The organism is Vibrio fluminensis (assembly GCF_015278125.1).
Classification (GTDB): domain Bacteria; phylum Pseudomonadota; class Gammaproteobacteria; order Enterobacterales; family Vibrionaceae; genus Vibrio; species Vibrio fluminensis.
In genome coordinates, this window is sequence record NZ_JADILO010000004.1 from 1 (window position 1) to 181,780 (window position 181,780).

The 181,780-nt window shown below is 45.1% G+C and carries 165 protein-coding genes and 1 riboswitch; of the genes, 50 read left to right on the forward strand and 115 right to left on the reverse strand.

Annotation, left to right across the window (positions count from 1 at the left end):
* The coding region (locus IRQ95_RS04725; protein ID WP_194435861.1) for an integrase core domain-containing protein at nt 1-99 on the forward strand (99 nt) is incomplete at its 5' end.
* 48 nt (nt 100-147) lie between these two features.
* On the opposite strand, the gene aspS is transcribed toward IRQ95_RS04725, so the two are convergent.
* Complete coding sequence (aspS, locus tag IRQ95_RS04730) at nt 148-1,926, reverse strand: aspartate--tRNA ligase (RefSeq protein WP_194435862.1); 1,779 nt, start codon at nt 1,924-1,926, stop codon at nt 148-150.
* Between the two features lie 332 nt (nt 1,927-2,258).
* On the opposite strand from aspS, the gene IRQ95_RS04735 reads away from it, so the two are divergent.
* The 7 genes from IRQ95_RS04735 to IRQ95_RS04765 all read left to right on the forward strand — a co-directional run bounded on the left by IRQ95_RS04735 (nt 2,259) and on the right by IRQ95_RS04765 (nt 9,842).
* A complete protein-coding gene (locus IRQ95_RS04735; RefSeq protein ID WP_194435863.1) occupies nt 2,259-3,125 on the forward strand; it encodes a DUF72 domain-containing protein in 867 nt (288 codons plus the stop codon).
* A 103-nt stretch (nt 3,126-3,228) separates the two neighbouring features.
* On the forward strand, nt 3,229-3,966 hold the full coding sequence (gene cmoA / locus IRQ95_RS04740) for a carboxy-S-adenosyl-L-methionine synthase CmoA (protein ID WP_194435864.1): 738 nt from the start codon (nt 3,229-3,231) through the stop codon (nt 3,964-3,966).
* 77 nt (nt 3,967-4,043) lie between these two features.
* The gene (cmoB, locus tag IRQ95_RS04745; protein WP_194435865.1) at nt 4,044-5,015 is read left to right on the forward strand and encodes a tRNA 5-methoxyuridine(34)/uridine 5-oxyacetic acid(34) synthase CmoB; all 972 of its coding nucleotides are present in this window, start codon (nt 4,044-4,046) and stop codon (nt 5,013-5,015) included.
* A 359-nt stretch (nt 5,016-5,374) separates the two neighbouring features.
* Nucleotides 5,375-6,115, forward strand: coding sequence for an ATP-dependent zinc protease family protein (locus IRQ95_RS04750; RefSeq protein ID WP_194435866.1), 741 nt, complete (start codon nt 5,375-5,377; stop codon nt 6,113-6,115).
* Between the two features lie 17 nt (nt 6,116-6,132).
* Nucleotides 6,133-7,641, forward strand: a complete 1,509-nt coding sequence (locus tag IRQ95_RS04755; protein WP_194435867.1) for an inactive transglutaminase family protein — start codon at nt 6,133-6,135, stop codon at nt 7,639-7,641.
* Nucleotides 7,642-7,644: 3 nt separating this feature from the next.
* On the forward strand, nt 7,645-8,625 hold the full coding sequence (locus IRQ95_RS04760; protein WP_194435868.1) for an alpha-L-glutamate ligase-like protein: 981 nt from the start codon (nt 7,645-7,647) through the stop codon (nt 8,623-8,625).
* A 359-nt stretch (nt 8,626-8,984) separates the two neighbouring features.
* Nucleotides 8,985-9,842 carry a DMT family transporter gene (locus IRQ95_RS04765; RefSeq protein WP_194435869.1) on the forward strand — a complete coding sequence of 286 codons (858 nt, stop codon included), beginning with the start codon at nt 8,985-8,987 and terminating at the stop codon, nt 9,840-9,842.
* Between the two features lie 56 nt (nt 9,843-9,898).
* On the opposite strand, the gene mukB is transcribed toward IRQ95_RS04765, so the two are convergent.
* Genes mukB through cmoM form a run of 4 tightly spaced genes read right to left on the reverse strand, consistent with a single transcriptional unit; the run spans nt 9,899 to nt 17,214 of the window.
* Nucleotides 9,899-14,356: a chromosome partition protein MukB gene (gene mukB, locus IRQ95_RS04770; protein ID WP_194435870.1), complete on the reverse strand. Its 4,458-nt coding sequence runs from the start codon at nt 14,354-14,356 to the stop codon at nt 9,899-9,901.
* Nucleotides 14,353-15,102 carry a chromosome partition protein MukE gene (mukE, locus tag IRQ95_RS04775; protein ID WP_194435871.1) on the reverse strand — a complete coding sequence of 250 codons (750 nt, stop codon included), beginning with the start codon at nt 15,100-15,102 and terminating at the stop codon, nt 14,353-14,355. Before mukE ends, mukB begins: the two co-directional genes overlap by 4 nt.
* Nucleotides 15,083-16,420 (reverse strand): chromosome partition protein MukF, encoded by a 1,338-nt coding sequence (gene mukF, locus IRQ95_RS04780; RefSeq protein WP_194435872.1) that lies wholly within the window; start codon nt 16,418-16,420, stop codon nt 15,083-15,085. The genes mukE and mukF overlap by 20 nt, the downstream gene beginning before the upstream one ends.
* Before the next feature lie 2 nt (nt 16,421-16,422).
* Nucleotides 16,423-17,214 (reverse strand): tRNA uridine 5-oxyacetic acid(34) methyltransferase CmoM, encoded by a 792-nt coding sequence (cmoM, locus tag IRQ95_RS04785; protein WP_194436008.1) that lies wholly within the window; start codon nt 17,212-17,214, stop codon nt 16,423-16,425.
* A gap of 389 nt (nt 17,215-17,603) precedes the next feature.
* On the opposite strand from cmoM, the gene elyC reads away from it, so the two are divergent.
* Complete coding sequence (gene elyC, locus IRQ95_RS04790; RefSeq protein ID WP_194435873.1) at nt 17,604-18,407, forward strand: envelope biogenesis factor ElyC; 804 nt, start codon at nt 17,604-17,606, stop codon at nt 18,405-18,407.
* Nucleotides 18,408-18,475: 68 nt separating this feature from the next.
* Here elyC and torR read toward each other — a convergent pair whose 3' ends face one another.
* Nucleotides 18,476-19,186 carry a two-component system response regulator TorR gene (gene torR, locus IRQ95_RS04795; RefSeq protein WP_075648031.1) on the reverse strand — a complete coding sequence of 237 codons (711 nt, stop codon included), beginning with the start codon at nt 19,184-19,186 and terminating at the stop codon, nt 18,476-18,478.
* Nucleotides 19,187-19,425: 239 nt separating this feature from the next.
* On the opposite strand from torR, the gene torD reads away from it, so the two are divergent.
* From torD to IRQ95_RS04820, 5 genes are all read left to right on the forward strand, one after another.
* Entirely contained in the window at nt 19,426-20,079 is a 654-nt protein-coding gene (torD, locus tag IRQ95_RS04800; RefSeq protein ID WP_194435874.1) for a molecular chaperone TorD, read from the forward strand.
* Between the two features lie 199 nt (nt 20,080-20,278).
* Nucleotides 20,279-21,283, forward strand: a complete 1,005-nt coding sequence (gene purR, locus IRQ95_RS04805; RefSeq protein WP_194435875.1) for an HTH-type transcriptional repressor PurR — start codon at nt 20,279-20,281, stop codon at nt 21,281-21,283.
* A gap of 199 nt (nt 21,284-21,482) precedes the next feature.
* A riboswitch (cyclic di-GMP riboswitch) is annotated at nt 21,483-21,580 on the forward strand.
* A gap of 111 nt (nt 21,581-21,691) precedes the next feature.
* A complete protein-coding gene (locus tag IRQ95_RS04810; RefSeq protein ID WP_194435876.1) occupies nt 21,692-22,282 on the forward strand; it encodes a TfoX/Sxy family DNA transformation protein in 591 nt (196 codons plus the stop codon).
* A gap of 142 nt (nt 22,283-22,424) precedes the next feature.
* The gene (locus IRQ95_RS04815) at nt 22,425-23,114 is read left to right on the forward strand and encodes a TVP38/TMEM64 family protein (RefSeq protein WP_194435877.1); all 690 of its coding nucleotides are present in this window, start codon (nt 22,425-22,427) and stop codon (nt 23,112-23,114) included.
* A gap of 25 nt (nt 23,115-23,139) precedes the next feature.
* Nucleotides 23,140-23,451 (forward strand): putative signal transducing protein, encoded by a 312-nt coding sequence (locus IRQ95_RS04820; RefSeq protein WP_194435878.1) that lies wholly within the window; start codon nt 23,140-23,142, stop codon nt 23,449-23,451.
* Here the strand turns inward: IRQ95_RS04820 and IRQ95_RS04825 are convergent.
* The 4 genes from IRQ95_RS04825 to topA form a co-directional block, all read right to left on the reverse strand.
* Complete coding sequence (locus tag IRQ95_RS04825; protein ID WP_194435879.1) at nt 23,448-24,245, reverse strand: alpha/beta fold hydrolase; 798 nt, start codon at nt 24,243-24,245, stop codon at nt 23,448-23,450. The genes IRQ95_RS04820 and IRQ95_RS04825 overlap by 4 nt on opposite strands.
* Before the next feature lie 175 nt (nt 24,246-24,420).
* Nucleotides 24,421-25,878, reverse strand: coding sequence for a glycogen synthase GlgA (glgA, locus tag IRQ95_RS04830; RefSeq protein WP_194435880.1), 1,458 nt, complete (start codon nt 25,876-25,878; stop codon nt 24,421-24,423).
* Nucleotides 25,868-27,085, reverse strand: coding sequence for a glucose-1-phosphate adenylyltransferase (gene glgC / locus IRQ95_RS04835; protein ID WP_194435881.1), 1,218 nt, complete (start codon nt 27,083-27,085; stop codon nt 25,868-25,870). The genes glgA and glgC overlap by 11 nt, the downstream gene beginning before the upstream one ends.
* A 439-nt stretch (nt 27,086-27,524) precedes the next feature.
* Complete coding sequence (gene topA / locus IRQ95_RS04840; protein ID WP_194435882.1) at nt 27,525-30,146, reverse strand: type I DNA topoisomerase; 2,622 nt, start codon at nt 30,144-30,146, stop codon at nt 27,525-27,527.
* A 445-nt stretch (nt 30,147-30,591) separates the two neighbouring features.
* On the opposite strand from topA, the gene IRQ95_RS04845 reads away from it, so the two are divergent.
* Entirely contained in the window at nt 30,592-30,840 is a 249-nt protein-coding gene (locus IRQ95_RS04845; RefSeq protein ID WP_194435883.1) for a YciN family protein, read from the forward strand.
* Between the two features lie 890 nt (nt 30,841-31,730).
* On the opposite strand, the gene aroA is transcribed toward IRQ95_RS04845, so the two are convergent.
* Nucleotides 31,731-33,014, reverse strand: a complete 1,284-nt coding sequence (gene aroA / locus IRQ95_RS04850; protein WP_194435884.1) for a 3-phosphoshikimate 1-carboxyvinyltransferase — start codon at nt 33,012-33,014, stop codon at nt 31,731-31,733.
* Between the two features lie 157 nt (nt 33,015-33,171).
* Nucleotides 33,172-33,627 carry an outer membrane lipoprotein gene (locus IRQ95_RS04855; protein ID WP_194436009.1) on the reverse strand — a complete coding sequence of 152 codons (456 nt, stop codon included), beginning with the start codon at nt 33,625-33,627 and terminating at the stop codon, nt 33,172-33,174.
* Between the two features lie 18 nt (nt 33,628-33,645).
* Here IRQ95_RS04855 and aat point away from each other — a divergent pair, with 18 nt between their 5' ends.
* The 3 genes from aat (at nt 33,646) to infA (ending at nt 35,363) form a co-directional block, all read left to right on the forward strand.
* The gene (gene aat, locus IRQ95_RS04860) at nt 33,646-34,365 is read left to right on the forward strand and encodes a leucyl/phenylalanyl-tRNA--protein transferase (protein ID WP_194435885.1); all 720 of its coding nucleotides are present in this window, start codon (nt 33,646-33,648) and stop codon (nt 34,363-34,365) included.
* Nucleotides 34,365-35,063: an arginyltransferase gene (locus IRQ95_RS04865; RefSeq protein ID WP_194435886.1), complete on the forward strand. Its 699-nt coding sequence runs from the start codon at nt 34,365-34,367 to the stop codon at nt 35,061-35,063. The genes aat and IRQ95_RS04865 overlap by 1 nt, the downstream gene beginning before the upstream one ends.
* 81 nt (nt 35,064-35,144) lie before the next feature.
* Nucleotides 35,145-35,363 carry a translation initiation factor IF-1 gene (infA, locus tag IRQ95_RS04870; protein ID WP_001040192.1) on the forward strand — a complete coding sequence of 73 codons (219 nt, stop codon included), beginning with the start codon at nt 35,145-35,147 and terminating at the stop codon, nt 35,361-35,363.
* Nucleotides 35,364-35,464: 101 nt separating this feature from the next.
* On the opposite strand, the gene IRQ95_RS04875 is transcribed toward infA, so the two are convergent.
* Both IRQ95_RS04875 and cysS read right to left on the reverse strand, forming a co-directional pair.
* A complete protein-coding gene (locus IRQ95_RS04875) occupies nt 35,465-36,043 on the reverse strand; it encodes a thymidine kinase (protein ID WP_194435887.1) in 579 nt (192 codons plus the stop codon).
* Between the two features lie 250 nt (nt 36,044-36,293).
* A complete protein-coding gene (gene cysS / locus IRQ95_RS04880; protein WP_194435888.1) occupies nt 36,294-37,676 on the reverse strand; it encodes a cysteine--tRNA ligase in 1,383 nt (460 codons plus the stop codon).
* Between the two features lie 202 nt (nt 37,677-37,878).
* On the opposite strand from cysS, the gene IRQ95_RS04885 reads away from it, so the two are divergent.
* From IRQ95_RS04885 to IRQ95_RS04900, 4 genes are all read left to right on the forward strand, one after another.
* Nucleotides 37,879-38,373 (forward strand): peptidylprolyl isomerase, encoded by a 495-nt coding sequence (locus tag IRQ95_RS04885; protein ID WP_194435889.1) that lies wholly within the window; start codon nt 37,879-37,881, stop codon nt 38,371-38,373.
* A 44-nt stretch (nt 38,374-38,417) separates the two neighbouring features.
* Complete coding sequence (lpxH, locus tag IRQ95_RS04890) at nt 38,418-39,155, forward strand: UDP-2,3-diacylglucosamine diphosphatase (RefSeq protein ID WP_194435890.1); 738 nt, start codon at nt 38,418-38,420, stop codon at nt 39,153-39,155.
* Between the two features lie 74 nt (nt 39,156-39,229).
* Entirely contained in the window at nt 39,230-40,444 is a 1,215-nt protein-coding gene (locus IRQ95_RS04895; RefSeq protein ID WP_194435891.1) for an EAL and HDOD domain-containing protein, read from the forward strand.
* A 107-nt stretch (nt 40,445-40,551) separates the two neighbouring features.
* Nucleotides 40,552-41,043: a YchJ family protein gene (locus IRQ95_RS04900; RefSeq protein ID WP_194435892.1), complete on the forward strand. Its 492-nt coding sequence runs from the start codon at nt 40,552-40,554 to the stop codon at nt 41,041-41,043.
* A 105-nt stretch (nt 41,044-41,148) separates the two neighbouring features.
* On the opposite strand, the gene IRQ95_RS04905 is transcribed toward IRQ95_RS04900, so the two are convergent.
* The gene (locus IRQ95_RS04905; RefSeq protein ID WP_194435893.1) at nt 41,149-41,436 is read right to left on the reverse strand and encodes a YeaC family protein; all 288 of its coding nucleotides are present in this window, start codon (nt 41,434-41,436) and stop codon (nt 41,149-41,151) included.
* A 99-nt stretch (nt 41,437-41,535) separates the two neighbouring features.
* On the opposite strand from IRQ95_RS04905, the gene IRQ95_RS04910 reads away from it, so the two are divergent.
* A complete protein-coding gene (locus tag IRQ95_RS04910) occupies nt 41,536-42,357 on the forward strand; it encodes a DUF2989 domain-containing protein (RefSeq protein ID WP_194435894.1) in 822 nt (273 codons plus the stop codon).
* Between the two features lie 113 nt (nt 42,358-42,470).
* On the opposite strand, the gene msrB is transcribed toward IRQ95_RS04910, so the two are convergent.
* Nucleotides 42,471-42,890: a peptide-methionine (R)-S-oxide reductase MsrB gene (msrB, locus tag IRQ95_RS04915; RefSeq protein WP_194435895.1), complete on the reverse strand. Its 420-nt coding sequence runs from the start codon at nt 42,888-42,890 to the stop codon at nt 42,471-42,473.
* Between the two features lie 336 nt (nt 42,891-43,226).
* On the opposite strand from msrB, the gene gap reads away from it, so the two are divergent.
* The 6 genes from gap (at nt 43,227) to IRQ95_RS04945 (ending at nt 49,809) form a co-directional block, all read left to right on the forward strand.
* The gene (gap, locus tag IRQ95_RS04920; RefSeq protein WP_128811287.1) at nt 43,227-44,222 is read left to right on the forward strand and encodes a type I glyceraldehyde-3-phosphate dehydrogenase; all 996 of its coding nucleotides are present in this window, start codon (nt 43,227-43,229) and stop codon (nt 44,220-44,222) included.
* 152 nt (nt 44,223-44,374) lie between these two features.
* Nucleotides 44,375-45,256 (forward strand): D-hexose-6-phosphate mutarotase, encoded by an 882-nt coding sequence (locus IRQ95_RS04925; protein ID WP_194435896.1) that lies wholly within the window; start codon nt 44,375-44,377, stop codon nt 45,254-45,256.
* 106 nt (nt 45,257-45,362) lie between these two features.
* Nucleotides 45,363-46,202 (forward strand): 23S rRNA (guanine(745)-N(1))-methyltransferase, encoded by an 840-nt coding sequence (gene rlmA, locus IRQ95_RS04930; RefSeq protein WP_194435897.1) that lies wholly within the window; start codon nt 45,363-45,365, stop codon nt 46,200-46,202.
* Nucleotides 46,203-46,336: 134 nt separating this feature from the next.
* Entirely contained in the window at nt 46,337-47,278 is a 942-nt protein-coding gene (locus IRQ95_RS04935; protein ID WP_194435898.1) for a ChaN family lipoprotein, read from the forward strand.
* 180 nt (nt 47,279-47,458) lie between these two features.
* Nucleotides 47,459-47,803, forward strand: coding sequence for a hypothetical protein (locus IRQ95_RS04940; RefSeq protein WP_194435899.1), 345 nt, complete (start codon nt 47,459-47,461; stop codon nt 47,801-47,803).
* A 125-nt stretch (nt 47,804-47,928) separates the two neighbouring features.
* Nucleotides 47,929-49,809, forward strand: coding sequence for a BCCT family transporter (locus IRQ95_RS04945; RefSeq protein ID WP_194435900.1), 1,881 nt, complete (start codon nt 47,929-47,931; stop codon nt 49,807-49,809).
* Between the two features lie 214 nt (nt 49,810-50,023).
* On the opposite strand, the gene IRQ95_RS04950 is transcribed toward IRQ95_RS04945, so the two are convergent.
* Together IRQ95_RS04950 and IRQ95_RS04955 are read right to left on the reverse strand one after the other, a co-directional pair.
* Complete coding sequence (locus tag IRQ95_RS04950; RefSeq protein WP_194435901.1) at nt 50,024-51,679, reverse strand: mechanosensitive ion channel domain-containing protein; 1,656 nt, start codon at nt 51,677-51,679, stop codon at nt 50,024-50,026.
* Nucleotides 51,680-51,877: 198 nt separating this feature from the next.
* Nucleotides 51,878-52,315, reverse strand: a complete 438-nt coding sequence (locus tag IRQ95_RS04955; protein WP_194435902.1) for a YcgN family cysteine cluster protein — start codon at nt 52,313-52,315, stop codon at nt 51,878-51,880.
* Nucleotides 52,316-52,447: 132 nt separating this feature from the next.
* Here IRQ95_RS04955 and IRQ95_RS04960 point away from each other — a divergent pair, with 132 nt between their 5' ends.
* Nucleotides 52,448-52,699: a GlsB/YeaQ/YmgE family stress response membrane protein gene (locus IRQ95_RS04960; RefSeq protein ID WP_194435903.1), complete on the forward strand. Its 252-nt coding sequence runs from the start codon at nt 52,448-52,450 to the stop codon at nt 52,697-52,699.
* Nucleotides 52,700-52,842: 143 nt separating this feature from the next.
* Entirely contained in the window at nt 52,843-53,142 is a 300-nt protein-coding gene (locus IRQ95_RS04965) for a YkgJ family cysteine cluster protein (protein ID WP_194435904.1), read from the forward strand.
* A gap of 76 nt (nt 53,143-53,218) precedes the next feature.
* Here the strand turns inward: IRQ95_RS04965 and IRQ95_RS04970 are convergent, their stop codons facing one another.
* The 3 genes from IRQ95_RS04970 to IRQ95_RS04980 all read right to left on the reverse strand — a co-directional run bounded on the left by IRQ95_RS04970 (nt 53,219) and on the right by IRQ95_RS04980 (nt 56,433).
* Nucleotides 53,219-54,199: an aldo/keto reductase gene (locus IRQ95_RS04970; protein ID WP_194435905.1), complete on the reverse strand. Its 981-nt coding sequence runs from the start codon at nt 54,197-54,199 to the stop codon at nt 53,219-53,221.
* Nucleotides 54,200-54,213: 14 nt separating this feature from the next.
* The gene (locus IRQ95_RS04975; RefSeq protein WP_194435906.1) at nt 54,214-55,548 is read right to left on the reverse strand and encodes a 6-phospho-alpha-glucosidase; all 1,335 of its coding nucleotides are present in this window, start codon (nt 55,546-55,548) and stop codon (nt 54,214-54,216) included.
* 186 nt (nt 55,549-55,734) lie between these two features.
* Nucleotides 55,735-56,433, reverse strand: a complete 699-nt coding sequence (locus tag IRQ95_RS04980) for a GntR family transcriptional regulator (RefSeq protein WP_194435907.1) — start codon at nt 56,431-56,433, stop codon at nt 55,735-55,737.
* A 220-nt stretch (nt 56,434-56,653) separates the two neighbouring features.
* Here IRQ95_RS04980 and IRQ95_RS04985 point away from each other — a divergent pair, with 220 nt between their 5' ends.
* Entirely contained in the window at nt 56,654-58,231 is a 1,578-nt protein-coding gene (locus tag IRQ95_RS04985; RefSeq protein ID WP_194435908.1) for a PTS transporter subunit EIIC, read from the forward strand.
* A gap of 153 nt (nt 58,232-58,384) precedes the next feature.
* On the opposite strand, the gene IRQ95_RS04990 is transcribed toward IRQ95_RS04985, so the two are convergent.
* From IRQ95_RS04990 to IRQ95_RS05005, 4 genes are all read right to left on the reverse strand, one after another.
* Nucleotides 58,385-58,792: a hypothetical protein gene (locus IRQ95_RS04990; RefSeq protein ID WP_194435909.1), complete on the reverse strand. Its 408-nt coding sequence runs from the start codon at nt 58,790-58,792 to the stop codon at nt 58,385-58,387.
* Nucleotides 58,793-59,008: 216 nt separating this feature from the next.
* Nucleotides 59,009-59,296 (reverse strand): SemiSWEET transporter, encoded by a 288-nt coding sequence (locus IRQ95_RS04995; RefSeq protein WP_194435910.1) that lies wholly within the window; start codon nt 59,294-59,296, stop codon nt 59,009-59,011.
* A gap of 74 nt (nt 59,297-59,370) precedes the next feature.
* Entirely contained in the window at nt 59,371-60,708 is a 1,338-nt protein-coding gene (locus IRQ95_RS05000) for a 6-phospho-alpha-glucosidase (protein ID WP_194435911.1), read from the reverse strand.
* An 84-nt stretch (nt 60,709-60,792) separates the two neighbouring features.
* Nucleotides 60,793-62,418, reverse strand: a complete 1,626-nt coding sequence (locus tag IRQ95_RS05005; protein WP_194435912.1) for an alpha-glucoside-specific PTS transporter subunit IIBC — start codon at nt 62,416-62,418, stop codon at nt 60,793-60,795.
* Nucleotides 62,419-62,703: 285 nt separating this feature from the next.
* On the opposite strand from IRQ95_RS05005, the gene IRQ95_RS05010 reads away from it, so the two are divergent.
* Nucleotides 62,704-63,405 (forward strand): GntR family transcriptional regulator, encoded by a 702-nt coding sequence (locus IRQ95_RS05010; protein WP_194435913.1) that lies wholly within the window; start codon nt 62,704-62,706, stop codon nt 63,403-63,405.
* Nucleotides 63,406-63,560: 155 nt separating this feature from the next.
* Here the strand turns inward: IRQ95_RS05010 and IRQ95_RS05015 are convergent, their stop codons facing one another.
* Complete coding sequence (locus IRQ95_RS05015) at nt 63,561-64,214, reverse strand: helix-turn-helix transcriptional regulator (protein ID WP_194435914.1); 654 nt, start codon at nt 64,212-64,214, stop codon at nt 63,561-63,563.
* 312 nt (nt 64,215-64,526) lie between these two features.
* Nucleotides 64,527-64,907 carry a RidA family protein gene (locus tag IRQ95_RS05020; protein ID WP_075652729.1) on the reverse strand — a complete coding sequence of 127 codons (381 nt, stop codon included), beginning with the start codon at nt 64,905-64,907 and terminating at the stop codon, nt 64,527-64,529.
* A gap of 303 nt (nt 64,908-65,210) precedes the next feature.
* Here IRQ95_RS05020 and aqpZ point away from each other — a divergent pair, with 303 nt between their 5' ends.
* The gene (gene aqpZ, locus IRQ95_RS05025) at nt 65,211-65,903 is read left to right on the forward strand and encodes an aquaporin Z (RefSeq protein ID WP_194435915.1); all 693 of its coding nucleotides are present in this window, start codon (nt 65,211-65,213) and stop codon (nt 65,901-65,903) included.
* Between the two features lie 333 nt (nt 65,904-66,236).
* On the opposite strand, the gene recR is transcribed toward aqpZ, so the two are convergent.
* The 7 genes from recR to IRQ95_RS05055 form a co-directional block, all read right to left on the reverse strand.
* Nucleotides 66,237-66,836 carry a recombination mediator RecR gene (recR, locus tag IRQ95_RS05030; protein WP_194435916.1) on the reverse strand — a complete coding sequence of 200 codons (600 nt, stop codon included), beginning with the start codon at nt 66,834-66,836 and terminating at the stop codon, nt 66,237-66,239.
* 17 nt (nt 66,837-66,853) lie between these two features.
* Nucleotides 66,854-67,183, reverse strand: a complete 330-nt coding sequence (locus IRQ95_RS05035; protein WP_075649825.1) for a YbaB/EbfC family nucleoid-associated protein — start codon at nt 67,181-67,183, stop codon at nt 66,854-66,856.
* 103 nt (nt 67,184-67,286) lie between these two features.
* Complete coding sequence (dnaX, locus tag IRQ95_RS05040; RefSeq protein WP_194435917.1) at nt 67,287-69,512, reverse strand: DNA polymerase III subunit gamma/tau; 2,226 nt, start codon at nt 69,510-69,512, stop codon at nt 67,287-67,289.
* Nucleotides 69,513-69,524: 12 nt separating this feature from the next.
* Entirely contained in the window at nt 69,525-70,070 is a 546-nt protein-coding gene (apt, locus tag IRQ95_RS05045; RefSeq protein WP_075708992.1) for an adenine phosphoribosyltransferase, read from the reverse strand.
* 146 nt (nt 70,071-70,216) lie between these two features.
* Nucleotides 70,217-70,609, reverse strand: a complete 393-nt coding sequence (locus tag IRQ95_RS05050; RefSeq protein ID WP_348541582.1) for a YbaN family protein — start codon at nt 70,607-70,609, stop codon at nt 70,217-70,219.
* 18 nt (nt 70,610-70,627) lie between these two features.
* Nucleotides 70,628-70,759, reverse strand: coding sequence for a hypothetical protein (locus IRQ95_RS22290; protein ID WP_267254476.1), 132 nt, complete (start codon nt 70,757-70,759; stop codon nt 70,628-70,630).
* 154 nt (nt 70,760-70,913) lie between these two features.
* Nucleotides 70,914-72,017 carry a response regulator gene (locus tag IRQ95_RS05055; protein ID WP_194435918.1) on the reverse strand — a complete coding sequence of 368 codons (1,104 nt, stop codon included), beginning with the start codon at nt 72,015-72,017 and terminating at the stop codon, nt 70,914-70,916.
* 299 nt (nt 72,018-72,316) lie between these two features.
* On the opposite strand from IRQ95_RS05055, the gene IRQ95_RS05060 reads away from it, so the two are divergent.
* Complete coding sequence (locus IRQ95_RS05060) at nt 72,317-73,192, forward strand: LysR family transcriptional regulator (RefSeq protein WP_194436011.1); 876 nt, start codon at nt 72,317-72,319, stop codon at nt 73,190-73,192.
* Between the two features lie 381 nt (nt 73,193-73,573).
* Here the strand turns inward: IRQ95_RS05060 and IRQ95_RS05065 are convergent, their stop codons facing one another.
* The 4 genes from IRQ95_RS05065 to fadI form a co-directional block, all read right to left on the reverse strand.
* Complete coding sequence (locus tag IRQ95_RS05065; protein WP_194435919.1) at nt 73,574-74,122, reverse strand: NAD(P)H nitroreductase; 549 nt, start codon at nt 74,120-74,122, stop codon at nt 73,574-73,576.
* A gap of 148 nt (nt 74,123-74,270) precedes the next feature.
* Nucleotides 74,271-75,494, reverse strand: a complete 1,224-nt coding sequence (trpB, locus tag IRQ95_RS05070; protein WP_194435920.1) for a tryptophan synthase subunit beta — start codon at nt 75,492-75,494, stop codon at nt 74,271-74,273.
* 198 nt (nt 75,495-75,692) lie between these two features.
* Nucleotides 75,693-77,816 (reverse strand): fatty acid oxidation complex subunit alpha FadJ, encoded by a 2,124-nt coding sequence (gene fadJ, locus IRQ95_RS05075; protein ID WP_194435921.1) that lies wholly within the window; start codon nt 77,814-77,816, stop codon nt 75,693-75,695.
* Nucleotides 77,816-79,123 (reverse strand): acetyl-CoA C-acyltransferase FadI, encoded by a 1,308-nt coding sequence (fadI, locus tag IRQ95_RS05080; RefSeq protein WP_194435922.1) that lies wholly within the window; start codon nt 79,121-79,123, stop codon nt 77,816-77,818. Before fadI ends, fadJ begins: the two co-directional genes overlap by 1 nt.
* 824 nt (nt 79,124-79,947) lie before the next feature.
* On the opposite strand from fadI, the gene IRQ95_RS05085 reads away from it, so the two are divergent.
* From IRQ95_RS05085 to IRQ95_RS05100, 4 genes are all read left to right on the forward strand, one after another.
* Nucleotides 79,948-80,454, forward strand: coding sequence for a sigma-70 family RNA polymerase sigma factor (locus IRQ95_RS05085; RefSeq protein WP_228481294.1), 507 nt, complete (start codon nt 79,948-79,950; stop codon nt 80,452-80,454).
* Nucleotides 80,447-81,178, forward strand: a complete 732-nt coding sequence (locus tag IRQ95_RS05090) for a DUF3379 domain-containing protein (RefSeq protein WP_194435924.1) — start codon at nt 80,447-80,449, stop codon at nt 81,176-81,178. Before IRQ95_RS05085 ends, IRQ95_RS05090 begins: the two co-directional genes overlap by 8 nt.
* A gap of 239 nt (nt 81,179-81,417) precedes the next feature.
* On the forward strand, nt 81,418-82,704 hold the full coding sequence (locus IRQ95_RS05095; protein ID WP_194435925.1) for an outer membrane protein transport protein: 1,287 nt from the start codon (nt 81,418-81,420) through the stop codon (nt 82,702-82,704).
* 373 nt (nt 82,705-83,077) lie between these two features.
* Nucleotides 83,078-84,388 carry an outer membrane protein transport protein gene (locus IRQ95_RS05100; protein ID WP_194435926.1) on the forward strand — a complete coding sequence of 437 codons (1,311 nt, stop codon included), beginning with the start codon at nt 83,078-83,080 and terminating at the stop codon, nt 84,386-84,388.
* 99 nt (nt 84,389-84,487) lie between these two features.
* On the opposite strand, the gene IRQ95_RS05105 is transcribed toward IRQ95_RS05100, so the two are convergent.
* The 23 genes from IRQ95_RS05105 to sixA all read right to left on the reverse strand — a co-directional run bounded on the left by IRQ95_RS05105 (nt 84,488) and on the right by sixA (nt 105,823).
* On the reverse strand, nt 84,488-85,252 hold the full coding sequence (locus IRQ95_RS05105; RefSeq protein WP_194435927.1) for an MlaA family lipoprotein: 765 nt from the start codon (nt 85,250-85,252) through the stop codon (nt 84,488-84,490).
* A gap of 80 nt (nt 85,253-85,332) precedes the next feature.
* Complete coding sequence (ccmI, locus tag IRQ95_RS05110; RefSeq protein WP_194435928.1) at nt 85,333-86,550, reverse strand: c-type cytochrome biogenesis protein CcmI; 1,218 nt, start codon at nt 86,548-86,550, stop codon at nt 85,333-85,335.
* On the reverse strand, nt 86,550-87,029 hold the full coding sequence (locus IRQ95_RS05115) for a cytochrome c-type biogenesis protein (protein WP_194435929.1): 480 nt from the start codon (nt 87,027-87,029) through the stop codon (nt 86,550-86,552). The genes ccmI and IRQ95_RS05115 overlap by 1 nt, the downstream gene beginning before the upstream one ends.
* Nucleotides 87,029-87,580: a DsbE family thiol:disulfide interchange protein gene (locus tag IRQ95_RS05120; protein WP_075649811.1), complete on the reverse strand. Its 552-nt coding sequence runs from the start codon at nt 87,578-87,580 to the stop codon at nt 87,029-87,031. Before IRQ95_RS05120 ends, IRQ95_RS05115 begins: the two co-directional genes overlap by 1 nt.
* Complete coding sequence (locus IRQ95_RS05125; protein ID WP_194435930.1) at nt 87,581-89,539, reverse strand: heme lyase CcmF/NrfE family subunit; 1,959 nt, start codon at nt 89,537-89,539, stop codon at nt 87,581-87,583.
* Nucleotides 89,536-90,021, reverse strand: coding sequence for a cytochrome c maturation protein CcmE (gene ccmE, locus IRQ95_RS05130; protein WP_194435931.1), 486 nt, complete (start codon nt 90,019-90,021; stop codon nt 89,536-89,538). Before ccmE ends, IRQ95_RS05125 begins: the two co-directional genes overlap by 4 nt.
* Nucleotides 90,018-90,224, reverse strand: coding sequence for a heme exporter protein CcmD (ccmD, locus tag IRQ95_RS05135; RefSeq protein WP_075649808.1), 207 nt, complete (start codon nt 90,222-90,224; stop codon nt 90,018-90,020). Before ccmD ends, ccmE begins: the two co-directional genes overlap by 4 nt.
* 2 nt (nt 90,225-90,226) lie before the next feature.
* Nucleotides 90,227-90,979, reverse strand: coding sequence for a heme ABC transporter permease (locus IRQ95_RS05140; protein ID WP_194435932.1), 753 nt, complete (start codon nt 90,977-90,979; stop codon nt 90,227-90,229).
* A 102-nt stretch (nt 90,980-91,081) separates the two neighbouring features.
* Nucleotides 91,082-91,738: a heme exporter protein CcmB gene (ccmB, locus tag IRQ95_RS05145; protein WP_228481282.1), complete on the reverse strand. Its 657-nt coding sequence runs from the start codon at nt 91,736-91,738 to the stop codon at nt 91,082-91,084.
* Between the two features lie 14 nt (nt 91,739-91,752).
* Complete coding sequence (gene ccmA, locus IRQ95_RS05150) at nt 91,753-92,373, reverse strand: cytochrome c biogenesis heme-transporting ATPase CcmA (RefSeq protein WP_194435934.1); 621 nt, start codon at nt 92,371-92,373, stop codon at nt 91,753-91,755.
* A gap of 222 nt (nt 92,374-92,595) precedes the next feature.
* Nucleotides 92,596-93,078: a DUF2802 domain-containing protein gene (locus IRQ95_RS05155; protein ID WP_194435935.1), complete on the reverse strand. Its 483-nt coding sequence runs from the start codon at nt 93,076-93,078 to the stop codon at nt 92,596-92,598.
* Nucleotides 93,078-93,572: a chemotaxis protein CheW gene (locus tag IRQ95_RS05160; RefSeq protein ID WP_075649803.1), complete on the reverse strand. Its 495-nt coding sequence runs from the start codon at nt 93,570-93,572 to the stop codon at nt 93,078-93,080. The genes IRQ95_RS05155 and IRQ95_RS05160 overlap by 1 nt, the downstream gene beginning before the upstream one ends.
* A gap of 35 nt (nt 93,573-93,607) precedes the next feature.
* Nucleotides 93,608-94,660: a chemotaxis protein CheW gene (locus IRQ95_RS05165; RefSeq protein WP_194435936.1), complete on the reverse strand. Its 1,053-nt coding sequence runs from the start codon at nt 94,658-94,660 to the stop codon at nt 93,608-93,610.
* The gene (locus tag IRQ95_RS05170; protein ID WP_194435937.1) at nt 94,653-95,429 is read right to left on the reverse strand and encodes a ParA family protein; all 777 of its coding nucleotides are present in this window, start codon (nt 95,427-95,429) and stop codon (nt 94,653-94,655) included. The genes IRQ95_RS05165 and IRQ95_RS05170 overlap by 8 nt, the downstream gene beginning before the upstream one ends.
* Nucleotides 95,430-95,439: 10 nt before the next feature.
* Nucleotides 95,440-96,582: a protein-glutamate methylesterase/protein-glutamine glutaminase gene (locus IRQ95_RS05175; RefSeq protein ID WP_194435938.1), complete on the reverse strand. Its 1,143-nt coding sequence runs from the start codon at nt 96,580-96,582 to the stop codon at nt 95,440-95,442.
* A gap of 25 nt (nt 96,583-96,607) precedes the next feature.
* Nucleotides 96,608-98,809, reverse strand: coding sequence for a chemotaxis protein CheA (locus IRQ95_RS05180; RefSeq protein ID WP_194435939.1), 2,202 nt, complete (start codon nt 98,807-98,809; stop codon nt 96,608-96,610).
* Between the two features lie 9 nt (nt 98,810-98,818).
* Nucleotides 98,819-99,541, reverse strand: a complete 723-nt coding sequence (locus IRQ95_RS05185; protein ID WP_194435940.1) for a protein phosphatase CheZ — start codon at nt 99,539-99,541, stop codon at nt 98,819-98,821.
* A gap of 43 nt (nt 99,542-99,584) precedes the next feature.
* On the reverse strand, nt 99,585-99,953 hold the full coding sequence (cheY, locus tag IRQ95_RS05190) for a chemotaxis response regulator CheY (RefSeq protein ID WP_075649797.1): 369 nt from the start codon (nt 99,951-99,953) through the stop codon (nt 99,585-99,587).
* Between the two features lie 45 nt (nt 99,954-99,998).
* Entirely contained in the window at nt 99,999-100,733 is a 735-nt protein-coding gene (locus tag IRQ95_RS05195) for an RNA polymerase sigma factor FliA (RefSeq protein ID WP_194435941.1), read from the reverse strand.
* Nucleotides 100,726-101,613, reverse strand: coding sequence for a MinD/ParA family protein (locus tag IRQ95_RS05200; RefSeq protein WP_194435942.1), 888 nt, complete (start codon nt 101,611-101,613; stop codon nt 100,726-100,728). Before IRQ95_RS05200 ends, IRQ95_RS05195 begins: the two co-directional genes overlap by 8 nt.
* A 9-nt stretch (nt 101,614-101,622) precedes the next feature.
* Nucleotides 101,623-103,104 (reverse strand): flagellar biosynthesis GTPase FlhF, encoded by a 1,482-nt coding sequence (gene flhF / locus IRQ95_RS05205; RefSeq protein WP_194435943.1) that lies wholly within the window; start codon nt 103,102-103,104, stop codon nt 101,623-101,625.
* A 32-nt stretch (nt 103,105-103,136) separates the two neighbouring features.
* The gene (gene flhA, locus IRQ95_RS05210) at nt 103,137-105,233 is read right to left on the reverse strand and encodes a flagellar biosynthesis protein FlhA (RefSeq protein WP_194435944.1); all 2,097 of its coding nucleotides are present in this window, start codon (nt 105,231-105,233) and stop codon (nt 103,137-103,139) included.
* A gap of 125 nt (nt 105,234-105,358) precedes the next feature.
* Nucleotides 105,359-105,823, reverse strand: coding sequence for a phosphohistidine phosphatase SixA (gene sixA / locus IRQ95_RS05215; protein ID WP_194435945.1), 465 nt, complete (start codon nt 105,821-105,823; stop codon nt 105,359-105,361).
* A 371-nt stretch (nt 105,824-106,194) separates the two neighbouring features.
* Here sixA and IRQ95_RS05220 point away from each other — a divergent pair, with 371 nt between their 5' ends.
* Complete coding sequence (locus IRQ95_RS05220) at nt 106,195-108,969, forward strand: insulinase family protein (RefSeq protein WP_194435946.1); 2,775 nt, start codon at nt 106,195-106,197, stop codon at nt 108,967-108,969.
* 36 nt (nt 108,970-109,005) lie between these two features.
* On the opposite strand, the gene IRQ95_RS05225 is transcribed toward IRQ95_RS05220, so the two are convergent.
* Nucleotides 109,006-109,599, reverse strand: coding sequence for a VOC family protein (locus IRQ95_RS05225; protein WP_194435947.1), 594 nt, complete (start codon nt 109,597-109,599; stop codon nt 109,006-109,008).
* A 237-nt stretch (nt 109,600-109,836) separates the two neighbouring features.
* Between IRQ95_RS05225 and argS the strand changes: the two genes are divergently transcribed.
* Together argS and IRQ95_RS05235 are read left to right on the forward strand one after the other, a co-directional pair.
* Complete coding sequence (gene argS / locus IRQ95_RS05230) at nt 109,837-111,570, forward strand: arginine--tRNA ligase (protein WP_194435948.1); 1,734 nt, start codon at nt 109,837-109,839, stop codon at nt 111,568-111,570.
* A 631-nt stretch (nt 111,571-112,201) separates the two neighbouring features.
* Nucleotides 112,202-112,630 carry an HIT family protein gene (locus IRQ95_RS05235; RefSeq protein ID WP_194435949.1) on the forward strand — a complete coding sequence of 143 codons (429 nt, stop codon included), beginning with the start codon at nt 112,202-112,204 and terminating at the stop codon, nt 112,628-112,630.
* Nucleotides 112,631-112,719: 89 nt separating this feature from the next.
* Here the strand turns inward: IRQ95_RS05235 and IRQ95_RS05240 are convergent, their stop codons facing one another.
* The 5 genes from IRQ95_RS05240 to znuA all read right to left on the reverse strand — a co-directional run bounded on the left by IRQ95_RS05240 (nt 112,720) and on the right by znuA (nt 120,686).
* Nucleotides 112,720-112,950, reverse strand: a complete 231-nt coding sequence (locus IRQ95_RS05240) for a FeoC-like transcriptional regulator (protein WP_114765255.1) — start codon at nt 112,948-112,950, stop codon at nt 112,720-112,722.
* Nucleotides 112,947-115,220, reverse strand: coding sequence for a Fe(2+) transporter permease subunit FeoB (feoB, locus tag IRQ95_RS05245; RefSeq protein WP_194435950.1), 2,274 nt, complete (start codon nt 115,218-115,220; stop codon nt 112,947-112,949). The genes IRQ95_RS05240 and feoB overlap by 4 nt, the downstream gene beginning before the upstream one ends.
* On the reverse strand, nt 115,220-115,447 hold the full coding sequence (locus IRQ95_RS05250) for a FeoA family protein (RefSeq protein WP_194435951.1): 228 nt from the start codon (nt 115,445-115,447) through the stop codon (nt 115,220-115,222). The genes feoB and IRQ95_RS05250 overlap by 1 nt, the downstream gene beginning before the upstream one ends.
* Nucleotides 115,448-116,298: 851 nt before the next feature.
* The gene (locus IRQ95_RS05255) at nt 116,299-119,643 is read right to left on the reverse strand and encodes a helix-turn-helix domain-containing protein (RefSeq protein WP_194435952.1); all 3,345 of its coding nucleotides are present in this window, start codon (nt 119,641-119,643) and stop codon (nt 116,299-116,301) included.
* Between the two features lie 149 nt (nt 119,644-119,792).
* Nucleotides 119,793-120,686, reverse strand: a complete 894-nt coding sequence (gene znuA, locus IRQ95_RS05260; RefSeq protein WP_267254480.1) for a zinc ABC transporter substrate-binding protein ZnuA — start codon at nt 120,684-120,686, stop codon at nt 119,793-119,795.
* A gap of 82 nt (nt 120,687-120,768) precedes the next feature.
* Here znuA and znuC point away from each other — a divergent pair, with 82 nt between their 5' ends.
* The gene (gene znuC / locus IRQ95_RS05265; protein ID WP_194435953.1) at nt 120,769-121,554 is read left to right on the forward strand and encodes a zinc ABC transporter ATP-binding protein ZnuC; all 786 of its coding nucleotides are present in this window, start codon (nt 120,769-120,771) and stop codon (nt 121,552-121,554) included.
* Nucleotides 121,547-122,329: a zinc ABC transporter permease subunit ZnuB gene (znuB, locus tag IRQ95_RS05270; protein ID WP_194435954.1), complete on the forward strand. Its 783-nt coding sequence runs from the start codon at nt 121,547-121,549 to the stop codon at nt 122,327-122,329. Before znuC ends, znuB begins: the two co-directional genes overlap by 8 nt.
* Nucleotides 122,330-122,419: 90 nt before the next feature.
* Here the strand turns inward: znuB and purF are convergent, their stop codons facing one another.
* The 10 genes from purF to fabB all read right to left on the reverse strand — a co-directional run bounded on the left by purF (nt 122,420) and on the right by fabB (nt 137,166).
* On the reverse strand, nt 122,420-123,934 hold the full coding sequence (gene purF, locus IRQ95_RS05275; RefSeq protein ID WP_194435955.1) for an amidophosphoribosyltransferase: 1,515 nt from the start codon (nt 123,932-123,934) through the stop codon (nt 122,420-122,422).
* A gap of 35 nt (nt 123,935-123,969) precedes the next feature.
* Nucleotides 123,970-124,461: a CvpA family protein gene (locus IRQ95_RS05280; RefSeq protein WP_194435956.1), complete on the reverse strand. Its 492-nt coding sequence runs from the start codon at nt 124,459-124,461 to the stop codon at nt 123,970-123,972.
* A gap of 62 nt (nt 124,462-124,523) precedes the next feature.
* A complete protein-coding gene (locus tag IRQ95_RS05285; RefSeq protein ID WP_194435957.1) occupies nt 124,524-125,060 on the reverse strand; it encodes an SPOR domain-containing protein in 537 nt (178 codons plus the stop codon).
* Complete coding sequence (gene folC, locus IRQ95_RS05290; protein ID WP_194435958.1) at nt 125,061-126,326, reverse strand: bifunctional tetrahydrofolate synthase/dihydrofolate synthase; 1,266 nt, start codon at nt 126,324-126,326, stop codon at nt 125,061-125,063.
* A 43-nt stretch (nt 126,327-126,369) separates the two neighbouring features.
* Entirely contained in the window at nt 126,370-127,296 is a 927-nt protein-coding gene (gene accD, locus IRQ95_RS05295) for an acetyl-CoA carboxylase, carboxyltransferase subunit beta (protein WP_194435959.1), read from the reverse strand.
* A 223-nt stretch (nt 127,297-127,519) separates the two neighbouring features.
* Complete coding sequence (gene truA, locus IRQ95_RS05300; protein WP_194435960.1) at nt 127,520-128,314, reverse strand: tRNA pseudouridine(38-40) synthase TruA; 795 nt, start codon at nt 128,312-128,314, stop codon at nt 127,520-127,522.
* A 125-nt stretch (nt 128,315-128,439) separates the two neighbouring features.
* Nucleotides 128,440-133,248 carry a FimV/HubP family polar landmark protein gene (locus IRQ95_RS05305; protein ID WP_194435961.1) on the reverse strand — a complete coding sequence of 1,603 codons (4,809 nt, stop codon included), beginning with the start codon at nt 133,246-133,248 and terminating at the stop codon, nt 128,440-128,442.
* Nucleotides 133,249-133,448: 200 nt separating this feature from the next.
* On the reverse strand, nt 133,449-134,462 hold the full coding sequence (locus tag IRQ95_RS05310) for an aspartate-semialdehyde dehydrogenase (protein WP_194435962.1): 1,014 nt from the start codon (nt 134,460-134,462) through the stop codon (nt 133,449-133,451).
* Nucleotides 134,459-135,592: a 4-phosphoerythronate dehydrogenase gene (locus IRQ95_RS05315; protein ID WP_194435963.1), complete on the reverse strand. Its 1,134-nt coding sequence runs from the start codon at nt 135,590-135,592 to the stop codon at nt 134,459-134,461. Before IRQ95_RS05315 ends, IRQ95_RS05310 begins: the two co-directional genes overlap by 4 nt.
* A 362-nt stretch (nt 135,593-135,954) precedes the next feature.
* A complete protein-coding gene (fabB, locus tag IRQ95_RS05320) occupies nt 135,955-137,166 on the reverse strand; it encodes a beta-ketoacyl-ACP synthase I (protein ID WP_194435964.1) in 1,212 nt (403 codons plus the stop codon).
* A 128-nt stretch (nt 137,167-137,294) separates the two neighbouring features.
* Between fabB and mnmC the strand changes: the two genes are divergently transcribed.
* Nucleotides 137,295-139,304, forward strand: coding sequence for a bifunctional tRNA (5-methylaminomethyl-2-thiouridine)(34)-methyltransferase MnmC2/FAD-dependent 5-carboxymethylaminomethyl-2-thiouridine(34) oxidoreductase MnmC1 (gene mnmC / locus IRQ95_RS05325; protein ID WP_194435965.1), 2,010 nt, complete (start codon nt 137,295-137,297; stop codon nt 139,302-139,304).
* Between the two features lie 49 nt (nt 139,305-139,353).
* On the opposite strand, the gene IRQ95_RS05330 is transcribed toward mnmC, so the two are convergent.
* Nucleotides 139,354-139,881 (reverse strand): NADPH-dependent FMN reductase, encoded by a 528-nt coding sequence (locus IRQ95_RS05330; protein WP_194435966.1) that lies wholly within the window; start codon nt 139,879-139,881, stop codon nt 139,354-139,356.
* Between the two features lie 78 nt (nt 139,882-139,959).
* Nucleotides 139,960-140,223, reverse strand: coding sequence for a YfcL family protein (locus IRQ95_RS05335; RefSeq protein ID WP_194435967.1), 264 nt, complete (start codon nt 140,221-140,223; stop codon nt 139,960-139,962).
* A 153-nt stretch (nt 140,224-140,376) separates the two neighbouring features.
* On the opposite strand from IRQ95_RS05335, the gene IRQ95_RS05340 reads away from it, so the two are divergent.
* Nucleotides 140,377-142,572 (forward strand): LruC domain-containing protein, encoded by a 2,196-nt coding sequence (locus tag IRQ95_RS05340; RefSeq protein ID WP_194435968.1) that lies wholly within the window; start codon nt 140,377-140,379, stop codon nt 142,570-142,572.
* 16 nt (nt 142,573-142,588) lie between these two features.
* Nucleotides 142,589-143,047, forward strand: coding sequence for a hypothetical protein (locus tag IRQ95_RS05345; RefSeq protein WP_194435969.1), 459 nt, complete (start codon nt 142,589-142,591; stop codon nt 143,045-143,047).
* A 242-nt stretch (nt 143,048-143,289) separates the two neighbouring features.
* Here the strand turns inward: IRQ95_RS05345 and IRQ95_RS05350 are convergent, their stop codons facing one another.
* Complete coding sequence (locus tag IRQ95_RS05350) at nt 143,290-143,820, reverse strand: elongation factor P hydroxylase (RefSeq protein ID WP_194435970.1); 531 nt, start codon at nt 143,818-143,820, stop codon at nt 143,290-143,292.
* A gap of 288 nt (nt 143,821-144,108) precedes the next feature.
* Here IRQ95_RS05350 and IRQ95_RS05355 point away from each other — a divergent pair, with 288 nt between their 5' ends.
* Nucleotides 144,109-144,732 carry a trimeric intracellular cation channel family protein gene (locus IRQ95_RS05355; RefSeq protein WP_194435971.1) on the forward strand — a complete coding sequence of 208 codons (624 nt, stop codon included), beginning with the start codon at nt 144,109-144,111 and terminating at the stop codon, nt 144,730-144,732.
* 87 nt (nt 144,733-144,819) lie between these two features.
* Here IRQ95_RS05355 and aroC read toward each other — a convergent pair whose 3' ends face one another.
* A complete protein-coding gene (gene aroC, locus IRQ95_RS05360) occupies nt 144,820-145,905 on the reverse strand; it encodes a chorismate synthase (RefSeq protein ID WP_194435972.1) in 1,086 nt (361 codons plus the stop codon).
* 191 nt (nt 145,906-146,096) lie between these two features.
* Nucleotides 146,097-147,029, reverse strand: coding sequence for a 50S ribosomal protein L3 N(5)-glutamine methyltransferase (gene prmB, locus IRQ95_RS05365; RefSeq protein ID WP_075647780.1), 933 nt, complete (start codon nt 147,027-147,029; stop codon nt 146,097-146,099).
* A 74-nt stretch (nt 147,030-147,103) separates the two neighbouring features.
* Between prmB and smrB the strand changes: the two genes are divergently transcribed.
* Nucleotides 147,104-147,634 carry an endonuclease SmrB gene (gene smrB, locus IRQ95_RS05370; protein WP_194435973.1) on the forward strand — a complete coding sequence of 177 codons (531 nt, stop codon included), beginning with the start codon at nt 147,104-147,106 and terminating at the stop codon, nt 147,632-147,634.
* Nucleotides 147,635-147,871: 237 nt separating this feature from the next.
* Here smrB and flhB read toward each other — a convergent pair whose 3' ends face one another.
* From flhB to nrfB, 33 genes are all read right to left on the reverse strand, one after another.
* Nucleotides 147,872-149,002, reverse strand: coding sequence for a flagellar biosynthesis protein FlhB (flhB, locus tag IRQ95_RS05375; RefSeq protein ID WP_194435974.1), 1,131 nt, complete (start codon nt 149,000-149,002; stop codon nt 147,872-147,874).
* Between the two features lie 44 nt (nt 149,003-149,046).
* Nucleotides 149,047-149,829, reverse strand: a complete 783-nt coding sequence (gene fliR, locus IRQ95_RS05380; RefSeq protein ID WP_194435975.1) for a flagellar biosynthetic protein FliR — start codon at nt 149,827-149,829, stop codon at nt 149,047-149,049.
* Between the two features lie 9 nt (nt 149,830-149,838).
* A complete protein-coding gene (gene fliQ, locus IRQ95_RS05385; RefSeq protein WP_194435976.1) occupies nt 149,839-150,108 on the reverse strand; it encodes a flagellar biosynthesis protein FliQ in 270 nt (89 codons plus the stop codon).
* A gap of 12 nt (nt 150,109-150,120) precedes the next feature.
* Nucleotides 150,121-150,939 (reverse strand): flagellar type III secretion system pore protein FliP, encoded by an 819-nt coding sequence (gene fliP / locus IRQ95_RS05390; protein ID WP_228481298.1) that lies wholly within the window; start codon nt 150,937-150,939, stop codon nt 150,121-150,123.
* Between the two features lie 55 nt (nt 150,940-150,994).
* Nucleotides 150,995-151,387 (reverse strand): flagellar biosynthetic protein FliO, encoded by a 393-nt coding sequence (gene fliO / locus IRQ95_RS05395; RefSeq protein WP_194435978.1) that lies wholly within the window; start codon nt 151,385-151,387, stop codon nt 150,995-150,997.
* Nucleotides 151,388-151,390: 3 nt separating this feature from the next.
* On the reverse strand, nt 151,391-151,801 hold the full coding sequence (fliN, locus tag IRQ95_RS05400; protein ID WP_194435979.1) for a flagellar motor switch protein FliN: 411 nt from the start codon (nt 151,799-151,801) through the stop codon (nt 151,391-151,393).
* A 21-nt stretch (nt 151,802-151,822) separates the two neighbouring features.
* Nucleotides 151,823-152,872: a flagellar motor switch protein FliM gene (gene fliM, locus IRQ95_RS05405; RefSeq protein ID WP_194435980.1), complete on the reverse strand. Its 1,050-nt coding sequence runs from the start codon at nt 152,870-152,872 to the stop codon at nt 151,823-151,825.
* A gap of 8 nt (nt 152,873-152,880) precedes the next feature.
* Nucleotides 152,881-153,375, reverse strand: a complete 495-nt coding sequence (gene fliL, locus IRQ95_RS05410) for a flagellar basal body-associated protein FliL (RefSeq protein WP_194435981.1) — start codon at nt 153,373-153,375, stop codon at nt 152,881-152,883.
* 48 nt (nt 153,376-153,423) lie between these two features.
* Nucleotides 153,424-155,286 carry a flagellar hook-length control protein FliK gene (locus IRQ95_RS05415; RefSeq protein ID WP_194435982.1) on the reverse strand — a complete coding sequence of 621 codons (1,863 nt, stop codon included), beginning with the start codon at nt 155,284-155,286 and terminating at the stop codon, nt 153,424-153,426.
* A gap of 186 nt (nt 155,287-155,472) precedes the next feature.
* Nucleotides 155,473-155,919: a flagellar export protein FliJ gene (gene fliJ / locus IRQ95_RS05420; RefSeq protein WP_194435983.1), complete on the reverse strand. Its 447-nt coding sequence runs from the start codon at nt 155,917-155,919 to the stop codon at nt 155,473-155,475.
* A gap of 7 nt (nt 155,920-155,926) precedes the next feature.
* On the reverse strand, nt 155,927-157,249 hold the full coding sequence (gene fliI, locus IRQ95_RS05425) for a flagellar protein export ATPase FliI (RefSeq protein WP_194435984.1): 1,323 nt from the start codon (nt 157,247-157,249) through the stop codon (nt 155,927-155,929).
* On the reverse strand, nt 157,249-158,046 hold the full coding sequence (fliH, locus tag IRQ95_RS05430) for a flagellar assembly protein FliH (RefSeq protein ID WP_194435985.1): 798 nt from the start codon (nt 158,044-158,046) through the stop codon (nt 157,249-157,251). The genes fliI and fliH overlap by 1 nt, the downstream gene beginning before the upstream one ends.
* A 26-nt stretch (nt 158,047-158,072) precedes the next feature.
* On the reverse strand, nt 158,073-159,128 hold the full coding sequence (fliG, locus tag IRQ95_RS05435; RefSeq protein ID WP_194435986.1) for a flagellar motor switch protein FliG: 1,056 nt from the start codon (nt 159,126-159,128) through the stop codon (nt 158,073-158,075).
* Nucleotides 159,121-160,866 (reverse strand): flagellar basal-body MS-ring/collar protein FliF, encoded by a 1,746-nt coding sequence (fliF, locus tag IRQ95_RS05440; RefSeq protein ID WP_194435987.1) that lies wholly within the window; start codon nt 160,864-160,866, stop codon nt 159,121-159,123. The genes fliG and fliF overlap by 8 nt, the downstream gene beginning before the upstream one ends.
* Before the next feature lie 14 nt (nt 160,867-160,880).
* Nucleotides 160,881-161,192 (reverse strand): flagellar hook-basal body complex protein FliE, encoded by a 312-nt coding sequence (gene fliE, locus IRQ95_RS05445; RefSeq protein ID WP_194435988.1) that lies wholly within the window; start codon nt 161,190-161,192, stop codon nt 160,881-160,883.
* Between the two features lie 99 nt (nt 161,193-161,291).
* The gene (locus tag IRQ95_RS05450) at nt 161,292-162,698 is read right to left on the reverse strand and encodes a sigma-54-dependent transcriptional regulator (protein WP_194435989.1); all 1,407 of its coding nucleotides are present in this window, start codon (nt 162,696-162,698) and stop codon (nt 161,292-161,294) included.
* Between the two features lies 1 nt (nt 162,699).
* Entirely contained in the window at nt 162,700-163,734 is a 1,035-nt protein-coding gene (locus tag IRQ95_RS05455) for a sensor histidine kinase (RefSeq protein WP_194435990.1), read from the reverse strand.
* A 172-nt stretch (nt 163,735-163,906) separates the two neighbouring features.
* Nucleotides 163,907-165,373, reverse strand: a complete 1,467-nt coding sequence (locus IRQ95_RS05460; protein ID WP_194435991.1) for a sigma-54 dependent transcriptional regulator — start codon at nt 165,371-165,373, stop codon at nt 163,907-163,909.
* Between the two features lie 250 nt (nt 165,374-165,623).
* The gene (gene fliS / locus IRQ95_RS05465; RefSeq protein WP_194435992.1) at nt 165,624-166,034 is read right to left on the reverse strand and encodes a flagellar export chaperone FliS; all 411 of its coding nucleotides are present in this window, start codon (nt 166,032-166,034) and stop codon (nt 165,624-165,626) included.
* Between the two features lie 12 nt (nt 166,035-166,046).
* Nucleotides 166,047-166,370, reverse strand: coding sequence for a flagellar protein FliT (locus IRQ95_RS05470; protein ID WP_194435993.1), 324 nt, complete (start codon nt 166,368-166,370; stop codon nt 166,047-166,049).
* Nucleotides 166,354-168,393, reverse strand: coding sequence for a flagellar filament capping protein FliD (fliD, locus tag IRQ95_RS05475; protein ID WP_194435994.1), 2,040 nt, complete (start codon nt 168,391-168,393; stop codon nt 166,354-166,356). Before fliD ends, IRQ95_RS05470 begins: the two co-directional genes overlap by 17 nt.
* 21 nt (nt 168,394-168,414) lie before the next feature.
* Entirely contained in the window at nt 168,415-168,843 is a 429-nt protein-coding gene (gene flaG / locus IRQ95_RS05480; protein ID WP_194435995.1) for a flagellar protein FlaG, read from the reverse strand.
* A 70-nt stretch (nt 168,844-168,913) separates the two neighbouring features.
* A complete protein-coding gene (locus IRQ95_RS05485) occupies nt 168,914-170,047 on the reverse strand; it encodes a flagellin (RefSeq protein WP_194435996.1) in 1,134 nt (377 codons plus the stop codon).
* A gap of 244 nt (nt 170,048-170,291) precedes the next feature.
* Nucleotides 170,292-171,434, reverse strand: a complete 1,143-nt coding sequence (locus IRQ95_RS05490) for a flagellin (RefSeq protein WP_194435997.1) — start codon at nt 171,432-171,434, stop codon at nt 170,292-170,294.
* 243 nt (nt 171,435-171,677) lie between these two features.
* Complete coding sequence (locus IRQ95_RS05495; RefSeq protein WP_194435998.1) at nt 171,678-172,811, reverse strand: flagellin; 1,134 nt, start codon at nt 172,809-172,811, stop codon at nt 171,678-171,680.
* A gap of 213 nt (nt 172,812-173,024) precedes the next feature.
* Nucleotides 173,025-173,927, reverse strand: a complete 903-nt coding sequence (locus IRQ95_RS05500; protein WP_194435999.1) for a Dyp-type peroxidase — start codon at nt 173,925-173,927, stop codon at nt 173,025-173,027.
* A gap of 128 nt (nt 173,928-174,055) precedes the next feature.
* On the reverse strand, nt 174,056-174,514 hold the full coding sequence (locus tag IRQ95_RS05505) for a DUF2919 family protein (protein WP_194436000.1): 459 nt from the start codon (nt 174,512-174,514) through the stop codon (nt 174,056-174,058).
* Between the two features lie 99 nt (nt 174,515-174,613).
* The gene (gene nrfF, locus IRQ95_RS05510) at nt 174,614-175,048 is read right to left on the reverse strand and encodes a heme lyase NrfEFG subunit NrfF (RefSeq protein WP_194436001.1); all 435 of its coding nucleotides are present in this window, start codon (nt 175,046-175,048) and stop codon (nt 174,614-174,616) included.
* Nucleotides 175,048-175,584: a DsbE family thiol:disulfide interchange protein gene (locus IRQ95_RS05515; RefSeq protein ID WP_194436002.1), complete on the reverse strand. Its 537-nt coding sequence runs from the start codon at nt 175,582-175,584 to the stop codon at nt 175,048-175,050. The genes nrfF and IRQ95_RS05515 overlap by 1 nt, the downstream gene beginning before the upstream one ends.
* Nucleotides 175,565-177,460 (reverse strand): heme lyase CcmF/NrfE family subunit, encoded by a 1,896-nt coding sequence (locus IRQ95_RS05520; RefSeq protein ID WP_194436003.1) that lies wholly within the window; start codon nt 177,458-177,460, stop codon nt 175,565-175,567. The genes IRQ95_RS05515 and IRQ95_RS05520 overlap by 20 nt, the downstream gene beginning before the upstream one ends.
* A 2-nt stretch (nt 177,461-177,462) precedes the next feature.
* Nucleotides 177,463-178,434 (reverse strand): cytochrome c nitrite reductase subunit NrfD, encoded by a 972-nt coding sequence (gene nrfD, locus IRQ95_RS05525; protein ID WP_194436004.1) that lies wholly within the window; start codon nt 178,432-178,434, stop codon nt 177,463-177,465.
* On the reverse strand, nt 178,431-179,120 hold the full coding sequence (gene nrfC / locus IRQ95_RS05530; protein ID WP_194436005.1) for a cytochrome c nitrite reductase Fe-S protein: 690 nt from the start codon (nt 179,118-179,120) through the stop codon (nt 178,431-178,433). Before nrfC ends, nrfD begins: the two co-directional genes overlap by 4 nt.
* A 1-nt stretch (nt 179,121) precedes the next feature.
* Nucleotides 179,122-179,709: a cytochrome c nitrite reductase pentaheme subunit gene (nrfB, locus tag IRQ95_RS05535; protein ID WP_194436006.1), complete on the reverse strand. Its 588-nt coding sequence runs from the start codon at nt 179,707-179,709 to the stop codon at nt 179,122-179,124.
* Between the two features lie 476 nt (nt 179,710-180,185).
* On the opposite strand from nrfB, the gene nrfA reads away from it, so the two are divergent.
* A complete protein-coding gene (nrfA, locus tag IRQ95_RS05540) occupies nt 180,186-181,613 on the forward strand; it encodes an ammonia-forming nitrite reductase cytochrome c552 subunit (RefSeq protein ID WP_194436007.1) in 1,428 nt (475 codons plus the stop codon).
* Nucleotides 181,614-181,780 lie beyond the last annotated feature (167 nt).

The window sequence follows — 181,780 nt, forward strand, 5'->3', positions numbered from 1 at the left end:
AGAAAAATGGTCGCTGAGTCAGTAGAAATCTATAATCAGATGAGGCCTCATACAGCGCTAAAATACAAAACGCCCGATGAAGTACACCGAGCGTTTTAACTAAAAAGTGTCAACCCATATCAGGACGGGTCAGATTAGCAGGGTTAATTACTCTGCAGTTTTCTCTTTCGCTACTGTAACCGCAATTGCTAGCTCTTCAAGAGCTGCTGGGTTAGCAAGGCTTGGTGCGTCTGTTAGTAGACACGCAGCAGCCGTTGTTTTAGGGAATGCGATTACGTCACGAATGTTATCAGTACCACAAAGAAGCATCACTAGGCGGTCTAGACCGAATGCAAGACCTGCGTGTGGAGGTGTACCGAATTTCAGTGCGTCTAGTAGGAAGCCAAACTTCAGCTTTTGCTCATCTGCATCGATACCTAGGATATCAAATACGGCTGCTTGCATTTCTGCATTATGGATACGCACAGAACCACCGCCCACTTCGTAGCCGTTGATAACCATGTCGTATGCGTTTGAGTTAGCTGATGCTGGGTTCGCTTTCAACTCTTCAGCGGTTAGACCTAGAGGCGATGTGAATGGGTGGTGCATCGCGTGTAGGTTACCTTCGTCGTCTTCTTCAAACATTGGGAAGTCAACAACCCATAGCGGTTTCCAAGCTGACTTGTCAGTTAGCTCAAGGTCAGTACCTAGTTTAAGACGTAGTGCGCCCATCGCTTCTGTTACAACGCGTTTGCTGTCTGCACCAAATAGGATGATATCGCCAGTTTCAGCTTGAGTGCGATCAAGTAGTTGTGCCACAACTTCTTCATTTAGGAACTTAGCCACTGGAGACTGTACGCCTTCAAAGCCTGCTGCACGGTCGTTTACTTTCATCCATGCTAGACCCTTCGCACCGTAAATACCTACGAAGTTAGTGTACTCGTCGATTTGCTTACGAGATAGCGCAGCGCCACCTGGTACACGAATCACTGCCACACGACCTTTCTCGTCATTAGCAGGACCAGAGAATACTTTGAAGTCGACATCTTTTAGGATGTCTGCAACGTCAACAAGCTCAAGAGGGTTACGTAGATCTGGCTTATCAGAACCAAAACGACGTGCCGCTTCTTCAAATGACATTACAGGGAACTGGCCTAGATCTACGTTCAGTAGCTCTTGCCACATTTGACGAATCATCTCTTCCGTTTTTTCACGTACTTGATCAGCCGTCATGAATGACGTTTCGATATCGATCTGAGTGAATTCTGGTTGACGGTCAGCACGTAGGTCTTCATCACGGAAACATTTAACGATTTGGTAGTAACGGTCAAAGCCTGACATCATTAGCAGCTGTTTGAATAGCTGTGGTGATTGAGGTAGCGCGTAGAAGCTGCCTTTGTGTACGCGGCTTGGTACTAGGTAATCACGTGCACCTTCTGGTGTCGCTTTAGTTAGTACTGGCGTTTCGATGTCTAGGAAACCGTTGTCATCTAGGAAACGACGTACGAAGCTTGATGCTTTAGCACGTAGTTTGATGCGGTCGCTCATTTCTGGACGACGTAGGTCTAGGTAACGGTACTTTAGACGTTGCTCTTCAGAGTTCTTTTGGTTGAAGTCTAGTGGCAGCGCATCGCTGCGGTTGATGATTTCAAGACCTGTAGCCAGAATCTCAACTTCACCTGTTGCCATACCAGCGTTAACTTGGCTTTCTGGACGAACGCGAACTTCGCCAGTTAGTTTGATACAGAATTCATTACGTAGTTGCTCTGCTACTTTGTAAGCATCCGCCATATCTGGATCGACAACTACCTGAACAACGCCTTCACGATCTCGCATATCGATAAAAATCAGACCGCCTAAATCACGACGACGGTTAACCCAGCCGCATAGTTCTACAGTTTGTCCTGCAAGGGACTTGTTCAGGTGACCACAGTAATGGGTACGCATAATGAAATTCCCAATCTCTCTAATATTGTTAATACTGTCCGCAGAGCACGATATTGCCAACGGACCAAAGTTCCATTTATACGCTGAAAGCCAGATAAAATCGACCACTCAGCATACAATTTATTGCGATTTACTCTCTATTGATGCTTTTTAAACCAGCAAAAGGGCAAAACCACATCAATAGCAAAAATTGGCAGAGATTATATACCCAACTCACCTCAAGATGCTAGGTTCTGCGAGAGCGGTGAGCATGACTAATTGGCGCCAACGGTTGTCTAGGATCACTGCACTCAGGTAAAGTATCTTTAATAAGGAATTACGTAACTATCATTATGACAGCATTACCTTTGCGTCTCGGCTTAACCATGTGGTCGCACAATCAATGGCAACAGAGCTTTTACGGCAGTGGCACCAAGCCTGCTGAAAGGCTAGAAAAGTACGCCAGTGTGTTTCATACCGTTGAGGGCAACACCACTTTTTACGCCACGCCAACCCTCACGACTGTCCGCAATTGGCACGCTGCCACTCATGATGATTTCAAGTTTACCTTTAAGCTACCTAAAGCAATTACCCACCAGCAAATGCTAAAGGGCTCCCAAGCACAGCTTAAAGATTTTATGCAGATTATGGCCCCGCTACACGAGCGTATTGGTCAATGGACAATTCAATTACCGGCGGCTTTTACACCGGCTGATTTACCGACGTTACAAAAGTTCTGCGCGCTATTTCCACCTAATTTTCCCCTTGGTATTGAAGTACGCCATCTGGGCTATTTTACCAAAAATGATGATGAAAAACGCTTTAACCAATGGTTAATCGAAGCGGGCATTGACCGCATTATTATGGACAGTCGTCCAGTATTTGCTGCCGAGCCAATTAATGAAGTGATCATTGATGCCCAGCAAAAGAAACCGCGAGTTCCTGTACATGCGCTCGCAACGGCTCATCACCCAATGATCCGTTTTATTGGACATCCTGATCTCGACGCCAATCTGGACTTTTTTAAGCCATGGCTGAGCAAACTTCCACAATGGATAGCTGATGGAAAGCAGCCCTATCTGATGATCCACACTCCAGACAATGTATTGGCTCCTGAATTGGCGCTTAAACTTTATCAAAAGCTGGCCAACCACGTTGCGTTACCAGACCTTGCACCCTTCCCTGCCATTGATGGCCAATCGCAAATCAGCATGTTTTAATCACTACTCACTATTGGCTTGACGCAAAACATGACATGGGCGCGAATTTTTCATAAAATACGCGCCCTTTTAGTGCTGACTGTAAGTAGCAAGAGATAAATCTATGAACCCAAAGAGCAACCCAGATACCATTTTTTCGGCGCCAATCGACAAAATTGGTGACTTCACGTTTGATGAGCGTGTCGCGGAAGTCTTCCCTGATATGATTCAGCGCTCTGTACCGGGCTATAGCAATATTATCTCGGCAATCGGCATGTTGGCAGAACGCTTTGTAAAACCACACAGCAATATTTACGACCTTGGTTGTTCATTGGGTGCGGCTACGCTGTCGATGCGCCGTCACATTCAGCAAGAAGGGTGTAAAATCATCGCGGTTGATAACTCTTCGGCAATGGTTGAACGCTGTAAACTGCACGTGAATGCTTACCGCAGTGATACGCCAGTAGAGGTGGTAGAAGCGGACATTCGCGATATCGAGATCGTTGATGCTTCGGTTGTGGTACTGAACTTCACCCTGCAATTCCTATCACCTGCGGATCGTTACGCTCTGCTGGAAAAGATCTATGCGGGTCTGCGCCCTGGCGGTATTTTGATCTTGTCAGAAAAGTACGTGTTTGAAGATGCCGTTTCTAATGAGCTGTTGATTGATCTGCACCACGACTTTAAACGCGCTAACGGTTACAGCGAACTTGAAATCAGCCAAAAACGCAGCGCAATTGAAAACGTGATGCGCCCGAATTCAAAGAAAGAGCACAAAGAGCGCTTTGCTGAAATCGGCTTTAGCAGCTATGACGTGTGGTTCCAATGCTTTAACTTTGGTTCAATGTTCGCGATTAAGTAGCGAGAAGCGAGAAGCGAGAAGTTTCTCGTTGCCAGTACTTTATGTCAATTTTTTAACCTATTACTCTGTGAAAAACTATGTTTAATTTTGCCAATTTCTACCAACTTATCGCCCAAGATACGCGTCTGCAGCCATGGCTAAATGTATTGCCACAGCAACTGACCGACTGGCAAAACGCAGAGCACGGTGACTTTGATCGCTGGCTACGTGCGCTAAATAAAATTCCTGCTGGCACACCAGATAACATCGATATCAAAGAGTCGGTAACCATCACAAACAACGAGCCAATGCATACTGGCGAGTTGAAAAAACTTGAGAACCTATTGCGCACCTTCCACCCATGGCGCAAAGGTCCTTACCACGTACACGGTATCCACATTGACACCGAGTGGCGCAGTGACTGGAAATGGGATCGCGTATTACCGCACATCACACCACTGAAAGATCGCAGTGTACTCGATGTGGGTTGTGGTAACGGCTACCACATGTGGCGCATGCTAGGTGAAGGTGCTCGCCTTACGGTAGGTATCGATCCATCGCACCTATTCTTAATCCAGTTTGAAGCGATTCGTAAAATGATGGGCGACGATCAACGCGCTCATCTATTACCACTTGGTATTGAACAGTTGCCGAAATTGGAAGCGTTCGACACCGTATTTAGTATGGGTGTGCTTTACCACCGTCGCTCACCATTAGATCATCTGATTCAGCTAAAAGATCAACTCGTATCGGGTGGTGAATTGGTGCTAGAGACGCTAGTTATCGAAGGTGACGAGACTTCTGTACTTGTACCAGTCGACCGCTACGCGCAAATGCGTAACGTTTACTTCTTCCCTTCAGCCAAAGCACTGAAAGTGTGGCTTGAACAGGTTGGCTTTGTCGACGTGCGTATCGTTGATGAAAATGTCACATCAACCGATGAGCAACGTACGACTGACTGGATGACACATAACTCACTGCCTGATTATTTGGATCCTAATGACCCAAGCAAGACAGCTGAAGGGCATCCTGCGCCGCGTCGCGCTGTATTGGTAGCAACTAAGCCATAATCCAATTGAATAAATCTGGTTGAGTCTTATCAATTCTTGACATGGATTTAACTCAATTTAATTTCTATATCAGTAACCTAGCGAGGATGCATATTGCATCCTCGTTTTTTATCTGGCGAAAGTCTAAAGTGCTATCACTGAGTTGTTGATGAATCGGCTCCAGATCACATTTTAATCCTTTGCAGATATAGACTTAGGTTATTCCTTCTTCACTCAACACAACTTTTTTAAGTTCTTCTATGAGGTTTTGTGCACCTTAGTCTAAAATTAAAAACGTTAATTAACTCATACCATTATCACAGGGCGTTTCAAGATCAACACCTGTTGTAATGCAACAAAAAGAAAACGTAGGCATTTTAATGTTCATCCGATTAACACCTGTAGTAGCGCTTACTCTGTTATCTGGCTGTACCCTTACTAACAGCACACAAAATCATCAAGAGACTTTGGCCGCCATTCAAGCGGTTGAAACGAATCTCAACGCACAAATCACCACGTTGGGTACTCAAGTGGACGCCCAGTCTGAGTACATATCAACGCTCGAGAAAAAAATCCAACATCTGCAAGATAAAACCATCGACATGCAAACTGTGACGTTGGCAAAAATTGCTGAGCAAGAGAAGAAGGTGGCTGCCCCTGTCATTATTCCGCCAGCACCACAACCTGTTGCGCATGGCGTAGTATTAGGTGCAATCGAGAAAGTGACGATTGACTCAATCAAGCAAACCTTCGATGCACGTGTGGATACAGGTGCCGCGACCTCATCACTCAATGCTGTCGATGTTGAAGAATTTGAACGCAATGGCAAAAAATGGGTTCGCTTCCATCTATCTGATGAAAATACCCCGTCTGATGAAAGTAACTGGATCGAAGCGCCAATCGTCAAGTTCGTAAAAATTCGTCAATCAACCAATTCCGATGTCGAACGTCGTGCGGTAGTCGAGCTTTGGGTTCAAGTTGGCAAAATTCATGAAAAAGCGCAATTTACCTTGGCAGACCGTTCTCAAATGAGCCACCCTGTACTGCTAGGACGTGAATTTATCCAAGATATTGCGGTAGTAGACGTAAGCAAAAAGTACGTTCAGTCTGAACAAGAATAAAACCAATAAGGCTTGCTATGACTTCTAAGGTTCCTTTATATATATTCGTTGCGCTGCTTATCGGCGTTGGGGCTGCCCTAAGTATTTTCCGTCACGAGAGTTACGGTGTGCCATGGACACCAGGTGAAACTCGACAAGTGTGGGATATAGAGGCTCGAGTACAATTCGATGCCGAAGGTAAACCAGTGAAAGCGTCACTGGCAGTGCCTGATACCCAAACTGGTTTTACCAAAATCAGTGAAAACTCCTCTTCGGCTGGTTACGGCGTTGCGTATGCCAGTAACGAACAAGGGCGTCGTGCAGAATGGTCAATCCGCCAAGCGACTGGCCCACAAACCATCTACTACAAAGCACAATTTCTCGTCGATCCTCAAGCGAATGTGACGCCGATTCCACCGATGGATGAGATCATCGCACCCACTTTTGATGGGCCAACTGAAGCCGCAGTGGTTGCCCTATCTGAGCGAGCAAGTAAGCGTTCAGCAGATGATATCACCTTTACCCGCGAGCTAATCAAACAGCTGAATGATGGCGACAGTCAGAATGCTGCGCTCATTCTTAATGGCATGTCTCGTGTACAAGCCATCGATAAGATGCTGGCTTACAACAAGATCCCAAGCAAAATTGCTGGGGTGATTGAGTTAGAAGATGGTCGCCGTCGTCAAACTATTCAACAAATGAACCAAGTTTGGGATGGTAAGCAGTGGCAACTGTTCAACCCAAGAACCGCTGATCAAGCGATCTCACCAAACATTCTGGTTTGGGATGAATCAAACATCTCACTGCTTGACCTAATGGGCGGTCAAAATAGCCAAGTGCATTTCTCAATGCTGGCGCAAGAAATTTCCCCACAACAAGCGACCCGCGACAAAGTAGAGGCGGACGCGCTACTTAACCTCTCAATTCACAGTTTACCACTGGAAGAGCAAGCGATGTTTAAGACCATCATGCTTATTCCTATCGGTGCTCTGATCGTGGTATTCCTGCGTGTCATTATCGGCCTTAAAACCTCTGGTACGTTTATGCCCGTGCTTATCGCCGTGGCTTTCGTACAAACTCAGTTGTTAACCGGTATTGTTGGCTTCCTACTCATTGTTGGTACGGGTCTGGTAATTCGAAGTTACCTGTCGAGGTTAAACCTATTGCTTGTTGCGCGTATTTCCGCGGTAATCATTACGGTTATTATGATTATCTCTGTCTTTACTGTAGTGGCATTTAAGATTGGTCTAACTGAAGGTCTGTCGATTACGTTCTTCCCAATGATCATTCTGTCTTGGACTATCGAACGTATGTCAATTCTATGGGAAGAGGAAGGTCCGAAAGAAGTCGTTCTTCAAGGTGGCGGCTCTTTGATGACCTCTGTACTGGTTTATCTTGCGATGACCAATGAGTATGTGCAGCATCTGACCTTTAACTTTATCGGTCTTCAGCTGATTGTACTGGCATGTATTCTTTTACTTGGTACATACACGGGTTACCGCTTGACTGAGCTGCGTCGCTTTAAGCCATTAGTTGACGGGGAGTAAGCCATGTTTCTATCTCGACTTAGAGAACGTTACACCTCCCCTTTTAAGCTAAAGCATAAGGGTATTATGGGCATGAACCAACGTAACCACAGTTACATTGGTCGCTACAATGACCGCTCAAAATACCCTTTAGTGGATGACAAGCTTAAAACCAAAATTATCGCCGAAGCGGCTGGCGCAACCGTACCAAAACTGATTGGTGTGATCAGTAGCCAAGCCGATGTACCAAAGATCCATGACATGGTCAAAGATTGGCCGGGCTTTGTGATTAAGCCTGCCCAAGGCAGTGGGGGTAAGGGTATCCTAGTTATCACCTCTCACAAGGATGGTACTTACACTAAACCTTCTGGCTCAAGCATCAACAAAGAAGATGTTGAGCGCCACATCAGTAACGCGTTAGCGGGGCTATTTTCGCTCGGCGGAAAAAACGACGTTGCGGTAGTCGAGAACCTAATTAAGTTCGATAACTGCTTCGATGGCTTTAGTTACGAAGGCGTGCCAGATGTGCGCATTATCGTATTTAAAGGCTACCCAGTAATGGCGATGATGCGCTGCTCAACTGCTGCTTCTGATGGTAAGGCAAACTTGCACCAAGGTGCGGTTGGCGTAGGGCTTGATATCGCCACAGGTAGAGCGATTCGTGCGGTGCAATTTGACCGCCCAATTAGCCATCACCCAGATACAGGCAAAGACCTGATGACCTTACAGGTACCGCACTGGGAGAAACTTTTGGTGCTCGCCTCTAGTGCGTGGGAGATGACCGGACTCGGTTACATGGGGACCGACATGGTACTCGATAAAGAAGAAGGCCCTATGGTACTAGAGCTGAATGCTCGACCTGGTTTAGCGATTCAAATCGCTAATGGCGCAGGTCTATTGCCACGCTTACGTCATATTGAAAGCTTGGGAACGCCGGGACGCTATCCTACGGCTGAAGAACGTGTTGCCTACTCGGCCAAACAGTTTGCCACACACTTCGAATAACCGACCATTCTGGTGATAAAAAGCTGCCTAAGGCAGCTTTTTTATTATCTAGCATTTTGATCAGCGCGTAATACCAATCAGCATAAGTCTTTGATCATTCTTGCTGATTAAAATCGCTGATAACGTTGTTGCAGATTTTGTAATTAGAATAACTAGTTAGCTGCAATCTGCGCCTAGTTCTAAGCGATTTTCCTTGCGCAATTTTCTGACCACTTACTTATCCTGATTGGTATAATTCGCGCACTCTCTGAGGTTTATCACTCGACTCAATTAAGAATAAGTAATAATCCTATCAACTAATTAACGCTAATTATTACTGATACACTCAAACATACTCATATCAACGATTTGGACAGCGAATGTCTCACCTGCCCCTCATTGCACTGACCATGCTTGCCTTTGCTGCAAATTCAATCTTGTGCCGGCTTGCTTTAGCTGAGGGGTTAATTGACCCTGCTAGTTTCACCATATTGCGTTTATGGTCAGGCGCTATCACGCTGGCACTTATCATGGTATGGAAAAATCATTGGCGGTTCGATTACCAGAGCGTGTCACTGCGTTTTACCCTTTACGCTGGACTTAGCTTATTTATTTATGCTGCGCTGTTCTCTTTCGCTTATCTTGAGCTGACCGCGGGTAGCGGTGCACTGCTTTTGTTTGGCGCGGTACAATTATCTTTATTGCTGCTGCATTGGTGCCAAGGCCAAAGGTTTAATCGTTTTGAGATACTAGGGATGACAATCTCACTGGTGGGTTTTGTCTGCTTGATGCTGCCTTCTGCCAGCCAACCCGACTTACTTTCTGCCCTACTGATGGTTGGTGCCGGTATTGCTTGGGCAATGTTTACCGCACTTGGTAAACAAGCCCCGACCGCAACAATTGGCACAACATGGGGTTTTATTGCCGCTGCTTTTATTGGCTTACTTTTACTGCCTATGTCTCAGATCGATAGCGCCAGTTTAACCGGGATCACACTCGCCATTTTGTCAGGCACAGTGACCTCCGCATTAGGTTATCTGCTGTGGTATCACGTGATGTCAAAGATAAGCTTACTGCAAGCCGCCGTTAGTCAACTCTCAGTGCCAGCGATTGCCTTAGTGTTAGGGGCACTGCTACTCGGTGAACCGCTAACATTACGTGATAGCTTGATAAGTAGCATAATCCTCGGTGGTATTGCGTTGGTGTTTTGGGCCAAAAACAGAACTAAGAGCGCTTAATACGCAAAAAGGCTACCCGAGGGTAGCCTTTGATTTATCTAACTAGCGAGACGCGATTAAAGCTCTTCAATCAACTCTTGAACTTCGCTCTTAGGTTTGTCTGTTTGACCAAAGCCGCGCAGACCCACAACGTGTACATGTTCGTGGTCTTTAAATACCTTACGAACCAGTTTGTACGTGGTACCTTTCTCCGGGCTGATGTTCTCTGGCGCAGCAATAAGAAGCTGCATATCGAGACGATCACACAGTTCGAACAGTGTCGAAATCGATTTGCCATCAAGACGAGCCGCTTCATCCAAGAACAGTAGACGACAAGGTACAATGTCTTTACTGCGAAGACGACGAGACTCTTCTTCCCAGCTTTGTACAACCATCAATAGAATTGACTGACCAGTACCGATCGCCTCACCAGTTGATAGAGCGCCCGATTCCGCTTGTAGCCAGCCATCAGAACCACGGTTTACTTCTACGCTTAGCTCTAGGTAGTTACGGTAATCCAGTAGCTCTTCACCCAGAACTTGCGGTGAACGTTGACCCATATCGATATGTGGGTTCACACGTTGGAACAGCTTCGCCATCGCTTCAGAGAAGGTGTAACGCGTCGTTTCAAACAAGTCTTTATGTTGCTCTTGCTGCGTCGCGAGACCGTTTAGAAGCACTTCGTGACTTTCGCGGATCTTCACGTTTAGACGCACGCCTTTCACCTGACCAAATGAGATGTTCGATAGGCCTTGGTTTAGCATACGAATGCGGTTTTGCTCGCGCTGAATCGTCTTCTTGATGATGCTTGCAACCGAATCAGAACTGATCGCGAGACGGTTTTCACGTTGCGTTAGCTCTTCAGTTAGACGTGCTAGCTCCACTTCCATCTCTTCGATCGCTTCTACCGGATCATCGGTACGGATGATATCTTGACGAATACGCTCACGTAAGTGTTGGTAAACGGCAATGTAGAACAGAACCTTACGCTCAGGACGTGCGGTATCTTCCGATAGGCGCAATGAATCACGTAGGTCGTCATTGTCCGCCACAGCAAGACGCAGCGCACCGAGTGATTTATCCGACATTGAACGCAGTTCAGCTGCTGACATGTAAGCCAGTTCACGCTTGTGTAGTCGACGCTCAACGTCGTTTTCACGCGCAAGACGCAATACTGAGCACCAGCCCGCTTTTGCTGCCACGACGAAAGTACGTAATTCGGTGTACTCTTTCTGAACTTTCTTCATGCGCTTAGCCAGCGCTTTCATTTCAAGCTCAGTTGAGGTGATGGTACGCTCGTATTCGCTCTTACGGCTACGTGAGGTGTGTAGACGCTCGTTCAGCTCATCACGACGACGTTGTGCACGTTCTGCCGCGCCTTCGTCAGCGGTTACACCGTACTCTTGTAGCTCTTGTTTAAACTCTTGAACCGTTTCCAGTTTCGCTTGGTGTGAACTCTTCAATGATGCCAATACTTGGTTGTATTGGTTCATTTGGTTTTGCAGCTGTTTTAGCTCATTACGGCTACGAGTACGAAGCTGTTCCGCTTGGACCAATTTCGCTTTTAGCTGTTCACTAAGCTCACTGCTCTTACTCAATAGATCCACTGAGTCAGAGTAAGCAAAGTAGTGACGACGCTCTACCAGATCAGACAAGGCAAAAATCTGGGTTTTCAGCGTTTGTAGCTGTTGGTCAGCCGCTTGGTATTCCGCTTCTAGCGCTTCAAATTGCTCAGGGTCAGCATCAAGAGCACCCGCCACTTTCTCTAGTGAATCTAGCGCTTTCGCGTGTTGCGTTAGGAAGGCTTTCGCTTGAGAGACTTGTGCTAACTTCTCTTCAACTTCAGCAAAACGCGCTTCTAGTGTTTCATCTTCGATAAAGCGCATAGTTGGTGCAAGTTTATCGAGTAGTGAAATAGCCTGTTTGCTACCCAGTAGCTGGGCACGCTGCTGCTGCTCTTTGCCATCTAGCTCGGCAAGCAGACGAACAAATTGGTTACGTTTATCACGTACTTTTTGCAGTGCTTGCTCAGGGTCCGCTTCAAACGCCACTTGAATGTGCTTGGCAACAAAGTTGTTGAACGCTTGGTATAGACGCTGCAGTTTCTGTGAATCGAATGCCGCTTTCGCGTGCTCTTCGACCACTTCTTCGCGCTCACTGCGTAGCAGTTCCAAACGTTGCTCGCGCGCTGCGCGGCCAAACAATGGAATTTCCGGCAAACGTGAGTAACGCATTTGGCGATCGTTCAAACGAACGCACACTGCACCTTCCAACTCTTCCGCATTAAATGAGCTGTCATCAAAGGCATCGATATCACCTTCAATGATGTACAAATCTTCTGGACAGTCATCCAGCTCAACCAGCTTCTCTTCGATGCCAGAAAGATCGGATACCACAATCGCGTGACGTGCTGGACCGTACATCGCACTGAAGTATGGCGCGTCATCAATCGTGATGTCGTCGTAAATTTCAGATAGCAGTACACCGCCTAGCGTGTCAGCCAAACCTTTTAGGCGTGAGTCATTTGAACCACCAGGTGAGGCTAGGCGTTCGATTTCACCGTCAAGGAAAGTGCGACGCTCAGCCAGCTTATCTTTAGCAATCGACTGTTGCTTCTCTTGTTCAAGCACTAGCTGCATTTGGCTCATAACCGCTTGGCTATCAACCAGCTCTGCCCCACTTTGCTCACGCAAGCTTTCTAGTGCATCGTTCGCAGCAATCCACGTTGGTGCAATGCCTTCAAGCTTAGCAATTTCTGCGGCTGAATCTTGCTCTAAACGACGCTGTTCACTGCGCTGCTCGCGCAGTTCTTCTTGCGCGTACTCAAGTGATTCGATCTGCGCACTGTGACGCTCACGCTCTTGCTCAAAGCTCAGTTCATCAGCCAGTTCAACATGGTGTTGCTTTTGATACTCTTGCACCAATTCACGCGCCTGACGCTGCTGGTTTAAGCTACGCTCAAGATCACGGTGCTGCGCACGCCATTGTGGCTCGTTGTCATTCAGTTGCTTCGCTTCACGACCTTGCGCAAGCGCACTTTTCGCTTGCCCAGCGGCTTGGCTGCGTTCAACCGTACCAACGATGCTCGTCACCAATTGTAGCGCGGTCTCAAACTGCTGCGCTGCCGCCGATGACATGTCTAGCTTATGCTTTAGAGCAAGCAGTGTGGTGGTGCTGTCTGCTTCACGCTGCTTGAGTTCGGCCACCAATGCTTGCGCCGATTCCGCGGTTAGACCGTCATTGCTTAGCAGTTGCTTCGCTTTATCTAACGCTTGAACCGCTTGTTGATATTGCAGTGCACGAGTTTGCTGCATATCCAACGCTTGTTGGTAATCAGCAAGCTGAGTTTTTAGGCTATCAACTTCTTCTTCTGCAACCGTCGATTGCTCTTCAGCCATCAGAACGCGCTCTTGCGCTTCTTCCACTACCATCAACTGCTCTTCTAGACGCTCGCTTAGCTGCTCTAGATCTTCTTGGTAGCGTTCGATCTTCTCTTGTTGGCGCAATGCGTTTTGCACAAGTTGCAAATGGTCAGATGCCGCTTGGTAATCTTGCTCAAGTGCCGCTTCACTTTCCACCAGCATTTCCAGCTCTTCGTGAACGCGGTTAAGTAGTGAGTTTTGTTCAATCAGGCTTTGACGCGAACCAAACAGTTCGCCACGCAGTGCCATCGTTTGATCAAGCTTGTTGCGGCGATCATTGGCGTGGCGCATATAGTCCGCCGCCACGTAGTTCGTTGACTCTGTGATCAAGTGCTTGAATAAATCACGGTCCGCCTGTGTGGTTTTGATCGCTTCTAGCGTCATGCGGTTTTCGCGCAATGCCGATTCCATATCTTGGAACGCTTTCTTTACCCCGCCATTTTGTGGCAGTAGGTAGTCACGCAGCGAGCGTGTAATTGCACTCGAGATACCACCGTAAAGCGATGCTTCGATCAAGCGGTAGAATTTAGAACGATCTGAAGAGTTACGCAGCTTCTTAGGGATCACGCCAAATTCAAACATTTGCGCGTGGTAATCCACCACTGAAGAAAACGCTTTAAATTGCACGCCTTCGTACTGAGCGATGCTCTCTTTGACTTCGTTGATTTGGCGTACACGTGCTTGAGTATCCGATACGCTTTCGATCAGCACGTCCGTTGGTTTAACGTGGCTCGGCAGACCTTGAATAACGAAAGGTTTGATGTCAACTTTCTTATCACGACCCGCCACTTGCTGCAGTTTTACCGCAAACAGTAGGCGTTGGTTACGTGAGTTGACTACGTCTAATGCGGCGTAACACGCACCTGGCTGCAGTTTACCGTACAGACCTTTATCGCGAGACGATTGGCTACTGCCCGCTTCTGTGGTGTTACGGAAGTGCAGTAGTGTTTGGTCAGGAATAAGCGCTGTGATAAACGCCGCCATGGTGGTCGATTTACCTGCGCCGTTACCACCAGATAGTGTGGTGACTAGACCATCGATATCAAAAGTACGTGCAAAGAAGCCGTTCCAGTTGATCATGGTCAGCGATTGATATTTACCGCGTTGAATCATGCTTCGCCCTCAATGTCTTGGTGCACGTGTTGATCGTGATCTGCGTCTTGGTGATCGATGTCTTGCTGCTCATCATCGTTTAGCAGGCTGCCTTGGCTCGGCTCTTTAGTATGCACAACCGCTTCACCATCACGGATCAGACGTAGCTGTGCTTCACGCATGTCGTCACCAACACGCACGTCTGCACCAAAGCGGAATACCGCTTCGCTAATACGGAATTTACCGGTTTCACCGATATTGATGATCATGCCAAGACGACGCAGGCGACGTAGCGAGGTACGAACTTTCTCAAACAGTTTTTCTTTATCAAGATCGGAACCCGTTGCGCGGTTGGTCACCAGCTTCATTAGCTTGGTTTCATCGGTCAACTGGATCAGTTCTTCATACAGTTCTTGGTTGGTAAAGATTCCTTCGTGAGCCAAACGCTCAGGGCTTAGGTATAGGAAACACAGCACCTTACCTACCAGCATATCAAGCTCAGATAGCACGCTACGGCTAATCAATGAGGTTGAACGTGGACGTAGGTAGAAAAAGCCTTCTGGTGCTTTTACCAGTTCGGTGTTGTAACGCTGGTAAAACAGCGCTAATTCAGTTTCAAAATCCGCCAATAGTGCATGGTTGTCCAAATCTTCACTTGAGATGTGGCGACCTGCACGCAACATGCTATCTAGCGCTGGGAACAGCGGATTTGAAATTGCTTTTGCCAGATTTTCTGACATGTATTCATTAGTATCTGTCGATGACATTTGCTTGTACCTTTGCACCAAATTCGTTGATCGCTTGCCAGTCTGGCTGAATCGCTTGGTAATCCGCTTCGGAGTAACCAAGTCTTACGGCTTGATCGACGACTATTCGGGCTAAATCAAAGTGATGAGTTCTTGGGTGAGCGGCTAAGTAGCCGCGTAGTACCGTACCAAGATCGATCGGCATGCCCTGCTCTTTATGAGCTCTAAGCATTTCGCCAATGCGCTCGGAAAGCTCATCATTGACTTGTTGAAACTCTTCGTATTCCACTTCCATTGGCACTTGACCTGTCACCTCGTCATCACGCAGCACTAGGGCTTCGTCACGTAGGTCGATCAAGCGTTCTGCATCGGCATAAGTTAAGTACCAAGGCATATCAAAGTAGTCTTTCAGTGATTGACGCAGACGCGTACTGAAAGCACGGTTCTTATCCATATCAATGGCGGTACGGATAAACTTGTGCACGTGACGGTCGTAACCAATCCATAGGTCAATCGCTTGCTGACCCCAACTGGTGATTCGGTCGAGCTTCATCTGCAAGCCAAACAGCGTCTCTTCGATAAACTCAAGCTCGTCATCACCATAGACAATTTCTTGAATATCGAGGATCTGAGTCTGCAGTTCATCACCCGCAGCTTGCAACGTATCTTGCAGCTCACGCAGGGTGGTCGACGTTTCCGACAACAATGCTTCACAGTTGTTGATCGCTTCGCGCCAATCTTTATTCAGCAGTTCTGCAATTTGCAGTTTTACTGACTGTTGCTGCTCATCCATCACGCGTTGGTTAAGGTCGATCTGATCGAAGATCTCGCCCACTGAATATTTCAGTACGCCGTATACGTTTTTCTTCCAGTGACCTGGCGTGCCACCTTTTTGTGCCGCTTCAATCGCTTTCGCCATCTCATCAGCGACCATCGAGAGCTGAATCGAAAGCTTAAGCTTTGAAAACTCACGGTGACGTACGTAGTAATCTGTAATACCAACTGCTAACGGTGATAAACGATAAATGCTTGCGCCATCAGTAATTTCACTAGTGAATCGACTAATAAGGCGCTGCTTAACCATTTCGTTGATGGCGTTGTTGGCACGAAATGCCGACGCCTCACCGGTGTCTTCAAATAATCGAGTGACGATCGTGAACGCATCATGGAGTTCACCTTCACCCAATTCTTCATCGAACCTTTCATTACTTAGTACTGCAATGGCGATAAGAAAAGCCAATCTTTCGCTGGTAAGGTTCAATGAGAAATCGTGCTGCTTGACCCAACCTACCAGTTCATCGATAGGCTGATCGGCAACATTGAGAGTCATCTCACTCATTGTTATTCCTGTTTATCTTTCTTTTGCGCCCATACATGAATGTATCGGCCTAATGAGAGGTACGGCTCTTGACGACAAAGTTTCTCTTCAAGCGCCAATACATCTTCAAACTGGTAATCGCCCATGTTCATTCGATTGCCAATGTAATCACTGAAGCAACGAATGCCGGACTTACCACAAATATTAAAACCTGCATCTTCAATCCACTGATACACGTCTTGTGGCACTAAGCCTTTTTGTGGTTGAAGCTTAAATCGCTTACGATGCGGCATACCTTCTAACACATGAGGAAGGTTGCCACAAACAACATTCTTATACACCAAACCGTGGTGGTTGTAGAACATGATGGAAGCAATACCACCAGGCTTAACCTGCTCCAGCACGGTTTCTAGTGCGGATTTAGGATCCACTAACCATTCCATCACCGCATGAAACATCACCAAATCAACTGGCGCTGACATGTGCTGCGCAATGTCTTGTACTGGAGAATGAATCAAACGATAGTTATCAAGCAAACCATTCGATTCAATGTCCTGCTTAGCTAACTGCAGCATTTCAGAAGATAAATCACATAGCGCCACTTGATGTCCGAGCTTGGCTATTTTTTGTGACATTTGTGCCAAACCACCCCCTGCGTCTAAGACTTGCAGGCGTTGTTGGTCACTCTGGAGCATGGCGAGAGCTTGTGCAAGATCTTGCCAAACAATTACTTGGCGAATCTCACCTTTGTCAGAACCATATATATTTTTTGCAAATTTGTGGGCAATATCGTCGAAATTGCGGTCTTCAGTCACAGCGGCTTGGGTTATCATGTTAAAGATCTACTGACCTTTTGTGGTAAATTTTGTTCGAAAAAAGTGTTTTAGTCGCGTTAAGAGGCTTATAGCCTAGTATTCTAAGCAAAACTCTTCTCAACAAACATAATACGTTGTTGATTCGAACCCTTTGGGCAGTGTTAATCACTCTTTTCGTCTACGGTATAGGTTGAGACCAAATAGTCAAACTACTGGTTAAAGCCTGTGCTTGCTCTTATCAAAATGAAGAGAAGTGACCAACAACTGTAAAAAATCATCTCAAAAGGTCAATGGACCCTTCGCGACGCTATTCTGTCACAAGAAAAGCAGATATAAAGAGCGATTCTCTTAATTTATAATCAACTGGTGTTTTTTCGGACTATTTTAGTATGTTTGAGCTGAAAAAAATCGTTTCTTCTTTGCTCATGCCACTGCCAGCGCTGCTGATCATTGGATTTTTGGGCCTAATGTTGATCATGTTTACTCGAAAACAGAAAACGGGCTGCTTGGTAGTCTTGTTCTCGTTTGTTGGTATCTTCCTGATCGCTTTCCAACCTGTATCTTCTCGTTTGTTAATGCCACTCGAACGCCAGTACACAGCCTTCTTACCTGTCGATAAATCGATAGACTATGTCATGGTGCTGGGCAATGGTCATGTGGTAGATGATCAAATTCCGCCAACATCGGAGCTCAGTCGTGCAGCTCTGATGCGCTTGTCTGAGGGTATTCGTATTCAACGAATTTACCCAGGTTCAAAACTTATCCTGTCTGGTTACTCAGGTGGTACTGAAGTAAGCAACGCACGTATGATGGCAAAAGTAGCATTAGCGCTTGGCGTATCCAAATCCGACATTATTTTGCTCGAAACAGCGAAAGATACGTGGGAAGAGGCGCGACAAGCCGCGGTATTTGTGAAACAAAAAGAACTCGTATTGGTAACTTCAGCAAGCCACATGAAACGTGCGCTTAATGAATTCCATTCTGCAGGGCTCAAGCCCTATCCTGCGCCAACCAACTACCTAGCACAAATGGAAGTTAATCAGTTCTGGAACAAGTACACGCCGAAAGCCGTGTATCTAGAACAAACTGAGCGTTATTGGCATGAAACGATGGGTAGATTGTGGCAGGCTTTACGCGACTGGGTTTCAAATACCGAACAAGCCGCAGTAGAACCGGCACAAAGTGAGCTCTAGCGAAAGCTGATAAACAAAAAACCGAAGCCAAGGCTTCGGTTTTTTATTGCTAATATTGACTATCGCTATTAGTCGCCGGCGAACATGTAACCTTCACCATGAACCGTCACAAAGATTTGCGGATTCTTTGGATCAAATTCCATCTTAGCGCGCATACGACGAATCAGTACATCAATCGTGCGGTCGTTTGGCGCATCCACACGATGACTAATCATATTCAAAATACGCTCGCGGCTTAATACTTGGTTCGGGTACGAAGAAAGCGCCACCAGAAGCTCGTATTCTGCTTTAGTCAGTTTCACTGGCTCACCGTTACGGCTTAGCGCACGACGCTGAATATCAAACATCCACTCGCCAAAGCGGACAATATTCGCATCGTTCTTCTGATCAACCATAGTGCCTGCGTTACGTGCTGCAGAAATACGCCACAACAGGTTTTTCACGCGCACTAACAATTCGCGAAGTTCGAACGGTTTTGTCACATAATCGTCTGCACCCATCTCTAGGCCAACGATTTTATCAATGCTATCCGTGCGTCCTGTTACCAGGATAATTCCAATGTCCGATTGACTACGCAGTTCGCGTGTTAACATCAGACCATCTTCACCAGGAAGGTTAATGTCTAACATAACTAAGTCGATCGAATGATTTTGTAGGGTGTCGCGCATCTGCTCGCCGCTTTCCGCTTCGCTGACTGTGTAACCTTCATTTTGAAAGTAGCCAACTAGCTTACTGCGAGTAACCGCATCGTCTTCTACTACTAATACGTGATAGCTCATCTAAACCACTTAATTTACATTGGGAATTAATTTCAAGTGTATTCTATTCATAAATCGTAACATTTCTAGTATTTGTTAAATTAAAATCTAGAAAGATGATTTTTTATTGATTCAAGACAAAACTAGCTCAGTTGTTAACATATTGCCATTTAATGACCCATTTAATCACAATATGTGTTATCGCTATTCATCTTTGTTCGCTAAAATATTAAAAGTACTGAAACTTGGAGCATTGTTAGATGCAAGAACTAAAAGCGTTTAATGAAAAACGCGCAGAGATTTACTGGTGGTTTTCTAGTCTGTTCGCAAAAGAGCTGACTGAAGCAGAACTTGAGCAATACCAAAGCCCAGCAATCCGTGGCTTTCTTGCTGGTCTTGGTGAAAACCCAACGCTAAAACCTGCGGTTGACCGCCTTGTTGATGCGCTGAATCGTCAGATTGACCGTGAAGATGGTCAGCTTGAGCTTGCCGCTGACTTCTGCGATCTATTTTTGAAGTCAGATAAAGAGTCAGCTCTACCTTATGCATCAATGTATGTCGGTACGACAGGTTTATTGCATGACGAGCCAGCCAATGAAATGGAAGCGCTTCTGACCAAACATGGGGTTGCCGTTAACCAAGACTTGAACGAACCTGCTGACCACATTGCAATCGAACTCGATTTACTTGGTAACATGATCATTCGTTCTAACGAACTTGAACAAGAACGCCATTTGAATGATGCGCTTCTTGAGCAAGAAGCGTTTATTCGTCAGCATATCTTGAACTGGGTACCGAAATTCACAGCGAAAAGCCAAGCATTAGATTCATTTGGCTTCTATTCTTCAGTGGCATCACTGCTGGTTGCTTTCTTAGAATTAGATTGCAACTACCTAGTGGGCGAAGAAAGCTAAAACACCCATCATCAAGAATGAATAGGTTTTTCGTTTGCTACTGGCGACAATGCGGTCTAGAATCGTAGCCGCAAACGATAAAAAAGACGAATCAAGTACAAACCGCTTTAAAAGCGGTTTTTGTATTTCTATTACTTTCTGCCAGTTTTATTCAAAAATGTGAATAGCCATGTGGCAGCTATAAATAGGATCATACCTTATGGCCACTATTAAAGATGTTGCTCGCCTCGCTGGCGTATCAACAACAACAGTCTCACACGTAATCAACAAAACACGTTTCGTTGCAGAAGCAACACAAGAGCGTGTAATGGAAGCCGTTACAGAACTAAACTATGCACCAAGTGCGGTTGCTCGTAGTTTAAAATGTAATACAACACGCACGATTGGTATGTTGGTGACTCAATCAACTAACCTATTCTTCTCTGAAGTAATCGATGGCGTAGAAAGCTACTGTTACCGCCAAGGTTATACGCTAATTCTTTGTAATACTGGTGGTATTTACGAGAAGCAACGTGACTACATTCGCATGCTTGCAGAAAAGCGTGTAGATGGCATTTTAGTGATGTGCTCTGATCTAACGGAAGAACTAAGCGAGATGCTAGATCGCCATAAAGACATTCCTAAAGTGGTGATGGATTGGGGCCCTGAAAGCTCACAAACAGACAAAATTATCGATAACGCAGAAGAAGGTGGCTACCTAGCGACTAAATTCCTTATCGACCATGGTCACAAAGATATCGCTTGTTTAAGTGGTCACTTTGAAAAAGCAGTCTGCCAAGAACGTATCCAAGGTTTCAAACGCGCAATGGGTGAAGCAAATCTAGCCGTTGATGAAGACTGGATTTTAGAGGGTAACTTCGAATGTGACACCGCGGTGTTAGCGGCTGACAAGATTGTTGCAATGGACAAGCGCCCAACGGCAATTTTCTGTTTCAACGATACGATGGCGCTAGGTTTGATGAGCCGTCTTCAGCAAAAAGGAATTCGCATTCCAGAAGATATGTCAGTGATTGGCTACGATAACATTGAGCTAGCTGAGTACTTCTCGCCGCCGCTAACGACTGTTCACCAGCCTAAGCGTCGTGTGGGTAAAAACGCATTTGAGATCTTACTTGAGCGCATTAAAGATAAAGAGCACGAAAAACGCGTGTTCGAAATGCACCCAGAGATCGTCGAACGCTCTACTGTTGCTAAAATTAATTAAATCGAGCACCTATCGATACACTGATAAATGTTTGAGTATAGTACTTTGAAGTAACTCGCATTTATATCAATAGCTGATGGTTAAACTGTCAGCTATTGTCTCTTCCATTCAACTTAATTCTTGCATTAGATTCACAATTATTTCATAGTAATAAGATACTTAGCTGCTAAGTAAACAATCTTTAGCAAAGCAAATTAAGTCACGCACAGGGCAAACCAGACTGAAAAGCTGGGACGCAAAGCCTCCGGCCTAAACAGAATTGTCATCGACAATATGTATGGTAGCGGGGTTGCCGATGGTAGAAATGCGCACGTTAACGGATTACTCTCCTATTTCCTGCACAACTGCTATAATCTCGGACCTGATTTGGTGGCGTATTGACATACACATACACCGAGAAAGTACTGAATGGATAAACCAATTCTTAAAGACTCAATGAGGCTATTTGAGCCGCTAGGTCGTATTAAATCTCGCTCTATGTTTGGTGGGTTTGGGATCTTTGCAGACGAAACAATGTTTGCACTAGTGGTACATAATAAGCTTCACATTCGCGCAGACAGCACTCTAGCGACACAGTTCAAATTACAAGGCTTTGAACCATACGTATACCAAAAGCGTGGCTTCCCAGTCGTCACCAAATACTTTGCACTTAGTGAAGAGTGGTATAACGACAGTGAGAAAACACTGCAAATTGGTCGCGAAGCTCATGCCCAAGCGCAGGAAGAAAAATCAGTACAGGCAGACACCAAACCTACTCGTATTAAGGATTTGCCGAACCTTCGCTTAGCCACAGAGCGCATGCTGAAAAAAGCAGGCATCGACAACGTAGAACAGCTGGAAGAAGCCGGCTCATTGGAAGCCTATAAAGCGATTCGCGATTCGCATAGTAGCGATGTCAGCTTGGAGCTACTCTGGTCTCTTGAGGGGGCGATAAAAGGCACTCACTGGTCTGTGGTTCCTCAAACTCGCCGAGAAGAACTGCTCTCTCGACTACAATAAAATACACTGAGCCAGCAATTGCTGGCTTTTTTTATGAAAGTTTTTCTTTGCTTTGAGGTTCTTATTAAACAATAGGAATAATTTACCCTGCAGATGAACTAAACTAACTCATGGTCGTAAAGCGGGTTGTAGGAGAGCAAAGATGAATAAGAAACTTATTATTGGCATTGCATTAATTGCACTTATTGCGCTGCTTATTACTCAGTTTGGCGATCAATTAACCTTAGAAAATGCCAAAGCACAACAAGCTGTACTCGGCAATTTTATTGAACAAAACTTCATTGTCGCAGCAGTTACATACTTTGCTGCTTATGTGGCAATCACTGCTTTTTCTATTCCTGGAGCGGCGGTCGTTACTTTGCTTGGTGCTGCTCTATTTGGTTTTTGGACGAGTTTACTGCTTGTTTCCTTCGCTAGCACTCTTGGCGCTACCCTAGCCTTCCTTAGTAGCCGTTTTCTACTCCGTGATTGGGTTCAAGGCAAGTTTGGCGATAAACTCAATGCGATTAACCAAGGTGTCGCCAAAGACGGGGCATTCTATCTGTTTTCGCTACGCCTAATCCCTGTCTTTCCGTTCTTTTTGATTAACTTGTTGATGGGGCTGACACCAATCACGACTGCTCGTTTCTATCTCGTGAGTCAAATCGGCATGCTGCCGGGGACTGCGGTGTATTTAAATGCAGGTACCCAATTAGCACAAATTGACAGCTTATCCGGTATTGTCTCACCGTCTGTGCTCGTCTCTTTCGCCTTGCTTGGCTTATTCCCTATCATCGCAAAATGGGCAATGAACAAATTTAGAGGCCAACCTCAGTCAACAACTCAGGCTTGAACCCGCTGAAGTACAGGAGAGCGAATTGAAAATTTACAGCGCTGCCAATCCCCCTCAAGCTCACATCGTCTGTGAGCTTTTGCGTTCGCACAATATCGCTTGTGAAGTGAGAGGAGAAGGTATCTTCGGTCTACAGGGCGAAATACCATTTGGTGAAGCGAGCGAGCCACATGTGTGGCTATTAGATGAGAACAGCATCGCCGAAGCAACACTATTAATTAAGCAATTTGAGCAGCCACATTCAGAAGCTTCTTGGTCATGTCCTCAGTGTGGCGAAATCAATGAGGGCCAGTTTGCCATATGCTGGCAATGTGGCGAATCAATGGTAGAGGCTTAACCTATCTGCTGCTGGATAAAACGGATTGAATGTTGATTAAACTCATCGGGTCTTTCGATATTACACACATGCCCGCAGTTAGCGATTTCTAGTAACTGGCTCTGTCTATGCACCGCAACCATCTCTTTAACCGGCTTAATGAACATATAGTCTCTATCACCCATCAAATACAGCGTTGGGATCGGCAGTTCGCGATCTTTGAAATACCGCATCAATGGGTTTACTTCAGACGCTAATCTGAACCAACGTTTAAACTCTTGCTGGCACAGTTTTTTGGCCTCTCGGATAAAGAGGTGTCGAGATTGCTTTTGCGTCTTCTGAGGCATCACGATATAAGCAAATAAGCTATACAGCCACATATAAGGCACTACATGCTTGAAAGCATTGCCTACCGTAACTAAAAACTGGGAACGAGTGTTTAAACGCGTTACAGCGCCGCCTAATACCATCGATTTAACACGGTCTGCCGCTAACTCCGCTAGATTGCGCACTATGATGGTCCCCAAAGACATTCCGACAAAATGTGCAGACTGAATTTTCAAATGATCCAGCACTTGCAGAATATCAAGTGTCACCTCTTTGAAGGTATAGCGATTCGAGATAAGTTCTTTTAATAACTGGCTCGACTTGCCGTGTCCACGCAAGTCAATCAACAGCAGGTTGAAATGCTGTTTGTACGCTTTTATCTGTTTGAACCAAATCGATGAGCTACCGCCGGCACCGTGGACAAACACAACCCATTCTGTACTTGTTGGGTGTAAATAGGTTTTATGAAATAGCAAACCAGTACTCATTAAGGTTAATAATTAAAATCGATATAGCCAGAGGAAGTGAAGCCTACCATAAGTTTGGAGCGGCTAAACTCAAGTTATATCACTTTATATGATTTTGAGACGAGAAAAGTGTAAAAAAAGGCATCAATTGATGCCTTTTTAACACTATCTGTTAATATTTTTCGTCAGTGTTTGCTCAATGTAACGCACTACGATAAAGCGCTAAGTACTCATCCGCCGCGCGCTTCCAGCAAAACTGTTTCTGCATCGCGTGGAGTTGCACTTGGGTCATTTCTTCTCGCTGTTGCAGATAGAATAGCAAAGCTCGCTGCATAATACTCAATAGCTCCACCGGTTCCGGGTTCAAGAATGCAAATCCAGTCGCGTTCTCCGGGTCACTGTCGTAGTCCACCACACTATCTTTCAGACCGCCAACCGCACGAACGATAGGCAAAGTGCCATACGCCATACTATAGATCTGGTTAAGGCCGCATGGCTCAAACTCTGAGGGCATCAAAAAGAAGTCAGAGCCCGCTTCTACCAAGTGAGCAAGTTCGTTGCTATACGCTTCTACGAACGCAAATTTATCACTATGGCGCGCAGAAATTTCAGCCAACTGGGTCGCTAAAATTGGATCACCAGTACCAACGATCACTAATTGTGCGTCCAACTTTAAGAAGCGCTCTAAGATCGGAAGAAGATAGTGGACACCTTTTTGATTAGTCAAACGACAAACCATACCGAATACAGCGACATCTTTATTTGGCAAATTCACTCGGCTTTGCATCGCCTGTTTGCAGATTAACTTACCCGCCAGCATACTCGAACGCTCAGCATGATATTGCGTAGGCAAGAACGCATCATTAGCCGGATTCCAATCACTATAATCGCAGCCATTGAGAATCCCCACTAAGTCATGCTCGCGCGCACGGAACTCTCGCGCCATGCCATGGCTACCAAGTTCCGTTTTTAACTCTTCTGCGTAAGTTGGGCTCACTGCATTGACTTTGTCTGCGGTCATTACCCCAGCCTTTAGCATCGTAATATGCGTTGGGCTCACCGCGGCATCAGGCGCATAGTGCCCTTGCATCTCAGCTAAGTTAGGGAGTTCTTCGTAGCTGAATACGCCTTTAAACACCGCGTTATGAATTGAAATCACGCTGCGGGTATGGCTAAAAAATGGATGTTCAGCATAACGATGCTTTAGCAGATAAGGGACAAAGCCTGTGTGCCAGTCATTGGCATGGATGATATTTGGCTGGAATTCAAGCTTAGGCAGCATGTCTAGACAAGCAGCGCTAAAAAACGCAAAACGCTCGCCATTGTCGGCATACGCTTGGTTGTATTCAGAATACATTTCATCACGAGAAAAGTATTTGTCACATTCAACCGCATACACAGTGACGTCACCAATCGCTAGTTGGCGAACTTGGTAGGGTGTATGCGGCCAATGATCAAGCTTAGTGCTCAAAACCAATTCAGCACTTTGTAAGGCTTCGATTTTACGATAACCCGGTAATGCAATACGTACATTTTGGTTTAACGCGTGCAGTGCTTGAGGCAGAGCCTTGGCGACATCCGCCAAGCCTCCACTTTTGATCAAACCTTCAACTTCAGACGCAACAAAGAGAATTGATAATTGATCAGTAACCAATGCGAGCTCCTTTCGGAATAACCACGATGCCTTCTTCAGATACATGGTAAAGCTTGCGGTCTTCTTTCAGATTGACACCAATTTGAGTACCTGGGGCGATATCCACGTCTTTGTCGATGATTACACGACGTAGTACACACCCTTCGCCAATTTTTACATCACCAAGTAAGATACTTTCGCTTATATCACACGCAGAAGCAATATTACTGCGGAAACCCAGTACCGATTTTTCGATACGCGAACCACGAACTAAACTGCCATTACATACCAAGCTATCGATGATCTGTACTCGTCCATTATCTGAATCGGTAAACGTTGCTGGCGGTAGCGGTGGATAGTATGTGTGTAGTGGCCACTTGCGGTTGTAAAGTGAGAATGGCGCATCTTTCTTAAGAAGGTCCATATGTGCCTCCCAGTATGCCCCGATGGTACCTACATCGCGCCAGTAGACTTCTTCTTTCTCACCGGTGATTTGATTACAGCTAAAGTCATAAACAAATACGTCACCACGTGGGAACATCTTCGGAATGATATCTTTGCCAAAATCGTGTGACGAATCAGGATTGTCAGCGTCTTCAATAAGCTCAGCAAATAGAGTGGCTGCCTCAAATACGTAGTTGCCCATAGAAACTAGAGCGTGTTCAGGATCGCCAGGGATCGCTTTCGGGTTAGTCGGTTTTTCTTCAAAACCAACCATTCGACCTTCAGTATCCACTTCAATAACGCCAAATTGCGAAGCTTGTGAAAGTGGCATGCGCAGCGCTGATACTGTCAGTGCCGCTTCTTTCTGCTTGTGAAAATCAAGCATCTGCTTGATGTCCATCTTGTAGATATGGTCCGAACCAAAAATACACACTTGATCAGGTTCAGCCAACTCCATAAAGCGAAGGTTTTGATAGATAGCGTCGGCAGTCCCCTCATACCAGCGCTTTCCTGTTCGCATTTGTGCTGGAATAGGATCGATAAAACGATCTGTTATTCCATTGATGTTCCAACCTTTTTTAAGGTGATGAAACAAAGATTGTGATTTAAATTGAGTCAACACATAAATGCGCATCAGATCAGCATTAACGAAATTGTTAAGCGCGAAATCAATTAGGCGATAGCTTCCTCCGAAAGGAACAGAAGGTTTACTGCGAGACTCGGTAAGTGGACGTAATCTCGAACCCTCTCCACCAGCAAGGATCATACCTAAAACACCAGCCATTGATTATTCTCCATATTATTTTTTATCATTTAGTGTCAATTGCTGACACCTTTTCCCTAGGTAGGCAAAGCCTTAACGGTTGGCGTTATTATTGGGAGTGACTCCACTATTATTTGCAAGCCGTCGGTTATAAATTATCCTATCTAATAAAGATTACAATTTTAATTAACTCATACTGCTGCATACTCATAGGTTGCTTCACAAGCACCTGATCCAAGTCACACCACGACTCAATATTGACACAATTCAATAACAGACAACGAACAAAAACATGACGTTCATCATAATTTTCGCTCAAAATTCGTTCAGGACGATTTTTTGATTTTGTGAGCTTTCCACATACAGAACACTTGCATTATAAAACCCTCTGTAAATAGGCAATTTGGCGCATAAAAAAAGCAGCGATAAATCGCTGCTTTTTTACTCAAACCAATTTGGCTTACTTTTTCTTACGCTTATCCGTAATTTCCCATTTACCGTCAACGTAGAGTGCCGTGTACCCTGATGGTTTGCCATCAATTTCAGTACGAACGTAGTTCTCTTTCGTCTTGCGGCTAAAGCGCACGACCATTGGCAGACCATCTGGATCTTTCTCTGGCGCATCCGCTAGGTAGTGGAACTTCGCTGAGATACGATCTTTAAAGCGTTTCAACTCTTCCACTAACGGCGCACGAGTTTCTCGTGATTTAGGGAAAGTGCTAGCGGCTAAGAATAGGCCTGACGCACCATCACGTAGTACAAAGTATGCATCTGAGTTTTCACAAGGCAATTCAGGGAAATGCACTGGATCTTCTTTCGGTGGCGCAACTTCGCCGTTCTTTAAGATCTTACGGGTGTTTTTACATGTTTCGCTGGTGCAATCCATGTACTTACCAAAACGACCGTTTTTCAGCACCATATCGCTGCCACACTTGTCACACTCAACAACTGGACCGTCATAGCCTTTGACTTTGTACTCACCAAATTCAACCACGTAACCTTCACAGTTCGGGTTATTACCACAAACATGCAGTTTACGTTTGTCATCGATTAGGTACGCGTCCATCGCGGTTTCACAGATAGGACAACGTTTCTTAGCGCGCAGTGCCGCCGTTTCTACATCTTCCTCTAGAACGTTGATGATGCCTTCTTCATCGCCGAGGTTGATGGTTGTCTTACAACGCTCTTTTGGCGGTAATGCATAACCAGAACAGCCTAGGAATACGCCTGTCGATGCCGTCCGGATACCCATAGGACGTGAACAGGTTGGACATTCGATATCGGTGTAGACGATGTGGTTTGGCTTCATACCACCTTGATCTTCTTCTTGCTCAGCTTTCTCAAGGTCACCTGAGAAATCACTAAAGAAGTTGTCTAGCACTGATTTCCATTTCGCTTCACCTTCAGCAATTTGGTCAAGCTTCTCTTCCATGCGCGAAGTGAACTCATAGTTCATTAGCTCATGGAAACTGCCATCAAGACGGTCAGTAACAATCTCACCCATCTTTTCTGCATAGAAACGACGTTGTTCAACTTTTACATAGCCACGATCTTGGATGGTTGAAATAATTGACGCGTAAGTCGATGGACGACCAATACCACGCTTCTCAAGCTCTTTAACCAATGCCGCTTCAGTAAAGCGTGCTGGCGGCTTGGTGAAGTGCTGCTTAGGATCAAGATCAACAAGATCAATTTTATCGCCTACTTGTACTGCTGGCAGGATTTGGTCTTCGTTTTTACCCAAAGGACGCTGAACGCGTGTCCAACCATCAAACTTCAAGATGCGACCTTTCGCTTTTAGCGTGTACTCAGCCGCTTTAACGCTCACTGTGGTTGAGTCGTATTGCGCAGGCGTCATTTGACAAGCTACGAATTGGTTCCAAATTAGGGCATACAGTTTATGCGCGTCAGCTTCCATACCTTGTAGGTCTTCCGCTTTAACGGTCACATCTGAAGGACGAATCGCTTCGTGCGCTTCTTGTGCTCCTTCTTTGCTGCCGTAGACATTCGCTTTAGCTGGCAAGTAGGCATCACCAAACTCGCTGCTGATGTAGCCACGAAGAGTTTCAACCGCTTCCGCACTCAAATTCGTCGAGTCAGTACGCATATAGGTGATGTAACCCGCTTCATACAAGCGCTGCGCAAGCATCATTGTCTTCTTAACACCGTAACCAAGACGCGTACTCGCGGCTTGCTGCAGTGTTGACGTGATAAATGGTGCCGACGGTTTGCTCGATGTCGGACGGTCTTCGCGCTTGCACACTTCGTATGCCGCTTTTTCCAGTACAGATACTGCCGCTTGGGTTTCTGCTTCGTTAACCGGTTTAAACGCTACACCATCTCTTTGTGAGACTTGCAGACGGAAGTCAGTTTTGTCTTGCGTTTTGGTATTTGCATGGATATCCCAAAACTCTTCTGGGATAAATGCTTTGATTTCGCGCTCACGCTCTACCAGTAGTTTTACCGCTACTGACTGTACGCGACCTGCAGACAGACCACGCGCAACTTTCTTCCATAGCAGTGGTGACACCATAAAGCCCACTACACGGTCCATGAAACGACGTGCTTGCTGTGCATTAACGCCATCCATACTCAACTCTCCAGGGCTCTGGAAAGCTTGTTGAATCGCGTTTTTAGTGATTTCGTTAAATACGACGCGTTTGTATCGCTCTTCATCGCCACCGATGATCTCACGAAGGTGCCAAGCGATGGCTTCTCCCTCGCGGTCCAAGTCGGTTGCGAGGTAAACGCAATCAGCGTCTTTCGCCAGTTTCTGTAACTCGGCAACTACTTTCTCTTTACCCGGAAGTACTTGGTAGTTAGCTTCCCAGCCGTTGAATGGGTCGATACCCATTTTTTTGATCAGCGATTTACGATCTTTTTCGTGTTTAATGCGCGCTTTTTCTTCAACGCTTAAACCTTTGGTCGATACCGCTGCTGCTTTCTGACCGGTGCTTTGACCTGCTGTTGGTAGATCACGCACGTGACCCACACTAGACTTTACTATAAAGTCCTTACCGAGATATTTATTGATGGTTTTCGCCTTTGCTGGCGACTCCACAATAACGAGTGACTTGCCCATAACTGACTCTGGTGTCCTTTAAAATGACTGATGCGAATTTTATCGCACAACATACTTAAAACATTGCTTCTTTTTTTACTATTGAGCGAGATTGCCAGAAGATCAATATCTTTTTTGAAAATCAACTTTGACTGCTCGACAAATCGTCGATCTTTGCGTTTACAAGGTACAGATCGTTTCAGAGCAACATGCAGACCGTATCCCTCCGATATATAAAAGAAATAGGTCTGTATATGAAGTGCCACATACTAAACGTGTGATTCATGGTTCCGCCAATGGATTAAACAGATTTATGTTGCTCGTCACAAAACATTTTCTCTCTTTAAATACAGTTGGATAGCCAGATTAATTCGATTTTTCTTGTGACAAGTCATTGGCATTTGTATTTTCTTCGCTTTAAAATCCTTGCCAATCTCGCCCTAAATCACAGCGTAAGGTACAAATCATGAGCGATAAAAAAGTAATTTCTACATTCGACCTGCTACTAATCGCGAACCAAATCATTCAAGCGCACGACGATTACATCGATGGTATGCGTGCGGACAGCGTTGAAGAAAAAGAAGGCGTATTGGTTTTCAAAGGCAACTATTTCCTAGACGACAACGGCCTACCAACTAGCCAAACGACTGCGGTATTTAATATGTTTAAGTACTTGGCGCATCACCTTTCGAAAGAATTCACGATCGAAAAATAATGAGCTGAGCTCATAATTTTTGGAACGCGAAGCTGAGCTTCGCTCCGAGAGTCGAGACCGCAAAGCTAAGCTTTGCTTCGGGAATCGGGAATCGGGAACGTAAAGCAAAAGCTTTACTCCGAGATGCGGGAACGCAGAGCATAGCTCTGCTTCGAGATGCGAGAAAAAGCAGATTCCCTACTCGCGCTTACGCGCTCTATGGAATGACAAAAATAACAAAGGCTGACGCCACGTCAGCCTTTTCTTTTGCGTTTCAGAACCCATTGCCTTAATCGGAACGTAAAGCAATAGCTTTACTCCGGGATGCGGGAACGCTGAACGCAGTTCTGCTACGGAAGACAGAGTGCAGAGCATAGCTCTGCTTCGAGATGCGAGAAAAACCAAATCCACTACTCGCGCTTACGCGCTCTATGGAATAACAGAAACAACAAAGCGAAGCTTCGCTCCGGGAATCGGGAACGCAGAGCATAGCTCTGCTTCGAGATGCGAGAAAAACCAGATTCCCTACTCGCACTTACGCGCTCTATGGAATGACAAAAATATCAGCCCGCAATAAAAGTCCGTTTTACGTTCCAGTATCCGTCGTCCGTAATTAAAACCCCGTTTTACGTTCCAGTATCCGTCGTCCGTAAGTAAAACCCCGTTTTACGCTCCCGCATCCGTCGTCCGTAAGTAAAACCCCGTTTTACGTTCCCACATCCGTCATCCGTAAGTAAAACCTCGTTTTACGCTCCCGCATCCGTCATCCGTAAGTAAAACCTCGTTTTACGTTCCCACATCCGTCATCCGTAAGTAAAACCTCGTTTTACGTTCCCACATCCGTAATCCGTAAGTAAAACCCCGTTTTACGTTCCCGAATCAGTCATCCGTAGCCGAAAGGCGTTCCTTCATTAAGCTACGCTTAATGATTCCAGCTTCTCAAAGTAATCTGGGAAGGTTTTTGAAGTGCATTTCGGATCGTTGATCGTCACTGGCGTATCGCTTAGCGCCACGAGTGAGAAGCACATTGCCATACGGTGATCGTCGTAAGTATCGATTGCTGCATGCTTAAGTTGCGCAGGTGGAGTAACGATAATGTAATCGTGCCCTTCTTCCACTTCAGCGCCCACTTTACGTAGTTCTGTCGCCATTGCCGCCAAACGATCGGTCTCTTTTACGCGCCAGTTATACACGTTGCGAATGGCGGTTGTACCTTCGGCAAATAGCGCGGTCGTTGCAATCGTCATAGCGGCATCGGGTATGTGGTTGAAATCCAAATCAACCGCTTTTAGCTCACCGACACGCGAGATAACGTAATCATCTCCCCACTCAATTTGTGCACCCATTTTTTCAAGCGCATCAGCAAATTGAATATCGCCTTGGATACTGTTTTTACCAATACCAGTCACTTTGATTGCACCGCCTTTAATTGCAGCAGCAGCGAGGAAATAAGAGGCCGATGAAGCATCACCTTCAACCAAGAAGTCACCCGGCGCCACGTATTGTTGACCCGCTTTAATCGCAAACTCTTGGTAATTGCGGTTTTCAACCTCAACACCGAACTGAGCCATAATGTGCAATGTAATATCGATATAAGGTTTCGAGACTAAATCACCGATGATTTTAATCGTCACATCATCTTGAGCCAGCGGCGCCGACATTAAAAATGCCGTCAAAAATTGGCTGGAAATTGAACCATCAATCTCGACAGTACCACCATTGAGACCGCTACCGACAATCTTAAGTGGTGGGTAGTTTTCATTCTCTAGGTACTCAATTTGCGCCCCCGCTTGACGAAGCGAATCCACCAAGTGGCCAATGGGACGCTCTTTCATGCGCGGTTCGCCCGTTAAGACAAACTCACCCTGACCTAAACACAGTGCAGCCGCTAAAGGACGCATCGCTGTACCTGCATTTCCTAAAAACAGTTCTAGTGCTTGAGGTGAGTGAAATGCACCGCCTAAGCCTTCTACTTCGCATACTGTTTTGTCGGCTGAAAGTGTATAGTTAACACCGAGTTTGGTGAGCGCATTAAGCATGTGACGAATATCATCACTATCAAGAAGGTTGGTTAGACGTGTCGTGCCTTTTGCCAACGCAGCCAAGAGCAGCGCGCGGTTTGAGACACTTTTAGAACCCGGTAAGTTGACCTCACCATCGACTTTATTGATTGGTTGTAACGTAAGGCTTTCCATTTGAAACTACTATTCCTTGCTCGCACTCTTCCATAGGCGCGATGAAAAATTCTTCATCGTTTCAGACTATCGAAAAAGCCCGAGTAAAACCAGACCTAATCTGGTTTTAACTCGAATTAGCATGCAAGCAAATTAAATCACGTTTTTGAAGCCCATATTAGTATTCTCTATCAACACGAACCCCATCATTAAAGTAGAGAATTCGTACCTGATCGCCACGCTGGAAGATCATGTTACTGTCTACATCCTGAATCACATTAATCAACCGCTTATCTTCGGTTTGAATCAGCAATTCAACCAGACGATATTCAACCCGATAACTCTGATTTGCACGGTTTCGCGCCACACTTGCACCAGCTACAGCACCTACAGCGGTCGCAACTTCACGACCTGTGCCACCACCAAATTGGTTACCGATAACGCCACCGACAACCGCACCTAAAAATGTTTCCCAGCCGTTACTTTCTGCTTTGACGATATCTTGCTGTGTCATGTAACGAACTGAATCAACCTTACCAAAAACCACTTCATTGACTGGGCGTGCAACATTACGTTGGTACGCCGCATTGGTAAACAGTGGAAAAATCAATAATATCCATACCCACTTCTTCAACATAAACTGACTCCTTTGATGGCTATATATCTGACAGAACTCGACAGTGAAAACTTAAGCTTTCCTTCCCCCTTTGAAGCCCTTGATGATCCCAATGGTCTTCTGGCTTTCGGAGGCGATCTGTCAGTTGCGCGCTTATTAACAGCTTATCACAATGGCATCTTCCCATGGTATGGGCCTGATGAACCAATTTTATGGTGGAGCCCATCGCCACGCGCAGTCTTTGATCCTAAGACCTTTAAACCGGCAAGAAGTGTCAAAAAATTTCAACGTAAACATCAATACCAAGTAAGCATCAACCAAGCATTTGACCAAGTCATTGACCAATGCGCAGCTATGCGCAGCGCCGAAGAAACGTGGTTGAGCTCTGATATGCGAAGCGCTTACAAACAACTCGCCGCGCTTGGACACGCGCACTCAGTCGAGGTATGGCATAATAACCAGCTAATTGGCGGGCTATACGGCATTTCGGTCGGACAACTGTTTTGCGGTGAATCGATGTTTAGTGTGCAAAGCAACGCCTCGAAAATCGCATTGTGGTATTTCTGCTCTCACTTCAAGCAACATGGCGGCCAGCTTATTGATTGCCAAGTACTTAATGATCACACGCAATCTTTAGGCGCATTTGAACTAGAGCGCGAAGAATTTATCAAAAGCCTGCTATCCTTAAGGCAACAAGTTGTAAGTAAATCGTGTTTTCAGCCGCAATGGTTGACACAACCTATTGAGGAGCAGTAATGAGCTCGGATATCCAACATATTCGTATTGGACTCACCGATAACCACCCTTGTAGCTACCTACCAGGTCGCCAAGAAAGGGTGGCCGTTGCGCTTGACCCTAGCTTACATTGTTCGTCAAACTATGAAGTGTTACTCGCCAATGGCTTTCGACGCAGTGGTGATACTATCTATCGCCCACTGTGCCAGCAATGCAACGCTTGTGAGCCAATTCGAGTCTCGGCGCATAGATTTAAAATGACCCGCAGCCAAAAACGACTACGTAACAAAGCGAGCGCCATCACTTGGCAGTACAAAGAGCAACTTGACGATGATTGGTACGAGTTATACGCACGTTACATCGAAGCTCGCCATCATTCCGGCTCGATGTACCCACCTAATCGTAAAAGTTTTGAGCAATTTACTCTCTGTAACTGGCTAAATACTCAATATTTACACCTATATGAAGATGACAAGTTAATTGGTATCGCTGTCACAGATATATTGTCTAACAGTGCCAGTGCTTTCTATACCTTTTACGAGCCTCATCACCCGTTATCCCTTGGTACTCTCGGTGTTTTATTGCAATTAGAGCATTGCCAAGAACAAGGGAAACAGTGGCTCTATCTCGGCTATCAAATAGATGAATGTCCGGCAATGAATTACAAAGTCCGCTTTCATCCTCATCAAAGGCTAGTAAATCAGTCTTGGCAAGGGTAGAATACGCCCCAACTTTGCTTAATTCATTTTTATCAGCTGATAAGACCTGATAAAAACGCCCATTTATTTAAAGAGGATTAGATGGCTAAAGAAGACGTTATTGAGATGCAAGGCACTGTCCTTGATACTCTTCCAAACACAATGTTCCGTGTTGAGCTTGAAAACGGTCACGTAGTTACTGCTCACATCTCTGGTAAAATGCGTAAGAACTACATCCGTATTCTTACTGGTGACAAAGTAACTGTTGAGATGACTCCATACGACCTATCAAAAGGCCGCATCGTCTTCCGTGCTCGTTAATCTCAGATTACCGAATACAACAAAAAACGGAGCCACTGGCTCCGTTTTTTGTATCTATAATATACCCAGAATTCTATAAGCTATCTGGGTATATTAGACGGTTACTTACCTAATGCTTCTTTGTAGTGTTGGCGGCATACGGAAACGTAGCGGTCATTACCACCAATCGCCACTTGATCACCTTCTTTAATGGCATTGCCATGCTCATCAGTGCGAATAACCATGTTCGCTTTGCGGCCGCAGTGACAGATAGTTTTCAATTCAACTAATTTGTCAGCCCAAGAAAGCAAGTATTTACTACCTTCAAATAGCTCACCTAAGAAGTCAGTACGCAAGCCATAACACAACACTGGAATATGCAGCTTATCGACCACTTCGGTTAGCTGATAAACCTGTTCTTTCGACAAGAACTGGCACTCATCAATCAAAATACAGTGACGCTTATCTTGTTCATTCAGCTCCGCAATTGCTTTAAACAGGTCGGTTTCTGCTTGGAACAAGTGCGCTTCAGATTGTAGACCAATTCGAGAACTCACTTTACCGACGCCATAACGGTTATCAAGAGCCGCAGTAAAGATAAGTGGATTCATACCACGTTCTTGGTAGTTAAATGACGACTGTAGAAGCGTAGTTGATTTCCCAGCATTCATCGCTGAGTAATAGAAGTACATCTGTGCCACAGAGAGATTCCCGTAAAAATAATAATTCTTGTAGAAAAAAGGGCTGACAACTCAGCCCTTAAAATTTGCTTTATCTGTTCACTGCTTGATGCTGCAAGCAACACCGCTCAATCTGATTGGTGTTATCTACTAACTTATTGACGTTGTAGCTAGGCGACCAAAGAGAAAAGCCTCTGAGCATAGGTTTACTATGTGATGAGGTTTTCGAGTGCAGTCAACAACGCTACAACATCAAGAAGGACGTAGATACTTATTTGCGACGCCAGGTTGTACCTTCAGCACCATCTTCCAGCTCAATACCCATCTCGTTAAGCTTGTCACGAGCCATGTCTGCATTCGCCCAATCTTTAGCTGCGCGTGAGTCGTTACGTAGTTTAATCAGTGCTTCAATTTCCGCCACTTCGTCGTCGCTGCCTGCATCGCCTTTTAGGAATGCTTCTGGATCTTGGTGCAGAATACCGATTACGTCTGCGAGTTCACGCATTAGTGCACCGAGTGCGCTCGCTTGCTCAAGGTTCTCTGTTTTAAGGCGGTTGATTTCACGCGCCATATCAAACAGTACTGAGTATGCTTCAGGTGTGTTGAAGTCATCGTTCATCGCTTCTGTAAAGCGAGTTAGGTACGCTTCGCCACCTGCTGGAGCTGCGGTTAGATCTAGGCCACGTAGAGACGTATATAGACGCTCTAGTGAAGCACGAGCTTGGTTTAGGTTTTCTTCACTGTAGTTAAGTTGGCTACGGTAGTGACCTGACATTAGGAAGTAACGAACCGTTTCTGCATCGTAGTGACCTAACACATCACGGATAGTAAAGAAGTTACCGAGCGATTTAGACATCTTCTCTTTGTCTACCATCACCATACCACTGTGCATCCACGTATTTACATACTGAGTATTGTGCGCGCAGCATGACTGAGCAATTTCGTTCTCGTGGTGAGGGAACTGAAGATCTGAACCACCGCCATGAATATCAAAATGGTTACCAAGAATTGATGAGTTCATTGCTGAACACTCGATGTGCCAACCCGGACGACCTGCACCCCATGGCGATTCCCATGTTGGTTCACCTGGTTTAGACATTTTCCACAGAACGAAATCTAGCGGGCTACGTTTAGCCGTTTCGATATCAACGCGGGCACCTGCTTGTAGTTGGTCAAGGTCTTGCTTAGACAGTTTGCCGTACTCGTCAAACTTGCCGACTTCAAACATTACGTCGCCGTTATCTGCTACGTATGCAAAGCCACGCTCGATAAGCTTTTCAACCAGTTCGATGATCTCTTGGATAAACTCTGTGGCGCGCGGTTCAACATCTGGACGCTTCATGTTTAGAGCATCGAAATCCGCGTGCATTTCACCGATGAGACGTTCAGTGAGTGAATCACAAGTTTCACCATTTTCGTTAGCACGCTTGATGATTTTATCATCGATATCTGTGATATTGCGTACAAACGTTAAGTCGTAACCCAAATAGCGCAGGTAACGAGACACAACGTCAAAAGATACGAAGGTACGACCGTGACCAATATGACAGAGATCGTAAATGGTTACCCCACAGACATACATGCCAACTTTGCCAGCATTGATTGGTTTGAATTCCTCTTTCTGTCTTGTGAGTGTGTTATATATCTTTAACATGATCTCTATACTTAATCTGGGTTAAATAAAATAGTGGTTCAGTATACCAACTCATGCTCCGTTAGGTAATCCCTCAATCGCTCAAAAAGCCAGCATTAGCACCTATACTGAAGTCTGATTCACAGCTTTTCGCGTATGAATGTCAGAAAAGTTAAGTTAGAATCCTAGACTCAAATCAAAAACATAGGTTAAGGACATAATCATGATCACCCTTCACACTAATTTTGGTGACATCAAAATTCAGCTAAATGAAGAAAAAGCACCTGAAACAAGTGCAAACTTCCTACAGTACTGCCGTGATGGTTTCTACGACAACACGCTATTTCACCGTGTTATCGATGGTTTCATGATTCAAGGTGGTGGTATGGAGTCTGGTCTTCGTGAGAAGGCTTCTCGTGCACCAATTAAGAACGAAGCGAACAACGGTCTAAGCAACAAAGTAGGCACCCTTGCAATGGCGCGTACTATGGAGCCGCATTCTGCTAGCTCTCAGTTCTTCATCAACGTAAACAACAACACTTTCCTAGATTTCCGTAGCGAAAGCCTAGATGGTTGGGGTTACTGTGTATTCGGTGAAGTAGTAGAAGGTATGGACATCGTTGAAAAGATCAAAGGTGTGAGCACTGGTTCTTACGGCATGCACCAAGATGTACCACTAGAAGACGTGGTAATCACTGGTACAACTATCGAACAATAATCGATTTAAGAAGGGTGTTTAACACCCTTCTTTTCTATTAAATTATGACCACACTATTTATTTCAGACTTACACCTTTCACCCGATACGTTAGAGATTAACGCCTGTTTTGAACGCTTTATGCGCGAAGAAGCCATCCATGCTGACGCACTGTTTGTTCTTGGCGATTTGTTTGATTTTTGGATCGGTGATGATGATAACTGCGATTTTGCCAAGCAAATACGCGAAGAGTTTAAACGCTTAACTGACAGCGGCGTTCCCTGCTTCTTTACCAAAGGTAATCGCGACTTTTTGGTAGGCAAAAGATTTGCAAAGCAAACTGGGGTTCAGTTGCTCGGCGATGAAACTGTCATTGATCTTTATGGCCGTAAAGCTGTGATTCTGCACGGGGACACGCTTTGTACAGAAGACGTTCAATATCTCGCATTTCGCGCCAAAGTAAATCAACCGTGGCTGCAATGGATTTTTAATCGCTTACCAATGGCAATAAAAACTCCTATTGTACGCAAGGTCCAATCTGGCGCGCGCGATACAAAGCAATCTAAATCATTATCGATTATGGATGTCACACAAAGTGAAGTAGAACGAGTGATGGCTGAACATAACGTTGACTTAATGATTCATGGCCACACACACAGGCCAAATATCCACAATTTTAATATTGAAAACAAAGAGTTGACCAGAATCGTGCTGGGCGACTGGTATGAGCAAGGTTCAATTTTGTGCTTTGACGCGAATAATTTTACGTTAGAGACTCGTTCGCTGGATACAGAACACCGTTAGTTTGAAGTCGTTCAAAAAAAATAATGCTATTCCGTCTATTATCGACCATAACAAAATAAGAGTTGATGTAGATTTTGAAGTATTCCTATTTCGCACGGCAACCGATCATGGACGTGGATAAAAAAACCATCGGTTATGAACTACTGTTTCGCGACGGCCCTAAAAATAGTTTTCCTGATATTGATGCCGATCTGGCAACCTTACGTTTGTTGTCAGATCACATACTCACCACCAAACAAGACACCCTTGGTGACCTAACAGGCTTTATCAATTTCCCTTACCAAAGCCTAATTAGTGATGTCGCAACGCTCTTCCCTCCTGAAAACCTAGTGATTGAGATATTGGAAGATTGTCCTCCCACAAGTGACCTTCTTCAAGTTGTAAAACAGTTACATACCGATGGTTATACGTTAGCACTTGATGACTTTATACCGAGTAAACAATGGCTCGCGTTTCTCCCATACATAGACATTATCAAGTTCGACATCCGTACATATTCCATTGAGAAAGCGAAAGATTTCATCGCACGTTTTGCCAATGGAAAAATACGCTTCCTTGCCGAAAAAGTCGAAACCATGGAGGAGTTTGAGCTCGCCAAGCAAGTCGGATTTGACTACTTTCAAGGCTATTTCTTCAGTAAACCCGAAGTGATACAGAAAAAAGCGCTCGAACCGTCGATGCTCTCTGTAATTCAGTTACTGACTGAAGTCGCAAAGCAGCCGATGGACTTTAATTCGCTAGAACAATTAATTTCTCGCGATGTCACTTTGTCTTTTAAACTGCTTAGTTACGTAAACTCTTCATCACTGGTAACCAATAAAATCCAGTCTTTCCGCCAAGCATTGGTCTATTTAGGTGAAGATCGCCTACGCAAATTTGTTTCCTTAGTCGCGCTTTCATCAAACGATGAGACAAAGCCTGACTATCTGTACACGCTTTCCATTCAACGAGCCAAGTTCTGCGAGATTCTTGCCAGTAAACTACCGACTAAACCCCACACAAGTGATGCTTTCCTTACAGGGATGTTTTCGCTCTTAGATTGTTTACTCGACAGGCCGCTTGATCAACTGATAACCGAGGTTCCGGTTAGTGAAGACGTCACGCAAGCGCTGTTAGAAAAGCGCGGATCGATAGCAGGGCTTTTGGTTCTATACAAAGCGATTGAACGAGCAGAGTGGCGCAAAGTGGAAGCGATTTGCACCAAGTTAAAACTCGAGCAAGATATTGCGTTTAAAGGATACGACGAAGCAACAGCTTGGACTGCAGAACTGATTAATGTACGTCAATAATCGAGCAATGCTATACCAGTAAATCTCTATATATAATAGAAACCCTTTACTGTCGTCGTTGGGCTACATACACTTAGGTTCCATTTAACCCAACGACATAAAACCTTATGAGTCAGTGCCCTTGCGGAAACGCATCCAACTACGAAACATGCTGCCAACCTATCCATCAAGAGCATGCCAATGCGCATACCCCAGAACAACTGATGCGCGCACGCTACAGTGCTCATACTTTAGGCTTGGTCGATTTCGTGATTAATACTTATCACTCAAGTTGCAATGCAGAGCAGCAACGTCAAGCGATTGCCGATTCGGTGCATAGTGATTGGGTGGCACTAGAGGTCTTAAATAGCAGTGATGGCAGCCACGATGACGAAGGCTTTGTGACCTTTAAAGCTTTCTTTAATGATGACGGTAAGCAGTATTGCTTAGAAGAGCGCTCGCGTTTTTTACGTGAAAACGGCCTTTGGTACTACATTGATGGTGAATATCCACAAACCGAAGACGAGCGACTATCACAACCGATCCAAAGTCTCAAAATTGGCCGTAATGACCCATGTATTTGCGGTAGCGGTAAAAAATTTAAGAAGTGTTGCGGATAATTCAACAAAAAAGGTAGATGTATAAGCATCTACCTTTTTATTATCGTAGCTTGCATAAGCTTCAAAATACCCAGAGAGGCAGCTTGAAGTTTTAGTACGATAAAGCTATTCGTTATTGTTAGGATTAACGCGCAAGATATCCGACTGCTGAGGCTGAAACTGTTTCTTAAGCTCAGCTTTGGATTTAAAACTCACTTCACCACCTTTGGCTACTGTCATATGCTGAGCATCTGCATTGTGCTTCGATTGATAAAGCATAACGGCTTGCATGCATGAATCGCGTTGTTGCTGTGAAAGTGCTGTTCCTTCGGGCCACTTGCCTGTTTCAACAGCGTAAAGCAGTCGTTGGTAGGCTTCTGGGGTGATTGCATTGACGAGTTGCTCAGCATCCATAGTTTATCCTTAACTTTTTTTGAGAAACATAACTGTCTCATACGGTGAGTCAAGAATAGTACTCAGAATAAGTGTAACTGATCACAAGCAGCGAGAATTATGAACAAAATTAAGTTGGCGGTAATTATTAGCCTGAGTGTCGTTCTGTCAGGGTGTTTTGAGACGAGAAAGAATACCGAACAATTGTGTGAATCCAATCCAGCATTGCAATGTGATCAGCTCAATGTCGATGACGGTCAATGTCGCGTACCTCGAACCGACCTCATCTGGCATCATCATGAAACACTCTCTAACCCAAGTGATGATAACAAGATCAAACAGTATCACTTACTGGCGGAATACGAGAAGTGCATGACCTTAGCCGCGCAGATACAAACTCTCACGCCTTCCGAACGTAAGTCCAAACGTGTGACCGCTGTTTTACATGCTCAAGAAGAAAAAGTGCGTATCGTTTCTGAATTAGAGGCATCTAACGCCCCGCAAACACTCTACTTTCTTTGGAGTCAAACCGGGAATGAAGAGGCTCGACGCCAATTTTTACAAATGGAAGGGAGCAAAATGCTAGATACTGCAGAGATGCAGTACGCGCTGGCGACTTTTTACACCAATCGCGATACAGAAAAGACTCTATACTTACTTAATCGCTCGCTGGAGCTCAGTGATGGAAAAAACACCAATATAGATGCAGTGAAAACTTTGGCAAGTCTCAACTTACAAGAAGACAAGCTGGAGCTCGCCTATGTATGGCAGCAAGTTGCGGCGATGTTTGACGTGCAAACCACGCATGAAAGTAACCATGCTTTATTGTATGGATTCACCCAAGACAAATATAAGCGGCTCGATATGGTTGCCGAACAGGTCCATGAAGACCTTGAATCAGGAAAGTTCAGAGCAAATGCCATTACCATTCCGAATATGTAATGTTTTTATTTTCCACTTACAAAACTGAAAGTTCAGCGATTCTTTTCATACTTCAGCAAGTTACAAAAATTGCGCCAATTGGCAAATGAAAGGATAAAACAAATTGCGGTGATTTAATCACCGCTTTTTTGTGGATTGTTGAAAATTAACGACACTGAGTTTACACAGAATCTCTCACCCGTCGTCGGTGGCCCGTCAGGAAAAACGTGACCTAAATGGCTATCACAGACTGCGCAGCGGATTTCTGTGCGCACCATTCCGTGACTTAGATCTTCAATATAGCGTATTGCTTGGTCATTGATTGCCGCATCAAAGCTCGGCCAGCCACAGCCTGAGTCATATTTGTTTGAGGATTGAAATAAATCCGCTTTACAGCAGGTGCATTGATAAAGTCCCGACTCCCGATTGTGAAGCAATTTACCACTAAATGGCGCTTCTGTTCCTTGTAAGCGACAGACTCTATACTCTTCATCTGACAACTGCTCACGCCAGTACTCATCAGGCTTCACTAGCTTTTTAGGCTCTTTATCCATTGACTTTTCTCTCCATTTTTTACGTTCTTCTTATCTAAATTTTCGTTAAAAACTTGCGTCGAACAGGCTTTGTAGCACATACTTTCACACCATGATAGAGTAGCAACAATTGGCTGGGTTCAGTTTGCCCTCGCCCCTATTTTACGACAATAATTGGGAATAAGATTTCAATATCCGCGCAAAAGATAGCCATTTGCGACTAATTGTGAAAAAAAGCGTCGCTTTTTTTTGACTTTAAACAATTTAAGTCGGATTATCACTTGCAGATTGTTACTGGATTCTGTAATTTTACTACCAGTTATCTTTAATCAGAAATTAAGTTGTGGAGCAACTATAATGACTATCAAAGTAGGTATTAACGGTTTTGGCCGTATCGGTCGTTTCGTATTCCGTGCAGCGCAAGAGCGCAACGACATCGAAGTTGTAGGTATTAACGACCTTATCGACGTAGATTACATGGCATACATGCTTAAGTACGACTCAACTCACGGCCGTTTCAACGGTACTGTTGAAGTTGAAGGCGGTAACCTAATCGTTAACGGTAAAACTGTACGTGTAACTGCTGAGCGTAACCCAGAAGATCTAAAATGGGATGCAATCGGTGTTGACGTAGTAGCTGAAGCAACTGGTCTATTCCTAGACGACGCTACAGCTCGTAAACACATCACAGCTGGTGCTAAGAAAGTTGTTCTAACTGGCCCATCTAAAGATGCGACTCCAATGTTCGTAATGGGCGTTAACCACGCTTCTTACGCTGGTCAAGACATCGTTTCTAACGCTTCTTGTACTACTAACTGTCTAGCGCCTATCGCTAAAGTTCTTAACGACAAGTTCGGTATCGAATCTGGTCTTATGACTACAGTTCACGCAACTACAGCTACTCAAAAAACTGTAGACGGTCCTTCTGCTAAAGACTGGCGCGGTGGTCGTGGTGCTTCTCAGAACATCATCCCATCTTCAACTGGTGCTGCTAAAGCTGTAGGCGTTGTTCTTCCAGAACTAAACGGCAAACTAACTGGTATGGCTTTCCGCGTACCAACAGCTAACGTTTCTGTAGTTGACCTAACAGTTAACCTTAAGAACGGCGCATCTTACGAAGCTATCTGTGCAGCAATGAAAGAAGCTTCTGAAGGCGAACTAAAAGGCGTTCTAGGTTACACTGAAGATGCAGTAGTTTCTCAAGACTTCATCGGTGAAGTTCAAACTTCTGTATTCGATGCTAAAGCTGGTATCGCTCTAACTGATAACTTCGTTAAAGTTGTATCTTGGTACGACAACGAAATCGGTTACTCAAACAAAGTTCTAGACCTAATCGCACACGTTTCTAAGTAATTTTTACTGAAACTATGATTAGCGAACTTATGTTTGAAACATAAGAAGTTAGACAAAAGGCGGCTCTCGAGTCGCCTTTTTAGTATCTGAAATTCCTGTAAAAGATTACATTAGATAATTGTCATCACACGTAAAACTTAAGGATTTGATAGATGGATTTACTCTCTCTACCTACTGTCGCAGTTCTCTCTGATAACGTGACTATCGTTGAGCAAGACCAAGTCAAAATTGTCCGTGTTATCCATGAAAAAGCGACTGCGGGTATCGCATTACACGGCGGCCACGTAGTTTCTTACCAGCCAACAGGCCAAGAAGATCTGATTTGGATGAGTGAAGCAGCGATTTTTGACGGCAAAGCCGCTCTGCGCGGTGGCATTCCTGTTTGCTGGCCTTGGTTTGGCCGAATAGCAGCACCAGCCCACGGCTTTGCACGCACGTCTGAATGGGAACTGGTCGAACACCGTGAAAACGACAACGGTGTGATCGTCGAGCTTGCGCTGTTCCCAACCGAAGAGATGCATGACATTTGGCCAAATATGTTTGATGCCCGCCTACTAGTCGAAGTGGGTGACGAGCTGAAAGTCACTTTGAAAGTCACCAACATTGATGATCATGAATGGACTTTCTCGGGTGCACTGCACACCTACTTAAACGTCGGTGATATTTTGCAAGCGGAAACCACTGGTATGGGTGGCGAGTACATCGATAGCCTACTTGAGGGTCAAGTATGCCAAGGCGGTGATACACTGGTTTTGAACGACACTATCGACCGCGTGTACACCAAACCTGAAGCGCAAATCAAAGTAGCAGATAAAGTACTGAACCGTACGTTGACTATCGAAAACGGCGGTCATAACTCTGCCGTACTTTGGAACCCTTGGTCACAAGGTGCACAAGGCATGACTGATATGGCTGATGATGGTTACCAAACCATGCTATGCGTTGAGTCAACCGTTCACGCACCATCGATTCAACAAGGTGTCACACTGCAACCTGATCAAAGCTACGAACTAAGCACAGTTATCTCTGCTTAATCTCGGATTCTGAGCCAGTGAATTACTGGCTCTTTTTGCTCGCCTCTTTTGCACTTGCCGCTTTCTTGCTAGACTCTGCCGCCTAAATTCATCTGTTGAGCTTGTTATGTCTTATCAATGCCCTCTTTGCCATCAATCGCTTTCATTCGCTGAGCGCACTTACCGCTGTAGCAACAACCACAGTTTTGACCTCGCCAAAGAAGGCTATGTCAATCTTATGCCAGTGCAACACAAGCGCTCGAAAGATCCAGGCGATAACAAAGAGATGATGCAAGCACGTCGTCGTTTCCTTGAAAAAGACTACTACCAGCCAATGAAGCAGACGGTGGCAACGCTGTGTGCCGAGTACCTAAAAGAGACCACCCATCAACTACTTGATATCGGCTGTGGCGAAGGTTACTACACTGACGAAGTCGCCGCACAATTAAAGCAACAAAACACGCAGGCTGAAATTTTTGGTCTCGACATTTCTAAAGTCGCGATTCGTTATGCGGCTAAGCGTTACCCAAATTGCCAGTTCACAGTTGCTTCTAGCCATCGCTTACCTTTCTCAGAGCAAAGCCTTGACGCAATTTTGCGTATCTACGCCCCTTGTAAAGCAGAAGAGCTAGCCCGCACCCTGAAAGATGGTGGCATCGTTATCACTGTCACGCCTGCTGGCCGTCACCTGTATCAACTACGTGAATACATCTATCAAGATGTGCGCTTACACAGTGAAGACGCTGAAGATCTATCAGGATTTACATTAGAACACGAGCAGAAACTTAATTACGTAATGGATCTTGCTAAGGGTGACGGTTTTGACTTGCTGCAAATGACGCCATTTGCTTGGAAGGCAACAGATGAACTGCGTGACATGCTGAAAACGGCCGAGCACTTTGCCTGTGAAGCTGACTTTATGATCCGTATTTATCGCAAAGCTCCGACTACTAACGCCGATCTCTAGCAATATATTTGCAACTTAACTGAGCCCTATTTAAGCTGATAGAGTATTAAGCAATTAGGTGTACCCAAGTAACCTTAAGGTATTTGGGTATATTAACTATCGAATTGCTCACTTCTGTTCATGGATAGGGCTTTATGCTAAAGAACTTACTACCGATACTTATTGCGCTGCCACTAGTAGGCTGCGCTAGTTCATCTCTCAACACCAATAATACCTCTCCTGTCACTAGCTATTACGACTACCAACTCTACTCATCTGACGCTCAGCCTCTTTCGCTGCAACAATTCAGCACTGAGGTGAAAAACGCGGATGTAGTATTAGTTGGAGAATGGCACACTCATTCTGCGGTGCATCGCTTCCAAACGGATTTACTCAAACAGCTTGTTCAAAGTGAGCGAAAAATCGCACTTTCCATGGAGCAGTTTGCTCGCGACAAGCAAACCATTGTTGATCAGTACTTAGCTGGCGAGATCGGGGAGCAACCATTAATTAAACAGGGTAATGCCTGGCCGAATTATGAAAGCGATTATCGCCCTTTAATCGAGTTTGCCAAAGCGAATCAGATCGATGTAATCGCAGCAAATGCGCCGCGGCCAATTGTTCGTTGTATTGGTCGAGAAGGAAAGCCGTACCTCGAAAAATTACCAGCAAATCAACGAGATTGGGTTGCGGCAGAGATAAACACTGACAACTCACCTTACAAAGCTAAATTTATGCAGTCGATGCACCACGGTGAGCCCGAACAAACGGAAAAGCACTTCGCCGCACAAATGACATGGGATGAGACCATGGCCGAGAGCATCGTCAACTACCTTGCCGAACACCCGAATCATCAACTCATGCACATTGCAGGCAAATTTCACATCGAGGATGGTTTAGGGACCAAAGCGAGTATTTTACGTCGCAACCCCAATCTAAATGTTGTTGTTATCTCTCCCGCCGTTGATTTGAATTCACTAAGCACGGATTACCAACTCAACGTTTTGCCACCACCAGCGCGCTATGTTCAACAAGAAAACCGTTTGAAAGCTTTTCAAGCCATGGGACACCAGCGTCGTGAACTAAAATGCGAATAACGAGAGCCTGATTTAAGCACTTTCAGCTTTCTATCGACACGAAAATTAATCCGTTTTGTCTCTTTAAACATATTGGCTCAATTTTTGCTGATAAAAAAACCATAAATTCTCGCTATATTTCACACAAGTTTTTCACGCTTCGGTCGATACTATGATTGAGGAATGTTAGAGGAGACAATTATGACACCAGTAGGAATGGGGCCAGCATCGCTGACACCAACCCAACAGGTTACGCCTCAAGCAAAACCTGCGGAGGCTAGCTCAAGCCAAGCGCCGCTAAAGGTTGAGCAAAATACAGTGACACTTTCTGAAGAAGGAAAAGCACTGCTTGCCGCACTGCAAGAGTTGGAAAAAGAATCTAAACCTGAAAAGTCAGTTGGAGATAAGGTAGAGTCTTTCGCTGCTGGCGCTCTCGGTATGGATCACCCAGATACCATCAAAGAGGAAGAAGACGATTCTTACTCTGCGGGGCAATTTGTTTCCGCTGCGGCAACGATTGGCGGCATACTACTCATGCTTGCCTGATCTTTTTGATCGGGCAAGTATTTAACTAAATTTCTTTTATCTTCACGGAAAAATCTGCTGTTTGTCCCAGTAAAGCTCATATGAACATAATGGTCTGACAATAGACTTTATGGATGAAGCTTACTATGAACGACTCTTTCTCTTTGATCGACAAGCCAACCTTCTTTGGCGCAATTGGCATGTTACTCTCCATCGTTTTGCCGCTGATGATCTTCCCCGAGCAAGGTGCAGAATGGATAGCAATCGCTAAAACCTTTATGACCGATAAGCTCGGTTTCCTTTACCTCGCACTCGGTTTAGGTGCATTTTTCTTTATGATCTATGTTGTCTTCAGCGATATGGGGCAAATCAAGCTTGGCGAAGCCAATGAAAAACCGGAATTCTCGACGGTATCATGGGCCGCTATGCTTTTCTGTGGTGGTATCGGCGCGAGTATCCTTTACTGGGGCTGTATCGAGTGGGCTTACTACTATCAATCGCCTCCTTTCCAACTCGAACCCGGCAGCGAAGAAGCGGTTCGCTGGGCAGCAACATACGGTATTTTCCATTGGGGCCCTATTGCTTGGTCAATTTACCTAATTCCTGCTCTACCTATCGCCTATTTCTACTACGTACGCAAACAACCGGTACTGAAAGTATCCAGTGCTCTAATGCCTGTTCTGGGCGAAGCTCGCAGCAAAGGCACTGCTGGTAAAATCGTCGATGTACTCTTCATTTTCGGGTTACTGGGTGGCGCTGCAACCAGTTTAGGTTTGGCCGCGCCTCTCATTGGTGAAGGTTTGCACTATCTATTTGGCATACCAAAAAACACCTTAAGCCAAGTGATGGTTCTGCTGCTGTGTACCGCGATTTTTGCTTACTCCTCTTATGCCGGACTAGAAAAAGGCATCAAGATCCTTAGCAACATTAACTTTTGGGGTGCAATGGGGCTGCTCGCCTTTATCTTAATCGCTGGCCCAACCATTTTCATGCTCGAAACTGGCTTAGATTCGATTGGCCGCATGTTGTCTAACTTCTTTGTCATGGCGACTTGGGCAGAACCTTTTGGTGGCTACGGCTCTTTTGAAGATACCCACTTCCCACAAGATTGGACCATTTTCTACTGGGCATGGTGGTTAGTATTTGCTCCTAGTATGGGCTTATTCGTTGCGCGTATCTCACGTGGTCGTACTATCAAACAGATGGTGTCGGGTTCGATTTTCTTTGGCTCTCTAGGCTGCTTCCTGTTCTTTATGGTACTTGGTAACTACGGCCTGTCGCTGCAGCTATCAGGAGAATTGGATGTAGTCGGTATTCTAAACGCAGAAGGGGCAACCAAAGCAATCTTCTCAATGTTAGAAGCGCTGCCAATGGGTACTCTAGTCATCGCCGTATTTACTGTGCTATGTATTATTTTTACCGCGACAACCTTTGACTCCATCTCCTACATTCTGGCTTCAGTTGTACAGAACAACGTCACTGAAGAGCCAATGCGTTGGAACCGTATGTTCTGGGCGTTTACCCTGTCATTCCTACCAACCGTATTAATGTTTATGGGTGGCCTAAGCACGTTGCAAACTGCTGCCATTGTTGGTGGCTTACCGCTACTTGGCATCTCTGTGATGTTAATGGTGTCAGCGGTACGTGCTACCTCACTCGATCTACGCCATCAAGAAGACTACGTTGAACCAACGATTAACATTGAAGAACTGCCTGATATCGATCCTTGGTCATCAGAAGGTATGGCATTAGCACGCTTTGAAAGAGCTCGTGATACTGCACAAGAAGCTGCGGAAGCAGAACGTTTGGCGATGAGCGAGTTGATGGCTGTACGCAAACAGATCCGCGCGTTTGCCCTAGAGCACAGCCTTGACGAGCATTTTAGTGACCATCACTTGCCGCAGGAGCTACAAGATGCACTTCAACAAGCACACGATAACGTAGCGAAAGCCAAAGAATATAAGCAGCAAGCATCTGAATTGTCACAACAGGCGCGAATGGATTTCAATGAATTGATTCCAAGCTAAAGAATTGATCCTTGGCAGTTCGCCATATTGCCAAGTATTGATATGGACTAATGGCTATTAGCTATTCTGTTCTTCTCCTTCCGTAAGTCAAAGCCCACTCTCTGTGGGCTTTTTTACAACTAACCAATAAAGAAACACAACCAACAATAAAAAACGCCTTAGACAAATGCTAAGGCGTTCAATCTCATCGGTTCATGGAATAGACACTTACCGACTAAGCATCTTGCTTCCCAACCATATGAAGATGGACATCTTGTTGTGGGAATGGAATTGAAATGCCTTCTCGGTCAAAACGCAGTTTCACTTCTTTAGTGACATCCCAGTAAACATCCCAGTAATCATCTGTTTTAACCCAAGGACGAACGATGAAATCGATAGAAGACGTGTTCAGAACATGCACTTTAATCATCGGCTCTGGTGCGCGCAGTACTGCCGGATGAGACGTGACAATATCCGTTAATACCGACTCTGCTTTCAGCAAGTCATCACCATAACCAATGCCAAATACCATGTCGACTCGGCGAATACGCTCATGAGTCACGTTTTTAATCACATCACCCCAAATCTTACTGTTTGGCACCATAATGATTTGGTTATCAAAAGTACGAATCGTGGTGTTAACTAAACTCATATGACTCACCTTGCCATCGACACCACCCGCGTAAACGAAATCACCCACATCAAATGGACGATAAATAAGTAACATCATGCCCGCAGCAAAGTTAGACAATGTATCTTGCAAGGCAAAACCGATGATGACACCGGCAATACCAAAACCGGTTAAGATTGGCGCAAGATTTAAGCCTATCTGCGACAAGCCAACCATAATCCCAATGACCCAGACCGCTTTACCTGACATCGAGATGAAGAAGTCTTGCATCAGTTGCGACATTTTGAGGTTCTTCGAGGACACGGTTTTGTTGACGATCTTACGTGTAATGCTGGCTAACCCCTTGGCGATCAGCAATATCAGAGCAAACACCATTAACTGGAACAGGTGCTGAGGCGCATTATCTACTAGCCAGTCAACCGCATTACTTGACCAATTAGAGATAATCGCCCAAATCACTTGAGTATTAAGCAAGTCATGAGTGATGTTGCCCGTGACTTCAAATGCTAGACGTTTATATTCTGACGTAGGCAAGCCCAGATGATCACCAATCGTAATCAAATCACGCAGACTTTTGGTAGCGATATCTAAGCGCTGTTTAATAATCAATTGGTTAAGTTGAATCGCCGCTTTCTCGGACTCAGGGCTCGTTGCTAGCTGACTTGTCGTAAATTCATGCTGTTGATTCAGATATTCAATTGAAGCCGATAACAAACGTAGACGCGTATTGGTGCCATCACGTAGTTTCTCCTCAAGCTTCGCATCCGGTTTATCGAGCTCTTTAAGCCACTTAATATTCTGCCAACTCGACTGATAGGTACTGTCCAAGTAGTACTGTAATTCGCGATAGTGATTAATCAATGAAAGCTTATCTTCTGACTTAGCATCATTTATTTGCTGATTAATCTGTTTGATTTTGTCATCTAAGTAACTTCTTGCTCCCTGAGAGTAGAGAATTTGTTGCTTTACTTGCTTTAGCAAAGTGGCCTCAGGAACACTTTTGTTATTGATAGCTAACGTTAGCTGACTTCGCAGATCTTCGTTTTTTTGAAAGAGCTGCAGTTGAATTGCATCACGCTGATCACCGGTTGCATTTTTAAGGTTATTGCCCAAATCGGCAATATCTTGATTGATTGAGGCCATCGCGAGCTCAGCCTTCGAAGGCTCGGGACTCGCTTGCTCTTGCTGCGCAAACCCTGTTACTGAAAAAAAGCTAATAAATAGCGCAAGAAAAAAATTCTTGCTAGAAATGAATGACATATACACCTCACATACAGAGCTAGTCGAAAAAGACTAACCGCATCCTTTCATTGCTGCATCAAATTGTGGTCAAAACTAAGTGTAGTGTTAATAAAGAATCGGAACTGTGAATTTACCTAGCAGAGCTTTAAATTATGTTTGAAGATTCAAATATTGCGGACACAAAAAAGGCTTACTAATGTAAGCCTTTTCAATCAATTAACGATTTGGGTGATTTAGGATATGGTCTTCCCAGTTCACCACTTCAATCTCGTAAACGACTTTATTACGCACACTTTCACCCGCTTTATGCATCGCAGATTTTGAGCCCGTGATGAGTGGGTGCCAATCAGGAAGTTGCTCACCGTTCGCCAATAGGCGATATGCACAAGTGTGCGGCAGCCACTGGAAGTCTTCGATATCTTCACGAGTCAACTTGGTGCAATCTTCATCAGAGGTAAAGCGGTTTTCGTAATCTTTACATGAACAAGTTTTGGTATTTAACCAGCTACACGCCACGTTGGTGTAGTAAATCTCGTCGGTATCTTCGTCCATGAGTTTATGTAGGCAGCACTTACCACAACCATCACAAAGTGCTTCCCACTCTTGATCGTTCATCTGCTCTAAGGTTTTAGTTTGCCAAAATTGTTCGCTCATAGACTCATACTTCGATTCCAAACAGGGTGCGATTTATACTCCTCCGAGCCAATAAGTTCAAGTCTAGCGCAACAATAAGCCTTCTGTTCTATCCTTAAAACGTCATTTCGACGTATTGAAAAAGGAGTCAGCATGGGGTTCATTTCATGGATTATTCTCGGCTTAATTGCCGGAGCCTTGGCAAAATGGCTAATGCCGGGTGATGACGGTGGCGGTTGGATTGCCACTATGGTGCTCGGTATTGCCGGTGCATTTGTGGGTGGCTTTGTCGGCGGTTTCTTCGGCTTTGGCGGTGCTGACGGCGTCAATATCGGCAGCATTGTTACCGCGACGCTCGGGGCTTTTATTCTGCTCTTTGTCTACAACCGTTTTATTCGTGGATAAAGCAGCTCGATAATACAAAGTTGCCACCGTACTCTAAGCCCCGCAAGGGGCTTTGTCAGTTAAGAGACTAGTAACCGAACCAACATTACTCTAGAATCCCCCCTCTTTATTATCCCCACTATTTTATTGCTAGAGGTGCAGCCATGACTATTTCAACTATCGATGTTTCTGATTGGTCACCATGCATCTCAGCTAAACTGAATCGAGGCTGCGGCGCTTGCTGTATTGCCCCTTCGATTAGTTCGCCTATTCCAGGCATGCCAAACGGCAAGCCAGCCGGAGTGCGATGCATTCAGTTAAATGAAAGCAATCTCTGTAAGATCTTCGGCCAACCGGATCGCCCTAAAGTTTGCTCAGCCTTTGATAGTGATGATGCCATCTGCGCTGGCGGCCCTGACAAAGCACTTGAGATTTTGCTCGATCTTGAAGGTGCAACCAACTAACTTGCTGAGATAAAAAAATCTCGCCGGGGGGGGGGCGAGATTTTGATTTAGGCGAGTGGATATGCGATGCGAACGCTTATTTAAGGTTCCACTTCGCTACAATGTCTTCAGCACGCTTCAGGAGTTCGATGCTTGAAGTTGATTGTACAAATGCCGCATTGTCACGTACTTGCTCTTGCGTGTACGCACCAGCGATAACCGGACCGACTTCCTCTTGAGCAACTAACCAGTGAATAGCAAGATGCGCAAGTGGGATGTTGGCTTCTTTGGCTAGCACTTTCAGCTCTTCAACACAGTTGAAGTATGGTTCAAATGCCTCACCGTTTAGTTTCGGGTTATTACGGCGGTCATCATTCTCATCCCAGTTGCCGCTACGCTTTAACGTACCCGTCAGCAAACCTTGCATTAGTGGTGAGTACGGCAAGTACTTCATATCGTGCTCTTTACAGAATGGCAGAGCTTCTTCACGCGCACGGTATTGCAGTGGAATATTGTGGTAATGCTCTGGATTCTGCTCAAGCAAATTGTACAAGCCTTGGAACGTCGCCACTTCCACACCAGCCATCATTTCACGCGTCATGTCCAGTGAGTAGTTAGAGACACCCACGTGGCGGATCTTACCTTGCTTTTTAAGCTCAGCTAGCGCTTCAGCCGTCTCGCTGATTGGCGTATTAGGATCTGGCCAGTGCACTTGATACAAGTCGATATAATCGGTTTGTAGACGAGTTAGTGAGTCATCGATCTCTTTAAAGATACTTTCTTTAGTTAGATCTTTACGCGTCTTCTTACGCTCATCTTGCGACCATGGCAAACCACATTTCGTCGCGATGATGATTGACTCACGCTTTTCATCTTTCAGTGCTTTACCTAGTACTGTTTCAGCGTGACCTTTGCCATAAACTGGCGCAACATCGAAGAAGTTAATCCCCGTATCTATCGCTGTTTTAATCGCGCGGATTGACTCATCATCCGTCACGTTGTTCCAAGTACCACCGATAGCCCAGCAGCCAAAGCCTACTGCTGATGCGTTCATATCTTTAATTTGTTTGAATTTCATAATTCTAAATTCCGTTATTTAAGCTCTGGCCAGTAACCTTGGTTCGCTTCGATCATTTCATCAAGGATCAGCTTAGCGACACGTGCAGAAGGAATGGTCTTGTTCAATGCAAATGCTTGTAGCGCTTTCTCGTATGAGCCTTCCAGAGCCGCGTCTACTAGACATTTTTCAGACATCAATTGTTGCATAAGCATACCTTGGTAGAAGTGTGGCACTTCGCCTACTTGAATTGGGTAAACTTTGTCGCGACCAAGCAGTGCTGGTACTTCTACCATTGCGTCATCCGGTAGACCTTTGATCAAACCATTGTTTGGAATGATCACTAGCCATTTTTGACGGAGATCGTAAGCCATAGACATGGCTACGTCAGCAATAAACTCGCCATGCACACCTACGTGGAATTTGCCTTCAACGTTACCGTCAGATGCTTTGATTTGCTCAATCGCTTCAAACATCTTCTTCTCACGACCTTCCATTACTTCGTTTGCACGAGTACGCTCTGGGTTAGATTGCTCAACAATCTCATCCGCCATGAGGTAGTACTGTAGGTAGGTGTTTGGTAAGTACTCTGGGAACATTTGTACCAGCGGCTTAGTGTTCTTAAATGTCTTGATCCAAGATGGCTCTGAGTGACAAGCGTTTTCCACTTCTTGCTCAGTGAGCATGCCGAACTTTTGAATATGTTCGCGTAGCGCCGGTAGCTTTTCTTCGCCATCCACTTTCACTGAAGTAAACCAACCGTAGTGGTTCAGGCCGAAGTACTCAACATCAAGCTCGTAACGGTTTACGCCAAGAATGTTAGATAGGTTACGCTCAATAGCCACAGGCATATCACAGATATTGAGTACGCGTGAGTTTGGACGTAAACGGTTAACTGCATCTGCTACGATTGCTGCTGGGTTTGAGTAGTTCAGCATCCAACACGTTGGCTTAGCAAAGCGCTCCATATGATCGATAAGTTCAATCATAGGGAAGATAGTACGCATACCATAAGCTAGGCCACCAGCACCACAGGTCTCTTGACCAACACAGCCATGACGTAGTGGGATCTTTTCATCTTGCTCGCGCATTTTGTATTGACCAACGCGGATTTGAGCGAAAACGAAATCTGCATGAGAGAACGCCACTTCAGGCTCTGTCGTGACAGTTAGATTCACGTGTGGAGCGTGCGTTTTTACTACGTAGTCTACTAGCACTGCGACATTGTCTTGACGCTCAGCATCGATGTCGTAAAGACGAATTTCTGCGATTGGGAAGTCATCGCCTTTCATCAATAGCGCTTTAACAATCCCGGCCGTGTAAGTAGAACCGCCGCCAGCAATAGCAATAATTTGTGGTTGTTTGTTCATAACCATCCTCGAGCAAATATCAGTAATTCATCATTCTTTAAAGGTTATACTTTGTATGACCTATTTCTTAATTGGTTCTATCCTATCTTTAAGATAATGCATGACAAATAATTAAACTGGATAATGTGATCTCAGCGCATTTATTTCGAGTATTGGTTATGGATATATTTAGTTTAAAATACCAATTTAGCGTGGCAAGTAAATCGCGAGTTTGTGTGCATCTGGATGGAACCATGCTTCGGTATAATCAAAGCGGCGGCCATCTTTGAGATTCGAGATCGAACGCAAATTCATTACCGGATGGCTCTTTTCCATATCCAAAAGTTTCATCAAGGCTTCATCAGGCTCAACCGCAGTAAACTCTTGACGACTGCCTTCAATTTGCATGCCTTTATCTCGCTCAACATAATCAAATTTTGATTTCTCTAAGGTTGAGATATTTAAGTCAGGAAACAGCGCTACCGGCATATAACTATCTTCAACAATTCTCGGAAAATCATCAACATACTTAACTCTTCTGATGTAATAAAGCGGCTCACCATCTTCGATGTCGAGCATTTTATGTATTGCGGGACTATCGGTAACCATACTGAATTGGAACACTTTGTAGCGCACCGCTTTATTACAACTGCCCAATATCTCACTAGTACCCGCTAAGCCTCTCAGCTCGTGGGAGTATTGTTTACCCAGCACATAAGTGCCTGAGCCTCGACGTTTCTCAACCAAATTTAACTTAACCAGTTCATCTACTGCTTTGCGAATGGTGATACGGCTAACGTCATAGTCCGCAATTAACTGCCTTTCTGTTGGCAGCGCGGTCCCCACTTCATACACACCGCTATTTATCTTTTGTTTAAGATCATTCAAGACCTTTTTGTATAACATTTTATTGATAACTCCAAATTAAAGGTTATATGAAATATAAGATAACATGACATATTAAATTATAGATAGGTCATATATCACAAATATCAACTCTCTAAGTTGTCATGACATTTTTAGATAATAAAGTACTCAGCAACCTACTAAGGAATGACACCTTGTCGTTTATTGCGCATTGGCTGTCATCTAGAAAAAATTACTAATAATTAATCGAGACAAAAACATGAACAAGGAAGCAATCACCACTTACCTCAGTGATTTATCACGGGCAATGTTGGCTCCTATTTACGTACTGCCGCTAGTCGGCTTTGTTATCGCGATTGGCGCTGCTGTGACTAACCCGGGAATTGTTGAACTATTGCCATTTTTAGATGCACCTTTTTTCAAAGGCATGGGTGAAGTACTGGTTTGGTCTACACTGAGCGTTCTGATCAACCTGCATATCATCTTTGCGGTTGGCATTTCTGTCGGTCTAGCTAAAAAAGATAAGCATCTAGCTGGCTTTAACGCCATGATCCTCTACTTCGTTTATCTCTACACCATGAACACCTATATGAAGTTCAATGGTCTGCTGATTGATGGCGATCTAGGAGGGACCGGTCAAGCCAGTATTATGGGCTTACAGGTTGTTGATACCGGTATTTTCGTGGGTATGCTGATTGGTATTATCAACGCCTACTTCCACAATAAATACAGCCAAAAGGTCTTAAATGGTGCGCTATCTCTTTACGGTGAATCTCGTTTAGTACTGATCATCATGCTGCCTATTACCATTGGTCTTGCTTTATTGTTTACCCATATCTGGCCACCAGTACAACAAGTGATTTTCCAATTTGGAGAGAACATTCGTGGCGCAGGCTCAATGGGTGTTGGTGTTTACGGTTTCCTTGAGCGCATTTTGATCCCAACCGGTCTGCATCATCTACTTTGGGTACCTATGCACTTCACCGATCTGGGTGGTTGCCAGGTGATTGCCGAGCAAACTTACTGTGGTGTAGAAAACATTTTCCTTGCTGAAATTGGTGATCCAGAGACCACTCGTCTATCTAGCTCAATCATTTTTGACTCACGCAGCCTAGTGAAGATCTTTGGTCTAACAGGTGCTGGTCTTGCGATGTACCACTGCGCTGATGCGGACAAACGTGAAAAAGTAAAAGCGATTGTTTTCCCTGCTATCGCGTCATCTATCTTAGTAGGCGTCACTGAACCGATTGAATTCTCGTTCCTGTTCGTTGCACCAATTTTGTTTGTTGTACACGCAATTCTAACCGGTCTGTTTATGTCTCTACTGGCGGTGTTCGATATCGTTGCAGTAGGTAAAGGCGGCCTAATTGACTTTATCGTTTACAACGTACCACTTGGTACAGAAAAAACTGATTGGCCATATTACCTCCTAATGGGTCTGGTTCAGTTAGCGGTTTACTACGTCGTGTTCCGCGCGCTTATCACTAAGCTAAACCTAAAAACGCTGGGGCGTGGTGAAGCAGAAATGAAGTTGCACAACAAAGCGGATTACAAAGCCAAGCAGCAAGGCCAAGCAATTGATGCGGCAGCGGGTCAATACAACTCAGCAGCGATTATTAAAGGTCTTGGTGGTAAAGAGAACATTGTTGATGTACAAAACTGCTACACTCGCCTTCGTGTTGAAGTGCGAGATCCAGAACTGGTCAATGAAGCCATTATTCGTGAATCAAACCCTATGGGCGTGGTACTCAAAGGCACCAATATTCAAATCATCTTCGGCAGCCACGTTGCATCAGTAAGACAAGAAGTGAATGAACACTTACAAGTGATGGCTTGATGATTCACACCTAAAAAGCTTAGAACGCTACGCTCTAAGATACTAGAGTCGAGAACATGAGAGTCGAGAGGAACTTCTTCTCGGCTCTTTTCTTTATCTACCATGCAGACTCTTTCTTTATCTCCACTATTCCAACTCTCTGTTCCTTCTCATTTAGCCTTTCTCAATTCTCCAGTAAGAAACAAACACCCAAATAAAAAACAGCATAAACACAAAGTCGTTAAGACCATAGATTGAGTAGAACAGCCCAGCGAACAAGTCTTGTTGGTAAACATCGGCGAGACTATTACTGCTTATCCAACGCAGCCAAGCGACCACATAGACCAATTTCTCTAGAGAAAAAGCAGCCGCTAACCAAGTTAAATTGGATGATATCGCTGACGCTCCCAAGTAGGCTAAACCCCAAACCATAATCATCAGCAAGCCAAAATTCGACATGACCACTGGATCAAATTGGTTGATCACTTGATTAGTCAAGCCACGTGAAAACAGCAATACGCCGCCAATATTCATCATTGCCGCGGCAATAAACCCCCATTTAACCTTGCTGCTATGCGTCATCTCATCGCTCCAAATTCTGTTCTATCCAAATCAGTTCGCCTTGAGTCTTCACTACAAAATATAGATAGCCACACCTCACCGCGCTACGATTCTTTTAAACTTGGGGGATACAGAATAGTAAGTTTGTCATGTTGCTATTGCAGCAGAATACGAAAAAAGCCAGAGGGTATCTGGCTTTGATGAGGGGGATATTTCATTGAGAAGCAAGAATAATGGCTAAGCTCTCACGGGAGAAGATTTCTTACTTCGTATTACATCGCGTATTTTGAGCAGTAAAATCATAGTAGCGAGCATCAGCGTAATCGCGTTAGCGACAATAATCGGCCAGTCTTGCATTGCAATGCCGTACACAAGCCAAAGAAACACACCAAAGACAAAGCAGCTGTACATCGCTAAAGAAATCGATTTGGTATCACCAGTTTTTAAGATGTGAAGTACTTGAGGAACAAAAGAACACGTCGTACAAAACGCGGCAACATAGCCAAGAATCGTAATATCTATCATCTAGTTATACCCAAGATAAATCATTCGACAGAAAAATGCCCCGCTTATTGCAGGGCATTATCTAGCGTTTAGGCTTATTTCATTTCAACCCAGAACTCTTTGTTGGCTTCTAAAAGGTCATCTAGAATCGCTTTTGCTACCGATGCACTTGGGATCGTTGCAGACAGAGTAAGCGCTTGCCATAGTCGTTGTTTTGACTGTTCTACGTGAGCTTGAACAACCAGTTTTTCTACCGATACTTGTTGGCTCATCATACCTTTTTGGAACTCAGGAATTTCGCCAATTTGTAGTGGTTTCGCACCCGTGTTATCAACGATACATGGGATTTCAACCATTGCTGTTGGGTCAAAGTTGCTGATCGCACCATTGTTAGGGACAATCAGTAGCATGCGCTCTTTGGTGTTGAATGCAATAGCTGTTGCAAGGTCAACAATGTAAGACGCGTGTTCTTCAACTTCAATCGTTGTATCTACCGCGGTACCTGCTGCGATAATACGATGACACTCAGTAAACACTTCTTTCTCACGACCTTCCATTACTTCGTTAGCACGAGTGAACTCTTTATTTGAGTGCTCTACTACATAGTCTGGGTACATGTAGTATTTTAGGTAAGTGTTTGGAATCGTTTCTGGGTCTAGTGCGTATACATCGCGAACCTTGATAAAGGTCTCTTTCCAAGACTCATCCGTATGCTGAGCACCATTCATCGCGCTTGGTGGTAGGTAACCAAACTCTTTGATGTACTCTTTGATGCGTGGCATCAGATCTTCACCCGTTTGCGCGTCTTTAAACTCTTTCCACCAACCGAAATGGTTTAGACCGTAGTACATGATGTCGAACTGTTTACGATCTTCGTAGCCCAAGATTTCTGCGATACGCGTTTCGATACCAATTGGCATGTCACAGATGTTCAGTACTTTTGAGTTTGGACGCATTACACGGCAAGCTTCAGCAACGATAGCGGCTGGGTTTGAGTAGTTCAGCATCCAAGCGTTTGGTGAGTATTTTTCCATGTAATCGATCATCTCGATTACCGCAGGGATCGAACGTAGACCGTAAGCCATACCACCAGCACCACAAGTTTCTTGACCTACACAGCCATGGCGTAGCGGGATCTTCTCATCTTGCTCACGCATTGCGTATAGACCAGCACGGATGTGTGCCATACAGAAGTCGATATCAGTGAACGCTTCTTCTGGATCAGTTGTGTAAGAGAACTCGATGTGTGGAGCTCGTTCTTTAAGTAGAATCTTACACGCTTCAGCAACGGTTTCCTGACGCGATGCAAAGTTATCGTAGAATTTCAGCTTACGGATCGGAAAACGATCTTGGTTTTCAAGCAACATCATCACGATGCCCGGAGTGAATGTTGAACCGCCGCCTGCAATAACTACTGAGAATTCTTTTTTCATGATATGCCTCTTTTGGATTGGGCGGCGTCTTAACCGCCCATTTGATAACTATTAAATTAATTACTGAGATTTTTTATTTTGGTTTTAACTAGCCGGACTGGGTGTTAGCTCATCCACTTTCTGTTCTGCTTTGTAAACACTAACTATCTTTTCGCACTCCTCGCGCAATTGTGGGACGCTTAGACCGATGATCACTTGTACCGCATTACCGTTTTTAACCAAGTTCACCGCGCCAGTGCTCATAAAATATTCTGCTGATTCAACCTTGGCTGGGTCTTTTACTGTCACGCGCAGTCTCGTTGCACAGTTACTTAGGTCCGCGATATTTTCTACCCCGCCCAAGCCTTGCATGGTTTCCACGGCTTGAACTTGTAGTGAGCTTGCACCTTGTGCACCTTTGCCTGTAATGCCATGTTTCTTGTTGAAATCATCTTTAGTATGTAGCTTCAGTTCGCCTTCGCCGCGCCCAGCAATAGGCACATTGAACTTAACGATGAGAAACTTGAACACGAAGTAGTAAATCACGGTGAAACATAGACCAATCGCGATTTGAGTTACTACCATGCTGGTGTGGTTGCCAAGCAGCGGAATCCAGTTACCCGTCGCAAATTCGATCAGACCGCCACCCATGTTGCCGACTACGCCGAAGCTGTACATCACCATAGCCATTGTGCCTGCAAGAATTGCGTGAACCGCAAATAGCCATGGCGCAATAAATAGGAAGGTAAACTCTAGTGGTTCAGTAATACCCACAAGCACTGCTGTTAGTGTTGCTGGGATTAATAGTGCAGCAACTTTCTTACGGTTTTCTGGTTTTGCGGTGTGGTACATCGCAAGAGCAATACCAGTACAACCAAAGATCTTAGAGTTACCGTGCAAGGCAAAGCCACCTGCAGGGAAAAGATCCACCATTGCTTGACTAGACTGAGTAAACATTTCTAGGTTCGTGAACCAGTCAACTGCAATGCCATTTGGAGTAGCAATGTTGCCGTAAACAAACGGAGCGTAAACGAAGTGATGCAGACCAGTTGGGATCAAGATTCGCTCTAGGAATGTATATAGCCACACACCAAATGAACCTGACTCAACCATGAAAGTTTGGAGACCTAAAATACCGTGTTGAATTGTTGGCCAGACGTAAAGGGTTAACCAAGCTGCTGGCAGCATGGCAAAGAATGAGATCATCGCGACAAAAGAAGCACCTTGGAAAATGCCTAAGTAAGAAGGTAGCTGTTTTTCGAACGTACGGTTATGAATCCAAGTCACCAGACCTGAGATGATAATGGCACCAAAAATACCGGTATCGATAGTCTTAATACCTGCAATTTCAGTTAGACCTGACGTGCCGCCAATTGGTTGTGAAAAGTCCACACCAAAGAATTCACCCCAGAACCCACCCATTGCACCAACAAAGTAGTTGAAGGTTAAGTAAGAAACCATCACCACCATAACTGCGCGAGCGTGAGCTGTTTTTGCTAAACCAATTGGCAAGCCAACTGCGAATAAAAGCGCCATATTACGGAAGATGGTCCAGCCACCCTCTTCAATGACTTGTAACACTTGATAATACAGACCGTTTTTATCCGCTAGATCGCCAACAAAAACCGGGTTTTTAAGAACAATGGTCAATCCGACTAGTATCCCAACAAACGGGAACAGCAAAACCGGGGTAAACATTGCTCCGCCTAAACGTTGTATCGCACTCAACATGGGCAGGGTCCTTAATTTGTTATATATCTTTTTCAGAGTGTTCCGTCTTTCGACAAGATTTAAGTTACTCCCCAGAAATAGATATGACAAATATAAGATATGTTAAACGTGATCAGTAACAAATAAGAGATGTATTTTGAGATTTCGCTCAATATTTAACATCAATGAATAACAATTAATCGCATTTTCACTTTAAGTCGCTAATTTAAATGTGTGATAGAGCTCAAAGGTTATTGATTTGTACTATTTAAATGTGCTAAATTCAGCCCTTAAGAGAGGTGCAATATGCTTTATAAGAAGGTGATGCAAGATCTACGTTCTCGCATCGATTCAGAAGAATTCTCAATTGGTGATACTTTACCAACTGAAAAAGAGTTAATCGCGCATTACTCTGTAAGCAGAATTACTATTCGTAAAGCTATCGACGAACTAGTGGCACTTGGCATGGTCGAAAAACGCCAAGGGGCTGGTACAACGATCATCGGTAAAACCATGGTTAGCTCGATGCTAGCTTTGAAGAGTACTAAAGAGTATGTCAATGATCCGGCCACTAAGCTGGAATACAAAATTTGTGAGTTCTCACTGATTGAAGCTGACGAAGATCTTGCCGAGATACTAAAGATTGGCTTAGATGAAAAAGTTTATTTCATCCGTCGATTTAAACTCGTTAACGGCGTGCCTTGTGTCTATGAAGACTCGTATATGCCCGCGGCGATGTATCCAAAAATGAACGTGATGTCTTTAGAGGACTCAAAATATCGCTATTTGGAGCAAGAGCTGGGTTTCGAAATTGATGGCGCATATCAAGACTTTGAAGCCATCATGCCCGATGAACATATGAGTAACACATTGCAAGTCGACGCGAATAAACCACTGATGTGTATTTTGTCGACAGGCATTCTTAAAGATGGTCGTATCTTCGAATACACCAAAATTACATCCAAACCCGGCTCAATGTCGTACAAGCATTATCTAAAACGCGGATAGCTATTTTTGAGAGCCTAACCATAAAGGTTTAGGCTCTCACTGCTCGCTGAATACTATCCCACAGAGACAAAAAATCGCCCCGAAGGGCGATCGTTTGTGCTTATTTTACCGATGTAAAATTCATCGGCTCAATGTGATACCCTCAAAGAGCAGTATCAATTGTTACCCAGTTCACGCAGGTAAAGGTAAATCGTATCTCGCGAAATACCTAATTGGTTAGCAACCATCAGCACCGCATCTTTAATTTTAAATACGCCCAAACCATGTAAGCGTGTGACGACCTCTCGATTACGCTTTGAAGGAGCTATCGCTTCATTCTGCCAAACCTCGGTTTGCACTGAATCGATGGTACTTTCAATCGTCTCATCAATGTTTCTGGCAAAAGTCTCAGGCGATGTCATCTCCAACTCGTTATCGGTACGAGGTGGCAATAACGTTTTTAGGAATGACTGAATAGGTGCATCCATATCAACGTTAATACACAACAAACCGATCGGCTTATTTTTCGGGTTTCTAACAATGGTTGTAATTGAGTGCAATGTCTTGCCGCACATCGTTTTAGTCAAGTACGAGTCAGAGACGTCTTTGCCCTCTTTTAGTTTCATTAAAGCTAAGTTAGTAATTGGCGCACCTTCGCCTCGTTCTGTGACATGGCCATTCGCGATTTTTATGATAGCCGGAGATTCGGCATCTAAGCTGTGGAGCACGACTTCGGTATGTTCGCCATACATGCGAGCAATTCCGTCAACCACGTTTTTCATCGAGTGAAGGATATCTAAATCACTTTTGGTCAGTTTTTTAATTTCCAATCTACTTACCTTAGCTAAAATAAATGGGGCTTGAAAACAGACTCCAGCAACCGGCTGTAATGAGTCATGTAGTCAAGCCCAAGCTCACCATAATATGTAACTCTTCGCTTACTATACCTTGATTTAATTACCAAGGTTATTGATTACTTTCACTTTCCTCTAGAAGTTGCAGCAAGCGCTATCTCATTCTCAATCCTTGAAAACTCAATAACTGATACATAGCGCGTATCTATGTACGAGGGAATCATTCTATTGCTGCCAAATTACCCTTTAGTGGACCGTGATTTCACCGAAGCGAATTGTGATTAACAATTATAGTTTGTGAGCAATCGCTTCAACTTCAATAAGAACGCCTAGTGGCAGATCTTTAACTGCGAAACAGCTACGTGCTGGGCAGTCAGTTTTAAAGAAATCTGCGTATACTTTGTTAAACTCAGCGAAGTCAGAAATGTTTGCTAGGTAACAAGTTGTTTTAAGAACTGTGTCGATGCTACCGCCGCCTGCTTCTAGAACAAGCTTAAGGTTAGTTAGTGATTGAACGCTCTGCTCAGTGATACCACCTTCAACTACTTTACCCGTTGCGCCATCTACAGGTAGCTGACCAGAAGTAAAGATCATATCGCCACAAGAAGTGCCGTGTGAGTATGGGCCAATCGCTGCTGGAGCTTGTTCCGCGCTGATCACTTTTTTCATGATTTTCCTCATATATATTTTATTTTTTTAATCAAATTGTTTTGAGAAACAACTTATCACGGGGCTATACTCTCAACAAAATATGATTAAAACAACCGAATTAGATCACATTTTGATGAAAATTCACGTTATAACCTAAAAATCCTCAAATATTTCTGATTTCATACCAATCAAAAAATTCAAATTAATACGAATTTTCAATTAACAATCGCTTGCGATAGCAAAATCCAGAAAAGCAAATTAGGCAAAAGTGACATTCTTTGACTATGTTCAGCAGGTACTCTCACAGAGGATCCTGTCACTATGAATAAACTTTTAGCAGAAACTTTTGGCACATTTTGGTTGGTCTTAGGAGGCTGTGGTAGTGCAGTTCTTGCCGCCGGATTTCCCGACGTTGGCATCGGACTACTTGGCGTATCGCTCGCGTTTGGCTTAACCGTGGTGACCATGGCCTATGCGATTGGGCATATCTCGGGTTGTCATCTAAACCCTGCGATCACCGTTGGATTGTGGGTTGGTGGACGCTTTGATGCAAAAGATGTTTTCCCTTACATTATTGCTCAAGTTATCGGCGGGATTATTGCTGGTGGCGTGCTCTATATTATTGCCACAGGTCAAGCAGGATTTGATGTGCCCGCTTCTGGTTTTGCCGCAAATGGTTATGGCGAACATTCTCCTGGTCAATACTCACTTGTCGCCGCTTTGGTGTGCGAAATTGTCATGACAATGATGTTTCTGCTTGTGATTATGGGTGCAACTGACTCTCGTGCACCGCAAGGATTTGCACCGCTGGCGATCGGGCTCTGTTTAACCCTAATCCATCTCATCTCTATCCCAGTAACCAATACCTCGGTCAACCCAGCACGTAGTACAGGCGTGGCCGTATTTGTCGGCGATTGGGCTATCAGTCAACTATGGCTATTTTGGATCGCACCGATCATTGGCGCGGCTTTAGGGGCATTGGCTTACAAGATGCTTGCTGGCAAAGAAGGGTAAAGAGAACGCGTTGCTACGGAACGCTAGCGCTACGGATTTGGGAACGCTTCGCTACGGAAAGATAAGATAGAACGCTGACGCTACGTCTCGCATCCGTAAGTGAGGCGACAGCCGAACGTTCCCACATCTCGCATCCGTGAGTGAGGCGACAGCCGAACGTTCCCACATCTCGCATCCGTGAGTGAGGCGACAGCCGAACGTTCCCACATCCCGCATCTGTGAGCGAGGCGACAGCCGAACGTTCCCTCATCCCGCATCCGTAAGTGAGGCGACAGCCGAACGTTCCCATATCCCGCATCCGCTCTACAAAAAAACCGCCTCTCGGCGGTTTTTTTAAAGCTTGTGGCGTCCAAGTAGAGAATGGGACAGCGTGGTTCCATCGACTAGTTCGAGCTCTCCACCGACAGGGACACCATGCGCGATGCGACTTGCATCAACTTGGTGTTCGCGGCAGAGTTCCGCGATATAGTGAGCGGTCGCTTCACCTTCCACTGTTGGGTTGGTAGCAAGAATCACTTCTTGTATATCACTACGACGTAAGCGGAAATCTAGCAGATCCAAGCCAATATCACTTGGCCCGATACCGTCAAGCGGAGACAAATGCCCCATCAAAACAAAGTATCGTCCTGAGAACTGACCTGTCGCTTCCACCGCTGCGATATCAGCAGGGCTTTCTACCACACAGAGCTGACCATTTTCTTGGCGCTTAGGATTCGTACAGATATGACAAACGTCTTCTTCGGTAAAGGTACGACACTCGCTGCAGTGACCGATCTCTGTCATTGCTTGGCTTAGTGCATCAGCCAATTGAAGGCCGCCTTTTCTATCTCGCTGTAACAAATGAAAGGCCATACGTTGAGCCGACTTGGGGCCAACCCCAGGTAGACAACGTAAGGCCTCCATCAATTGCTCCAGCATATGACTGGTGCGCATTTACTAACCTTCAGTGATTAGAATGGCATTTTCATGCCTGGTGGTAGTTGCATACCGCCAGTCACTTGCGCCATTTTTTCTTTTTGCGTTTCTTCTACGCGACGCGCCGCATCGTTAAATGCCGCTGCGATTAGATCTTCAAGCATCTCTTTGTCGTCTTCCATTAGACTCTCGTCAATTTCTACACGACGTACGCTATGGCTACCAGTGATAGTCACTTTAACTAGGCCAGCACCTGACTCGCCAGTTACTTCCATATTTGCGATTTCTTCTTGAAGCTTTTGCATACGCTCTTGCATTTGCTGGGCTTGCTTCATCAGGTTGCCCATACCGCCTTTACCAAACATGTTTATCTCTCTGGTTATGCTTAGCAAAACCTTACTCGATTCGGGTTCTACTAACTGCTTGTGGTTTTAATACTAAATGGGGCCAAAAGGCTTACTTTCAACCCTAAACTGGTCTAACGCTATCTTTATCTAGCTCCGCAGCAAAGCGGCGCTCTATAAATTGTACATGAGGATCTTGTTCTAGACTGTCAAATGCCTGTTGTAATTTACCTTGGTAGAGCGCATCACGCAGCTCTAGCGGCGTTTGACCTTTAGTGCCAATTTCGACACTTAGGTGACATTCTTCACCCAGCTCACCATTCAATGCTTCTAGCAATTCGGCTTGCGCTCGGTCAGTATTTAAGTGCGCCTGTTCTGCTCGAAGGGTCAATGAAATGGTTGAACCATTCTTCTCATAAAACGAATTCAGAGCAAGCTGCTCAACTAATTTGGCTGTATTCAAACGAGTGATTAACGCTGCCCACTCATTTTGTTCTACTGATTCATCAGCCAATTTCTTGGCCATTTCAGGTGTCTTTTCGTGCTCTAGCGCCTGTTTAATTTGCGTTGGCGTGAGCTCGTTTTTCTCTTGCGTGACTTGTGGTGAAGTAGGCGTCCAACGATAGGCCTCGTCCTTTTTTTCCTCCGTTACTGGAACAGAAGGTAAGCCATGCTTTTGCAGCGACACCTGCGCAGAACCCGCGTGTTTTTGTGCTACACGATCGAGAACTGATTCTTTTTTAGCGGCAGATGTCGCATTAGCCTTTTTTGGCGTATTGCCACCAGCAGGCGCTTGACCTGTACGTTGCGAACGCAATTGGTGGCGCAAGCCCGCCATCGATGGGCGTGCTGGCGGAGTCGACTCATGCTGTGGTGTAGGCTGAACCGGTGCGCTTGGTACAGGGGCAGAGCCTTGGATTGGCGCTGAGTCATACTCTTCGTAGTAATCTTCTGGTGGTGGTGCTAAATCATACTCAGGCGCCATTGGGCGAGCAGTTTGCTGTCCAGTAATTTCGTGAACAGGAGCTTGCTGAGCAGGGGCTTGCTGCATCGGCTGAGGCGTCTGTTGAGCTACGCTTGGCTGCGATGTCACTTGCTGTGGCGCTACTTGTGGCGGCAATGATGGACGCGCTTGTGCTGCCATATTAGTAGGCGGCGGAGTCGCTGCTTGTGTTTGAGTCGGGGGCGATGTTACTGGAGCCGCGGTTACCGGAGCCGTTGACTGTGGCTCTACACTTTGCGTAGAAATAACATTCGCACTGGCAGGCGCAGGACGAAACGCCATCATGCGCAACACAACCATTTCTAAACCAACACGTTGAGATGGAGCAAACGGTAAGTCTTGGCGGCCTTTCAAAGCAATTTGGTAGTAAAGCTGCACGTCTTCAGGAGAAAGAGAACGGCTCAGCAATTCCACTTTTTCTGCGTCAGGCTGCGCTTTGTCTAGTGTTGACGGCAAAGCTTGGTACATAGCAATGCGGTGCAGTTGCGTCGCTAATTGGTTGAGTAGACCATCCCACTCGACGCCATTTTGCGCTAAACGCAAAATCGCATCCATTGCCGTTTGAGCTTGCTTAGACGCAATCGCTTCGAGTAGATGCAGCGCTTGGTCAGTATCCAAGGTGCCGAGCATATGGCTAACTAGCTCAGTTTGAACCTGACCATTACCTAGAGCAATCGCTTGGTCTGTCAGGCTCAAAGCATCACGCATACTGCCGTCAGCTGCATGAGAAATCATGCCTAGTGCACGCTGCTCAAAACCAACACCTTCATGATTTAATACATGCTCAAGTTGTTGATGAATATCATCAACACTGATTGGCTTAAGATGGAACTGCAAACAGCGCGATAAAATAGTGACCGGTAGCTTTTGCGGATCGGTCGTCGCTAGAAGGAATTTCACATACTCAGGCGGCTCTTCAAGCGTTTTCAACAACGCGTTGAAACTGTGGCGCGAAAGCATGTGCACTTCATCGATTAGATAAACTTTAAAGCGACCACGTGCAGGTTTGTACTGCACGTTATCTAACAGTTCACGAGTATCTTCCACTTTGGTGCGCGACGCCGCATCGATCTCTAGTAAGTCAACAAAGCGACCTTCATCAATCTCACGACAAGTATCACACTGACCACAAGGCGTCGAGGTTATCCCTGTTTCACAGTTCAAACCCTTGGCAAACAAACGACCAATGGTGGTTTTACCTACCCCTCGCGTACCACTGAACAGGTAAGCATGGTGTAAGCGGTTCTGCGCTAAAGCATTCTCTAGAGCAGTTAATACGTGGGTCTGACCAACCACTTCATTAAATTTGGTTGGTCGCCATTTTCGCGCTAAGGCAAGATAACTCATGAACTATTCCGATTAGTGACCGTCGAACTCGCAGATGCTGTAAACATTCAGACCTAGTTTCTCTAGGCGCTTGTCACCACCGATTTCTGGTAGGTTGATAACGAATGCTGCGTGTTCCACTTCACCACCAAGTTGGCGGATAAGTTTAGTTGTTGCTTCAATGGTACCGCCTGTTGCTAGTAGATCGTCGACTACTAGTACTTTGTCGCCTTCATTGATCGCATCAACGTGGATTTCTAGTGTGTCTGTGCCGTATTCAAGATCGTAAGTTTGTGCCACCGTTTCACGTGGCAACTTGCCTGGTTTACGCACAGGAACAAAGCCCACACCCAATTCTAGAGCCAGTGGTGCACCAAATAGGAAACCACGCGCTTCTGTACCAACAACTTTGGTAAAGCCCATCTCTTTGTATTTATCTACAAGTAGCTGGATAGTTGCTTGGTAAGCTTGTGCATCTTCTAGCAGGCTGGTCACATCACGGAAAAGGATGCCTGGTTTTGGGTAGTCAGCAATGCTTTTGATGCTTGCTTTGATCAATGAGATTGTTTCAGTCGTCATAATTCTTTCTTAAGATTGGCTACGCAGTCGTAATCACTCTTGCTCACGACTTGCGAATTAATTGTTTTCACCTATTCAAAGCATAAAAAGCTTATGGTGAAAAAACAAACGCCCACGAAAATATGTGGGCATACTTCTCGCCAATCTTAGTGATTTTCTTCTTGGTCAGCAAGTTGCTCTATCACAGGCAAACGAATAAACCAGCTCAGCAAGACCACCAACATCACTGCTAGCATAATCTTTAACCAATCATGCGGCACGATATAGATAGAAAATGAAAAACTTGCCACCATGACAATGGCGCCACGCAGTTTTACTTTTTGTGAAACAGCACGATGTTGATGCCAATTAGAGATGATAGGACCAAATGTTGGGTGTTCGCTCAGCCAACGATGAAAACGCGGGCTACTGCGCATGAAGCAAGCACTAGCGAGAAGGACAAATGGTGTTGTGGGTAATACAGGAAGAAAGATGCCAAGGACACCTAAACACAAGCTGAGACCACCTATCAGGTTATACAACAAACGACGAATAACGATGGCTCAGCTCCAATTCAGTTAAAAACCAGCGTAACCGTTAAAGACGCGAATCCATGTCAATGTTGCTGGTAAGGTTGGGATCAGTAGTACTGCGATAAACCCAAGGAAGTAAAAGACATTATAAGGCTCTTTAAAATCTTTGTCTGCCATTGCTCAATCTCAAATCTGTAAGGAAAAGATAAAAGTTTCAAATCGAAATAATTTTGTTATCGAATTGTGTTCTTTTTGTTGAACTTGGCACTATACCTTAATATAGTGCCGACAAACACGGAGAGGAAATAGGGTTATTAACGAGGAAGAGCAATCAGTTTTTAGAAACGTCACTAATATCGAGAGAGAAGCTACTGGTACCTAAACGGCTAGAATTGATTGTACAGCGTCGGCCTATCGTCACATCACTGAGTCGTTGATTGCGCAGTGCACGCTCACCAAGACGACGACCGGATTCAGGTCGAATCGCACTATCACTATTAGCGACTAAACTCACATCAAGCCCGGCAGGTAAAATACTCACCGTACCATCCGCCACATTGGCAATCCCAAATACCGCATCAATTGGGGCAGCGCACTCTGTGCACGCCATTCCTTTCTCGATGATATCAACTAAATCTCGCAAATTAGCATTTTGCGACTTCAACCCACGAACATAATCATGGAACAGGGCTCGCACCAACAAAGTCGTTGCTGCTCCATGGCCACTTTCCATATCTGAATCAATTAAATAGAAAACGAATTGACCATTCATTACCCAAGCGTAATCAAACACCAAAGGCATAACTTCAGTCGATTGCAATAAACGATAACTGCAGCGCCAACTGCCTTGAGAGGTATCTTTTTCTGGCAACAGGGCTAAAAGAAAATCTTTTGCCGCTATGGGATGGCTTTCAAGATAATCGAGATGCCAATGCAGCTCCTGTTCTTCAGGTAACTCTGCACCATCAACCCTAAACCATTGGGAAGAAAAATCACGCTGATCAATGAGATAATTGTCTGCATCTTCTAGCGTGCTCTCGATTGCGTCGACCAGATTATTCGGATTAGAGATTGGTTTAGTTAGGAAGTCTTTGATTCCGCATTTCACCACTTTCGCAACATCGGCAATGCTTTCTGTCGCCGACACAACAATCATTGGTAGAGAAGGATAAGCAACGCTCACCTCTTCTACAAACTCTACGCCATTTAACACCGGCATAGATAAATCACACAAAACAAGATCAGGCTCTAAGTCGCGAAGATATTTCAGGCCTTGCAACCCGTCTTCTGCTTCCACTACTTCAAATCCTTGTGCTTCTAGATAGGCACTCGTGATTCGGCGAAAAATAGGATCATCATCCACCAGCATAATACGTCTCTTTTGCGCAGAGACACTGCCTGCTGGCAACAGTCGCGCTTGTGAAATCTTATGCATGGTACAGCCTCACATATCTAAGTCATCGAAGACACTTTAACTATAGTTCGCCCCTTACCACTCTCCACCGCAACAGTTGCAGTTTGAGAGCCATCACACGAACTGAGTTATTTAAAAATAAAACTCTCATTACCTTAGTAGTGAAGACCTGTTTATACAAATTGAAGAAATTTATGCAAATTTGCATATTAGATATGCTAAAAATAACATAAGATCTCATTAGTTGTTGATGTGTCTCAATCTTTAACAGAGATGATCGATATAAATTAACCCGATTCGTAAAAAAATGTGTCCGAATGATGAAACTAGATGATTTAAACCTCTTTCGACTGGTTGTCGAAAATGGGAGCTACACTGCAACATCACGCAAAACAATGATTCCGGTTGCAACAATTACGCGACGTATTCAAGCACTAGAAGACTCTCTGAACCTGCGTTTGCTTAATCGTCACGCACGGAAGCTATCATTAACTGAAGCTGGGGAACGCTTTTTCAACGAATGCTCACCTTTATTGCAACGTCTTTCCAATGTTACCGAAGAAATTTCTGACGAATGCCGAGGTGCCGCAGGCAAGATTCGTATTTCATCGCCGTCGAATCTGACTAAGCGCATGATGATGCCAATGTTTAACGAGTTTATGCGTCAATTCCCTGACATCAGCATTGAGCTCACTACGAGCAATCACGCTGATCAACTTGATCCTACTGAGTGGGATGTGATCTTCCGTGTTGGCCCTCAACGTGACTCAAGCTTAATTGCACGTAAGATCAGCTCTGTGAAGGATATTTTGGTTGCAAGCCCTGACTATCTGCATCACCACCCTGCTCCTGTACACGCAGAAGAACTGCATAACCATCAACTGCTAAAAGGTCATCCACTATTAAAATGGCAACTGATCAATGAAAGTGGTGAAGCCGTCGTTAACAATGATAAGGGTCGCTTTCAAGCAAGCGCACTGAATGTGGTTCGCAGTGCATGTTCTGAAGGATTAGGCATTACACTAATGCCAGACGTAATGATTCGCGAGTTCATTGAAGATGGTAGCCTAGTACAAGTACTGGGGGATTGGAGTGCCAACCCACGCGATATTTACATGCTGTACAACCACAAAGATCACCTACCTGAAAAGGTACGCCTATTTATCGACTTTGTGATTGCCTACAACATTCACTAATCCTAAAAAAGCTTGGCCCCGCCAAGCTTTTTTCTTATCCCGTCAGTGAGGCGCTAGCCGAACGTTCCCGCATCCGTAGCGCAGCGTTCTATTCTCAATACTAAACAGTTGTCATCCTCAAGAGCGAGGCACGAGCGAGTTGGGGATCTCGGTTTTTGCTCAGTCTGTACTGAAAAAGCGAGATTCCCTATCACGCGCTACCGCGCTGTAGGGAATGACAAATGTTGGGTGACGATGCGCTCTCAACTCTAAACTCTCGATTTCTGCCTTTCCGTCAGTGAGGCGATAGCCGAACGTTCCCGCATCCGTATTCCGTATTCCGTATTCCGTATTCCGTATTCCGTATTCCGTAGCGCAGCGTTCCCGCTTCCGTTCCCTCCCCTACAGAAACTCAACAAACTTACTTAAATCACGCTCTGGCACTTTCATTGGCGTACAACCCGGCGTACCTAAATAGAGGAAACCGACAATCTGATCTTCCCCTTGTAGGTTAAATGCTTGGTGTACTTTTTCGTGAAACATCCATTTACCTGAGCGCCAAAAGCCTTGGAAGCCTTGTGCAACCGCCGCCATTTGCATCGCCTGCGCAGCGCATCCGGCTGACAAATGCTGCTCAAACGCAGGCACTTTTTCATGTTCGGTAACTTTAGCAATCACTGTGATCACCATAGGCGCACGAAACGGCGCGTTAGTGGCTTTATCTATTATCGCTTGCTCACTGTTTTCGGCTTTCGCAGCTTCAAGCAAGATGTCTGACAATTTTTGCAACCCCGCCCCTTGAGCAATCACAAAACGCCATGGCGTCAAACCACCATGATCGGGAGCACGAAGACCCGCTCGAATAATATTTTCCAATGCCTTACCTTCAGGCGCAGGCTCTGATAAACGCGCAATTGAGCGGCGATTGAGAAGTAAATCTAAAGCATCCATAACCATTCCTTACTAACTTTACTGCTTGTTTTTATTTATCTATTCATAATAACCAACGATTAACATATGGTGCAATTTTAGGCATAAAAAAAGCTGGCACAACACCAGCTTAGTTTAATCAACCATTCTCGTTTCCGAATAGAACCGGTCAGATGAGCGACTCAATGCCGTATTGCTTACCGTAGTTCTCGACCACGAAGTCGATATCTTTGTCACCGCGACCCGATAGATTAAGCAAAATTGAGCCTTTCACGCCCTGCTGCGCGAGTTTCAACGCATAAGCAACCGCATGTGAGGACTCAATTGCAGGAATAATTCCTTCTAAGCGCGAGAGTTCAAAGAATGCATCAATCGACTCTTTATCATCAGCCGTGCCGTACTGCACGCGCCCCAAATCTTTGAGGTAACTATGCTGAGGACCAACAGACGGGTAATCTAAACCACTGGCGACTGAATACACTTCCTGCGGCTCGCCAGCGTCATCTTTCAACATGTAGGATTTAAAACCATGCATGATGCCTGGTTCACCCAGCGTTAAAGTTGCTGCATGCTCGCCAACTTCCACCAATGAACGTCCTGCAGGCTCAACGCCATGAATCGCGACCTCTTGGTCATCAAGGAACGCGGTAAACAATCCCATTGCATTTGAGCCGCCACCGACACAAGCGACTAGGTTATCAGGCAATTTACCGGTCATTTCTTGGAACTGCTCACGCGCTTCATTACCGATGATTGATTGGAAATCACGCACCATCATTGGGAATGGGTGAGGACCAACCACAGAGCCAATCGCATACAGTTGGCTTATAGGGTCTTTTAAGTACGCTTCAAACGCAGAATCTACGGCTTCTTTTAAAGTTTTACGCCCGTGAGTCGCCGGAATAACGTTGGCGCCAAGAATACGCATGCGCACTACATTAGGATGCTCTTTGGCGATATCGACTTCACCCATATAGATATCACACTCTAAACCAACTAATGCCGCGGCGGTTGCCAGCGCTACGCCATGTTGACCAGCACCAGTTTCAGCAATGAGCTTTTTCTTACCCATTTTCTTAGCAAGCAACGCCTCACCAAGACAATGATTAATTTTATGGGCGCCAGTGTGGTTTAAGTCTTCACGCTTTAAATAAATATCTGCACCATATTTGTTCGACAAATTTTGTGCATGAAAAATTGGACTAGGACGGCCAACAAAGTGCTTATACAGACGTGCTAGTTCTTTTTGGAATTCAGGATCTTGTCGACACTCATCGTAAGCCGCAGTGATTTCATTCATTACCGTTTGCAACTCTTCAGGAATAAAGCTGCCGCCATATTCCCCAAAATAACCTTGAGCATCCGGTAGAGCGTGATTGAATGTATTTTTCATGGGACTCCTTGTCCTAATTAACTAGTACATGCAGTTATCTTATGGTTAAACCGTACAGCCGACAAACACCTCAATTGACATTAGTTAGCACACTCACATTTTTTAACAAAACTATAAACTTAACTAAATTTTATACAAAAAAAGTGGGCTCGAAAGCCCACCGATATTAGATGATGATAGTTATAAAACTACTCTGTCTTAAGAAGGCGTTGAGTAGAATGATTCACCAACGCTGGCGCGGGTCAACAAACCATCACACGGCGCAAAGCGGTCACCATACTTAGAAGCATGTTCATTCATCATTTCAACCAACTTAGCGATGCCAATCTGATCAATATAACGGAATGGGCCACCTAAGAATGGAGGGAATCCAATCCCAAAGATCGCGCCAATATCACCGTCGCGTGGGGAGCGGATAATCCCTTCATCGAGGCAGCGCACCGCTTCATTTAACATCGGTAATATACAGCGCATAGCAATTTCAGCTTCCGCTAATTTCGCTTCAGGCTTCAAATTCAGTAACTGATATACCGTCTTATCAACTTTCTTCTCTTTGCCTTTGTAGCTGTAAAACCCTTTGCCGCTCTTGCGACCTTTACGTCCATCATTCAATAGCGTATCGAATACATCTGGCCCTTGGAAACGCGGTCCTAGTTCTTTGACCAAAATGGGCATAATTTTCGCGCCAATATCGACACCAACTTCATCCAGTAGTGTGATAGGACCGACTGGGAAGCCGGCATTTAACAGTGCATTGTCAAGCTGCTCAATTGGCTCACCCGTTAACAAAACCTGCGCCGCTTCATTCATGTAAGGAGCAAGAATGCGGTTTACATAGAAGCCGGCTTGATCTTTAACCACGATTGGCGTTTTACCCTGTTTCCGCGCCAATTCTACTACCGTTGAGATAGTTTGATCAGACGTACCTTGGTGTGGAATAACCTCCACCAATGGCATCTTTTCTACTGGGCTAAAGTAATGCAAACCGACGACATTCTCTGGTCTTGCCGCTTTCTCAGCAATTTGCCCAATCGGCAACGACGAGGTATTGGTAGCAAAAATGGTGTCCGCTTTGGCATGTTGCTCAATGTCAGCCACCATCTGCTGCTTGAGATCGAGATCTTCAAACACCGCTTCAATCACCACATCTAACTGGTTAAAGGTGGTGAAATCCGTGCCGCCCGAGATCTGATTCATCTTGGCTTGTAACTGCGCTTTGCTGACAATGCGACGTTTACGCTGCTTATCAAATAGTTTGTAGTTGTAATTCAAGGCATTGAGTACGCCGTCATTACTTACATCTTTAATTCGCACTGGTAACTTGGCTTTCGCTACCGAAACATGTGCGATACCCGCGCCCATTAGACCGCCGCCGAGTACACCAACACGCTTAACCTTAATTGGTTCAGCGTCACCACCGTGCTCTTTTTTCATCTCAGTAGTGGCAAAGAAAATCGAACGCAAGGCTTTTGACTCCGGTGTCATTACTAACTCACCAAAGCGTTTCGCTTCGTATTCTAAGCCCTTACTAAAGCCCTTCTCTAAACCAAAGCGAATCACATCTAAAATAGCCGTGGTTGCTGGATAGTTACCCCGCGTTTTCTGCTCGGTCTTCTTCGCCGCTTGTTCAAAGATAACTTTACGCCCTAGGCCAGTATTGGCCATCAACTTCTCTTTAGTTGAGGCTTTATGTTTTGCCTTCTTGTTTTTCTCTAGCAGTTGCTTAGCCACATCGAGCAAAACTGTCTTAGGTACACAAGCATCCACCACACCCAGCTTTTTGGCTTTTTTAGCGCGAAGCTGCTTACCGGTGAGGATCATATCAAGCGATGGCAGTAAACCAATCAAACGAGGAAGACGTTGAGTACCGCCCGAGCCAGGTAACAAGCCAAGTTGCACTTCTGGTAAGCCAATGCGGGTTTTATCGTCGTCACTACAGACTCGATAGTCACACGCCAGCGCCAGTTCTAAGCCGCCACCTAAGCAAGGGCCGTGAATCGCAGCTACCACCGGAAAAGGAAGATCCGCCAGTTTTTGGAACATCTCTTGTCCCTTTTGCGCTAACGCTTGCGCTTCTTCACTCGAGTTACACGCATCCAACATGCGTACGTCAGCACCTGCGACGAAATTATCTGGCTTACCGGAGTGAAGAATTAAACCTTTAATGTCCGATTTATCTTGTTCAATTTCAGCGAACACTTGCTCCATATCCGATGCAAATGCCGCTTGTAGCGTGTTCATCTTTTCATTTGGAACATCAATGCACAGCCATGCGATTTTCTGTTCATCAATGGTTAGATTGAATGCTTTAGTGTCCGTCATTACTCAACCTCCAAAATCATCGCCGCGCCCAAACCACCGGCTGCACACGCGGTATTCAATGCTAAACCGCCACCACGACGTTTTAACTCGTGCAGGGTTTGCGTCATCATCCGCGCACCCGTTGCCGCAAACGGATGACCGTAAGCGATAGAGCCGCCTAGTACATTGAACTTGTCCATATCGATCTCGCCAATTGCTTTGCTTCGCCCAAGTTTCTCTTGTGCGAACTTATCACTAGCGAACATCTTCACATTTGAAAGCGCTTGAGCCGCAAAGGCTTCATGCATATCGATTAGGGTTAAATCACTTAAGCTGATGCCGGCACGATCCAGCGCCATTGGCGTAGCATAAGATGGTCCCATCAGCATATCTTGCTCAACACCAATCGCTGAGAAAGCGTAAGAGCGAATGTAACCGAGGATGTCTAAGCCCAACTCTTTCGCTTTACCCTCGCGCATCAACATCACAGCCGCAGCACCGTCAGTTAAAGGCGTACTGTTTGCCGCGGTCACACTGCCGTATTGGCGATCAAAAGCAGGTCGCAATTTAGCGTAGCTTTCTAAGGTTGAGTCGTGACGAATGTTGTTGTCTTCCGCCAACCATTTTTTGTAAGGTTCAGGGAATGCTGTCATCACCTCAGCGGAGATCTTGCCTTCTTTCCAAGCTTGTGAAGCCAGCGTATGAGAACGGTGAGCAAGCGCATCTTGTTCTGCGCGTGTAATGCCGTGACTTTTCGCCATCTGCTCTGCAGTTTGCCCCATCGACAATCCAGTGGAGTACTCTGCAACCGCAGGTGGCACAGGCATGAGATCTTTCAGTGATAGGTTTTTAATAATGTTGAGCTTTTGCGACATAGTTTTAGCTTTACTCAATGCTAATAAGTTTGCCGCAAGCTTTTTAGAAACGCCGATTGGCAGCACTGAAGATGAATCCGCGCCGCCAGCGATACCCACATCAATCGTGCCTGCCATAATGCTTTCCGCCACGTTTACCGCCGCTTGAAAACTAGTAGCACAAGCACGAGTCACACTGTACGCATCGGTATGGATGTTCATTCCAGTACCCAAAACAATTTCGCGTGCAATGTTTGGTGCTTCAGGCATCTGTACTACTTGACCAAACACCAATTGCTCAATCAATTTAGGATCAATATCGGTACGCGTCAGCATCTCGCTCACGACCATCTTGCCTAAATCAACCGCAGGCACTTGGCTAAACTCAGTACTCTGCCTAGCAAATGGCGTACGCAGCCCCGCCACGATGGCGACTCGTTCTCCCGAGCGAGTAGTCACTTCCTGCTTGCTCATTGTTTCTCCTTATTTATAAGAGGTCTGACCAGAATTATTGTAACCAGTTTGTTAATTTATTCAAACGATCGTTTAATTAAACGTGATGTACTGTAAGTTAATATAGCTAAGTTGATGAATAATAAGGTTGTCGCAGTGTAGAATGGATACCAATAAGGATAAGTAAATGTTCAGAAATTGCGCAAGGAAAATCACTTAGAACAAGGCGCAGATTGCAGCTAACTAGTTATTCTAATTACAAAATCTGCAACGACGTTGTCAGCGATTATAATTAGCAAGAATGATCAAAGACTTATGCTGATTGGTATGAACTATAGTTAACACAGGATTGTTCGCGCTATAACCTAAAGTCTAGATAGCGAGATAGAGCGCACAGTGCAAGAGAGGAATGACAGGCAAAAAAAAACCACACAAAACTGTGTGGTCGGAATGTATAAAGCAATTAACTCACGCCAATTGAAAATAATCAGTTTCCTGATTAGGAGAAAGTAAAGTCAGCCTTCAAAAGGAAGTGTCATCTTGCTCAACTGTTAGTGCAAGCACTAACTAGATGACAAGATGTACTATAACCGCTCAGTTGTGATGTTTTTTGAAATAGATCAATTTTTATTGCGATTTATGGCTCTACGACTTAGGTAATCGTTTTCTGATGGCAAAACACGCCAATTTATGACGATTTCATTACAAAATTGCGTAATTTACAGACCATTTGTGCAAACAAAATGTGGCTTTAATCACACCAGATAACTGGCAATGGGAGGCTTTTCGTGGCCATCTTAGATTTTTTTGGAAAGAAAAAGTCCAAACGTCCGGTCGACTCTGATATGGACAGACAAAGAAAATATGAAGCACTCGTCCGAGCGTACCATCGCGATCTTTATCGTTACGCCTATTGGCTATGTAAAGATCCGACGATTGCAGAAGACTTAGTGCAAGAAACGTGCTTACGGGCATGGAAGTCACTCGACAGTTTGCAAGATGATAAAGCGGCCAAATCTTGGCTAATCACCATTTTGCGTCGAGAGAATGCCCGACGTTTTGAGCGAAAACAGTTTGATTTGGTCGATATTGATGATCACGCCAATGAAGCGCGCGTCAATGATGATTCGCATCACCAGTCAGAGTGGATTCACAATCAAATCATGAAGCTCGAAGTCGACTATCGCGAGCCGCTGTTTTTACAAGTAGTAGGTGGATTTAGCGGCGATGAGATTGGTGAAATTTTAGAGTTGAACAAAAATACCGTGATGACGCGGTTATTTAGAGCAAGGAACCAACTAAAAGAGATGTTGGAGTCCGAGGATAAACATAAAGGAGCGCACAATGGATGAGTTAGAATTCCGTCGTCGTATTATGTCTGATCCCAAAGAACGGGACAGTGACATTCTCGATGCGATGCGTACCAATGACAATAACAGCAAGTTTGCCGACGAACTCTTAGATCTCGACAGCCGCATTGCTAAGGCCATGAATGTTGAAGTACCTGAAGATCTCGCTGACCGAATTTTGTTTAATCAAAGCTCACGCAATCAGAACAATGTGGTGAGACCAAACTTTATCAAACGTAGCATGGCGATGGCTGCTTCAGTCGCGTTTGTAGTCGGTTTACTGGTTGGACAAATCAACTGGGGTAATATTGTTGTCGCGCCAGCACAAGCCAGTATCGCCGAAACGGCGATCGAACATGTGATGGCCGAGAAGCCATTTATTGCCAACTTAGATGAGAAGGTCGACACCGCACAGATCAACGCGAAGATGGCCCCTTTTACTCATGAGCTGAGTAAACAGTTTCCTTACCATGTTTATTACCTTAACCATTGTGGGTTTGGTGAAGCTAATGCACTGCACATGGTGTTTGAAGGTGAGAAAGGTAAAGTCACTTTGTTTATGACCAGCATGCCTTCTGATGGCGTGGTCGATTTCCAAAAACAAGGCATGGATGGCGTGGTTGAACCCGTTGGCAACAACAGTATTGTGATTGTGGGTGAGAAAGGCGAAAACGTTACTAAAATCGCCGATTCAATCAAACAACTTATCAAACCAGTTGCTATCTAACTGAATGAGCTTCGATAATCCATCGAGGCTCTTTTTTCACCTTAAAATTAGAGCATAAACTCTAAAAAGACGACTTTTACAGCATTTTCCTGCCTGATCACCGATATTTCCGCAATTTTATCATCAAATTAGACAATGGTCGGATTTCTATATTCTATACTTCAGCTTAGGATCAGCCCCAACTGAGCAAAAGCTCAAAAACAGCGCCCATAAGAGGCGACTAAAAAGGAAAAAGCACAATGAATAAAACGCGTCTGTTTAAAAAGACACTGTTAGCAGTGACCGTTTCAACAGTTACACTAGCATCGCAACAAGCTCTCGCCGCTGGTTTCCAGCTTAACGCACAATCTGCAACAGGTATCGGCCGTGCATTCGCCGGTGACGCAGTAATTGCTGATAACGCATCAGTAATGGCTCGTAACCCTGCTGCAATGGCACTATTTGACAAAATGGAGCTATCACTAGGTTTTGAAAGCATCACTTCAATGATTGAAGTGAAAGATGCTGAATACAAAGGGTTCATGGCTCCACAATCGGTAGATGCGAACCAAGATGAAATCGGTGATACTTCAATTGCACCAAATATCCACCTTATTGTCCCTGTTAACGAAAAATTTGCCTGGGGTGTGAACGCATATTCAAACTTTGGTACGAAGACGGAATTCGATAGCGATTACTCAGCAGCTGAATATGGCGGTGTAACCGATGTTAAGAGCTTTAATTTCGGTGTTGCGGGTTCTTACCGTCTGAACGAACAATGGAGCTTTGGTGCAGGCCTAGACCTTATTTATGGTCAAGGCACAATGAAACGCGGAAACCCTGTACCAGGTTTAATTGGTTCAGTAGATAGCAAGTATGCTCTAAATGTTGATAAGGCAGATGGTTGGGCGTTTGGTTTTAATGTCGGTACGGTTTTTGAACTTGATGAAAATAACCGCTTTGGTTTAGCTTACCGCTACAGCCCAGAATTTGAAGCTGAAGACGACAAAGGTCAAAAGATCACGCTGCCGCTACCTGATATCGCCGAATTCTCTGGTTACCACAAAATCGAAGATACTAAATTCGCGGTGCACTACTCTATCCAATATATTGGCTGGAGTTCATTCGACCAAATCGAATTCCGTAACCTTGACGCATCTGCGTCACCTATAGGTTTCTTACCAGGGTCTACAGGTTCTTATGACAAAGATTATAAGTGGCAAGATGGCTGGCACTATGCCATTGGTGGTACTTACTACCTAAATAATGATTGGACGCTACGTGTTGGCTACATGTATGACACCAGTGCACAAGATAGTCTAACTTCTATTTCAGTGCCCGACTCTGATCGTCAATGGTTCTCAACTGGTTTCACTTACCATATTGATAGCTCTTCAAACGTAGACTTTGGTTTTACCTACCTAATGGGTGATGACGTTAAAGTTGATGAATCTATTGAGATTGGCGGAAACCCTGTGACTTCTGTTGCAGCAACAACTCATGCTGACGCTATCCTAGTGGGTCTACAATACAGCCGCAGCTTCTAATCGCTAACGCTAGACTACTAACTTCCGAGGGCTGGTTTTCCAGCCCTTTTTATTGTCTTGCCCTAAATTCCGTATTCCGTATTCCGTAGCGTTCCACTTATTCTCAACTATCCACAGCTTTATAAACTTTCAGCGAACACATAAACACTCTATTTGAGAGTACAGTTGTAAAAATTTCTCGAAATTTAGCAATACACGCGTTAGCTGAAATAGGAAGTGGTCATACCACTTTTCTGGTTTTTAATTCCTTTAAGTTTGATTCTTTTAGAATTTAACTCTGAAAATGCTATTTGGTGTGTTTTTTATTTTTAAAGCTTTTACTCTAAATTTAACATTCACGCTCTCACAAAAAACATATTCAGCGAACATTATAATGAAAACAAACAAGTCTCTCCTATCACTTGCAGTGGCATGTGGTTTAATGTCAGCTTCAGCAACTGTTAACGCAGCAGGTTTCCAGTTAGCAGAATACTCAGCAACAGGTCTTGGCCGCGCATACGCAGGCGAAGCAGCAATGGCTGATAACGCAAGCTCACAATGGCGTAACCCTGCGCTACTAACCTACCTAGAAGGGACTCAAGTTTCTGTTGGCGCTATCTATGTTGACCCGAATATTGATGTAAACGGTGATATTGATGGTTCAAAAGCCCTACCTCTCCCTCCATTAGATGGTTCAAAAGCAAGCTCTAAAGACTTTGCCAACAGTGCTGTAATCCCAAACTTCTACCTATCACACCGTGTTAACGACCAATTTGCTCTAGGCTTAGCGTTAGGTACAAACTATGGTATGGAAACTGACCTAGGTAATGATTTCAACGCTTCTCATTTTGGTAATGAAGCAATGATCAAATCAGTAGAAGCTAACCTAAATGCGGCATACAAGCTGAATGAACAATTTAGTTTTGGCGCAGGTTTGCGTCTTGTTCACGGTGAAGGACATTTTGGTGCAGTTGCTCCAAAAGAAAGTATCGGTTTAGTAAAACCTGGGGCAACTCTAAAATATATGGAAGGTGATGACCTTTCATGGGGTTGGCAAGTCGGCACTGTTTGGCAAGTTAATGATACCAACCGCATTGGTTTTGCATATAAATCAGCTGTTAAATTCAAACTAGAGGGTAATGCCGAGGGATCAGCATTCAATCTTCTAGATCCTAATTTCCATGACACAGGTTCTATGTCGCTTGATCTTCCAGCAACAGCAGAAATAGCTTCTTATCATCAGCTAACTGATCAATTTGCTATGCATGCCAGCATTAACTGGACTGACTGGAGCTCATTTGAAAAACTTGTTGCTGACCTAGACAACAATCCAAGCTCAGTGATCAAGGAAGAACATTGGAAAGATAACTACCGTTTTGCTCTAGGTGCAACGTACCTAGTTAATCCTAAGCTAACACTTCGTTCAGGCATTGCATATGACATGGCTGCGGTAAGTGATAAAAACCGCACTATTACAATTCCTGAAACAGATCGTACATGGTTAAGCATCGGTGCAAGCTATAAAGCAACGAAACAACTAACTTTAGATGCTGGCTTTACTTACATTATTGCTAAAGACGCTTCTATCAAAGAATCTCGTGGCTATGAATCAGATGATGCAGCTCAGAAGTTAGCCGGTGAATTTACGGGCGAAGTATCAGGTAGCATCTGGCTAATTGGTGTACAAGCGAACTACACGTTCTAATCTAAGCATTAGACTTTAGTCAAATTAACCGACTAACCGATAGCAAAAAGGCTTGGATTACCAAGCCTTTTTTGTATTTGTTATTTCGATTAAACCGATTTAGAACTCGTCCAGATACTCATCAAGGTACGCTTCTTCATCGTGATCGATCTCTTCTTGCTCTGTTTCTATTTCCGCTTTGAAGTCTTGATGCTGAATATAAACGTCGCGAGTTAATGCGTATGGATCTGGCGAGTTTTCTAGCATCGCTTCTTGGTTGACCAGCGCAGCACGTGTTTCCATCCCTTCCAAAGCCCATTTACCTAAACCAGCCCAGAAGTTAAGTAGTGAAAGCGGCACATACATGCTATCAGCAAAATCAGCCGTTTCTCGCACTGTCCACGGACCATAGCCCGGTACCATTACATAAGGCCCGTTGCCAACACCATAATGACCAATCGCGTCACCTAGAGCTTTCGCATTGTGATCGGTAATGCCAGCATCAGAAGCGATATCAATAAAGCCAAGTAGACCAAATGTGGTGTTAATCCAAAAACGGTTGAAGTGGTCTAATGCTTTACCGCCATTACCCATGATTAAGTTGTTAATCATACTTGATGGCTCATCAAGGTTGGCAAGAAAGTTTGAAATACCCGTTCTTACCGGCTGTGGCGTATACCCCACATAAGCAAGAGAGACAGGACGGACAATGTAAGGATCGAGATAATCGTAGTTAACATCCCACATTACGCGGTTAAAGCTTTCAAAAGGATCGCTAACGTTAGAGACACTCGTTTCAGACTCATCATCAGGCGCACTAGAGCAGCCTGCTAACAACAGCAGTGATAAAAGCGATGTCCATACCTTAGGCTTAAGGCTCTTCATTATAATTATTCCATGAAAAAAGGCCGGTGAATGACCGGCCTAGTTTACTTAGTTTTGCTGCGTATTAACACTATTGCTTATCAATACTGTTTATCGACCACAACATCAACCGCTTCGCCCATTTTAGCGGCTGGACTTTCGCCGTACCAGTCGCCATCTTTGGTCGCCACGTTGCCGTCGTTATCGACGCGTACACGTACCATGTAGTCTTCAAGTTGCGATAACTTTTGCCCTTGCATCATACTGTTACCATCATCAAGCACCACAGTACGAGGGAATGTACCCAATGGGTAGCGCGCTGCTGCGACTGGCATTGGAGAACCATCTGCGTTATGTACTGAGACAATCAGCGCCGCATTTGGATTCGCGTTAACCTGTTCACCAAGATCGATGGTCACTGACACTGATTTACCATTCGCACCTGTCACGCCCAGCTGTTTTTGAGCATTTTCAATACTGCGACTTAGCATTTCATAACGCTCGTCTTGTGGACCAATCATCTGCTGCATGATGCTCCAGTAACGGATTGCCGCGGCAAAATCTTTACGCTCGTAAGCATCAAATGCCAATAGCGAGAACACGCGTACATCCATAAAGTTACGCTGCACTAGCTTACCCAGTGTTGAGCGCGCAGTATCTTGGTCAACTTCGTCTTGCGATAGCATCAGTGCCTGAGCTAAACCCAGCATGATGTCTGGGTCGTCCGATTTCAGACGATACGCTTTGTTCATCGCACCAATGGCAGTATCGATATCGCGATTTGCCAGAGCAATACGACCTAACAACAACCAGCCGGTCGCATCGCTTGGTTCGTAATGAAGACGAGTACGTAGCGCCAGCGTCAGATCCTGCATTTCATCATCGCTTAGCGCAGCACCTTCTGGTGACATTAACTTCTTAGACAACGCAGGTAGATTAGACGTCACTTGCTGCCACTGCTGAACATCATCTGCGGCACCAAATTTAGCGTATAGACCGTAACTCAAAGCAACCGTAAGCAGCACAGACGGAATAATCACTGCCCAAGGGTTGAGCTGTGCGCTCTCTTCTTGCTGGTTGTCGGTAGGAATGTCATCCAGTAGCGATTGTTTAAGATCATCAATCAACTCTTGCTGGTTAACCACCAAGCCTTCTTCGTCTTCTTCTTTAAGTTCAGAAAGACGGTCTTTATACAGCGCTTTGTTGAGTTCATCGCGCAGCGCAGCGTCGTTGTTCTCTTTCTTTTTCACAAAAGGCAGAGCGATAAACACCGCACTTATCGCGATAAGAACGATTGAAGCAATCCAAAATAGAGTCATTACTGCTTATCTCCGTCGTTCTTCTCTTCATCGAGTAGCGCTTTTAGACGCTGTTCTTTATCTTGATCCCATTTGTCGTCTTTCGCGACCTGTTTGCTCTTGCGGCTACGCACAACAATCACGCCAAAGCCAAGCAGTACCACAGCCAGCGGGCCTAACCAAAGAATCGAAGTCGCGAGTGTAAATGGCGGATTGTAAGTCACGAAATTACCGTAGCGAGCAATCATGTAATCAACGATTTCGTTTTTTGATTTACCTTCTTTGGTCATCTCGTACACTTTATGACGCAGATCTTGTGCCAGTTCAGCGTTTGAATCGGCAATGGTGTTGTTCTGACATTTCGGACAGCGCAACGTATTACCAAGCTCTTTAAACTGCTGCTCTTGCTGCAGCGTTTCAAACTCGTACACCTCGATGGTGGCATGTGCCGCCATCGAAAATGTCATTGCTGCGAATAATGCAATAATCCACTTTTTCATTATTTCGCCTCCGCTACCATTTCACGATACATTGGCTCAAGCTTCTCTTTCCAGTTACGTGGGTTTACATCCCCCACATGACGATAGCGGATGATGCCGTTAGCGTCGATCAAGAAAGTTTCAGGTGCGCCATAAACGCCCAAATCAAGACCCAACATACCATTGCCATCGAATAGGCTGATCAGGTATGGGTTACCTAGATCGTTTAGCCAACCAACTGCTTTGTCACGTTGGTCTTTGTAGTTAAGACCTATAATTTTTACGCCTTCGTTCGCCAGTTCATTTAAGTACTGATGCTCGGCATAACAGGTTGGACACCAAGTTGCCCAAACGTTCAGCAGCAGCGGCTCACCTTTGAAGATCGCTTGATCGTAAAGTTTGCCTGGTTCCGCCAAATCTTCTAAACGGAACTCTGGGACATGCTTACCCACCAACACTGACTCGAGTTTGGTTGGGTCGTCACCTTCAGAGTTACGTACAAGCTGAGTCATAAATACTGCCACTAGACCGAGAAATATCACTAGTGGAATAAACAAAAGTTTCTTGTTCATTTATGCCTCCTGCTTCTTAGCTTTCTTTCTAAAGCGGTAACGTTTGTCGCTGATCGCGAGCGCACCACCTAGAGACATGATAATTGATCCAGCCCAAATCCAGTTTACGAATGGTTTGTAGTAAATACGTACCGCCCAAGATTTATTGTCATCTAGACGATCACCCATCGCCACGTATAGGTCACGAGTAAAGCTGCGATCGATCGCCGCTTCAGTCATCATTGAACGTGCGGTGCGGTAGAAACGTTTTTCTGCATGCAGAGTATTGATGTATTTACCATCTAGCGTGATTTCAAAATCAGCAATGTAACCATCGTAGTTAGGACCATCTTTGTCGCGCACACCTGAGAAGTAGAAGTTGTACTCTTCAAGTTGGAAGTTATCACCCGGCGCTAGACGCACGTCACGCTCAATACTGTGCGTTTGTACCATTGCGATACCAATGATAGAGACAGCAAGACCGATGTGACCAAGCATCATCGCCCAGTGGCTACGTGGCAGTTTAAAGATGCCGCCAAAGAAGCTGTGGCGGTGCGTCGCACGCTCATGCAGTTCATAACCGTGCATCACAACAATCCACATCGCCATTAACCAACCTAGGTAGGTCATGAAGACGAAGTAATCTGAGAAAATCCAGTTAAGTAGACCCGCGAGAACAATTGAGATAACGCCCGACACTAGCATTGGTTTGGCTAGATCAGATAGGTTGTCACGCTTCCAACGGATCAGTGGACCAATACCCAATACAAATGAGAACGGGATCATCAACCACGCAAATAGCATGTCGAAGAATGGGGCACCGATAGAGACCGAGCCGAGACCGATTTGTTTGTGCACAAGTGGTAGCAGTGTACCAACGAGTACCACAACCAGTGCCGCCATTAGCAGAATGTTGTTCGCCAGTAGTGCGTTTTCACGTGATACCAATTCGAAGTTACCACGCGCACGTACGGTTGCGCCTTTAACAGCAAATAGCAGTAGTGAACCACCGATAACAAATACGAGGAAGCCTAGGATAAACATACCGCGTGATGGATCTGAAGCAAACGCGTGCACTGACACTAGGATACCTGAACGAACTAGGAAGGTACCCAGCAAGCTTAATGAGAATGCTGAAATCGCCAGTAACACTGTCCACGCTTTAAACGTACCGCGTTTTTCGGTTACCGCTAGCGAGTGCATGAGCGCGGTACCGGCTAGCCAAGGCATAAATGATGCGTTTTCTACTGGATCCCAGAACCACCAGCCACCCCAGCCAAGCTCGTAGTAAGCCCACCAAGAGCCTAGTGCGATACCTAGCGTTAGGAATAACCATGCTGCGGTTGTCCAAGGACGAGACCAACGTGCCCATGCGGTATCCAAGCGACCAGTCATAAGTGATGCAATAGCAAACGAGAACGCTACCGAGAAGCCAACGTAGCCCATGTAAAGCATTGGTGGGTGAATGATCAAACCCGGGTCTTGCAGTAATGGGTTTAAGTCACGACCATCAACTGGGAAGAACGGCAGTGTACGCAGGAACGGGTTAGACGTTAAGATGATGAACAGCAGGAAACCCACACTGATCATACCCATTACCGCTAACACGCGCGCAACCGACTCTTGAGGCATGCCACGACTAAAGGTTGCAACTGCGACTGTCCACGCCGCTTGGATAAGTACCCAAAGTAGCAGTGAACCTTCATGTGCACCCCAAACCGCGGTTAAGCGATAGTACCATGGCAACTGTGTATTGGAGTTGCTGGCAACATAGTTGAGGGTAAAGTCGTTGGTGTAAAATGCCCACAATAGAATCGCGAACGATAGCGCAAGCAGTAAGAACATCGCCCAAGAAAGGGGACGAGCGGTGTTCATTAATACCGTGTTATTTTTGGAAGCACCTACCAAAGGCAGGATACTCAGCAGCACTGCCATCGCAAGCGAGACGATCAGTGCAAAGTGGCCGATTTCTGCAATCATTGACTGCTTCCTTGTTTCTGTTGATCGGTATAGTCAAGTGGCGTGTGCGACTTCTCCATCGCTTCCGCAATTTCAGGTGGCATGTATTCTTCATCATGCTTCGCTAAAACCTCGAACGCTTCTACAGTAGTTGCATCAACCAATACGCCTTGAGCAACGATGCCCTGACCTTCACGGAAAAGGTCTGGAAGAATACCGTCATAAACAACGGTCACGTTAGGACCAACATCGTGCAGTTGGAATGACACGCGTAGAGACTCAGAATCACGCTTAACCGAACCAACGGTCACCATACCACCAATACGAAGACGTTGACCGACTTCCGGCTTAGTACCATCTGGTTTGCCTTGTACTAACTCAGTTGGAGTGTAGAACAAGTCCATATTTTGCCCTAATGCATAAATCATCAGACCAATCGTTGAGCCGATACCAAGGAAAATGGCTAGAACAATTGCGAGCCTCTTTTTACGTCTTGGGTTCATAGAGTGTTCTCCATATTCTTAGCTGCATCAATACGAGCTTGACGAGCCACTTTATTCTGAACTTCGTTCAGTAGCGCTTTGTGACGACGTACACTGCTAATTAGCAAAGCAATCATCACGAAAAAGGTAATGCCGAACGCACTCCACACATAACCTGCGTAGCCGCCCATGGCAAAAAAATCACTCAAAGATTCAAAATGCATGCTTAATTACCTCTCTGAGTTAAACGAGCCGACATTTCTACCACCCAAGGGCGGTGACTTTCTTTGCTTATAATTTCGTTACGTAGACGAACCAGTGTCAGTGCACCGAAGAAGAAAGCAAAACCAAAAATATTCAACAACAGCGGCCAAAGCATATCGTTCGAGATAGAAGGCTTGTCGAACTTAGTGATCGTTGCGCCTTGGTGTAGCGTGTTCCACCACTCAACCGAGAAGTGAATGATTGGTAGGTTAACCACACCCACGATGGCTAAAATACCCGCGGCTTTCGCTGCGGTTTTTTGATCGTCAAATGCGTGGTAAAGCGCGATAACACCAAGGTAAAGAAACAGTAGAATGAGTTCTGACGTTAAGCGAGCATCCCATACCCACCATGCGCCCCACATCGGCTTACCCCACACCGCACCGGTTAGTAGTGCAATAAAGGTAAACACCGCGCCAATTGGCGCCATCGCCAGTGCCGCCATGTCTGATATACGGATTTGCCAAACAAGGCCGATAAAGGCAGCGATCGCCATCGACATATACACACCCATCGACCAAATTGCCGAAGGTACGTGAATATAGATAATCCTGAAACTATCACCTTGTTGGTAATCGGAAGGCGCGAAGGCTAGCCCCCACACTGTACCAATTGAAAGGCAGGCAAAGGCTAGTATAGAAAACCATGGTAATAACTTACCGCATAAGCGATAGGCAGATTCAGGCTTTGCATAAGGATGGAGCCATTTCCACATTGTCGGTCTCACTCTTTACTTCATTTATTACCGAGTCGAGCTCGGTTTTTAGTAGTGTTGTAATTTATATACTGGGAAAATTTCGTGCTTGATCGAAAACAACTAATTAACACTTACTCGCAGTGCAGCGCTAATCGCAAACGGTGTTAAGGTCAATGCTCCCATAAACATTGCGCCTAAAATTGCTAACTGTCCGTTATACGCCATACCTAACGAGGCAGCATCAATCGCCGAAGTCGCAAAAATCAAAATCGGTATGTAAAGCGGTAGGATTAATAAGCTTAAAAGCACCCCGCCCTTTTGTAACCCGACGGTTAATGCCACACCTATCGCACCAATAAAGCTCAATGTCGGCGTGCCCACTAATAAGGTTAGTACGACTGCTAGCCAAGTATTAAAGTCTAAAGAGAGCAATATCGCCAACAATGGGCTGATAATAATCAAGGGCAAACCTGTCAGTAGCCAGTGAGCAATCACTTTCGACATCACAACCAACGGCAATGGAACCGGCATTAACATCATTTGTTCAAGTGCACCGTCTTGATAATCGTCTCGAAACAGGCGCTCTAACGACAACAACGCCGAAAGCAAAGCCGCTACCCAAACAATTCCGGCAGCAATACGTGCTAACAAATTAGGCTCAGGGCCAATGCTGAGTGGAAACAGCGTAATAACGATGATAAAAAACCAAAGTGGATTAAAAATATCCGCTTGGCGACGGTACGCAATCAACAATTCGCGTCGGATGACGTTATTCATTATGCCTATCACGCTTAACCACCTAGTTTAATTTTTCGTAATTTCGGATTGTCAGCGAACATATCTTGGTGCGTGGTCAAGACAACGATACCACCCTGCTCTGCATGGTTTAGAAACAACGCTTCCAATACTTTCACGCCTTGCTTATCAATCGCCGTTAATGGCTCATCCAAAATCCACAACTTGTGTTGACTTAACCACAAACGAGCCAAAGCAACACGACGCTGTTGCCCAGCGGAAAGTTGTGCAACCGGCACATCTTCGCGCCCAGCCAAACCAACTTGAAGCAATGCTTGATAAATGGTCTCTTTGTCTGCCGCTTGATTACTATGTACCGAAACATAAAAACGTAAGTTTTCATACGCGGTCAGCTCGCGCTTTACACCCGTTTGATGGCCTAAAAACAGTAAATCATGATGATAACTATCGCGGTTAGACTCAATATTTTCGTTGTTCCAAAATATTTCACCGTCATCACGGTCGCCCAACCCAGCAACGATACGCAGTAGAGTCGTTTTACCAGTGCCGTTACGTCCTTCAATTTGGACTAATTCACCACTGCCAATAGTAAATGACAGAGATTCAAATAAAATTCTTTCGTCACGAATTGCTGTTAATTGTTTTACTTCTAGCATTGGCAACCACTATAGAGATTTAGGCGCTTATATTACCACAGGGGATTTTCTACATCATAGCGAATGAGCTTTACGAATCACGAAACTAAGTAAGAAGTTATTAATATTTAATCATAGTTTGCATTAACTCACGCCCGACGTTCACATTTGGAAATATAGACTCATAAAAGCGGCCTTTAGATACTAAAAAAGGATGCATATTGCATCCTTTGTTCAATGAATCTAGTTACGGCGCCGACGCTCAACAGATTGCTCTGGCATACCTTCAAGAGGGGGGATTTTTTCTCGACCCGCCAACTTGTTTTGCAAAGACATCATTAGTTCTGCTTCTGCTTTTGGTAACTCACACTCTTGGATTAGCTCATTAAGATCGGCACCCAGTTGCACCATCTTTGTCGCTCGAGAATAGAGACGACCATCACCATCCGCTTGCTCAAGATCTTTAATGCGCTCCAGCAAATGTTGAATGATATCTTCTTGCTCACTCACTCTCTGACCAAGACCAACAACAACTGAACGAACTTCAAGCAATTGCTTATTTGCTTTTTGCAGTTCTCGGTCTAACTGACGCTGCTGCTGTCTGCCTTGCTCAAGTGCTTTTTTTTGCGTCGCCTTCAAGCGTAAAATGCTAAAAATCAACAACAAAAATACAAAGGCAGCCACTCCTGCAACGACAGGAGTGCTAAACATCACGCTAGTATCCATTATAGATGAGCCATCTCATCCCATTCTTCATCAGAAAGAAGCTTATTCAGATCAACGAGGATCAATAGTTTACCGTCACGGTTGCTAACACCTTGGATAAACTTCGCACTCTCATCAGTACCCACGCTTGGCGTAGTGTCGATTTCAGATGAACGTAGGTAAACCACTTCAGCCACGCTATCAACAAGAATACCAATCACTTGATGCTCAGACTCAATCACAATAATACGAGTATTATCGGTGATCTCACCTTCCATTAAACCAAAGCGAGAACGTGTATCGATTACCGTCACGACGTTACCACGTAGGTTAATAATACCCAGTACGTAGTCAGGTGCTCCCGGTACAGGCGCAATTTCCGTATAACGAAGAACTTCACGAACTTGCATTACATTAATGCCGTATGTTTCTTCTTCAAGTTGGAACGTCACCCACTGAAGTACTTCATCATTTGAATTTTCTTTTCTCACTTCAAGTTCGCTAGTTTGAGACATACCTTATCCTCTTTAACCCTTTTTGGGGCACATATCTATTTGTCTAATGCTTTTACATCTAAACCAGCGTTTAGCATAGCGTTCAATGCTTCTACGTGGATCAGAGCGCACATTTTTTCTTTAACCATACCGGCAAGCCAAGGTCTTTTGCCTGCCATTTCACGCCAGCGTACTTTCTCTGGTTCTAGCCATTCAGTACCCATCAACTGAGTTGAAGCAAGACCCCATTTACTCGCACCTAACATAACAATGTACTGGTACTGTTCTTTATAACTGTCATCGACAAGCTTCTCCGCCATCACCCACTTCGCAGTGTCGACCACATCAAGCTGCGCCTCACGACTGGTTTGCAAACCTAAATACCATTCTGGACGACCAATTAAGTGATTCAACTCGGCTAAGCGATGAATACCGCCTAACTCGTCCAAAGGTACCGCAAATGTCACACCATTGACGTCAAAATAGAGCACTTGAAAAGCTTGCTCACGCTGAGTGCTGTGCCAATCCGCCGTAAAGCCACTCCCAGGCTGAGTTGCTAATTCAACTTGAGGCTCAATCTCTAACGATTGCTCAACGACGGGTTCTATCGTTACTTCAGATTGTGGTGGTATCTCCGCGTGAAGCGTTACTTCCACTTCTGGTGCAACATAAGGTTCTGGGTCCCAATCTTGAACCTCGTCAACAACGACCTGTGTTTGAGTCGCTTTCGCAATGTCTAGTGTGTTTTGTTCCATCACACTAGTCAGGTGTAACTCATCAACCGGATTGGATGATTCAAGCTGCTTTAATAAGCGCTCTACATCTTCCAAATTCGGGACTTCAATTTCGGCCGTAACTGGATGGTAGAAACCGTGAGTTTCTTCCAATTGAACCATAGGCTCAAATTGATAATTACTGGTAAAGTCTGGCTCTGGCTCTGGCTCTGGCTCTGGCTCTGGCTCTGGCTCTGGCTCTGGCTCTGGCTCTGCAAGTATTGTTTCATCAATACCTGGTTTCACTAGCGCTTGTAACTCATCATCCTCAAATAACAGAGAGTTGAAGTAGTCATCTAAGGCTTGCTCACTCGAGAGCAAGGTATCATCACTCATCAAATGCCAGCCTCTCTAAATGCAATAGCAGTTGCTTGTAAGCAAATACACCACGGCTTCCAGATGCAAAATGTGATACAGGTAAATGCTTCAAGCTTGCATCCCTAAACTTAGTGTCAATAGGCACCGCCGATGACCAAACTTGTTCTGGATAATCTCGCTTAAGCTGCTGCAATGTCTGCAACGATGCTCGCGTTCGTTTATCGTACATTGTTGGCACAATCGTCACTTTAAACGCTTTATTACGGGACTTTTGCATAATGGCGAGAGTCCGCACCATGCGCTCAAGACCTTTCATGGCCAAAAACTCAGTTTGAACTGGGATCAATATGCGGTTACTTGCTGCCAATGCGTTAACCATCATCACACCTAAAATGGGTGGACAATCAATCAACACGTAATCGTAATGATCTTTAATCGCAAGCAGAGCGCGCTTTAAAATTAGCCCCATTCCACTGCGGTTGCCCATCACACGATCAAGGGTAGCCAATGACATATGCGCCGGAATAATATCAATCCCGTCGATATCACTATCCATAATTAGAGGCTGTACCGTACGCTCGGTAAACTCTTTAATTTGAAACAGATCGAACAGGCTTGATGGCACATTGTCAGAGTCAAAACCTAAATAGGTGGTCAATGAAGCGTGCGGGTCAGTATCAACCAACAATACTTTTTTCCCTTGTTTCGCCAATAGCCCTGCAAGAGTTATGGTGGTAGTAGTTTTACCAACGCCACCTTTTTGGTTAGCGATACTCCAAACGATCATAGCCTTACCTCTACGCGAGACCTATTTCGACTAGCATACGTTCAGCGATACGCTCTAAAGGTAAATCTTCTGAAGAAATACCTTCTTTCGCCACGGCTTGAGGCATACCATACACCACACAGCTTTCTTCATCTTGTGCCCAAATCGTCGCACCCGCGTTTTTCAGCATGCGCGCACCTTCTCGCCCATCAGCACCCATACCTGTTAGGACCATAGACAAGACTTTGTCGCCATAAATTTTTGCTGCACTACCAAAGGTTACATCGACACATGGCTTGTAGTTCATGCGGTCGCCGCCATCAATAATGCGCAACTTGGCACTACCTGCACGACCTTCAATCATCATTTGTTTGCCACCAGGTGCTAAATAAGCCACACCAGGTTGTAAAACATCACCATCTGCAGCTTCTTTTACTTGAATTTTGCATAGCGTGTTCAATCGGCTAGCAAATGCAGCGGTAAAGGTGGCCGGCATATGTTGGATCAACAAAATCGGATGTGGATAGTTCGCTGGTAACTTAGTCAGAATCTTCTGCAAAGCAACTGGACCACCGGTCGACGTACCAATCGCAGTCAGCTGATATTTCTTACCACTCGCTTTAAAGCGCGCAGGCGTCGATGTGGGACGGCTTATCGGTGCTGCTGTCGTACGCGACTGCAGTGTGCTCACGGTCGAACGAGTAATGCTTCTTTCCGCCGGCGCAGTTGTCGTTGTCGCTGTTGCACGAGGCGCTACAGGTCGACGCATAAAGGTGCGGCGTGAAGCGATTTGCAATACTCGTTGCTGTAGCAATTGAACCGCTTCGTCACGATTACGTGCAATATCTTCGAACTTCTTCGGTAAGAAATCGAGAGCGCCAGCATCCAAAGCGTCTAATGTCGCTTTTGCGCCATCATGAGTCAGCGAAGAGAACATCAAAATTGGGATCGGATTTGAAGCCATAATTTCACGGACGGCTGTGATACCGTCCATGACTGGCATTTCGATATCCATAGTAATGACGTCTGGCTTGATTTTTATCGCCTTTTCAACCGCTTCTTTACCGTTTGTCGCCACATCAATGACTTCAAGTCGCGCGTCTGAATTGATAATTTCACTCACTCGGCGACGGAAAAAGCTTGAATCGTCAACTACTAAAACTCTTATTGCCATGTTTATCCTTTTTAATACTTAACGATTAGATACGTGATGCTGATGCATAACGTTTTAAAAGATCTGGCACATCAAGAATCAAGGCAATATGACCATCACTAGTGATAGTTGCACCCGCCATACCTGGCGTACCTTGTAACAAGTTATCAAGCGGTTTAATTACCACTTCTTCTTGACCGATCAAGGTATCGACAACAAAACCAACACGCTGGCTACCAAGCTGAACGATCACTACATGACCGTGCCCTTTACGTTGTTCTACCGCGGCTGAGCGTGGCGATAGCCAATTCTGCAAGTAAAACAGCGGAATAGACTTATCGCGAACAATGATAGTTAACTGACCATCAACCACGTTGGTGCGGCTAAGGTCTAAATGGAAAATCTCGTTCACACTTGCCAAAGGCAGAGCAAATGGATTGCCGCCCACACCAACCATGAGTGTCGGAAGAATCGCTAGAGTCAGCGGAACTTTGATGGTGATTTGAGTGCCTTTACCCATTTCTGAATCAATATCAATCGAGCCATTTAGGGTATTGATCGCTGTCTTAACAACGTCCATACCTACACCACGACCAGAGATATCTGAAATCTTCTCTTTGCTTGAGAAACCTGGCATAAAGATCAGATTGAAACACTCTTTGTCTGTCAAACGAGACGCTGCGTCCTCGTCCATCATGCCGCGCTTAACCGCGATACCACGAAGAACGTCAGGATTCATACCGCCACCGTCATCGACGATTGCCAACTCGATATGATCGCCTTCTTGGGCTGCTGACAAAATTACTTTACCTGTACGAGGTTTGCCCGCTTTGACGCGCTCCTCTGGCATTTCGATACCATGGTCAACCGAGTTACGCACTAAGTGAATTAGTGGATCCGCCAAAGCCTCAACTAGGTTCTTATCCAAATCAGTATCTTCACCACGCATTTCAAGCGTGATGTCTTTATTTAAGCTTCGTGCAAGGTCACGTACCACGCGTGGGAATCGACCAAATACCTTCTTAATAGGCTGCATGCGGGTTTTCATTACCGCGCCTTGTAAGTCAGCGGTCACAACGTCGAGGTTAGCGACAGCCTTTGCCATCTCTTCATCATTGCTGTTCAGACCTAGACTCAACAGGCGATTTCGCACCAATACAAGCTCACCCACCATATTCATGATGATATCGAGCGTTGATGTATCAACACGTACCGTTGCTTCCGCTTTCTTCGCCGGTGCTGCCGCCTCTTTTTTCGCTGGAGCTTTCACTTCAGCTTTTGGGGCTGGGGCAGCTACTGGTGCGGCAGGAGCTGGCGCAACGACTTCAGCAACTGGAGCTGGAATTGAAGCTTCAACCACTTGGTCATCATTGTTCTGATAAACTGGCTTCGTAGCGAGCTCGAGCTCTTCTATGCTTGGACCTTTTCCTTGACCATGTAGTTGGTCAAGCAGTTTTTCAAACTCATCATCCGTCATCAGATCGTCATCAAATGAGCTTGGTGCAGCCGGCGCAGGTGCAGGCGTTACCGGTGCAGCAGGTACTTCTTTACCCGGTCCTTTACCAATACCGTGTAATTCATCAAGCAGTTTCTCAAACTCATCGTCTGTAATATCACCACTTTCCGAGCTTGGTGCAACCGATGCGGCTACTGGAGTCTCAGGGGCTTTATTCACACTAGGCGCGCCACCAACACCATGTAACTCATCGAGTAATTTTTCAAACTCGTCTTGGGTAATCTCATCGATTGAGCCCGCATCAACTTGAGTTACGGGTTCAACGACTGGAGTTGGTTCGATCACTGGAGCGCTAACAACCACTTCAGGTTCAGTTGGAGCTACGACAACCTCATCCGATGAAGCGGGTTTACTTAAGCGATGCAGTTCATCAAGTAGAGATTGGTCGGCCGCTTCTAACGGTTCGCGCTCTTGCACTGCTTGAAACTGCTCGTTAACGGTATCAAGTGCTTTCAGCATTGTATCCATTAGACTTGCGGTCACTTCACGCTGGCCATTACGCAGAATATCAAACACGTTTTCCGCACCATGGCAGGTATCAACGAGTTCAGTAAGCGCTAAAAAGCCCGCACCACCTTTTACAGTGTGGAACCCGCGGAAGATAGCGTTGAGTAAATCCTTGTCATTAGGGTTATTTTCGAGTTCTACTAGCTGCTCTGAGAGCAACTCAAGAATCTCACCCGCCTCAACTAAAAAGTCCTGAAGAATATCTTCGTCTAATTCGTAGCTCATAAGTTACCTCTAAAACCCAAGACTCGAGAGTAGATCATCCACTTCGTCTTGCGATGAAACCGCATCAATCCTTTCGTGAGGATTGATAATAGGCCCCTCAGCTTCGGTTGATGCTTTTTTATTGTTCTTGGATAGTTCTTCATCCAATTGGTGTTGACCAAAAACTGTTAGGATATCAACAAGTCGCGTTTCGACTTCACTCACTAGTTCAATGACTCGACCGATGATTTGGCCCGTCAGATCCTGAAACCCCTGAGCCATCAAAATGTCCGTGAGTAAACTACGAAGTTCACTACTATTGCCTTCGACATGTCCGAGAAGATCATCAATACGGTGGCACAGTGCTTTAAACTCAGTTAAATCGATTTTGCCATGCATGAGCTGGTTCCATTGAGGTCTTACTTGGAGTAAACCGTCATGGAGATTGTCAGCTATCGGCATACAGCGATCGACCGCATCCATAGTTTGGTTTGCAGCTACTTCAGTCTTTTCAATAACGTATTGGAGGCGATCCCTTGCATCGGGAATTTCGTCATTAGCCAACTGAGAAAAGCGCTCATCGATATGAAACTGCTTTATAGCTTCGTGCAAATCACGGGTAAGTTCACCTATTTCTTGCAACACTGGCTCACTAGGTGCGTTACAGATCCCTTTGACCAAGTTATCTGCTTCTTGCTGTTCACCGTTTTCCAAAAGCGCAACGAGTTGTTTGGCTTGTTCTAATGAAATCATTCCTATATTGGCCTTTTCCGCTCAAACTCACATAGTCGTTTGACTATAAACGTTCAAAGATCTTGTCTAGTTTCTCTTTCAACGTTGCTGCGGTGAATGGTTTTACGATGTAACCATTAACGCCCGCTTGAGCGGCTTCGATAATTTGCTCACGCTTTGCTTCAGCAGTGATCATTAGTACTGGCAGGTGCTTCAATTCTTGATCTGCACGAATGTGTTTAAGCAGGTCAATACCCTGCATACCTGGCATATTCCAATCTGTAACGACAAAATCGAAATCGCCCTTCTTGAGCATAGGCAATGCAGTTAAACCATCATCCGCTTCTTGGGTGTTATTAAAACCCAGATCACGAAGTAGGTTTTTAACGATACGGCGCATTGTTGAGAAGTCGTCAACAATCAAGATTTTCATGTTTTTATTCAAAATTGCCTCCACTGATTATAAGGTCAGTGATTTCTAGTCATTGTTTGTCCATGCACTTAATTTCGTGCGCAGACGTTGCATTGATTGGCTCAGTATTTGGCTTACTCGTGATTCACTAACACCAATTACTTCGCCGATTTCTTTCAGGTTTAACTCTTCATCGTAATAAAGAGAAAGCACCAAAGCTTCTCGCTCAGGTAGTGATTTTATCGATTCTACCAGAGCAATTCTAAAATTTTCATCCGCAACACCTTGAAAAGGCGTATTTTCGTCTTCCATTCCGTCGGAAGTTATGACGTCTTCTGAAACGCCAAGGTCTTCAATCCCCATCAAACGAGAACAATTGATGTCAGTTAGAACAGTGTGATACTGATCTAACGGCATGCCGATATAATTTGCCACTTCGGCATCGGTCGGGTCTCGATTCAGTTGTCCTTCTAAAACCGCAATAGCCTGATTAATCTCTCGGCTATTTTTGTGTACCGAACGCGGTACCCAGTCTCCACGACGAATGTCATCTAGCATAGCGCCGCGAATTCGTATTCCAGCATAGGTCTCAAAACTGGCGCCTTTGCTGCCGTCGTAATTTTTTTGCGCTTCCAGAAGGCCAATCATTCCCGCTTGGATAAGATCTTCAACCTGAACACTTGGAGGTAATCGTCCCAACAAGTGATGAGCAATACGCTTCACCAGTACCGAGTACTTTTCAAGAAAAGCTCGTTGACTGTTGTGATTGCCGTATTGGTCGTAGGTCAGTGCCTTATTCACCAAATGGTCCCTCTAATGGTTGTGGTCGGTTAAGTAATCGTTCAACAAAAAATTCCAAATGGCCACTTGGCGTTTTAGGTATTGGCCAAGTCAACGCTTTATTAGCCAATGAACCAATCGCTAACGCAGCGGGCGAGCGAGGAAACGCATCTACCACAATCTTTTGTTTTTTAACAGCTTGGCGCACTTTATCATCTAATGGGATACATGCGACAAGTTCGAGGCTCACATTCAAGAATCTCTCTGTGACTAACGTCAATTTTGCGAACAATTCTCGGCCTTCGCGGTAACTACGTACCATATTAGCAACGATTTTAAAGCGTTGGACTTGATGCTCTTTGCTCAATAATTTGATCAGAGCATAAGCATCAGTAATCGATGTTGGTTCATCACACACCACCACAACGACGTCTTGGGCAGCACGCGAGAAGCTGATTACCATGTCGGAAATGCCCGCAGCGGTATCAACCAACAACACGTCCATCTCATCTTCAAGGCTACCAAAAGCACGAATCAAACCCACATGCTGTGCATGCGTTAGCTCCGTCATCGACTGAGTACCGGAAGTGGCTGGTATAATTCTAATACCAAAAGGCCCTTCAACAATCGCATCCTTAAGATCGCATTCACCCGCCAATACATGGCCAAGGTTACGCTTCGGACGAATGCCAAGCATGACATCGACGTTGGCTAATCCTAAATCGGCATCCAGAACCATCACTTTTTTGCCTTGGCGGGCCATACATATCGCTAGGCCTAAAGTGACATTTGATTTACCTACACCACCTTTACCACCAGTTACCGAAATAACTTTTGTCAGTGAAGGCTGAGTTAAGCGGCGCAATCCGCTAGCTTGATCTTGTATCATATTCTCTGTCATCATCGCCGCCTAGAACCTCTCTACTTCACTATTCCAATAGTGCGGTTCGTCATCCGCCGATTTTTCAAGTAAATCATTTGCTTTAGCAACCATATATTTAGGTTGAGCAATCACGATATCTTCAGGTACGCGCTGTCCATTCGCGATGTAAGCGACTGGTAGTGCATTTTGCACCACCACACTTACAAACTCACCCAAGCTCAATGACTCATCAAGCTTGGTCATAATGCATCCAGAAAGTGGGATGCGTTTAAAGTGGTCAATTGTCTCTTGCAAGACTTTACGCTGCGCGGTTGCGGGTAAAACCAGGTAGCTATGAATCATCTCACCACTTTCTTGCATTAAGGTGTCCAATTGCTCTGATAGACGAACATCTCGTTGTCCCATACCTGCAGTATCCACTAAAACAAGACGACGATGGCGTAGTTGATATATTACATCGGCTAACTCTTTGGAATCTTTAGCGACTTTTACAGGACAACCCATAATTCGCCCATAGATCGCCAATTGTTCGTGCGCACCAATACGATAAGTATCAGTTGTAACCAGTGCGACATTGTCTGAGCCATATTCCATCGCTGCACGTGCAGCGAGTTTGGCGACTGTCGTTGTTTTGCCTACACCCGTTGGACCAAGCAAAGCCACAATACCACCACGCTTTAATATGTCTTGCTTTGAGATAGGGATTTGATCAGCCACCAAACCAAGCAAGGCTTTCCAGGCTTTCTTTGGTGGCGTGTCTTCTGGAATGTAACAAGCCAGTTGGTCAGCCAATTCAAGTGATACACCCATTCGCTCAAGGCGCTTAATAAGCATGGCGCGTAACGGTTCTCGACGCTCAACTTCTTGCCACATCAAACCTGAAACTTGGTGTTCTAATAGACGACGAATCGACATCATCTCTTCACGCATATCGCTCAGTTCTTCGTTCGATACTGATGGTTCACGCGAGCTTGAACCACGCTCATAACGAGTAGGATCAAGCTGAGGTTTTGGTCGATCAAGTCTACGGTCTTCGGCTATCAAGCGAGCAAGTGGGGAATCTTCTTGTACTCTGACTTCTCCACCTTGTGAGCGAAGTGATGACTGGCGCTTTAATAGCGCACTCAAAGAATCTTCACTTGGCGCATCATCGGCTTCTTCATAGCCAGGGCGATGACTGCTGTACTGCTTCAACATGCTGGCAAAACGTTTGGTCATCGAGCGTCCCGCTTCAGCACTATTGTTTAGGCTAACTCGATCTTCGTCCAAAGCACGCGCATTGGTACGAGCTTCTAAACTTGGCGAGACCTGTGTCGGAGCAGTTCGTGGTTGCGAGCTATAGCTACTCTCGACACGTGCAGGGGACGCGTCGCCATCCACCGCAGCTACAATTTCAACACCACCAGCGACTTTTTTGTTTGACATGATCACAGCATCAGAACCGAGCTCTTCCTTCACTTGAAGTAGAGCAGTTCGCATGTCTTTCGCAAAAAATCGTTTAATTTTCAAAGTTGATATCCGTTATTGATTAGCAACAGAAACTAGTTACCTACCGCTTGTACTATGCGAATTTGCTTCTCATCCGGGATCTCTTGATATGAGAGAACACGTAGCGTAGGAATGGTATTCTTAACAAATTTTGCAAGAGTAGAGCGAAGTACACCCGAGGTTAGCAACACGGCAGCCTCACCTTTTAACTCTTGCTCTTGAGTCGCTTGACTCAGCGACATTTGCAGACGTTCCGCTAGACCAGGCTCAATACCTGCTGACTCCCCTCCTGAAGCCTGCATTGTTTGATGCAAGATTTGTTCCAGCTCAGGGATTAGCGTAATAACTGGAAGCTCTGGTTCTATGCCATTGATTTCCTGTACAATTAAACGCTTAAGCGAGATACGAACGGCGGCCGTTAGGATGTCAGGTTCTTGACTCTTCGACGAGTACTCGGACAAGGTTTGAACAATTGTACGAATATCGCGAATAGGAACCGCCTCATTAAGAAGGTTCTGTAGTACTTTCACTACCACGCCAAGTTGCAGTTGATCAGGCACAAAGCTTTCCACCAACTTAGGCGCACTGCGTCCAAGCATTTCGAGTAAGTTCTGTACTTCTTCATGGCCAATTAGCTGAGATGCATTGTTTGTGAGTAACTGGCTTAAATGCGTTGCCAATACCGTTGATGAATCGACTACGGTATAGCCTAACGCTTGTGCGTGTTCACGCTGGTCTTCGCGAATCCACACAGCTTCTAAACCAAAGGCGGGGTCAATGGTCGGTTCGCCATCAATCATGCCGTAGACTTGACCAGGGTTGATCGCCAATTCTTGGTCTGGGCGGATCTCTGCCTCACCAACAGCCACCCCCATCAACGTGATGCGATAACTATTAGGCGTTAATTCAAGGTTGTCACGAATATGAACGGCTGGAATAAGAAAACCAAAGTCTTGCGATAGCTTTTTACGTACACCTTTAACGCGCTCTAACAGCTCGCCGCCTTGGTCACGGTCTACTAACGGAATTAATCGGTAACCCACTTCCAAACCAATAATATCGACCGGTTGTACATCATCCCACGAAAGTTCTTTTGGTGTACTTGGCTCAGCGGAGATCGTCGCTGGAAGGTTGGTTTTTTCTTCTTGTTTTTGCTTCTGCTTGCGTGTCATCCAATAAGCGCCCGCTCCCGCAATAACCGCAAGTAACAAGAAAGCAAAGTGAGGCATACCAGGAACAATACCCATCACAAACAGAATACCCGAGGTAATCATCAGTGCTTTAGGGTTATCAAATAACTGGAATACCAGTTGCTGCCCCATATCTTCATCAGTGTTTTGGCGAGTCACCATGATCGCCGCACCGATAGACAATAGTAAGGAAGGAATCTGCGCCACCAAACCGTCACCGATCGTCAGTAACGTATAAATTTGCATTGCTTCTGCAAAGCCCAATCCATATTGGGCCATACCAATGGAAAGACCACCGATGATGTTGATAAATAAAATCAAAATACCAGCAATCGCATCGCCTTTTACGAATTTTGAAGCACCATCCATCGAGCCATAAAAGTCTGCTTCTTTGGTCACTTCTTGGCGACGAGTGCGAGCTTGGTCTTGATCAATCAACCCCGCATTCAAGTCAGCATCAATCGCCATCTGCTTACCCGGCAAGGCATCCAAGGTAAAGCGTGCGCTTACTTCTGAAATACGGCCAGCACCTTTGGTGACAACCATAAAGTTGATAATCATAAGGATTAAGAAGACAACAAAGCCAACCGCGTAGTTACCACCAATAACTACATTACCAAACGATTCAATAACGTTACCGGCAGCTCCTGGCCCTTCATGGCCGTATAACAAAACCACTCGCGTAGACGCAACGTTTAGCGCCAAACGCAAGAGCGTTGCTATAAGAAGTACGGTAGGGAAAGCAGCAAAATCGAGAGGACGACGGGTATAAACCGTTACCAATAACACCACCATCGAAAGTGCGATGTTAAAGGTAAAGAATAAGTCGAGCAGCAGAGCTGGCATCGGAAGTACGACCATAGCCAAGGTCGCCAAAACCATAACAGGTGCGCCAATTGCTGGCATGGCTCGCTTGGGTAACGGAGGTAATTTGTCCGAAAATGGTAGAGTAAACTTCATAAATCCGAGGCTAAAACAACTTAATTATCTTTTATCACAGAGAGTTAGCCATTTATGCAAGTATTAGTCCACAAAAAAGTCAAATAGTTGTCACTATTTTCAATAGAACTCTATTTTCGAGTGGCTTACGGTTTTAGATGCCACAAAACTTCACCACGTTGCAGCTTTGTATCGTATTCAATACAAACCATTCCCGAGGTTGGGAACATCGGTGGGGCAATATCCTTAACAAGATCTGCAGTTAAGTAACCCACGAGCGGCAGGTGAGATACCAATAAAATCGAGTCAAGTTGCTCTAGTTCAATCATCGCATTGAGATAGTCAACTACGGTTTCTGAGTCTCCATACGGAGTTATGTCTTCGCAAAGTTGGAGATCTTTTGCTGTAAAAACCTCTTCCAGCTCTTGCCAAGTTTGTTGCGCGCGTTTGTAAGGGCTTACCAACACTTTATCAAAGTCTGACACGCCTTCTTGTTTACACAGTTGCGCGACCTCTTTTGAAGCACTACGACCAAACTTAGTGAGTGCACGATCGGCGTCAGTTTGAGCAAAGGTTTCCGCTTCTCCATGACGCATAATCACGATTTTCATAATATTTCCTGTATGTGAGTACTATGCCTGTCTCACTCTGTTTTGGGCTTAATTAATATACCCAATTGAACTCGATAAGGATCGATTTCTTAATACCAATAAATTCTAAGGTCACTTGGGTATATTGAGGTTACTTAGGCATATAACAAAATTAATTATATCAAGTAACTTGCCAAAGACTCAGACATTCTTAACAATCTTAAAGGATAGCCGCGTGTTTTTGTTTCAATTTGTAGCGAGCTTTTAGGCTACAATTATCAAAAATTTCTAACATTTTAAGCAAATACACTTAACTAACATCAATAATAGTTGTTTGCAGTGCCACTAAACGCGGTCATACTTAAATATCTTTCAAGGTTTGGAGAAATACTGTGCATGTAAGCCCAAATGACACCCATCTATATCGCTACTTAACGCTTGAAAATGATTTAAGGGTGTTATTAATTCATGATCAAGATGCACAGAAGTCTGCGGCAGCTCTCGCGGTAAACGTCGGTCATTTCGATGATCCTCAAGAGCGTCAAGGTATGGCTCACTATCTAGAGCATATGTTGTTTTTAGGTACGGAAAAGTATCCCAAAATCGGCGAGTTCCAGAGCTATATCAGTCAACACGGTGGTTCGAATAATGCTTGGACTGGAACCGAACATACGTGTTTCTTCTTTGATGTTGATCCAAACGCATTTTGCAATGGCCTAGATCGCTTCAGCCAATTTTTTACCGCGCCACTTTTTAATGCAGAAGCACTCGATAAAGAGCGTCAAGCGGTTGACTCCGAATACAAAATGAAGCTCAACGATGACTCTCGCCGCTTATACCAAGTTCACAAAGAAGTGATCAATCCTAACCATCCTTTCGCCAAATTCTCAGTGGGTAATATCGAAACGCTTGGCGATCGTAATGGGCATTCAATTCGTGACGAAATCGTTGCATTTCACGCTCTGCAATACTCAGCCGATTTAATGACATTGGTTTTAATTGGTCAGCAATCACTGGATGAGATGCAAGAGTGGGCAAACGAGAAATTCGCGAATATTAAGAATAACCAATTACGCGGCAAGAGCATTAGCGAGCCATTCACGGATATCCGTTCTACTGGGATATGGGTTGACGTTGAGCCGATTAAAGATATCCGCAAATTGATCATGGCATTTCCAATGCCGAGTACTGGAGAGTATTACCATACCAAGCCACTCTCCTACTTCGCTCACTTGCTGGGTTATGAGGGTGAAAATAGCTTAATGCTAGAGCTTAAAGATGCAGGATGGATCACCTCACTTTCTGCAGGCGGCGGTGTCAGTGGCAGTAACTATCGCGAATTTAATATCAGCTGCACGCTAACCCAAGAAGGTCTCTCCCATGTCGATGAGATCATTCAAGCCGTGTTTAACTATATTGCTATCATCAAAGCTCGTGGACTGGATGAATGGCGCTATTTGGAGAAGAAAGCAGTATTAGAATCGGCGTTTAGATTTCAAGAGCCGACTCGACCGATGGATATGGCGAGTCACTTAGTGGTGAACATGCAGCACTACGAAAGTGAAGACATTATCTACGGTGACTTTAAAATGGCGCAATATCAAGCGGATGTGCTGCGCGATCTCGCTCGCTATTTCACTACTGATAATCTACGCGTCACACAAATAGTGAAAGGCTTAACTTACGAAGAGCATGCGAAGTGGTACGACACGCCTTATTCTGTCAAGTTGATCAGTCCTGAACAAAAAGAGTTTTACCAGCAACCATCAACCATCAAAGCTGAATTGCCGGCACGCAACCCATTCATTTGTTACGATTTAACGCCTAAGGCACTACAAAGTAACGATGAAACTCCAAGTATAATCTCTGATTTACCGGGCTTTAAGTTATGGCACCTGCAAGACAGCGAATTTCGAGTGCCTAAAGGGGTCATTTATGTGGCGATCGATAGCCCTCATGCGGTCGCGAATCCCACAAACATTGTTAAAACTCGCCTATGTGTTGAGATGTTCCTTGATGCGCTAGCCAAAGAAACCTATCAAGCAGAAATTGCTGGGATGGGTTACAATTTATATGCTCATCAAGGCGGCGTTACTTTAGCGGTCTCAGGTTTTACCGAGAAACAACCTGAGCTAATGAAAATGATTTTAGAGCGTTTCGCGAAACGCGAGTTCAGTGAAAAACGCTTTAATACAATTAAAACTCAACTATTGAGGAATTGGCGAAATTCTTCCCAAGATCGTCCAATTTCACAGCTTTTCAATGCAATGACGGGAATTTTGCAACCTAATAACCCTCCGTACGCTGCGCTTGTTGAAGCATTAGAAAGCATTGAAGTCGACTCGCTTGCCAGTTTTGTACAGGCCATCCTTGCAGAATTGCACGTAGAAATGTTCGTCTATGGCGACTGGACGCGTGACGAGGCACTTGCTTTAGGTGAAACCCTAAAAACAGCTCTGCGAGTGCAAGACCAGCAATATGAAGAAGCGCTGCGTCCATTAGTCATGTTAGGCGAAAGTGGCACTTTCCAAAGAGAAGTTGAATGTAATCAAGAAGATTCAGCGATTGTCGTCTATTACCAATGTGAAGATACAACCGCAAAAAACATCGCGCTATACTCTCTGGCGAACCACTTGATGTCAGCGACCTTCTTCCATGAAATTCGCACCAAACAACAACTAGGCTATATGGTCGGAACGGGTAATATGCCACTCAATAAGCACCCGGGAATTGTGTTGTATGTTCAATCACCGAACGCCGCTCCGATTGATTTGATTAGCTCTATCGACGAATTTTTAAATGCCTTTTACATGGTCTTGCTCGAGCTGAATGAATACCAGTGGCATAGCAGTAAACGTGGACTTTGGAATCAGATTTCAACACCCGATACCACTCTACGCGGGAGAGCTCAACGACTATGGGTGGCGATTGGCAACAAAGATGAGCAATTTGATCAGCGCCAGCGTGTATTAACCGAACTGAAGAAGTTAACCCGCAGTGATATGATCCGTTTCGTCGTTAATGAGTTAAAACCCCGTACGGCCAACCGCTTAATCATGCACACCCAAGGTAACGCTCATCAAGACGCGGAGCCATTAGACCTTGGGTTGGAAATCGGCTCAATTGAAGAATTTCAATTGCGGCCAAAAGATATTGAACTCGGTTAATTACAATAAGTGTGTCGAGTCTTATATAGGCGATGCTTAAGCAGATTGTTCAGAGGCAACAATCGCTTTGAGTGAATGGGGGTGAAGCTTAATGCACACTCCCTGATGCTTAAATGCCACCGTTGGATTATTGAGGCGCTCGCCTTCTCCTTTCGGGCTCGAAAGTTTTACTTTAATGCCCATGTTCGCCAAGCTATCCCACTGTTCCGCCAAGGCAGGGAAACGTTGTTTTAACTCATCTGCAAATTCATCTGCCGTTTGGGCTTTCGACGGAATAACAAATTCCACATGCTCCCAGCTTTGCTCTGGGTAGATTTTACCTTCCGCCGGATAAGGCAATTCAAGACACTCGATTTGCCAATTCAACGCTTGCAATGGCTGATTGAAAGCCAAAACAATAATAGGACGGCCATTAATTTGCGCGTTGGAGATTTCAACGCCTTCAGTAAGCCATGCTTGATGCGCTTGCTGTGCAAGTTCCTGCTCATTGATTCGTAATGCAATGTGATCCGCTTGAAACTCGGCTAAATCTATTTGTAACTTTTCACTTAAACTCTGAATTTTAAGCATAAATTCTGGCAGTTTTTGTTTTAACTGCTCTGGTAATAGTTCAGCTCTTGATAACGACATGAGGCTTTTTCCTTAAGTAAAAGGTTACTTTTTTCTTAATAGTAACAAGATCATCAAGAAAAGTAGAAAAATACTCAAATTACTCCCTATATGCGGTTTAAGAAAATTGGTATCATGTGCGCCAATTTGTGAACTCGATTTGGTTTGCCGCTATTTTAAACGGCGCCGATACAATAAGTATCCATTTTCGCCACAATCGGCAAACCCCAATATTTCCTAGATTTGAAGGAAGCGCGTGTGAATATCCAAGCACTTATTAATGAAAAAGTTTCTCAGGCTCTAGAAGCCGCTGGCGCTCCTGCAGGCAGCCCTGCAGCCGTTCGCCAATCAGCAAAACCTCAGTTCGGTGACTACCAAGCTAACGGCGTTATGGGCGTAGCTAAACAACTAGGTACGAACCCACGCGAGTTTGCGCAGAAAGTATTGGATGTTCTCGACCTAGACGGTATCGCAAGCAAAACTGAAATTGCAGGCCCTGGCTTTATCAATATCTTCCTAAGCGAAGAGTTTCTTGCAAAACAAGCGGATATCGCGCTTGCTGACGCACGTCTAGGCGTTGCAGCTGAAGAAGCGCAAACTATTGTTGCTGACTACTCTGCACCAAACGTTGCAAAAGAAATGCACGTAGGCCACCTACGCTCAACCATCATCGGTGATGCCGTAGTACGTACTCTTGAGTTCCTAGGCCACAAAGTGATTCGTGCCAACCACATCGGTGACTGGGGTACTCAGTTCGGTATGCTGATCGCAAACCTAGAGCGTGTACAACAAGAGTCTGGCGAAGTTTCAATGGAACTGGCTGACCTTGAAGGTTTCTACCGTGAATCGAAGAAACTGTACGATGAAGACGAAGAGTTTGCCGTAAAAGCACGTGGCTACGTAGTTAAACTACAAGGCGGCGACCAGTTCTGCGCGGAAATGTGGAAGAAGCTGGTTGACGTAACCATGATTCAAAACCAACGCAACTACGATCGTCTAAACGTATCACTTACTCGTGAAGACGTAATGGGTGAAAGTATGTACAACGACATGCTACCTAAGATCGTTGCAGACCTAAAAGCACAAGGTCTGGCAGTTGAAGATGACGGCGCGCAAGTTGTGTTCCTTGATGAGTACAAGAACAAAGACGGCGAACCTATGGGCGTTATCGTGCAAAAACGCGATGGTGGCTTCCTATACACCACCACTGACATTGCGTGTGCAAAATACCGTTACGAGCAACTAGGTGCGGATCGCGTTCTGTACTTCATCGACTCTCGTCAACATCAGCACCTAATGCAAGCTTGGACTATCGTGCGTAAAGCAGGTTATATCCCTGAATCAGTATCGCTTGAGCATCACGCGTTCGGCATGATGTTAGGTAAAGACGGTAAACCATTCAAGACTCGTGCAGGCGGTACTGTTCGTCTGGCTGATCTTCTTGATGAAGCAGAAGTTCGTGCAGCGCAGCTGATCGAATCTAAGAACCCTGACCTAGCAGAAGACGAGAAGAAAGCGATCGCTAACACCGTTGCAATGGCAGCAGTTAAATACGCTGACCTATCTAAACACCGTACGACTGACTACGTGTTCGACTGGGACAACATGCTTGCATTCGAAGGCAACACTGCACCTTACATGCAATACGCATACACTCGCGTAGCTTCTATTTTCGCTAAAGCTGGCGTATCAATGGATGAGCTACAAGGTGAAATCAAGATCACTGACGAGAAAGAGAAAGCACTGATTGCTAAACTAATGCAGTTTGAAGAAGCAGTACAGTCTGTTGCTCGCGAAGGTCAACCACACATCATGTGTAGCTACCTATTCGAACTAGCGGGTCAATTCTCTAGCTTCTACGAAGCATGCCCTATCCTTGTGGCAGAAGACGAAGCAGTGAAACAAAGCCGTCTAAAACTTGCAGCGCTAACCGCGAAGACTATCAAGCAAGGTCTATCGCTACTAGGTATCGAAACTCTAGAGCGCATGTAAAAGCGGAAGCGGGAGCGCAAAGCTTCTTTGAAGCTTAGCTTCGAGATGCGGGAACGCTTCGCTACGAAATAAGAGAAAGCCGACGTGAGAACGTCGGTTTTTTTCGTTTTGGGAAGCGGGAACGTTCAGCTAAAGCTGAACTTACGGAATACGGAATATGGAATATGGAATATGGAATATGGAATACGGAACGCTTATCGAAAGATAAGCTCACGGCAAGAGCAAAAACGTCCAACACCGTCTAAGTGTCCCTCTGTCCGTAGCGCAGCCTCAAGCGAAACGTTCCCTTATCCGTAGCGAAGCCCTCGGCTGAGCGTTCCCAAACCCCGCATCCATAGTGAGACCGCAGGTCGAACGTTCCCGCATCCGTAGCGCAGCCCTCGGCTGAGCGTTCCCAAATCCCGCATCCGTAGTGAGACTGCAGGTCGAACGTTCCCGTGCCCGTAGCGCAGCCCTCGGCTGTGCGTTCCCAAACCCCGCATCCATAGTGAGACCACAGGTCGAACGTTCCCGCATCCGTAGCGAAGCCCTCGGCTGAGCGTTCCCGGACCCCGCATCCGTAACCAAGCTTTGCTGCGCGTTCGATTGCGCTACGTTATAATCACCAAAACTCCCCCAACCGGAAACAATAATGAGCTTTGAACTGCATCCTCAATTGGCTAAGGACACCACGGTACTTGGCCACTTCCCTTTAACGGTGGCGCTACTGCACAAAGACAATGCGGTGCCTTGGGTCATTTTGGTCCCTAAACGCGCGAATCTAAAAGAATTGCATCACTTACCAATGCAAGAGCAGCAACAGTTCCTACTTGAATCTCAAGCGGTGAGCCAAGCGCTGGAAGCGACGTTCCAACCCGATAAACTAAACCTTGGCGCGCTAGGTAATATGGTGCCACAACTGCATATTCACCATATTGCTCGCTTTAAAGATGACGTGGCTTGGCCAGGTCCTGTTTGGGGTAACACCAAGGACGAATTTCGTAGCGAAGAAGAGCAGCAAGCAATCGCAACGCGTATTGGCAATGTGCTTAGCTTAAGTAGCCTTTTTACTAAAGCCTGATAAATGTAGTACACGACACTACACCCAATATGCAAAAAGCCACTTCAAGTGAAGTGGCTTTGCTTTATCGTATCTGCAACTGATTGGCTTTACATCGTCACTGTCAGTGACAACGCATTGGCTTGATTGGCTGAATATCGAACTCGCGTGACTTTGTCAGCTTTGTTGGTATCAATCATGCGTGAAATCACGCCTTTCTTCACCCATACCGACAGCATCGCATCAACACCATCTTCACTCAGAGCAAACTGCTTCGCCAATTCCTGACGAGATGCACTGCCTTGTGCGTCAATGTATTGTTTCAGTTCAGCTAAAATCATGCCATTTGCACCTCTAATGCCTGTTGTTTTTTGCCCGCAGCTTTTAGTGCTCGGTAAACTAACGCTGCAACAACCAAGATACCAGCAATCCACGCGCTGCTGGTTGCCGGATGGTCAGCAAAGTGCGTTGCTTGGTAATACAGTGTCGCACTACCGTAAGCCAAACCCATGGTCCAAACAGCGATAAATCGTGCGTATTTTTGACCAAATTCGCGTACATAAGCACCCATTGCTGCCACACATGGCGTGTATAGCAAAATGAAGATCAAGTAGGCAAATGCTGCGTTACTCGATGCAAAGTAGCCTTTCAGATTACCAAATATGGATGCATCAACTTCTTGCTCTTCGGCTACTGCTGAGCTATTCGTTAGATCGCCCACTTCAACACCCAATGGATCTGAGTAGTTAAGACCCGCCAAGTTATCAGGAATGGTCATTACTGCTTCTTCTAAGCTTGCCATCAGATCGTATTCACCGCCTTCATCACCTTCACTTGGTGCATAAAGACTGTTTAACGTACCCACAACCGCTTCTTTAGCAAAAATACCGGTAATAATACCCACTGTCGCAGGCCAGTTGTCTTCTTGAACGCCAATTGGCGCAAATACTGGTGTGACAATTTGCGATGCTTTAGATAGAACCGAGTTTTCTGAATCTTCGTTGCCAAAGCTGCCATCCATACCCAGCGAGTTGAAGAAACTTAGAATTGTCACTACCACTACGATGGTTTTACCTGCTCCAAGTACGAAACGCTTAAGCTTTTGCCATGTTTTGATCATTACATTCTGCATCGTCGGCAGTTCGTAATCCGGCATTTCCATTACTAGGCTATCGCTTGAACCTGGATAAAGCGTGTGCTTAAGCACTAAACCAGTAAAGACAGCGGCAACAATGCCCATTAGGTAAAGTGCAAATACGACATTTTGCCCACTTTCAGGGAAGAATGCTGCAGCAAACAAGGCATAAACAGGAAGGCGAGCACCACATGACATAAACGGTGCCATAGAAGCCGCCAGTTTACGCTCACGTTCTTGATCTAGAGTACGAGTTGCCATAATCGATGGTACGTTACAGCCAAAACCAAGTACTAAAGGCACAAACGCTTTACCCGGTAAACCAATCTTCTGCATTACTTTATCAAGCACAAATGCTGCACGTGACATATAACCTGAACTTTCCAATACCGCTAGGAACAAGTACAGGCCAGCAATGACAGGAATAAAAGTCGCTACCGTTTGGATACCGCCACCCACACCATCAGCAATAAGCGTTACAAGCCATACTGGCAGATGACCATCTAATAGATAGTGTCCTCCATCAACCAAGACCGCACCAACGCCAATGTCGAAAAAGTCGATGAACGCGCCACCAATGTTGATCGCAAACATAAACATCAAATACATCACAACGAAGAAGAAAGGAATACCAACCCATTTATTCAAAATGATGTTGTCGACTTTTTCGGTAAAACTACGACTCAGTTTACCTTCGCTGCGGCGCACTTTTTTGCACTGTTCATGAAGGAATGTGTACTTAGTATCAGCAACATGTAAATCGACGTCGACATCCAGGGTAATTCGCTGTTGATTAACCAGTTCACGCTGCTCTGATTTCAATGAGTTGATAACCAGCACATCTTGTTCTAACGCGCGAATCGCTAATGCGCGTGGCGCTGATTCTTGACCAACAAACATTGGTTCTAACGAATCTAACGTTGCTTCAAACTCGGCACTATACTCTAGCTTCATTGCATCAAGCGTTACACCTTGAACGACTACTTTGTGTAACAGCTCTTTAAACTCATGGATCTGCGCTTTATTGTTAGCAGAAATCGCAATAACTGGACAACCTAGGACTTTTTCTAGCGCTTTTGCATCAATGATCTGGCGCTCGCGCTTAAGTGCGTCCATCTTATTCAGTACAACCACCATTGGACGACCAAGTTCGCGCAATTGTAGTGTCATGTATAAGCTACGCTCCAAGCAGGTCGCATCTACCACGTTAATGATAAGATCCGCTGGATGAGTTAGAACGGCACGTGAAGCAATCGACTCATCAATACTATTGCTATCGTTGCCGCTATCTAAAGCATAAATACCAGGAAGATCGGTTAATAAGAATTCATCGCCAGAGTGTGTGTATCGACCTGTTTTTTTCTCAACGGTTACGCCAGCCCAGTTACCCACTTGCTGCTTGGCCCCCGTTAAACCATTAAACAGGGTTGTTTTACCACTATTGGGATTACCGACGGTTAGAATCTGATATTGCATTATTGTACCTCCACCAAAATTGATTCAGCGATGTTGGTACGAACAGCAATAGAGACCCCACGCACTTCTACCTGCAATGGATCGCCCATTGGCGCAAAACGAATAAGCTTAATCGGTGTATTAGGCAATAGTCCCATTACCATCAACTTTTTACGCACATCATTTGATAGTTCGGCAAAGCCAATTATGGTTGCTTGTTGCCCTTGCTGTAGTTTTGTAAGTTGCATCACATTCCCAATCTGGTAATCGCAGTTAATAATGAGAGTAATTACTATTAACTTCTATATCAGCAATGATACCTAAAGCAAATGTAACAATTCTTGTCTGAAATCAAATTTTACGTTTATGGAAAATATTGCCTACCGAACCTAATTACACGTAAATTTCGTCAATTACATCTCGTTAAAAACGTCAAAACCTAGAAATTCATTGCTATTCATATTTTTTAATTTTTTTATATTAGATTTAATATTAAAAAATTATCACCATAAAACAATAGCTTAACCTCATTGTCGCAAATCTTATGTCAACTTGGCGTTAATTTTATAAGTAAATAAAGTTAAGTTGCTTATAGTGACTTCCGTCGGGCAAACAAAGCCTTTAGACAAATGAATTCCAGAGGTGGTGCCCCCGCACCACTCCGGCAGCAAGCGAAGGTGTCCTTGACACCCGTGGTATAGTCCCCCCGGCTATACCACGATATTTTTTTTAAGCTTCTGATTTACAATGCTTCTTATCGCAACCCATCCCAACAAATCTCCTTAGACACCCAGCATGACGTGACTATACTTAGTTATTTTTCGTTAAAAAAATTAAAACTATTTAACTAGTACACTAGTTGGGCATAATCGTGATGATAAGTACCCTCTGCGCGTTTTAATTTAAGCCTAGGAAGCGCCAACATCTGCAATGCTAAGCATTCTGACGCAATGTAGGCTCGCCGATAGAAGAAGGTAATGACACTGCTAAGAGCTCAATAGGCGAGCTCATACCATCGTAAAGAGAGCGTATCTATACTCAAATACTTCCCAGATGAGAAATTCAGAAAAATAACTTAGGTAGAGCAATGAGCCTTCATTTAGAAGGCTTCTTCAATTACATCACTTTGCTCGACAAATTGAGTAGGAGAAACACCAAAGCGATGTTTAAATCTCTGACTAAAATAGGAAGGGTCATTAAAACCACAATCAAATGCAACGTCAGCGACCTTTGCGCCAGCCAACAGATGTCGACAGGCATTATCTAAGCGAACTTCGCCCAAATAGTCAGAAAACGTTCGCTGCGTTGCGGCTTTAAAGCGACGTTGCAAACTGCGTTCAGAAACAAATAACATCTTTGCAGCCGTTGAAGTACTGAATTCAGGATCGGTATAGTGTTCCAACACGAGCCCTTCTAGGCGGATGATAAACGGATCCGATGAAGACAGCATGGCACTATCGCTCGGTAAATTATCAGTATCGACAATCGAGTTCTCGTCAAATGTATGACTTTTCACCCAACTCAAACTTATCTTATTGTCGCTTTCTGTCTCTTCAATCTCTAGATGGCCTCCGCTAATATTGACGAGTTTGACAACCTCAAGCCAGTGCTCGTCATCAGCGATATCACACTTCTTACCTTCATCGACAAGATTTAATTGCACGTCACTACTGGTACTCTTTAACTGAATATAAACATGCTGATTTCGACTACAGCGTTTAATCAATCCATCAAATACCAAATTAAATAGAACATCTAAATTGAAATAATTGAGTACGACATAGGCATCTTTGGCCGTTGAGTTATCGAGGTCGACAACAATTCCAGCTTTGCCGAACTCCTCGCGCCAACCATCTAATGTTGAATTCAGTATCATCGACAAATTGTAAGCTGGTGAGCTTTGCCCATGAGATTCTCTTACATTCAAGAGTAACTCGAGTTCCGAAGATATCTGTTCAATCATTCGCGACTGTGGATGTGCACTTGCTTGATCTACACTTTGTTCAGCACTCTGTAATCGCTCTCTAAATGAGTGGATAGCCTGCCCGAATATCAGGCGTCGCACTTGTAGTTGCTTACGTAGTTGGTGGTTATTACTCAAAAGAATCCGGCTCTGATGGCGCAACTGATTAGTTTTCAATGCAACTTGTGCTTTCAGTTGACGGTTAGCACTCGCCATCAATCGTGATCGCCAATACGCCAATCCAAAAACAAAAACCACAGCCGATACAACATACAATGAGAGAGCCACTGAATTGAGATACCATGGCTCAATCACACTAAAAGCTAAGCTACGTTCACTACCTCGCCCTAAGCCATTCACTACCGGTCTCACATACAGTGTGTACTGCCCCGGTGTCAGTCCCTCCATCGCGATTTGGTGTCCATCGAGTGGCGTCCATATTTTTTCATTGTTCAAACGATACTCTAAAGAAGATCCGCTGATTCTTGGCATGATGCCCATTTGTATCGAAATTGACTCTCCATAAGGCGCAGCTAAGTCGCTATCGTTATTCGATCCAAATGAAACTAATTTTTGGTTCACTAATATTTGCGAGAACAACACGTTAGCCTCAGGCAAAGGGCTAACAATTAAATCTTTACTCTGTACACGCACTAAGCTATGCCAAGAGCCTAATAATAATGATTCAGGATCTTGCGCATCCTCTAAACAAAAGCTATTTCTAAATTCATTATTAATCAAACCAAATGGCTGACCATAGTGGGAAAGAAGCTGCTGGTCGGATGAATATTGGGTTAATCCTGCGGTGGATGTTAACCATATTCCCGTACTATTTTTAACCAGACATTGAGGGCTAATATTCTCATCAACCATCGCAATTGGCTGGACCGAGAAGGTGTTCAAATCGATCACGTTGATACCGTAATTGCTCGCGATCCAAATCTGTTGTTCACTTCCTTCCATCAAACTGTGAACAGAACCGAATTTGTCACTTTGGGGCACATATTTGAGCTGGCCTTTTTGCAGCAAGTATATGCCTCTTTCAGTACCTAAAACCAAATCCCCACCGCTCGACATCAGCATACGTTTTAGTTGTACATGGGTGTTGACGTTACTTTGCCACTGTTGCGCTATAAGCTTTATCTGCGAAGTTTTTGAATTAAAGCACCAGATATACTCACTATTGGCAATCCAAATGTTACCGTTACTATCGCTCGCTAAATGGGTGACTTGTTGACCACTAAACGGGGCATCCAAAGATGGTGTTTCAAGCCTTTCTCCAGTCAGAGCATCAAGCACTATGATGCCCTGATTCGTTGCTAACCAAACCTTGCCATCACGTTCCAAAATATCATGCGCACGCGCACTGTTGAGTCGTTCCATTTGATGCTCCCGACCCACAAACAAGCGATAAAAACCATCCTCTTTACTCATCCAATAACCGCGCTTACTTTTCATTACAACGAGGTTTTCGATCAGATTATGATTGTGATCTTGGGTCAAATCTTGAGTAGGGAAACGCTCAAATTTTTTACCAAACAATGAGTAATATTGAATGCCTTTATTTGTCGCAATCCACATGCCGCCACGATTGTCATTAATCAATGAATATACGCGGCGCCCCGTTAGCGTGTAACCTGCATCCTTCTCTCCAGAATGCTTCTCCATTTCACCACTAATAAAAGAATAGATATACAACCCGCTTTTGGTGCCGATCCAATAAGAATCAGCGGTTTCCGCAATACTTATTACATTGGGAGAAGGGATAATAAACTTAGGCTTTGAAGTATTGTTAATGTCGTAAACAATCGCGCCTTTGCGTGAACCCAGAACAAGCTCTCTTCGCGTGGTAGAGTAATAAAGTTTATCTATCCCATTACCAAGAGAGCGCGGAACATGGCGAAAGCCCGCACTTTCTGAGACGAAAACACCATTAACCGTGGCCAAAACCCAACGGGTTTTCAAGAAGATCGCATCGTTAATGGTTAAATTGAGCGATTCGTTGTAACGGTATAGCTCCATTAAGGAGTAACTACTTAACTCCCCGTCTTCGACTCGATAAGTATGAAAATGCGCATCATCAGAAAGCCAAATATAGTCGCCACTGGCACCCATATTGACGATTTCGTTACCAGCAGGAAGCTCGAACACCAGCTCGCGTTGACTGTAAGAGCTAGAGCGATAAACACGGTTGTCATCAAACGTCCAGAAAAAGTCACCGCTTACTGTCACTTGCTCGGTAGTATATGGCAGGACAGACCCCGTCTTAGGTGAAACGGTGTGGCCATCAAAAAACAAAACTTTGTCGCGGACATCGTGAATCCAAAGTCCGCCAGTAGAAGAGAGGAATAGTTGCTTTGCGGCAAACACTTGCCCTTGACTCTCGCTAGGCAGTGGGTAAAACACTGAAGGCGAAGAATCAAAAGCGTAAACTATCCGTGTTACGAAAAAGAACAACGTAACCCAAAAGGTGCGTTTCACTAACCAATCCTTAAAGCATAAAAAAGCCAACAATGGGCGCGTTAGCTTTTGCGCCCATTGTTACTAGTCTGCTTTATTCTATTGGATAAACGCCTAGTTGAATACTCAAACTATTGTGTTTACTAGAGTTCACGCAATAAAAATTGAATTTAGTTGCTTAAACAGTCAGAAAAACTGTGGGAGATCTGATCGATGAAAGTAAAATAACTGCCATCTTTCACTTCAATCGTCGATGCGACAGGATCGAGTTCGCCAAGCTTGGCCTTACTGCCTCGCATTACTGATTTAATCACGGCTGGTGTAAATTGCGGCTCTGCAAACACACATTTGGCGTTCTCACTGCGTAATTCGCTACGAATTTTGATCAGCGTTTTTGCACCAGGCTTACGATCAGGTGTAACCGTAAAATGACCAAGATTGTTCAGTTGATAATCTTGTTCAAAGTAACCGTAAGCATCGTGGAACACATAATAACCTTGCTGTTTTACCGGCTCGAGTTGAGCTTTTATTTGCTCGTGTTTACTGCGGTATTGCTCGGCAAAACTCTTATAGTTACTTAGGTACGTTGCTGCATTTTCAGGATCATGTTCCGCCAGTTGTTTTGCAATCGCCTCTGCGGCTTGCAAGGTTGTCTCATAACCGAGCCAAAAGTGTGGGTCATGGCTACCATGATCGTGACCATCATGATGATCGTGCCCTTCGTGGCTAAACTCACGTAGTTTCAAACCTTCAATTTTAGAAATTTCTAAAGCCTGACCTTTTTGTTCAATCGTGCCCGCAAGAAAAGGTTCCAAATCTTTACCAAACCAAATAACTAAGCTCGCATCTTTCACTTTCTTCACATCAGAAGGTTTCAACGCATAATCGTGAGGCGAAGCATTGGATTTTAAGAGTACATCTGGCTCGGCAACACCTAACATAATCTCATGAGTGATCATTTGAATCGGTTTAATACTGGTCAAGACCTGCGGTTCTTGAGCGAGAGCAGCACCACTTATTGATGCCATTAATGGGGCAAATAAAAGAGCGAATTTAGTTTTCATTTGAGTAAAGCACGACTGTCTAGAATTAGTGAAGAATAAATGTTACATTATAACATTAGTCAATTGCAAATGAGTTCTATTCATGACCGCGCTCATCGAGCTATCCAATATCAATGTTCAGTTTGACGGACGACAAGTACTAGATAACGTCAGTTTGAGCATAAATAAAGGCGAAATCATTACTCTTGTTGGGCCTAATGGAGCGGGCAAATCAACCTTAGTAAAAGTTTTGCTTGGCTTACAAAAGCGCTATCAAGGCTCCATCATTAAACCAAAGAAACTCAAAATTGGTTATGTTCCGCAAAAGCTGAAGTTGAACGAAACATTACCACTGGATGTTTCGCGTTTTTTACGCCTAGCGGGGCGCTTTAGCCAACAAGAAATTCAAGAAGCGTTAACTCTAACTGGCGCTCAGCATCTACTCCTTAGTGACATGCATGCTCTATCTGGCGGTGAAACTCAACGGGTGCTTTTAGCTCGCGCATTGCTACAAAGACCCGATTTATTGGTGTTAGATGAACCTGCACAAGGTGTCGATGTTCAAGGCCAAATTGACCTTTATGACCTAATAGATACAATTCGTCATCGCTTTAACTGCGCGGTATTCATGGTTTCTCACGACTTACACTTGGTGATGGCAAAAACTGATCACGTCATTTGCTTGCATCACCATATTTGTTGTTCTGGTGCACCGGCAACCATCACTCAGCATCCGAAGTACATCGCATTATTCGGGGAAACCCGCCAAGAAAAACTGGCGTTTTACCATCATCAGCACGATCACCACCATCATGACCTCGCTGGCCAACCCGTTGGTGGCACACGTTCAAGCTGTTCTCATCATTCACACGGTCATCATCATGATTGAGTTTTTACTTCCCTCTATTCTTGCCGGTCTAGGTATCGCTTTAATCGCAGGCCCCCTTGGCTCCTTTGTTGTTTGGCGAAAGATGGCCTATTTCGGCGATACTTTAGCGCATGCCTCATTAATGGGGTTGGCATTTGGTTTCTTATTTGACGTCAATTTGTATCTCGCACTTGTCGTATGCTGTCTCGTTCTTGCCGTCATTCTCGTAACGCTGCAAAGGCAGCAGGTTGTTGCTGCTGATACATTACTTGGTATTCTCGCGCACAGTGCCCTCTCACTGGGTTTGGTTGCCGTGAGTTTTCTCGATGATGTACGAATTGATTTGATGAGTTACCTTTTTGGCGACCTACTGGCCGTCTCACCGCAAGATTTAATATTCATCTATTCAGGCGTTGTCGTGGTTGGTCTTATTTTAATGCTATTTTGGCGCCCACTGCTTTCTACCACTATCAATGAAGAATTGGCGAGTGTCGAAGGTCATAATGTTGATTTAATGCGGCTTATTTTAATGCTGTTGGTTGGCTTGGTTATCGCTGTTGGGATGAAGTTTGTTGGTGCGCTAATTATCACCTCACTGTTAATTATCCCAGGCGCAACAGCAAGACGATTTGCGAGAACTCCTGAACAGATGGCTTTGGTTGCTTCTGTTATTGGTATGATCGCGGTACTCGCCGGACTGAGCCTCTCTTGGCACTTCGATACCCCTGCAGGACCTTCAGTGGTGATCAGTGCGGCAGCACTATTCTTGTTAAGTCAGTTTAAGAAAATTGCATAAAAAAACGGCTTCCTTCGGGAAGCCGTTTTGTATTAACCAACTGAGTTATTATTTCTTTTCAATACAACAGCCTCAAAACTCGGCTAAGAGCTATGCACCTTCGTTGTATAATTCTAAACTGGCTAAATCTTGTTGAATCTCAAGCTGAGTTTTTGCGTCGTCGCTTCGCAACGATTCAAGATACTCTAGGTATTGCTGGGTAATATCGCCTGTCACGTATTCACCGCTGAAGACTGACGTTTCAAATTTGGTGATATCCGTATTGCCAGAACCTACTGCTGCGACTAAATCTTCTAAAGTTTGGAAAATCAGTTCATCAGCACCAATTTGTTTACAGATTTGTTCGTTATCACGACCGTGAGCAATCAGCTCATTGGCACTTGGCATATCAATACCGTACACATTCGGGAAACGAATCTCTGGTGCAGCTGACACCATAAATACTTTCTTCGCACCAGAATCACGTGCCATTTCAATAATCTGTTCTGACGTCGTGCCACGAACAATCGAGTCGTCGACAAGCAGCACATTCTTATCTTTAAACTCTGAGCGAATGGCGTTGAGCTTGCGACGCACTGATTTCTTACGTTGCTGTTGTCCTGGCATGATAAAGGTACGACCAACATAGCGGTTCTTTACAAAACCTTGGCGGTAAGGCGCATCAATCGCCTGAGCAATTTGCAGCGCGATATCACATGATGTTTCTGGGATAGGAATGACCACATCAATATCAAGATGGCTGTACTCATCACGAATACGTTCACCGAGTTTTTTACCCATTTCGACACGTGCTGCGTAAACAGAAATCTTATCAATAAATGAATCTGGACGAGCAAAGTACACATACTCGAACATACAAGGGTTAAGCTGTGGGTTGTCGGCACACTGTTGAGTGTGCAACTGGCCATCAAACGTCGCATAAACCGCTTCGCCCGGCGAGACATCACGAACAAAATCAAAACCAACGGCATCTAGCGCCACTGATTCTGACGCCACCATATATTCCGTTCGTCCCTCGACTTCTCGCTTACCTAAGCACAAAGGACGAATTCCTTTTGGATCACGAAAAGCAACCATACCGTGGCCAATAATCATTGCCACAACGGCGTACGCGCCGCGGATAGTACGGTGAACATTCATGACTGCACGAAACACGTCTTCTGCAGTCACCGTGCCTTTCACTGTATCTATTTCATGGGCGAGTACGTTAAGCAGAACTTCTGAATCAGAGGTGGTATTGAGGTGGCGACGATCTTTAGCGAAAAGTTTTTCACGCACGTCGTTAGCGTTGGTGAGATTGCCGTTGTGGGCGAGAGAGATACCGAATGGAGAGTTTACGTAGAAAGGTTGAGCTTCTGAGGCACTGGAACTGCCTGCGGTTGGGTAACGTACATGTCCTATTCCGACGTCACCTTGCAACCTTTGCATGTGTCTCGCCTCAAACACATCCTTGACTAAACCGTTCGCCTTACGCAGACGAAAACGATTGCTTTCTATGGTACAAATACCGGCGGCATCTTGGCCACGGTGCTGCAATACAGTCAAAGCGTCATAGATAGACTGATTAACAGGCGTTGTGCCCACGATTCCAACAATACCACACATGTCCTAACCCTCGATTTGCGACAATGGCTGGCGCGTTAAATCGCGCCAGATAAGAAACTCGATGATGCTTGTAGGTGTTCGAAAAACGGCTCAATGATCAATTTGAAATGAGGAACTAACTCGGAAGCTGTCCACCATTCGCTTTGATTGAACGTGGTGAAGGTATCGACAAAGAACAATACTGCCGCAACGATTAATACGCCACGCAATCCGCCAAAGACAATCCCTAGCACTCGGTCTGTACCCGACAAACCCGTTTTCTGGATCAACTGCCCTATTACATAGTTAACCAACGCACCTACAATCAGCGTGGCAACAAAGAGAGCAGCGATGGCTGCGCCATTACGAAACATTTCGTCTTCGATTTTGGTGAAGTACACCGCTAAACGCGAGTAGTACTGACTGGCGATAAAAAAAGCGCCAAACCAAATAACCAGAGACAAAGCTTCTTTAGCGAAACCACGAACTAAGCTGATTAATGCCGATAGGCCAATCACACTCAAAATAACAATATCTAACCAATTCATGTGTATTCACATCTTCAGTTGGCGCGCATTTTAACAGAAAAAACGGCGACGCAAACGTTTTCTTAAGGATTTAGTGGTTTAAATTTAAGCAATCGACCTTTTGAGCCGGTTATTTTTTCCAGCTCCGCGATCTGACGCTCTAGTTTATTTTTTGACACATCTGGGCCAATTATCACTCGAGTGAAACCATTATCGAGCTTGGTATGTGCCTGGTAGCCACGCTTTTGCAGGTCTTTAACTACATTAGCAGCATTGTCCGCATTCTTAAGTGCCATCAATTGGATGATCCACGCGCTTTCTTGATATTGATTGCGCTCAGGCACTTCTTTCTCGACCACTGCGACAACTTCTGCCTCTTCAGGCTGACTTTTATCCACCACCACTTCAACGGGTGTCGGTGGCAAAGATGCGCTGTCATCTTCTGGTGCGAGGACCTCGAAAGACTCAACATCGCTGTCGAGTTCTGGCTTAATTGGAATACTTGCCGTCTCTTCCTTGTAATGTGCTTTTTGGCCATCAAGGACATCAGGCAGCACGATCACTCCAATAGAAACTAAAATGATGGTGCCCACTAAACGATTTTGGAACTTACTTGCCATTTATTCTCCTTTTGTCTGCCAGTGTTCAAGCACTTCACCAACAGTATGGAATGAACCGACAACGATAATGACATCTTCTGCTTTCGCTTGTGTCATTGCGGCATCAAATGCTTCGACCGGGGATGAATATTGCACCTGCTTTTCTGGTAAGAACTGACATAACTCGGCAGCCTCTGCCGCTCTTGGTCCAGTCAATGAAGCGGGATACCATGCACTCGCTAGCGGCGACAAAATCTCTAGAGTCGATTTAATGTCTTTATCGTGCAGCATTGCAACGACCATATGAATGGTTTTATTGGCGTATTGCTGCTCAACACGTTCTACAAGGTATTGGGCCGAATGAGGGTTGTGCGCAACATCCAGCAGCACGATTGGCTGTTGATGGATGATCTGCATCCGCCCAGGTAACGTCGCGTTATTTAAACCATTAACGATGTTAACGTCGCTGATATCAAGGTTCGCTGTCGCAAGAGCCATTAATGCTGTGGCCGCATTAGGTAGAGGTAAACTTGGTACCGGCAAGGCATCCAGCTGGTAAGAGCCATGGGTCCAACACCAAGTGCTATTCTCCGTGAGCTCATAGTTGTATTGAATACCGACTTGATATAGTTCAGCTTGAATGTCATCTGCATGAGCTGCGACTGTCGCTGGTGCTTTAGGTTGCCCACAAATTGCTGGTTTACCGCTGCGGAAAATCCCGGCTTTCTCATAGCCAATCACATTGATATCGTCACCTAGCCAGTCGACATGATCGATCGCTAAACTGGTGATTACCGAAACATCGTGATCAACTACATTGGTGGCATCTAGGCGACCACCAAGACCGACTTCAAGTAGCACCACATCGACTTTTTCGGTTTGGAATAGGCGCAAAGCTGCCAAAGTGCCATATTCAAACAAGCTTAAACTGATATCACCGCGCTGCTTTTCAATGAAGTCGAAAGCTTGGGTATGTTTCTCGTCACTCAAGTCCTCACCATTAACGCGCACACGTTCGTTATAGCGAATAAGATGGGGTGAGCTGTAAACACCAACTGAATAACCCGCATCAAGCAGAATAGCTTCCATCAAGGCACAGGTAGAACCCTTGCCATTGGTTCCGGCAACAGTGATAACGGTTGGAGCAGGTTTGATCAAATTGGCTTGTTTAGCGACCGCTTGGACGCGATCTAAGCCGAGGTCGATTGCTGAAGTGTGTATATTTGCTAAATAATCAAGCCACATCGCGAGTGGAGATGTGGCTTGAGGAATAAGAGTCTGACTCATCTAACTTTAACCAATAATTCCGTGGTTGTTTGTTAGGGGTACTTTAACCTTTTTCGTCAACTTCTGGTACAGAATACTCAGCTTCTTGCGGAGAATCATTCACAGAAACGACAAGTGGTGACGCTGAATTAGTCAGTTTTGCTAGCATGCTACTAACACGTTGACGCATTTCGCGACGGTCAACGATCATATCAATCGCACCATGTTCAAGCAGGAATTCACTGCGTTGGAAACCTTCAGGAAGGTCTTCACGTACAGTTTGCTCGATTACACGACGGCCAGCGAAGCCAATCAGTGCCTTAGGCTCACCAATATTGATATCACCCAGCATGGCAAGACTTGCTGATACACCACCCATAGTTGGGTCAGTCATTACCGAGATGAATGGTAGACCTTTTTGTGAAAGGCGCTCTAAAGCAGCACTGGTTTTCGCCATTTGCATGAGAGACATAAGAGCCTCTTGCATGCGCGCACCACCACTGGCAGAAAAACAAACCAAACCACAATTGTTTTCCATTGCAGCTTCTACCGCTTTAACAAAGCGAGCACCAACAACAGAACCCATTGAGCCACCCATAAACGAGAACTCAAAAGCACAAGCTACCACTGGGATACCGATGACTTCACCTTGCATCACCACAAGAGCATCTTTCTCACCACTGCTCTTTTGTGCAGCAGAGATACGATCTTTATAACGTTTTGAGTCTTTAAACTTCAGTTTATCTTGTGGCTCTAAATCGTTTGCAAGTTCGACACGGTTTGTTTCATCCAAAAATGTTTCCAAACGACGACGCGCTTTCATACGCATGTGATGGTCACATTTTGGACATACTTCTAGGTTACGCTCTAGTTCAGCATGGTAAAGCACTTGCTCACATGAAGTACATTTAGTCCAAACACCTTCAGGGATAGATGCTTTACGAGAACTTACGATATTGCTTTTTTCTAAAATCTTTTCAAGCCAACTCATGGAAGACCTTTTCTCTATCAATCTTCCGCACAAGGCGAAAGATATAAAATCTGAATTTATGCGTGAGGATTAAAGCATATAAAATGCCAAGTGTAGACAAAAAACTGGTTGTACCTATTTTTGTTACCCTATCCCAATGCGGCGTTCGACTATCTCGTTAGCGCATCAGTAACACTCTGACCTAACGAGGTATTACTCTTATTTCTGAACCAATTACTATAAATTAGTTCAAATTATCTGGCAAAAATAGCGGACCGATCGGAGCGCGTGGCAGATCAAATTCTTGTGGGTAATCCACGTCAACTAGATACAAACCCTCAGCTTTTGCTGTTGCTCCGGCTAATTTACGATCTTTTGCTTCAAGTAGCCATTTGATCCACTCCGGCTCTTGTTCACCGCGACCAACACAAAGCAGACTACCAGTAATATTGCGCACCATATGGTGAACAAAGGCATTGGCTTTAATATCTATCACGACATATTGACCATGACGAGTAACATTCAAATGCATTAGATTTCGCCAAGGGCTATTTGACTGACAATGAACTGCGCGAAACGAAGTAAAGTCATTCTCGCCTAGCAGATATTGACCTGCTTGCTGCATTTTCACTTCATCCAAATCACCGTGATAATGACTAACGCCAGAATGCAAAATCCCCGGTCGTAATGCACTGTTAAATATAATATACCGATAACGGCGTGCCGTTGCTGAGAATCGCGCATGAAATTCTTCAGGAACTTCTTTTGCCCATCTAACCGCAATATCACTTGGCAGATTGGCATTGGCACCCATTGTCCAAGCCACCATTTTTCGATTTGCAGTAGTTTCAAAGTGTACGACTTGCCCGGTGCCATGTACGCCAGCATCGGTACGACCAGCACACAGTACTTCCACTGGATGATTGGCGACAATACTTAATGCGCGTTCTAGCTTCTCTTGTACGCTTTGAACTTCTCTTTGACGTTGCCAACCAAAGTAGTGAGCACCATTATACTCAATACCTAAAGCGATTCTCATCTTGGACTCTCTTAGAAAATGGGGTCGGAAGTATAACGAAACTACTATACCCTCGCTACCCCATGATATAAAAACAAAAGGGGCATTAGCCCCTTTAAGAATATTCACTGATAAACGATTAGCAATTAAGCTCGACTATTGATGCTGTCGATCAACCTTTTCGCTTCACGACGTATTTCATCACTACCATCCACTATCGCCTCTTCTAGCAATCGGACGGCACCTGAAGCGTCATTCATCTCAATGTAAATCTTGGCTAAATCAAGCTTACCTGCCGCTTCTGAATTCGAATCGACATCGATATCACTCATTTCACCAATCACATCTGGGAAATCCGCTAAACCAACATCCAGTTTTAACTCTTCGGCATCTGGGTCAAAACCCACTTCCTGCTGCTCAACTTCGGCCATTAACTCATCGATGGTGCGATATTGATGTTCACGCGGATTGAAGTCGGCAAGATCATCTTGGCTTTCCCAATCCTCATTATGCACTTTCGCTTGAGTAGGTTGATTATCGTTAGACCAAACTTGTAGCTCATCTTCAGGAATATCATCTGAAATCGTTGCTCTCTGATCTGGAGATAAGCTGAAGCCATTCCAATCCTCGCCGCCAACCTCAAGCATGGCATCAATATCCATACCCGCAGAATCGCTCACCGTACGGTCAATAGGCTTTACTACTGGCTCAAAATCATTCTCAGATTCATCAAGTAACTCATCCAGAGTTTGCTCGTCATATGCTTTTGATGCTGACTGACCGTTTGTTGTTTCAGGTACCTCTCCACCAGTTTGGTTTTCTGGTGCCAAAGGGTCGCTACCGAATAATTCCGCGAGAACATCACCCTCGTCTAATGTACGGTCTAAAAATGCGTCTTTGATTGGCTCAAGAGTTGAACCACTATTACCATGTGGCTGACTCTCCGCTGGATAGGATTCCTCACGGGCAGAGTCGAGCTGTGCTGACTTCTCAACGTATTCGGATCCATCAAGCTCTGACTCATGACTCACACCAGCATCATCACTCACGAGAGACGTTTCTGCTTGAGTTTCCGCCGGAGATATTTCCGGGACCGAAGACTCAATAGGAGAAGATTCATTCGCAAAATCTGCTAGCGCTTGTTCTTCACCGTATTCAGGTAAATCGAGCTCATCGAATTCAAATGCTGTCTCAGTGGTATCTTCGACTTGCGGCGCCTCCACAGAATTATCAGCCGTTGGTGCTGATTCTTCAATGGCATCATTTACCGTTTGCTCAGCATTCAGCTCAGTGGCCGTAACGTCAGCTTCTACGCTCGATTCTGCGCTTGGCTCTGCGGCAAAATCAGCACGAGCCTGCTCTTCACCATATTCAGGCAAATCGAGCTCATCGAATTCAAATGCTGCCTCAGCGGCATCTTCGACTTGTGGCGCCGCCACAGAATTATCAGCCGCTGGCGCTGATTCTGCAATGACATCATTTTCTACTTGCTCAGCATTAAGCTCAGTGCCGCTAAAGTCAGTTTCTACGCTAGATTCCGCACTTGGCTCTGCGGCAAAATCAGCACGAGCCTGCTCTTCACCATATTCAGGTAAATCGAGCTCATCGAATTCAAATGCCGTTTCAGTTGCATCTTCGACTTGCGGCGCCGCCACAGAATTATCAGCCGCTGGTGCTGATTCTGCAATGACATCATTTTCCGCTTGCTCAGTATTAAGATCAGTGCCGCTAAAGTCAGTTTCTACGCTCGATTCCACATTTGGCTCTGCGGCAAAATCAGCACGAGCCTGCTCTTCACCATATTCAGGCAAATCGAGCTCATCGAATTCAAATGCTGTCTCAGGGGTATCTTCAACTTGCGGCGCCGCCACAGAATTATCAGCCGCTGGTGCGGATTCTGCAATAGCATCATTTAACGTTTGCTCAGCATTCAGCTCAGTACCGGTAACGTCAGCTTCTACGCTCGATTCCGCACTAGGCTCTGCGGCAAAATCAGCACGAGCCTGCTCTTCACCATACTCGAGTAAATCAAGCTCATCGTATTCAAATGCCGTTTCAGTTGCATCTTCTATCGATGGTGTTTCAACCGCTTGTTGCTGAGCTTCGTGCTGCCTATCCCATTCAGCTACCTCAGCCCAATCCGCATCGGAAACCGAAGAGAGTTCAGGTTCTAACTCCGGACTCACAGCTGGCGCGGAATTTTCTTCACCACGTAATTCTGCGAGAGCACTGGCAGTGTCTTGGTCATCTTCAAACAACCAATCATCATCACTTGGCGTGCCAAACTCATTATCAACTGCTGCTAAGGCCGCTTGTAGCTCTGGCTCTGGCTCTGGCTCTGGCTCTGGCTCTGGCTCTGGCTCTGGCTCTGGCTCTGGCTCTGGCTCTGGCTCTGGCTCTGGCTCTGGCTCTGGCTCTGGCTCTGGCTCTGGCTCTGGCTCTGGCTCTGGCAAGGAATCTTGCTCGGGAGAATGACTGTCTGCAAGCGGAGTTGGCTGGAATTCCTCACCCAACTGATCAAAGTTAAACTCGCCTAATAATGGGTCTTCTTCCGGAGCAACATCAAGCATGTCGTCGACAAAATCTTCACTTGAAAACTCGCGCGGTGATTCTTCATTCGGAATATTTTGTTCTTGGGTCGCTAAAATATCTTGAGTTTCTACCTCATCACTTTGCTCGTCATTCTCTAGCAATGGCGATTCAAGACTGTAGTCAGAGTCTAGTTCTTGCAAGCTCTGTTCTGATGCGTTTTCCGTCGTAGATTCCGAGCCATTTTTCTCAATCTCTAGCAGCTCTTCAAACAAATCTGTCGCATCGTCGCTTAAATCTAGGTCATCCTCGGTGCTTTCGTCATCTAATAGCTCATCTAACAGATCGGTGTTATCTTGATCCCATGTCGAAGTAGCCAATGTTTCAGCATGCTCATGTTCATCTAGCAACTCATCCAGCATTGCTGTCTCATTTGATTCAAGCTCGCCTTTCTCGTTAGCAAGATCAGCAGAGTCTTGTTCAAATACAGTTTGCTGTGCCTTTGACGGCTCACTGATCTCATCACCATCTTCTAACAATTCATCAAGCATCACGGTGGAGTCTTGTGGTAGTTCGGATAGCAAATCATCGCCATCATCAAGCCACTCATCGAGTAACTCAACGTCGGAGCCAGAACTCAAGTCAAACTCATCATCTCCTTCAAGCAAATCGTCAAGCATCTGCGGTTGTTCGACTGTGGCTTCAGGCTGATCGGCTGTTGACAACAGTTCGTCAAACAAAGCGGAAGACTCTTGTTCTAATTCTTTTTGCGCTTGTTGTTGTGCTTCGCTTTCTACTTGTGCAAACAGTGCATCTATCTCATCATCAGAAGCAACATTTGCGTACTCCAACGCTTGAGTGTCATCGACATCTAAATCAAGGTCATCGCTCTCTTCTGCCAACAAGTTGTCAAAATCAAGTAAGCTATCATCATCGCTACTCTCACTCAGCAGCTCATCCAGCATTGACTGATCAAGTGTGTCATCAGAGGTTTCACTATCGATGGCAGAGTTAAACAGATCGTCAATATCTCCTTGACCAATCCCCGTCTCCGACAAGTCAAACTCATTGTCCGTCAAATCGTCTTCGATGATCACGTCATCAAGAGCGCGTTCCATCTCTTCAAGACCAAGCGCTTTCTCTTCACTATCAACGCTAATACCGTTACTACTTATACCTGGTGAAGCAATTGATTCATCAAGTACGCCATCTTCATTAATGGCAGAGAATGGATCTTCGTCTAAATCATTTTCAAGATTAAAATCAAGATCGTTGTCATCGAGACCTGCGAACACGTCCGTCTCATCGTCCTTGCTCTGTTGACTATCTAGCTCATCAGAGAAGAGCAACTCATCATCACTTGACTCACCAAATAGATCATCATCCAGATCGAGCTCATCCTCGACTTCTTCATCCAGTGCTTCAGGCGCTATCGGTACAACAGGGGCATTATTAGTAGCCGCCGTTTCCTCAACATCCGTCGTTTTTGATTCTGAATTTCGACGTCCTAGCAACATCATTCCTAGCATGCCGATAAGCAATCCAGGAATTACCGCCATGCCCGCAACTAGCCAACCATTAGACAAAATCTTATCCATTGTGGATGGGGCATTACGGTTTGCTTCAGCGACGCGCTGGCGTTCTGCCTCTAGCAATTTTTCAACTTCTGAACGGATGCGATTTTCATCACCCAATTCTTGTTTCAAGCTGTCAACTTCTGTTTGTACGTCAGCTAGCATCAAACGTAATCGATGATTTTTTTCTTCTAAAGCGGTTAATTCAGATTCAGAGTTTTGTAACTGATTTTCTAGGCTAGTGACTTTAGCTGGCTTAGCTGAGGGAGCAATCGAAGGCTTCGCGGTTTCAGCATTATCAACAATTTTCTTTTTGGCATCCGAATCAGTCGGTTTCGTGCTTACTTTTTCCGTCTTTGATGAAACAGGTTGGGCAACGACTTGAGGTTTAGCTGGTGATACTGTTGGAGATGTTGCAGCCTTGCCATCTAAGCGAGCTTGATGTAACTCCATAATGCGAACAGCTTCGCTGGTTGACACACTACGAGCCTGAGCAAGAGAAGGGACGCGCAGAGTACTTCCAGGGAGCAAGGTATGGATATTTTGATTTTCAAATGCTTGCGGGTTGAGCTGATAAATTGCCAACAAGGTTTGTTGGACCGACACCTGATTAGAGGGACGAAGCTGTGATGCTACAGCCCAAAGCGTCTCTTGTGCGGTGGTTGGACCGTAGAAACGAGACGGCTCACTTGCAGAAGAAGTGCGGCGCGTAATTTGTTCAGAAAATTGCGGTGAAGATTGAATCTCACCATTCGGCCCCTTAAGGCGAATACTCTCTGCACTTACAATGGTTGTCTGAGTCACGGCTACCAATGCAATTGGCATTAATAGACGTTGAAGAAATCGACGCATAGAAGGCTCAGCTCGGTGCTCTTGATAATTAATTTCGATGATCTGCTAAATATATCGGATCATATGGGCAAAACTATAGCCGTAGAGCCAAAAAATGTGTGTCTAGCTTAATAATCGCATTAATCTCACACATTTTTTTCAAAATCGACTAAAAAAGCCCCGCATTTAGCGAGGCTCTGTGAATACAGTCATTACCTAAATTAGTAATAATCGCGAATCAATACTTCAGCAATCTGTACCGCGTTAGTTGCTGCGCCTTTGCGTACGTTATCCGCCACAACCCACAAGTTAATGCCGCTATGATGACTGATATCATTGCGGATACGGCCAACCATCACATGGTCTTTACCACCAGCGTCACGGACTTGAGTTGGGAAATCTTCACCGTGGAATACTTCAACACCTTCCGTGCTCTCAAGTAGTTGAATTACTTCTTGAGCATCGATCGGTGCGCGAGTTTCAACATGTACCGCTTCAGCGTGACCGTAGAAAACAGGAACACGTACACACGTTGGGTTCACCGTGATTGAAGAATCGTTAAAGATTTTTTGTGTTTCCCACACCATCTTCATCTCTTCTTTGGTGTAACCGTTTTCCATCATTTGGTCGATTTGTGGAATACAGTTAAACGCGATCTGTTGTGGAAATTGTTCAGCTTCTGCTGGGATACCGTTGAGTAGTTTTGCCGTTTGACCAGCAAGCTCATCGATACCACCTTTACCCGCTCCTGATACTGACTGATAAGTTGACACGTTAATACGTTCAATACCAACAGCATCATGGATAGGTTTTAGAGCCACTAACATTTGGATCGTTGAGCAGTTCGGGTTAGCAATAATATTGCGGTTACGGAACTCAGCAATTGCTTCAGGGTTCACTTCAGGCACGACCAACGGGATATCGTAGTCGTAACGGAATTGTGAGGTGTTATCGATAACGATCACGCCTTCCTCTGCCGCAATTGGGGCCCATTTTGCTGACAGCTCACCACCCGCGGAGAACAGCGCAATATGAGCTTGCGACCAATCAAACTCTTCAACGCTTTGTACGCGAATTGTTTTGCCATTAAAGCGGTAAGTTTTACCTTCGCTACGTTCACTTGCGAGTAGGAACAATTCACCTACTGGGAACTTGCGTTCTTGCAACACTTCAAGAATCGTTTCACCGACAGCGCCCGTCGCACCTAGTACGGCCACATTGTATTGTTGGCTCATTCACTTACCTCAATTTGAAAACCTAATTTCGCTAGCGGTGCCAGATTACACTCTTGGCGACCAATTAACGTTACCGCGCCATATTCACGGCGATCCCAATAATCCTTGCGCATTTTATCAAATGAGCCTGGTTTTGCGATCTCACGGCGGAACAACGCATCATCTTTACGCACATCATAGATGATCTGAGTCAGATTGTGCAGCGTTGCTTCATCCCAAGCATATTGCAATGTCGCGGTTGGTACTGGCGCAATCGGCAGTAGATCGGCAGCCGCGGCGGTTTTTGCTTCACCAAGGAACTCACAGTAACTGTTGAAAATCATCGTGGTTCCGCGCGCTTTACCCTCAAGACCGTAACCTGCAACATGCGGGGTCGCGAATGCTAACAGAGGTAGAAGCTCCATATCAACTTCTGGTTCAAACTCAAACACGTCTAACGCTGCTGCGAAACCATCTTGCTTTTGTAAGCGCGCTTTAAGTGCTTGGTTATCAACCACAGGGCCACGCGCCGCGTTGATAAGAATTTGGTCACCACGTAATGAGTTCAGCACTTGCTCATCAATCATATGGTGAGTTGGGTAATCACCTTGACGGGTGATCGGTGTATGCAACGAAATGATATCAGCTTGTGCAAGTAATGTTTCCAGCGGCGTAAACTCGCGCGTATCACCTTCGGCTTGCTTAATTGGGTCATTGATGAGCACCTTAATGCCAATGCCTTCAAGACAGTGTTGTAGGTAGCTCCCCACCTGACCTGCGCCTACGATACCCACTGTTTTTTCAAACACTGAGAAGCCTTGCTGTTGAGCGAGTACCATCATGACGCTGAAAACATACTCGGCGACACCAACTTTGTTACAGCCTGGCGCTGCGGTAAAAAAGATGCCACGTTCACGCATTAGGTCTTGATCAACGTGATCCATCCCAGCCGTTGCGGTGCCAACAAACTTAAGTTTGTTGGCTTTGGCAATGAGATCTGCATTTACTTTCGTTACAGAGCGGATCATCAGTGCATCTATATCGACAAGATCATCAGCGGTTAGAGTGCGGCCTGGCTTTAAAATCACTTCACCAAGTTGCTCAAATAACTCTTGAGCGTAAGGCATGTTTTCATCAATTAGAATTTTCATTTCACTTCGTATTCTTTTGCGGTTTTACTGGATTGTGCAGAATTCAATAACAAGTGTCGAGCGCTGCGTTTTACCTATTATGAATGGTTTGACACGACTTATCAGATACCCACTTCGCAAACTGTTCGTCAAAAGCATTCAACTTTGCTCACTTTGCCAGCAAACGACTCATTTTGTTTAGATTCGACAAATTTTAGGCAATAAAAAACCGGCCTCAAATGAGGCCGGTAAGATCCAGAACAAAAGGATTCGACCCGCTCTCCATGGGCCAAATTTTGCGTCTGTTCGACCAGAGTAATTAAACTCCGATCAAGCTCTGGAAACTGGGCTGTCAGCTAAATATCTTTAACTGACGAATTCAGTTAACCTTGATACTTCTTGATCACTAGCGTGGCGTTAGTACCACCGAAACCAAAGCTGTTAGACATAACCGTGGTGAGTTCCGCTTCACGCATTTCAGTTACAATATCCAAACCTTGTGCCGCGTCATCTAGCGTTTCAACGTTAATGCTTGGCGCAATAAAGTTATTGTCTAGCATCAGTGTTGAGTAAATTGCTTCATGAACACCAGCTGCACCTAGCGCATGGCCAGTCATTGCTTTAGTTGCAGAAATTGCAGGGCTGTTGTCACCAAACAGCTCTTGGATAGCACCAAGCTCTTTAACGTCACCAACTGGCGTTGATGTGCCGTGAGTATTCACGTAATCCACGCTTTCAACTGCTTGCATTGCCATCTTCATACAACGCACCGCACCTTCACCTGATGGCGCTACCATGTCGTAACCGTCAGAAGTCGCGCCGTAGCCTACGATTTCACCGTAGATTTTCGCGCCACGAGCAAGTGCATGCTCTAGCTCTTCAACCACTAGCATGCCGCCGCCACCAGAGATAACAAAACCGTCACGCGCTGCATCGTAAGTACGAGATGCTTTTTCTGGCGTTTCGTTGTATTTCGTTGAGAGTGCGCCCATTGCGTCAAACATCATGGTTTGCGACCAATCTAGCTCTTCACCACCACCAGCAAATACGATGTCTTGTTTGCCAAGCTGGATAAGCTCCATTGCGTGACCAATACAGTGTGCAGATGTCGCACAAGCTGAACTCATTGAGTAGTTTACGCCACGAATTTTAAATGGTGTTGCCAGACACGCAGACACCGTTGATGACATAGTGCGCGGAACCATGTACGGACCAACACGCTTAACGCCTTTCTCACGCATCGTATCCGTTGCCAGAGTTTGGTTTAGTGCTGAAGCACCACCAGAACCCGCGACGATACCAGTGCGGTCATTTGATACCTGCTCTTCAGTTAGGCCTGCATCTTCAATTGCTTGTTGCATTGATAGGTATGCGTACGCAGCCGCATCACCCATAAAGCGCATCTGCTTACGGTCAATGAACTCAGCTGGGTTGATTTTTAGATCACCCCAAACTTGTGAGCGCAGACCGTGTTCTTTGAACTGCTCAGAAGCAGTGATACCAGATTTACCCGCTTTAAGAGACGCTAACACTTCTTCGACGTTGTTACCGATACTTGAAACAATACCCATACCGGTGATTACGACTCGTTTCATTATCACATTCCTATAATTCAAAATACTGCTAGATAATAACTAAGTTGGCTGACAAAAGTGGTCAGCTTTCCTTTAAAACCGTACAATCGGCACAACTTTACAGTCGATAATCACAAAATTTAGACATTATGACTACGATAACCAATGCCCAACTTGGCTGGAACGAAGCGGGAACGCCTGTTTCAGACCAATTCGATGACGTCTACTTCTCCAATGTTAATGGACTAGAAGAGACGCGTTACGTCTTCTTGAGTCAAAATCATCTGCCACAAAGATGGCAAGAATATGACCAACGTCGCTTTGTGATTGCCGAAACTGGTTTTGGCACTGGGCTCAATTTCCTAGCCGTGTGGCAATGGTTTGAAGCGTTTCGCCAGCAAAACCCAGACGCAACGCTAAAAGAGCTGCATTTCATTAGCTTTGAAAAGTACCCTTTAAGCCAACAAGATTTAGTTAAAGCCCATCAAGCATGGCCTGAGTTAGCGCAATACGCAGAACAACTGCAACGCCATTACCCGATCGCCGTACCTGAGTGCCATCGCATTGTTTTGGCCGATGGTGCGATCACTTTAGACCTTTGGTTTGGTGATATCAAAGATTGTATGCCTATTGTGCCTGTACCTGAACAAGGTTTAGTCGATGCTTGGTTCCTTGACGGCTTTGCGCCCAGCAAAAACCCTGAGATGTGGAATCAAACCCTATTTGACGGCATGGCAAAGCTTGCCAAGCAAGATTGCAGCTGTGCAACGTTTACCGCGGCAGGTTTTGTACGTCGCGGTTTAATTGAAGCCGGCTTTGAAATGAAAAAAGTCAAAGGCTTTGGTACGAAACGCGAAATGATTGCTGGCCGCCTGTTAGAGCGTAAAATTGATACCAATATCAAACCTTGCTTCCATCGTTCTCCGAGCACCGCACATCAAAATATCGCTATTATTGGTGGCGGTATTGCCAGCGCCACACTAGCCAATACGCTAGTTCGTCGTGGTCAACAGATTACTTTATACTGCCAAGATGAACAACCAGCGATGCGCGCGTCAGGGAATCGCCAGGGTGCGGTTTACCCGCTACTAAACGGTGAACACCAAGGTGTCTCGCGCGTATTTGCACCGGCATTTTTGTTTGCTCGCCAGTTTGTCGAGCAAGCAGCTGAACAATTTAGTTTTGACCATGATTGGTGCGGTGTCACCCAACTCAAATGGGATGACAAGTCTGCAAGTAAGCTCGATAAGATGCTAGAAGGCAAGTTTGACCCGCAATTGATTCATGGTTTAGATGAGACTCAAACCGGTGAAGTGGTGGGTTTACCTGTCGATATGGCAAGCGTTCACTATCCTCTTGGTGGTTGGTTGTGTCCAGCAGAGCTGACCCAAGGATTGATTGCGCAGCTTGAAAAAAATGAGTGCTTTAATGCGAAATTTGCTCACAAGGTAGAATCGCTAACACAAACAAAAAATGGTTGGTCACTACAGGTTAATGGTCAAGAGGTTCAACACGACTGCGTTGTTATCGCCAATGGTAATGAGTTCGCCTCTTTTACCCAAAGTGCGTTTGTTCCGCTTGGACAAGTAAAAGGGCAAGTCAGCCATATCCCAACCACCGAATCACTGACTCAGCTAAAGAGCGTGCTTTGTTACGATGGCTATATGACTCCTGTGAATCCAAATAACCAGCATCACTGTATCGGTGCCAGTTACGATCGCAGCCAACTCAACTATGAGTTTGACCCTGTCGCTCAGCAAGATAATGGTGACAAATTACGTCATTGTCTGCCAAACCAAGCTTGGCCAAACGATGTGGATACGTCGAGCAACCTATCACGTCAAGGTATTCGCTGCGTGAGTCGCGATCATCTACCGTTTGTCGGTAATCTGGGTGATTTTGAACAAATCAAAGCTGTTTATGCCGATCTGGCTGATAATCAGCAAGCAGCACCAAATACACCGCATCACGACAATTTGTTCTGTTTGTTGGGTTTAGGCTCGCGTGGCTTAAGTTCAGCGCCTCTTATGGCGGAAGTATTGGCATCGCAGATCTGTGGTGACCCGCTACCGCTGCCAGTGGATTTACTCGAGCAAATCGACCCGAGTCGCATGTGGGTACGTAAACTGCGTAAAGGCAAAGCGATTACTGAGCTTTAAAGGCAAATAAAAAACTCCCACATGGGAGTTTTTTATTCTTAACTTACTGTTAATCAAGCAAACTATTCATTGCGTGCTGCACACTTTCCGCAATTTCTACTGCGGTAAACTGTCCGCTAACCATATCAAAGTTGTCATAGAAACTCGGGATAGAGAGCGAGGCTTTCAGTTGCGCGCCAAAGTAACCCGCAGATCCGCTTGCGGCAGCCAATACATTCCCCGCTCCGCCAGGTCCTGGTGAGGTAGCAAAATAGACCGCGGGCTTATTTTGAAACACTTCACGCTCAATTCGTGATGCCCAATCAAATAAGTTTTTGTATGCGGCTGTATAAGCGCCATTGTGCTCAGCAAACGAAATAACCAAAGCATCTGCTTGCGCTATATCCGCAAGAAACGCTTTTGCCCCCTCCGCCTGACCGATCTGTTTTTCCATATCTTCGCTAAAAATAGGCACAGAATAGTCATTGAGATCGAGCAGTTTTATTTGAGAGCCTGGCAGTAGATGCGCAGCATAATTGGCAAGAGTGCGATTAATCGAGGTAGAACTGGTGGAAGCGCCAAAAGCGACGATAAGCATAGGGGTTGTCCTTTGTTTGATTAGCTCTTTTCAGCATAGAAATAGAGCGAACAATCGACAACCACCCAGAAGAAGAAGTTAGGCGTTGTTAACTAATTCAAGCCACAAATCATTAACAATAATACGATCCGCTGGCGTCAGTTCTGTACGCGCTTGATCAAGGCTAGCAATAATACGTTGTTTTAGCTCTTCAACATCATTAATGCCTTCTTCTTCGCAAGATGCGGCAGATAGCGAAATGTGACCACGCAAGTAACCACCGGCAAACAACTCATCATCCGATGCGGTAGCAATACGTGCATCAATAAGCTCAAGTAGCTTTTCTTCAAATTCAATAATCATGTTGTGCTTAATCAACTCAGTTTGATTCTCAAAAAGGATAGCGAAGCTTCTCATATTGAGAAATTTAACGCAAACCCTATATATGACGGGCTTCTAGCATCTGGCACACACTATGCAATTCCCCTCTTACCTCCCATAAACTTGAGAAGAATTATGTCAGCAACGTTAACACGACTAGGTACGCTATTAACGCTCGGAACCGTCAGTTTCATCTCTCCTTTCGGCTACGCTCAGCAACCGTTTGATAACTGTCCTACCGAAGCCTTCTTATTTCAGAACCCATCCGGTACGCCGGTTGCTTATGGTGTTGATATCGACCTTGGTAGCTATCGTACCATGAATTCAAATTTGGGCAGTGCCAAGCTCAATGGTGTCGGTTTTAGTCAACATGATAACTTCATTTACGGCTGGGATTACGGCGCTAAATCTCTCGCTCGCATCGACGGTAACTTCGTCAAATATTCATTGTCTGTCACCAAACCAAGTGGAGCGCCAACCTCGATTTATGTAGGTGACGTCTCTCTAGATGAGAACGCTTGGTATGGCTACCGCCCTTCAAACGGTTTGTACAAAATCGATTTGACGACAATGGAGATGACCTTAATTGCCAACAAAGCGCAGTTTGGCTCACCTGCGATTTTCGACATTGCATTCCATCCAGACAATTCTTACGCCTACAGCATCGATTCATCGGGTTACTTATGGCAAATCGATGTCACTGCAGGCACCAGTACCCGCTTAAACCAATTGCTGGACAAAAATGAACTTGGCTTTAGCTTGACGTTTGGCGCCGTGTATTTCGACGTAAATGGTAATTTTTACGGCAGCAACAACGGTAATGGTTACATCTACAAAGTTGCGATTAATGGTAACCAATCTTCTGCCGCGTTTTTTGCTTATGGTCCATCTAGTAGCTCCAATGATGGTGCTCGATGCGCACTTGCGCCGGTAGAAGCGAGCGAAAATACCGACTTTGGTGATGCCCCGGACAGCTACAACACACTATATGATAATTCTGGTGCTCGCCACGGCATTACCGATTTAATGCTGGGTAGTAAAGTGGATGGGGAAACCGAAGCTTATGTCTTTCCCAACAGCGACGACGCCTCATCAGCAGAAGACGATGAAGATGGTGTGGCATTTCCACTGCCCATCCAAGTCGGTCGAACTTCTAAGCTAGACGTAACGGTCAGTGGCGCAACCGCCAGCAGTGTCCTCACGGCTTGGATGGACTTCGACCAAGACGGCACATTTGAAGATGACGAGAAAATCGTCAGCAACGAAGCCGTCACTGATGGGGTTCAAAGTATTTTCTTTGATGTGCCACCTTGGGCTCAAGTTGGACAAACTTGGGCACGCTTTAGATTAAGTGAAATCCAAGATATTGGCCCATCCGGTGGGGTACCAAGCGGCGAGGTCGAAGATTACCAAGTTGATATCACGGAAGATGGCGTCACCACACTAACCTATCCCAATGGTGCTGACTTCACGACGTTCGCTTACGAGGATCAGTACCCCATTGCCGGTGATTACGACATGAATGACGTATTGATGAATGTTAAGTTCACCGAGTATCAATTGGACGACAAAGTAATTCGTCTAAAATTCGAAGGACAAGTTGCCGCACTGGGTGGTGCTCGCCATTCTGGTTTTGCGATTCGATTGCCAGGTATTGCACCTAGCGATATCAAAGATGAATTGATTACCTTGATGATTAATGGCGTCGTAGTAAACAGAACGGTGCTCGAGTCGGGGACCAATGATGCGGTGTTTATCATTCAAGATGATCTTTGGGACTTAGTTGATGCTGGCGAAGCAGAAGGTTGTACCTATTTCCGTACCCAAACCAATTGTGGCACCAACTATCGTGCGACTTGGCAATTGACCGTCACGATGCGCAATGCAATTGACAACAGTACGATGCCCGCTTTTCCTTATGACCCATTCATCTTCGCTGCCCCTGGTCATTACTATGGCGACATTGGCTTTGAAGTGAGCGGCGGATATCCCGGCCGAGGTCTAGAGATTCATCTTAAAAATCAAGCGCCGACCAGTAAATTCAACAATGCGTACAAATCACGTGGTATTGATGCCTCTGATGGTGACCAAACTCACTTCCATACAGCTAACGGGTTACCTTGGGCGATTGAGATCCCTCTAGATTGGCAGCATCCTCTGGAGCAGATCAACATATTGCAAGCCTATAGATACTTTGCCGATTTTGCTGGCGATGCGACAGGGCAAACCTACTCAACATGGTATCTCGCCACGGAAGAAGAAAAAGACAATCGCACCAGCAGTGATACCAGTAACGATCACATTGACGAAAACAATGTCTACTACGACTAGGGCGAGGAGAAACACAATGAAAATGCAAACTCAATGGTTACTAACAGGCATGTTTACCCTTGTTCTTGTCGGCTGTGGTGGAGGTGGCGGTGGTGGCGGTAGTGACGACAATGGGAGCGGTTCATCAGCAGCGTCAGCGCCTAGCGCTCCAACCCGAGCAATGTCCGATATTGTCGTTGCCAGTGACAATACTCTGTCATCCACTTATCAATTGACCGTCGATGTTAATTTAACTCAACTAGCAGGCAAGCAAGCGTATATCGTGATATGCCCAACCAACGGACAACAAATTGATTACGACAGTTGCTTCACTAAAGCAAGTCTGGATGACGGCATAGGAAAATTCGAATTGCTGCTGCCTAACCACCAGCAGTCACTGATCGCTGAAGTGACGCCAATGGAGGCAGGCAGCAATCCACTTACTTTCACTTGGCAGTATGACAACCAGGCGCAAAGTACTTGGCTTATTCCATAATGGAAAGCCAAAAACCGACAAAGCCCCCTGCTTTGATACACAAAATAGGGGGCTTTGCTTTCTTATCTATGTCAGTGCTTATACCAATCAGGATAAGTAAGGGGTCAGAAAATTGCGCAAGGAAAATCGCTTAGAACTAGGCGCAGATTGCCGTTAACTAGTTATTCTAATTACAAAATATGCAACAACGTTATCAGCGATTTTAATCAGCAAGAATGATCAAAGACTTATGCTGATTGGTATTACTTAACTTGAAACATCTCGGTAGTCAGTGGCGCAACTTGATAAAAAGAGCGCATTGCCTCTGAAAGCATTTTCACTCGAGGCGGAATACCTTGTTCAAAGATAGACAGCACTTCAGTATGAACTTTAGCCATAAAGGCTAAACGGTCAGGTTCAAAGTCACCATTAAGATTGTCACAACTAACACTAAATGGAAAACCAGCGCTCAAGGCTAAAATCCATTCATAAGCTTGCGGGCGAATTTCCACTTTTTCAAACTCAGCTTGAACTTGCGCAGTGCGTCCGTCAGGCTCGTACCAGTAACCAAAATCTTCCAGTAAGCGACGTTCAGGGCCCGCTACACACCAATGCGCTATTTCATGCAATGCGGATGCGTAAAACCCTCGAGCAAAGATAATGCGGTGGTAATCGAACTGCTCATCCGCCGGTAGATAAATTGGCTCATCACCACCTAGCTCCAATCTGGTATTAAAGCTGGTGTAAAATGTGTCATTAAAGATATTGATAAGATCTTGGTAGTCGTGTGTCATGGTCGCTTTATAGTTAAATCTGTTACAGCGCAGGCATTCTCTCACATTTCGCGGCCATTGCAATTCCCTACTTTTGGTAATGGCATTAGAAAAAATTATCTGAAAAACGTTTTCGTTACCAACAAAACTCATTCGCCTTTTGCGATTACAACCACTACACTCGCACCTTAGTTTTATAAGATGGGGTGTTCTATATCCAAATCACTGAGAATTCGACTTAATAATACTCAAGTGATAAAGGATTAGTGACCACGTCTATCTCCCTCTAGATTTAATCGAGTAATCGTTATGCTACTGAGTGTGTTGTACATTATTGGTATTACCGCAGAAGCGATGACCGGAGCACTGAGTGCTGGTCGTCGTAAAATGGACTGGTTTGGTGTGATGTTAGTGGCCAGTGCGACTGCGATTGGTGGCGGCACTGTACGTGATATTCTACTTGGCCACTATCCGCTGGGCTGGGTAAAAAACCCTGAGTTTTTAGCGATTACGTGTATCGCTGGTGTACTAACGACGGGTTTAGCTAAGTGGGTAATCAAACTGAAAGGCCTATTTATTCGCCTTGATGCGCTCGGTCTAATCGTATTCAGTATTATCGGCACCAAAGTAGCGATCGGTATGGGTCTACACCCTGGCATCTGCATGGTTTCAGCACTTGTGACTGGCGTATTCGGCGGTCTACTGCGTGACTTGATCTGTCGTCAAACCCCACTGGTTTTGCATGAAGAGTTGTATGCTTCAGTCGCCTTAGTCGCTTCTGGTCTTTATCTCTTATTGCTGGAATTTGGTATTGATGATGTCACGGCGACAATCACAACTCTCGTGGTTGGCTATCTTCTGCGTATGGCCGCTGTGCGTTTTAAATGGCGTTTACCTTCATTCCATTTAGAAAGTGATGAACCGCTGCACTAAACTCAGTTCACGGTGATACACCCGGATCAAAAAAGCCAATCCTCGGATTGGCTTTTTACTTTTTAACGCGACAATCAACAATAGTCGTTAGATATGCGGCGTTTCCGTAGTAACCCCATGATTTTGACCACGGTGACGCAACAGATGGTCCATCACAACAATCGCCAGCATTGCTTCAGCAATTGGCACCGCGCGAATCCCCACGCAAGGATCGTGACGACCTTTCGTGATGAGCTCCGTCGGCTGACCTTGGCGATCAATGGTTTCACCGGGTACGGTAATGCTTGAGGTTGGTTTTAGTGCGATATTGGCAACAATATCTTGTCCCGTCGAGATACCACCTAAGATACCGCCCGCATGGTTACTGCCAAAACCTTGTGGTGAAAGCGTATCACGGTGCTCGCTGCCCTTTTGGCTGACCACATCAAAACCATCACCAATTTCCACGCCTTTTACCGCATTAATGCTCATCAATGCATGGGCAATATCAGCATCAAGGCGATCAAATACCGGCTCGCCCAATCCCACTGGCACATTAGTAGCAACCACTTGGATCTTGGCACCAACTGAATCACCTTGCTTTTTCAAGTCGCGGATAAGTTGGTCAAACGCATCTACCTTGTCGGCATCAGGGCTAAAGAATGGATTGTTTTCAATCTCATTCCAATCCACTTTTTCGATCGATACATCACCCATTTGTGATAAATAAGCGCGGATCTCAACGCCAAATTCTTGCTTTAAGTATTGCTTGGCAATCGAACCTGCGGCAACACGCATAGCAGTTTCACGTGCGGATGAACGGCCACCACCACGATAATCACGCACACCATACTTTTGATGGTAAGTGTAATCCGCATGCCCCGGACGGAATTTATCTTTGATATCCGAGTAATCTTTTGAGCGTTGATCGGTGTTTTCAATCAATAACCCAATAGAGGTGCCCGTGGTTTGACCTTCAAACACACCAGACAAAATCTTAACTTGATCGGGTTCACGACGCGCAGTGGTATAACGAGAAGTGCCAGGACGGCGACGGTCCAAGTCCACTTGAATCATCTCTTCTGAAATTTCCAACCCCGGAGGGCAGCCGTCCACGATACATCCTAGTGCGATACCGTGACTTTCTCCGAATGTCGTCACTCGAAAGTGTTGTCCGATACTATTTCCTGCCATTGCTTCCCCAATTTTTTCGCTGTAAATGCCCTATTTACAGCCTTCCTTGCTGTTATTCGTATTTTCATAGTCGCTTGATTACGATTTGATGTAAACCCCCAATTCGCAACAAATTTGCGCTTTTCATCCCCCATAACAACGAAAAACGCCATGCATAAGCATGGCGTTGAATTATCCGGTTTGACTCTAATTTAGTCGATGTAGAGTTTAAAGTCTTCTGCACACTCAACTAGCTGATCACGGGTTAACATAAACACACCATGACCACCGTTTTCAAACTCCAACCAAGTAAATGGAATGTGTGGGTACTGTTCCATCATGTGCACCATCGAGTTACCCACTTCGCACACAAGGATACCTTGCTCAGTTAGATAATCAGGCGCATTTGCGAGAATGCGACGAACTAGTTTCAGGCCATCTGTACCCGCAGCTAAACCCAGTTCCGGTTCATGAGTGAACTCTTCTGGCAAGCTATTCATATCTTCCGCATCAACATATGGTGGATTAGTCACGATAATGTTGTACTTCTCTTTCTCTAGATCACGGAATAGATCTGAACGGATAGGGAAAACTTGCTGTTCCATACCATGGTCTTGAATATTTTGCTCAGCCACTTGCAGCGCGTCTGTAGAAATATCAATCGCATCCACTTCTGCATCTGGGAACGCATGTGCGCACGCAATAGCAATACAACCACTGCCCGTACATAGGTCCATAATGCGCACTGGCTCTTCGACTAGCCATGGTTGGAATTCAGCTTGGATTAGCTCACCGATTGGTGAACGTGGCACCAATACGCGCTCATCAACAAAAAATTCTAATCCACAGAACCAAGCTTTGTTGGTTAAGTAAGCAGTTGGCGTACGCTCATTAATGCGTTTTACCACGCGCTCAACGATGCGCATACGCTCGCTGGTTGTTAGGCGTGAGTTAAGCACATGTGGAGGCACATCAATTGGTAGATAAAGGGTTGGCAAGATTAGCTGAACTGCTTCATCCCACGCGTTATCTGTACCGTGACCGTAAAACAGGTTCGCTGCATTAAAGCGGCTAACCGTCCAGCGGATCATATCTTGAAGGGTATGGAGTTCCGATACCGCTTCTTCTACAAAAATCTTATCCAAAATTGTCTCCGAAAAGCGCTACAATACTGCCAATGCGAATTAGCGATGCTAACAACAACATCAAAGTTTATCCCATGAGTAAAAAAGACATCGATGCCGACGACGATTTCGCCCTATTTAGGGATGCAGTACAAGGCGTAAAAAAGTTGCCACAGGATACCATAGTCCAGCAACCAAAAAAAAATACTAAGCAAAAAGAAATTAAACGCTCAGCGCGCGAAAGCAGTGATGCTGAGTTCTATTTCTCTGACGAATTTGTCCCTCGACTTAATGAAGAAGGACCGACCCGTTATGCCCGTGATGATGTATCTACCTATGAAGTAAAGAGATTACGTCGCGGCGTATATGTTCCTGACGTGTTTCTCGACATGCATGGTATGACCCAACAAGAAGCCAAACGCGAGTTGGGGGCAATGATTGCCTATTGTATCAAAAACGAAGTGCATTGTGCGTGCGTTCAGCACGGTATCGGTAAGCATATTCTCAAACAAAAAGCACCGCTATGGCTGGCTCAGCACCCTGATGTGATGGCCTTCCACCAAGCCCCACTAGAATTTGGTGGTGATGGCGCGCTTTTGGTGTTGCTGTCTATACCGGAGAAATAGAGAAGCAAAGCTTCTCGGATTCGAGATTTGGGATGCGGGAACGCACGGCGTGGGTCGCCGTGCTACGGATAACGGATAACGGATAACGGATAACGGATAACGGATAACGGATAACGGATAACGGATAATTTTGCCCGGTCTTGTTTGCTAAGCAAGTGTGTTGAGATTCATTCCGTAAGCGAGGTGTAGCCGAGCGTTCAGTCAGCGAATGCGTTCCCGAGTCCGTTATCTATACGGTTATTGTCTCAAATCGGGCGGGATCGGTAGCTCTGATGTTTTTAGATTAGGACGCTGACCGCCCTTTCTACGGTACTGTTTGAGCTGGAATACGTAAGCCAGCACTTGAGCAACAGCGGTAAATAGACCATCAGGGATCTCTTGCTCAAGCTCAGTCGAGTGATAGAGCGAACGAGCCAGTGGTGGTGCGGGCACGATATAAATATTGTGTTCTCTTGCCACTTCCCGAATTTTCATCGCCATGTGATCAACCCCTTTTGCGATAACGACAGGGGCGCGATCTTTACTTTGATCATAACGCAGTGCCACGGAGAAGTGCTCCGGGTTGGTAATAATTACGTCGGCTTGCGGTACTTCTGCCATCATACGTCGTTGCGCGGCTTCACGTTGCAACATACGAATACGACCTTTTACTTCCGGCTTACCTTCAGTCTCTTTGTACTCATCCTTCACTTCCTGCTTAGTCATTTTAAGCTGATCAGCGTGTTGCCAGATCTGGAAAGGTATATCGATCGCCACCACGATCAGTAATGAGCAACTGATAAGCAAAATGAAATTAAGCAGGATATCTAAGGCATGGAAAATGTTTTGCGGAAAGACATCCAAACTAAGCTGGAACAGATCTTCTTTGGCGGCATTAATTAGATAAAACGCCATACCTGAGACGAGCGTAACCTTAAGAATAGACTTAATCAACTCGACCCAGCTCTGCATGCCAACCATACGTTTTAAGCCACTTAGCGGGTTCATCTTCGACAATTTTGGCATCGCTGCTTCAGCTGAAAAGTTCACGCCACCAACTCCAGCAGCACCAACTAATGCAGCAATAAACAGCACCAATAGGATCAGCAACAATGGCAGGATCAGCGCGCCCATCGAACCTAAGGCAATATCAAACAGTTTCGTTTGGTCGAAAATCTCTTCGCGGGAAAGATCGAACAGTCGCTGCATAATACGGTAGAGCGCATACGCTAACCCCTCGCCAAACCACATCAAGGCGATAGAACCCACCACTAATACCGATACCGACGCTAACTCTTTTGACCTTGCAACCTGCCCTTTTTCTCGAGCCTGTTGCAAGCGTTTGGGCGTGGCGTCTTCGGTACGTTCTTGACCGTCTGATTCTGCCAAATCAGTCTCCTGTCTATCGGTTTAGGACTAACCAAAGGTTTGGACTAACAATCCAAACGAATAAAACGACAAATCTGCTGTTCACCTTCTAGCCAGATCAATTCATAGTGCGTAAATAAGCCGCCGACAATATACCAACACAACAGCAAACCGACGATCAACGCAAAAGCGAAACCAAGCGAGAAAATGTTTAATTGAGGCGCTGCACGAGTCATCACACCAAATGACAAGTTAATCGTTAACAGTGCGATAATGCCGGATAACGACATACTCAGTGCAAACTGAAACATGGTCCCAAGCCACAATGCCAACTCACGAAAATCAACCGCAGTTAATGAGCCCACTCCAATCGGCAAAGATTTAAAACTCATCACCACCAGCATCAACATTTTAAGGTGACCATCAGTAGCTAAGAAAAACAGCGTTGCCAGGAACATAAATAGCTGACCAAGCAAGGGGGTGTTCTGTCCGTTTGCCGGATCGACCATTGAGGCAAAACCCAAACTCGACTGCATACCCAAAATCTGACCTAAGATGACAAAAATCTGAATCATAAATTGGGTAACGGTGCCCATGGCAATACCGATCACGATTTGTTCAAACAGCACCATGAAGCCCTCAAAAGAGAGTAACTCTATGCTTTCCGGCACCTTTGGTATTGCGGGCATAACCGCAAAAGTAATCGCCAAGCCCAGATACAGACGAATCCGAGTGGGGACAAAACGCGCACCGGTGACCGACATCACCATAAGCATTGCGGCAATGCGAGTATAGGGCCAAAAATAATTGGCAATCCAATCAAGAACGACCTCTGCTGGGTATTCCATGCTACTCGCCTAATAGAGTACTTGAGGCAGACGTTCTATGATGGAGTAGAAATACTCAGTCATCATTTGTGTCATCATATGGCCAAAGAACATCAACGCGAGCAATGTCACCACCAAACGAGGCAAAAAGCTCAAGGTCTGTTCGTTGATCGAAGTGGCGGCTTGGAAAATCGCCACGATCAAACCAATCAATAGACTGGGAATAACAATCGCGCACACCATGATAAGTACCATCCAAAGTGCGTCACGGAACAGTTCAACAAACATTTCAGGAGTCATAATTTTCTCCCGCTACAAGGCAAAACTGCCGGCCAGTGTGGAGAGAATCAAGTTCCACCCATCAACTAACACAAACAGCATCAACTTAAATGGCAAAGAAACAATCATCGGCGACAGCATCATCATACCCATAGCCATCAAAACCGAAGCCACCACCAAATCGATAATCAAAAAAGGCAAGAACAGCATAAAGCCTATTTGGAAAGCAGTTTTGAGCTCAGAAGTAATAAATGCAGGGATCAATACCGCCATTGAAACCTCTTCTGGACTGGTTGCCGTTGAACCAGAAATATTCACGAAGGTTTCTAAATCCTTAACTCGCGTTTGCTTGAGCATGAAATCCCTCATCGGGATTTGCGCCAAGTCAAAGGCGTCTCGCGCAGATATTTGTTCATTAATATAAGGCTGAATAGCCGTATCATTCACCTTGCTGATCACTGGAGACATGATAAAGAAGGTTAAGAACATCGCGATACCGATAATAACTTGGTTCGATGGAGTCTGCTGCAAACCCATAGCCTGACGCAAAATCGACATGACGACTACGATTCGGGTAAATGATGTCATCAATATAACCATGGCAGGCAAAAAGCCGAGCATGGTCATTAACGCTAATATTTGCAGGTTAATCGAGTAGTCTTCAGTACCATTACTATTGGTTGTCACAGTAAAAGCCGGGATACCGCCACCAGCACCCGTGATGGTCCCTGTGGAAATCGATTTAGCGGCACCTTGCTCACGCTCCATAGCCGAAGCGGTGACTGAACTTGATGCCACATTGCCATTAACCGGTGTATCTAACTCTTCTGACGCATAGGTAAATACCGACATCATTGTTAGCATCAAAGTTAACAGCATTGCCGACAAATAACTGGCCACTGAGCGATTATTTCTTATCATTCTTTTTCATGAGCTGAGTCAGTTGATGCGCAAATGGACTGGCTGCCAGCTCCTCCTGAGACAAAGGTTTTTCCAGTTTGGAGATCAATTGGATAGATTGTGGTGTGATCCCAACAAGAAACTGCTCTTCTCCTGCTTGGATAATTGCCACTCGTTCACGTGTTCCTACTGCAATCTGACGGATGACACTGAGTCCTTTCTGATTCGCAATGGAAGGCACGCGCATTCGCTTAAGCACCCAAGCCAAAAACAAAATCAGGGCTATAACGAACAAGAGCGACCCAAAAGTGGTCGCCCAGTCAAGCTGGCGAGACGGCGATGAAGGCGCCGCCATTGCAGTAGGAGATAACACCAGTAGCCACAATATATTCGGCTTCATAGGCTACCTAAGTTTCTTGATTCGCTCGGTTTGGCTGATTACGTCAGTCAAACGTATACCAAATTTATCATTCACCACCACCACTTCACCATGAGCAATAAGGGTGCCGTTGACCAATACATCAAGCGATTCACCAGCAAGTCGTTCAAGCTCAACGACCGAGCCTTGGTTGAGTTGCAATAGGTTACGAATGCTGATTTGAGAACGTCCTACTTCCATAGAAATGGTCACAGGAATATCTAAAATTGTATCGAGTTTTCGACGCTCATCTTCAGAAATTGGCGCTGAGGTATCTTGCAACTCATCTAGCTGTGCTGCCATCACTTCATCGACGTCGATGCTCGGCGCACTCGGATCTTCACCTAACGCAGCCGCCCACTCGTCGGCCAGTTTTTGATCGTCACTTGGTTCCATACCTAATACCTATTTAATCGCTTAATCTTCAATTTCACCGTCATCACTCTCTAACTCGGAAATTACATCTTTACCGAGGAAAGCAATGTCAGTCTTCACCACATCTGGGCGTCTAATTTTTTCTGAAACTTGTACTGCTAGCTTCTCACCCGAACGTCCCATTTTTACGCGATACGTTGGCAGTTCTTCAACAAACATCACCGCATGTTCTGGCATGTCGATCGGGATAATATCGCCTGGTTGCAACTCCATTAAGTCACGCAAAGAAATGTCTTTTTCCAGTAGATCAACACGGAAATTAACGGGCACATCCATAATCTCTTCACGCAGAGCAGAGCTCCAACGAACATCCGTCTCCATTTTGTCCGATTGCACACCGGCATCAAGCAGTTCACGAATAGGTTCCACCATCGAATATGGCATCACCATATGGAAGTCACCACCACCGCCGTCTACTTCGATGTGGAACGAGCTCACCACGATCACTTCCGTCGGGCTAACAATATTGGCCATGCTTGGGTTAACCTCAGAATCGAGGTATTCAAACTCAACCCCCATCACTGGCGACCAAGCTTCTTTGTAGTCTTCAAAAACAATTTTTAACAGTAGCTGAATGATGCGGCGCTCAGTCGGGGTAAACTCTCGTCCTTCAATACGTGCATGGAATCGACCATCACCACCAAAGAAGTTTTCCACCAAAATAAACACCAAACGCGCTTCCATGGTGATCAACGCCGTACCTTTTAGCGGTCTGAATCGAACCATGTTCAAACTGGTTGGCACATATAAGGTGTTCTGATATTCACCGAACTTCATCATCTGTACGCCGTTAATCGACACTTCTGCCGTTTTTCGCAGCATATTAAACAGGCTGATGCGCATATGCCGGGCAAAACGCTCGTTAATAAGCTCAAGCGTTGGCATTCGGCCACGAACAATTCGGTCTTGTGATGAGAAATCGAAGTCTATTGCATCACGACCACCGACGACCTCTTCATCATCGACATCATCAACGTCATCTACACCATGCAGTAACGCATCAATTTCGTCTTGGCTTAATAAATCGGTCACACTAATTCCTACTGAATAACAAAATCAGTAAACAGCACTCGCTCAATGACAGGCTGTCCTACTGCGCTATTTAAACTCGCTTTAATATCTTCGGTCGCTTTCTGACGCAGTTCCACTCGCCCATTGGCGCTGCGAAGCTGCTCTACCGTTGCCGAAGCAAATGTCGCTAATAGTGAGCTTTCAATCAGCGGCGAATGGTAACGAGCAAGGTTTTCATTATCGATACCTCGCACCATCAACTGCACACTGATCTGCACTAATCGGTCTTTCTTATCACCAGTAACATTAAACAGAAATGGCTGAGGAATACTGACATAAGAAACCGGCATTTCTGGGTTCACCGCTGCCTGCGGAGCGGCCGTCATGGCGCTCTCTTCTGCACTGGAGCCCATTAAAAAGAAAGCGGCAGCCCCACCACCAATCAGCAATACTAAAACAGCAACAGCAATAATGATCAGCTTACCTTTACCTTTGGGTGCTTCACTTGTAATTTCTTCTGCCATAATCCAAATTTCTCTAACCAATCAATCCATTAAATCTAAAGGCATAGTCTAAGCGTAATAACTGATTCCATCACGCTTTGATGCCACATTCAAATCAAGTTTGACGTCCGCTTCAAGGTTTTCTTGCCCGTCAAAGTGCTGATTGCTGCTACCTTGACCATTTCCAGTATCATTGCCATTGGTATAACGACTTTGCTGCTGGCCTGAAGCCTGTTGTTGAACAGAAGAATCACTTAGCTGCATACCTTGCTGCGCTAACATCTCTCTTAGCCTAGGCATCGCCTGTTCGACAATGTCTCTCGCTTGCGAGTTTGCTACCGTAAAATGAACGCTAGCATTATCCCCATTCATATTCATGCGGATCTGCATACGCCCCAACTCCGGTGGGTCAAGACGGATGTCGATGTTCTTAAGGTTCTTCGACATCATCATCTGAATTCGTTCAGCAACTTGTTCACCTGCCATTTCACGGTTAAGTTGCAATGAAGGTTGTGCTTGTGCAGCCTGCTCTAATCTCGCCGTTTGATTGAGACCAGTTTGCCCCGCAACTTGACTTAGTTGTTGTGCAAATGAAGACTCACCACCATTAGTGGCCTCACCATTTTGCCCAAGTTTGCCTATCGTTGCCGCCGCTTTGGCGCCTAAGCTAGCTTGTAATGCCATTTGTTCTGGTTTCGCGCCCGTTGCAATATTGCTCGGGATTTGCTGCGCCACCGACAGATCCATTGGTGTCGTTGGCGTTAAAGTTGAGGCTGCTGCATTCATAGCCGCGGCTTGGTGGCCGGTTGACAATACAGAATGAGTACTTGAGTTTAATTGCTGAGCACTCGTTGCACTTTGAGCTTGTAACTCCGCGGCCGTTAGCTTATGTGCCATCTTCGCCTGAGAGTGATCCGCCAAACTCACTTTGCCGATATCATCGACAACCATCTCGCCATCCGTAACTGGTGTTGTTGAGGTGCTCGCCCATGCAATCGCTGGCGTGGCATCTTCAATCACGTCTACTGATTGCTCGCTGTTTTCATTCACCGTTTGCAACATAGTTTGACTCAACTCAGCTTGAGCACTGGTTGGCGTCGCGCTCTCCGCAAGCAATATTTGACTTGTATCCATCGACGCTTTTTCGGTCAATGATTGGGAATCTTGATTGTTTGCTGTCAGTTCCACTTGCGCCCTATCGACGGCACTAGAAGAAGAATTTTGCGCTAACTGAGCCTCATTAATCGCTTTCTCAGATAATAATGCATCATCACTGTTAACTTCTGCCAAATCAGCTGAATCGGAGAGAGGCGTTTTCACCCCTTCTTGGTTTACCAACTTTTCCTGCGTCAGGTCATCTTGAGACAATTCACTCGTCAAATCAGCCGCAACCAGTGGCTGAGCCTTAGCATTACTAACTTGTTGCGCATCTTGCGGAGGCAAACTATTGCCGTCTTGAGCTCGCAATGCTTGGTTAGCTTGCTCTAGGCGCTCAAGTAATGCTTCACTTTCGGCGACGGTTGCTTCAACGGTTGAAGATGCTGAGTTGTCGTCCGTTGGTTTTTCAATAAACCTTTCCAGCTGTTGCGGAATTTCTTCTTCTGATGCCACTTCTTGCCCGTCATCAGTCGTAACACTTTGCTCATTCAATGCTTGCGTTGAATCCGCGGTAGACGACTCATTTATCGTCTCTGACTCAGCCTCTTGTCCTGCTTCTAGCATGACATCAGCGCTTTCGTCCTGAGAAGTGGCTTCACTAGCGTCAGAAGTAACAACCTGTTCTTCTGCTGGTTTACTGTCACCCTTTAACATCGCCGTTAACTTGGCGAAAAAGCCCTCCGCTTCAGAGGCCTCATCCGCTGAGGTCGTCATTTCACTGACTCCCTTACTGAGTTTGGTGGATTCTGTCACGGATGTTAAATTGACATTCATAGACGCTAGCTCGCTATTAACTGACTGATTTACTTAGAGTGATATTGACATGGGTAATCGACATTACTGAGACGGTCACTTTCACCACACTGAAAAACCGATATTGAGCAAAAAAGAAACACCCACTAACTAAGGTAAAAGCAAAAATCACGCCAAAATTTGAAGAGAATAACTCAGCCAGCCTGACTAAAGACGTTTAGCATTTAGGCGTGCAAACTGTAAGGTCGAGAATTCATCCATTTGCTTTTGCTCGCGAATATTCTCTAACCGTTGTTTCTCTGCCTGTTTTTTATCAATAAGCCATTCGTATGAAGAGCGTTGTTTGCGGCATTCTAACCAATGGCGTTCGCAGTTTTCGACTTGATCTTTAAAGTGAAATTCAGCTTGTTTTTGCTTACTGAGCGTATTGTCTAAAGTGGTTAAAAAACGATTTAAATGAGTATATTGACTCGCGGTAAGCCCTTGCTTACCACGATCAACTAATTGCTGACAGTAGTCTAAGCGGTATTTTTCGATCTGATCTAACTGCTGATAGTATCCGTCTAGCTCAGAGCGAGCTTTACCTAAAGCCAATACCGCTTGGTTCTCTCGCTCTTTTGCTTGTTCAAGTAAAAACTCGAGCGCATTATTCATAAGCTAGCTACTCGCCTCTTATCAAACGATTAAGCATATTCACGCACATCTCATATGGCACACTCTCTTTCATTCCTTGTTGGAGATAAGCATCTAACTTAGGTTTGAGAGTAAACGCAGCATCAATGGCAGGATCAGTACCTGGCTTATAAGCACCAATCGAGACTAAATCTTGATTCTTACGGCATAGCGACAACACTTGGCGTACTGCTTTCGACAGCAATACATGTTCTTCAGAGGTAATCTGTGGCATGACACGGCTAACCGATTTTTCCACATCGATCGCTGGGTAATGGCCAGCATCAGCCATTTCACGAGATAGCACTATATGACCATCTAAAATCGCACGCGATGCGTCCGCAATAGGATCTTGCAGATCATCACCTTCGGTTAGCACGGTAAAAAATGCGGTGATCGAACCCTGCTCAGGGCTACCATTGCCCGCTCGCTCCACCAAAGCAGGAAGTTTGGCGAAGACTGATGGCGGGTAGCCTTTCGTTGCTGGCGGTTCACCAACCGATAAGGCAATTTCACGCTGAGCTTGAGCAAAACGTGTTAGTGAGTCCATTAGCAGCAGAACATCTAAGCCTTGGTCACGGAAATACTCAGCGATAGTCAGCGCAGTTTGACACCCTTTAAGACGCATTAATGGCGAAGCATCCGCTGGCGCTGCAACCACTACCGCGCGCTGGCGGCCATCGACACCGAGAATTTCTTCAATAAATTCTTTAACTTCTCGTCCACGCTCACCGATCAAACCAACCACAACGACTTGGGCAGTGGTACCTCGCGTCATCATACCAAGCGTGACCGATTTACCTACACCAGAACCGGCAAATAGCCCTATACGTTGGCCCTTGCCGACAGTCAGTAAGCCATTGATCGCTTTTAAGCCAACATCGAGTGGTTCACTAATTGGTTTTCTGGATAAGGGATTAATAGGCTCAGCATTAAAAGAAGCGCGTTTTTCTGTATAAATAGGGCCTAAGCCATCGAGAGGATTACCGACACCATCAATAACTCGCCCCAGAAGCTCCATACCAACCGCTAGGCCAGCTTCACTGGTTAAAGGCGTAACTTTCGCACCTGGTAATACACCCGTGATCTGTTCACTAGGCATCAAAAAAAGATTGTCACCGGAGAAGCCGACGACCTCTGCTTCCATCTCACCATGCATGGTTTCAACTTTACACAGGCTACCGATAGGTGCACGACAACCTGTCGCTTCAAGAGTTAAACCGACTACGCGGACCAACTTCCCCGATGCAACAGGCCGACAAGTCAGACCCTGGGTTTTGTATTGGGAAAGACGTTCAGCTAACGCTAACACTACTCACCGCCTTGATGGCGATTGACGCCGCAAAAGCTTTTGAGCACGTTGCGAATACGTTCTTCCATCCGGTAATTAACGCTCGACTCTCCCGCTTCAATTTGTACGTCACCTCGGTTAAGCGCCGGCTCAGCCACCAAAGTCCAATTACGGAACTCTAGCGACTCCTCACCATAGGAAGAACGAATAATTTCCACGTCTTCTGGGTGCAATTTTAACGTGATACCATGTCCAGAAATCGGTAACGCTTCGACAGATTGCTTGATGGTATCAAGGATAACTTGAGGATTGGTCTGAACTTCGACATGCACAACCTCTTTAACTAAGGTAAGAACCATATCCACCAGCTGTTTTTCTACCTGGGCGTTCATTAACTCAAGCGGTTGAGCAAACTGATTCGCCAAGCTGATAAAGGTTTCAACTTGCTGCTGAATAAACTCTTGCCCGGCCACAACACCTTCAAGTTTTCCAGCTTCTAAGCCTTCTTGATGACCTTGCTCTAAACCCTGTTCTTTTCCCTTGTCATAACCTTGCTTAAAACCCGCTTCTTGCCCTTGATGTAAGCCTTCTTGATAAGCTTGCTGCTTGATCAGTTCAACTTCTTCTTGGGTCAATTCAGCCGGAGCCTCTTCTTCAGGTTCTGAAAAACTTGGCATCCAACTTGGGTCATAATTCAGCGCAGTTTCACGTGCTTGAGAATGTTCCGGCGTATAATCAGGCAAGCCCCATCTCTGCGCTTTCTCAACCTGTTGGTCGTCATCGAGACGCAAGAATCCACGTTTTCTCTCACCGGACATACTAAATCACCTTGCTAGAGCAAAAATTATAAGAACTCGTCTGCACCGCCAGATAGCATTAGCTCACCAGCATCAGCCATACGGCGTGCAATCGCCAGCACTTCTTTTTGTGCCGTCTCTACATCAGAAACTTTAATCGGAGCCATGGCTTCCAGATCATCGCGCATCATCTCAGCAGCACGCTTAGACATGTTCTTGAAGATCTTGTCTCGTAGACCATCATCAGCCCCTTTGAGCGCACGCTGAAGAACATCTTGTGGTACATCACGCAGCAGCTTTTGAATTCCTTGATCATCAACTTCAATAAGGTTTTCAAAGACAAACATCAGATCTTGGATTTGAGTTGCCATATCTTCGTCTTGATCGCGAATCTGCTCCATCAAGACGCCTTCGATATTGTTGTCCATATAGTTCATGATCTCGGCTGCAGCCTTCAGGCCACCAATCTTGGCAGCTTGCGCACCCGCTTGACCAGCAAACTGTTTCTCCATAATTTCGTTCAGTTCAGCCAATGCAGACGGCTGCACTTCTTCAAGGTTGGCGATACGCATCATCAAGTCGAGACGATCACGTTCTGCAAACTGTGACAGGATTTCCGCCGACTGATCAGGTTCTAGGTATGACAAAACGATGGTTTGAATCTGCGGGTGCTCGTTGATAATGATGCTCGCCACTTGACGTGGATCCATCCATTTCAATGAATCAAGACCTTTCGACCCTGTACCCAATAAGATTTGGTCAACCAAGTTGTTCGCTTTATCTTCACCTAATGCAGCAACTAAGGTGTTACGCATAAAGTCTTCGCTGCCCATACCGATGTTGGTATATTTCTGAATATCTTCCAGAAATGCACGATGCACAGCGCCCACTTTATCTTGGCTCAAATCAGCAGCTCGAGCCATCGCACTACCAACTCGCTGCACCTGCTTAGGTTCTAAATGGCGAATAATACCTGCGGCATCTTCTTCATTAAGACTCAATAGCAAGATAGCGGCGCGCTCTTCTCCTGGAATCGTTGAGATATCCACCGTTGCTTCTGCAACTTCACCGCCTTGCTCTTGAGGTACGATTTCGTTAGCCATCTTTCATCCAGTTCTTCACTACTTGTGCCGCTAACTCCGGCTCATTCGCCACTAGCGCACGCACAGCTTTTAATACATCTTCATCTTTATGAAGGTTTGGTAAATCAATGCTTGAGCCAAACTCGAACAGCTCGCCACCATCCAAATCTCCACCAATCAGACTGGTCTCCCCATCAGCACCAATCGGTAATCCATCGGGACCATACATCTGTTCATCTTCGTCAGCGGCTGGGTTGAGCAGTTTCTTCATCGCTGGACGAACTAGGACTAAAATCACGATGATGATAACCAAGGCACTCGCAAGCCATCGGATCCAATCATTGAAATTAGGATGTTCCCAAATAGGCACATCAGCAATGGTTTCAACTTGAGGCTCGGCAAATTGCATACTCAATACATTAAGTAAATCACCACGCGCTTGACTGAAACCCACCGCCCCAACCAGCACTTGGCGAATAGAGTCAAGCTCAGTCGCTGATAGCGGTTGATAAGTCGTTGCACCTGTTTCTGGATTGACGATTGGGCGATTCTTAATCGCCACTGCCACAGTTTGACGATTCACGACCCCAGTTTGGCGACGTTCATGACTGATGGTAGTGTCGAGCTCAAAGTTACGTGTCGCTTCTTTATGAACCGAACCCTGCCCTAGCACTGAACCATCTTTCATCTGCGCAACGTCCTGAGGGATTGACGCATCTGCTGGCGGTTGATTACTTAACGCTCCTGGTACACCAGCAACAACACTGCCGTTGTTGTAGTCTTCAAGCGTATACTCACTGCGTGTAGCAGGGGTATTTGGATCAAAACTTTTACGCGTTTGCTCTACGGCGCTAAAGTCCAACTCTATATCTACTTGAGCGGTATAGTTGCCGAAGCCAAGAATTGGAATAAGTACTGAATCAATTTTTTCACGCAGAGCCGACTCTTGCTTACGCTCAAGCTCATGCTCTTTACGGCGTGCCATCGAAGCTTCGTCTTGTGAACCTGAACTGAGTAAGCGGCCGTGTTGGTCGGTCACAGTGACACGGTTTGGCTTCATGCCCGGTACTGCACTAGAAACCATATCAACAATTGAATCAACTTCTTCTTGCTTTAGTCCATTACCGGTTTTTAAGGTAAGAAATACCGATGCTGAAGCTTCTTGATTGTGACGAACAAAGACACTCTGCTTCGGTAATGCAAGTAAAACACGTGCACGTCGAACTTGTTTCATTTCCTCAATAGCTTGGGATAGCTGTCGTTCACGGCTGAGTTTTAAACGCTCAAGCTCCAAACGTTGTGAAACGCCAAACCCCATATCTTGCAGCAGAATATCATCGCCAGCTTCAGTTGCTTGGTTTAACCCCGCACGAGCAAGATTAAGTTTAAGGTTATTGTATTCACCGACGGGAACTAGAACGGTATTGCCTTCAAGCTTATATTCTTGTTGCTGAGCATCTAAGTGGTCGAGGATTGGGATAAGTTCTTCTGTTTCGTAGGCGCCAAGAGGGCGCATTTCTGGCTCTTTTACCCAGAAAAACAGCATGACAATCAGCGCAACACAGATAGAGATTGCCAGTACAAGCACGACCTGACGGATAAGGTCAAGATCACCCACCGCCATATCAAACTTTGAGCTACTTTTCTCATCTAGATCGGGATTTTGACCTTGCAGATCCAGATCATCGTGGGCCACAAGCGCGCCATCTGACGAGGAACCTGATAAGGCTAAATCGGTTGATTTGTTTTGATTAGACACTGACGATACCTAAATTAAACTGGCATATTCATCAATTCTTTGTACGACTCAACAAGCTTATTGCGTACTTGAATTGTTGCCTCAAACGCAACGCTTGATTTGTTACGTGCAATCATCACATCAGACAGCGACACGTTTTCATCGCCGCGGTCGAAGCGTGTTTGGAGTTGGCTAGACGTTTTCGAAAGGCTGTTAACATTGTTGATGGCATTGGTCAGCAGATCTTTAAAATCAGCACCAACAGTTTGTCCAGTAGCGACTGGGCGACTATTGGTTGCCTCTAGCATTAGAGCCTGCATTTCACTATTAAAGCCATCTATTCTCATTGTTACCTCATGAAGTCAATTCTTTGACTGCCAACTCCGTTATAATAATGACACTGCAAACGCTATGCCACCAAGGTGATAGTTTACGAAAATAACACGTTAGTTTGGAATATCAATCCCGGCATCACGCATTTTTGCGAGCTTGTATCTCAAGGTTCGCGGGCTAATTCCTAGCTTGTCAGCCATCTCTTTTCGACGACCACCGCACTCAACTAAAGTGTCAAGGATAATAGCATACTCTTGATCTCTAAGTTCATTTCCTAAACCAGAATAATTAGAGAACTCGCCTTGAATCTCGACTTCGGCGACAGGCTTAACCATCGGTGCGACAACGGTTCCACTTTCCACAACTTGTTGTAAGCTAGTCGCGTCTTGCCAATCTAAGCCTTCCAACAGAATATCTTCAGCAGAAATATGTCCGTTCTCGCAGAGTATCAATGCTCGCTGCACAACGTTATCCAACTCGCGCACGTTACCAGGCCAAGGATAAGCAAGTAATTTCGCAATAGCAGCTTGATTCAAGCTCGGGACAGGTAAACCTTGTTTTTGGCAATGACGCTCAACAAGATGTTTCGCTAGCGGCTCGATATCTCCTTTGCGCTCACACAGTGCAGGCCACGCGATTGGGAATACATTCAGACGATAATATAAGTCCTCACGAAAATTCCCCTCTTGCACATATTGTTTTAGGTCGCGGTTACTGGTTGCCAATACACGTACATCGAGTTTAATGCTCTTTCTGCTGCCCAAGCGTTCGACTTCTCGCTCTTGCAAAACACGCAGTAACTTAGCTTGCAGACTTAAGTCCATCTCACTGATCTCATCTAGTAAAATGGTACCACCTTGAGCTTGTTCAAATTTACCCGGACATGCCTGAACTGCGCCAGTAAAAGCACCTTTCTCATAACCAAATAAAGTGGCCTCTAACATGTTGTCAGGGATTGCAGCACAGTTGATTGCAACGAATGGTCCATCTTTTCGATTTGAGGCATTATGAATGTAGCGGGACATAACCTCTTTACCCGATCCGCTAGGGCCTAGCACCATAACATTAGCGTCTGTTTTCGCGACTTTTTCTGCTAACGCGAGCAACTTCAAGCTCTTTTCGTCTGCCACGACAGCATCACCATTGTCGTCAGATTTCACCGGTGCATAGCGGCTGACCATATTAAGCAATACTTCGGGTGCAAATGGTTTTGCCATGTAATCTATCGCGCCATCTTTCATTGCAGAAACGGCATCTTCGATATTGGCATAAGCGGTCATCAATAAAACCGGCAAGTTAGGCCAATGCTGCTTGATGTTACGAAGTAAAGCTAAACCACCCATGCCTGCCATTTGCACATCTGATACAACGATATCGACTGCATTTGCCTTGAGCTTCACTAGTGCATCTTCCGCACTATCAGCTTCAAGCCACTCGTAGCCCGCAAGCGCTAAGGTATCTACGAGCGCTTCACGTAGACCTTCATCGTCCTCTACGATAAGTACCTTGCTTTGAGCCATGTTATTCTCCAGTCTTTACTGATTGGTCAAGAGATGGGTTGCTTTCCAACGGAATACATACCGTGAAACAGGCGCCATCACCCTCTTCAGAAATAAGTTCTAACCTTCCATCATGGGCACGACACACCATTTGTACCACTGCAAGTCCAAGGCCTGTGCCTTGCGAACGAGTAGTAAAGAAAGGCTCCATAATTTTTTGCTGTAGTTCTTTCGCAACACCCGGCCCACTATCTTGAACCGAAATCTTTAATTCGTTATTCACCGGACGGAAAAACACATCTATCTGCGATTCCTTTCCCGCAATTTGGATTGCATTCATGACTAAATTACTGAGAGCTGAAGCGATAGCATTCGCATTGCCAAGCAGTCGAGTCTCTTCTTGCTCCACTTCCAAACAAAAGTCGATCGCGTTATTTTTTAGCGCGGTCTCAACCATTGGCGAAAATTCAGTAACCAGTTCAGCGATAGTAAATGGCTTGACGACTTTGTTGTCACCACCTTTGGCAAACAACAGCATATCATTCACTTGTTTTTCAAGATCTTGCAATCTATCCAATAACTTAGTTTGAAAACGCTCTTTCGTCGCTGACGGCAAATTAGGCGCACTAAGGTTAGCCGCATACAACATGGCACTCGATAATGGCGTGCGTACCTGATGCGCTAATGACGCCACCATTCGGCCTAAAGAAGACAAGCGCTGTAAATCGCTAATCCGCGATTGCAACAAACGCGTTTCTGTAAGATCAGTAATGAGAATCAGCTGTCCGGTGGTAGAAGCGGATATGGCCAAACGCACTTTTCGTCCATTGCGTAGAGAGATTTCGTGGCCATCGTCTTCACGAGGAGCAAACGCCCACTGAATGACTTCAAACCATTTATATCCCACTAATGGAACTTCGAGTAAACGCTCTGCTTCAGGGTTTGCTTCGCGCACCACACCCTGGGTATCGAGTAGAATAACCCCAGCGGGCATGACATCCAGTACCTGCTTGTAACGTTCTACTTGTTCTTCTAAAGATCCTAAATGGCTATCCATCTCTCAACCAACTTACTCGTCGTTATTCTGCCTCAAATACTACAATGGCTTGGAATGCAAAAAACACGCCAAGCCATTAACTTTTATTTTTCAATAACTTAAATCAGAGTCGATTTTTTGACAGTTAACACGTCCTGTCCTCAGGACGCCAATACATCCGCAACCAAACTGACTATCGCTGCAGATTATACTTACGCATTTTTTCAACTAATGTGGTGCGACGCATACCAAGCATGTCAGCAGCTCGAGCAACGATACCACCTTGAGCATCGAGCGCTTGATTAATCATATTAACTTCAAGATCAGCTAACATTTCTTTGAGATTAACCCCTTCTGGAGGCAGTGCTTGTGGTGCGTTGTCACCATCACTAAAGAAATCCACTTCGTCCACGCAGAAATCTTCAGAAAAAATGTTTTGTAATGCATCGCGTTCTTGCTCTTCAACCGAGACAAATGGGTTGTACTCTGGTTGAAACTCAGGAATATCACTGTAGCGATACTTGGTTGGTAAATGGTTCACATCAACCAAACTATTTGGGTAAAGGATGATCATTCGCTCAACCAAATTCGCCAACTCACGTACATTACCCGGCCAGTTGTGTTCCATCAAAGAGTTCGTCGCTCGAGGGGTAAAACAGATTGGCTGAGCGCCTTCCGCTTCCATACGCGTCATCAACTCTTGCAATAATAATGGAATGTCTTCTTTTCGCTCTCGTAAAGCAGGCATTTCAATCGGGAAAACATTTAGACGATAGTAAAGATCTTCTCTGAAAGAGCTGTCATTAATCATGCTTTCAAGATTGCGGTGCGTTGCAGCAATAACTCGAACGTCAGCACGAATCGTATTATTACCGCCAACACGCTCAAAACAGCGCTCTTGCAGCACTCGTAATAACTTGACTTGCATCGGCATTGGCATATCACCGATTTCGTCCAAGAATAATGTTCCACCTTCTGCTAATTCAAAGCGCCCTTTTCGTGCTGTGATAGCCCCTGTAAACGCCCCTTTCTCGTGACCAAAAAGCTCACTTTCCAATAAATCGGGTGGAATCGCGCCACAGTTAATTGGAACAAAAGGCCCACCGCGACGAGAGGAGTGATAGTGAATATTTCGCGCGACCACTTCTTTACCCGTGCCTGACTCACCCAAAATCAGCACATTGGCTTCTGTAGAAGACACCTGCTCAATCAAATGGCGTACTTCTTTAATACCGTGGCTCTGACCAACTAGGCTGCGAAACAAAGTATTCTTTCGTTCACTAGAAACGACATTCACCCCTTTACGGCCGAGAAAATCCTTACAATGACGAAGTGCCTCACTCAATTGTGGGTAATTCAATGGATAGGCTAAATCACCAACGTAGTTGGTTAAATCGTCTGGATAAGGGAAAGATGAGTTGATGATAAGGACCGGGATATGGCTAGCCGCGGAAAGTTGATTCTTGAGCTTCATCATCTCTTCAGCATTACGAATGCTGCCGACAATGCAACCAGACCAGACGCCAGATAAATTAAGCGCATCAAGTTGTGCAGCGTCGATGACTTCACATTGCTCACCTACAAAGTCGAGAATAGAAGCCAGATTGCGTTGCGCTTGAGGGTCGTCTTCAATGACAAGTAATTTTGCTAAACCTTGCATAGATGAGAATGGTTGCCTTTGTTAATACTACGGGTTACATAAACAGAAAAATCCCATCCATTTGATAGAGTGATTTTTAAGCAGAAGTCACTACTAAAGTTTATGCAACAAAATAAGCCACTAGGGTTAGAGTGGCTTATATTCTATTTGATATAAAAAATAAGGCAACCAAGCAATTATACGGTGTGATGTTTACCCAAAGGCTTTGGTTCTAAAATATCAAAATTAACACTAATAAGTTATCGAAATGTTAAATGCCAACATCCTTTGCCGTTAAATTATGGTATTCAGTCGGGATCTGATCCCACGCTGATTTGATTTCACGGATAATATCGATGACATCATCAATCGGCTGAGGATCATTTTTGTGATTTGCCGCAGTAATCTGTGTAATCATAAATTCATACAATTGATCAAGATTTTGCGCGATATCGCCACCGTCATCCATTGAAAGACAACTACGCAGACTGATAATAATGTCTAACGCCTTACCTAAACGCTCGCCTTTTACAGGAATATTTCCCTGCAACATCGCCGCTTTGCCTTGAATTAAGCGCTCAATTGCACCTGCCATTAGCATCTGAACAATTTTATGCGGGGAGGCCGCACTCAGTTGGCTATCTACTGATACCTTCTTGTAAGCCTGTAATGAACCACGCATAACATACCTCTTTTATAAAAACTTTTTGTATTGCTGAACAGACTTATTGCCATGTCGATATTTGTGTAACGATTGACCAATAATATGAGTTTTTTCTTGCATTAACCGCACAACTTGTTCTGTCTGATTAATGGCGGTTCGCCACTGTTCAGCTTGAGCCAACATTGGTGACTGGCTAATTAGCTGCAAAGCACTTTGCAATAAATGTTCCCTTTTATCGACCAGCTGCGAAATTTCTTCAGCGTTAATCTCGTCACTATTGAGTCCACTAACAATTAATTGATCTAAATCACTTAATTTAGTCAACTTTGTCTGAAAACTATCCGCCAAAAGCATTCATCATCCCTGCTAACTGCTGCTGCATTTTACTGGTGGAATCCTGCATCGCACTAAATTTGGCATGAGTGCGCTTTTCTAGGTTTTCCATTCGACGATCTAGATTCACCTGATCATCTTGAATTCGATAATTACGTTCAACCAAACTCTGCTCTCGAGTGCGCAATGAACCTTGCACACCTGTGATGCCGTGAATAGCGTCTTCAACTTTCTTGGCAAAACCTTGATTCCCACCAAAAAAGTCTTCCAACTTATTGAAGTTGTTGTTTAATTGACGATCAAGCATCGAGTAATTGATTTCTAGTGTACCTTGACGCGTAGTGGTAATACCAAACTCAGTTAGGGATTTGAGGTCATCAGGTGCGGGTTCTATCGCAGAAGAAAAAACCGCTTTTAAACGAGAATCAGCACTGCGCACCACACTGTCGCCTGCTAAAGGCCCGCGTTGTCCAGTGGTAGGGTCAGCACTTGCCAGCTCTTTAGAAAGCTGATGGAATTGGTTATAAGCGGCAACAAATTGCTCAATATCCTCGCGTACACCTTCTCGGTTATACTCGATATCAATCTCTGATGCCTGCTTTCCAGGCTGAGTTCTGCCTTTTAGCGTCAAGTCTACGCCATCAATCGCATTTTCTATGATGTTGTTTTTGCTGGAAAGTTGAGCAACGCCATCCAACAACACTTTCGAATCTTGTGCCGCCTGAACTTGGCTCATACCGCTGTAAACATCAAACGACCGTTGCGCTTCTTTAAGAGCCTGCTGCGCATTCTCAACCCGTTGAATATAATCGCGTTGCTCTAGCGGGAGTAACCCCATTTTAGCCTGCTTTGCCTGCTCATCATTGAGCTCACCCGCCAACAAAGCAGCATCAATTTTGTCAATTTCTTGCTGATTTTCAGCCTCAACAATCGCTTGTTCTGCAGCTAACTTCTTATCTAGCGCAAGTTGCGCTTCTTTAGGCGTAACATAAGAATCCGTCAATGTACCTGACGCGCTATTAGACCATCCTGGAACATCTGCCGATTTTTCTAAAGCTTTCGCATCCAGCTCTGGTTCAGGCTCCCAATAGGAGTCAAGCAAAGTGCCAGATGCTGTTTCAGTCCAACCAGGAATTCTGTCTTCTGGCTTAATGTACTTATTTGCCGCTTGTCCGGCACTTGCCGCTGCAGCGATGGCTTGATTGGAGATCGGGTTAGTTGGCGTGACATCCTTTGCAGCATTAGGATCGACAATCGTTGCCGCTTGCCTAGTGGCGTCGGCAATCTCTTGATCGACACTTTTTGCCGCCGAAATATTGCGCTGAGCAATTCTATCGGCCACCAACTGCTCTTGATCTGTTAGAGGATTAAGTAGCTCTTGAGCGGTTGAACGTGCGTTTTCTAAATCCCTTACACGCTGTTCAAGAGTTTTATATTCTAATTTCTTTAGTGGGTTTTGTGGCTGCTCTGTATCTACCGTCATGCTAACTGCATTTTCTTGGCCAGATAGTTCAGACGCCACAATTAAACGAGGTCCATTAACGTCATTGATGACAGAAGCTCGCACTCCAGGGTTACTTTTATCGCCATTTATACTTCTAACGACATCGGTTAGCTTGGAGTGCTCTTTTACTTCTACAACAAAGGACTTGTTGCCCACCGCGACTCGCAACTTACCCGCACCAAACTTAGTATCTTCCGGAAATACATCGGATGCTATTTTATGGCTTTGCGCAAGTTGCAGCACATCGACAGCATAACGACCTGCAATCGCTTCAGTGGTGGCGGTTGCTGAGACTACTGCATCGTCCGTAGACTCTACTTTTCTCGCCGCAAACGCCTTCTCTTGACGAAAGCTCGCCATTAAGTTTTTCATCGTATCCAGCGACTCTCTGAGCCGACCATAGGCACTGATACTAGAATCAATCTGGTTAAGCTGATTATTAATACTTTGCTGCTTCGGGGCACGCTCTGCATCAACAATTTTGCTCACCATGGCATTGATATCCATGCCAGTATTCATCCCTATTGGGCCTAAACTCATTCAATCACCTCAAAAATACGATCACACCTTATCGATCAATAAACCTGATGAATATCGGGCTGTTTGTTCTCTAAGACGTCGCAAGACTTCTAGCATTTCCTCGTCGGGTATCTGACGAATAATTTCACCAGTGCTTTCTTCATAGATGGTCACCACATCACGACCAGACTGCTCATCAGTGCGAAACGACAAACCAGTATTGATAGAGGTAATGAATTCATTCATTTGTTCTACCACTTTTTCGCGCTCTTGCTGAGAAAGCTGCTGATGATGTTGCATAACTTCAGCCGCCTGATCGACCTCTCTTGAAGTCAACAGGTTTAACTCTGATGCTACGACCTTCTCTGAAGGTAAGGAAACTCCTTGCGATTTATCATACCCAGAAGCAATTTTAGTGCCACTTTGTGAGCCATAAGACTGGATGTTCGATGCGTAGGATGGTATTTCCATTACAATCTCCCTTCCACCTCTTAGGCAAGTACATTATTCACTTGCCTAATCGGCTCGGCATTGTTGCGCTTTAACCCAAAAGGCTCAATGCTGCAGTTGGTGTCTGCTTAGCTTGTGCCAATACCGAAGTACTCGCTTGCTGCAGAATCTGCGATTTTGTCATTTGGGTTGTTTCTCTTGCATAGTCAGTATCACGAATGCGACCACGCGATGCGTTCACATTTTCATTGATATTGTCTAAGTTATTAATCGCGTGTTCAAAGCGATTTTGGAATGCACCTAAAGAGGCACGTTGGCTATCAACTGATTTCAATGCACCATCAATCACCGACACTGCGAGCTGTGAACCAGCCACAGTCGATACATCGACGTCAGCAACAGTAACATCTTGACCTGCAGCGAAACCTAGCTCACCGCCAAGGCCACCACCAATCGTTACTTCACCATCAACTTTGTTACTCGCGGCAAAAAGCTGCATTTTCCCATCTTCGCCAACCGATGCTTTGATGTCTTCGCTTTGACCATTGATATAAGTGGCTAACTGCTCTACATCATCACCCGTTTTAGCATTGATAGTTAAAGCTTTCGCTTCACCATGTGCATCAGTGTAGTTTAACGTCAGGTCAGTGGCGTCTGCGGCTACACGCCACTCAGGAGCTTTACCTGCCGCGACGGTATAGGCTTTGCCGCCCATGCCTGTGGTATCAGAACGCATATTGTTCATGGTCAATTGAACTGCTTCACCGGAGCTAGCACCAATTTGGAAAGACTGGCTACCGTAAGTACCATTGAGCAACTTATTACCACCAAAAGATGTCGTTTCAGCAATACGATTAAGTTCATCGTTTAGAGCTGTCACTTCCTCTTGAATCGCAATACGTTCTGAACGTGAGTTAGAACCGTTAGATGATTGCAGTGCAAGGTCACGCATTCGCTGCAGAATGTTCGTGGTTTCATTCATCGCACCTTCAGCGGTTTGAGCGATTGAAATACCATCGTTCGCATTCTTTACAGCCATATCTAAACCGCGGCTTTGAGACGTTAAACGGTTAGAAATTTGCAGACCCGCTGCATCATCTTTAGCACTGTTGATTTTGTAACCTGATGACAGGCGCTCCATCGACTTCTGCATCCCGTCGGCTGCATTGTTGACATAGCGCTGAGCTGTCATCGCAGACACATTTGTGTTTACGTTGATTGCCATATTTGATCTCCTTAGGCATAGGGCTATGCATATCCATGTCTCTCACCTCACTTCAATGCATATCATTTCTCTCAGCCCTTTAACGACCGACAGAATGTAACCTTTAGAGAAAATTAATTTTTTCCCGCTATTATTTTAAGCGGATAGAAAAAATGTGAAGCAATTCAAATCCTAAATAGAAAATTTTCCATTACTGGAAAACAAAAAAATCCAGCCGAAGCTGGATTTTTTTTAACTTGCTTAATTAGCCTAGTAGGCTAAGTGCTGAGTTTGGCGCTTGCTTAGCTTGTGCCAAGATAGAGCTTGAAGCTTGAGAAAGAATCTGCGACTTAGTCAGTGCAGTTGTTTCTTTCGCGAAGTCAGTATCTTTAATACGGCTCTTAGAAGCATTTACATTTTCGTTGATGTTATCTAGGTTGTTGATTGCATGTTCAAAACGGTTTTGGAATGCACCTAGTTCTGCGCGGTGGCTATCAACATACTTAAGTGCTGAGTCGATAATTGCAACTGATTCTTGTGAACCGCCAACGCTAGTTACGTCAATTTTGTCAACCGTTACTGCAGCACCAGCACTCATTCCTAGCTCACCAGCTAGAGAACCACCGAAGCTTACTGCACCATCTACATTGTTTGCACCAGCAAATACCTGTAGGCGACCTTCTTCATCAACAGACGCTGTTACTTTGTCTGTTTGACCATTGATGTAAGTTGCTAGCTCTTCGATATCATCGCCATCTTTTGCTTGGATAGAGATAGTTTCAGGAGCCGCTGCGCCTTTTTCAGTCAACGTGATCTCAAGAACATTTGAACCGTTTGTTACTGTCCAATCTTTGTCTTTTGCGTTTTCAGCCGATGCTTTGTAGCTAGTACCACCCATTTGAGCGTTGTCGCTACGCATATCGTTTAGGGTTAGCATTACCGCTTCACCGTTGTCAGCACCGATCTGCATTGATTTAGTTGTGAACGTACCGTTTAGTAGTTTGTTACCACCGAAAGACGTCGTTTCAGCAATACGGTTTAGTTCGTCATTTAGTGCCGTTACTTCTTCTTGAATAGCAACACGTTCAGATTTTGAGTTTGAACCGTTCGCTGATTGTAGCGATAGGTCACGCATACGTTGCAGAATGTTAGTCGTTTCATTCATTGCACCTTCAGCGGTTTGTGCAATTGAGATACCGTCATTAGCGTTACGTACTGCAACATCAAGACCACGACTTTGTACATTCAAGCGGTTCGAAATTTGTAGACCCGCTGCATCGTCTTTAGCGCTATTGATTTTAGAACCAGACGATAGACGCTCCATAGAAGTTTGTTGTGCGCCTGTTGCTTGGTTTAGGTAACGCTGAGCTGTCATTGCTGAAACGTTAGTATTTACATTTACTGCCATAATGGTTACTCCAATTGATTTTCCGATGTTTCCGGTTTCCGACGTCTCGGAAAACCAAGTAGTTCTCTCAAAGTTACTTTTATTAACGGCATGGTTTTGAAAAGCTTTAGAAAAAATTTAAGTTTTTTTTGAAAGAATGGCTTTTAGAGGCTTTTGTGTGACCAAACGGCTAAAAATCGAAAAAACACGCCGTTATTGCTAAAGCTATCATTAGAACGGTCGATACAGACCGCTTTTTACTCATTAGCCTAGTAATGTCAAAGCAAGGTTAGGCTGCTGCTTTGCCTGCGCTAATATTGAGCTACTCACTTGCTGCAATATTTGCTGCTTAACCATCTGAGCGGTTTCTTTTGCGTAATCGGTATCTTTTATACGACTGTTGGAAGCGGCAATATTTTCATTGATATTACCAAGGTTATTGATCGCATGACCAAAGCGGTTCTGCATTGCGCCGAGCTCAGAACGATGACTGTCGACAAACTGCAACGCAGTATCAATAATCGATACCGCTCGTTGTGCGCCGCCAACATCCGAGATATCAATATTGTCGACGACTTCGTAACCACGCAAACTCATGCCCAGTTGTTCGGCTAAACCACCTGAAAAACTGATCGTGCCTGCCGTTTCTTTACCCGCCATAAAGATTTGCAATTGACCATCTTGATTTACCGATGCAGAAACTTGTTCGGTTTGACCATTGATATAGGTAGCCAGCTCTTCAATATCATCACCTGCATTGGCTTCAATTTGAATGTTCTGTTGTTCACCACGAGCATCAACAAAACTCATATTAAACTGCTGCTTACCCTGAGTGACCGTCCATTCCGAGGAGGCTTTACCTGCGGACAAATAGCTAAAACCACCCATTTCGAGACCGTCGCTGCGCAAACTCTTTAGCGACACCTGCACCGCTTCACCTGAATCCGCACCGATTTGAAAAGACGCGTCTTGAAAAGAACCATTGAGTAGTTTTCGACCGCCAAACGAAGTCGTTTCAGCAATACGATTAAGCTCATCATTGAGCGCGGCCATTTCCTCTTGTAGTGCTGTACGCTCAGCGCCACTATTAGAACCATTGGCCGATTGCAATGACAAGTCCCGCATACGTTGCAGAATATTGCTGGATTCCTGCATCGCACCTTCAGCGGTTTGCATGATCGATATACCATCATTGGCATTGCGCATCGCGACGTCCAACCCACTCATCTGAGTTTCAAGTCGATTGGAGATCTGTAACCCGGCGGCATCATCTTTTGCACTATTAATACGGCTCCCTGAAGAGAGTCTCTCCAAAGATTGGTTCAGCAAACTGGTCGCATTGTTTAAATGGCGTTGCGCAGTCATGGCCGAAACATTGGTATTAACCGTAATGCTCATCGAATAAAGGGTCCTGTTTGGTATACCCAACTAACCTCAGGTGTTTGGGTTTCACTCTTGATAAAAATAACCAAGCCAAGCGCTAACATAATCAGCGCTATACTTCTTATCGGCCTAAATCACAGAACTTTAGCGAGTTTTTGATCAAGTACAGATGTAAAAAAGCCGAGCTTCTGCTCGGCTTTTGAATCGCTGTGATGAAACGATCACTAATTATTTAACTGCAAGATCTTGAAACATCTCATTGCTAGGAGCAAAGAAGTATGCACCGGTTACAGCATGAGTGAAACGCAACAGTTGGTCAGTCTTACCATCCGTTGTACCGTACATGCTTTCTAGCATCGCTTTAAAGTTGTGCAGAGTATTGCAGTAAGCAATAAACAGTAGGCCATGTTCACCACTTGCGCTGCCGTAAGGTAAGCTATGGCGTACGATTTTCAGACCCTTACCTTCTTCTTTAATATCCACACGACCTACGTGAGAAGCAGCTGGCACATCATCCAACTCGATTGAGTCTGGTTTAGTACGACCAATCACTTTCTCTTGAGCGGCAATGTTCAAACGATTCCATGCTGGTAGGTTGTGAATAAAGCGTTGCACCATTACGTAGCTACCGCCAACAAACTCACCTTCAGGAATGATCGCCACTTCTTGTCGCGCTTCAGCTTTCGGGTTTTCAGTACCGTCAACAAACATGGTCATATCACGTGCATCTAGGTAACGGAAACCTGCCGTTTCATCAACGACAGTTACGTCATCCGCGATTTCTGCCAAAAGCTTACGCATTACATAAAAATGTAAGTCATGACGATTTGAATGTAGGTGCACCAAGACATCAACATCACTACTTGGAGCAACAATGTCACCTTCACCCAGTTGTGGAAACTCAATGAGCTCTGCTGGCATTGATTGGTTCAGTTGTCCCCAAAAACCATGTGTGAAAGCAATTGATAGCGTCAGATTAGCATTAGGTTGTTGCTGGTTTAGTTCCGCAACTAGTGTAGGTAATGCTTGTAATTGAGTTAACACATATTGAGGATTTTGTTTCACTTTCAAAAGTGTGTACTGTGCGAACGGTTCCGCTTCCGGAAGAATTGCCGATTGAGGAAGTGACATTTATTAGCTCCTTTTCTATACCCCTTTTACGCCAAAGTCGGTATGCAAAACATAACCACTTGATGACTTGGGTATACCTTTATTTTTGCTCAGTGTAATGTTTATTCGGAGTGCCGTATTGATTACGATCATTTTGTCTCATTGAGTTTGAAACAATCTCTCACTGTCTTGCTTTGTTGTACGTAGATAATAAACCAAAGTAACAACAACATGATCAGCCCATTTGCCCAACTAAACTCGCCGGCTTGCAAATACACATGATAGGTGCTTTGCATCAGCTGGCTGATTGCGGTGATTAATGTTATCGGTTTACCCCAAGCGACAATCTTTCCTGCCCAGCGTCGTTCTGGCGAACGCAGGCTTATCAGCCACATCAATGCAATACTCGGCAAGCCCATTGCCAATCCCAAATAAAGCATTTGATGGTCAGGATAAACATAGCTCAGTATCGTATTTCCGCTATCACGACTTACGCCAGCAACCACAAATACCACCCATGCTTTTGCAAGTAGCATCCAGCCAAGCCAGAGCCATTTCGGCGCATGAAGGAAACCATTTTTGTCGTATTGTTCGATAGAATACTGCACGGGATAGGACTTTTTGCATGATGAAAAGAGTGCCGCCACTCTATACCAACTCTCTAGGCTGGCTAAAGTATTTTTTTAAACTCAATTTAGAAAACTAAGTTATGCATTGTTTTTTCTGCCTACGACCCCCATAGCTGAGCGAAGCACAAACAGCAGCAACGCCAAAACTGGTAAGCCCCAGAGCATACTATTCTGTAACGAAAACGGTGGTTTATAGAGTACAAAATCGCCATATCTCGCGGTCATATAATCAACCACTTGTTGTTCACTTTTACCTTGATTAATCATCTCAAAAACGACCAAACGTAAATCAAGCGCGATGGGTGAATTTGATTCCACCAAGTTTTGGTTCTGGCACTGAGGACAGCGTAGCGACTTCGCTAGATTGATAGCTTGTTGTTGCAATTGAGGTGAAGAGAATTCAAACAACTCGACCTGAGTGATTTGTTGTTCATCTGATGCGACAAAAATTTGCTCACTGTCTGCGAATGCCCAAAATGCACACAAGCATAGGGATAACAGCACCCAACGCATCAGCTTTCTCCTTTACCAACAAAGTAAGCAGCAAAAAACTTATCCCATGCTTGTTGATCAAGCAAACCCGAGTGTTTATAAACGATGTTTCCTTCTTGAGTTACCAAGTAAGTCTCCGGAGTGCCAATAACCCCTAAATCAATCGATAATTTACCGCTAGGATCGAAGATGACACTTTGATAGGGATTACCCAGTTCAGCAAGGTAGTTGAGTGCCGATCCGCGAGCATCACGATAATTCAACCCAATCACGGCAACACCCTGATTCGCAATTTGATTAAGGAAATGATGTTCTGCTCGGCAAATACCACACCAAGAAGCCCATACATTCAGAACTTGGTACTCTTCATTCAAAAGTGATTGGCTAATCAACTCAGTTTGTTCAACTAACGTGACCACCGTCTGTTGCGGCAATTGCCTAACCGTCGCTTGAGTCTGAGGCCCAAATCGTTGCGCCTGCACACCGACCACCAATAAAGCGATGAATACACTTAAACCAAGAATAAAAATCAGAACTTTATGCTTGCTGAAAAACACCGTGCCACTCCCTTGATTTTGCTTTTGAAACCAATGCTACCATTGCCCCAAAACTGGCCAATAAGGCCCCAAACCAAACCCAGCCAATATAAGCTCGAAATTGGATTTTTATCGCATAAGCACCGATTGCCACTTTAGGGCCTAATGTCACGTAATAGTCGCCATTCCACGCGCTATAAATGGCAGGCTCACTCATGTTCATGACTCTGACCGGATAGTGGCGACGCTCAGGGCGTAATACAAACTCGGTTCCTGCTTGGCTAAACTTTATTTCAGCTTGTTGCGCGGTATAGTTGGCACCGACATACCAATGAGTGTCGAGATAGTCGACATGCCAATCGGTAAATTCAGTCTGTACGCCGGGAGCCATTTTTTGATTGACCTCATAAGAGTGCTGAGCGTTCATCATCGCGCCAATAGCAGCAATCGCTAACCCTATGTGCGCACACAACATAAAGCTTGCTTTTCGCTGGCGAATCCCCCCAACTAGATGACCGACAATAACCCAAACACCTAATCCCCAAATCACCGCAACAGCAACATTAATCTGATCCACCTGCAGTGAATAAAGCACAATACCTAGGGTCAACGCCGAAATAAACCGCATAACGATGCGCCCCCACCCCACATTCGTACCTTGATGCCATTTGAGATATGGCACCATCCCTATTCCCGTTAGCGCGAGTACAGTGAGTGGAAAAAACAAGGTATTGAAATAAGGCGCTCCTACCGAAGCCTGACCAAAACCGAGTAGTTGATACACCAGGGGATAAAACGTACCAAGTAGCACCGTTAAACTCGCGACAGACAACAACCCTAGAGACAATAAAACAAAATAGCTTCGACCAATCAACGCTTGGATCATTGGACTTTTGATACCCTCACTGCGTTGCAGCAATAAAACAAAGCCAGCCAATAGCGCAGCTGCCAGTATTACCAATAAGGCAATCCCTTTGCTAGGATCAACGGCAAACGCGTGCACTGAAGTGAGAATGCCGGAACGGACAATAAAAGTGCCCAAGATACTTAAACAGAATGTCACGAGCGCCAATGTCAGTGCCCACAATTGCATCTGTTTATGATGTCGTACTGCAACCATTGCGTGTAACAAGGCGGTGCCCGTTAACCACGGAAGCAAGGAAGCATTTTCTACTGGGTCCCAAAACCACCAGCCTCCCCAGCCCAATTCGTTATACGCCCACCAAGACCCAAGCAAAATCCCTACACTCAAACATAGCCACGCAGAAATCGCCCAAGGTAAGCACAATGGTACCCATTGTGTGCTAAATCTAGGGTTGAGCAATGCCGCTAAAGCAAAAGCAAACACCGTCGAAAAACCGATGTATCCCAAATAGAGCAATGGGGGATGGAATATCAACCCTATGTCTTGCAACATCGGATTAAGATCGCGCCCTTGGTGAATGACTTGAGTAGAGAACTCAAAAGGATTAGACGCCAATAGTGTGAACCAACCAAAGGCGGCGATAAAGCAGGTCATTATCCATAAAACATCATCCAACAATGGCCGATATCGTTGATGAATGAGAGAGATAAGCGCGCACCATAACGTCAAGGTAAACACCCAGAACAGCATCGAACCTTGATGCCCTCCCCATACCGCAGCCACTTTAAAGTAATCAGGCAGCGCAATATTTGAGTGAGTAGCCACATAGTGATACTGAAATTGATCTTGCCAAAACAGAACCACCAAACAGATAAGGCTCAATGAAGCGATCACGCAATTAAGTCGAGATAGTGAACAAAGGGAGAGTTGACGAGCACGATTAAAATAGCGACACCACGCATAATACATCGCCGCAAGCGAACTTGAGACCACGACCCAAATAAGAGCAAAATGTCCCAACTCTCCCATCATAACTACACCACTGTCATCTGCCCTGCATACAAAATAAAGGTACGCAGCATAAGTACACCAACCAAGCTTAACGTGGTCACCACAAAGATATACCCTCCACGATGACGAACTTGCTTGGAGGTAACACTATTCAGTACCAGCGGTAACACCATGCCAAGCAATACCACCCCAAACCAGAACCAGTTGGACCAGAAACCGCCGCCAATGGCATTCCATGCTGCCACTTCATTTTGACCGCCACTAAAAATAAGCCCGGTAAAAAAAGTGACTAAGACAAACAGCTCAAACATCACCACAGGCCTTTCTATGTAGTGGACCCATGACACACTGGCGCTACTGGTTGGTTCTTTAAAGACTAATACGCCAAACATCAAACACGCGGCAACACCTGATGATATGCTGGAGAACAGGAAAAGAATCGGTAATACAGGGTTATTGAGCATTGGATAAGTTTTCAATGCTGAGAGTAAGAACCCCGTATAAGCCGCGAGAATAATCGCCAAAAATCCAAGAAAAATCTCTATCCCGTCGCTGCTGCCTTTCAGCTTCACCAGTAAATTATCGGCAAAATTAAGCAAGCCATCAGGCAACTTACCATCCAGCCAATTCATGATTGGGGCGCGAAAGATCACACCAATCCAAACGAATAATACCAACATGTAGACTTGGAATAAGATCACCCCCATCGACATCACAGAGGTGGGGTTATAAAACACCATAATCTTCCAAAATGATAATGGTTTGGTTAGGTGAAAAATTAGAATGGTTAAGCCGGATATAATGCCAAATGGTGCTAACCATGCCATGGCTTTGATGATGCCATTGTTAGCAGGGTCACCTTCGATAACCCGTCGTTTAAGGTACAAAGCAATCATCACTGCACCTGCTGACATACCCGCAAGAAATAGATAAACCGCAATAATCCAATCCCAGACTAGCGAATCAAAATGAAATGCACTCTCGAATCCACTCATGATGACACCTCCCCTTTCTGGTGTGGTACTTTATACAGCTTAGGCTTAGTACCTAGATGTGCCTTATCGCGATACACCACCTTATTTTCAATAATCTGATTCACGTCGCTGGTTGGATCATTTAAATCACCAAATATAAGAGCTTTAGTCGGACAAGATTCAACACAAGCAGGCAATTTTCCATCGGCCAAATTAGTATCTCGACAGAAATTACATTTATCAGCGGAATGATCAACGGGATTAAAAAAGCGCACTTGATATGGACACGCCGCTAAACAATAACCGCAACCGACACATTTCTCTTTATGCACATCAATAATACCAGTCTGCTCATCTTTATAAGCAGCTCCTGTAGGACAAACATAAACGCAAGGAGGATTTTCACAATGCTGGCAAGATGTACGAGTAAACCGGTAGCTCACATCAGGATACTCACCTTGGGGCTCACTACGGACAATTTCTAAACGAGAAACCCCTTCCGGTACTTGATTGACTTCTCGGCATGCATCAGTACATGCTGTGCAACCAATGCACGCTGTTTCATCATGAACCATTCCGTACCGCTTTGCTGTTGATGGCTCTGTAGCGGAGAGTTGAGTGCTATTGAGGAGTGACAACCCAGAACCACCCGTGGTAAAGATCACCGCACCAGTCCCCGCTAAAAAATTTCGTCTGCTACATTTCATGCTACTTCTCCTCCTTCAACTTGGTGATATCGGAGTGACAGTCGACACAAAGCTTGATTCGTTCTTTGCGCTCAAGCCCTAGCACCTTCGCTTGACTGGCATGCACATCATGACAATTGGAACAGGTTAAATTTTTTGCATGTACATCATGAGTCCAGCTGTATTCTTGAAGCTTCGAAGGTTGATGGCAATCCATACATTGAGCGTTTGCTTTTAAGATTGCCTCCGGTTCAAGCCATGTCTTATCGCTGCCGGGTTGTGACTGAGCACTAGAAAATTTGTGTACTTGGGGTGCGCCTTCACGATGGTCAGGACCAATGGAGCGATGGCAATCAACGCAATTCACCTCACGCCCCAACTCTTGGTGGGCTTTTTCGCCATGGGAACCGAGTAGCGTTTGTTTTGAATCTTTATGACATTGAGTACATTTATAGTCTTTGTCACGAAAGAGTGTGACTTCATGTCGCGTAGATTGAGGGCTAGCCTCAACCGTCGATGACTCGGCAACGGCATGAAGAGAATAACCATAGAGGCATAATGAGAGTAGTAACTTCAGCATTATGGCTATGGTCAACTTTATATTGGCCATATTATCCTTTCCTCGTCACCATTCTTTATTTTGCTCAGGACATGCTAGCAAAATTAAAATGGATAAAATTAAAATCCTTCAACGCATATTAAATGCATAAAATGAAATCAATTCTTATTTTGGAAAAGCCACAACGCTATAAGTAAGTTTACTCTTTCTAGGATGTAACAAAACATGATTAAAGCGAAAATAGGATCATCATCAACAAGTAAACTATTTCACTCATCAATCCGCTGTGTAAATAATAATTATTACTATTAGCATCCAAATAACAAACAACTACCCCTTTAGGGTTAGTTTGACCTAATCATGACTTAGATCACCTATGTAAATTGATCTTAAACAATTCAATTATGATGAGAAATAAACAATTAATTTGAAAACACTACACTGTCCATTAGCAACTCCAATTCTTAGTTTGGAATATAGTCAGAACACAACGCTGATAATTAAAAACAGAATATGGAGATAGCACTGTGAATAAATTGCACTGGATACAAAAATCCGTTGCAGCATTAGTAATAGTGGCAAGTTCAGTAATAAGTGCCGCTAGTACCGCTGCATCCGAAAATAAAGAACTCATTGACCCACGCAATGATGCCTATCAGCAGCAACACCCTGATCAATATCATTCTTGGAAAGCAACATCGGAAAGCGAAGCGATTGATGATGCTTTAGCCGATGACCCCAATATGGTGATTCTCTGGGCAGGCTACGGCTTTGCCAAGGACTACAACAAAGCACGCGGCCACTTCTATGCACTGGATGATGTACGTCAAACCCTACGAACTGGTGGTCCAACTGATGAAAACTCTGGCCCTATGCCGATGGCTTGCTGGAGCTGCAAGAGTCCTGATGTTGGTCGCGTGATTGATGAACAAGGCGAGGATGGCTATTTCAGTGGTAAATGGGCAAAAGGTGGCAATCAAATCGCCAATCCTATTGGCTGTGCTGATTGTCATGATACCCGAAGTGATGGTTTTAAAAATGGTGAGCCTGCACTAGCGCTTGCCAAGCCGTATGTGGAACGAGCTTTCGTCGCGATAGACAAACCCTTCAACAAGCAATCACGCTTAGATCAGCAAGCCTCAGTTTGTGGTCAGTGCCATGTTGAGTACTACTTTACTGGTCCAACTAAAGCGGTCAAATTCCCTTGGGATATGGGAACCACGGTCGGCGATATGGAAAAGTATTACGATGCGTTAGGGTTTAAAGATTGGACGCATAAAGTCTCTAAAGCACCAATGCTAAAAGCGCAGCATCCTGGCTATGAAACTTGGCGTGATGGTATCCATGGTAAAAATAAAGTCGCCTGTGTGGATTGCCATATGCCTAAAGTCACCAAAGAAGATGGCACAGTGTATACCGATCATAAAGTGGGTAATCCGTTTGACCGCTTCGAAGATACCTGCGCGAACTGCCACACGCAAAGCAAAGATCAAATGCTGGAAATTGTTAACACTCGCAAAGGCCAAGTTCACAATATGAAGTTGACCGCTGAGAAACAAATCGTTGCCGCGCACTTTGAAGCGGGTGCAGCATGGGAAGCTGGTGCCACAGAGGCTGAAATGGCCGATATTCTTCAAGACATCCGTCATGCTCAGTGGCGTTGGGACTATGCCATCGCCTCTCACGGTGTACATATGCACGCACCTGAAGTAGCACTAGAGGTACTCGGAACCGCTGTGGATAAAGCCGCGGATGCACGTACCAAATTGGTTCGTCTACTGGCGAAAAAAGGCATTACAGACCCTATCGAATTGCCAGATATCTCCACCAAGTTAAAAGCACAACAAGCGCTGGGAATGGATATGGATGCGATGAATACAGAGAAGAAACACTTCTTAGAAACCGTCGTACCGGAATGGGACAAACAAGCTCAAGAGCGTGAAAGTCAGTTCTAACCACTTACCAACAAAAAACCGGTGCTTGCACCGGTTCAGATTGATGACGAACCCCGCTTTTTCAAGCGGGGTTCTTTTTTGGAAGCGACCGTAGGTCGCGATCGCGATATTTTTTGTTATACCGTGCGCAGAAGCTTCCATTCATTACATAGGCATACAGAAGCAAG

What these genes read in the sequence shown, in the direction of transcription:
- aspS (WP_194435862.1), bottom strand. Translation starts at nt 1,926, where the DNA reads ATGCGTACCCATTACTGTGGTCACCTGAACAAGTCCCTTGCAGGACAA.
- IRQ95_RS04735 (WP_194435863.1), top strand. Translation starts at nt 2,259, where the DNA reads ATGACAGCATTACCTTTGCGTCTCGGCTTAACCATGTGGTCGCACAAT.
- cmoA (WP_194435864.1), top strand. Translation starts at nt 3,229, where the DNA reads ATGAACCCAAAGAGCAACCCAGATACCATTTTTTCGGCGCCAATCGAC.
- cmoB (WP_194435865.1), top strand. Translation starts at nt 4,044, where the DNA reads ATGTTTAATTTTGCCAATTTCTACCAACTTATCGCCCAAGATACGCGT.
- IRQ95_RS04750 (WP_194435866.1), top strand. Translation starts at nt 5,375, where the DNA reads ATGTTCATCCGATTAACACCTGTAGTAGCGCTTACTCTGTTATCTGGC.
- IRQ95_RS04755 (WP_194435867.1), top strand. Translation starts at nt 6,133, where the DNA reads ATGACTTCTAAGGTTCCTTTATATATATTCGTTGCGCTGCTTATCGGC.
- IRQ95_RS04760 (WP_194435868.1), top strand. Translation starts at nt 7,645, where the DNA reads ATGTTTCTATCTCGACTTAGAGAACGTTACACCTCCCCTTTTAAGCTA.
- IRQ95_RS04765 (WP_194435869.1), top strand. Translation starts at nt 8,985, where the DNA reads ATGTCTCACCTGCCCCTCATTGCACTGACCATGCTTGCCTTTGCTGCA.
- mukB (WP_194435870.1), bottom strand. Translation starts at nt 14,356, where the DNA reads ATGATTCAACGCGGTAAATATCAATCGCTGACCATGATCAACTGGAAC.
- mukE (WP_194435871.1), bottom strand. Translation starts at nt 15,102, where the DNA reads ATGTCATCGACAGATACTAATGAATACATGTCAGAAAATCTGGCAAAA.
- mukF (WP_194435872.1), bottom strand. Translation starts at nt 16,420, where the DNA reads ATGAGTGAGATGACTCTCAATGTTGCCGATCAGCCTATCGATGAACTG.
- elyC (WP_194435873.1), top strand. Translation starts at nt 17,604, where the DNA reads ATGTTTGAGCTGAAAAAAATCGTTTCTTCTTTGCTCATGCCACTGCCA.
- torR (WP_075648031.1), bottom strand. Translation starts at nt 19,186, where the DNA reads ATGAGCTATCACGTATTAGTAGTAGAAGACGATGCGGTTACTCGCAGT.
- torD (WP_194435874.1), top strand. Translation starts at nt 19,426, where the DNA reads ATGCAAGAACTAAAAGCGTTTAATGAAAAACGCGCAGAGATTTACTGG.
- purR (WP_194435875.1), top strand. Translation starts at nt 20,279, where the DNA reads ATGGCCACTATTAAAGATGTTGCTCGCCTCGCTGGCGTATCAACAACA.
- IRQ95_RS04810 (WP_194435876.1), top strand. Translation starts at nt 21,692, where the DNA reads ATGGATAAACCAATTCTTAAAGACTCAATGAGGCTATTTGAGCCGCTA.
- IRQ95_RS04815 (WP_194435877.1), top strand. Translation starts at nt 22,425, where the DNA reads ATGAATAAGAAACTTATTATTGGCATTGCATTAATTGCACTTATTGCG.
- IRQ95_RS04825 (WP_194435879.1), bottom strand. Translation starts at nt 24,245, where the DNA reads ATGAGTACTGGTTTGCTATTTCATAAAACCTATTTACACCCAACAAGT.
- glgC (WP_194435881.1), bottom strand. Translation starts at nt 27,085, where the DNA reads ATGGCTGGTGTTTTAGGTATGATCCTTGCTGGTGGAGAGGGTTCGAGA.
- topA (WP_194435882.1), bottom strand. Translation starts at nt 30,146, where the DNA reads ATGGGCAAGTCACTCGTTATTGTGGAGTCGCCAGCAAAGGCGAAAACC.
- IRQ95_RS04845 (WP_194435883.1), top strand. Translation starts at nt 30,592, where the DNA reads ATGAGCGATAAAAAAGTAATTTCTACATTCGACCTGCTACTAATCGCG.
- aroA (WP_194435884.1), bottom strand. Translation starts at nt 33,014, where the DNA reads ATGGAAAGCCTTACGTTACAACCAATCAATAAAGTCGATGGTGAGGTC.
- aat (WP_194435885.1), top strand. Translation starts at nt 33,646, where the DNA reads ATGGCTATATATCTGACAGAACTCGACAGTGAAAACTTAAGCTTTCCT.
- IRQ95_RS04865 (WP_194435886.1), top strand. Translation starts at nt 34,365, where the DNA reads ATGAGCTCGGATATCCAACATATTCGTATTGGACTCACCGATAACCAC.
- infA (WP_001040192.1), top strand. Translation starts at nt 35,145, where the DNA reads ATGGCTAAAGAAGACGTTATTGAGATGCAAGGCACTGTCCTTGATACT.
- cysS (WP_194435888.1), bottom strand. Translation starts at nt 37,676, where the DNA reads ATGTTAAAGATATATAACACACTCACAAGACAGAAAGAGGAATTCAAA.
- IRQ95_RS04885 (WP_194435889.1), top strand. Translation starts at nt 37,879, where the DNA reads ATGATCACCCTTCACACTAATTTTGGTGACATCAAAATTCAGCTAAAT.
- lpxH (WP_194435890.1), top strand. Translation starts at nt 38,418, where the DNA reads ATGACCACACTATTTATTTCAGACTTACACCTTTCACCCGATACGTTA.
- IRQ95_RS04900 (WP_194435892.1), top strand. Translation starts at nt 40,552, where the DNA reads ATGAGTCAGTGCCCTTGCGGAAACGCATCCAACTACGAAACATGCTGC.
- IRQ95_RS04905 (WP_194435893.1), bottom strand. Translation starts at nt 41,436, where the DNA reads ATGGATGCTGAGCAACTCGTCAATGCAATCACCCCAGAAGCCTACCAA.
- IRQ95_RS04910 (WP_194435894.1), top strand. Translation starts at nt 41,536, where the DNA reads ATGAACAAAATTAAGTTGGCGGTAATTATTAGCCTGAGTGTCGTTCTG.
- msrB (WP_194435895.1), bottom strand. Translation starts at nt 42,890, where the DNA reads ATGGATAAAGAGCCTAAAAAGCTAGTGAAGCCTGATGAGTACTGGCGT.
- gap (WP_128811287.1), top strand. Translation starts at nt 43,227, where the DNA reads ATGACTATCAAAGTAGGTATTAACGGTTTTGGCCGTATCGGTCGTTTC.
- IRQ95_RS04925 (WP_194435896.1), top strand. Translation starts at nt 44,375, where the DNA reads ATGGATTTACTCTCTCTACCTACTGTCGCAGTTCTCTCTGATAACGTG.
- rlmA (WP_194435897.1), top strand. Translation starts at nt 45,363, where the DNA reads ATGTCTTATCAATGCCCTCTTTGCCATCAATCGCTTTCATTCGCTGAG.
- IRQ95_RS04935 (WP_194435898.1), top strand. Translation starts at nt 46,337, where the DNA reads ATGCTAAAGAACTTACTACCGATACTTATTGCGCTGCCACTAGTAGGC.
- IRQ95_RS04940 (WP_194435899.1), top strand. Translation starts at nt 47,459, where the DNA reads ATGACACCAGTAGGAATGGGGCCAGCATCGCTGACACCAACCCAACAG.
- IRQ95_RS04945 (WP_194435900.1), top strand. Translation starts at nt 47,929, where the DNA reads ATGAACGACTCTTTCTCTTTGATCGACAAGCCAACCTTCTTTGGCGCA.
- IRQ95_RS04950 (WP_194435901.1), bottom strand. Translation starts at nt 51,679, where the DNA reads ATGTCATTCATTTCTAGCAAGAATTTTTTTCTTGCGCTATTTATTAGC.
- IRQ95_RS04955 (WP_194435902.1), bottom strand. Translation starts at nt 52,315, where the DNA reads ATGAGCGAACAATTTTGGCAAACTAAAACCTTAGAGCAGATGAACGAT.
- IRQ95_RS04960 (WP_194435903.1), top strand. Translation starts at nt 52,448, where the DNA reads ATGGGGTTCATTTCATGGATTATTCTCGGCTTAATTGCCGGAGCCTTG.
- IRQ95_RS04965 (WP_194435904.1), top strand. Translation starts at nt 52,843, where the DNA reads ATGACTATTTCAACTATCGATGTTTCTGATTGGTCACCATGCATCTCA.
- IRQ95_RS04970 (WP_194435905.1), bottom strand. Translation starts at nt 54,199, where the DNA reads ATGAAATTCAAACAAATTAAAGATATGAACGCATCAGCAGTAGGCTTT.
- IRQ95_RS04975 (WP_194435906.1), bottom strand. Translation starts at nt 55,548, where the DNA reads ATGAACAAACAACCACAAATTATTGCTATTGCTGGCGGCGGTTCTACT.
- IRQ95_RS04980 (WP_194435907.1), bottom strand. Translation starts at nt 56,433, where the DNA reads ATGTTATACAAAAAGGTCTTGAATGATCTTAAACAAAAGATAAATAGC.
- IRQ95_RS04985 (WP_194435908.1), top strand. Translation starts at nt 56,654, where the DNA reads ATGAACAAGGAAGCAATCACCACTTACCTCAGTGATTTATCACGGGCA.
- IRQ95_RS04990 (WP_194435909.1), bottom strand. Translation starts at nt 58,792, where the DNA reads ATGACGCATAGCAGCAAGGTTAAATGGGGGTTTATTGCCGCGGCAATG.
- IRQ95_RS04995 (WP_194435910.1), bottom strand. Translation starts at nt 59,296, where the DNA reads ATGATAGATATTACGATTCTTGGCTATGTTGCCGCGTTTTGTACGACG.
- IRQ95_RS05000 (WP_194435911.1), bottom strand. Translation starts at nt 60,708, where the DNA reads ATGAAAAAAGAATTCTCAGTAGTTATTGCAGGCGGCGGTTCAACATTC.
- IRQ95_RS05005 (WP_194435912.1), bottom strand. Translation starts at nt 62,418, where the DNA reads ATGTTGAGTGCGATACAACGTTTAGGCGGAGCAATGTTTACCCCGGTT.
- IRQ95_RS05010 (WP_194435913.1), top strand. Translation starts at nt 62,704, where the DNA reads ATGCTTTATAAGAAGGTGATGCAAGATCTACGTTCTCGCATCGATTCA.
- IRQ95_RS05020 (WP_075652729.1), bottom strand. Translation starts at nt 64,907, where the DNA reads ATGAAAAAAGTGATCAGCGCGGAACAAGCTCCAGCAGCGATTGGCCCA.
- aqpZ (WP_194435915.1), top strand. Translation starts at nt 65,211, where the DNA reads ATGAATAAACTTTTAGCAGAAACTTTTGGCACATTTTGGTTGGTCTTA.
- recR (WP_194435916.1), bottom strand. Translation starts at nt 66,836, where the DNA reads ATGCGCACCAGTCATATGCTGGAGCAATTGATGGAGGCCTTACGTTGT.
- IRQ95_RS05035 (WP_075649825.1), bottom strand. Translation starts at nt 67,183, where the DNA reads ATGTTTGGTAAAGGCGGTATGGGCAACCTGATGAAGCAAGCCCAGCAA.
- dnaX (WP_194435917.1), bottom strand. Translation starts at nt 69,512, where the DNA reads ATGAGTTATCTTGCCTTAGCGCGAAAATGGCGACCAACCAAATTTAAT.
- apt (WP_075708992.1), bottom strand. Translation starts at nt 70,070, where the DNA reads ATGACGACTGAAACAATCTCATTGATCAAAGCAAGCATCAAAAGCATT.
- IRQ95_RS22290 (WP_267254476.1), bottom strand. Translation starts at nt 70,759, where the DNA reads ATGGCAGACAAAGATTTTAAAGAGCCTTATAATGTCTTTTACTTCCTT.
- IRQ95_RS05055 (WP_194435918.1), bottom strand. Translation starts at nt 72,017, where the DNA reads ATGCATAAGATTTCACAAGCGCGACTGTTGCCAGCAGGCAGTGTCTCT.
- IRQ95_RS05060 (WP_194436011.1), top strand. Translation starts at nt 72,317, where the DNA reads ATGAAACTAGATGATTTAAACCTCTTTCGACTGGTTGTCGAAAATGGG.
- IRQ95_RS05065 (WP_194435919.1), bottom strand. Translation starts at nt 74,122, where the DNA reads ATGGATGCTTTAGATTTACTTCTCAATCGCCGCTCAATTGCGCGTTTA.
- trpB (WP_194435920.1), bottom strand. Translation starts at nt 75,494, where the DNA reads ATGAAAAATACATTCAATCACGCTCTACCGGATGCTCAAGGTTATTTT.
- fadJ (WP_194435921.1), bottom strand. Translation starts at nt 77,816, where the DNA reads ATGACGGACACTAAAGCATTCAATCTAACCATTGATGAACAGAAAATC.
- fadI (WP_194435922.1), bottom strand. Translation starts at nt 79,123, where the DNA reads ATGAGCAAGCAGGAAGTGACTACTCGCTCGGGAGAACGAGTCGCCATC.
- IRQ95_RS05085 (WP_228481294.1), top strand. Translation starts at nt 79,948, where the DNA reads ATGGACAGACAAAGAAAATATGAAGCACTCGTCCGAGCGTACCATCGC.
- IRQ95_RS05090 (WP_194435924.1), top strand. Translation starts at nt 80,447, where the DNA reads ATGGATGAGTTAGAATTCCGTCGTCGTATTATGTCTGATCCCAAAGAA.
- IRQ95_RS05095 (WP_194435925.1), top strand. Translation starts at nt 81,418, where the DNA reads ATGAATAAAACGCGTCTGTTTAAAAAGACACTGTTAGCAGTGACCGTT.
- IRQ95_RS05100 (WP_194435926.1), top strand. Translation starts at nt 83,078, where the DNA reads ATGAAAACAAACAAGTCTCTCCTATCACTTGCAGTGGCATGTGGTTTA.
- IRQ95_RS05105 (WP_194435927.1), bottom strand. Translation starts at nt 85,252, where the DNA reads ATGAAGAGCCTTAAGCCTAAGGTATGGACATCGCTTTTATCACTGCTG.
- ccmI (WP_194435928.1), bottom strand. Translation starts at nt 86,550, where the DNA reads ATGACTCTATTTTGGATTGCTTCAATCGTTCTTATCGCGATAAGTGCG.
- IRQ95_RS05115 (WP_194435929.1), bottom strand. Translation starts at nt 87,029, where the DNA reads ATGAAAAAGTGGATTATTGCATTATTCGCAGCAATGACATTTTCGATG.
- IRQ95_RS05120 (WP_075649811.1), bottom strand. Translation starts at nt 87,580, where the DNA reads ATGAACAAGAAACTTTTGTTTATTCCACTAGTGATATTTCTCGGTCTA.
- IRQ95_RS05125 (WP_194435930.1), bottom strand. Translation starts at nt 89,539, where the DNA reads ATGATTGCAGAAATCGGCCACTTTGCACTGATCGTCTCGCTTGCGATG.
- ccmE (WP_194435931.1), bottom strand. Translation starts at nt 90,021, where the DNA reads ATGAACCCAAGACGTAAAAAGAGGCTCGCAATTGTTCTAGCCATTTTC.
- ccmD (WP_075649808.1), bottom strand. Translation starts at nt 90,224, where the DNA reads ATGCATTTTGAATCTTTGAGTGATTTTTTTGCCATGGGCGGCTACGCA.
- IRQ95_RS05140 (WP_194435932.1), bottom strand. Translation starts at nt 90,979, where the DNA reads ATGTGGAAATGGCTCCATCCTTATGCAAAGCCTGAATCTGCCTATCGC.
- ccmB (WP_228481282.1), bottom strand. Translation starts at nt 91,738, where the DNA reads ATGAATAACGTCATCCGACGCGAATTGTTGATTGCGTACCGTCGCCAA.
- ccmA (WP_194435934.1), bottom strand. Translation starts at nt 92,373, where the DNA reads ATGCTAGAAGTAAAACAATTAACAGCAATTCGTGACGAAAGAATTTTA.
- IRQ95_RS05155 (WP_194435935.1), bottom strand. Translation starts at nt 93,078, where the DNA reads ATGGATACTAGCGTGATGTTTAGCACTCCTGTCGTTGCAGGAGTGGCT.
- IRQ95_RS05160 (WP_075649803.1), bottom strand. Translation starts at nt 93,572, where the DNA reads ATGTCTCAAACTAGCGAACTTGAAGTGAGAAAAGAAAATTCAAATGAT.
- IRQ95_RS05165 (WP_194435936.1), bottom strand. Translation starts at nt 94,660, where the DNA reads ATGAGTGATGATACCTTGCTCTCGAGTGAGCAAGCCTTAGATGACTAC.
- IRQ95_RS05170 (WP_194435937.1), bottom strand. Translation starts at nt 95,429, where the DNA reads ATGATCGTTTGGAGTATCGCTAACCAAAAAGGTGGCGTTGGTAAAACT.
- IRQ95_RS05175 (WP_194435938.1), bottom strand. Translation starts at nt 96,582, where the DNA reads ATGGCAATAAGAGTTTTAGTAGTTGACGATTCAAGCTTTTTCCGTCGC.
- IRQ95_RS05180 (WP_194435939.1), bottom strand. Translation starts at nt 98,809, where the DNA reads ATGAGCTACGAATTAGACGAAGATATTCTTCAGGACTTTTTAGTTGAG.
- IRQ95_RS05185 (WP_194435940.1), bottom strand. Translation starts at nt 99,541, where the DNA reads ATGATTTCATTAGAACAAGCCAAACAACTCGTTGCGCTTTTGGAAAAC.
- cheY (WP_075649797.1), bottom strand. Translation starts at nt 99,953, where the DNA reads ATGAAAATCTTGATTGTTGACGACTTCTCAACAATGCGCCGTATCGTT.
- IRQ95_RS05200 (WP_194435942.1), bottom strand. Translation starts at nt 101,613, where the DNA reads ATGACAGAGAATATGATACAAGATCAAGCTAGCGGATTGCGCCGCTTA.
- flhA (WP_194435944.1), bottom strand. Translation starts at nt 105,233, where the DNA reads ATGAAGTTTACTCTACCATTTTCGGACAAATTACCTCCGTTACCCAAG.
- sixA (WP_194435945.1), bottom strand. Translation starts at nt 105,823, where the DNA reads ATGAAAATCGTGATTATGCGTCATGGAGAAGCGGAAACCTTTGCTCAA.
- IRQ95_RS05225 (WP_194435947.1), bottom strand. Translation starts at nt 109,599, where the DNA reads ATGTCGTTATCAAGAGCTGAACTATTACCAGAGCAGTTAAAACAAAAA.
- IRQ95_RS05235 (WP_194435949.1), top strand. Translation starts at nt 112,202, where the DNA reads ATGAGCTTTGAACTGCATCCTCAATTGGCTAAGGACACCACGGTACTT.
- IRQ95_RS05240 (WP_114765255.1), bottom strand. Translation starts at nt 112,950, where the DNA reads ATGATTTTAGCTGAACTGAAACAATACATTGACGCACAAGGCAGTGCA.
- feoB (WP_194435950.1), bottom strand. Translation starts at nt 115,220, where the DNA reads ATGCAATATCAGATTCTAACCGTCGGTAATCCCAATAGTGGTAAAACA.
- IRQ95_RS05250 (WP_194435951.1), bottom strand. Translation starts at nt 115,447, where the DNA reads ATGCAACTTACAAAACTACAGCAAGGGCAACAAGCAACCATAATTGGC.
- znuA (WP_267254480.1), bottom strand. Translation starts at nt 120,686, where the DNA reads ATGAAAACTAAATTCGCTCTTTTATTTGCCCCATTAATGGCATCAATA.
- znuC (WP_194435953.1), top strand. Translation starts at nt 120,769, where the DNA reads ATGACCGCGCTCATCGAGCTATCCAATATCAATGTTCAGTTTGACGGA.
- znuB (WP_194435954.1), top strand. Translation starts at nt 121,547, where the DNA reads ATGATTGAGTTTTTACTTCCCTCTATTCTTGCCGGTCTAGGTATCGCT.
- purF (WP_194435955.1), bottom strand. Translation starts at nt 123,934, where the DNA reads ATGTGTGGTATTGTTGGAATCGTGGGCACAACGCCTGTTAATCAGTCT.
- IRQ95_RS05280 (WP_194435956.1), bottom strand. Translation starts at nt 124,461, where the DNA reads ATGAATTGGTTAGATATTGTTATTTTGAGTGTGATTGGCCTATCGGCA.
- IRQ95_RS05285 (WP_194435957.1), bottom strand. Translation starts at nt 125,060, where the DNA reads ATGGCAAGTAAGTTCCAAAATCGTTTAGTGGGCACCATCATTTTAGTT.
- folC (WP_194435958.1), bottom strand. Translation starts at nt 126,326, where the DNA reads ATGAGTCAGACTCTTATTCCTCAAGCCACATCTCCACTCGCGATGTGG.
- accD (WP_194435959.1), bottom strand. Translation starts at nt 127,296, where the DNA reads ATGAGTTGGCTTGAAAAGATTTTAGAAAAAAGCAATATCGTAAGTTCT.
- truA (WP_194435960.1), bottom strand. Translation starts at nt 128,314, where the DNA reads ATGAGAATCGCTTTAGGTATTGAGTATAATGGTGCTCACTACTTTGGT.
- IRQ95_RS05305 (WP_194435961.1), bottom strand. Translation starts at nt 133,248, where the DNA reads ATGCGTCGATTTCTTCAACGTCTATTAATGCCAATTGCATTGGTAGCC.
- IRQ95_RS05310 (WP_194435962.1), bottom strand. Translation starts at nt 134,462, where the DNA reads ATGAGCCAACAATACAATGTGGCCGTACTAGGTGCGACGGGCGCTGTC.
- IRQ95_RS05315 (WP_194435963.1), bottom strand. Translation starts at nt 135,592, where the DNA reads ATGAAAATTCTAATTGATGAAAACATGCCTTACGCTCAAGAGTTATTT.
- fabB (WP_194435964.1), bottom strand. Translation starts at nt 137,166, where the DNA reads ATGAAACGAGTCGTAATCACCGGTATGGGTATTGTTTCAAGTATCGGT.
- mnmC (WP_194435965.1), top strand. Translation starts at nt 137,295, where the DNA reads ATGACTACGATAACCAATGCCCAACTTGGCTGGAACGAAGCGGGAACG.
- IRQ95_RS05330 (WP_194435966.1), bottom strand. Translation starts at nt 139,881, where the DNA reads ATGCTTATCGTCGCTTTTGGCGCTTCCACCAGTTCTACCTCGATTAAT.
- IRQ95_RS05335 (WP_194435967.1), bottom strand. Translation starts at nt 140,223, where the DNA reads ATGATTATTGAATTTGAAGAAAAGCTACTTGAGCTTATTGATGCACGT.
- IRQ95_RS05340 (WP_194435968.1), top strand. Translation starts at nt 140,377, where the DNA reads ATGTCAGCAACGTTAACACGACTAGGTACGCTATTAACGCTCGGAACC.
- IRQ95_RS05345 (WP_194435969.1), top strand. Translation starts at nt 142,589, where the DNA reads ATGAAAATGCAAACTCAATGGTTACTAACAGGCATGTTTACCCTTGTT.
- IRQ95_RS05350 (WP_194435970.1), bottom strand. Translation starts at nt 143,820, where the DNA reads ATGACACACGACTACCAAGATCTTATCAATATCTTTAATGACACATTT.
- IRQ95_RS05355 (WP_194435971.1), top strand. Translation starts at nt 144,109, where the DNA reads ATGCTACTGAGTGTGTTGTACATTATTGGTATTACCGCAGAAGCGATG.
- aroC (WP_194435972.1), bottom strand. Translation starts at nt 145,905, where the DNA reads ATGGCAGGAAATAGTATCGGACAACACTTTCGAGTGACGACATTCGGA.
- smrB (WP_194435973.1), top strand. Translation starts at nt 147,104, where the DNA reads ATGAGTAAAAAAGACATCGATGCCGACGACGATTTCGCCCTATTTAGG.
- fliR (WP_194435975.1), bottom strand. Translation starts at nt 149,829, where the DNA reads ATGGAATACCCAGCAGAGGTCGTTCTTGATTGGATTGCCAATTATTTT.
- fliQ (WP_194435976.1), bottom strand. Translation starts at nt 150,108, where the DNA reads ATGACTCCTGAAATGTTTGTTGAACTGTTCCGTGACGCACTTTGGATG.
- fliP (WP_228481298.1), bottom strand. Translation starts at nt 150,939, where the DNA reads ATGTCGGTATTTACCTATGCGTCAGAAGAGTTAGATACACCGGTTAAT.
- fliO (WP_194435978.1), bottom strand. Translation starts at nt 151,387, where the DNA reads ATGAAGCCGAATATATTGTGGCTACTGGTGTTATCTCCTACTGCAATG.
- fliN (WP_194435979.1), bottom strand. Translation starts at nt 151,801, where the DNA reads ATGGAACCAAGTGACGATCAAAAACTGGCCGACGAGTGGGCGGCTGCG.
- fliL (WP_194435981.1), bottom strand. Translation starts at nt 153,375, where the DNA reads ATGGCAGAAGAAATTACAAGTGAAGCACCCAAAGGTAAAGGTAAGCTG.
- IRQ95_RS05415 (WP_194435982.1), bottom strand. Translation starts at nt 155,286, where the DNA reads ATGAATGTCAATTTAACATCCGTGACAGAATCCACCAAACTCAGTAAG.
- fliJ (WP_194435983.1), bottom strand. Translation starts at nt 155,919, where the DNA reads ATGAATAATGCGCTCGAGTTTTTACTTGAACAAGCAAAAGAGCGAGAG.
- fliH (WP_194435985.1), bottom strand. Translation starts at nt 158,046, where the DNA reads ATGTCCGGTGAGAGAAAACGTGGATTCTTGCGTCTCGATGACGACCAA.
- fliG (WP_194435986.1), bottom strand. Translation starts at nt 159,128, where the DNA reads ATGGCTAACGAAATCGTACCTCAAGAGCAAGGCGGTGAAGTTGCAGAA.
- fliE (WP_194435988.1), bottom strand. Translation starts at nt 161,192, where the DNA reads ATGAGAATAGATGGCTTTAATAGTGAAATGCAGGCTCTAATGCTAGAG.
- IRQ95_RS05450 (WP_194435989.1), bottom strand. Translation starts at nt 162,698, where the DNA reads ATGGCTCAAAGCAAGGTACTTATCGTAGAGGACGATGAAGGTCTACGT.
- IRQ95_RS05455 (WP_194435990.1), bottom strand. Translation starts at nt 163,734, where the DNA reads ATGGATAGCCATTTAGGATCTTTAGAAGAACAAGTAGAACGTTACAAG.
- IRQ95_RS05460 (WP_194435991.1), bottom strand. Translation starts at nt 165,373, where the DNA reads ATGCAAGGTTTAGCAAAATTACTTGTCATTGAAGACGACCCTCAAGCG.
- fliS (WP_194435992.1), bottom strand. Translation starts at nt 166,034, where the DNA reads ATGCGTGGTTCATTACAGGCTTACAAGAAGGTATCAGTAGATAGCCAA.
- IRQ95_RS05470 (WP_194435993.1), bottom strand. Translation starts at nt 166,370, where the DNA reads ATGCTTTTGGCGGATAGTTTTCAGACAAAGTTGACTAAATTAAGTGAT.
- fliD (WP_194435994.1), bottom strand. Translation starts at nt 168,393, where the DNA reads ATGAGTTTAGGCCCAATAGGGATGAATACTGGCATGGATATCAATGCC.
- flaG (WP_194435995.1), bottom strand. Translation starts at nt 168,843, where the DNA reads ATGGAAATACCATCCTACGCATCGAACATCCAGTCTTATGGCTCACAA.
- IRQ95_RS05485 (WP_194435996.1), bottom strand. Translation starts at nt 170,047, where the DNA reads ATGGCAATCAACGTAAACACAAATGTGTCTGCGATGACAGCTCAGCGC.
- IRQ95_RS05490 (WP_194435997.1), bottom strand. Translation starts at nt 171,434, where the DNA reads ATGGCAGTAAATGTAAATACTAACGTTTCAGCAATGACAGCTCAGCGT.
- IRQ95_RS05495 (WP_194435998.1), bottom strand. Translation starts at nt 172,811, where the DNA reads ATGAGCATTACGGTTAATACCAATGTTTCGGCCATGACTGCGCAACGC.
- IRQ95_RS05500 (WP_194435999.1), bottom strand. Translation starts at nt 173,927, where the DNA reads ATGTCACTTCCTCAATCGGCAATTCTTCCGGAAGCGGAACCGTTCGCA.
- nrfF (WP_194436001.1), bottom strand. Translation starts at nt 175,048, where the DNA reads ATGCGTTGGGTGCTGTTATCCCTATGCTTGTGTGCATTTTGGGCATTC.
- IRQ95_RS05520 (WP_194436003.1), bottom strand. Translation starts at nt 177,460, where the DNA reads ATGATGGGAGAGTTGGGACATTTTGCTCTTATTTGGGTCGTGGTCTCA.
- nrfD (WP_194436004.1), bottom strand. Translation starts at nt 178,434, where the DNA reads ATGAGTGGATTCGAGAGTGCATTTCATTTTGATTCGCTAGTCTGGGAT.
- nrfC (WP_194436005.1), bottom strand. Translation starts at nt 179,120, where the DNA reads ATGAAATGTAGCAGACGAAATTTTTTAGCGGGGACTGGTGCGGTGATC.
- nrfB (WP_194436006.1), bottom strand. Translation starts at nt 179,709, where the DNA reads ATGGCCAATATAAAGTTGACCATAGCCATAATGCTGAAGTTACTACTC.